Here is a 194,905-nt window from a genome sequence, read left to right as displayed (position 1 = left end):
GCTGGGGGTCGCGCTTCCTCATGTCATCGACAACGGCCCGACCAAAGATCAAGTCATGCCGATGCACCCGATTGAGTCAGGAGTTCTAAGCCGGCCCTGCCCGGCTCCGCGGCGCGTAAGGCCCACCGCTGCCTGCGCAGCCTGGGCTGCCGGATGCTCGCCGGCCCCGGGTCCTTCCACGTGACCGGCATGTCCGGCCCACTGGCCGGTGGGGAGCTCGACCGCGCCCGCCGCTGGGGTGCGGCGCTCGCCGCCGCTGACCGGCGAGCCGCTGACCCCCGCGCTCTCAACCCAGCGTGAGCCCCCTGATGCCGAGTCGTTCCACCCGGCGACATCCGCCGGGCCGAGCGGCTGCCATGTCGCGCATGTCCGGCAGCCAGGCGATCACCACGCGCACGTGCCCCAACAGCTCCCGGACCGTCCACGGCTCACACCTGGTCGGCAGGTCCCACTCCGCCTCGGACAGAGCCGCTACCGCCCGGGTGAGACTTTCCGCTTCGAGGCGGAACGCCTCCATCACCCGGCCCGAAGTCAGGTGAAGGCCGGGCCCGGTCAACGTGGGAACGAGCCCAGGGGTGACCTGTCACCCACCGACCACCGGTGACCGAACGGGTCCGTGAAGCCACCTTGACGGTGCGTCCCCCAGGGCATGCGGTGATCCTGGATCGCCGCTCCGGTCACGGCGCCGGCCGCGACAGCGCGCTCGATGAAGGTGTCGGGGTCGTCGACGAACACCTCGACGCGGGTGCTCGTGACCCCCGCCCGGCCGGGATCGGCCTCCGTCGGATTCTCCGGATCGGCCTCGTGGAGGAAGAAGGGGGCGCCACCGATCTCGAGGCCGGCCACGCCACCGAGGTTCCACAGCTCCGCCGCGCCCAGTGCGGACCTGTACCACGTGGCTGCGGCGTCCGCGTCGGCAACGATCAACATCAGTGAGATCACCGGCCCGGGCGGGGCGGCAGGCGCTTCCGGTTCCTCGGTCATGTCCACAGCATGCCGGACATCGCCGGCAGCGTCTGTCCCCGAACAACCGGCTCGCCGTCAGCCGCGCAGCGCCGCCGCGGAGAAGACGCCGGCGGCGCTCGCCGCCACCTCGGCGTCGCTGCCCGACCACAGCTCCTCCACCCACGGCCCGGCGAACAGTCCCACCAGCGTCGGCACCCCGTCGGCCGCCGAAGCGTCCAGCCACTCGCTCACGCAGCCCGGCTCCGGCCCGTGCACCCGGTAATACCCGGACCGCACCACCGGCCAGAAACGCTCCGCGAAGCGCAGCACCACCTTCTCCACCCGCCCGGCCCCGAGCCGGGACAGCGCCGTCAGGTGCGGCTCCGGCAGCGCCGGCACGAACTCGATCACCCCGGCTGCCAGCACCGGGACCGGGGCCGTGACGATCACCGCATCCACCGTCGCCGAGTCACCCAGCAGCACCCCGTCCGGGCGCACCTGCACCCGCCGGACCGGCTCGCCCAGCTTCACCGGCACCCCGGCTGCCAGATGCTCCACGAGTCGCTGATAGCTCCCGACGATCCAGCGGTCCCCCTCGCCCACCCCGGGTTCGAACCCGTGCCGGGCACTCAGCCACGACAGCGGCGCGCCGGAGTCCATCACGATCTCCGCGTCGACGAGCCGCCGGATCTCCGCCGCACCCCACGGCCCGGGTTCCGCCGCCCAGGCATCGATCACCGCGGCCATCGCCGCACCTTGCGGAGCTGCCGCGAGCCGCGCCCGCAACTCCTCTTCCAGACCTTCGAGCGGGGGTACGACCGGAGCACGCGCCCCGAGCACCAGCGGATCGTGGAAGTCCGTGGCGATCACCCGTAGCCCGAGTTCCTCCGCCGTCCGGGCCAGCACGTTCTGGTCGTACTGCTGCAGCCAGTTCGCGCCGAGGTCGAACGTGCAGCCGCCGACGTCCACGCCCGCCGTCCGGCCGCCCACCCGGTTCCGCGCCTCCCGGACCTCCACCGCCACACCGCGGCGCAGCAGCTCCCGCGCCGCGGCCAGTCCCGCGATCCCGGCGCCCACCACACCCACCCGCGCATGCCCGAGGTCAGCTGCCCAGCCGGCCGCGGCCACGCCCTGCTCGTACGCCCCGTGGGTCATCGCCGCCCGGGTGGGGTGGGTCGCTTCCCCGGCGATCCGCAGCCGGTCCCCGATCGGCGTGCCCAGCGCGACCCGGTCCGCCGGTGACCCGTCCCGCCCGATCAGGCTCCACGACCCCCGGGACCAGGGGTCCGCACTCCATCGCGACACCGCAAAGGCCAAGATCCGCACAGGCCGAACGCTACCGGCAGATTCGTGTGCGGTCCCTACAGGATGCCGCGCCGGTGGGCCGCCGACACCGCCGCCGCCCGGTCCGGCACCCCGAGCTTGGCGTAGATGTGCAGCAGGTGTGTCTTCACCGTCGCCTCGCTGATGTGCAGCGCCGCCGCCGTCTCCCGGTTCGTCCGCCCCTCGGCGACCAGCGCCAGGACCTCCCGTTCCCGGCTGCTCAGCCCGGCGCTGGGCGGCGGTTTCCGGGGCCGGACCCGGGACAGCAGCATCGTCGCCACCGACGGCGACAGCACGGTCTCGCCACGGGCCGCCGCCCGCACCGCCCGGAACAGCTCCTCGCGGGGAGCGTCCTTCAGCAGATAGCCGATCGCGCCCGCCTCCACCGCCGGCAGCACGTCCGAGTCGGTGTCGTGGGTGGTCAGCACCAGGACCCGGGTGGTCGGCACCCGCTCCAGCAGCAGCCGGATCAGCGTGCCCCCGCTCGGCTCGGGCATCCGCAGGTCGGTCAGCACCACGTCCGGGCGCTGCGCCGCCACCACCGTGAGCGCCTCGGCGCCGCCGCCCGCCTCCCCCACCACGGTGAGGTCCGGCTGGGTGCCCAGCATGCCGCGCAGCCCGTCCCGGACCACCGGGTGGTCGTCGACCACGACCAGCCGCAGCGGCGTCACGGCGCGGCCTCGATCGCCGGCACGGTCACGCTGACCGTGGTGCCCGCGCCCGGCGCCGACTCGACTTCCACCGACCCGGACAGCGCGGCCACCCGTTGCCGCAGCGCGGTCAGCCCGAAGCCGCCGGCCGCCGGCACGGCGAAGCCCACGCCGTCGTCGCGAACGTCCAGCACGATGACATCCTCCATGTACGACAGCGTGACGTGCACCCGCCCGGCCCGCGCGTGCCGGCCCACGTTCGCCAGCGCTTCCTGGGCCGCCCGCAGCACTGTCACCTCGACCTCCGAGTGCACCGGCACCGGCGTCCCGGTCGCGGTGAACTCGGCCGGCACCCCGTACTGCCGGGTCCACGCCACCGCGGTCTGGCGCACCGCCTCGCTCAGCCGGGCGTCCTGCAGCGGTCCGGGCCGCAACGCGTCGATCGACCGGCGCACCTCGTCCAGGCTGGTCCGCGCGAGTGCTCGCGCCGTCTCCAGCCGGCCGGCCGCCTCCGGTGACGGCAGCTCCCCCACCGCCTCCAGCTGTGTCACGATCCCGGTCAGCCCTTGCGCCACGGTGTCGTGGATCTCCCGGGCCAGCCGCGCCCGTTCCTGCGCGACGCCGGCCTCCCGGGCCAGCCGGGCGTTCTCCGCAGCCATGGCCTGGAGTTCGCTGTTCACCTCGCGGCGCCGGATCGCCTCCCGTTCCATGGTGCGGATCATCGCGCCGAACAGCGCGGCGAGCGGCGCCACCACCCCGAAGCTGATCAGCCCGGTGCCGAAGTCGCTGCCGTCGACGATCAGCGGCGGCAGGGTGGCCGCCACCACCCCGGCATACGCCGTCCAGCCCGGGAGCGCCACGAACGCCAGCACGTAACAGGCCGGGACGAACAGCTCGTACGCCTCGCTGCGGTACAGCAGGCCGGTGGTGAACGCGAGGACCCCGAGGTAGTAGCCGGCGTTCGCCCACGACCAGCGTTCCCACCACTGTGGATGCGCCAGGATGAACCACCAGTGCCAGGCCGCCAGACCGGCGGTGAGCGCCAGGGCGACCCGGTCGGCCCCGCCGGTCACCACGGCCACCACGGTGGCAGCCAGCAGCAGCCCGAGCGGCGCCAGCGCCCAGGCGAGGTTCCACCGGTGCTCGCGCCGTCGGCCCAGCTGTTCCTCCACCGACGTCACCCGGCCATCTTCCCGCCCGGCGCGTCGCCCGGCCGTCCCGCCCGATAGGTCAACCGACGCAACGCGACCTCGGCGGGCCCTCGCCGGCCGTGCCGCCGCATCAGGTCGGCGAGCAGCACCGACACCAGCCAGGTGCCGAGCGCCAGGACCGCCACCTGGGCCGTGCCGAGCGTCGCGCCCAGACCCAGCGTGAACGGCATCAGCAGCGCCACGAACACCACCGACTGCAAGAGGTAGCAACTCAGCGAGCGCTGACCGGTGGCGACCAGGGCACGGGTCACCGGGCCGTGGGGCCGCTGCCCGATCCGGATCGCCACGAGCCCGATCAGCGCCGCGTAGCCCAGCCCGCCGGCGATCCCGGTGACCGCGTGCAGCGCCGAGATCCCCCACATCGCCAGGGTGGACGCCGGCTCCCAGTAGTGACCGACCGCCAGGCCCACCGGCAGTCCACCGGCGACCGCCAGGCCCAGCCCGCCGACCGCCGTGCGGGTCAGCAGCTGCCGGTGCGCACCCGGGTCCGTCAGGACGCCCCGGCGGGCCGCCCACGTCCCGACCAGCACCGCGCTGCCCACGCCGAGGACGCCGAGCGGCGTCATCAGCCATTCGAACGGCCGCAGCGCCATCGCGGTGAGCAGGTCGGCGCTCTCGAACGACCAGAAGAACGACCGCGCGCCGGTCGACGGCGCCATGTAGGCGGCGCCCTGCAGCACCGCGACGGCCGGCAGCCACCACGCCGCGGCGGTCAGCAGGCGGCGGTCCGTGACCCGGGTCAGCGCGACCAGGACGAACCCGACCACCCCGTACAGGCCGAGGATGTCTCCGGGGAAGAGCAGGACGGCGTGCGCGAGACCGAAGAGGATCAGCCATCGGCTGCGCCGGCGGAGCAGCGACCTGGCTTGCGGTTCGGGCACGCCGGCGGCTCGCTGCCGGTTCAGGATCTGGACCACGCCGTACGCGTAGAGCGCCGCGAACATCGGGTACGCCCGTCCGTCGACGAGCGTCACGGTGACGACGCTGACGATCCGGTCCAGCAGCCCGTCCTCGACGATGTGGTTCCGGATCCCGTACGGCCGGGCGTAGAGATAGACGATCGAGTTGGCCAGCGCGATCAGGGCGAGCAGGAGACCGCGGGCGAGGTCGGGCGCAAGCGCGCGTTCGGTGAGGCTGAGGGGGCCGGCGGTCCGGCCGGCTGCGGTGATGGTCGTCATGCGTTCAGCGTGCGGGGGGCCCGGGGGCCGGCGAATCCATCGATACACCGGTCCCGGGCATCCACCGCCGCCGGCCGGGATCAACCGATCGACGTATGGCGCTGAGCGCCGCCGTGCAGGTTCAAACAGGTCAGGCGGGCTCGGGCACCGCGTCCGGCGGCGGCGTCGGCTGCGCCGGGATCGGCTCGGCCGGCACCGGCTCCACCGGGACGGGCTCGACCGGCGGCGGGGGCAGCGGGTCCGGGCTGTCCGGTGACAGCTCACCCGGGTCGTCCGGGATCGGCGCTCCCGGGTCCAGCGGTGGGTACTTGTCAGGGTCGGACGACAGGCGGTGCGCCGGCATCGGGTTCCCCTCGCAAGGATTCCGGCCTTTTGCCAGAATGCGCAGGATAAGCACCTACCCCTGGTATCAGCACGGCAAACAACGCCCGATCAGGATGGAGCCTCGTCCCGTCGCGCCGGGTGGGGACGGATGTGTGCCGCCGCGCGATCAGGACTGTGCGACCGGCGCCGGCAGGGCTCCGAGCAGGCGGTCGACCTGCCGCCGGATCTCCGGCACCGCGGTCGCCTCCCACACCCGTCCGCGGCGCAGCGGCCCGACCAGCCACAGTCCCGGCTGCACCCGCCCGTCGGCGCCGAGCACCCGGCCGTCGGCGTCGGCGTCGATGCCGAGCCCGTGCGGCCCCGCGCTCACCAGACCGTCGCGCAGCATCCCAGCCAGCAGGGGTCCGGCCGCCGCGGGCAGCGGACCGGGTCCGGTGCAGGTGACGACCGCCCCGAACCACCGCGGCTCCTCCCCCGCCACCGCGACGATCAGCCCGCCGCCCGGATGCGGCGTGATCGACTCGAGCCGGCCGGCGCGGACCCTGAGCAGCCCGTCCCGGCGCAGGCTCGCGACCCGCTCCGCGACCGGCGGCGCCATGCGGTGCCGGTGCACCTCCCAGAACCGCGCGCCGTGGCGCAGGAACCGCTGCTGGGCCGCCTCGTCCAGGCCCGACCACAGACGGTCCGCGTCCGTGCGTACGAAATCGATCACGGCGGTCCAGTCGAGGCCGGCGGCGACCGCCCGGCGCAACCGGCGCAGCAGCGGCGCGAGCTCCGGCCCGGCCGGCAGGTCGAGCCGGACCGGCGGCGCGGGCAGAGCCGGGTGGCCGAGCGGCAGCAGACCCCGGCGCGACAAGGCCTCCACCGCGGTCCGCCGGCCACCGGCAGTCGGCCTCGGCGCCGTGTCCGCCCCGGGCCGCCGCCCCGTGTCGCTCGGGCTCAGCGCCGCGCCCAGCCCGGTGCGCCGGCCGCCGGTGGTCAGGCTCAGCGCCACGTCCACCGCGGTCAGCCCGGTTCCGAGCAGGAGCACCGGCACCCCGGCCGGGATCGAGTCGAGGGCGCCCGGCGCCCACGGGTCCGCCACGAACGCGGGGTCGCGGTACGCCTCGTCGCTCACCCCGGCGGGCCGGCGCGGCGGCGGGTTGCCGACGGTGAGCACCACCTGGTCGGCGTGCACCGTCGCGCCACGCTCGTCGGTCACCGCGAAGCCCGCGCCCGCCCGGCGGATCGTCGCCGCGGTGGCGGCGTGCCGTGACGACCGCGCAGCGGCGGCCGCGGCGGTCTCGGCGAACTGGTCGGCGAGATAGTCGCCGTAGAGGCTGCGGGGCAGGAAGTCGGTCGGCTCGACGGGCAGCCCGCGCTCGCGACACCAGCGCACCAGGTGGTGCGGGTCGTCGCTGTCCACGCTCATCGCCGCGGCCCGCGAGTTGAGCACGTGCCACGGCTGCGCCGCGCCATAGGCCACCCCGCAGCCGGGCCGGTCGTCCGGAGAGATGAGAACCGTCCGCCATGTGGTATTTCGCAACAGGGCGCGAGCGGTCAACACGCCGCTGCAGCCGCCGCCGACGATTGCCACCGTCCCCGCATGCGTCACTTCGCGAACAACAGTGCTGGTCACCGCTCCACCTCCACGATCGGCAACCCGCTGGTACAGCAGCCCGGCATGACGTCCTCCCACGGTCGCGCCCTGGTCACAAGTAAACCAGATAACCCGTCGAGTAAGTAGGTAATTCCACGCCGGAATTCATTCATTGAACTTTGTTGACGATTAGTCATCGACGGTTAACAATTCCCCTTGAGAGCGCTCTCTGATCCATTCCCCCTCCAGAAGGGCGATTCGATGCCGCGTCCCCTCCTCAAGGCGTTCATCGCCGGCACGGCGGCCCTCACCGTCGTAGCCCTGACGCCTCAGGCCGGCCAGGCCGCCGAGACCCCCACCCCAGCCCCACCCGCGGCTCCACCGGCCGCCGCAGCTGCCGAGCTGGGACTCGCGCCCGGCATGCTCGACGCGATGCGCCGCGACCTCAAGCTCGACGACACCGAGATAGCCGAACGCCTCGCCACCGAAGCCGCCGCCCCGGTCGTCGAGAAGCGGCTCCGCCAGCAGCTCGGCAAGCGTTTCGGCGGCGCCTGGATCCCGGCCGGCGCCGGCCGGCTCACCGTCGCCGTCACCTCCACGGCCGACGCCGCGAAAGCCCGCGCCGAGGGCGCCGACGTCCGTGTCGTCCGGCGCAGCGAAGCCGACCTGGCAGCGGTCCGGGCGAAACTCGACCGCCGCAGCGCCAAGGCGCCGGCCGCGGTCCGGTCCTGGTACGTCGACCCGGCCGCCAACAGCGTCGTGGTCACCGTCCGGCCCGGCGCCGAGGCACAGGCCCGCGCCTTCGCCCGGGCGAGCGGGGCCGGCGCCGTCACGGTCCGGACCGCCGCCGAACAGCCCCGCACCATGTACGACATCCGCGGCGGCGACCAGTACGTCATCAACGGCAACACGCTGTGCTCGGTCGGCTTCTCGGTCGCCGGCGGCTTCGTCACGGCCGGCCACTGCGGCGGCGTCGGCAGCCCCACTCTCGGCCACAACAACGTCGCGCAGGGCACGTTCGCCGGCTCCTCGTTCCCGGGCAACGACTACGGGTGGGTCCGCACCAACGGCAACTGGGTCTCCCAGCCGTGGGTGAACAACTACTCCGGCGGCAACGTCACTGTCGCCGGTTCTCAGGAGGCCGCCATCGGCAGCTCGATCTGCCGTTCCGGCCGCACCACCGGCTGGCGCTGCGGCACGCTGCTCGGCAAGAACGAGACCATCAACTACGCCCAGGGCGCCGTCTCCGGCCTGAGCCGCAGCAACGCGTGCGCCCAGCCCGGCGACTCCGGCGGCTCCTGGATCTCCGGCAACCAGGCACAGGGCGTCACCTCCGGCGGCTCCGGCAACTGCACCACCGGCGGCACCATGTGGTTCCAGCCGGTCAACGAGATCCTCCAGGTTTACGGCCTCGCGCTGACCACCACCGGCGGCGGAGGCGGTGGCGGGGCACTGATCTCCAACTGGAACAACAAGTGCCTCGACGTCCCCAACGGCGACTTCTCCGACGGCGTGCTGGTGCAGATGTGGACCTGCAACAACACCGCCGCCCAGCGCTGGGAGGCCGTCGGCGGCGCGCTGCGCACCGGCAACAACAAGTGCCTGGACATCCCGTGGGGCTCCACCGCCAGCGGCGTGGTCCTGCAGATCGTCACCTGCAACGGCAACCCCGCCCAGCAGTGGGTCCTCAGCGCCGCCGGCGACCTGGTCAACCCGCAGGCCAACAAGTGCATCGACATCCAGGACTGGAACGGCAACGACGGCGCCCGGCTCCAGCTCTGGGACTGCGCCGGCACCCTCAACCAGAAGTGGCGCCGCGGCTGACCCTGCGCCGCGCCTTTCCTCGGGCTCCTGCCCGGTCACGCCGGTTCGCGGCGGTCGCGCAACCCGCGACCGCCGCACCCATGTCCGGCCGCCGCACCTTCCCACCCACCGCCACCAGCCCGCGGCCGCCGCAGCCGCTCGTCACGGCCACACCTCCTCACCCACCGCCACCACCCCGAGACCGCCGTACCCATGTGCGATCGCCGCGCCCGTGTGCGGCTACCGCCCGCTCCCAGCGGCCGCGCCCCTCGCGGCCAGGCGGGTCGCCCTCAGCTGGCGCCCATCCACGTGATCAAGCTGCGACGGGGTGGATGGGCGCCTGCCGGGACATGCCGGCCGGCGCCCATCCACGCGATCGTGGCGGCTTGGCGTGGATGGCCGCCGGCCGAACGCGGCCCGCGCCCGCCGGCGCCGCGAGCCGAGCACGCCCCGCACTCGCCGGCGCGCGATGACGGTGCGGGGGCGCGCTCGGCGCCTCAGGCCGGCTCGGGCAGTGCCGCACCGGTCTCCAGCAGCGTCTTCAGGCTGGAGAGCAACGCCGGCCAGCCCTGGCTGATCATCGTGCGCAGGGTGCTGCCGGGGTCGAAGCCGTCGTGCGTCACGGTGAGCTTGACCTGCTCGCCGAGCGGCTCGATCTCGAAGGTCACCCGGGACCGGCGCTCGTCGCGCAGTCTCGCGAGCACGTCGCCGGGCACCTCGAAGCCGGCCGCCCACTCCGGGGTGAAGGTGTGCCAGGTGTACGACAGGCGCCGCCCCGGCTCGGACTCCAGCACCACCTGTTCGACGTCGGCCGTGGTGCGGCCGCGCTCCGTCCACGTCATCGGCGAGCCCGGCTTCCAGTCGGCGTCGAAGGTGACACCCCAGTACTGACTCGTGAACGTGGGGTCGGTGAGCGCCTGCCACAGGTGCTCGGGGGTGGTCCTGATGTAGGTGGTGTAGACGAACGGCTCGTCTCCGGACATCGCGGTCTCCTCCAGGGCGGTCTTGAGGTCGGCGAGGGCGTGGACGCGCCCCCGGTCGTACCGATTGATCCACCGGTCGGCGATGGCGTTGACGGGTGCGGCGTTCAGGTGGTGCAGCTTCTCCCGCCCCCGCCACCTGGTCGTGATCAGGCCGGCCGTCTCGAGAACGGCGAGGTGTTTGCTCACCGACTGCCGGGCCATGTCGAGGCCCGCACACAGCTCACGCAGGGTCTGGCCGTCACGTTCGTTGAGGCTGTCGAGGAGCCGGCGACGGCTGGCATCGGCCAGCGCCTTGAACACGTCGTCCACCCCGACCTCCAACATGCAGCCTCCCAGGTGCCTAACTTATGCAGCCACTCAGCTGCATGTCAAGCGCGAACGGGGCAGCCCTCAGCGTGTGAACTTCGGCCCACATACCGACCCCCGACTTCACACGCCGAGACGCGAGCCAAGGCTGTCGGCCGGCCGCGGGACGGCAGCGGCCGCGTACAGGGCCAGGGCGATCGCCGCGCCCGGCGCCGCCTGGTCGGTCGTCGCCGCCATCACCGCGACATATCCGGCGACCACCACGAGCGCCTGCCGCCACCGGGGCAACCCGTCCGGCAGCAGCGCCACCAGCAGGACCGCACCCACCGACACCGGCAGCCAGTAGTAGTCGAACACCAGCGGATCGGTCACCACCCGCAGCAACGCGGCCACCACCGGAGCCGCCGCCACCGCGACCAGCCGACCGCGCAGCAGATGAGCCACCAGAGCGCAGCCGCCGGCGACCACCACCGCCTGCCCGAGCCGCGCCCACCACGTCACTTCGCGCAGGCCGAGCAGATGCGGCAGCGTCCCGGGCTCCACCGGCCACACGTGCCCGAACATCCCGAACTCACCGCTCAGCGCGAACGGCAGATAGCCGAGCACCGCCACCCCGGCCCCCACCAGCGCGGTCCGGGCCGCCCGCACCGGCCCGGAGGTCCCCAGCAGGCAGGCGAACCCCAGCACCGCGAGCGGTGCGATCAGGACGGAGACGCCGAGCGCGAGACTCGCGGCGAGCCATCGGTCACGGCCGTGCAGAATCATGGCGTACGACCAGAGCACCGGCACCGCCGCCTCGACCGGGTGCCCACTCCACGGCACCGGGCCGAGCAGCCACAACAGGGCCAGGACGGCGGCCACCGCCGAGCGCACCGGCCGGCCCCGGCAGGCGGCCATCGCGCCCAGCGTCAGCGCCACGTCCACGACGACGCGGGGCAGCGCCGGCGGCATCCCCTCGTGCCCGCCGATCAGCAGCACCCGGCTGAGGACCAGCTGCAGCGGCCCGGCCTGGGTGAACGTCCCGGCATAGGCCTCGTCGAAGCGGCCCGCGAGCACCCGCCCGCCCAGGTCGGAGAAGGCCTGCAGGTCCAGCGGCGTCTGCCGGTTGAGCAGCCCCACCAGCCCGGCGAGCACCCCGGCCACCCAGAACCGCCGGCGCAGCAGGAACGCCGCCACCGCGGTCACGGCATCACCGGCGGCCGGTGCGGACCTCTCACCCCCTTACGATCGGCGGCTCCGCCCGGCGCGCTGAGCGCGACCGGTCTTGCGGTGGCTCCGGCGGATGCGCGAGCGCGGAGCGGTCTTGCGGCGTGGCCGGCCGGCGTGCTGAGCGCGGAGCGGTCTTGCGGCGTGGCCGGCCGGCGTGCTGAGCGCGGAGGGTCTTGCGCGCAGGTCAGCCCGGGGGTCGCCGGACGGTCCGGACCGGCAGTCAGGTCGCGGGGTAGCCGACGGGACCGGGCTCGGATCGTACGAAACAAGAAGCGCATGGAAAGCAGTCGCAGCGGCCACCGCGTAGGGTGTGCGGTCGTGGCAAACGAGATCGTGAGCGAGCCGTGGGGCGCCGCGGCCAATGGTGACGTCGACCGATATACCCTGGTCAGCAGCAGTGGCATGGTGGTGCGGGTGCTCACCTACGGCGGGATCCTGCAGTCTGTCGAGGTGCCCGGGCGCGACGGCGGGAACGCCAATGTGGTCCTCGGATTCGGCACGCTGCAGGGTTATCTCGACAATCCCGGGCCCTATTTCGGTGCGCTCATCGGGCGGTACGGGAATCGCATCGCCAAGGGGCGGTTCACGCTGGACGGGCGCGATTTCCAGGTGCCGGTCAACGACGGGCCGAACAGCCTGCACGGTGGCGAGACGGGATTCGACAAACAGATCTGGAAGGCGACGGCGATCGCGGACGGCGTCCGGTTGTCGCTCGTCAGCCCCGACGGCGACCAGGGCTATCCGGGCGCGCTGACCGTGACCGTGGAATACACGCTCTCCGGCGACAACGCGCTCCGCATCGATTACACCGCGACCACCGACGCCCCGACCGTGGTCAACCTGACCAACCACAGCTATTTCAATCTGGCCGGCGAAGGTTCGGGCGACGTCTACGGGCATGTGCTGCGGCTCGACGCCGACGGTTTCACAGCGGTTGACGAGACCGCCATCCCGACCGGCGAGATCGCACCGGTCGAGGGCACCCCGCTGGACTTCCGGACCCCGACACCGATCGGCGCGCGGATCCGGGAGGGCGACGAGCAGGTGCTGCGCGGGCAGGGGTACGACCACAACTGGGTGCTCCGCGGCGACGGCCTCCGGGAGGCCGCCCACGTCGTGGAACCGGTGAGCGGCCGCACCTTGACGGTGCGGACCACCGAGCCTGGTGTGCAGTTCTATTCGGGGAACTTCCTGGACGCGAAGTTCGCGGGGACCGGGGGCCGGGTCTACCGGCAGGGTGACGGGTTCGCGCTGGAGACCCAGCACTTCCCGGACTCCCCCAACCACCCGTCGTTCCCGTCGACGGTGCTGCGTCCCGGCGAGACCTACCGGTCGACGACGGTCCTCGAGTTCGGCGTCAGCAGCTGACCTTGCCGGCCGGCCGGCGTTCGTCGTCGGCCGGCGTCGGGTGTCAGCGGGTGATCCGGTCGGCGATGTCGGTGACCACCCGGTCCAGTTCGGCGCGGCTGAGGACGGGCCGCGGCGCGCTGGCGGGCTCGCCATCGCCGCCGAAATAGTTGACCGCCAGCAGCCGGAGCGCGTGAATCCCGTCGGCGAGCCTGACGTCCACGCCGTAGAAGATCCAGCTCTTGCCCGGCCTCTCGACCCAGCGCACCAGCTCCAGACCGGACGCCGTGCGGGTGCTCGTGCAGTCCGGGCCGCTCTTCTCGCATTCGTGGAGCGGGGAGCAGCCGAAACCGTCCGAGCAGCCGGCGGGGCGCAGGGTGAGATAGAAGCCACCTCTCTCCCCGCCGGCGGTGACACCGGACCGGGCGTTGAAAGCCGTCGGTTCGGTGTCGACCCACATGGTGGGGTGACCGTCCGGCGTGCGCTTCTCCCCCGGCACGTCCGGCATGTAGATCCACCGGGTACCCGGCGCGTGCTTCTGGACGGCTTTCTCCAGCGCGCCCTGCAGCCAGGTCAGGGTGCGCCGGCGGCCGGCTTCGGTGCCGGTCTCCACGGTCACCTGTTTCACGGACCCGGCGCCTTCCTCTTCGGTCCCGCCCGCGCTGCTGGAGGCGGACGTCCCGGGCCCGGCGGAGGCCGGGCTCAACGGTGTGGTCGCCACGGGCACGTCCCGCGGCAGCCGGCCACCGGCCAGACTCATCCCGAGCATGACGGCCAGAACCACCGCCGTAGCGGTCCCACCACCCGCCGCCACGTGCCGAAACCGCCGGCGGCGCCGCTGCCGAACGATGATGCGATCGACGTCGACCGTGGACGGTGGCGTGGCCCCGATGAGCTGGTCGAGCACTTCCTGGTTCATTCCGGGCTCCCCGCGGCGCAGGTGAGGGCACGCAGCGACTCCAGCGCCCGCGCCGACTGACTCTTGACGGTCCCCTCGGAGATGCCCAGCAGCTCCGCGGTCTCCTCGACCGACCGGTCGAAGTAGAAGCGCAACACGACCACGGCCCGCTGCCGCGGCCCCAGGTGAGCAAGCATCCGGCTCAGCTGATCCCGGTCCCCGGACCGGTCCGGCTCCATCTGCCCCGGATCCGGCAACACCTCAGCCGGATGCTCCCGCCGCCACGGCCGCCGGCGTTCGTCCAGCCACGCCGTGGTCAGCACCCGCTGCGCATAGGCTTCCGGATTCTCCGCCGCGCTCACCATCGCCCAGCGCCGGTAAAGCTTGCCGACGGCCGTGCCCACCAGATCGTCGGCCGTGTGCCAGTCCCGGCACAGCAGGTACGCCGCACGCCGCCACCGCTCCATACGAACGGTGACGAACGCCCGGAACTCGTCCTCGTCGGACTGCTTCACCGTGCCTCCTCAGGCTCCCCCTGACACGACGAAGCAGGTGAGCGAGGAGGTTGCATGCCCCGATCGGTTCAGGCCGAGAACTATGGCGTCGCCCTCAAGGGCCAGCAGCGAGGACCGCCTATGAGCACTCGACCGGGAAGACATGATGCTCGCCGCCTCTGACCAGGACACGCCATGACTCGAGCCTCCCGGAGGTGTCGACGAAGGTTCTGAGCGAGTAATCGGGGAGCCAAGCGATCACGAGGTCACCCAGGTCACCCACCGTCACGTCTTCCACTTCCGGCCGACGGTGGCCCAGGATTGCCGTCAAGCGCCCGGCCCGGTCATCGAAGACCGTCGAAAAATTTTCGAAGGCCTCCGACTGACGCCCCTTGAGCGCGAAGTTCATGTCCCTGGAACCGACGATCACGGCATCGCTCCGCTGTACTCGGAAGGGACATTGGAGGTGGACACCGACGGCCTCGCCTCCTTTTCCGACGAGTTCCAGAACGCCCATGCCAGTAGCACGGCCCAAGCTTCGGACAGTCGCGCCGATCAACAGCGCACGGATCGACTCCGCATCAATCACAGGACCCGAACAACCCTTCGCCTTCGCTAACGATTCGGTGGTAGTCATATCCCTGTCCCGTGATTCTATCGTGCAACGCGCGACGTTCCGCCGGCGTGATATCCCGACCGGTGCGGCGCTTGATCTCCTGCAGCGCGTCTTCGAATTGCTTGTTCTCGGCCTGATTTCCCCGAGGCGCGTTGTATCCGTCGTCGTCAGCTGATCCGGGATCCCATGACTCTACGAGTTTCTTTTCCTCGGCATCCCAGTCGAAGCCATCGTCGTTGTGGACCAGGACCGGGGTGTTACCGGCAAGCACGTAGTACGTGTGGAAGTCGGCGACCGTGAGGTTGTGAACCGTCTGGGGCCGGGTGAAGGTCCGGACGCCGGTGACCCGTGCGGTGGTGCGATCGGCCAGGTAGAGAGTGTCGCCGCGCCGCAGGTCCTCGGCCTCGGTCCAGCGGCGGTCGTTCTCCTGCCAGAACGGGTGGTTGGCGGTCCCGACGAGAGATTTCGCCCCGGCCGCGGTAGCGACTGTGACAGTGGCGAGCTCCTTCTTGCCGGAACTCCGGCGCAGGGCGAGCACGGCCTTGGCGGCGGTCTCCCCAGTGACCGGGTTCGTGGCCAGGACCTTGTCGCCGACCTTCAACCTGCTGATCGGTTTCGAGGTGCCGTCGGCGAGGCGTACTCGGGTGTGAGGGGTGAAGCTGCTCTTTCTGCGGCAACTCGCGCCGGCTTCAGCCAGTTCCCGCTTGGCCTTCTTGGCCTTACCGCCCCATTCGAGGAACCCGCCGATGCCGTCCCAGGCCTCACTGCCCAGCCGTTTCAGGGTCTTTATCAGACGGGCGCCGTCTTTCCAACGGAAACCGTACTTCGCGATGATTTTGGCGCCTGCACCGGCGACGACCGAGAGCAACACGTTCAGGGCAGTTTCCGCGCAAGCCCCGATGTCTGCTCTGGTGAAGCAGTCGAAGGCGGCGGTGATCCCCAGTTCGTCCATGAGGATCTTGCCGATCTGCTTCGCCGCCTTGATCAGCTTCTGCTTGTACTCGGCCTGCTTCTGCTCGGCCTGCTGCACCTGGCGCCGGGCCTGCTGCTCCTTCGCGTTGCCGCCGCTACGGACGTCGCGGCCGGCGTTCTGCTTGCTGTACTCGGAGCCGCCGTACCGGACCTTGTGGTCCTGCTTGGGGCTGTAGCTGTCCTCCCACGGCGCGGGCGAGCCGCACGGTCCGTAGCAGGTGTAGCCGCCCTTCGAGTCCCACACCGCGTACAGGCCGGTCGGGTCGCTCAGCGTCGACGGGTTGTTGCGGGCATACGCGTACCCGTTCATCGTCTGTGGTTCGGCGGCGTTCATCACCGGGTCGACGGAGATGAAGCGGCCGATCGCCGGGTCGTATTCGCGGGCGCCCAGGTGGGTGAGGCCGGTGGCCGCGTCCCGGTCGCCGTTGACGAAGCCCTTCGTGCTGGTGAACGGCTGCGGGGTGAAGCCGTGCCGGTCGGCGCCGAACGGGGTGAAGCGGCGGCGCTGGACGTTGCCGGTGGTGTCGCGGTCCACCGACCAGATGGCGGTGCCCTGGTGGTCGCCGAACTGGAGGCGCACTCCCCCGCCGTTGCTCTGCCGGGTGGCGACCGTCCGGCCGTCGAACTGGTAGTAGCGGGTGGAGGTCAGCGCGCCGGTGGCGGTGGTGAGTTCCACCTCGGTGCCGTCGACGTAGAGGACCGCCTTGCCGTTCTCCTTCTTGATCAGGCGGTTGCCGTCGGCGTCGTAGACGTACGCGCTGTTCTGCACGCTGTCCTTGGTGGTCGACTCCAGCCGGCCCTCGGCGTTGAAGTTGAAGGCCTCCGACGAGGTGGCCGGGCCGCTGGTGTTGCGGGACGTCAGGTTGCCGGCGTTGTCGTACCCGTAGGCGACGGTCGTGGCGGCCCCGGCCGGCGGTGTCGTGACGACCTGGGTCAGCGCGTGCGGGCGGCCCTTGCCGGTCGCGGTGAGCGCCGGTGTGGTGTACGCCCGCTGGATGTCGCCGTAGATGGTGTGCTGGGTCTCGGTCTTCCGGTTGCCGAGGGCGTCGTACGTGTACGAATGCCAGTATCCGGCCGGTCCGCCCACGTTGCCGATCGCCGGTGTCGCGGCGCACCCGGTGGGCTGGGTCCACGCCTCGGTCAGCCGGGCCTGGCCGTCGTGCCGGAAGCACTGGGTCTCGGTGGCCGAGCCGGCGGCGGTCGGGGTGTCCGCGATCGACTTGACGTTGCCGCCCTTGTCGTAGTCGTAGCGCAGCGACACGTCGGTGGGCCCGCCCTGTGTCTCGCGCTGCACCGTGGTGCCGATCAGGCGGCGGGTGCCCTCCTCGTAGGAGTACCCGAACCACACCGCCTTGTCCGGGATGCCGAGCCCGACGATCAGGCCTTCACCGAACGGTGAGCGGATGACGCCGTTGACGACCGAGCCGACCCCGGCGTTGTTGCTGGACAGGTTCGCCGGCAGGGCGAGCCGGTCGTCGTAGATGGTCTCCAGGGTCTCGGCGGCCATGCCGGGCACCGCCGGCAGTTTCATCTGGGTGACGTTGCCGGCGTCGTTGTAGGTCAGCTCGGAGGCGTACGTCCCGGCCAGCGCGCCTTCCACGGTGGGGATCACGGTCTTGGCGCCGGTCGGCCGGTACGCGTTGTCGTAGCCGGTGATCTCGGAGACGTACGCGTTCGTGCCGACGTACCGGGTCGACGAGGTGGGTTTGCCCTTGGCCAGGGTGTCGTAGACGCGTTTGGTGAGCAGCGCGCCGGAGGCGCTGTCCTTGCGGGTCTCGGTCACCCGGCCCAGGTCGTCGTACCCGGTCCAGAGCGTCTGGTTGCGCGCGTCCCGGGTGGTGACGACCCGGTCGTTGGCGTCGTAGGTGTTGACCGTGACGCCCTTGTCCGGGTCGTCGGACTCGATCAGGCGGCCACGGAAGTCGTACCGGTAGTCCCACTTCGCGCCGCCGGCGGTGCGGATCTGCTGGATCTGGTCGTTCGGGTAGTACGAGTAGGTGGTCTCCTCGTAGCTTCCGGCCGGGCTGTCGCCGTTGTACTTCCAGATCTTGGTGGTCTTGCCGCGGGCGTCGCTGTACGCGGTCGTCGGCGTCTGGCCGTCCGGCGGGTCCACGGTGACGAAGTCGCCGCCGTACGACGTGGTGGTGACGTACCGTTCGACGCCCGCGGAGACGAACCGCTCCCTGGTCGGGCGCGCGGCCCGGTCGTACGTGATCTCGTTGGAGACCTGCTTCTGCACGTCGGTGATGCGCACCAGCGAGCCGGCCGGCGCACCGTCGGCGTAGTACGGCCCGTTGCGTCTGATGGTCAGGCCACGGGAGTCGTACTCGACGTCGCTGACGATCCGGCCGCCGTCCGGGCCGGCCTCCGGCGCCTGGGTCTGTTTCGGGCGCAGCAGGCCGTCGAACAGCTCGTAACTGGTGATGTACGACGGGGTGCCGGTGGCGATGCTGCGCAGTTCCTCGGTCTTGACCACGGCCGGCGCCGTGTTGCTGAGGGTGTAGCTGAACCGCATGCTCGGCGGGTTCGGGTTCGACGCGGTGCCCTTGGGCTGGGTGGGCAGCCAGACCGCGGTGAGCCGGCCGAGCCCGTCGTACGCCAGCGACGTCACCTTGTTGTTGATGTCCGTCTCGGTCTCCGGCATGCCCCAGGCCGGGTTGACCGCTGTGGTGGCCTTGAAGCCGAGCGGGTCGGTGGTGGTCACCGAGACCAGGCCGCCGGTGTAGGTCTGGCCGGTGACGGCGCGCTGCTGATAACTGGTCTGGGTGGTCTTGCCGAGGGCGTCGCTGGAGGTGGCCACCCGGCCCCGGTTGTCGTAGGTCGCCTTGGCCCGGGTGACGAAGGTGCCGGCTGTGTCCGAGCGCGCCTGCGTCTCGGTGATCATGCCGCGGGTCGGCGCCGCCCCGAACGCCCCGCCGTCGTAGAGGCTGCGGGTCTCGGTGAGGATCTGCGCCCCGGTGGGCGTCTGCGAGCATTTCACCGAGGCGGTCTGCTGGGAGCTCACCGTTCCGGTCAGCCAGGCGGTGGTGTTGCGGGCGTACGACGTACGCGTGCACCGGTCGTCCGCGGTCGTGCTCAGATCGCCCTCGTCGTCGACCTGCGTGGTCATGCCGTACGTGCCGTCGTTGGTGACCGTCACCCGGGTGGTCCGCTCGCCGGTGCCGGGCAGCAGGCGGGTGTACGTGGTGGCCACTCCCGGCCCGGTGAACGTCGACGTCTCGCCGTTCGCGGCGGTGCCGGTGGCCGCGCTGATCCACGGTTTGTTGATGGTGATGGCGAGCACCGTGGCGCCGTTGAAGCTGGTCTCCTCGAGCACGGTGCCGTTGGTCCGGTCGTGGTCGACCGTCGTGCCGCCCTTGCTGTCGGCCACTGACACCGAGTCAGCCGTGCCGTCCGCCTTGCGGTTGCCGTGCATGCCGCGCAGGTATTTGCGGCGTTCGAGGATGGTGGTGCCGGCGTCCGAGCCGCGGGCCGTGTCGACAGTCTCGAACCCGCGCCAGTCGCTCCAGGTCCGGTACTTGGCCCGGGTCAGCTCGTTGGAGTCGTACTTCCAGGCGGCGCCGCCGCTGTAGGTGTAGGTGGTGACGGTGTCGACCGCGTCACCGACCAGGTCCTTCTCGTTGACCTGGCGGACCACGTGCTTGTGGAACCAGGTCAGCGTCGGTTCGAAGGCGCCCTCCGGCGTCCAGTACGACGGGAAGCACTTCTTCGTGTTGGTGGCCGGCGCCCCGGGCGGGTTGCTCGACGCGTGACACACGCCGGACGTCTCGTAGACCACCGAGGTCTGGCCGCCGGTCTCGTTGCGGACCAGGTTGAGCCGGGGCTTCCACATCACCGGGCCGTCGATGAAGCCTTCGACGCGGTTGCGCAGCATCTCGTAGCCGAAGGTGACCGGCGGCATGGTGACAGCGGTGCCGACGTGCCCGCTGTGGGTGATGCCGTTGAGCGACAGGCCCTTCGGCGACGAGTCCGGGGTGGCCGGGAAGCCCTGTGCGAAGCTCCACGAGTCGACCGGGACCGGCGCGTTCGACGCGGACAGGACACTGGTGGTGACCTTGACCAGCCGCTTGCGGGTGAAGAACGACGGCGAGCCGCGGTCCGGGCAGGACGCCGCCGTGGCGGCGCAGATCTGGTCGAACGGCACGTCCGGCCAGTGCGCGGCGTTGGCGCTGGTCAGCTGGCTCTCGGCGCAGGTGATGGCGCCGCTGGGCACACAGCGCTCGGCGACCTCGAACTCCACCTTGGCCGGCGGCACGGTGCCCTCGGAACCGCTGCGCTGCCCGTAGTGGATCTCCTTGAGGTAGGCGCCGCGGTCGTAGTCGGCGACCTTGGTGGCCGCCTCCTTGCCGTACCGGTTGGTCTCCTTGGTGTAGAAGTAGCTCATCGAGTTGCCGTGCACGTCGACGACGTGGTCGAGGTTCCACCGCCAGGCCTGCTGGCAGAACGACGCGGTGAAGGTGCCGGCGTTGCAGTCCTCACCGCTGTGGTTGCCGGCGACCGGCGCGGTCAGCGTGGCGTTCGAGCTGAGCGGGTCGGACGCGTACCGCTTGTTCTTGCCGAAGAAGTACTGCGTGCCGTCGGCGGTGGTCAGCTTCCAGTACTCGCCGTTGTTGTCCGGGCTGCCGGTGGCGTTGAACAGCCGCTCGATCCGGGCGCCGTTCTCGTTCTTCAGCTTCCACGAGTTCGTGGTGTTGCGCAGCAGCAGCAGCTCGCTGCCCATGCCGGCCATCGACAGCGTCGCGTTGTCGGTCTTCCAGCACAGGTCGCCGGTCTTGGTGCTGTTGTTGCCTCCGGACATGTCCTCCTGGCAGGACACGTAGCGGCGCTCGATGAACCCGCCGGCGCCCAGCTCGAAACCCTCACCGAGCCAGCTCGGCTGGTTGTTGGTGGCGGCCGACTTGCCGTCCACCGAGCCGGAGTCGTAGCTGATCCCCAGCTGCGGGCTGGGACCGCCCACCGCGGGCGGCACACGCAGCGGGTACGACCAGGTGAAGCTGCCGCTCTGGGTGCCGGCGCTCCAGGTCGCCGACTGGGCCAGCGACGAGGCGGAGTAGTCGCCGGAGGAGCCGGACACGCCGGCGGCGAGCACCACGACCGAGGACGCCGCGACGGTGCCCGCGGCGATGCCCTTGCTGTCGACCTGGGAACCGGCGACCGGGGTGGCGCGGCGGCACTGCGCCAGCTGCGGGGTGCTCAGCGCGCACTCCGGCACGGTCACCAGCCGCAACCGGTCGGCCCAGCCACCGCCGAACGCCCCGGCGAACTCCGTGCTGTCGACGGCGACCCCCACCTGGCCGGTCCTGGTCGCCCCGGTTCTGGTCGCATCGGTTCGGGACAGCTGCACGACCAGGCCGTCGAGACCCATCCGCTGCGCGGCATCACGACCATGCAGGCGTACGCGCACAGTGCGCGCCGGGTCCACGGCGGCCTGCTTCACGCGTACCGGAAGATCCTCGGCCTGGACCCACGAAGCGGCCGGAGCCGGCCCCGTGGATCTCGCGGCAGCGGCCGGCAGGGTGACCTCCGCCTCGCCGCCCGCCGGCCAGCGCACCGCCGGCAGGTCCGGCGGCGTGGACCGCGCCTCGGCGGGTTTCGCCTCGGACGCGACCGGCGCCACCGGGACCTTGGTGGTGCGCTGCGCCTTCGGGCCGTCGTAGTCCGGCGGCGCCGCCTGCACCGGGCTGAGCAGCCCGGCGGTCACCGCGAGCGCCAGGCCTCCGGCGAGAACCGCTGACCCTCTGCGCAGCCGAAAGAGTTGCTTCCGCATGCCGTCCCCCGCCTCAGATGTCAGATGACCGGTTTGCGCCAGAAGGAGCGCTGCTGATCGTCGAAGGGACCCTTCGCGGTGACCACCTCGTCGACGGCGCCGCCGAAGTAGCTGGTCAGGGCGCCGGCCTTGCGTTCGGCGCCGAGGCGCACCACGCCGGTCGGCGACGCGGCCAGCGCGCCGCCGGTGATCTCCTCGGTCGACTGGTTCGCGATGGTCTCGCCGGCCGCCGGATCGGTGACCCACAGGCCGAGCACGACCGTGCCGTCCTGCTGGTTGGTGCGGGTCATGGTGGCGTGCACCCACTGCCCAGGCTCGACCTCGAGGGAGCTGGGCACGCGCAGCCCGACCGTGCCGTCCGGCTTGTAGAGCGTCGCCACCACCCGGTCGACGGTCTCACCGGGGTTGCGTTCGACGCCGAGGGCGAAGGCCGCGTTGGTGCCGTTGTCCTGGCTGACCGCGACCCGTTTGCCGGTGCCGCCGGCCGCGCTCGTCTTCAGCCAGGCCGAGGTGGTGAAGTGGCTGCCCGCGGCCGGGCCTCCCCCGCCGGCGGCCACACCGGCCGAGGCGGCGCCCATCGTGACCGCGGCGCCGCTGTCGGCCCACGAGTCGGCCTCCCAGCCGACCGTGCCGCTGAACGCCATCGGGTTGCCGGCGCGTTTGAGGTTGCCCGCCGCGGTGCCGGCGGCCTCGTTCATCCGCCACCAGTCGAGCACGTCGGTGGCGCCGATGATCAGCGGGTCCTCCGGCGGCCAGGCGGCGCTGGCGCCGCGGTTGCCGGCCGCGTCGTACGCCCAGACCCGGATGGTGAACGGCCCGAACGCGTCGACGCGCACCTTCGCCCGGCCGTCGAACACGTTGATCGAGGCGGAGGTGGGCACGTCGCCGTTGACCGCGTAGCGATAGCTGACCACGTCGGGGGCGCCGTTGGTGGTGAACTGGAAGTCCAGGTCACTGCCGACCGACAGGTCGCCGCCGTTGAACCAGATGAGCGGCGGCACCGGCGCCGAGCCGTCGACCGTCACGTTGCACAGCGAGGTCCAGGCGCTCTCCAGCCCACCCTTGTCGATGCTCTGCGCCCGCCACGTCCACATGCCGTCGGCGAGTGCCGGCATCTGTTCCCGGTAGGTGACGCCGCTGGTCCCGAGCGCGGTGGTCTTGGTCCAGTGCGGCGTGCTCTGGCCGCTGCGGAAGATCTGGAAGCGGGCCCGCACCTGGTCGCCCGGGTCCGGGTCGCTGACCGTGGTCTGCATGATCGGCAGGTCGCCGCGGGGGACGTTGCCGTTGCAGGACGTGGTCGGCGCGATCATCGTCCGGGACGACGGCACGTTCGGATAGGTGTTGTACTCGATCGTCAGGGTGGCGTTGTTCTTGAACCGGCGCCAGCCCGGGCTGGTGCCCTCGTTGGTGGCCTTCAGCCCGATCGTGGTGGTCGACCACGACTTGAGCTGCGAGGCGATGACCTGGTTGCGCACGTCGAAGTCGACCCAGGCGCCGCCGGGCGTGCAGTCCGGCCGGCCGTACTTCGGGGCGTTGCGCTGGGTGTGCGGTCCCACCCAGCTGGGCTGGTTGTTCCAGGTCAGGTTGCTGGAGTAACCGTTGGTCAGCCACGCCTCGACACCGGCCGCGGTGCAGTTGTAGGACCAGGTCTGGAAGGCGCTGAACTTCGCCGACACGATGGTCCGGCCGGTCACCCGCAGGTTCGTGGTGTTGAAGGTGTAGTACAGCCGCTTGAGGTGGGTGCCGTCCGCGGCGGTGCTGACGTAACCCATCCCCTCGCCGTTGTCGTTGCTGCCGTTGCCCCACTTGTAGTAGCTGGTGCCCGGGTAGGTGCGGTTGACCATCGCCCACTGGGTGCGGGTGGCGCCCATGGCGGGGTCGATGTAGACCGGGAACCGGGTCGACGGCGAGGTCAGCAGGTCGGTGACCGGCCGGACCCGGATCCGGCCGGGGTCGACGGTCAGCGCCATGGTGGCGACCCGGTCACCCTCGACCGGCCCGCTGATCGAGGTGGCGCCGGAGCCGGTCTCGCTCGCGCCGGCGGCGGACGAGGAGTCCCACATCGTCGGCGGGGCGGCCGCGAACAGCTCGTCGCCGGACTTGTCGGCCGCGCTGAGGCCGCCACCGGCGGTGCGCTTGACCGTCACGCCGCGGGCCTTCAGCGCGAAACGCAGCTCGCGCAGGGCGGGGTTGGCGGCGGCGGCCCGGTTCTTGACCACCAGGACCTCGCGGTAACCCTCCGGCTCGGCCTTCATCGCCAGGTCGACGCCGGGCAGCACCTCGGGGTACGTGGCGGTGTCGCCGGCCAGGCGCGGGGCGGGCAGCCGCCAGGGCGCGACGAGGGTCATCGCGCCGTCGACGTCCACCAGAGGCTGGCCGCCGCCGCCGGAGAACGCGACGTCCAGCACCGTGGCCCGGGGGCCGATCGTGCCGTCGGCGCGCTTCTCCAGGGTGGTGTCGATGGCGCGCCAGGCGCCGTCGCGGTGTGCCCGGACCGGGACCGCGGACATCACCCGGGTGGTGGTGCCGTTGGGGTTCGCGTAGACGGTGTCGTACTCCGTGCGGGCGGAGGCGACCTCCTGGCGTACCCCCGTGGTGTCGTTCCTGGGGGTCTGCCCGGCCGGCTCCGCGGCCTGCGCAGGAACGGGCAGCAGCGCGGTCAGCGCGGTCGCGACAGTGGCCGCGGTGAGAGCTCGAAGTCGATCCACAGTGGACGTGAACGCAGGCATGCGGAAACCTCGCCAGTCGGTCGGAAAACAGCCGCCACCGACCCACACCCCCGTGATTACCGGCGAGTAGGAGCCCCGGCCGGGATGAAAGTAGCGCACTGATCACGCTCTGAACAGGCCCGAACGGTGACGATTATCGATCGCCTGACCGTTGCCACCGATTCACCCCGATGTATCCCTGCGCTCCACCCACGGCCTCCCCAAGGACACAGGCTGACCCCCCATGTGGGGAATTCGAGTGGGCGCCGCGGCGCTCCTGATCGCCGGCACGCTGACCGCACCGGCCGCGGCCGCCGCTCATCGCGGCGGCGGCTTCGATCTGCAGGCGCACCGTGGCGGCCTCGGCCTGCGGGTCGAGAGCACGCTGGCATCGTTCGGCAACGCCCTCCAGCTCGGCGTGTCCACGCTGGAGCTGGACGTCCAGATCACCGAGGACCGGCAGGCCGTGGTCACCCACGACCGCCGGGTCAGCGGCGCCAAGTGCGCCGACACCGCGCCCGCCGTTCCGGGCGACCCGGAGTTCCCGTACGTCGGCAAGTACGTCAACACGCTGACCCTGGCCCAGGTCCGCACCCTGGACTGCGGCTCCCGCACGCTCGCCGACCGCCCCGGCCAGCTCGCCGTGCCGGGCGCCCGGATGCCGCTGCTGCGCGAGGTGTTCGCGCTGGTCAAGCGATACGGGGCGAACGGCGTGAAGCTCAACGTCGAGACCAAGGTGGAGGCGGGCGCGCCCACCGAGACCGCGCCCCGCGAGCAGTTCGTCCGCATCACCGCCGCCGAGATCCGCAAGGCCGGCATGCTGCGGCAGGCCACCGTGCAGAGCTTCGACTGGGGCGCGCTCAAGCTGATGCGCCGGGTCGAGCCGCGGCTGCCGCTGGTGGCGCTCACCAACTACGACTTCCTGCAGACCGGGCAGCCCGGCGCCTCGCCCTGGCTGGGCGGCCTGGACATCGACGACTTCGGTGGCGACCCCGTCAAGGCGGTCCGCAGCCTCGGTGTCACCACGTTCTCGCCGGTGCACGGCTTCCCGCAGAACGGCACGGTCACCGACGCCGGCTACCGCCCGTACGTCACCCGGGCCATGGTGGAGCACGCGCACGCCAACGGCATCAAGGTGGTGCCGTGGACCGTCAACGACGTGCCCACCATGCGCAAGCTGATCGCCGACGGCGTGGACGGCCTGATCACCGACTACCCGGACCGGCTGCGCGGCCTGCTCACCGTGAAGCCTCGCGCGTACCCGTCACCGTTCGACGTGCAGGCGCACCGCGGCGGCCGGGCCACGCTGCCGGAGAACACGCTGCCGGCGTTCGCCCGGTCCCTGCGCGACCCGGCGGTCTCGACCCTCGAACTGGACACCGGCGTCACCCGGGACGGCCACCTGGTCGTCATCCACGACCGCACGATCAGCGGCACCCACTGCACCGGCGCGCACGTCGGCAAGGCCGTCCACGACCTGACCCTGGCCCAGATCAAGACCCTGGACTGCGGATCGAGGACGCTGCCGGAGTTCCCCCGGCAGGTCGCCGTCCCCGGCGCGCGCATCCCCACCCTCGGCGAGGTGCTGAAGCTGGTCCGCGACAGCGGCCGCGACGACATCCGGCTGAACATCGAGACCAAGATCAGCCCGGTGGCCGCCGACACCGCGCCGTACGACGTCTTCACCCGCAAGCTGGTCCGCGAGATCCAGCGCACCGGTTTCGTCCACCGGGTCACCGTCCAGTCGTTCGACTGGCGGACCATCCGCTACGCCCGCACCCTGGACCGGCGGATCGAGACGGTCGCGCTGATCTGGCAGTACGGCCCGGCCGAGTGCGCCACCCTGGCCGACGAGTGCTCACTGCAGGCCGTCCACGGCGACCCGCGCGTCAAGAGCCCGTGGACCGGCGGCCTCGACTGGTGGCGGCACCGCGACGTCGGCGCCCTGGTCCGTGCCGCCGGCGCGCGTACCGTCTCGGCGAACTGGCAGGTGCACGACCCGGACCAGCCGGTCGTCGCCGACACCGACTGGTACCTGCGGCAGAACCCCGCCTACTTCCACGGGCCGCGGGTCGCGACCCTCCAGGACCGGTACCGGCTCAAGGTCGTGCCGTACACGGTCAACGACGCCGCCGTCATGCAGCGCGTCATCGACCTCGGCGTGGACGGCATCATCACCGACGACCCGGACCTGCTGATCAGCGTCGCGGTCCGCAACGGCCTGCGCTGACGGCCTGCTCCAGCGGTGGGGCGCGCTTTGCCGCGCCTCACCGTGCTCTTCCCCAAGGGGGTACGCCGCTCAGCGGAAATCGACGGCGGTCAGCCAACGCGCTCCCGGCGCCACGTGGTAGCCGAGCGGGCCGGTCAACTCGCGGACCACTGCCGGCATGTGCGCGGCCCCGTAGACCACGGCGACCTCCATGTCCTCCCCGGCGAACTCACCGTCGATCTCGCGCAGCACCCGCAGCAGCCGCGCGTCCCGCTCGATCAGGATCTTCCGGTTCAGCCAGGCGTTGCCGAACACCGGCTCACTGTCGCCGTCGATGTCCTGCCCCGGCCCGCTCAGGTAGTCCCGGCCCTCGAGCGCCATGTCCAGCGCCAGCGCCGGCGTCAGCACCGCCAGGTCCGCCCACAACTCCCGCGGCATGCTGCGATCCGCCGGCACGTCGATCCCCGCGTCACCATCCGGGAAGATGATCGGCACGCCCAGTGCTCCGTAATCGATGTCCTGGTGCACCAGGTCCCGGCCGATCCGCTGCCGGGTCAGGCGCAGCGCGGTCACGTACGCCAGTCCGACCGAACTCGGCCCGTCGTACTGCTCGGCCACGACCGCCACACAGGGCCGCAGCCGCTCCACGATGGCCCGGTAGTAATCCCGCCGTCCCATGTGCACGGTCGGAATCACCACGAACCGCAGCCCACCCGCACGCCGCCGGAACACCGTGATCGACGTGCGGATGCCGATCAGGCTCACCTCGGAGAGCTGCACAGTCCCACGATAGGAACGCCGGTCCAGGCATCCGCCGAAAGTTGATCACGGAGCGCGAGCTGAGCGGACGGCACCGGTAGCTTTCGGCCACCGACGCATAAGACACCGACGGACCGGGTGCCACCACTCGTTCGGCTGGTGACGAATCGCCTGTTTCAGGGTTGGATGGGTGGTCACCGAGGGAAGGGCCGTGATGATGCGGCGAGGGCTGCGCTTCCGGATAGCCGTCCCCGTGGGCGCGGCAGTGGTGTTCTCCGTCCTGCTGTTCGGTGTCTACTACCTGGTGATCTCCGTGGACATCCCGGTGGTCTCCCGGCTGCTGGCCGATCACCCCTGGTGGGTGGTGTTCGCCGTGATGGTGTCGGGCCTGGGAGCGGCGAGCGCGACGATTACCGTGTTACGGCGGTATGACCAGGAGCTCATCGAGCAGGTGCCGGTTCCCCTGCGCCCAGAGCCATGGGTCGTCGACCGCCCCGTCGAGGTGGACCGCATCGTCCGATCATTGCGGCGGCGTCGTGGCGGCACCACCACGGTCGCCCTGCACGGTGCGGGCGGCTTCGGCAAGACCACCATTGCTCGTCTGGTCGCTTCGGACATCAGGATCCTTCGGCGCTTCCGCGGACGGATCCACTGGATCAGCCTTGGCGTCGACGCGCGGAACGGTCCGCTGCTGAAAAAGGTCAATGATCTTATTCGGACGATCGCGCCCGGCACGGCGTATCCCTTCACCGACCTTCCCGAGGCGTCGGAATACCTTGCGAGCATACTGGCGAAGGGACCCGACCGCCTGCTGATCCTCGATGACGTCTGGTCCGAAGATCAGCGCGACGCATTTCCGGCGAGTCGCCGCTGTGCCCGACTGGTGACGACCCGGCGACCGGTGATCAGCAGTGACCGTACCGTCGTGATCTCTCTCGATCAGGTCTTCGCGCAACAGGCGCGGTCGATACTGACGGCCGATCTCCCACAACTCTCCCCCGGGATGGTCGAGGACCTGATCGCGCTCGCCGGCCGGTGGCCGTTGCTGCTCCGCCTGACGAACCGCGTTCTGCTCGACACCCATCGCAAGGGCCTCGACGTCATGGAGGCGGGTCGGCGCGTGATGGCGAACATGCAACGCCACGGGACGAGCGCCCTGGACGTCCACAACCCGTCCGCCCGCTACCGTGTGGTGGCGGAAACCCTCGAGGCCAGCATCACGATGCTGGACCAGCGAGACCAGGACCGATTCGTTGAGCTCGCGGTCTTCGCCGAGGGTGAACCCATCGACGCTTCTCTGGCCGCGGGTCTGTGGCGGCGCACCGGTGGCCTCACCGTCCGGGACACCCGCCGGCTGTGCAACAGGCTCGATGAACTCGCCCTGGTCACCCGGGTCGGCTCCGAGGACGACGCCGATGTCGACCTGCACGACGTCGTCCGCGACTACCTGCTGGACCGCCTGGGCCCGGGCGAGCTCCAGCGGCTGCATCGAGTACTGCTCGACACCGTCGCCGGCCGGTTGCCGGGCGCGTCCAGGTCGGTCGGCGGTGACGGCCCGGCCGTTACCGCGTGGTGGGAGCTGGGCGCCTCGGAGACCTACATGCGCGCTCATCTGATCTGGCACCTCCGCGCCGCCTGTCTCGAGGACGAGGCGGAGATCGTGGCGACCGACATCCGGTGGCTCCAGATGCGGCTGGATCTCGACGGGCCGCTCGGACCTGACCATGACCTGACGTTTGTCGACACACCGCTGGCCGCCCGGTTACGACGCTCGTTGACGGACCGCCGGCGGTCTGCCCGCCCCCATGGCGATCCGGACAACCTGTCCCCGCTGACCGCCTTCGTCGAGCATCTGTACACGGCGGGCGGCGCCGAAGAGCGGCCCGTGGCTCCGGAGCCGAACACCGAGGTTGATCACTTCAGTGCGTTGCGCCGGATCGCTCACCGGCCCGATGCGGATGCGGGCCTCCGCGAGTTCGCTGCCGGGCTGCTCGCGACGGCGGCTCGCTCGACCACGTCGCGGTCGGAGGGAGGCGCCCGGAAACACCGCTGTGCCGCGCTGACCGCCCTGGCATTGGCCATGCAGAGGCAGAGCAGCGAGTCCGCCCGGGATCTCTGCCTGGCCGCCTTCGCGGAGATCCAGCCCGAGGAGGAGAACGAGGCCGACATACGGTTCATGGTCCTGACCTATCTGGGACGCCACCCGACGGGAGACTCTACCGGTGAGGTGGGTCCGGCCTTGCTGGAGCTGGTTCGGCGGGCGGGCCCGGGAGGCCTCGAACAGGTCGTTCCGATGGTGGCGATCAGCAAGGTTGCCGCCCAGGTCGTCTTCGACACCATCCACCACGACAACGAACTCAGTGCTGTCGAGAAGCGGTTCCTGCGGTCCAGCACCGGGGCAACCGCTGAGGAATCCGCGGACTGGACGCCGGTCATCGAGCGATGGCGCCGCGACCGCCGCAAGCTGTTCTACCAACTGAGCATCCTCGACCGCTTGAGCCTCGACACGGACTCGCTGCGCGAAGCGGACGACCTGATCTCGGAGTACGGCAGTACGCTCACCGGCGCCCGGAGTCTTGACGAGCTCACCGAGGCGGTGCGGACCCTTCGCACCGCTCATGCCGAGTGGCGCTTCGACGAGAAGGACACGGGCTTGCGGAAGGCGGAGCGCCTGGCATCGGCGGTCCGCGCTGAAGTACGCGCCGCTCCCACCTTGCTCGGTGTCGAGCTTGCTGCCAAGGCCGCCGACATCATCGAAACGCTGGCCGGCAGTGCCCGACGGGAGTTGGTCGCCAGTTTTCCGCCGAAGCCGGAGATCGCGGCAGCACTCCCCGTCGCCAGGCGCCGTGACGGTGTGGTGACGGTGCAGATTCGCGTCGCCAACGCGGATGGCAGGGCGCCCTTGGAAGCCGGCTCCTTGACCGTCAGAACGGAATCAACCGCGTTCACGGGGCCCGCGAACGAGATCACGTTGCGCGGCGCCCTGCACGGCGGGGACAGCGAGACTGTGATGATCCTCCTCGAGGGCGACGGCCAAGCCGTTTCTGTCGCCGTCACCCTCACCTATCGGCCGTTCGACGAGGGCGTCAGCCTGACCGAGCACCTGTGGTTCCCGGTGGACCACGACTTCGAGGAGATAGCTCCGAACCCGTTCTCGCCGGGCTCCCAGGGTCGTCCGGTGGACAATCCACGGATGTTCTACGGCCGGGACGAACTGGTCGACCGCATTCGGGAGCACTTGCGCACCGCCACGTCACCCGGTACCGGCTTCGCGATCTTCGGTCAGAAGCGCACCGGGAAGTCCACCATCCGCCTGCATGTGCAACGTCTCCTGCGGGAGGTCGACGGCCTGTCGGTGATCGACGTCGGCAACCTGGGGGAATTGACTCCACAACGGCGATCCGAGACTCATCAGCAGTTGCTGGGCGTGCTGCTCTGGCGAATCCTGGACGGTGCCGGGCGTGGGATCGACACGGCGGTTCCGCTGGTTCCACCAGGCTTCGACCGCGAGTCGTTCATCACCAGCCCCGACCCCGTGCAGGACTGCACCCGGATCATCGAGGACCACCGGCGCCGGCACCCGGACCTGCCACCCTGGGTGGTTCTGATGGACGAGGTCCAGTACCTGTACCAGTGGGTCGGCGCGGGGCTGATTCCTTCCTCGTTCCTGCAGGCGTTCAAAGCGATCATCGAGCGGCGGCTCTTCCACGTAGTGCTGGTCGGACAGTCGGAGCTGGAAAACTTGATCAACGCGGAGTCCAACGTGTTCAACGTCTTCGCGCGCGAGCGCGTTTCCTACCTCGACGAGGAATCGGCACGCGCACTGATCCAGGAGCCGGTGCCTCTCCCCGACGGCGGGACGCGCTACCACGGCCGGGCGGTCACGGAGATACTGCGGCTCACCGGTGGAAGCCCGTACTACATCCAGCGGCTCTGCTCGAAGGTCGTCGAGTACATGAACGCGGAGCATGCGGCCCTGGTCACCGAGACGGACGTGACGCGGGTGACGGAGTCGTGGCTGGACACGCTGACTCCGGCGGACTTCGACAGTCTTGAGCCGGCGAAGAACACAGATGTGGCCCGTCGGCTGGTCGGCGCCGTTTCGGTCGCCTCCCGGAGCAACCCGGCGACGCTCCGCGAGATCGAGTACAGCTACGGCGGGGATGTGCCCGGAGCGCTGTTCGACCATCTCATCTCCACCGACGTGATCCGGCACGAGTCCGGCAGTTATCGCGTGGTGGTCGGCCTCTACGAGGCGTGGCTGCGGCGGTACTTCGGAACCAGTGAGAGGTTGTGATGAGCTCCAACCCGTACCGTTTCCTCGGGCGTCCCGTGGTCGGGGAGCAATTCGTCAACCGGCCGGCCCTGCTGCGGAAGATCACCGGGGTGTGGCAGGACCCCGGACGACCCGGGAACCTGAGCGTGGTGGGGTACAACCGCACCGGCCGCACGAGCCTGGTGTTGCACGCGCTGACTCTGATCGATCGCGATGACCTCCTGGTGGTACGGACCGATGTCCTCAGCCACACGTCCGCGCTCGGCTTCTTCCGGTCGGTCGCTCGCGAGGTGACCGGCCGGCTGCCCGAACTCGGCCCGGCCATGGAATCAGTACGCGCGGCGCGAGAGTGGTACGACCTGGAGAACGCGGTCACCGCACTGTTCAGGGAAGTCGGCCGGCACGGGCGGCACGTCCTTCTGGTGATCGACGAATTCGACCGGGCGCCGCTGGTCCTCGCTCACCTGTCCGCCTTCCAACTCCTCCGCTCGCTGGCGAGCGAGCCGGACTATCCGCTCGGGCTGATCACCATCTCCCGCCGGACGATCGTCGAGATCGAGACCGACGCCGCGGGCGGGTCGCGGCTCGACGGCGTGCTCCCGGAGAGGTGCTACGTCGGCATGTTCACGCCCACCGAGGCTGCCCGGCTGATCGGACGCGCACAGCCGGTCGTTGACCTCACCGACGTGGCGGACGAGTTGATGAGCCGCTCGGGACGGCACCCGTTCCTGCTGCCGGTGCTGTGCCATCAGGTGGTCGAGGGCTTCCTCGAGAAGGGCGCGATCGACGTTTCCGCCGCCGACGACGCGGTACGCGACACTTATCGTTCCTACTTCGATCGCTTGATCCAGGTCGTCGACGCGGACTCGGGCGGACGCGGGCACGCCGCCCTGCTCGCGATCGCCGCAGGCTCGGTCGAACGGGCCGACCCGTTCGACGTTCAGAAGCTATCCATGGCAGGGATCGTCGAGCGCTCCGGCGGCACCTTGCGGCTCTTCACCGACGAACTCGCGGACCGCCTTCGGTCCCTGCCCCGCGACCTCCCGGAGACCTCCGGAGACTCGTCTGTCGACTGCGTCGCCCTGGTGGTGGCAACCGAGTGGAGTTCCCAGCACGGCGGCCTGAGTACGTTGAACCGACACCTGTGCCTCGGCCTGGCCATGCGTGACGTGCGGGTCTTCTGCATGGTGCTGGAGGCGACGGATGATGAGATCGCGGAGGCCGGTGAACAGGGGGTCGTCCTGCTTCGCCGCCAGCCGGTCGCGGGTGCTTTCGAGGCGAGCGCGCTCGTGCGCCGGCCGGAGTTGCCGGAAGGTGTGACACCGACGGTGATCATCGGTCACGGCCGGGTCACCGGCCCGGCAGCGTTGATCCAGGCCGAGGACCACTTCCCGGACGCGCTGCGCCTGCACTTCGTGCACATGGCGCCCGACGAGATCGAGTTCCACAAGCTCGACCGGACCGACGACATCGCCGAGAGCGCGGAGGCGCGGACCCGGATCGAGTTGGCGCTCGGCCGCAAGGCGCATCGGGTGGTAGCGGTCGGACCGCGCCTGCACGGGCGCTACCGGGGCTATCTGTCGCATCGCGACGACGTGGAGCCGCTCCGGTTCGATCCCGGTTTCGACCTGTCCGACGTTCGGCCCCGGCGTGTCCCCGACGGCGTCCCGCTCACCGTGCTGATGGTGGGCCGGATGGAGGACAAGAAGCTCAAAGGGCTGGATATCGCGCTGCGTGCATGCGGACAGGTGGCCGACTGGCGGCACGAGCAAGGGCTGCGTGAGATCGAGCTCGTCATCCGTGGCATGCCGGAAGGAACCGGCGAGTCACAGTTGGAGTGGATGCGGGAGATGGCCGGCACCCCGAGGTTGGCGATCGTGCCGCGCAATTACACCCGAGTGAGTGAAGCCCTGACGGACGACGTGGAACGGTCGAGCCTGTTCGTGATGCCGTCGCGGACCGAGGGTTTCGGCCTGGTCGGGCTCGAGGCGATCGTGGCCGGTACTCCCGCCCTGGTCAGTGAGAAGAGCGGACTCGGTGAACTGCTCGCCGAGATCCTGGGCCGGGAGAAGGCGGCGCAGTGGGTGGTGCCCATGCAGGGCGATCTCGCCAAGGACGCCGACACGTGGGCGCGGGCTGTCGACCGGGCGTTGCACGACAGCGAGGCCGCGTTTGTCCGGGCCGAGGAACTGCGAAAGAGGCTCGCCGACCGGTTGAGCTGGTCGGGTGCCGCTGACGTGCTGCTGAAAGCCATCGGACGCTGAAAGCCGTCGGTGGCCATGCCCTCGGGCCGGGCAATACCGGTCAGCGCGCCGACAACAGGTGGCTGACCTGGGGTGGGCCATCGGCGAGGGCCAGGGCGCGCTGCTCGACCGCCTGGTCCGAGCCGGTGAGGCGGCCGCCGTGCTGGCGCAGGTGCTCGTCCCAGCTCGGTACGACGCACGCCGCGCCTCCCCCGTCAAGGGGTACGACCAGAGCCGCGCCGTCGGCGATAGTGTGGGCGTGGAATACGTCTCCAGAGTGCCGCGACCGCCGCTGGACAGGCTGATCGACGACCTTTACCACCTGGACGGTGCGCCGCCGTACGCCCGGCTGACGCTGCCGGCTAGTCCGGCGGCGCTGCTCATCGTCAACCTCGGGGCGCCGTTCCGCATCCGCGCCGGCCGGGACATCGAGACGGCCGACTACGCCGACGGTTGCGTGATCACCACGCCCACCCGCGCCTTCGCCTTCGGCTATCCGCCGCGGACCCGGTCGGTCGGCGTGCACTTCAAGCCGTGGGGGCCGGCGCCGTTCCTGCCGATGCCCGCAGCCGAGCTGTGTGACCGGCCGGTGACACTGGAGCAGGTGTGGGGCCGGCCCGCCGTTGCCGAGCTGCGCGACCGGCTGGCCACGGCGGGCGGGCCGCACGAGATGCTGACGCTGCTCGAGGAGGAGCTGATGCGCCGGCTGCGCGAGACCGCCGGCCTGGGGCTGGTCCGCCATACGAGCCGCATCATCACGGCGACCGGCGGGACGGTGGCCATCGACGACCTGCGGGCTTCGGCCGGTGTCAGCGGCACTCACCTGGCACAGCGGTTCAAGGAGCTCATCGGCGTCACGCCGAAGCGGCTGGCCCGCACCTACCGCTTCGCCGCCACTGTGCTCGCGATCGACCCCGCCGGCCCGATCGACTGGGGCGACGTCGCGGTCGGCGCCGGCTACTTCGACCAGGCCCACTTCGGCCACGAGTTCCGGGCGTTCACCGGGCTCACGCCGACCCGGTACGTCGAGGCCCGGCGGCGCTTCCAGCGCGAACATCCCGGCCACACGCTGGACGGCTGGCCGCTGCCGGCCGATTGATTTCTTACAAGAGCCACCTCCCGCGGCACGCTAATTTGGGGGCCCCAGAGCAGAGGAGAGCCCCGTGGGCAAGGTGGTCATGTACAGCTCGGTGTCGGTGGACGGCTTCATCGCGGACGAGAACGACCGGCCCGGGCCGCTGTTCGACTGGTTGACCAGCGGTGACGTCCCGCTGGACACCAGTGGCGCGCTGAAGGTGTCGCAGACCTCCTACGACTACACCCGGCCGTACTGGGACCAGATCGGGGTGACGATCGCCGGCCGCCGCGTCTTCGACATGACGGACGGCTGGGACGGGAAGCCCCCGAGCGGGATCGACCACGTGGTCGTCGTGACGCACCGGCCGCGGCCCGCGGGCTGGGACCCCGAGGCGCCGTTCCACTTCGTCGACGGCGTCGAGGCAGCCGTGGCCAAGGCGCAGGAACTGGCGGGTGACCGCACGGTCGAGGTCGCCGCCGGCGACGTCGGTGGCCAGGCGCTTGCCGCGGGCCTGGTCGACGAGGTGCGCATGGACGTCGTACCCGTCGTGTTCGGGTCCGGCAGGCGCTACTTCGGGTCGGTCGACGCGCAGCACCTGCTGGCGGACCCGGACGTGGTGATCCAGGGCAACCGGGTGCTGCACCTGCGCTATCCGGTGCGCCGCTGACCGGTCAGCGCGCCGACAACAGGTGGCTGACCTGAGGTGGGCCGTCGGCGAGAGCCAGGGCCCGCTGCTCGACCGCCTGGTCCGAGCCGGTGAGGCGGCCGCCGTGCTGGCGCAGGTGCTCGTCCCAGCTCGGTACGACGTACGCCTCCACGAAGCGTTGCGGGTCCTCCCCGTCGCGGAACAGTCCCCACTGCACCGCCCCGGTGCGCATCCGGCTACGGCGTACCGCCTGCATGGCTTCCTTGAACGCCTCCTGCCGGTCCGGCCGGACCGGGTATCCGACGGTGACCAGCACCGGGCCGTCGTGGTCGTCGGGTTCCAGCTCCAGGTGCGGCTGCGGCCAGAACACCGCCGGCTCCCGGTCGAGCCCGCTGGTGTCGAGCATCGGCCACCAGCGCAGGGTCACCGCGCCCGCCAGCATCAGCGCGGCCGCGATGACGTGGGCGGCCGTCAGGTTCCACACGTCGGAGAGCGCACCCCAGGCGAGCGCGCCGGCGGCCTGCGCGCCGGCGAACACCATCTGGTAGACGGCGAGGCCGCGGGCGCGGACCCAGTTCGGCAGGAACAGCTGCATCGCGGCGTTGACGCTGGACAGCACCATCACCCAGCCGACGCCGGCGGGGAGCAGCACGACGACGACCGCCCACTCCGAGCGGACCAGCCCGAGCACCGCCAGCACCACCGCGAAGACCGTGCTCGCGATCAGCAGCAGCCGGTTCAGCGACCAGCGGGCCCGCATCCGGGGCAGCAGCAGCGCCCCGACGACCGCGCCGGCGCCGACCGCGCCGAGCAGGACGCCGTAGCCGCCCGAGCCGAGGCCGAGGCGGCGGCTCGCGACCAGGGGCAGCAGCGCCCACAGCGCGCTGCCGGGAACCAGGAAGAACGCGGCGCGCAGCAGGATCCGTCGCACCACCGGCGAATGCCGCACGTACCGGCTGCCGGAACGGACCGCCGCGGCGAATCGCTCGGGCACGCCGCCGGTGTCCGGCGAGGCCGGCCGCCACCTCCACAGGACCAGGGCGAACACGGCGTACGACAGGGTGTTGAGCCCGAACACCGCACCGGCTCCGGCCTGCGCGATGAGCACGCCGGCCACCGCGGGCCCGACCGCCCGGGCCAGGTTCATGCTGATCGCGCCGAGCGCGGAGGCGGACGCCAGCTGCGAGCGGGGCACCAGTTCGGGGATGATCGCCTGCCAGGCCGGCGCGGTCAGCGCCTGGCCCGCGCCGAGCACGAAGGTCAGCGTCAGCAGCAGGCTGGGCGGCATCCGCCCGGCCACCGTCAGCGCGGTCAGCGTGGCCGCCGCCGCGGTGAGGAAGACCTGGACCGCGAGGAGCAGCCGGCGGCGGTCGAAGGTGTCGGCCAGTGCTCCGGAGGGCAGCGCCAGCAACACGATCGGCAGGGTGCTGGCCGTCTGCACGACCGCGACCAGGGTGTCCGCGCCGGACTGCTCGACCAGCAGCCACTGGGCGCCGACCGTCTGCATCCAGGTGCCGATGTTGCTGGCCAGCAGGGCCAGCCACAGGCTGCGGTAGGCCGCGATGCGCAACGGCGCCCACGCCGACGGCGGTGCGGGCCGGACAGTGGGGGCTTCGGCGGTCACTGCCTCTGGCTACCCGCGCCCGGCGGTGTCTACCCCACGATCGTGACGTGCGGTGCCAGCGCACGCAGGAAGTCCACGGCGTCGAAGGCCTCGCCCGCGGAGACGGCGCCGGTGGTGCGGCACCGCCCGGTGAGGACGCGCTCGGCGGCCTCCACCGCGAGCGGCGCGCTGACCGCATAGATGTCCTGGCCGGTGACCGCCGCACGACGTTCCGCACCGCCGGAGCGCACCCGGACGTCCACCACGAAGGTCTGCGCGGACCGGCCACGCTCGTCGACGGCAACCGGGGGCCGGGCGCCCGGGGCGCCCAGGTCGTCGGCGGCGTCGGCGCTCATGTAGGTCTGCACCTCGGGGATCGGCAGGTGACTGGGCACGGTGACGATGTCGGCCATGCTGAACCCGCCGATCACCTTGCGGGCGCCGAGTTCGGGGAACAACCACTCCAGGGTGGGCAGGGCGTCGTCGTGGTACTCCAGCCGGCCGCCGGCGAACCGGACCCGGCGGCCGCCGCGGCGCCGCCCGGAGACGGCGCCGGCGGCGAGCGTCCCGGCGGTGGGATGCCAGCTGCTCAGGCCGTACGCGATGTGCGCCTCGTCGGCCACCACCCAGTCGCCCATCGCGGCGGTCACCAGCAGGTCACCGAGGCCGCCGAAGAACGCCGTGGCCGGTACGACCACCACCCCGGCGTCCCGGGCGCGGTCCCCGAAGTGCGCGAACGTGTCGGCGTTCGCCTCGATCTCGGCAGCCACGTCCACGTACGGCAGGCCGGCGCGCAGCGCGGCCTCGATCAGCGGCGCAGCGGTCGTGGCGAACGGACCGGCGCAGTTGATCAGGGCGTCCGCGCCGGCCAGGGCGCGATCCAGGGCGGCCGGGTCGTCGACCGCCGCCGGCCGCGCGTCGCCGCCCAGCAGCGCCAGCCTGTCCACGTCCCGGCCCAGCAGCAGGGGGACGTGCCCGCGCTCGCGCAGTTCCGCCACAACGAACCGGCCGGTGTGCCCGTAGGCGCCGTACACCGCGATGTTCTTCGCATCCATGCCAAGATCCTCGCCGCCCGCCCCACCCCGGCGACAGTGTCCGGAACGACACGGCCCGTACAATTCCCGCCATGGGCTTTGTCGCCGTCGCCGCCACCGACGGAATGCTGCACCTCGAGCTGGCGATGGCCTACGAGGTGTTCGGCTCGGCCCCCGACGCCGTCCCCGGCCCGTGGTACGACGTCCGCGTCTGCGGCGCCCACCCGGTGCGCGCCGGCCGTTTCCAGGTGGAACCGGACTGCGGGCTGGACCGGCTCACCGAAGCGGCGACCGTGATCGTCCCCGCACTGGCCGACGTCGACCGCGACCCGCCCGCCGACCTGGTCGAGGCCGTCCGCGCGGCCCACGACGCCGGCGCACGGGTCGTCTCCCTCTGCACCGGCGCTTTCGTGCTCGCCGCCGCCGGGCTGCTCGACGGCCTGCGCGCCACCACCCATTGGGCCCACACCGACCTGCTCGCCGCCCGCTATCCGCGGGTCACCGTCGACCCGGACGTGCTCTACGTCGACAACGGCCGGGTGCTCACCTCGGCAGGCAAGGCCGCCGCCATGGACCTGTGCCTGCACCTGATCCGGCGCGACCACGGCCCGGCCGTCGCGAACGTGGTCGCCCGCCGGCTCGTGGTGCCACCACACCGGGCCGGCGGGCAGGCGCAGTTCGTCACCACCCCGGTGCCCGACCGCGACGGCCACCCCCTCAGCGACCTGCTGCCGTGGGCGATGCGCCGCCTCGACCAGCCGCTCACCGTGGACGACCTGGCCCGGCAGGCGAACATGAGCGCACGCCACCTGGGCCGCCACTTCCGGGCGGTCACCGGGACCACGCCGCTGCAGTGGCTGCTCGTCCAGCGGATCCGCCGCGCGCAGGAACTGCTGGAGAACACCGACGACAGCATCGAGGCGGTGGCGGCGGCCTCGGGGATGGGCACCGCGACTACCCTGCGCCGGCACTTCCAGCGCACTGTCGGCGTGCCGCCGGACACGTACCGCCGCACGTTCCGGTCAGCCGGTCTGTGAATCCTTCGAACACAACGGCGCTGCGCCCGGCGGCTCGCGGCCACCGTTGCCCTTGTCCAGCCACAGCCGCACCGTGGAGTAGTCCGCCTGTGTCAGACCGGCGAACGGATCGACCCGGTGCAGCAGTGCCGGGCCGGGGTGATGCGCCCGGACCCAGCTCCGGTCGACGTCGGTGATCTCGTCGTCGAGCCACACGAACGGGCGGGCGGCCGGCGGCATACGTGCTCAGGAAACGGTCTTCCAGTGCATCCCTCCCCCCTCGGTGTCGTCATTGTCGGGCCACTCGACGACCGGCAACACGGGTAGTCCGAGTCGCGGTGAGATGACCTCGTTGGCGTCCGCCATCCAGGTCGTGGCCCACACCAGTTGCCCGCGCAGTGCCAGAAGTCTTCGCCCGTCTTCCGGGCGAGCCGGTCCAGCAAGGGGTTGCCGCCGTCGGCCGGAGTGATCCGGGGTGCGGAGGATGTTCGAGCCCTGAAAGGAATCAGCGGTCCATCGACATCCAAAGAATGTCTCGTAACTGCTCCGCACGCGACGATGAGACGCCAGCCGGGAGGCGAGGTCATCCGACCGCGGGAAGATGAGGCCATGGGCAACGAGGCGAGACGCGCTGCGGTGGCTACGCTGATTGAGCTTGCGGAAAGCTCCGACTACCGCGACCGAGCTGACGCAGGCCGCGGTCTGGCGAGCTTGCTCGACATACCTCAGGCCCGGGGGATGCTGTTGAGCCTCCTACTCGACGCCGGGGATACGTTCGTCACCCGTGTAACGGCGGAGGCGCTGCTGCGGCGTCGGGACCAAGCTGGGCTCGCGACGGTCGCCTTGGCACTTGGTACTGCCGACCCGAACCACGTCGACTGGATTGGTGCAGCGGTTGCGGACGTGTTGGGGGTGTTCGCCAGCGACCGGGATGCCGCTGTGCGCGATTGTGAAGCGTTGGCCACCGACGCCGATGATCAGGTCCGCCACGGCGCTCAACAGTTACTGGCCATGCTCACCGAGCTGAATCCGATCCTTCTCCCAGCGCAAAACGGATAACGGGAGCCCTATAACCCGGTGTTTGTCGGCTTCGAGCGGCGGCTGACCATCGATGGGTGCAGGTGTTCTCAGCCCCTCGCCCGGACTTGATCCACCCGTTCACCGGTCTAAGCCCGGCTCAGTTCCACCGCCTCGTATGCCTGGTCGCCCGGCGTGGCGGTGGCGCCATCGCCGACGGCCGACCAGGACGCCCGTGGGCGCTCACCCTGCCCGACCGGGTTCTGCTGGTAGCCGTGTATTGGCGCACCAACCTGACCATGCGTCAGATCGGAGCGCTGTTCGGCATCACGCACTCCGCCGCCCACCGGGTGATCGACACCCTCGGCCCGCTGCTCACCCTGGCGCCGGCACGCCGCCGACCGAAAGGGCAGGTCGCGATCGTCGATGGCACCCTGATCCCGACCCGAGATCACCGTCTCGCTGCGCAGAGCAAGAACTACCGGTACTCGGCGAACCTGCAAGTCACGATCGACGCGAACACTCGCCTGGTCATCGCTCTGGGCAAGGCGCAGTCCGGCAACCGCAACGACACCATCGTCTATCGCAGCAGTGGCATCAACCAGCAACTGGCCGGCCGCCAGGTCATGGCCGACGGCGCCTACCGCGGCAACCCCAACGTAATCATCCCGTACCGCAAACCCCGCGACGGTAGCGAACTCCCAGCCTGGAAACAGGACTACAACAGCGGACACCGCAAGATCCGCCCGCGTGGAACACGCCCTGGCCCGCCTCAAGACCTACAAAATCCTGCGCGACTACCGCCGCGCCGGTTCCACCCTCGCGGTCACCGCAGCAGGAATCGCCCACCTACACAACATCGCCATGGCCGACTAATTCCAGAGCCGTTGCCCCGCAACGCCTGCACCGAGTTACGAGACATCACTTAGAGCTCCTTACACGATCTACTGAATCGATGTTGATCAGCGCTGCGAGGTGAAGATCGGTCTCGTTCGGTCATCGTGAGCAAGGCGTGAGTCATTAATGCGGCAAACTGACGGGAGATCGAGTTGTATGCTGGCGCTTCGTTGTTCTCTGCGGGAGGGACGACATGGCTGGCGTTGACGATTCCTGGGACCGCATTCGGAGCTGGCTGGAGCTTAGGGCGCCCGTGGTTTTACGGGTGCTTGCGCCGCCGGCGACAGACGCCGACCTTAGAAGCGTGGAAGAAGCGCACGGAGTGACATTGCCTGATGACTTGGTGCGCTGGTGGCGAGGCGCCAATGGCCTGGTCCCCGGCGTAGTCAACTCGTTCGCCGATATCATCCCGCCCGGCCGGTTTCCAGCGAGCACAAGGATTGCGATTGCCGACCAGGCGGAGGGTCGCAAGATCGGTCTTGACTCAGCGAAGCAGCTACTTTCGATCGACGCCGGCTTGGGCTATGACTATGACGCCAAGGTCTCTGAAATATCGGCTTTGCCGGCCGGGTCACTGATTGGAAATGAACTCAGCATCCAGTCGCCGTTGTGGATCACTATAACAAGCGGAAGCGAATGCCTATTCGTGGACTGTAGGCCGGGTGATCTACATGGCTGCGTGATGCTCCGTTTACACGGTGGCGGCCGGCGCGGGCCGGTGTGGCGCGACGTAGCTGAGATGTGGAGCGAAGTAGCAGACGTGCTAAACGCTATCAATCACAACGAAGAACCGGAATCTGTACATACCAGCGTCGGTGAATGGTATATGTCCAGCCATTGGTGGAATCGCTCGTAGATCAACTTAAAGTTCCTAACATGATCTCTTAGCGGGTCCAGTTGATCAGTCGGCGCCAGCAGATCAGGACGCAGGCGAGGCCGACGAAGCCGTCGTGGATGTCGAGTCGGCGTTCCCAGCGCACGGCAAGCCGGCGGACCTGGTGCAGCAGGGCGAAGCTCTGCTCGACGACGTAGCGGAGCTTGCCCAAGCCCTTGATCCCGGTGGTCCTGGGCTTCGGGATGAGCGGTTCGGTGCCACGCTCCCGGCAGGCCTGACGGAACGCCGCACTGCTGTAAGCCTTGTCGGCCAGCAGTGCTGTGAAGCGGCGCCGGGGCCGGCCCGGTCGGCCGGCGCTCGGCGGGTAGCAGTCGAGTAGGTCGATCGCTCGGCGGATGTCGGGGACGTTCACTGCGCTGGTCAGCACGTAGATCGGGGTGCCGTTGCCGTCGCAGATCAGCTGGTGCTTGGAGCCGGGTTTGCCGCGGTTGACCGGCGACGGGCCTGCCCCGGCACCCCCCTTTTTGCGTCGATGTGACTTGCGTCCATCGCCGTCCTCGACCAGTCGATCCGGTTCGCCGCGTTCAACTTCGCGAGCAGTATCTGGTGGACGTGGTCGAACACGCCGGCCTCGGTCCAGCGTTGCAGCCGGCGCCAGCAGGTCATCCCGGAGCCGAATCCGAGCTCCTGCGGCAAGTCTTCCCAGCCGATTCCGGTATGCAGCACGAACAGAATCCCCTGCAAGCACAGCCGGTCCGGCACGGGGCGCGGACCGGGCGCCTTCGCCGGCCACAGCGGTAGTACCGGATGGATCAGCTCCCACAACTCGTCATCGATGACCCACGCCTTGCTCACGATGACCGAACGAGACTGATCTTCACCTCGCGGCGCTGATCAACATCGATTCGATAAATCGTCTTAGGAGCCTTAGGTAGATCAAGGGAGTGTGCTGAGGGTGCCGGGTCACGATCCGGAAGAGTAACGCTCGTGGGTGCGATACGACTACAGCGAATCTTCAAGGGTCGCGGAATGGAGTTTGGCATGATCCAGTGCTTACACTTCGGCTCGCGGATGCGGAAGAGTTATTTGCATGAGGCAGACGTCGTTGTTCAGTCGAGCGGAAACTGCAGCGATGCGCGACCGGACCGCTTCACGCAATTACTCTGCCGATCGTGAAACATTCCGCAAGGAGCACGAGAGGCATCGCGCGTGGGGCCTTCAGCAACGCCATGCGCAGAAACTTCGCCGCATCGCCCGGAGCCGATCCGGGCCGGTGGAACCACCGGTGGGCCAAAGCCTGCCTGCACCGCCCCCGCCGGCCGCGCCACCTTCAAAAGCTCCGGTAACGCGTCGGAAAGGTCTGAGGCCGCCGCAACGCTCGATCTGGGTTTTTATTGAATTTAGGTGGTCGCCCCAGGATGCTGCTCGCGGTTCCACGCAATGTGATCTGTTATGGCCGGGTCCGCCTGGGTCACTGTGCTGTGGTCAATGTATTTCACGACCATTTCTTCGAGGCGGCTGCCGATTGTTTCCCCAGTTCCTGTTCCGCTACGTTCTGCTTATTGCGGCGCGGCGATCCTCCAGGTGCCGGCGTTCTGCGGCATCGTGCGTCACTGCTATCGCCTCTTCATATGCCGTGGCTGCCTCCTCCTTTCGGCCCAGTTGCTCCAGCAGGTGTGCTCGCACCGCGCGGGCCGGCTGGAAGCGGCGGGCCGGTTCGCCGGCCGCCGCTGTCATCTTGTCGAGCAGTGCCAGGGCTGGTGCCGGTCCGTCGACCTCAGCTGTTACCGCGGCCAGCGCGACGGTTCCGCCCAGTGATGGGGCCAGGCGCTGGAGCAGGTGGTGCAGGCGGAGCAGGGCCGGCCAGTCGGTGGTGCCGGTTTCGGCGCGGGCGCAGTGCACTGCCTGGATGGCGGCTTCCAGTTGGAAGCGGCCCAGGTGGCCGCGGGCGTGGGCGGTTTTGAGGTGTTGGTGTGCGCGGGCGATCAGGTGCCGGTCCCAGAGTTGCGGGTTCTGGGCGGGCAGGGGCACGAAGCGGCCGGTGGCGTCGGTTCGGGTGGCGGCGCGGGCGGCGGAGAGTTGGACCAGGGCGGCCAGGCCGTGTGCTTCGGGGTCGTGGGGGACGAGGGTGGTCAGGACTTCGGCGAGGTGCAGGGCTTCGCCGGGCAGGGTGCGGTTCTCGGGGCCGGTGGTGGCCCAGTCGATGACGTACGCGCCGTACACCGCTTCGAGCACGGCGGCCATCCGGGCCGGCAGGTCGGTGCGGTCGGGGATGCGGAACGGGATGCCGGCGGTCTTGATGCGTTTCTTGGCCCGGACCAGGCGGGTGGCCATGGTGGTGGCGGGCATCGAGAAGGCCCGGCCGATCTGTTCGGCGGTGAAGCCGAGCACCGTGTTCAGCATGAGCGGGGTGTGCACGGTCCGGTCGATGGCGGGGTGCGCGCAGACCAGCATCAGTTCGAGACGGCGGTCGGGGATCGCGTCGACGTCGAGGTCGTCGAGGTGGATGGGGGTGTGCTCGGCGACGTCGAGGGTGATGGTGCGCCGGGCGGCGGCCGATTTCCACCAGTCGCGGAGCCGGTTGCGGGCGACGGTCAGCAGCCAGGCGTCGGGATTGGTGGGGACTCCCTGGTCGGGCCAGGTGCGGACGGCCCGTTCGAACGCGTCGGCCAGGGCGTCGGCGGCGGCGGCCAGGTCGCCGGTGCTCACGGAGAGCAGGGCGAGCAGCCGCCCGTAACTGTCCCGGGCGGCTGTCTCGGCGACCTGTGCCGCTATGCCGCCTGGCACCCGTCCGTCCACTTGCCGTCGAGGAAGGTGGTGCCGACCGGGCGGATCTCGATGGTGCCCCACTGGGCGCCGGGGTTCTTCTCCGCCCAGCCGATCGCAGCGTCGAGGTCGGGCACGTCGATGAGGAACACGCCGGCGAGCGCCTCCTTCGTCTCGGCGAACGGGCCGTCCTGCACCCGCAGGGTGCCGTCGCGGCGGGTGACGCTGGTGGTCGACACGGTGGGGTGCAGCACCTCGGCCCCGAGCAGCACGCCGGCCTCCTGCAGGGAGCGGGCGTAAACGTTGAACGCCCGCTGCCCCTCGCTGATCAACTCTTCGCTCAGCTCACCCTCGCCGGGCTCCTGGTGGTGCATCAGCAGTGCGTATCGCATGTCGAATCCTTCTTCCGGGTGCGGCGCCCCGGTGGCGCCGTCACTGGGATGACGAGCCGGGCGCCTGCCAATCGTCACTCACCGCGTAAATGTCTCCGGCGTTCGCCTCGTGCGGCAACGCGAGCACGTGAGCGGACATCTCCTCGGCCCCGACCCACCGCCCGAACGTCCACTCCATGGTCTCCCCCAGCGACAGGTCGAAGCGGCGCAGCCCGAGCGCTTCCGCCCGGTCCAGGCACCGCCGGGCGACATCGCGCTGGATCGTGGTGAACTCGAACGACAGGGCGGGCACGGGGCTGCTCAGCCCGGCGAGGACCGCGTCCTCGTACCCCTCGACGTCGATCTTCACGAAGGCCGGCACGCCGAACTGCTGCACCAGCTCGTCCAGGGTCGTGGTTCGTACCGTGATCTCCTGATCCCAGACCTGATCCTCCCAGCCCTGCGAGCCGTCCGCGGCGGCGAGGAAACCGGCCGAGTTCGTGGACACGGTCGGGTTGGCGGAATTGACGTACAGCGTGGTGGTGCCGGCGCTGCTCCCGCAGGCCGCCTCGACAAGGCTGACCTGGTCGTCGCCGTCGTACAGGCCGTGCAACGCGCGCATGCACAGCGGCTGCGGCTCCACGGCGACCACCCGGGCGCCGAGCCGGCGGAAACCGGCGATGCGGTCCCCGACGTGCGAGCCGACGTCGAAGACGAGATCGCCCGGCCGGACGAACCGCCGGTACATCTCGTCGATCGCGGCCTCGCGCTCGGTGTCGCCGTAGTAGTAGTCCAGAGACCGGCTGAGCGGCGCCATGGCGGGATCGTCACGGAGCCGGTCGATGTCGCTGTGTGTCACATGCGCCTCCTGAAGTTCGGCGATCCGTATTCTCCCGGATCACTGTCCCAGGCGACGGCCGGACCCTGGCGAAACCCTCCAGGCCGTCGTGCGCCGGCTTTTCCGGCACCCCATGCGGTACGACCTGAGCACCAACCGGACAGCCAGTGGTCACGCAGCGTCTCCCGGGGCGGGGGCCACCGCCGAGCCAGTCGCCACACCGGGCCGTCCCGTCACGGGGACCGCCGCTCCGTCGTCGCCACCGGCGCGGCGGCCGGGCCGGCTGTCACGCCGGCCTGGCCGACTGTCAGCGCAAGCTGAACGCCAGCAGCACGTTGCCGTGCTCGCTCGGATAGAACGGGAAGTAACCGGACTGGATGTAGAGCATCCCGTTCGCCACGACCGCGCCACCGTTGCCGGAGACCGCACTGCCGAAACCGGTCAGCCCGTTCACGCCGGCGAACTCGCGCACCGTGTCGTACTCCCACAACACCCGGCCGTCACGGGCCGAGTAGGCCCGCATCTTGCCGTCGTTGCTGCCCTCCCACACCAGGCCCGGGGTGCTCGTCACCGCCGGGGTGTGCGCAAGCGTGCACACGTCCGGGAAGTTCGCGGCGCCGCCCCACGCGCACCCGTTCGCCGGGTTCGGTGTCTGCCACAGGATCCGCCCGTCCGCGGGGTTCAACGCGAACACCGTCCCCGGGCCGGCGAAGTACGTCGCCACGTAGATCCGCCTGCCGTCGTAACTGCTCCCCCACTGGATGCCGGAGATGCCCCCACTGGGCAGCGGCACGCCGATCTGCCGCCGCCACTCCACCGCGCCGGTGCGCGCGTCGAAGGCGTGGTAGACACCGCTCTTCTGCCCGACACCGACCAGCGTCCGGTTGCCGACGCGGATCAGGTTGGGGGTGGCGCCGATGTCGTAGTCGAGGGCGCTGCCGTCCTTGAGCCCGGGGCAGTACCCTTCCGGGTCCGGGTCGTTGCACAGGCTCCGCCAGGTGTCCGCCTTGGTCACCTGCTGCTTCCAGCGCACCTTCCCGGTCCGCGCGTCGAGCGCCAGCAGCGAGTCGAAGTCACCGGCGCTGCCGGTGTAGTTCTGCCCGGTGCCGACATAGAGGGTCCCGGTCCGCGGGTCGATGATCGGCGAGCTCCACACGCCCGCCCCGGACGGCTCGAACCGTGCCGCCCCGCTGGGCCAGCTCCCGGTCCGCACCGGCTCCGGCACCGTCCAGTACCGCCAGTCCAGCTCGCCGGTCTCCGCGTCCAGCGCGTCGATGTGCCCCCGGAACGTACAGCACGGATAGTTCGCGTCCCCGGTGTTCTCCCCGCTGGAGGCGCCGATGTAGATCCTGCCCCGGTGGTACAGCGGCGAGCTGGTGTGCATGCCGGCCGGGTGGGTCTCGGTGTCCTTGGCCCACCGCAGGCGCCCGGTCCGCTGATCGAGGGCGTAGACGTAGCCCCGGCTGTCCCCGAAGTAGACCTTGCCCCGGGCTACCGCCGGCCCGTCCAGCACGACCGCGGTGGCGGCACTCCCCGGATCCACCGAGGCCAGTTCGAACGTCCACCGGCCGGCGCCGGTCCTGGCGTCCAGCGCATAGAACTTCCCGTCCGGGCCGCCGAAGAAGATGCTGCCGTCGACGACGGCGGGCTGACTCTTCGCCAGGGCGCCGGTCTTGGGATAGGCGAACGCCCATTTCAGCTTGAGTTTCGAGACGTTGTTCGCGGTGATGCGGTGCTCGGCGGCGTTGTGCCGCGAGCCCACCGTGTCGCCCTGCCAGGTCGGCCAGTCCCCCGGCCGCGCCACGGTGGCGCTCGCCGGCACCACCGCCATCACGGAAACGACCCCGCCGAGCAGCGCGGCCACCAGAAAGGAAATCGTTCGTCGAGGCATCGACCACTCCCCGTCAAGTGTCGGTCACTGACCTCACCCTAGACGGAGACCGCAATCGATGAACGGCTCGGAGCTGACCGGTCGTACTGGAGCATCAGCCCGGCTTTCCGCGTCGGACTTCGTTCCGTTTCACCCTGGTCCGCGGGGTTGCGAGCACTGCCAAAACCTGAGCCATCGTAATGTCGTGTCGATATTGCCGAAGGCGGGAATGAATCTCTCGCGCGCTGGAGGCCGGATACTGACGGGCGACCTCGAGGACCGCCTTGCGGACTGCGGCCGAGACCGCGATTTCCCGCGGAACTGCTGCCGGCGCCGCCTCTTCGCCGCTCTCGGCCAGTCGGCGGTTCAGCTGCGACGACGTGTCCCGGTAGTGCGCGGCCCGGCTCGTGAGGTGCAGAGTCGCAGCGGCGTCGAGATCTCTCAGCGGATGGCCGGCCGGGACGTCGGCCGGCACCTGCCAGGTCTCCCGTACGGATGCGACGACCCGCATCCCGGCAGGCAGGACAGCCGGCAGCAGGGCAGCAACACTGCCGGAGGTCCCCTCGGGCGGTGTGCCGCGGTCCTCGGCAAGGCCGTCGACGACAAGTACGAGGCGCTCCCCCGCGGCCTGACACCAATCGGCCACCCGCTCGAACAAAGTCTGCAGTCGGCGCTCACTGACCCGGCCTTCCGGAACTCTTGGCAGCCGCTCACTCAGCACCGTGGCCAACTGATCGCTGACCACTTCGGTGAATCGGTCCCGTTCGTCCCGGCTGCGGCTCGAAGCGAAGAAGGAGACCACCTGGACTCCGGTCGGGGGCGCGAGAGCGAAGGAGGCCAACAACGCCGTCTTGCCCACCAAGGGGTCGCCCCGCACCACGAGATATTCCGATCCCGGCTCAGCGGACGTGCAGAAGGCAACCAATTCGCCGAGCTCCTCGTCACGCTCGGCCAGAAGCTCTGGAGCGATACGGCGAACCACCTCCTGGTAGGAGAACCGCGGCGGAACATCAGCGGGCCGGCTGAGGAAGGCAGGCTCCGGCGAATGGCTGACAGTGTGCAGTCGCGGCTGCTGGCGGCGGACCGGTCGCAATCGTGCCATCAGTCCTTCCAGAAGCTCGGACGGGGAGAGCGCCGGCTTGGTCGAACCGGCCAACCAGTCCCCGACAGTGCCCGCGAGCGCCTGCGAGAACCCGAGTGCTGTTGCGTCTTCATGCTCTCCCGCCGAGGCGAGCACACCGAACCACGGCACTCGAACGGGATGGCGATGTGCCGCCGCGACGAGTTCCTCCGCCGCCGATCCGGCCCGGGAACTGTCGATCACCACGAGGCTCCGGCTTGTCCGGGAGCCGCCGAAGAGCAGGTCCGCGACCGCTGACATGGTGATGCTGGTGCCCTCGATGTCCCCGGACAGAGCGTCAGAGGGAACGAAACGGAATTCGTCCCCGGCGATCGCACCATGGCCGTACAGGTAGAGCACGACGAGGTCGTCGGAGCGCCGGTCCGGATCCCGGTAGAACCGCCCCAACCCTTCCAGCACCGCCCGGCGGGTGGCCGATCCTGACGCGATCGGCACGATGACATAGCTCAGGAACGCGAAGAGTCCGGCGATCTCCGCGTCCTGCGCCGCAAGCGGCGGGAACACCGGGTCCTCGTATTCGTCGATCATGCAGAGCAGCAAGTAACGGCGAGGAGCATGGACAGCCTCGACAGGAGCATCACCGGAAAGGGACGGCGTGCCGAGGTCGAGACCCAGACGGAGGGCCATCCGCCGGCCCATGGCGGCGAACGGCATGAGGTCGCCGGCAACCATCACCGCGCCTTCCGGATCGGCCACCAGGGCGTGGACCGAGTGCCCGGAGCCCGCGTTGCGTTCCAGATAGCCGGTCAGCAACTCGTAGACGTCCCACTCCTGGGTGACGGTGGTCCCCCGGTAGAGAAGCTCGGCGACGCCCGGCCGGAACCTGAGAACCGGGCCTTCCGGGCCGGCTTCCTCCGGTAGTCGCTCAAGGAGGCCGCTGACCAGCAGCTCGGCGATGTGACTGGTGGTCGCGTCAGGGACGAGACGCTGGTGAAGCACCCGCATCAGCGGCAGGGTCAGGAGCGTGGCGCCCGCCAGGATCTGAGCCAGCCGCTGAGCCCCGTCCGTCGCCCGCATCTCGAAAGCCGCAACCTGATCGGTGGCGTCCACAGGCTCACCCAACGCCGATGCCCCGCCCGGAGGTGGGCGCCGGGTCCAGACCGCTTCCGTCCAGGCGCTCCCGCTGACCACCGCCTGGCTCCACCGCACGATCGAGTCCGGGTCGAGGCTCATCACCGGCACCGGCACGTCGGACCGGGTCACCTCGTCGTCGCTCCACCACGCGGCTCTGGCCTCGAGGGACGCGTTGGGATCGGCCGGCCGCATCGAGCGGACCACGCTGGTGGGCTGACCGATGGCTGTGTAGCCCCAGTAGGACGACGGCAGTAGGTGGACAAGGGTGGTGGGCATTGCCCATGCCCAGCGCCGCAGAACTCGCCACATCCCGGGGCGCTGCCACTCGTCGCCGGTGCCGTCGGTCAGCACGAGGATGAGTCGGCGGCCCGCCGGGTCGACCAGCTGGTCGGCTCGATGCACGACGCCCGCGCTGTCCCGGACGAGCGGCGTTTCGGGGCCTGGACCGGTAGAGCGGTGGAGTGACCAGCGTGTGACTGACCGGAACGCTCCGGTGCGTCGCAACGTCCCCTCGAGTTCGTTGACGGCCTCCGCCCAGGCCGAGGCAACCGGCGTCGGGTCCACGACGATCGCGGCGTCCAAACCGCGTTCGTGGGCGGGCCGGGATACGACGACGAGTCGTTGAGCGTCGGCGGTCGCCTCCACGGTCGCGTCGACGTCGATCACGGCCGGGCCGGGCCGTTGCACCCGGCGGAACAGTGACAGCGCGGAGGCCGTCACGGGCGTTGGGGACATCGTCGCGGGCAGGTGGAGACCCACCTCGGTGACACGCGCCGCCCCGGTGTTGAGCGGATCCGTTTCGCCGACCGGCAGAGCGAGGTCGGCTACGGCGGAGGCTCCGGGCATTGTGCCCGGCTGTACCGCGTCGCCACCGGCCGCTGAAGCCCGGTCCCCACCTTGTGGGGTCAAGAATTCCCCGGTCCTGCCGGCGGGCTCCGCCCACCGGGCGGCCAGCAGCACAGCCTCGGCGATCTGCTGGGGATGGCTGCCGGGGAAGGCCGCCGCGAGCAGGCGGGCCAGCCGGTCGGTCAACGACCGCTCAGCTCTTCCAGGAGCGTGCTCTCCAGCCGCTCCCGCACGGTAGCGTCGATGTCGTGGTCCGACGTGACCAGATAGAGGTAATTGAGCAGTTGGTCCACCGCGAGCCGCTCACCGGCGACGAGCCGCTGCGCGAACTCGGCTATCTTCTTGCGGTCCCGGCCTTTGACCTGTTCCAGGTACCCGTCGACCACACTCTCCAGGAAGGCGGTCGTCGGGGTGGCTGTCTCGAAGCGGACGCACCGACGGAGGAAGGGCGCCGGGAACGTGCGCTCGCCGTTGCTGGTCATGATGATCACCGGCCAGTGGACGCGGCGGACCACGCCACCGTCCACCGCATACATCTGCCGGTCGGCACCACGCACCTGCTGCCGGACCGCGTCGCCGTCCAGCCGTGCCGCACGGACCAGCGGCGGGATGTCGAACTCGCCTTCTTCAAGGACGTTGAGCAGGTCGCTGGGCAGATCGAAGTCGCTCTTGTCGATCTCGTCTATCAGAACCGCGCGCGGTTTGTCACGACTGGCCAGGGCTGTGCCGAGCGGGCCCAGCGTCACATAGTCCGCGATCCTGAGATCTTCCGACCGCGTCTGGGTGGCGTGCAGCCGGCCCAGCGCATCGTATTGGAACAGACCGTCGCCGAGTGCGCTGCGCGAGGTGATGTACCAGTTCAGCGGATCACCCAGCCCCAGTTCGGCGGCGATCAGGCTGACCAGCGTCGACTTGCCGGAGCCGGGAGCACCGGTGAGCAACAGCGGCCGACGCAGATGCAGGGCGGCGTTCACCGCATCGAGGAGTTCTTCGGTGACCACGAACCGACTGATCGCCACGTCGCGCCGCCGCCATGGCGGGGGCTCGGGCAGGCTTCGCCAGCCTTGCGTCGTGTGACCCGCCTGACTGCTACCGGTGAAAATACGCCACGTCACGTCCGTCTCCTCACAGTGAGCGGGTCCACGCCGCTGTCGGCGGCGGCAGGGCGAACTCGTCCCCGCGGCCGCGGGGGTCGTCCCAGATGACCAGGTGCCGATCCGGGCATCGGGGCAGCTCATCCGGGATGGCGATGCGGCGGGCGGCGACCGGGATCAGCTCGACGGCCTTGGTGATCGCGCGGCGGCTCCGCGGGGTGGCTGTCTCCGGGAACCAGACCAGGAATCCGTAGCCGGCTCTGAGCAGTGCCCGCAGCGGGTCGGTCCGGGACGTCGCAGGCTTGCGACCGATGAGCCAGGCGTGCGCCGTGTCGCTCCGGATCCAGCGCAGCAGCCGAGGCTCATCGGCAAGCACGGCCTCGGTCAACGCCTTCGGCAGCGTGGTCCAGCTCGACCGAGCCCCGCGCTCCATGCATTTGCGGCGCAGGTGCAGATCGTGCAACCGCTGCGACCACCGCAGCCGGGCCTGGTGGCGGTCGGCCAACGACTCGGGGAAGAGCGGCCAGTGCTCGATACCCACGTCGAGCAGCGCCGCTGGGACAGCGAGGTCGACGAGGAGCTGGTTGGCAGGCGGAAGAGCACTCACAATCGCGGTGAGGGCGTCGGCCAGCCCCTCCTGAGTCGGGACCGAACGCTGCTCACCGGTCAGCTTGGTGAAACCGGAGCCCTGCCGCATGACGTGGGTCCAGGTGATCCGGACCGGCCAGGGCAGAGCCGGTGCACCGGACAGCGGCTCGGCACCGAGGTCGAGGAGAAGCCAGGCCCGGGAGTCCGCCTGATCCCGGTAACGCCACTCCGCGTCGGCCACCTGATAACCGAGGGATCCCAGCCAGCCGGACAACCCGGGGTGTTCTTGAGGCGAGACAGATCGCGCTGCGGCGACGCCGACGACGTACCGTGCCAGCGCGCCCAGGTCTCCGGCGGCACCGCGGCGGCGCTCGCTCTCCTCCACCTCTGCGGCTTGCACCAGCAGCCCGTCGGCGTAGTCGTTGCCCGGCCAGGCGCCCACCTCACGCCGGTAGATGACCTGGAGCTGCGCAAGCCCGAGCCGGTCGATCCCCAGGTCGGCCAGCACCTGCTTGGCCCGGGCCGCACGCCGGAGCGCGGAGACGATTTCGCCGGCGCGGGACAGTTCCTCCCCGGCGGCGACCCGGGACAGTGCGGCAGCAGTCCACCGCGCCGGCGGAACGATGCCGGCTGCGATCAGCACCCTTCGGTAGCCCGCCATCGCGTCGGGTGAGAGTTCAGGCTCGTCGTGAACCTCGGCAGCCGGCGCAGGCAGGACCACCAGGTCGCTCAGCCCGGCAACCCCCAGTCGCCGCCACCATCCGGCGGGGTCGGTCACTCCCGAACCCCATCGCGGATAGTCCGGGTGATTTTCCAACAGACTGATCGGGGCCATGGTGATCGTCGACTGCCCCTCCCGCAACGGGTGCTCGATGACCACACCGATCAGCCGGCCGCCACTGATGACCGGGCCGCCCGACATACCCGACCATGCCGATTCCGCGTGCTTCTCCGCGGGTAAGGAGCGAGGCGAGTCGCGCACCTGGACGCTCGCCAGCCCGGTGGCCAGCTTCGACAACACCGGGATCACACCGACCGCGTTGACCAGGTCCCGCACCGTCGCCCGAGACGGTCGCTCGGCATGCCGCGGATAACCGTAGGCGTGGCACTCGACGACGGTCTCGACCGAGCTGTCCCGGTCGAGGCGTGCGAGGGTCAGCGGCGGAAGATCGAGGCTCGGGTCGTCGATCTCGATCAGCGCCAGGTCGGGCGCGGGTCCCGACTCCTGTCCCACGAACCGCACGTCGATCGACGCGGCATAGAGCTTCTTCTTCGGGGTTCGGACCTGCACCTCGACGCTGCCGCCGACCACATGCGCGGCGGTGAGCACAGTGCGGCCGGCCACTATGCAGCCGGATCCGTACCGGTATCGCGGCTCGGCACCCGCTCCCGCGTCGGCGATGACCTCGACGAGACGATCCGCCAGTCTCACGACTAGCCCTTGATCTCGTCACCCGCGTCGGCGACCTTCACCGGTAGGCCGGATCGGTCGACCGGGCTGCTGAACACCACGGTGACCTTCTGCTCGTCGGCGCGCTGGCGTGAGCCGCTCCCGCCCAGCTCGACCTCCACTATCGGCACCTTGAAACCGGCCTTTCCCTCCGCCGAGCGGGTCGCTGTCACGGTGAGCTCCACCGTCATCGACTCGACGGGCAGCTGAATGTCGCTTCCGGCGCCCCTCGCCCGAGCTTCCAGCAACTCGTCGCGCAACGCCGCGATCGCCTCCGCCAGCCCGATGCCGTCCGAAAGATCCACCATGGATGACCCTTTCATCACTGTCAGTGCGCCGACCATAACGCCACAGTCACCGGTTCCACATCAATCGCGGAGGCGACCATGGGTCGGCTGTCCACGGTGGTGCCTGACGGACAGCACACCGGGGCGCCGGACGTGAGACTGCGCGTCACCCGGGTGACCAGAGGCTTCAGCCCGGCGGCCGCGCTGCGGCCCGGGCCGCCCGCCCGGCTCGCGGGGTAGGTACGGGACCGGCCTGGATCGTACGAAAAAGGAATCTTCGGGAAGAGTGACCGCCTCGCCCGACTCAGCCCTTGCGGCCCTGGGTGGCGACACCCTCGACGAAATAGCGCTGGCAGAGGAAGAAAGCGATGATCATCGGTACGGTCGTGAGCACCGCGCCGGCCAGAACCACCTCCCAGGCCGCCTCGCCCGCCTGACCGAACTGGTCGAGGATCGCCTTCATCCCGCGCGGCATCGTGAACAGTGCCGGGTCTCGCAGGTAGATCAGGGGCTTGAGCAGGTCCGACCAACTGGCCCGCAGTTCGAAGACGAACGCCACGATCAGTGCGGGCCGGCACAGCGGCACCGCGATGCGCCAGAAGAGCCGCCAGTAACCGGCGCCGTCGACCCGGGCCGCCTCGAAGAGTTCGCGGGGCAGGCCGAGGAAGAACTGCCGGATCAGGAAGATGTAGAAGGCGCTGCCGAACAGGTTGCCCGCCCAGAGCGGCACCTGGGTGGCGGCCAGGCCCAGTTCGTTCCAGATCAGATATGTGGGGATCATGGTCACCGCGCCGGGCAGCATCATCGTGCCGATCACCAGGCCGAAGAGCACGTTGCGGCCGGGGAACCGGAAGTACGCGAAGCCGAACGCGACGATCGCGCTGGAGACGGTGACCGCCGCGGCCGCGGCGAGGGCGACCACGACACTGTTGCCCAGCCAGGTGAGCACCGGCGCGGCGGTCCAGATGGTGCTGTAGTTGCCGAACGCCCAGTCGGACGGGATCAGCCGGTTGTCGAAGACCTCGGGCCGGGGTTTGAGTGACGCGCTGACCAGCCAGAGGAACGGGTACAGGAAGATCACCGCGGCCAGGGCGAGGGTGACCCACAAGGCCCAGCGCCTGGTCATGATCGCTCGCTCTCGTAGTAGACGAATCGGCGGCTCAACCGGACCTGCACCAGCGTGACCACCATGATGATGCCGAAGAGCAGCCAGGCCAGCGCTGACGCGTACCCCATGTGCAGGAATTGGAATGCCTGCTGGAACAGGTAGACGACGTAGAACAGGGCGGCGTCGTTGCCGTACGTCTGCTGGTTGGCGCTGCCGTAGAACGCGGTGTAGACCTCGTCGAACGTCTGCAGCCCGCTGATCGTGTTGATGATCAGCGTGAAGAACAGCGCGCCACTGATCATCGGCACGGTGACGGCGCGGAACCGGGCCCACGCCGACGCGCCGTCCATCTCGGCCGCCTCGTACAGGTCGCGGGGCACGTCCTGCAGCGCCGCCAGATAGATGATCACGGTGCTGCCCAGGCTCCAGGCGCCGATCAGCACCAGACCCGGCTTGATCCACGGGCCGTCGACGGTCCAGTCCGGCCCGGTCACGCCGACCCGGGCCAGGGTCTCGTTGACCAGGCCGACCTGGCCGTTGAACAGCAGCAGGAACAGCACGCCCACGGCCACCTTCGGGGTGATGGTGGGCAGATAGAAGATCGTCCGGAAGAAGCCCGCCGAGCGGCGGCCGACCCGGGCCAGCAGCAGCGCCAGCGCCAGCGACACCGCCATGGTCACCGGCACGTGCAGCGCCGTGTAGATCAGCGTGTTGACGATGCTGGTGCGCACCCGCGGGTCGGCCAGCATCTGCCGGTAATTCTCGGCGCCCACGAAGCCGGTGCTGGTCAGCACATCGTAATCGGTGAAGGAGAGCACCAGGCTGGCCACCATCGGCCCGGCCATGAACACTGCGAAGCCGATCAGCCACGGTGACAGGAAGCCGTACGCGGCGCGTGTCTCGTGCTTCACGACCCGCTGTTGGCCTTGTCCAGCGCGGCCTGCGCCTCCTGCTGGGCCTGGGCCAGCGCCTGGGCGGGCGTCTGCTTGCCGTCCAGGACCCGGTTGACCGCGTTCTGCCAGGCCGCCTTGAACTCCTCCCCGGCGGCGAGCGCGGGCTCGGCGAAACCGGACTCCTGGATCTCCAGGACCCGCCGCAGGTTCTCGCTGGGCTTCACCACGTCCTTGAAGATCACCTCGTCGGCCTTCTTGTTGCCGGTGAAGATGCCCGGGAACGGCTTGCCGGCGGCCTGCCGCGCCTCGGCCCGCGCCCGCGCGGCCGCGATCCACGTCTCGCTGTCGGTCATCGTTCTGATCCACTTGCAGGCCCGCTCGGCATTCCGGCTGCCCGCCGGGATGGCCCAGGCGTTACCGGTGATCCAGTCGACCGGCTGCCCGTCGACACCCAGGAACGGCGCGACGCTCACCTTCACGTCCGGTGAGCTGTCGGCGAGCACGTTGAGATAGAAGTCCTCCATCGGGAAGGCGCCCAGCTGGTTCTCGGCGAACTGGTTCTCCGCGCCGAAGAAGTCGAACGAGTCGCGGAACGACTTGAAGGCCGGCCAGCCGCCCTGCTGCTTGATCAGCCCGACCGCGTACTCCAGCGCCTCGACGACCTTCGGGTCGTTCAGCTGTGCGGTCTTCCCGTCGGCGCTGGCCAGAGTGGCGCCGTTGGCCCGCGCCCACAGCGGCAGGAACTCCGGCAGCTTCGGGTCGAAGCCGATCCGCTGGATCTTGTTGCCGTTCGCCTTGTAGAGCCGCGCGGCGGCCGTGGACAGCGCCTGCCAGTCGCCGGTGTTCACCGCCTCCGGCGCCACGTCAACCTCGGCCAGAGCGGCGTCGTTGAGCATCAGCACCCGGTTGTTGTAGAAGTCCGGCATGCCGTAGAGCTGCCCGTTCAGGGTGGCCTCGGTGACCGCGGCCTCCCGGAACTGGCCCATGTCGATGCTTTCCCGCTCGACGCAGTCCTCGAGCGGCAGCAGCGCCTTCTTCGCGGCGTAGGTGCCGAGCAGCCGCCGCTCCATGTAGACCAGGTCCGGCGGGCTGCCGGACGCCACCGCCGACAGGAACGCCTGCGCGTCGAAGCTGCCCTCGGACGCCTTGGCACTGCTCGGCGCGATCGCCGCGTTGGCGGCGTCGAAGCGGGTCTTCGCCACCTCGTCGGCGGTGCCGAATCCCATCGTCGTGAGCGTGACAGCGGCGCCGGAATCGGCGTCGTCGTCGCCACCACCCACGCCGCCGCACGCTGTGGCGAGCGTGAGGACCAGGGCGGTGGCCAGCGTGAACCGGACTGATCGGATGAACATCGTCGTTCTCCTCGATGCGGACTTCCCCCGAACATAGGAGGAGATGAATGGCCTCGCATCTCGAGAGAATCGGTTCATCCGGTCGGCGGTGCCGCCCGGCAGACGGTGTCGATGAAGTGCAGGGCCGTCAGCGAGTCGTGAGCGCGGTGCCAGGTGGTCCAGTCGGTGCGGGCCCGCACAGAAGCCCGCCGCAGCTGCCGGAACCGGCTCGCGAGCAGCTGGACCTCCTCGAAGTCGGCGGCGCCCAGACGTCCGCCCTGCTCGAGGCAGTTCGACGCGAGCCGGAGCACCACCGCATCGACCGTGGGAACTCGCCCCGGCCGGCCTCGCCCCGCGGGCCCCAGCAGGAGGTCGAGCGCGAACATCGCCGCGTTCCGCTCGTCGCCGTACCAGGTGAAATAGCTGGAGCTGAACTCGTCGGCCGGCGCGCTGCGCCGCCCCAGGCGTTTGGCGGCCCGCCGCCCGGCTTCCCAGGCGCGGAGTTCGATCAGCAGGAGGTCGCGGCCGGCGGACAGCGCGTCCATCGCCCGGAGCAGCGCGGCCTCGTCACGGCGGAAAGACCCGGCGACATGCTCCAGATAGCGGAAGGTGACGTGAAAGCCGAGCGGGGCGAACCGCTGGACACATCCGACGAGGGCGTTGACCCGGTGGGCGTACGGCAGCGAAGGGTTGCGCACCTTGCGCTCGTAGGTTCCGAAGCTCACCGCGTCAGGGTCGCACGCCGGCCGTCACCGGCCGGCGGCACAATCGGTCGACGGATCAGAACGGGGGCGCGTCCTCGCCCATCAGCGCCAGCACGACGCCGCCCTTGCCGCGCTTGAGGCCCTGGACCACGACCTTGCCGGTGCTGCCGTCGGGCAGCTCCAACGTGAACGTCTTGCCGACGGCGTTCTTGGGGCCGTTACCGGCGCTGTTGGCCGGCCGGAAGTCGCCCGCCCAGGGCGGGTTCCCTCCCCTGCGGGCGGGCTCGGCGAAGAGAGCGGCCGTGCCGGGGGTCCTGGTGCCGTCGGCGGCGAGAAGCACTGAGGCGCTGCGATAGGTAGCCATATGCGGCAAGGCTATCGCGGATCGCCTCCGATGTGGCGCATTCATCGAGCGGATGCCGCCCCGACCGGCACCCGCCGGCTCAGCAACGAGAGCAGTCCGGCGGCGGCGGTCGCCCCGGCGGCAAGGAACAACGCGGCGGGCACACGATCACCGGACGCGTGGATCAGCCGGCCGGCCGCCTCGCCCAGCAGCAACCCGAACCGCAGTACGGCAACGGCGAGCTCGTCGTGATAATCATGCCGTACCGGACATCTATGACTTACAGCAATAAACACCGATCTCAATGGTTTCGGCGCGTTCCCCACCGCATTCACGTGAGCTGATATGGTCGCGCCGGCCTCGGCACCGGCTCCCGGTGCACCTGAGGCTGCAACGCCAACGGGGAAAGGAACCACCTGCTATGCGCCGCACTCTGTCCGCACGTCTGTGCTGCCTCACCGTCACCGGTGCGCTCGTGATCGCACTGCCGGCACCCGCGCAGGCCGCTGTCCTGGCCACCGACCTGGTGTCGGTGACCGCGGACGGCACCCAGGGCAACGAGAACTCGATCCTGCCGTCCGTCGACGCCGACGGACGGTTCGTCGTCTTCCAGTCGCAGGCGTCGAACCTGACGCCCGGCGACGACAACGGCCAGTACGACATCTTCCTCACCGACCGCGACACCGGTTCGCTGGAGCTCATCTCCCGCGGTGCGGACGGCAGCCCGCTGCCGGGCAGCTCCGGCGGAGCACGGATCAGCGCCGACGGCCGGTTCGTCACCTACTACTCGTGGACCGGCACGAGCGCCGAGTGGCCGAAGATCTACGTGTACGACCGGGTCGCGCGGGAGACGGAAGTGATCCCGTCCGGGGCGAAGGGCGCCATGTTCCCCAGCATCAGCGGCGACGGCCGGTACGTGACGTTCAAGTCCGGCTCGGAGGACATCGTCCCGGACGCCAACGGCTGGTACGAGGATGTCTTCGTCCACGACCGCCGGACCGGCACCACCACCATCGCCTCCACCGCCGCCGACGGCACGCAGGGCGATCATTCCAGCTCGAAGGGCGTCCTCACCGCTGACGGCCGGCACGTCGCGTTCGCCTCCACCGCGACGAATCTGGTGCCCGGCGACACCAACGACACCGAGGACATCTTCCTCAAGGACCTGACCACCGGCGACATCCGGCGGATCACCGTGACCAGCGACGGCTCACAGCTGACCGACTTCTGGATCTACAGCGACCCGTCGGTCAGCGCTGACGGCCGGTACGTCAGCTACTCCACCACCGGCGCGTTCGCGCCGGACGACGCCAACGACGACATCGACGTGTACCTGCACGACACCGTCACCGGCGCGACCACACTGGTCTCCCGGACGTTCGACGGCCGGCCCATCAACTCCGGGTGGGCCTCGTCCCCGGCGGTGAGCGGCGACGGCGGTTCGGTCGCGTTCTGGTCGAACTCCGGCCAGATCGTCGACGGTGACACCAACTACGCCGGCGACCTCTTCGTGTACAACCGGGCGAGCGCCGTCACCGAGCGGGTGTCGGTCACCAGCTCGGGCGCCGAGGCCGAAGGTTCGGACAGCGGCGTGCTGAGCCACGACGGCCGCCTCGCCTTCTACCGCGCGAGTGCCACCGACCTCGTCCCGAACGACACGAACGGCAAGGACGACGTCTTCGTCACCCGCCGCTCGTAAACCCGCACCACCGCTCGACCGTCACGCCGGCTTCCTCCCCATGAGGGAGCCGGCGTGTCCGTCCTCGGTGGACCGGGGCGGAGCACACCCCGGCACGCGTCCTGGGCGGGCATCCGATCGGTACGGTCGCCGCATGGACGATGCTCGCCCGTCACGGCTGCCCAGCACGCTACTGATCATTGCCATGTGCCTGCTGGGCACCTGCGCCCTGCCGTCCGCGGCACTGTTCGTGCTGAGCGGCACCGCAGGAGGCTCGGACCTCGGTCTCAGCCTCACGCTCGGAGCACCCGCGCTGGTCCTCTATCCCGTCGCGTTGTGGCTGTGGCTGCACGCCAGAAGGCAACTCACCATCGGGCGGGCATGGGGGCATGCCGTACTCGGACTCGTGCTGATCGTCGGCAGCTCGGTCGCGCCGGTGACGGCCTTCGGCACACTGATCGCCGAGGAGCGCAGGGAAAGCCGGCCGGGTGGTCGCGGCTACCAGCCCAGCAGCCGATGACGCCCTGCTCGATGCATGGTCAGGCCCGGTGCTCGGCGAGGACCCCGCGAAACAGCGCAAAGTAGCTGCCATGAGCCAGAGACAGATCCGCGAGTGCGTTTCCCGTGAACCACGCGATGGCATCGTGCTCTTCCGGCGCCACGTTGGCCGGAGACCCTGTCCACGCTTCGATCAGCCAGATCTGCATGTCGAACGTTTCGCCATGAACCTCGTGCACGGGCGGCCCCGACGGCGCCGCGATGTCGATGCCCAGCTCCTCGCGGAGTTCTCGAGCAAGTGCCACATCGGGGATTTCCCCGGGCTCCACGTGGCCACCGGGCATGTCCCAGACGTCCGGGAGCCAACGGCGCTGCGGAGATCGATGGCAGAGCAGGACGCGGTCGCCGTCGCGCAGCAACGCCGTGACGATGCGGGCCTTCGGAGAGTCTTCCGCGGAGATCGGCACAGGCGCATCCTGCCACCCTGGCGAGAGCCGCATCGCCCCGGTACACATTGAGGTGGTTCCCGCCGTCAATGTGCGGGCGACGACACACAGACCATCGTGGTGTCCTCAAGGGCCTCGACGACCCCGGGTGCCTGCTCCGGAACATGCACGAAGTCGCCGGCACCTACCGTTACGGCCTCGCTCTCGGCGCCCACCCGCAGCGCTCCGCTGAGCACCACCCAGACCTCCGCGTAGGAGGCCGGCAGATCCGCCCGGGACCCCGCGGAGAAGAACGCCGTGTAGGCGCTCATCGAGCTGCCTGCCTCTTTGCCGAAGGCGGGCGCGATGAGGATGCCATCGCCGAAGCGGATGGCGTCGCCGCCGATCGCCGAGCTGAACCTGCGGACCTGCGGGAGCGTGGCATCCATGTCGAAGACCTCCAGGAGTCGAGCGCGGTCGGTGATGAGGTCAAACTGCGGCGGCGTGATCATTCCGGCGTCCCGGCCGAGCCCAACATGGTCAATGCGTCCGGTGAGAGGCCGGTGATGGTGCAGACCTTCGACGACGGGCGCCAGCCGGAACGCCGCAGCGTCAGGTTGACCTGCTCGACACGCTTGCCCTCGGCGGCCCTGGTCGTGGTGCCGTTGTCCCGATAGCCCATCGCCCGCGAAACGCTCAGCGAAGCGTGATTCGTGACCCAGGCCGCGGTGTCCGCGCGGTCGGCGCCCAGGCCGTCGAAGGCCAGATGCAGGACCGCCTCGCGCATGGCCTTGCCATGGCCGGCGCCCTGGAATCGCCGTCCCACCCAGGAACCCGTCGAGACCGTCTTCGTCACCGCGAAGTGCTGAGCGCCGATCTCCTGAACTCCGACGATGTCGTGGCCGACGCGTGCCGCGAGCATCAGGTTCCATCTGGCCGGCGTCCAGTCGGCGAACGCGGCCCAGTGATAGCGCAGGAACCGGCGTTCCGCCTCCGGAGACGCGACGTCCTCCCACCCGCCCACGGGCGTACGCGGAAGGTACTGGCTCTGTGGGTCGTAGATGCCGTCGGCGGCCACGCGTGCGAGCACCTCGAGCGTGTCCTGCCCGGGCACGAACAACTCCACGGCCGCCGTGCGAACACCGATGTTGAGTACCGGCCAGAGTTCGACGAGCGACATACGCCCATCCTGGCTCAGTTCCCGGGCTTGGCCTTCTGTGGATAGAACGTTTCCTGCCGGGCGAGCATCGCGACGAACTCGCCGATCTTCCGCTCGCGCGTCTCGGCCCGCTTCACGGCGTTGAGGCGGTGGATCAGCGCGAACCGGTTGGCCTTGGTGAGCACGTCCAACATCGCCTGAGCCGCCGGGTCAGCGGCGACCGCGGCCAACAGGTCGGCCGGCACCTCAGCCTCCGACGGCGGGGCGTACGCCGCAGCCCACCGCCCGTCCGCTTCGGCCGCCTCCACCGCGGCCAGGCCGGCGGGCATCATCCTGCCCTGCTCCAGCAGCCGGGCCACGTTGGCGACGTTGCGCTGGGACCAGGAGCTGCGGGATCGGCGCGGCGTGAACCGGATCCACGAGGTCTCCTCGTCGCGCTTGCGGGCCTGACCGTCGATCCAGCCGAAGCAGAGGCCTTCGTCGACCGCCTGCTGCCAGGTGAGCGTGGTGACGGTGCCGCCCTTCTTCGTCAGGGCGAGCCACACGCCGGGTGAGGTCTCGTGGTGGCCGGACAACCAGGTTCGCAGCGCTGCGGCGTCTGCGACGATCAGCTCCTCTAGTTCAGCGCTCGGCATGGAGGCAGGCTAACGTCAGCCGCTGCGAAGCGCGCACGCACCGCCGAAGGGGAGCTCAACCATGCGGATCACCGTGCTGGGCGCGGGTTCATGGGGTACCACCGTCGCGTCCGTCCTCACCCGCCGAGATCACGAGTCGCTGATCTGGGCGCGCAACCCGGAGACGGCCGACGAGATCAACGCCAAGCACACCAACGAGCGCTATCTCGAGGGGTTTCCGCTGCCGGACCGGCTTCGCGCCACCGCGGACCTCGCCGAGGCGGCGGCCCACGCGGAGCTGCTCGTGGTGGGGGTGCCCACCGGCGCCTTCCGGGAGACTCTCGAAGGCGTCCGGCCGGATCTGCATCCGTGGATCCCCGTGGTGAGCCTCAGCAAAGGGCTGGAGCGTGACTCCCTGCTGCGGATGACCGAGGTGATCAAGGATGTGCTGCCGGGGCATCCGGCCGCCGCGCTGACCGGGCCCAACCTGGCCAAGGAGATCATGGCCGGCATGGCGGCGGCCACGGTGATCGCCACCGAGGACCTCACGGTTGCCACCGAGATCCAGCGGGTGTTCCGGCGGGGACTGCTGCGGGTGTACACCAACCACGACGTGATCGGCTGCGAGGTCGGCGGGGCGCTGAAGAACGTCGTGGCGATCGCGACCGGGATCGCCCAGGGTCTGGGCGTCGGCGACAACACCCGCGCCGGGGTGATCTCCCGCGGGCTCGCCGAGCTGACCACACTGGCGGTCGCGATGGGCGGCGAGCCGGGCACGCTCGCCGGGCTGGCCGGGATGGGTGACCTGGTGGCGACGTGCATCAGCCCGCACAGCCGCAACCGGCACGTCGGTGAGCAGCTCGGCCGGGGGCGGAGCCTGGACGACATCCTCGCCGGGATGGGGCAGGTCGCCGAGGGCGTCAAGACGGTGCACGCCGCGGTGCGGCTGGCCGACCAGCACGGCCTGCCCATGCCCATCACCCGCACCATCCACCGTGTCGTCACCGGCGACATCACCGCCGAGCGGGCCTACGAGGGCCTGCTGCGCGCCCACCCGGCCGGTCACGAGTCCGATCCCGGCTGACGTGGCCCGACGGCGGGGTGTGATGGGCACCCGACACACCCGTTGCCACCCGCCGTGACCGGGCAGACGCTGAAGTCATGACGACTGCAGCAGATGATCCGCCATGAACGCCCGGACCGGCGTGGGTTGCGCGTCGGCGGTGCTCTGCCTGGGTGCCGGGATGCTCGCCGGCTGCGGCGGGGACGGGAGCCCCACCACGCCGGCGGCGCCCGATCCCCCGGTGAGTGTTACCCCGGGACCGGGCGGGACCGGTGACACCGAAGGCGACGGGGGCGACGCGCAGGCGCCCGGGGCGCCGAAGCCTCCGAAGAAGTCACGGAAGGGCGGGCACGGTGCGCCGATCCGCGTCCCCGACCGGATCGTCGAGCAGGGCCTTCCCGCCTCCGGAGTGGTGAGCCGCCTGCGGGCGGACATCCGCAGGCAGTGCGGTGGCAGCGACTGTGTGACCCTGCGGGTGGTGCCGCCCGCGGAGGGCGACGATCGCTGTGAGGTCCTCTTCCTGGAGACTGTTCCCGCGCAGGGCACGACGGTCGAACGTGAATCGACGGTCAAGGTCCTGACCACCTACGACGTGTGCGAGCCGGAGCCGCCGGAGAGCACCGGTCCCAGCCCGAGCCCGACGCCCGAGACGGAAACCACGACGGAAACCGAGACCGAGCCGCCGTGACGGCCGGACCGCGCGACGACGTGCCCGCTGACCCGGAGCAGCCGCGACCCCGCGGTCTGCCGGAGGTGAGCCGGGCCGCCGGTGCGCTGGTCGCCTCCACCACCGCGCTGTCCGCGATCATGTTTTACTTCGGCTGGTCGCGGGCGTACTACTTCTACGACTACTTCGGTGTCGAGTCGTCCCTGCTGGGGCTGACCACCCGGGACTACCTCCAGCTCAGCGTCGACGGTCTGTTCGTTCCGCTGGCGTGGGCCGGCGGCGCCGCCCTGGTCGTGCTCTGGGCCGGCCCACCGCTGGCGCGGCTGATCGGCCGGCATCCCCGGTCCGCCGCCGCGGCCCGCGCCCTGCCGATCGTCGGCGCCCTTCTGCTGCTCAACGGCCTCTCCGCGATCTTCCGGCCGACGCCTCTCAACACACCGCTGGCGCTGGCCCCGGCCTGCCTGGGCGCGGGCGGACTGCTGCTGGTGTACGCCCTGCGCCGGCACCGCCCGCACACCGGAGTGGTCGAGTGGGCGGTGGTCTTCGTCTTCGCCGGTCTCAGCCTGTTCTGGGCGGCGAACGACTATTCGGCGGCCGTCGGCACTTCCCGGGCCGCGAGCCTGGCCGGGAACCTGTCGTTCTACCCGCACGTCACGATCTTCAGCGAGCGGAGCCTCGGCCTCGCCCGCCCGGGCATCCGGGAGCTGCGCTGCGCGGACCCGAAGGCCGCCTACGGCTTCCGGTACGACGGCTTCAAGCTGATCCAGCAGTCCGGCGAGCAGTACCTGCTGCTGCCCGCCGGCTGGAACCGCGACGAAGGGGTGGCCGTGCTCCTGCCCCGGACCTCGTCGACCCGTCTCGAGTTCGCCCCGGCCGACACGGATGCCGTTCTGCCGAAGCAATGCTGACCGGTGTCTCAGCGGACGCCCGCCGTCACCGCCCGCAGGATGTCGTCCACCCGCTCCTTCGCGTCGCCGAAGAGCATCGCGCAGTTCTCCCGGAAGAAGAGCGGGTTCTGCACCCCCGCGTAACCCGAGGCCATCGATCGTTTGAAGACCACGACGTGGCCGGCCTCCCAGACCGTGAGCACCGGCATCCCGGCGATCGGGCTGGCCGGGTCGTCGGTGGCCGCCGGGTTCACGGTGTCGTTGGCGCCGATCACCAGCACCACCGACGTGCCGGTGAAGTCGTCGTTGATCTCATCCATTTCCAGCACGATGTCGTACGGCACCCGGGCCTCGGCGAGCAGCACGTTCATGTGCCCGGGCAGGCGCCCGGCAACGGGGTGGATGCCGAACCGCACCTGCACGCCCCGCTCGCGCAGCATCCGGGTCAGTTCGGCGACACCGTGCTGCGCCTGCGCGACCGCCATGCCGTACCCCGGAGTGATGATCACCGACTCCGCGGCGAGCAGCAGATCCGCCACGCCGTCCGCGGTGATCTCCCGGTGCTCGCCGTAGTCCTTGGCGTCGGCCGGCCCGGCCTCGATGCCGAAGCCGCCGGCGATCACCGACAGGAAGGAGCGGTTCATCGCCTTGCACATGATGTACGACAGGTACGCACCGGACGAGCCGACCAGCGCACCGGTCACGATCAGCAGGTCGTTCTCGAGCAGGAACCCGGCCGCCGCGGCCGCCCACCCGGAGTAGCTGTTGAGCATCGACACCACCACCGGCATGTCGCCGCCGCCGATCGAGGCAACCAGGTGCCAGCCCAGCGCCAGCGCGACCACGGTGACCGCGATCAGCAACCAGAGCCGCGGGTCGATCACGAACCAGGCGCTGAGGACGACGAAGACGACGAGCGCGCCGACGTTCAGCAGGTTCTTGCCGGGCAGCATCAGCGGGCTCGACCTGATCCGCGCGGACAGTTTGAGGAAGGCGACGATCGAGCCGGTGAAGGTGACCGCGCCGATGAAGACGCCGATGACCACTTCGGCGCTGTGGATGCCGAGCATCTCTTGGCCGGCGAGCAGGGCCGCCGCGGCGCCGTCCGGGTGGGCCTCGACGTGCAGATAGCCGTTCCAGCCGACGAGCACGGCGGCCAGGCCGACGAAGCTGTGCAGCAGGGCAATCAGCTCCGGCATGCCGGTCATCTCGACCTTGCGGGCCCGGTGCAGGCCGATCGCGGCGCCCGCCACGGTGGCGACGAGCACCAGGATCAGACCGGTGCTGCTGATGTCGCGGGCGATCGCGAGGGCGACGGTGGCCGCCAGCGCGACCCCCATCCCGGCGATGCCGAACGTGTTGCCGGCGTTGGCGGTCTCGTGCCGGGAGAGTCCGGCGAGGGCGAGGATGAACAGCAGGGCGGCGACGATGTAGGCCGCCTGCGCCGCGGTCTCGATGGTCATCTGGTCAGCTCCTCGAGAACATGGCGAGCATCCGGCGGGTGACGGCGAATCCGCCGAAGATGTTGATGCCGGCCAGCAGGATCGCGACGAACGCGAGCCCGGTGACGATGTCGTTGTCCTGGCCGAGCTGCAGCAGGGCGCCGACGACGATGATCCCGGAGATGGCGTTGGTGACCGACATCAGCGGGGTGTGCAGGGCGTGGTGGACGTGGCCGATCACGTAGTAGCCGATGACGATGGCCAGCGCGAAGACGGTGAGATGTCCACGCAGGGCCGGCGGCGCGAACGCGGTCAGCAGGAACAGCGCGGCGGCGCCGGCACCGATGACCGGCAGGCGGCTCGCCCGTTTCTTCGGCGCATCGGCGACCGGCTGCGGTGCGGCCGGCGCGGCAGGCGCGACGGAGACCGCCACCGGGGGCGGCGGCCACGTCAGCTCCCCTTCCCGGACCACCGTGATCGACCGCTGCACCACGTCCTCGAAGTCCAGGACCAACTGCCCGTCCCGCTCCGGCGTCATCAGCTTCATCAGGTTGACCAGGTTGGTGCCGTACAGCTGCGAGGCCTGGGCCGGCAGCCGCCCGGCCAGGTCGGTGTAGCCGATGATGGTCACCCCGTTGGGGGTCACCACCACCTCGCCCGGGACGGTGCCCTCCACGTTCCCGCCGTTGGCGGCGGCCATGTCGACGATCACGCTGCCGGATCTCATGCCGGCCACCATCGCGGCGGTGATCAGCCGGGGCGCCGGTCTGCCCGGGATCAGCGCGGTGGTGATGACGATGTCGACGTCGGTGGCCTGCTGGGCGTAGAGCCGGGCGGCCCGCTCGTTGTAGTCGTCGGACATCTCCTTGGCGTAACCGGTGGACGAGACCTCGACGTCGGCGGCCTCCACCGCGAGGTACTCACCGCCGAGGGAGCGGACCTGGTCGGCCACCTCCGGGCGGGGGTCGGTGGCCCGGACGATCGCGCCCAGACTCCCGGCGGCGCCGATCGCCGCCAGTCCGGCGACACCCGCGCCGGCCACCAGCACCTTGGCCGGCGCGACCTTGCCCGCCGCCGTCACCTGCCCGGTGAAGAACCGGCCGAAGACGTGCGCTGCCTCGACGACAGCGCGATATCCGGCGATGTTGGCCATCGACGAGAGCACGTCCAGCGACTGGGCGCGGGAGATCCGCGGCACGGCGTCCATCGACAGCGCGGTGATCGGCCGCCGCGCCAGCTCCTCGACCAGGCCGGCGTCGAGGCGCGGGTTGAGCATCCCGATCAGCGTGGCGCCCGCGGCCAGCCGGTCGAGCTGCTCCGGAGGCAGCGGGTTGATGGTGAGCACGATGTCCGCGGCGAGCGGGTCGCCGATCGTGGCGCCGGCCTCGGCATAGGCCTGGTCCGCGAAGGACGCGGCGGCGCCGGCCCCGGCCTGGACCACGACGTCGTACCCGAGCTTCATCAGCTCCGCGACCGTCGCGGGCGTCGCCGCGACCCGCCGCTCACCCGGGTCCGGGTCACGCGGTACACCGATCAGCATCAGTCGACCTCCGTGTTCCCTTTGTTACTCGCAAGTAGGGGCTGACAGTAGACGGTCTTGCGCCCGCTGCACAGTGCCCCCAGCACTGAATGTCACCGAATAATCGCCGTCCGGCAACACGACTTCCGGCTCCGGGCCGTTTTCCCCGGCCTTTCCAGCGCGCAGGGGTACGGCCGGAGCGCCCCCGCCGATGTCACGCGCTCCGGCGCTCGCCACGACAGGATTCGCCGTCGTGGCATCCCCGTCCACAGTGATCGGTCGACGTCGATGCGATGAACTATGCTGACGGGCCGGGAGGGTCGTGGCAGGCAGCGGGGAGACCAGGACGGCCGCCGGCGTCGGTGTGATGCGGGCGTTGGAGCAGCATGCCCGGCAACCCCTGTTCGACGATCCCCTCGCCGAACGGCTGCTCTCCGGCTGGGCCGCCGTCATGGTGGCGCACCGGCCCTCACGGTGGGCGTTCCTGCGCGCGCTGGACCGGGTCGGCCCCGGTTTCTACGGAGCGGTGGTGTGCCGCACCCGGGCCATCGACGACGCCTGCGCGTCCGCGCTCGCCGACGGTCTCCGCCAGGTGGTCATCGTCGGCGCCGGGATGGACACCCGGCCGTACCGGATGCCGGCGATGGCGACGACCCGCGTCTGGGAGCTCGACCTCGCGGCGGTGCAGGACCAGAAGAAGGCAGCGCTGACCCGGGCGCTGGGCACGGTTCCCGGCCACGTCCGCCACGCACCGATCGATCTCTCTGCACGACCGGTGGGCGACGTGCTCGCCGAAGCCGGCACGGACCTCACCGCCCCGACGCTGGCGCTGTGCGAGGCGGTGTCGATGTACGTGCCCGGCAGCGCCGCCGAAGGTCTGCTCCGGTGGGCGGGAAGCCTGCCGCCCGGCAGCCGGCTGGTCCTGACATATCTGTCCCGCGACGTCGCGGAAGATCCCCGCTTCGCCGGCTGGGCGCGACGGCTGGGCTGGCGGACCTCCTTCCGGCCGGCGGAGATTGCCGAGCGACTGACCGGGTACGGCCTGCGCGTCCGCGCCGACCTGGGCGCCGACGAGCATCAAGACCTGCTGTTACGGCCGATCGGCCGAACGTTGACCGTGTTCGCGGGCGAACGCGTCCTGATCGCCGAGGCCTGACCGGCGCCCTCCCCCAGCGGGCGGTCCCCAGCGGCCGGGCAGTTCGGTCGCCGTCCGCAGGGCACCGGCACCTTCGACGAAGCGCGCCAGGCGATCCCGATGATCCCCGACCCCGTCGGCTTCCCATAGTTCCGCGCTCTCCGGCGACAGGACCGTGATCCGGACCTCGCTCTCGCCGTCGGACAGCCGGACGAGCTCATAAGCAAACACTGGCACCTCACTGCGTGGAGGGCTGGAGGACGCATCCGGCAACCGCGGGTGGGCGTGTCGCCGGATGCGTGGCGCGGTCAGGGCTTGAGGACGACCTTCTCGCAGTTGTCCTGCTTGTTCTTGAAGATCTCGAAGCCGTGTGCCGCCTGGTCGAGTGGCAGCGTGTGGGTGATGATCCGGGTCGGGTCGATCTCACCACGCTCGATGCGCTGCAGCAGCGGCTTCATGTAGCGCTGCACATGGCACTGCCCGGTTCGCAGGGTCAGCGACCGGTTCATCCAGGCGCCGGCCGGGAATTTGTCCAGCAGGCCGCCGTACACGCCGATCACCGAGACCACGCCGCCGCTGCGGCACGACATGATCGCCTGGCGCAGCGCGTGCGGCCGATCGGTCTCCGACCGTACGGCCTGCTTGATGTGGTCGTAGGCGGCGATGTGCGCGCTGCCGTGGGTGGCCTCCAGGCCGACCGCGTCGATGCACTTGTCCGGTCCGCGCCCGCCGGTCAGTTCCAGCAGCCGCGACCGTACGTCGACCTCGTCGAAGTTGACCGGTATGTGGCCGGCCCGTTCGGCCATCTCCAGCCGGTACGGCTCCTTGTCGATGGCGATGACCTTCGCTGCGCCGAGGACCCGGGCGCTGTCCATGGCGAACTGGCCGACCGGGCCGGCGCCCCACACCGCCACCACGTCGCTGGGCTGGATGTCGCACATCTCGGCGCCCATGTAGCCGGTGGGCAGGATGTCGGACAGGAACAGCACCTGCTCGTCGGTCAGGTCGGACTCGATCTTCAGCGGGCCGACGTCGGCGAACGGCACCCGCGCGTACTGCGCCTGACCGCCGGCGAAGCCGCCGGTCAGATGCGAGTACCCGAAGATCCCCGCGGTGGGGTGGCCGAACATCTTCTCCGAGATGCCGGCGTTGGGGTTGCTGTTCTCGCAGCAGGAGTACATTTCGGCGGCGCAGGCCGCGCAGGCGCCGCAGGCGATCGGGAACGGCACGACGACCCGGTCCCCGACGCGCAGCCGGCTGGGGTCGACGGCCGGTCCGACCTCGATCACCTCGCCCATGAACTCGTGGCCCATGACATCGCCGTCCTGCATCGTGGGCACGTAGCCGTTGACCAGGTGCAGGTCCGAGCCGCAGATCGCGGTGGAGGTGATCCGGACGACGGCGTCGCGCTTGTTCAGGATCTTGGGGTCCGGCACGTCACGCACTTCGACCTTGTTGCGACCGGCCCAGGTGTTCGCCCTCATGCGCCCGCTCCCTTCGCGATTTCGGCGTCCGACAACGGTTGCGCCGGTCGCTGCGGGAACTCCTTGCGGGCCCGTTTGCCCCACGGTGCGCCGTCGGAGCGGACCACCTCGCCGGTCTCCAGCACCTGCTTGAGCCGGCGCAGGTCGTCGTCGAGCTGCTGGTGCGGTTCCTCGCCGAAGTACTTGGCGACCGCCTTGCCGACGCTGCCGCCCGGGACGTCGTACACCAGGACGACGTGCACCTCGGTGCTCACCCCGTCCGGGGCGGGCACGAACCGGACCGTGCCCGCGTTGGGCACGTCGGCGTGGCCGGTCGAACGCCACACGATCTTCTCGCCGGGCATCTCCTCGACGATCTCCGCATCCCACCCGACGTCCTTGCCGAACGGAGCGTCGGCGGTCCAGTGACTCGTCCGGTCCCCGGTGGTGCGGACCTGCTCCAGATGCGCCATGAACCTCGGAAGGTTCTCCAGATCGCGCCAGAACGCGTAGACCTCCGGCGAGGGTTTGCGAATGGTTGTCGTGGCTGTCAATTCCATGGAGGCTCCTCACGTGTGCCTCGCACCGTCGGCACGGGGCTGACTTTCGCCCCGGGTGGCCCGCACGGTGTTCAGCCGGTCACCACGGTGATCCCGGTGACGGGCCAGTCAGTAACGCGCGTCCCGTCCAGGGGCCCGACCGGGCCATTCAGGTGGTGGTACCCCCGAAAAACGACCTGAACCCACCAGGCGCCGTTGCGGGCCACGACGAGGACGGCCGCGGTCTTCCGGCCCGTCGGCGACACCGCCCTGGAGAAGTGGGACGGCGACTGCAGGCTGCTGGCCGTGAAGATCAGCCGCACAGCGTTGGAGGACCAACTCGCCCGCCTGCTGGACACTCCGGTCCGCGCCACCATCGACCTGGCCCCGACCATCGACGTCACCCGGGGGCCGGGCGCCAGCCGGCTGCGCCTCGTCGAGCTGATGGCCGCGGACGCCGCCGAGCCACAAGGACTCCTGCGGAATCCCGTGGTCGGCGCCAGGATGCAGGAAGCCCTGATCACGGGACTGCTGACCGCCGTGGATCACCCGTACCGGGAACAGCTGGAACGCCCGAACCCGCTGACCGCTGCTCCAGGCGCGATCCGGCGGGTGGTCGAAGCCATGCGGGCGCAACCGGGCAGACCGTTCACCGTCGGTACCGCGCCCAGTACGGAATCTCCCCCAGCGAAACGTTGCGGGGATGGCCCGCTGCGCGTTCGCGCACCCTGGATCATCAGCTCTTTGGCCACCGTCGGCGGTGCGATCGGCTCCGGACCGGAGGATGAGGAAACGGTGCGGGCCGCCGCGTACGGCTACCATCGCGAACCGGGCGGCTGGCGGGACGAACGGGACGGATAGCCCCGCAGCGGGCGGGGTAGTACGCACCCCGACGTCGGCTCGGCAATCCGAGGGAGATCTTGTGGCCGTCCCGCTCCGCAGCACGGTCGTCCACGGCCTGACGATGGCCTATCGGGAGACCGGCGCCGGTGACCCCGTCGTCCTGCTCCATGGCAACCCCACCTCGTCCTACCTGTGGCGCCACGTGTTGCCGGAGCTCGAACACCTGGGCCGGTGCCTGGCGCCCGACCTGGTCGGCATGGGCGACTCGCAGAAGCTGCCCGGCTCCGGACCCGGCAGCTACCGCTTCGCCGAGCACAGCCGCCATCTCGAGGCGTTGCTGGAGCAGCTGGGCGTGACCGGGCGGGTCACGCTGGTCGGCCACGACTGGGGCGCCGTGCTGGGCATCGACTGGGCCAGGCGGCACCCGCACGCGGTCCGCGGCGTCGCCTATCTGGAGACGCTGACCGCGCCGGTGCGCGGCGGCAGCGCCGAGGCTCCCGATCCCGCCTTCTTCGGAGCCCTGCGTACGCCTCAGGGCGAGTCGATGGTGCTCCGGGACAACCTCTTCGTGGAGCAGATTCTGCCGGCTGGTACGCGACGCCGGCTCAGCGAGGAGGAGATGGACGCCTACCGCCGGCCGTTCCGCGAGCCGGGGGAAGGCCGCCGGCCGATGCTGTCCTGGGCCCGCGAGATCCCGCTCGACGGTGAGCCCGCCGATGTCCACGACGTGGTGGTCCGCAACGCGGCCTGGATGGCCGCCACGCCGGTTCCCAAGCTGTTCGTCAACGCCGAGCCCGGCGCTCTGCTCACCGGCGGCCTGCGGGAACAGTGCCGGCGGTGGCCGCGGCAGCGGGAGGTGACCGTGCCCGGTCTGCACTTCCTGCCCGAGGACTCACCGCGCGAGATCGCCGCTGCTCTCCAGGAGTGGATCGCGGCCTTGCCGTGACCGCGGAGCCACCCCGGTCACCACGCTGTGACCGGGACGCGGCGGCTCACGCCGGCTGGTTGACTCTCGGTTCAGCGACGTCGGCGCCCCGGCCGCGGCGGGCGCTGATCAGCGAGTCCGCCGACCACTGGCCGGCGCCGAACGCCGCGATCAGCAGGAACGACCAGGCGTACAGGGCCGGGGTGACGCCGCCGTTCTCGATCGGCATCAGGCCGTCCGGCTGATGCACGACGAAATAGGCGTACGCCATCGAACCGGAGGCGAGGATCGCGGCGGGCCGGGTGAAGAGGCCGACCATCACGAGCAGGCCGCAGACGAGCTGGATGACCGCGGCGTACCAGTTCGGCCAGAGGCCGACCGGGAGCGGCTCGCCGGTGCCGCGGCTGCCGCCGAGGACGCCGAACAGGCTGGCGAGGCCGTGACAGGTGAACAGCAGGCCGACGACGATGCGGAACAGCGGCCATGTGAGCTGGGCGAAGCGAGGGGAAGACAAACAGACGCTCCTTTGCGGCGAAATGCGGGCTGACCTGGCAGTCCACATTAGGCAGCTGTCACCTTCGTGACAGATAGACGTCTATAAATTATTTCTAAGAGTTGGCTAAGGCGCGCGGGAGCCGCGGGCCTTCTCCTGCTCGACGAGGGCGTCGAGGTCGCTCAGCCGGTGCAGGCCCTGCAGCGGCTGGCGCATCCGATGGTTGCCGGCCAGCTTCCGCTCGTGGCGGGCCAGGAAATTCCAATACCCGGCGGTGTACGGGCAGGCGCCGTCCCCCGCGCGCACCTTCGGGTCGTACCGGCAGCCGCCGCAGTAGTCGCTCATCCGGTTGATGTAGGCGCCGCCGGCCGCGTACGGCTTGGTGCTCATCCGCCCGCCGTCGGCGAACTGGCTCATGCCGATCACGTTGGCCGTCATCACCCACTCGTAGCCGTCGACGAAGCACCGGTGGAACCAGTCGGCGATCGCGCCCGGCCGCCAGCCGCGCTGCATGGCGTAGTTGCCGAGCACCATGAGCCGGGGGATGTGGTGCACCCAGCCGCGGTCGCGGACACCGGCCAGCACGTCGGACAGGCAGCGCGCCTCGACCGCGTCGGCGTCCAGCTCGGCGAACCACCGGGGCAGCTCCCGGCGGGCGTGCAGCTCGTTGGCGGCCCGGTAGTCCGGCTCGAAATACCAGTAGAGGTGCCAGATGAAGTCACGCCAGCCGAGGATCTGCCGGACGAAGCCCTCGACGCTCGCCAGCGGCGCGGCCCCCGACCGGTACGCCTGGGCGGCCTGCTCGATCACCTCGACGGGATCCAGCAGTCCGAGATTGATCGTGGCGCTCAGCATGCTGTGCGCCATCCGGAAGTCGCCGGCCAGCATCGCGTCCTCGTACGGCCCGAAGACCGGCAGCCGGTGCTCGACGAAGTGGCGCAGCCGGGCCAGCGCCTCACCCCGGGTCGCCGGGAACATCCGCGGGCCGTCGTTGCCGACGAAGACGATGCCGTCCTCCGACTGCCAGCGGTCCAGGTCAGCGCGTACCTCCGCGTCGATCTCGTCCTCGACGATCTCCGGCGGCGCCGGCACGTCGAGTTTCGTGGCGCCCTTCGGTGGCGGCTCCCGGTTCTCGGCGTCCAGGTTCCACTTGCCGCCGGCCGGCTCGTCGCCGTTCATCAGCACGTCGTGGCGCTGTCGCGCGTATCGGTAGAAGTCCTCCAGCCGCAGGTGGTCACGGCCGTGCGCCCAGCGCACGAAGTCCTGCGGTGCGGTGACGAAGCCGCGCGGCGGCAGCATCTCCACGTCCGGGAGCCGCTGGACGAACGCTCGCGCAGTGCGGGACGTGGGGTGGCAGACGGTGACCGGCCCGGTGAGCGCCGCGGCGTACGTCTCCGCGCGCACCAGCCGGGTGTCGCCCTCGGTGGCCCGGTGCCGCAGCGCGGAGAGGATGAGGTGCGCCTTCTGCCGGTGGAAGACGCGGCGCCGGAACACCGCCTTCGACTCCACCAGCAGCACCGGCTGATCCGCGGCGTCCAGGAAGTGCGGTCCCAGCTGGTCGGCGAACAACCAGCGACGTGTCATGTCTGCCATGCTGCCCCACCCGGCCCAGGAGTCGCTCGGCAACGCCTATTTACTTCTTCAGTTAACAGTCCTAATAATTAGCCATGCGTCGATCCGCGATCCTGGTCGCGGCGGTCGCCCTGGCCGCTGCATCCTCCACCGTCTATATCGCCTCCACGGCGAGCGCCGCCGTCGCGTGCGCCTCCGCCTGGAGCGCCTCCTCCGTCTACGTCAAGGACAACGTCGTCTCGCGCAACGGGAACAACTACACCGCCAAGTGGTGGACGCAGGGCGAGGACCCGGTCCTCAAGAGCGCCCAGTGGGACGTGTGGATCAACAACGGCGCCTGTGGTGGCACCGATCCGACGCCGACACCCACCAAGCCCTCGCCGTCCAGCCCGTCCCCCTCCCCCACCGCGTCGCCGACCAGCTCGCCGACGCCCACGCCCACGCCGACCACCTCGATCCCGGTCGGCGGGCTGCCCAAGCACGCGCTGATCGGTTATCTGCACGCCAGCTTCGCCAACGGCTCCGGATATCTGCGGATGGCCGACGTGCCGGCCGACTGGGACATCATCAACCTGGCCTTCGGCGAGCCCACCTCGGTGACCTCCGGTGACATCCGGTTCAGCCTCTGCCCGGCCACCGAGTGCCCCGGCGTGGAGACCGAGGCCGAGTTCATCGCGGCCATCAAGGCCAAGCGCCAGGCCGGCAAGAAGGTCCTGCTCTCGATCGGCGGCCAGAACGGCCAGGTGCAGCTCACCACCACCGCGGCCCGCGACAAGTTCGTCAGCTCGATCAGCGCGATCATCGACAGGTACGGCCTGGACGGCGTGGACGTCGACTTCGAGGGCCACTCGCTCTCGCTGAACACCGGTGACACCGACTTCAAGAACCCGACCACCCCGGTGATCGTCAACCTGATCTCGGCACTGCGCTCGCTCAAGGCCCGGTACGGCGCCGGTTTCGTGCTGACCATGGCCCCGGAGACGTTCTTCGTCCAGCTCGGTTACCAGTACTACGGCTCCGGGCCGTGGGGCGGCCAGGACCCGCGCGCCGGCTCGTACCTGCCGGTCATCCACGCGCTGCGCAACGACATCACCGTGCTGCACGTCCAGGACTACAACTCCGGTCCGATCATGGGCCTGGACAACCAGTACCACTCGATGGGCGGCGCGGACTTCCACATCGCGATGACCGACATGCTGCTCGCCGGCTTCCCGGTGGCCGGCAACACCGCGAACGTGTTCCCCGGCCTGCGTGAGGACCAGATCGCGTTCGGGGCGCCCAGCTCGACCAGCGCGGGCAACGGGTACGTCGCGCCGGCCGGCGTGCAGCAGGCGGTCAACTGCCTGGTGAAGGGTACGAACTGCGGCGGGTACACGGTGCGCAGCGGCACCAACCCGAACTTCCGCGGCCTGATGACCTGGTCGATCAACTGGGACAAGTTCTACAGCTGGGAGTTCCGTAACAGCCACGAGCCGTTCCTGAACGCCCTGCCCTGACCGGGCGCGTGGTCGCGGCCCGGCACACCGGGTCGCGGCCACGCGGGCGAGGTGGCAGGGTCGGGAATGTGAACTTCTTCGATCGCTTCCCGCCGCCGGTCCCACCGGAGCCGGAGCCCGAGCCCGCCACGCCGGCCTGGGTCAGACCACCGGCGATGCTCGGTGGCGGGGTGCCCGCCGAGATCGTGCTGGCGCGTGGTGCGGAGGCTGCCGTCGGCGTGAGCGGGTTGCTCGCCTATCCCAACGGCTTCTCTCTCACGGTGACCGTGCTCCTGCGGCGGGAGGACCGCCACAGTCGCGCGTTTCCCCGGATGTTCCACGACGACGTCCTCGACGCCGACGGATCACCCACACCCGAGTTCCTGCGGGTGGGCATCCAGTTCGCCGACGGCACCGGTGCCTCCAACCTGAGCTCGAACCCCTACCCGAACCCGGATGCGGAGCCCACCGGGCCGCTGCTGCTGCGTGATCGCGGCGGCGGCGGTGACCGGCGCTACGACATGGACTACTGGGTCTGGCCGCTGCCGCCGCCCGGCCCGGTCACCTTCGTCTGCGAGTGGCCGGCGTTCGGCATCGGTGAGTCCCGGGCCGAGGTGGACGCCGGGCTGATCATCAACGCCGCCGCACGGGCGATCAAGCTGTGGCCGGCGGACCCGCCGCCTGGTTCCGCAATGCGGTGAGCACCGCGGTGATCTCCGGCCGCGGCCCGGACAGCCGCCGCGCCGCCGCCGTGATGCGGCGGGTCACCCGCGGCCGGAGCGGCCGGGTCACCACCCGGTACCGCGGGTCGACCGCCAGCCGCGGCAGCATGGTGATCGACCGCCCGCGCTCCACGTGCTGCAGGGCGAGCATGTAATTGTTCAGCCGGCAGATCACCGCCGGCTCGAAACCGGCCTCCCGGCACAGCCGGGTGGCCAGCTCCGACATGTACGCCCCGGCCAGCTCGAATGTCCACTTCTGATCAGCGCAGGCCTCCAGCGCGATCGCTTCGGCCGCCGCGAGCGGATGGTCCACCGGCAGCACCAGCACGATCTCGTCCGACCCGATCGGCATCAGGTCGATCGCCGGGTCCAGCTCGGCGCCGGTGAAGTCGGTCGTCGTGATGATCACGTCCACCTCGCCCCGGCGCAGCGCCGGCATGCTGGTGTGCGGTTCCAGCTCGAGCAGCACCACTGTCAAATCCGGGTGGAGCGTGGCCAGCCGTGCCACCGCGGGCTCGGCCAGCGCGTGCACCGCGCTCTGGAACGCGGCCAGCGTCACCGTGCCGGCCGGCTCGTCGGCCAGGCCGCGCAGCTCGGCCTCGGCCGCGTCCATGGCCGCCAGGATCTCCCGCGCCCGGCCGGCCAGCAGCACCCCGGCCCCGGTGAGCCGCACCCGCCGCCCGGTGCGTTCCAGCAGCGCGGTCCCGGTCTCCCGCTCCAGCGTCGCCAGCTGCTGCGACACCGCGGACGGGCTCAGATTGCCGCGCTGAGCGACCGCCCGCACCGTGCCGAAGACCGAGAGATCGGCGAGCAGCCGCAACCGCCAGGGATTCAACGCCATCGGTCGACTGTAAAGCTGTGCTTAACAGCAACGCCGGAAAAGCGAGATGGACGTGACCAGCGACCACTCCTAGCGTCGAAGCCATGACTGACGCCTTCTGGTCCGACGCCGAACGTCACCTGGTCCGTTACTCCGGCGCCGGGCAGTTCACGCCCGAGATCATTGAGCGCGCCGAGGGCAGCTTCGTGTACACCGCCGACGGCCGCCGGCTGCTGGACTTCACGTCCGGCCAGATGAGCGCCATCCTGGGCCACTCGCACCCGGCCGTGGTCGCCACCGTGCGCGAACAGATCGGCTCACTGGACCACCTGTTCAGCGGCATGCTGAGCCGCCCGGTGGTCGACCTGGCCCGCCGGCTGGCCGAGTCGCTGCCCGAGCCGCTGAGCAAGGTGCTGCTGCTGACCACCGGCGCCGAGTCGAACGAGGCGGCCATCCGGATGGCGAAACTGGTCACCGGCCGGCACGAGATCATCTCGTTCGGCCGGTCCTGGCACGGGATGACGCAGGCCGCCGCGAGCGCCACCTACAGCCACGGCCGCAAGGGGTACGGCCCGGCCGCGCCCGGCAACTTCGCGATCCCCACGCCGAACCCCTACCGGCCGGACTTCACCGACGCGAACGGCGAACTCGACTGGCGCCGCCAGCTCGACTTCGCGTTCGAGCTGTTCGACACCCAGTCGGTGGGCAGCCTGGCGGCCTGCATCGTCGAGCCGATCCTCAGCTCGGGCGGCGTGCTCGACCTGCCGCCGGGTTACCTGGCCGCGCTGCGCGACAAGTGCCACGAGCGCGGCGGGCTGCTGATCCTGGACGAGGCGCAGACCGGGCTGTGCCGCACCGGCACCTGGTACGCCTTCCAGCGCGACGGCGTGACCCCGGACATCCTCACGCTCTCCAAGACCCTCGGCGCCGGCCTGCCGCTCGCCGCGGTGGTGACCAGCCCCGAGATCGAGCAGACCGCGCACGAGCGGGGCTTCCTGTTCTTCACCACCCACGTGTCCGACCCGCTGGTCGCCGCGGTCGGCAACACCGTCCTGGACGTGCTGATCGCCGACCGGCTCGATGAGCGGGCCGCCGTGCTCGGGTCGTACCTCATGAAGGGTCTGAAAGAGCTGGCCACCCACCACCCGGTGGTGGGCGACGTGCGCGGCCGCGGCCTGCTGGTGGGGTTGGAGCTGGTGCTCGACCGGGAGAGCAAGCAGCCCGCGGACGAGCTGGGCGCCGCCGTCACGCGGCGCTGCCTGCAGCTCGGCCTGCACATGAACGTGGTGCAGCTGCCCCAGATGGGCGGCGTCTTCCGGATCGCGCCGGCGCTCACCTCCACCGAGGCGGAGCTGGACCTCGGCCTGGAGATCCTCGACCAGGCGATCAGCGACGTCAGCACCGGCCTGCCGGGCGTCAAGGGCGGATGACCGGCGCGCCCCCCGGTGCGGCGCCGATCGTGGGTCGGGCATCGAAGAACTCGGGGTGACGATCGGCGGGGTGCCGGCTCGTCATGGTGGTATGACGATCACCGCATTCGAGAGCATCACCCTGGACGGGGTCATGCAGGGCCTCGGCCGTGCTGACGAGGACACCCGCGGCGGGTTCGCGCACGGCGGGTGGGGCGACGGCTACCAGGACGAGGTGTCCATGGGCTTCGCGGCGGAGGGTACGGCCCAGGGCGGGGCGATGCTGTTCGGCCGCCGCACCTACGAGGACCTGCTGGGCTTCTGGACCACCACGCCCGAACCGAACCCCTTCACCGACGTTCTGGTGGCCGGCACCAAATATGTGGTGTCACGATCGGCGGGCACGGAACTCGGGTACCCGAACTCGGTCCTGCTCGCCGGCGACGCGACCGAGACGGTCGCCGGCCTGAAGGAGGACGCGACCGTGATGGGCTCCGGCGAGCTGGTCCGGTCGCTGCACGCGGCCGGCCTGATCGACCGGTACGTATTGATGATCCACCCGATCACGCTCGGCTCGGGCACCAGGCTTTTCGGCCCGGCGGACCGGGCCGACCTGGTGCTGGAACGCTCGGCACCCACCACCACCGGCGTGATCATCGCTCAGTACCGGGTCGAACGGCCGTCCAGGAACTGACCCGCGGCGCCGGCGACGTCTGCACCGCTTGTCGTTCAACCTTCCGGCTCCAGCCCGGTGCTGCCACGGACCAGCCGCTGCGCCATCAGCAGCGACTGCGGCGAGTGCCGGCTGGCGCGCCGGGACCTCTGGGAGCTCCGGCTCCTTACCGAGGCGGAAACCCGTCACTCCGCGTTCCAGCCGAAACACCGCATCATCCTCCCGCGCCCGGCGACACGATACGGCGGCGCGCGGAAGGAGCGACTCGACGTACTCTCCTCGACTCGACAAGGCGCCGGGCCATCACAGCCGAGCACGGAGCGGCAGATGCCGCCAGGCCGGCCGATGACGCGTTCTACGTCGGCGGCAGCTCGACGGTTACGGTGAGGCCGCCGTCAGCGCGCGGCACTGCGGTGACCGTGCCGTCGTGGGCCGTCACGATCGACCGGACGATCGACAGGCCCAGCCCGCTACCCTCCGCCGAGCCGACGCGGTCGGTCAGCCGGCGGAACGGCTCGAAGAGCCCCGGGATCTCGAAGGCGGACACCACCGGCCCCGTGTTGCTGACCGTGAGTCGCCGACCGGCGCATTCCACCCGCACCTCGCCGCCGGCGACGTTGTAGGCCACCGCGTTGCGCACCAGGTTCTGCACCAGACGCTCCAGCAGCACCGGATCACCGTGGACAGGCATCGGCTGCACCGATGCGTGCAAGCTGACACCCGCGGCCGCCGCTTCCGGGCGGGCCGCGTTCACCAGCCGCTCGCTCACGGCTGCCAGGTCGACCAGCTCACGGTTGGTCAGCTCCTGCTCCGAGCCGGCCAGTACCAGCAGGCCTTCGATGAGGCGCTCGTGCCGGGTGTTCACGGTCAGCAGGGTCTCGCCGAGCCGCCGCAGTTCGTCGGGCGGGTCCGGGCGGCTCAGCGCCACCTCGATCAGCGTCCGGTTGATCGTCAGCGGGGTGCGCAGCTCGTGCGAGGCGTTGGCGACGAAGCGGCGCTGGGCCCCGAAGGACTCGTCCAGTCGGGCCAGCATGTCGTCGAAGGTGTCGGCCAGCTGCCGCAGCTCGTCCTTGGGTCCGGTGAGGCCGATGCGTTCGTGCAGGCTGCGATCGGCGACGCGGCGCGCGGTCGCGGTGATCTGCTGCAGAGGACGCAGCGTGCGCCCGGCCATCAGCCAGCCCACCCAGATGCCGACGATCGCGACCCCGGCCAGCGCGACGGCGCCGCGCTGCAGCAACGAGGTCAGCGTCTGCCGGCGGAACTGCACCCGCAGCTCCTCGGCCAGCTTCATCCGTTCCAAGGACTCGGCCTGCATGGCGACGTCGATGCCCGTCGGGTACGTCTCCGCCACAGTGGGCCCTGCGGAGGCGACGGCCATCGGCACGGCCAGCACGGCCTCCTGGCTGAAACTGTTGGCGTTCAGTGCCTGGGCGAGCAGCACATAGGTGATGGCGAGCAATGCGGCTCCGGCCAGGAGGAAAACGCCGCCGTAGAGGGCGGTGAGCCGGGCGCGGACGGTCAGCCGGTGGGCCGTCACGGGATCTGATATCCGGCGCCGGTCACCGTGGTGATCACCTGCGGCGGGCCCAGTTTGCGGCGCAGGGACAGGATCATCACGCGTACGACGCCGGTGAACGGGTCGGTGTGCTCGTCCCACGCCCGTTCCAGCAGCTGCTCGGCGCTGACCACCGCGCCGTCGGCCCGCAACAGCTCCTCCAGCACGGCGAACTCCTTGCGGGACAGGGCGACATGGTGCCCCTCGCGGTAGACCTGGCGGCGGGCGGTGTCCAGCCGCAGCCCGGCGCGTTCCAGCACCGGCGGTGCGGCCGGGCGGGCGCGGCGGCCCAGCGCCCGGACCCGGGCGATCAGCTCCACGAACGCGAACGGCTTGGGCAGGTAGTCGTCCGCGCCCAGCGAAAGCCCGGCCACCCGGTCGGTGACTTCACCCGAAGCAGTCAGCATCAACACCCGGACCGGCCAGTCGGAGTTCACCACCGCCCGGCACACATCGTCACCGTGCACCACCGGCAGATCGCGGTCCAGAACCAGGACGTCGTAGCTGTTCACTGCCAGCCGCTGCAGCGCCGCGTCGCCGTCGTAGGCGATGTCGACAGCCAGTGACTGCAGCCGCAGCCCCTCCGCGATCGCGTCGGCCAATACGACCTCGTCCTCTGCCACCAAAATGCGCACGCGCCCATCGTGCCTGGTGAAGCCGTTAGAAACCTGTTAACGCCGACGCTGACGACGCTCTAACCGGCGGCCTGGTGTGGTGGCTCCCAACCCGAGAGGAGCCGTGATGAAACACGGAAAGACCCGGCTGATCGCCGTACCGATGATGCTGTTGATGGCCGCCCTCAGCGGATGCGCCGCCGAGAAGAAGGACCAGCAGGTGGCCTCGGCAGGCGGCGGCGTCAAGCCGTCCGGCAGCACGCCGGCGCCGGCGGACGAGGACGCGGCGCGGGGCCGCAAGTTCGCTCAGTGCATGCGCGCCGCGGGCATCGACGTGCCCGACCCCGGCCCCGACGGCATGGCCGCGATGCCCGCCCAGGCCGCGACCGACGAGGCCGCGGCCAAGAAGATGAACGCCGCCCTGGAGAAGTGCCGCGAGCTGCTGCCCAACGGCGGCGAGCCGCCCAAGGCCTCGCTCGAGGACCTCGCCAAGGCCCGCGACTACGCCAAGTGCATCCGCGAGAACGGCCTGCCCGGCTTCCCTGACCCGGACGCCGAGACCGGTGCCTTCAAGATCGACCGCGACAAGGCCGACGAACTCTCCAAGCTGCCGGAGGCGGCGAAGAAGTGCCCTCAGTTCGGCGCGGGCGTGATGCCGGGGATCGCGGTGGGTGGATGAGCCGCCGGATCCGGTGGGTTCTGGCCGTAGTTCTGGTCACTGTGGGTGCCGCGGGCGCCAGCTTCGTCGTCCGCGACGACCGGGAGATCCCTCCAGCAGCTGCCGGGCCGGCCACAACCACCACGGTACGGCGGCAGACGCTCGCCGAATCGGTCACTGTCGACGGCAAGCTCGGGTACGGCGAACCGGTGCCGATGAAGTCCGCAGCCGGCGGCACAGTGACGTGGCTGCCCAAGCCGGGCCGCACCATCCGCCGCGGCGGCACCCTGCTGCGCGCCGACAACCGCCCGGTGGTGCTGCTCACCGGCGTCCTGCCGATGTACCGGACCCTGTCGCCGGGCGTCGAGGGCCCCGACGTGCTGCAGTTCGAACGCAATCTGCGGTCGCTGGGCCATGACGGCTTCACCGTCGACGACGAGTACAGCGACGTGACGGCCCGGGCGGTGCGGCGCTGGCAGAAGCAGCTCCGGCTGCCCACGACCGGCGCTGTCGACACCTCATGGGTGATCGTGGCTGCCGGCCCGGTCCGGGTCGCCGACCTGAAGGCCCGAGTCGGTGATCCGGCCGCCGGCCCGCTCCTCACCTACACCGGCGAGACCTCCATCGTCACCGTCGACGCCGAGGCCGATGCCGCCGGCTGGGCGGCGCTCGGGGCAAAGGTGTCCGTGGGCCTGCCCAACGGCCGGAAGACGGACGGGACAGTCACTCACGTCGGCGCCGAAGCCACCGCGAAGGACGGCGCCGACCCGACAGTGCCGGTCACCGTCAAGCTCGGCGACCCGAAGGCCGCCGGAGGCCTGCGCGCGGCCCCGGTCAAGGTCACCTACACCGGTGAGCAGCGCAAGGACGTCCTGACTGTTCCGGTCGCAGCCCTGCTGGCCTTGGCCGAGGGCGGGTACGGCCTGGAGGTGGTCGAGGGCGGCGCCACACGCTACGTCGCGGTGAAGGTCGGCATGTTCGCCGACGGCCGCGCGGAGGTCAGCGGCACCGGACTGACCGACGGTACCACCGTGGGCATGCCGTCATGATCCGGATGAGCGAGGTGGGCAAGACCTACCCGGGCGGTGTCGCCGCTCTCACCGCCGTCTCGATGAACGTCGACGCCGGCGAGCTGACCGGCATCGTGGGCCCGTCCGGCTCCGGCAAGTCGACCATGCTGCACCTGCTCGGGGCCCTCGACCGGCCGTCCACCGGCACCGTCCGGATCGACGGCCACGATGTGGCCGGCCTGCCCGACCGGTCCCTGTCGGCGCTGCGCGCCCGCACCATCGGCTTCGTCTTCCAGCAGTTCCACCTCACGCCCGGAGTGTCTGCCCTGGACAACGTCGCCGACGGCCTGCTCTACACCGGCGTGCGCCGCCGCGAACGGCGCCGCCGGGCCGCTGAGACCCTGCACCGTGTCGGTCTCGAACACCGGGCACACCACCGCCCGCACGAGATGTCGGGCGGCGAGCGCCAGCGCGTGGCGATCGCCCGTGCGGTCGTCGGTGACCCGGCGGTACTCCTCGCCGACGAACCGACCGGCAACCTCGACTCGGTAGCCAGTGCGAGCATCATGCAACTGCTGCGCAGCCTGCACGCCACCGGCACCACCGTCGTGGTCATCACCCACGACCGGGAGATAGCCGGCAACCTGCCCCGCTGCCTGCAGATGCGCGACGGCCGGCTGGCCGAGTCATGACCGAGCCGCGCCAACACGTACCGGCACGGCCGCGTCCGGCCCGGCTGGCCCCGGCAGACGTGGTCCGGGTCGGTGCCGCCGGTCTACGCACCCGGCCCCTGCGGATCGTGCTGTCGGCGCTGGGCATCGCGATCGGCATCGCCGCGATGCTCGCCGTCGTCGGGATCTCCGCCTCCAGCCGCGCGGACCTGAACCGCACCCTGGACGCGCTGGGCACGAACCTGCTGACGGCCGCACCGGGCCAGACCATGACGGGCGCCGACGCGAAGCTGCCCGCCGATGCCATGGCGATGGTCCGGCGCATCGCACCCGTCGAGTCGGCGACCGCCACCGGCCGGCTGGACGCGAAGGTCTACCGCAACGAGTACATCCCGGCCGGGGAGAACGGCAGCATCTCCGTGCTCGCCGCCCAGCCGGACCTGCTCGGCACCGTCGGGGCGCGGCCGGCCGTAGGACGATGGCTGACCGGATCCGTCGACGGCCCGGCCGTCGTGCTGGGCGCCGCCACCGCGCAGCGCCTCGGCATCGCGGCACCCGGACCCCGGCTCTGGCTCGGCGGCCAGTGGTTCAGCGTCGTCGGCATCCTGGCATCCGTGCCGCTGGCACCCGAACTGGACACGTCGGCCCTGGTCGGCTGGAAAGCGGCGCAACGCCTGCTCAACTTCGACGGCTCACCGACCACCGTCTACACCCGCTCGGCGGAACAGTCGGTCGAGCAAGTCCGCCGCGTCCTGGCGGCGACGGTCAACCCGCAAGCGCCCAACGAGGTAAAGGTCTCGCGACCCTCCGACGCGCTGGCCGCGGCGCGGGCAGCCGACAGCGCCCTGAACGGGCTCCTGCTGGGCCTGGGCGCGGTGGCACTGATCGTGGGCGGCGTCGGCGTCGCGAACACCATGGTGATCTCGGTGCTGGAACGGCGGGCGGAGATCGGGCTGCGCCGGGCGCTGGGCGCCACCCAGGGCCAGATCCGGCTGCAGTTCCTGTGCGAGTCGCTGCTGCTGGCCACACTGGGTGGAGTCGCGGGAGTGCTGATCGGAGGTGCGGTCACGGCCGGCTACGCCGCTTACCGATCGTGGTCGCCGGTGATGCCCGTGTGGGCAGTCGCCGGCGGGGTCGCAGCAACGATGCTGGTGGGAATGGCGGCAGGACTGTACCCGGCCGGACGAGCGGCGCGTTTGCCACCGAGCGAGGCACTGTCGCACTGACCGGCCGGCCTCAGACGTGCTTGTCGGACCACTCTGCGGCTTTCCGCCGATCAGACGCTCACCGACGCCGGGCCCGGTCCGCGAAGTTCGTACGCGGGTGCCGTCGTGTGGTCGCAGCGGGACGGCGAACGAGCCGGCGAGGCCGGTGAGCCGCCGGCAAGACCCCGATGGTAGCGATGCGAGCGCTGAAGCGCCGGCTGTCCGACGTCGTCCACCGACGGATGGTCGCCGACGCGAAACGGCTCAGGACGGGCCTCGGTGAGCAAGCTCTGGACATCGATAGCAATGAGTGGCGATCATGGCCGGATGACGCCCGACGAGCACGCCGCCCGCGCCGAATATCTGCTGCACATCGCCGACAACACCTACAACGCGATCGCCGCCGATCCCGACTCGGACCCTCAACACGTCACCGACGTCCACATGCTCGCCGCCTTGGCCCAAGCTCATGCGACTCTGGCGCTACGGACCAGGGCGTGGCGGCCGTCGCACGTGCAGTCCAACGAGGTCGTCGACTACGGTGACGGCTTCCCGTGACCGGGAGCCGCCCGAGACTCGCCTTCCGAAGGCGCAATCACTGTCAGGCCGCAGGGCAGCGCCGCGATGGTGACCGCAGCGACCTGCTCCCGGTGTCGCCGCGAGGCGTCGGGCCGGTGGCACGCCCGCAAGGGCGACGGCTGGCGCCGGTGAGCGCGGCGTGCCGGCGGATGGTGGAGCAGCCGGCCGCCGTGGCGCGGATCCGGTGACCTCACCGGGGAGTCACGAAGCCGACAGCAGCACTGGCCGTCCAGGCGAACAATTGCCGACTGGAGGCAGCCAATGGCAGCTACTTCCCGGTTGTCTGCTGGTCAGCGCGGCCGGCGATGGCGGGTGGTGTCGCGACGTGTTAGGCGGCGCCGAGGATGGGCGGTGGCCAGGGCGCGCCGACGGGGGTCACGGCACTCATCTGCCCAGTGTCGATCAGGGTGGTTGACAGCGTGGTGAGGAATCGGTGGACGGCTCCGATACGCTCCTGGCCGATCCGTTGCCAAGGTTCGGCGGCGGCCTGGTCGGTGACCTGCTCTACCTGGTCACGCAGGTCCTTGCCCTCGGCGGTGATGGCGCCGGCGTTGTCGAGGAGCCCTCGGGCGGCGAGTCGTTCGGTGGCGGCCCGCCAGCTCTCGTCGTCGATGGCGCGACTGGCCCGCAACGCGGGGGTGTTGGTGTGCGCGCCGGCCCATGCGGCCATCAGAACCTCACTGTCGTGGACAGCGAGATCCGCAGCGATCAGGGCGGCGATGTGTCCGTCGCCGCGGTGTTCGCGCAGGGTGTTGAGTGCTCGCCACAGCTTGGCCCACGGCTCGGCCGCAGCGGCAACGGCCTGGTTGGCCGCGGCCAGGACTCTTCCGCTGGTGTCGAGGTCCTGGACGACACCGGCCAGCAGGTCGGCCATGTCGCTCAGCTCAGCGGGAGCTTCCCCGAGCTGCCTCGTGGCGGCCCGCTCGACGGCCTCGTGATGCGCGTCGACGGCCTCTGCCGGACTCAGGTGCTGCCACGCTTCGGGCAGCACCGCGAACACGGGCGCGGGAAAGCTACGAAACGTCGCGGCGGCCACTGCCGGAGGCACCGCGCCCAGAGGCGCGGTGCGCAGCACGACGTAGGCGGCGCGGGCCGGAAGCTTTGCCTGCTCGGTGATCGATGCTGCTTCCGGCGTGAAGAACATGGCGATGGTGAACGGCTCGGACGCCGCCCAGCAGGCACAGGCCCACCGGGCGGACGTCTGCGGCCGCATGTTGGTCGCGGTCACGGGTGTGCTCAGCCCTGTGCCGCGCGGGAGACGTGCTCCCAGTCGGCCCAGGTCTGCAGCCGCTGGGCGTAGATGTGCTTGACGAGCTGGGTGGGCTGGGAGCCGAAGAGCACGCGCAGCGGCGGGTTCTCGGCGTCGGCGATCTGCAGCAGCGCCGGGCCGGCGGCGGTCGGGTCACCGGGCTGCGATCCGCCCCTGCGGGCGGCCATGGCGTCGCGCATCGGCCGGTAGGCGGGGTTCGGGTCGGCGTGCACCGCGGACGACCCGGCCCAGTCGGTGCTGAAGCCGCCGGGCTCGACGAGGGTGACCTTGATGCCGAAGCCGGCCACCTCCTGCGCCAGCGATTCGGTCAATCCTTCGAGGGCCCACTTGGAGGCGTGGTAGCCGCCCAGTGACGGGAAGGCGCCGATACCGCCGATGGTGGAGATCTGGATGATGTGGCCGCTGCCCTGCGCGCGCAGGATCGGCAGCACCGCCTGAGTGACGAAGAAGACGCCGAACAGGTTGGTCTCGATCTGGTCGCGCAGCTGCTGCTCGCTGATCTCCTCGACCGCACCGAACAGGCCGTAGCCGGCGTTGTTGACCACGACGTCCAGACGGCCGAACTTCTCGTGGGCGGCGGTCACCGCGGCGATGACGGCCTGCTTGTCGGTGACGTCAAGGGCCAGCGGCAGTACCTGGTCGCCGTACTTGGCGACCAGGTCGTCGAGGGCGCTGAGGGTGCGGGCGGTCGCGGCGACGCGATCGCCGCGTTCGAGGGCGGACTCGGCGAAGTTGCGGCCGAGACCGCGTGAGGTGCCGGTGATGAACCAGACCTTGCTCATGGATCTCCTTCCGGTGGCATGGCGGCACGACAGAAGAATCCCCTGCTCGAACGAGGGGAAGGGGCCCGTGCTGCCACTCCACCATACACGGAAACTAGACGCGGTCTAATGTTCGATGGAATCCAGAACTCTGGTATGATCGCCCGCAGGAGGACGTGGTGAATCTGCGAGAACGCAAGAAGCTGGAGGCCTGGCGGGCCATCCGGTCGGCAGCGTTGCGGCTGTTCGACGAACGTGGCTTCGAGTCCGTCAGCGTGGAACAGATCGCCGCCACCGCGAACGTCTCCCGGGCGACGTTCTTCAACTACTTCGCCAGCAAGGAAGCCGTCGTCTTCGACCAAGACCCGCAAGAACGGGAGCACTGGCGCGCGCTCATGAACGCCCGCCCCGCCGACGAGCACCTGTGGGATGCCCTGACCGCGATCATGATCGGCTTCAACGAACGTCTCGCCGACCGCATGCCCCTGCAACGCCGGCTCAAAGCGCAGTCACCCGCACTCGCCCAGTCGACCCAGGACCTCGGCGAGCAGTTCCGCACCGACTTACGTGACTGGGTCACCACCCGGACCGACGGCAGCGACCCCCTCGCGGCCACGCTGCAGTTCAACCTCGCCTTCGCCGCACTCTCCACGGCCTACCAGACCTGGCAGCCCGACGAGACCTTCGACCAGTACCTGCAACGACTGCGGCGTTGCCTCGACCAAGCCGGCGCCGGCCCCGCCGCCAAGGCGAACTGACACAGCTCGAGCCACCACGCCCGCCAGCGCCGGCTCGCGAACTCACGGACATGAGCTGCGGCCCGGCATGCCCTGGCACTGAACCGTGGGCACGTGGCTCCCCGAACTGACCGGCGAAGTCACCGCCAACTCGGCGACCGTGGGTCATGTCGCCCAGGCGTCGGCCCGAGGGGATGGACTTGGCCGGCCGACGGTATCGGCGTGGTGGAGCGACTCCCCTGAATGGAAAGCGATCTTCCGGATCGACGCCGACGGTGCGTGATCACGGCGCCCGGCACCGCCCGTGCCGGACGGGCTCTCAGCCGCGGCGGGCCCGGGTACACCGGGTGACATAAGGAAGGTTGAGCTTTTCGCGACCCTTGAGCTCCGGGTGTACGTCCAGCAACTCCTCGACGTTGCGGAGCAGCTCCCGCCGTTCTCCTTCGGGCAGCACGATGACATAGCTGCGGGAGGCCACCATGTCGAGCAGTTCGCTGCGCCCGAGGTGGTGGCGCCAGCGGATCTCGGTGCGCTGGTGTTCGAGGGCGCCCGGACCGGCAGTGTCGCGAGTCTGCTGGCGACCGGCAGCGGCGCCACCGCCGGCGTCCTCTGCCTGATCGTCGCCGCCCGCGAGCGGCGGCTGGCCACGCATCCGTGCGAGTCGTGTGGGCGAGTCCATGGCAGATCGCCGGAGGGCCGCGCGGAGCCGGCGCCCGCCTGGGCGTTCGCCGGCGCCTACCTGGCCGTCGAGCCTGACCGCGTACTTCGGTATCGCCGGGATGACCGCCTGGATCCGCGGTGAGTTCGGCGGCCCGTTCCTGCCCTTGGCGCTGGAGATGGGCGGCTACACGCTGTGGGGTGCGGGGCTGCTGGTGGCCGCCACGTCGTACTTCGCGCTGACCCGGCCCCCGTGCCCGCCGAAGGTCGCGGTGCGGGGCTGATGGCGCCCGCCGATGCCCTTTTCGTCGATCAGCCGGTCATAGGTCCGCTTCGCGGTGTGCCGTTGCCTGCGCGGCGCGTCCAGATCTGCCCGGAGGACCGAGCACCACAAGAAGGGCACCAAGCCTCAGCGGGCGGTCATCCGGTCAGGCTGGTTCGCCGTGAGGCCCCGGTCGAGGAAGTCGAGCATCCAGGTGAAGCTGTCGTCGATGTCGGCGGCGATCTGGAAGCTGCCGGCGGCTTCCAGCGTCGCGAACCCGTGCAGGACGCTGCGCAGCATCCGCAGCGCGTGGATCTCCTGGTCCGGGGCCAGGCGATATCCGTGCAGCATCGCCGTCCAGGAGGCGAGCACCCGCTGGATGGCGGGCAGGAGCGGGTCGTCGGACCCGGTGATGATGGCGGCGTTGCCCGCCGCGTACCGGCCGGGGTGTTCGCGCACCCACTTGCGCATCGCCTGCGCACCGGCGACGAGGGCGTCGCGGCCGGCCCGCCCCTGGATGGCGTCGCGGATGGCGTCCGCGAACTCGTTCAGGGCGAGGACGGCGATCCGGTGGGCGAGGTCGGCCTGGCTGGCGACATGCTTGTAGAGCGACGGCGTCCGGACTCCGAGCCGCTCGGCGAGCAGGCCCATGCTGAGTCCGGTGAAGCCGACCTCGTCGGCCAGGGCGGCACCGGCGGCGGTCACCGCGGCCTGGTCGAGTCCGGCCCTAGGCATGGGTCAGCGTCCTGGCGAGGAAGGGCAGCGACAGCGCGACGACCTCGTCCGGCGTCTGGGCGTGCGGGTAGTGGCCGGCGCGTTCGATCATCGCCAGCTGCCCGAGCCCGGCAGGCAGGTCGGCGATGATCTTCTCGCCCTCGGCACGCGGGTCGGCCCAGTCGGGGTCGAGGCCACCCTGGATGATCAGGACCGGGCACGTGACGTTGGGCAGCTGTGCGCCGGCATCGCCCGGGTTGGTCTTGCACATGGCTTGGAGGATATTCATGCGGCCGGGCTCGCTCATCATGGCCTCGATCCGCGCGAGTTCGCCGGCCCAGTCGGCGGGCTTGGTCGGGTACGCCACGTCCAGGTACTTCTTCCAGCTCGACAGGCTTCCGCGGGCCATGGTCATGGCGAGCTGGGTGGATCCGGCCCGGTAGCGCTTCACCCGGATCATTCCCCCGAGCGAGATCGTCTGCTTGCGGGTGAACGGCGCCAGCTCGATCACCCCGCTGATCAGCTCCGGCGCCGTGGCGGCGGCGATCGTGGCGGCACCACCACTGATCGACTGCCCCATGAGCACGGCCGGGCCACCGAGGTGACGCACGAGCGCGACCAGGTCACCGGCGATGTCGGTGCGGCTGTAGCCGTCCCAGCCGAGGCTGGATTCCCCACAGCCGCGGATGTCCATGGTGGCGACCCGGTACCCCGCCGCGGCCAGGGCCGGGGCCACGAAGCGGTAGGAGTGGCGGCTGTCGCCCATGCCGTGCGCGAGCACCACCAGGGGCCCTTCGCCGGTCACGTCGTAGGCGATCTTGTTGGCGCCGATGCTCAGGTATTCCGTCATGCTGGTCTCCCGGGGTAGTGGCTAACCGTGCTGCCCCAAAAGCTAATGCAATTAGCTTAAAGAGTCAAGATCTCCCCCTGGCTGCGGTCGAACGCGATTCAGTTCAGCGGTCCGGCGAGGGCGACGAGCGTACGCAAGAAGGCTTTTCGATCGTCAGCCGGAACCGAACCGAGCAGCTCGTCCTCCGCGGCCCGGATCTCGATCAGCACCGACCGGTGCACCTGGCGCCCGTTCTCGGTCAGGCCGAGCAGCCGCACCCGCCGGTCCGCCGGGTCCGGGTCACGGGAGATCAGCCCGCGACGCTGGAGGTCGTCCAGGACCGGGATCAGCCGGGTCTTGTCCGCGCCGATGCTCGTGGCCAGCGCGGCCTGCGTGCGCATCGGGCTGTCGCGCAGCGCGGTGAGCACCGCGTAGGCCCACATCGACACGCCGTGCCGATCCAGGATCGGCTGCTCCATCGCGAGCAGCCGGCGCCCCAGCCGGTGAATCATCACTCCGAGATCGTCCCGGTCCATGTCACCGTTCTAACAGGGTTGACAATCCGTATGCTCAGGTAGACGGTAAGCACATGCATATGATTAATCCTGTAGCCGCCGACGCCCTCGCCGTCCAGGCCACTGTCGACCTGGTCATCCAGGTCCGGCCCGCCGACCTCAGCCGCCACACACCCTGCGCGGAGTGGGACCTCGACATGCTGATCCGGCACATGACCGCGCAGCATCGCGGGTTCGCGGCCGCTGCCCGCGGCCGGGGCGCCGACCTCGCCGCCTGGGAGTTGCCGGCCGCCGCCGACCCGGACGACTACGTCGCGGCGGCCCAGGACGTGACCGGCGCGTTCGCCGCCGACGGCGTGCTGGACCGGCCGTTCGTGATCCCCGAGTTCGACGCCGAGCGGCCGCTGCCGGGCCACCTCGTGGTCGGCTTCCACCTGGTCGATTACCTGGTGCACGGCTGGGACGTGGCCCGCGCCCTCGGCCTGCCGTTCGAGCCCGAGGCGGACGTGCTCGAGGCCGCCCTGCCCATCGTGCGATCGGTTCCGGACGACGAGTCGCGGCTGAAACCGGAGGCGCCGTTCCGGCCCGCGCTGCCGGTGCCGCCGGACGCCGACCCGATGACCGAGATCCTGCGCCGTCTGGGCCGCGCCTGAGCGGTCGCCGGTGACGTACCGGACGGCACCGCCCCCAACGCCGCGCGGCGGTCCACTCCTTGAATTTCTCCACGATCCAGGCCAACTGCCCGGCCGATGAGTCGTGCAGGCCGTGCGCGAGCGTCTGCGGCCGGCTGATCTGGATCATCGCGTAGCCGGCCCGCTCGGTATTCAGGTAATCCAGACGCGCCAGACGCGCCCGCCCGGCATCGGTCAGTTCCGTCACTTCGCTCGGGTCGATCGCGGTGAACGCGGACAGCCCGTTCGCGTGTACGCCGACGACCTTGCCGGAGACTCTATGTCCGACTGACCGGAATCGATCCCTGCTCTAGAATCCGTCGGATGCGGACACCCGTGCGTTACCGCTCCGAGGAGGAGGACAGCGGGCGATGGCTCGATTTCGCCTCCCGCCCGGGCGACATCGTCATCAGCACCCGCTCCAAGAGCGGCACCACCTGGATGCAGATGATCTGCGCCCTGCTGGTCTTCACAACCACGGATCTCCCGGCCCCGCTGGCAGAGCTCTCACCCTGGCTCGATTGGCTGACAACCCCACACCAGCAGATGTACGACCGGCTGAACGCCCAGCAGCACCGGCGCTTCATCAAGACGCACACGCCGTTGGACGGGCTCCCGCTGCGGCCGCACACGTCGTACATCGTGGTGGGCCGGCATCCGCTGGACATGGCGGTGTCGCTGTACCACCAGGGCGCCAACATCGACCGCGGACGGCTGAGCGAGCTCACCGGGACACCGGCGCCGGACGGTCCCCGCACGGCGCCGCCGCTGCGTGAGTGGCTGCTGGGCTGGGTGCGGCGAGACAGCGACCCGCGGCAGGAACTGGACTCGCTGCCGGGCGTGCTGTGGCACCTGGACGACGCCTGGCGGCGGCGGGGCGAGCCGAACGTGATGCTGGTGCACTACGACGATCTGCTGGGTGACCTGGACGGGCAGATGCGGCGGATCGCCGCCTGGCTCGGCATCGAGGTGCCGGTGGACCAGTGGCCGGAGCTGGTGCGGGCGGCCACCTTCGGCGCGATGCGGCAGCGGGCCCCGGTTCTGGTGCCGGACGCGGGCGGGGTGCTGAAGGACAAGCAGGCATTCTTCCGCCGGGGCCGGTCGGGCGCTGGACGGGAATTGCTCACCGATGAGGAGCTGGCCGGATATCACGAGCGCGCCGCGGCGCTGGCGTCGCCCGAGATGCTGGCCTGGCTGCACCGTCAGTGACCGAGGGGGCTTACGAACGGACTGTCGGCGCCGCCGCTCCCAGCGCCGCCGACACGTCCCGGGCCGCGGCGATCACCTCGGGGGCGCGGGCTTCCAGGCCGGCCATGTCCGTGTCCATCGCCAGTGTCGAGATCGAGATGCCCCCGAGCACCTGCCCGGTGTGATCGAAGACAGCCGCGCCCACGCAGCGGATGCCCGGCTCGTTCTCCTCGTCGTCGACCGCGTAGCCCACCGCGCGCACCCGCGCCAGGTTGGTCAGCAGGTCCTCCTCGCTGATCAGCGTGCGCGCGGTGCGCTGCGCCAGGCCGGTCCGCCGGCAGATCGCCAGCACCTCCTCGTCGCTCAGCTCGGCCAGCACGGCCTTGCCGATGGCGGTGGTGTGCAGTGCGACGCTCATGCCGATCCGCGACGGCATCTGGAACGGCCGGCGTCCCTCCTGCTTGTCGACGTAGACCGCCTCGTCGGCGCTGCGGATCGCGAAGTGGGTGGTGTAGCCGGTGGCCTCGCCGAGGGCCCGCAGCGCCCCCGCGGCCTGGCGCGCGGGGTCGAACCTGTACATCACCCGGCCGGCCAGGGTCAGGATCCGGGTGCCCGGCTCGTAGCTGCCGAGCCCGTCGGGACGAGCGAAACCCCAGGTGACCAGCGCCTGCAGGATCCGGTGCACGGTCGACTTGGAGACGCCCGTCGCGGCGGCGATGTCGGTGACGCGGTGGTGCTCGGCGAGCGCTTCCAGCACTGCCAGCGTCTTGTCGATGGAACTGCCTTCCCTAGCCACCGATCCAGCCTATCGGTCGCTATCGGGCGAGCCAGCCGCCGTCGACGGCCAGCACATGACCGTTGACGTAGTCGGCGGCCGGCGAGGCGAGGAAGACGACGGCGCCGGCCACGTCCTCCGGTCTCCCCCACCGGCCGGCCGGGATGCGCGACCGGATCTCCGGCTCCCGGACCGGATCGGCACGAAGGGGTGCGGTGTTGTCGGTCGCGATGTATCCGGGCGCGACCGCGTTCACCTGCACCCCCTCGGCCGCCCACTCGCAGGCCAGTGCCTTGGTCAGCCCGGCCACCCCGTGCTTGGCCGCGGTGTACCCGGGCACCTGCACGCCGCCCTGGAAGGACAGCATGCTGGCCACCGAGATGATCTTTCCGCTGCGGCGGGCCAGCATGCGCGCGCCGATCACGCGGCTGAGCAGGAACACCGCGTCCAGGTTGACGTCGAGCACCGAGCGCCAGTCGTCGAAGGAGTGCTCGGCGGCCGGCGCGCGCCGGATGATGCCCGCGTTGTTGACCAGGATGTCGATCTCGGGCAGCTCCGCCGCCGCGCCGCGGATCGCTGCGGTGTCGGTCAGGTCGAGAATCCACCGGGTGGCCTGGCTGCCGGCCTTGCGGACCTCCTCCTCGGTCTCGTCGAGGTCGTCCTTGCGGCCGTGCAGCACCAGGTCGGCGCCGGCCTGGGCCAGCGCGACGGCGACGGCCCGGCCGATGCCGCCGCGGGAGCCGGTGACCAGCGCGGTCCGGCCGTGCAGCGAGAAGGGGCTGGTCACCGCAGTTCGCCGATCGCGACCGGCTCCACATCCTCGTACGCCTGGTTCTCGCCGCCCATCGCCCAGACGAACGCGTAGCTGCGGGTGCCGAACCCGCAGTGCACCGACCAGCTCGGCGAGATCACCGCCTGCTCCGGCGCCACGATCAGGTTGCGGGTGGCGTCCGGCCGGCCCATCAGGTGCACGATCCGGTCGGACTCCGGCAGGTCGAAGTAGAAGTAGACCTCGGTCCGGCGCTCGTGGGTGTGGCACGGCATGGTGTTCCACATGCTGCCCGGCTCGAGCACCGTGACGCCGAGCACGAGCTGGCAGCTCTGGATGCCCTTGACGTGGATGTACTTGTAGATCGTGCGGTCGTTGGAGCCGTCCTGCGAGCCCAGCCGCACCGGCTCCGCGTCGTCCAGGCCGGCCTTGACCGTGGAGTGGCTCGCGTGCGCCGGGGTGGAGACCAGGTAGAACCGGCCGTCGAAACTCACCTGCCGGGCGCCGCGGCCGACGTAGAGCACCTCTTTGGGGGCCAGGTCGTATCGGGTGCCGTCGACGGTGACCGAGCCGGCCGCGCCGACGTTGACCACGCCGAGCTCGCGCCGCTCCAGGAAGAACTCCGAGCGCAGGGCGTCGGGGTTGGGCAGCTCGGTGGCGCCGGCCGTACCGCCGACGACGATGCGGTCCTCGTGCGAGTAGGTGAGCCGCACCTCGCCCGGCCGGAAGAGGTCCTCGACGAGGAACCGTCGCCGGAGCCGGTCGGTGTCCATGCTCGCGAGCTGATCCGGTGCCGTGGCCGGTCGTGACTCCATATGTGCTCCCATCTCATGAAACGTTATTTCATTACATGAAATGCTATAACAGGCGGCGGAGCGGGCGCCCCGCCGCCTGCGCCGTCAGGCCGCGGCTACCGGCTTCGGTTCCTCGACCGGGTCGTCGTTCAGGGAGTCGATCAGCTCGTCGCGCTGCGGCTGCCGCTCCGGCTTGAGCAGGCCGATCGCCACGTACAGGACGAGCGACGTGACCAGCGGGACGCCGACCACCATGGTCTGGCTGGTCTCCTCCATGATCCACTTGACCACGACCCAGACGCTGAGCCCGGCCGCCCAGGAGACGAGCGCCGCGGTCGGCCCGCTGCGCCGGAACCAGGGCAGCAGCCCGAGCATCAGCGGGATCGAGATCGGGCCCATGGTCGCGGCGACCAGGTCGACCACGATCTTCAGGACCACGCCCTGCCCCTCGGTGCTGATCGCGATCACCATGCTGATCAGCACGAAGACGAACGTGGTGACCCGGGCGAAGGTGAGCTGCGCCTTCTCGCCGAGGGTGCGCACGGCGCGCACCAGTACCGGGGCGATGTCGCGGGTGACCACCGACGAGATCACGTTGGCGTCCGAGGAGACCATCGCCATGGTGTGCGAGAAGAATCCCGCCAGCACCAGGCCGATGATGCCCGGCGGCAGCAGCGTCTTGGCCAGCTCGACGTACGCCTGCTCGGGGTTGGCAAGGCCGGGAACGATCAGCGGCGCCGCGATCATCGGTAGGAACAGGATCAGCGGCCAGACCAGCCACAGACCGCTGGACAGCAGCGCCGACCGCTTGGCCGCCGAGCCCGACGGCGCGGCCATGTAGCGCTGGGCGAGGTTCCACATGCCGCCGTTGTACTCGAAGGTCTTGATGAACAGCAGCGCCAGGAAGAACGTCACCGTGTACGGCCCGGCGAACGGGTCCCCCCGCCCGGCGGGCAGCTCGTCCCACATCGTCCACAGTGCCGAGAAGCCGCCGAGGTGCGAGAGGAACGCGAAGAACATCGCGAAGCCGGCCACGCCCTGGATGACGAACTGCCCGAAGTCGGTCAGCACGTCGGCCCACAGTCCGCCGGCGGTGATGTAGACCAGGGTGACCGCGCCGGTGATCAGGATGCCCCAGTGGATCGGGACGCCGGCGAAGCCGCGCAGCAGCACCGCGATGGCCACCCACTTGGCGGCGATGTCCACCACCTTGAGCAGCGCGCCGCTGTAGGCCAGCGCCTGCTGGGTGGGCAGGTTGTAGCGCCGGGCCAGGTACTCCAGCGGCGACGCCACCCCGTGCTTGGAACGCAGCCGGTTCCAGCGGGCGGCGAAGACGAAGGCCCCGATGCCGACACCGAGGCCGATGGTGAGCGCCCACCAGACGTACATGGCGAGCCCGTAGTTGTAGGCGACCGCCGCGAACGCGACGAACATGATGGCGCTGTATCCGGACATGTGATGCGAGATGCCGGACAACCACCAGGGGATCATGCCCCTGGCGGTGAAGAAGTCGGCGACGTTGTGGATCCGGCTCTTGGCCCACAGGCCGATGCCGACCATCACCACGAAGTACCCGCCGATAACCAGCCAATCGAGCGTGGTCACGTGCCCTCCTTCCGTCCGTGACCGAGGTGTTGCATGGATGTTTCGTTACACGGAACGGCTTGTCAATACATGGAACATGTCGAAACTCGTCCATGGTCACCGCTTGACGTCGTTCCGTGTTACGGGACAATGTTCCTGCTGACGGAATACAGGAGGGTCCATGCCCAACATCACTGTCGAACTGCTGTCCGGCCGCACGCTCGATCAGCGACGCGAGTTTGCCGAGGCAGTGACCGCCGCGGCGGTCGACATCCTCAAGGCGCGACGGGCCGCGGTCCGCATCCGCTTCGACGAGATCGAGCGGGAGGACGTCGCCAACGGCGGCACGCTGGAGTCCGACCGGACCTGAACGGGCTGAGCGGCGGCGGGATCGCCGCCGCTCGTTCCCGGGTCCGGGTCAGCGCACCCCGTAGGCGTTAGTGGCACCGACCGGCGTGCGGCGGCGGGCCGGGCGCCACCCCGCGACCAAGGCGCCCGCGAGCAGCAGCTCCGCGATGTCGCCGCCGTAATACATCAACTCCGCCCCGCCCTGGCGCTGCGAGACCGGCACAGCCAGGTCGACGAACGCGCCGGCGTACATCAGCTGCGACACCACCGAGTGGAACGCGATCGCGGCGCCGAGAACGACGAGGCGAGCCGGTACCGCCGGCCGTCGCGGCGCCGGGTCCGGCCCGGCGACGACCCAGGCGAAGAGGTACCCGGCGAGCAGGAAGTGGACGTGTACCAGCAGGTGCAGCATGGGCTCACGGGTGGTCAGCTGGTAGAGCGGCGTGAAGTAGAGCAGGGCGATCCCGCCCAGGTTCAGCACCAGCGCCACGACCGGGTCGGCGAGCGCGTGCACGAAACGGGTGCGCAGGAGCCGGCCGACGGCCCGGCCGATACGCGGCGGCGTGGTCCGCAACAGCAGCGTGACCGGGGCGCCGAGCACCATGGCCAGCGGCCCGAGCATGCCGGCCAGCAGGTGTTGCAGCATGTGGCCGCGGAAGTCGCCGGCCGGCCACGGCGTCGCCCCCGGGACGAAGCCGGCGACGACCAGCGCGCAGCCGGTGAGGAACAGGACAGTCCGCCACCACGGCCAGGGGCGCCGGGTCACCGCGGCCAGAACGTCGTAGCCGATCGCGGCCAGGACGACGGCGAGGATCAGCAGACCGCCGTCAGCGCTGTGCGGGTGCGCCACGCTGCACGAGCCAGCCGGAGATCATGAAAACTACGCCGAGGGCCAGGAAGCCGAGGTCCCACCAGAGCTGGTCCGGCCCGCCCCGGACGTGATGGATGCCGAGCAGGTGGTGGCTGATCAGTCCTTCGACGAGGTTGAACAGCCCCCAGCCGAACAGGATCCAGCCCCACAGCCTGCGTGACGTCCACATCCGGCCACGGCCGCTGGTGATCCGCGAGTAGAGCAGGCCCAGCCCGGCGAGCACGCACAGCCACGTGAAGGTGTGGAACACCCCGTCCCACAGCGTGTTCATCTCCAGCCCTGCGACGGTGGTCGGCGGGTAGTACTCGATGCCGACGTTGTCGGTGTCGGTGCTGGTGAGCAGGTGGTGCCACTGCAGCAGCTGATGCAGCAGGATGCCGTCGACGAATCCGCCCAGTCCCACGCCCAGCAGGGTGCCCGGCAGAACGATCGCGCGGTCGGCGCGCTGTGTTTCCTTGTCGGCAGCGGTGCTCGTCATGTCCGGCGGCATACCCCGGCCGCCCGCTGATATTCCCTCAGCAGCGGGGTCGCGGGCGGGTGGCAGGATGACCGGATGTCCACTACCGACAACGCACTCGCCGGGGTCCGCCTGGAGATCGACGCGATCGACGCCGAGATCGTCCGCCTGCTGGCCGCGCGCGAGCAGCTCGTCCGCCGAGCCGGCACCCTGAAGACCGACGAATCGGCCGTCCGGGCGCCGGCTCGGGTGGAGCAGGTGGTCGGGAAGGTGCGGGCGCTCGCCGCGGCGGCGAACGCCTCACCCGACGTCGTGGAGCGAACCTACCGGGCGATGATCGCCGCGTTCATCGACCTGGAACTCACGGCGCACTCGGATGGACGGTCGGATCCCCCTGCCTGATCCACACCTCGGCGTTGTCGATCGGCAGGAACGACCGGTCGCCGCCCGGCTCGCGGCTGTCCGGGACGGTGTCGCCGTTCGGCAGGTGCATGATGAAGTTGACCGGCTTGGTGTCGTCGACGAGCGCGATGTCGTACTCCGCCCAGCCGTTCTCGATCCTTGTCGGCGGGAGCGGCCGGTCCCAGGCGATCTGCGCGAGCACGGCCGGGTCGATCCCCTCGCCCCACAGGTGCAGCCCCCAGCCGGCGTAATCACCGGCCGGCCGCTGGTAGTGCAGCGTGGCGGTCCGTAACGGCGGACCCGCGTACCGCACCGTCCGCACCGCGCTGGTCACCCGGGTGCCGTCCGGCTCGCTCAGCACGGCCCTGTACCGGATCGTCGTGCCGGCCGCCAGGCCGAGCGCCGACAGGTCGTCGAAGACGGTGTACGCCGGTGACGAACGGTCCGTGCCGAGCGCAGTCCACGCCCCGGAGCCCACGCTGCGTTCGAACCGCACGACATGACTGGCTCGCTCCGGGTCGGCGACGGCGCGCACCTCGACGCGGCCCCGCACGTTGCTGCCCTCGGCCGGCGCCTCGATCGCCACCTGCGGCGCCGGGACACGAGCGCTGCGGACGCCGCTGACCGAGATGTGCCGGCCGTTGTCGAGCGCCACCGCCTTGTACTCCACGCCGGCGCCGGCGTGCAGCCCGCTGACGTCGTGGAACACCCGGTAGGGCGCGGTGTCGTCGGTGCCGATCGGCCGCCACGTCCCCTTCGGTGTCCGGGCGTAGAAGGTGACCTCGTAGAACGACGACCCGGCCACCGAGGCCGTCACCTGCATCCGGCTCGGGGACTCCGCGGCGGGCGCCGGCGTGCCGAGCGTGACCGCCGGCGCGGCCGGGGAGCGCGGGAGCCGGCCGTCCAGCGCGTACACGACGGCCGAGAGCGGCGGCACGGTCAGCGTGAGCCTGCGGTCCGCCCCGCTGCGCACGGCGGCCGGGCCGCTGCCGTACACCCGGGAGAACGACCGCTTGCCGACGTAGGTGGGAATCGCGGCGGTCGCGGCCTGCTCGCTGTTGTTCAGCGCCACCACGTACTCCCGCTGGGCGTCGCGGGCGATACGGGAGAACGCGTAGACACCGGCCGCGGGCGACGCGAACCGGTGCTGGTGCGCCCCGTCCCGCAACGCCGGGTGCTGCCGGGTGAGCGCGGCCAGCCCGCTGATGGTCCGGTACAGCGGGTGCGCCGGGGCGAAATTGCTCTGCGCGTGCGTGGCCGGCGTCCCGAGCAGGTCGTCGTCGAGGTACTCCGGGACCTGGCTGGCGAACAGCGTCTGCCGCGCGTCCTGGTCGCCGCCCGGCCCGGTGAAGCCCTGCTCGTCGCCGTAGTAGACGACGGGATTGCCGCGCGAGAAGTACATCAGCTCGTGCGCCAGCCGGTCCCGCGCCACCCACTCGGCGTCGCCGGCGCCGGGGTTGTCGGCCACCACGAACCCGCCGATCCGCCCCATGTCGTGGTTGCCCAGGAACGTGGGCAGCTGATAGACGTTCGAATCCGCGTCCGTGTACCAGTCGTCGCCGGCGAAGAACTGCCCGAGGTCACTCGCCGGCCGGCCCCGCGACGCGTAGTTGCGGGCCGCGTCCTGGAACGGGAAGTCGAGGACCGCCTGCATCCGGTTGCGGGTGACGAACTGGGACGTGAACGCCCGGCTGGTGTCGAACACCTCGCCGAACATGAAGAACTCGCGCTTGCCCTGCTTGCGGGCGAAGTCCAGCACCTCCGGCCCGAACTGCTGCCAGAACGCGTCGTCGACATGTTTCATCGTGTCGATCCGGAAACCGTCGATGCCGAAGTCGGCGATCCACGTCTTGTAGACGTCGGTCATGCCGCGCACCACCCGCGGGTGCTCGGTGAACAGGTCGTCGAGGCCGAAGAAGTCGCCGTAATAGGAGTTCTCGCCGGTGAAGGTGGTGTCACCGCGGTTGTGATAGAGCGTCACGTCGTTGAGCCACGCGGGCACCTTGAGGTCCCGTTCGGCGGGATCGAGCACCGGCTCGTACGGGAACGACACCGCCGGATCCAGTGGCGGGAACCGGCCGGTCCCGGCGTGGTCGCGATCGTCGAACGGCGCCCCGGCAGCCGTGCGATAGGGCGAGACGTCCTTGGACACATAAGGCTGCCGGGCGCCCGACTCATAACCGATCACATCGGCCGTGTGATTGGTGATGATGTCGAAATAGACCTTCATCCCCCGCTGGTGCGCCGCGTCCACCAGCGCCCGCAATTCCTCGTTGCTGCCCAGGTGCGGGTCGATCCGGGTGAAGTCGGTGATCCAATAGCCGTGATAGCCGGCGGACGGCCCGTCCTCCGGCTGCACCGGCTTGTTCTTGAAGCTAGGCGTCAACCAGATCGACGTGGTGCCCAGCCCTTGGATGTAATCGATGCGATCCAGCAGCCCGGCCAGGTCGCCACCGTTGTAGAAACCTTTCCGGGTCGGATCGAAACCGGACTGCAGCGGGTCGTCCGGCAGACCACCCCGGTCGTTGCCGGTGTCCCCGTTCTCGAACCGGTCGGCCATGACGAAGTAGAAGTTCTCATCGGTGACCGGCCCGCGCAGCGAGTGCAGCCCCGAGAGACCGGCGGCCTGCGCGGGCGCCACCAGCAGCGCACCCGCGACGATCGCGGAAGTGACGACGGCCAGGACGCGACGTATCGACATGCGTACACACTGCACGCCTCAGCGGATCACCGCATCACGGATGTCGGATTCTTGGCCCGGAAGGTGTGCCGGTAGGCGTGCGGGCTGGCGCCGACGACCCGTTTGAACTGGTCGCGGAAGGCGGTCGGCGATCCGAACCCCACCGTCCCGCTGATCCGCTCGACCGGTTCCGTGGTCGTTTCCAGCAGATGCTGCGCGCGGCGGATCCGGGCGCGGTGCAGCCACTGCAGCGGCGTCGCGCCGGTCTGCTCCCGGAAGCGCCGGTTCAGCGTCCGCACGCTCATCCCCGCGCGCCCGGCGATCTGCGCCATGGTCAGATTTTGATCAGCGTTCGCCTCGAGCCAGGTGAGCAGCGGCTCCATCGTGGCGCCGCGCGGCGCCGGCGGCAGCTCGGCGACGATGAACTGCGCCTGCCCGCCCTCCCGCTCGAGCGGCATCACCGACAGCCGGGCCGCGTCGGCGGCGGCCGCGGCGCCGTGATCCCGGCGGATCATGTGCAGGCACAGGTCGAGGCCGGCCGCCGCGCCCGCCGAGGTGAGGATCTGCCCGTTGTCTACATAGAGCACGTTCGGGTCGACGCGGACCTCGGGATGACGTTCGGCCAGGACCGCCGCGCCGAGCCAGTGCGTGGTGGCGCGCAACCCGTCCAGGAGGCCGGCCTCCGCGAGCACGAACGCGCCGGCACAGATGGAGGCGATCCGGGTGCCGCGGTCGCGGGCTGACCGCAACAGATCAAGAACATCGCGGGGTACGACCGGAGCACCGTCCCGCAGCCCCGGCACCACAATGGTGTCCGCCACCGCGAGCATGTCCAGCCCGTGCGGCGCCCGGACGGTGAACGCGCCGGCGTCCACGTCACGCTGCGCGCCACAGACCCGTACGTCGTAGGCGGGTGTCCCGTCCGCCCGCCGGACCCGGGCGAACACCTCCAGCGGCGTGGCGAGGTCGAAGGCGATCACCCCGTCCAGGGCGAGCACGGCCACCAGATGCATGCCGCGACCTTAGCCCGCCCTCCCCACGTGTGAAGTTTCGGTTCGCTGCGCACCCCAACTTCACACACAGGCTGGAGCCCGACCTTGCGTGTGAAGTTCGGGCTCGCTGCGCACCCCAACTTCACACACAGTTGGAGCCCGACCTTGTGTGTGAAGTTCGGGCTCGCTGCGCACCCGAACTTCACACGGTTGGTTACGGGGTGGGGAACTGTTCCTCCGGCTTGTCGCGCATGTAGTCGGCGAGGGTCTCGTAGACGGCCGGGTTGACGATGCCGTGGGACATGCGGTCACGGTGCGCCGCCCAGTCCGGGTTGGCGAGGTAACCGGCCACCACCAGCGACCGGGTGCCGATCACCAGCGACGCGGTCTTGTCGTTGTCGGTGGTGCCGGTCTTGCCGAACACCGGGTGACCGACGGCGCCGCGGGCCTCGCGGACCGTGGCGCCCGCGCAGTCGCCCAGCTGAGCGCGGTCACCGACCGGGCAACGCGCCGCGTCCAGCGCCCGGCGCGCCACGTTGGCGGTGGTCGCCTCGGTGCACTCGGGATTGCCGGCGTCGATCGCGGCGCCGCCCGGGGTGGTGATCTTCTGGATAGGGGTGGGCACGCAGTATTTCCCGTCCGCGGCGAGCGTGGCATAGGCGTTCGCGATGTCCAGCGGCGTGGAGAGCGAGGTGCCCAGCGTGAACGAACCCCAGGTGTTCGCCTCTTCCGGGTCGCCGGCCCGGCGGGCGTCGTCGGACTGGCGGAACTGCACGCCGAACCGCTTGGCCACGTCGACCACGCTCTCCGCGCCGACCCGTTCCTGCAGCGGCACGAAATAGGTGTTCACCGACCGGCCGAACGCGGTCCACATGGTGAAGGACCCGGCCTCGTTCGGCGAGGCGTTGGACGGGCACCAGTATCCGCCGCACTGGGCCGGCGCCGACGAGTCGCGGTACGTGGATCTGTACCGGTTCGGCGCGGTGATCGTGGTGTCCAGGCCCATGCCCTCCTCCAGCGCCGCGACCATGGTGAACATCTTGAACACCGAGCCGGCCTGGTAACCAGGGACGTCGGTGCTGCCGGTGATGATCGGGTTCGTGGTGTTGGGGTAGGTGCCGCGGATGCCCTTGCGCGCGTCGGCCGGGTTGGAGGAGAGCTTGTTCTGCGGCTTCTCCTCGTCGTCGATCTTGAACTTGCGGTTCGCCGCCAACGCCCGGACCGCCCCGGTGCCGGGCTGCACGGCGGCCAGCATCAACGCGTTCGGGTTGCTGTCGCTCTGCCGCTCGGTGATCTCCCGGCGGGCCGCGGCCTGCGCGTCCAGGTCGAGGGTGGTGACGATCCGATAGCCGCCGCTCTTGAGCACGCGCTCCCGGTCGTACGCCGACTGGCCGAAGGCCTCCTGGCTCGTCCACCAGCGGTAGAAGTAGTCGCAGAAGAAGCCCCACTGGTTCTTCGCCACCGCGACGCAACCGCTGGTCGGGCGCTTGGTGCTGCGGCTCACCGCGGCCTTCTTGGCCGCGGCGGCCTCGGCCGCGGTGATCTGACCGAGGTCCTGCATGTTGCCGATGATCCAGTCGCGGCGCTCCAGCGCCTGCGGATAGCCGGTCTCGGTGGTGGGATCAAAAGCGGTCGGTGCCTTGACCATGCCGGCCAGCAGCGCGGCCTCGGCGACGGTCAGGTTCGCCGCCGACTTGCGGAAGTACACCTGGCTGGCGGCGTTGACGCCGTAGGCGCCGTTGCCGAACGGCGCCATGTTCAGATAGCGCTCCAGGATCTGCTCCTTGGTCAATTGTTTCTCGACCTGGAGCGCGTACTTCATCTCGCTGAGCTTGCGTTCGGCGGTGTCGGCGGTCGCGTTCACCACCTCCTGCGGATCGGTCGCCGAATAGGCCAGCGCCATCCGCACGTATTGCATCGTCAGCGTCGAGGCGCCCTGCTGCGCGCCGCCCTGATTGTTGTTCACGAAAGCGCGGGCGACGCCTTTCATGTCGACGCCGTTGTGCTCGAAGAACTTGTGGTCCTCGGCGGCGACGATCGCGTCCCGCATGTTCTGCGAGACCTTCGCCAGCGGCACGTCGCTGCGGAACTCGTCGTACATGACCGCGATCTGCGTCTTGCCGTCCGACGCGTAGACCCGGGACACCTGCGGCGACGCCTGCTCGATCAGTCCGGCCGGCAGATCGCCGAGGTTCTCCGCCCCGGCCTTGGCCGCCAGACCCGACATGGCCACCGCCGGGAACGAGGCCGCCGCGACCACGAGGCCCGCGAGCAACCCGCACGCGGCGAGCACGGCCGCGCTGCGCAGAATCCGTCGTTCGGTCACCCGACCCAGATTAACCACCGGCGGCCACCGCGCCACCCGAAGGGAAATGCGTCACATCCGGTTTAGGAATTGCCTTTGAATTCGCTGGGAATGGCCTGGGGCCGACCCGGGCCGGACGGGCCGGGGCTGCGCGGCGGCCACAGTGGTGCGAACCTGGAACGATGCGTCTCCTCGTCACCGGCGCTGCCCTGATCATCCTGTTGCTGGCGCTGGTCGTGCTGGCCCTCGGGATCGGGTCGGCCCTGGGCCTCATCGACGTGCAGTTCGGCTGAGGCCGCGCGGGCAGCGCTCAGGCCGGCGGCGTGCCCGGGGACCGCAGGCCGAGCCACTGCTCGGCGCCCCACGCCTCGAACCGCTCCACTTCGGTGAACCCGAGCCTCGCCGCGACGCGCATCGAGCCGACGTTGGCGGGCTGGGTGGTCAGCACCACCGGCTCGCCGGGAAGCACGCTGTCGAACCAGCGGAGGGCCGCCGCGCACGCCTCGACGGCGTACCCGGATCCCCACGCCCGCGGCAGGAACAGGTAACCGAGATCGGCCTTCCCCACGGCGGCCGGGCGCCGGTGCCCCGTCGCCCGCCGGAGCAGGATGTGGCCGATCATCGCCCCGTCGCGCTCGACGGCGAGACTGCCGGGCCACTGCTCGGGCGTCTCCGGCAGCTCGCGATCCAGCTCGTCACGCGGCCGGGGACCGCCGAGATAGGTATGCACCTCGGGGGACGCCAGCAACTCGACGAACGCCGGGCGGTCCCGTGCCTCGGGCTCCCGCAGCACGAGCCGCTCGGTCCGGATCGGCTCGGGCGGCCAGGCGACGGGGCCGAGATCAGTCATGCCGGCCTGCCGAGCAGCAGACCCCGGCGGCGATCAAGTACCGCATGTTCAGCGGGGCGTCAGGCGGAAGATGCGGATCTGGCGGTGCGCGGCGCGCTCCTCGTAAGCGCGGTAGCCGGGCCACTGCGCAAGAATCAGCCGCCACAGCCGGTCCCGGTCGGCGCCGTCGGTCTCGCGGGCGGTCACCGGCAGGTCGCGGCCGTCGAGGGTGACGTGGGCGCGCGGCTCGGCACGCAGGTTCCAGGACCAGGCCGGGTGGTTCCGGCCGCCCCAGTTCGACGCGATGACGACCAGGTCGCCGCCGTCCCGGACGAACTGCAGGGGCTGGCTTCGCGGGAGGCCGCTGCGGCGCCCGGTGGTGGTGAGGATCAGCGACGGCGCCATGCCGAGCGCCACCACCCGGCCGCGGGTGACCCGGCCCAGCCACCGGTCGACGGTGACCAGGCGGCGCGCGATCGGGGTGAACCCCGGCCAGGAGCCGACGGCCCGCCAGAGCCTCCTCCACATGACAGCTCACCTTACCGCCGCCCGGACCGGCCACCGATCCCGGCCGGTCGGCGAATCACGAAGGAGTTGACCGAAACCAGCCATGCGCGGCGCCCTCAGCAGTGATCATGACGTCATGAGGTCGTCTCCAGTCGTTCCGTCCGGCGTCGAGCGGACGTTCGAGGAGGACGAGATCATCGTGACCAAGACCGACCTGAAGGGCGTGCTCACGTACGCGAACAAGGTCTTCCTGCGTGTCTCGGCGCTCACCGAGGCGGAAGCGATCGGCCAGCCGCACAGCCTGATCCGGCATCCGGAGATGCCGCGCGCCGTCTTCAAACTGCTCTGGGAAAGCCTCAAGGCACGTGAGGAGCTTTTCGCGTACGTGGTGAACCTCGCCGCCGACGGCGCGCACTACTGGGTGCTGGCGCATGTGACGCCCTCGTTCGACGCGCACGGCCGGGTCGTCGGTTACCACTCCAGCCGGCGCAAACCGGAGCGGGCCGCGGTGTCCGCCGCCCAGGAGCTGTACCGGCAGCTGCGCGCCGAGGAGCGACGGCACACCAACTCCAAGGCCGCGCTCGACGCCTCCTGGGCCATGCTGCAGTCGAGCCTCGACTTGCGCGGGCAGACGTACGACCAGTTCGTCTGGGAACTCACCAATGCGAGCGCGGTGTGATCCCCCGGCGGGGCGGGCCGCCTCCCGCCGCCGCCACGGGCCCCGACCCATTGGAATTGATCGCCCAGGTGTGCGAGGCGGCCGCGGCCGGTGACTTCGAGCAGCGGGTGCCGCTGCTGGCCGACGGGCCGAACAGCGAACGCGCCCGGAACGCGGTCAATCATCTGCTGGACGTCACCGACGCCTTCGTCCGCGAGGCCGGCGCGACCCTGAACGCCGCCGCCGCGGGCCGCTTCCACCGCCGGTTCCTGACCCGTGGCCTGCAGGGCGCCTACCGCAGCGCGGCGGCGCAGATCACCGAGTCCAGTGGCCGGATGAGCCAGGACGCCGAACGGGTCGAGCAGGCCGCGCAGTCCCGGCTCGCGCTGGCCGACGAACTCGAGTCGGCCGTCCTGACGGTCTCCGAGCAGGTCGCCACGGCCGCCACCGAGATGGGATCGTCGGCCAACGGCCTCGCCGACTTCGCCCGTGAGGCAGTCGGCAGCGCCGAGCGCGGGCTGACCACCGTGACGTCACTGCGCAGCTCCTCCGACCAGATCCGCCGCGCCGTGGACCTGATCAACGCGGTGGCCGCGCAGACCCGGCTGCTGGCGCTCAACGCCACCATCGAGGCGGCCCGCGCCGGCGAGGCGGGGCGCGGGTTCAGCGTGGTCGCCGGAGAGGTGAAGACCCTCGCGAGCGAGACCAGTGCCTCCAGCGAGGAGATCCTCACCCAGGTCAACACCGTCCAGTCGGCGGCCGCCGACGCGGTCCGGGTCCTGGAGGAGGTGACCGCCAGCATCCGCGAGATGAGCCGCCTCGTCGACGGCATCGCCGGCGCCGTCGACGGCAGCTCCGGCGGCAACACCGGCCTCGCCCAGCTGGCCGAGATCCTCCGCGGCGAAGTCAATCGCTTCGTCGCCACCGCCCGTCAGTGACCACGGTTCTGCGCCGCGGGCCTTTTCCCGCGGTCACGTCCTCGTTTGCCACGATCCGCTCGGGGGTAGAGGCGTCCCGAGCCGCGCGACCACATCCAACGCGTGACACAACAGCCACGACGTGGTCGCCGACGGCCGAGGAGGAGCAGCGGAGTGCACGCCACCGCGACTCTGTCGTTACCCCGGCAGCCGTCCACCGTCACCCACGCCCGTTCGGTGCTCACCACGCTGCTCGCCCTCACCGACGCCGACCAAGAGGTACGCGGTCACCTCGCCGTGCTGATCTCCGAGGCGTGCGCCAACGCCGTGACGCATTCCGCCGACGACAGCACGGTCGACGTCACGATCGTCATCGACGACACCGACTGTGTGCTCGAGATCGGCAACCGCGGCGCCCCGCCGGACGGCGCCGGGCTCAACGCCGGGCTCCCGGATCCGCTCACGGTCGGCGGGCGCGGGCTGCCCTTCATCGCCGCGCTCTCCGACAGCGCCGCCTTCGTCGACGGCCGGCCCGGCGAGGTGCTGCTCCGCATCCGCAAACAGCTGGCCGTGCCCTGAGCCTCTGCTTCCCGGCAGCAGCTCGCGTGCCTCAGGCCGGCCTGCCGAACAGCAGCATGTCGGCGACGAAACAGGTCACCGTTGCCTCGGCGTCGCGGCCGATCCAGGTCGGGTACGCACCATCGCCCCACCCGCTCGACCAGGCCACCAGACCGCCGCCGGGCAGGGTGGTCCACCGGTCGAAGTCGAAGCTCTCCCACTCGTCCGCCAAGCGTTCACGATTGTCCTCATCGACGAAACAGCCGAGGCCCGCGTCGACGCCGAACCCGAAGAACTCCCCCTCCCCCAGGTCACGTTGGTCCTGACCCGCGCGCAGGGCGAGTTCCCAGGTGACCGCCGGTGAGTCGGTGATCTGCAGACGGGCGGCGGCCACCCGGCGGTGGCCCGGATCGTCGGCGAAGGTGGCCACACTGATCGTCACCGGATAGCGGCCCGGCGCGACCGTGGCGGTGAACGGCTCCTCGCCGGACTCCAGCGACGACGGGTCCGCGGCCACCAGGCGGCCGGACGGCAGGTGGAGCGGTCCGGCGGAGTGGGTGGAGACGCGCATGGTCCGGTCGCGGACCGGCCACTCGGTGCCGTCGGTGAACAACTCGTCGATCCGGCCCGGTTGCAGCGGCCGGGGTGGCTGCCACGGGCGGGCGCCGTGGCGCACCGGCAGCGAATGGGCCGAGGCGTCGTCGATGCCGGGGCGGCCGTCGCCGGCGAACTCGAGCAGCGACTGCCATCGGCCGAACTCCGGGACCGGGAGGCGCGGCGGCGGCGAGCCGGTCGTGACGTCCTGCTCGCGGGAGGTGTCCCGGTCGACCAGGTCGGTGCGGCGGCCGTCGAGCTGGAAGGTGACGGTCCGGCGGACACCGGGCCGCCACCACCGGGCCGCGCGCAGGAACAGATCGTCCGCTGTGGCCCGGCGCCACTCGTGGTGGGAGGCCCGGCCGCCGAAGCCGTCGAGGCGGAGCAAACCGAGACAGCCCTCGCCGAGCGCGACGTCGAGCACCGCGTGCACCCGGTCGCCGATCAGCAGGACCACCGAGTACGGCTCGCCGGTGGCGTGCCGGTCCGCCGCGGTCTCCCTGGTCAGCGGGTTGACCACCGCGTCGTCCCAGCCGTCGCAGTACACCGCCGTCAGCGTCGCCATGATCGGCAATCCTAGGTGGCCCGCGGTTGTCCGGGCCGGCGGCGTCGGGTTCGTGCGGCGTCAGCTCGTGGGGCGGTCGGTTCGCTCGCCGGCGAGGAGGGCGAAGACGGCGAGCAGGCCGCCGGTGATGATGTTCACCGTGATGACGAAGCTGCGTTCGTCACCGGCGGGGGCGAGCGCGACACCGGCCACGACGGCCACGACAGCGGCCACGGCCATGGCTGCCCGGGTCGCGCGCTGCCGGCCCGCCCGGACCGGCGGATGCGGACCGGCGGCCCGGCGGCGGATCACCGTCACCGTGATGGCCAGGGCACCCAGGGCGCCGGCCACACCCGTCACCAGCATCGGTACGCCCAGAGCCCGGGCACCGACGGCCACCAGGGTGACGCCCTGCCACGCCATCAGGCCGAAGATCACCACCGCCGCGCCGTGCAGCGCGACGCCGCTGTCGAACCGGCGCCGGGCCGGGTCCGGTGCTGGAGCGCTGGCAGCCATGGCGGTCCTTCGTGGTCGGCTGCGCTCATCGTAGGCGACCGGGCCGGGTCGTCAGCGCCACGTGTGCTGTGGGTCGTACCCCAGAAGGCGCTTGGCTTTGTCGATGGAAAGCAGGGTTTCGTGCTCGCCGAGCTCCTTGGTCACCGGGACGTCCGGGTAGACCTCGGCCGCCAGGCTCGCCGACGAGCGGCTCATCACCGTGTCCGCGTTCGCGATGATGAAGACCTCCACACCGGTGGCCTCGGAAGCGAGCGCCTTGCGGACCGCCTGCGCGCCGTCGCGGGCGTCGATGTAACCCCACAGGTTCCACTTGCGCAGGTGCGGGTCGTCGTCGAAGGACGGGAACTGCGCGTAGTCGGCGGGCTCCATCACGTTCGAGAACCGGAGCCCGATCATCTTCAGCTGCGGGTCCCACCGGCAGAACTGCGCCGCCATCGCCTCCTCCAGGTGCTTGACCAGGGCGTACCGGGATTCGCGGCGAGCCGGGTAGTCCTCGTCGAGCGGGATGTACGGCGGCGGCGTGTCGAACGGGATGCCCAGCAGCGTCTCGCTGGACGCCCACACCACGTTGGTGATCCCGGCCGCCCGGGCGGCGGCGAACACGTTGTACGTGGCGGTGATGTTGTTGTGGAAGGTGGCCGCGTTGGCCGTCAGACCCGGGGCCGGGATCGCGGCGAGGTGCACGAGCGCGTCGACCCGGTCGTAGCGGTCGTCGATGGCGGTCAGCGCCTCGATCGTCTGCCCGTAGTCGGTCAGGTCGATCCGGACGTCCGGTGGCTGCGCCGCGAGATCCAGGTTGACCACCTCGTTGCCGTGTTCCCGCAGGTCGGCGACCACGGCCCGGCCGAGCTTGCCGGAGCCTCCAGTGACAGCGATGCGCATCCGGCCTCCTGTGACAGTGTCCTTCTCACCGGCGAACGTACCCCGCCGGCGACGGATCACCGCACGAAATCAGTCACGTCCGGGAACGGCCCGGGCGGGCCGCGACGGAGGGTACGCCGCCGGCCGCGCCGGGGTCTCGCACGCCACCCGGAGCCGGACCGAGCGGGGCCGGCAGGCCGGCGACCTGCCACTGCACGGGTACGCCGCTTACGCGCGGGCGTGCGCGGCCGGCAGGTGCGGCTCCTACCGGCGGAGCCTCTCGCCGGCCGGGCGGGCAGTCGACGAGCTGTGCGGGCACACCGGCCGGGCGGGCGTCGCCGAGGTGCTCGGCTCGCTGATGCTGGTCTGCGCACTGGCCGCCCGCCGATGTGGGCGGCCCGACGACAGCCGGGCCTGGTCCACCGGGGCCGCCGAACTGCCGGTCGCATCGGCGAGACCGACGCGAAGGGCCTGTACTTCGGCATCACCGACGTCGCCTTCTGGCGGATCGGCATCGAGGCGGACGGTACCGCCGCTGCTATCTTCCCGCGCAGGCCATGCAGCGGCGGGCGAACGGCCGCACCGCGAGGCGTTCCGCCGGGATCGGCCGGGTGCACCGCTCGCAGGCGCCGTAGGTGCCCGTGTCCAGCCGGCTCAGTGCGTCGTCGACCTCGGCGATCCGCTGCCGGGCGGTGGCCAGCAGCGCGGTCAGCTGGGCGCGTTCGAAGCCGATGGTGGCGCCTTCCGGGTCGTGCTCGTCGTCGGCGTTCGAGTCGCGCGACGCCGCGAACAGCGCCTCCAGGTCCCCGGCCAGGGTCGTCGCTTCGGCGTCGGTTTCCGCCCGCAGCCGCAGCAACTCGTCCCGGATCATCCTCGAAGCGTAACGAGAGGGACGGCGCTAAATGCGGCGACATCGGCGGCCCGGCCCGCCAGGATCGGCCGGTATGGACGAGGTTACGGTCGTCGTCGCCCACAGTCAGCGCGCCACGCTGCGCGTCGGCGACGTGTTCTTGAAGGTCGACGGCGACCCGGCGCACGCCGATGTCGAGGTGCGGGCGATGGAGATGGCGCCGGTGCCGACCCCGGCCGTCCTCTGGCGCGAGCCGCCCGTGCTCGCGATCGCGGCCGTGCCCGGCAAGGCCCTCGGCGTCCTCGGCGCACAGTCGGCCGCGTCGGCGGCGGCGTGGGCTGCGGCGGGCGCCGCCATCCGGAAGCTGCACGAGGCGCCGTTGCCGCCGTGGCCGGGGCCGCGGCTCGACGACGTGGCGGCGGAACTCGACAGGGAGTGCGCGTGGCTGCTCGCCAACGCCGTGCTGCCCGCCGAGGTGGTCCGGCGCAACCGGGAGATCGCCGAGGCGGCGCTGCGGCCGTGGAAGCCGGCGTTCATCCACGGTGATCTGCAGCTCACCCATGTGTTCGTCGACGGCGACGAGGTCACCGGCGTCATCGACTGGTCCGAGGCCGGCCCCGGCGACGCCATGTCCGACCTCGCCACTCTGACGCTCGGGCACGAGGAACGCCTCGACGAGCTGCTCGCCGGCTACGGCGCCGGCGCGGACCGGGACGTGATCCGCGCCTGGTGGTCGCTGCGCAGCCTGGTGGCGTCGCGGTGGCTGATCGAGCACGGCTTCGACCCGGACGCGCCGGGGTGCGAGTTCGACGTGCTCAGATCCCGGATGCGGGAACCCTGAGCGCCGGACCGCCGGGATGCCCCGGCCACCTTTCGATCCACATCGAAAACGTAGTCGGGCCCGTACCGGTCCCCGGAGAGTGTCCATCGACAGCGACGCACCAGGTCCGGTCGATCCGATCGCCGGCCCGCAGCATTGGAGAGCCGCCTCATGCCGCAGTACTTCCTGACCGTCCCGCACGACACCGCCGAGTCCCCGACGATGGAGTCGATGCAGCAGATGGACCCGGCCGACCTGGAGGCCGCGATGGCCGCCGTCGGTCAGTTCAACACCGCGCTGCAGGAGGCCGGCGCCTTCGTGCACGCCGGCGGCCTGCACCCGCCGGCGACCGCCACCACCGTCGACGCCACCGGCGGCGCGCCGAAGCGCATCCCGGGGCCGTTCGTGGAGGCCACCCAGTACGTCGGCGGGTTCTGGATCATCAACGCCCCCGATGAGGAGGCCGCCCTCACCTGGGCCGAGCAGGCTTCGGCCGCGACCCAGTCCCGGATCGAGGTGCGGGCCCTGCAGGAGGCTCCTGAGTGACCGTGGCGAGGAGCCCCGGCAGGTCGGCCATGTCGGTGAAGGTGTGCGTGGCGCCGGCGTCGAGCAGCACCCGCGGCGCGTTGTGGGACGGGCTCTCCGGCGGGCAGTAACCGAAGACTGTCGCGCCGGCGGCCACCCCGGCGCGTACCCCGGTCGGGGTGTCCTCGATGACGGCGGTGCGGGCCGGATCCACGTTCAAGGCGGCCGCCGCGGCCAGGTAGACGTCGGGAGCGGGTTTGCTCCGCGGCGTCTCCATGCCGCTGAAGATCTTCCCGGCGAACACCGTGTCCAGGCCGGCCTTGGCGAGTTGCAGCTCGACCTTGTGCCGGTCGGCGCCGCTGGCGCAGGCCAGCCTGCCTGCGTAGCGCCGGTCGATCTCCTGGGCGGCGGCGACGGCACCGGGGATCGGCAGCAGGTCGAGCGCGAGTGCGTCGTTGCGGCGCTTACGGAATTCGCCGAGCCACCCGTCGGTCACGGTGAAGCCGGTGTGGGCGGTGATCACGGCCGTCTCGTCGCGCAGCGCGCGGCCGACGAAGAGCCGGAAGCAGTCCGTCTCGGAGACCAGCCAGCCCAGTTCGTGCAGCATCGTGCGGAGCACGGTGTTGGTGATGCGCTCCGAGTCGACGAGCACCCCGTCGCAGTCGAACAGCACGGCGTCGAACGGAAGCTCAGTGGATCTTCCCATGGCGACGACCATAGCCACGCGATCTGCGGGCGGCCACAGCGCCGTCGGTAGGATCCGGCTTCCGCCGGATCCGCAGGGAGAGCTTCTGTGAGACGTACGCTGCTCCTCCTGCTCGTCCTCGTGGCCGGCGGCGGCTGGCTGATCGCCGGGGCCGGTCCCGACCTGCGCCGTACGCACGTCACCGCGGCCGGGGTCCCGCTCGACGAGGTGCACCCGCCGGCGGGCGGCCGGCGGCCGGGTGTGGTGGTCGCGCACGGCTTCTCCGGGTCCGCCAAGCTGATGGCCCCGTTCGGCGACACCCTGGCAGCCCGCGGTTACGTGGTCGTGCTGCTCGACTTCACCGGTCACGGCGCCAACACCGCACCGCTGCCGGACCAGGTCGCGGGGACGGAAGCTTCCACCCGGGTCCTCCAGCGCGACCTGGACGTGGCGGTGGCCCACCTGCGGTCGCTCCCCGACGTCGACCCGTCCCGGATCGCGCTGGTCGGGCACTCGATGGGCGCGGGCGCCGTCACCCGGTACGCGGCCGCCCACCCCGACGTGACCGCGACCGTGGCGATCTCGCTGCCGGACCCGGCCGTCGCCTCGGCCGAGCGGCCTGCCCGGCTGCTCACCGTGGTGGGCGCCCTGGAGTTCGCCGACTTCCGCACGGCCGCCACCAGCGTCGCCGCCGACCGCGACGACCGCGCGATCCGTGTCATCCCCGGTGTGGAGCACATCACCGTCCTGTACGCCCCCGCGACGCACCGCGAGACTGTGGCGTGGCTCGACCAGGCGTTCGGCGGGCCGGGGAACGACGCCGCGATCCCGTTCCCCGGCCGGCGCCTCATCGGCACGAGCCTGCTGGTGCTGGCGTTCCTGCTCGGCTTCTACCCTCTCGCCGCCCTGCTCGCCGGCTCGGCCGGCGACCCCTGGCTGCGCCTCCCCCGGCGGCCCGCGAATCGGCGGCCGGTGATCAGCCACATCGCGCGGCTCGCCGTGGTGACAGTGGTGGCGGCCGGGATCGGGGCGGTGGCGGCCCGGCTCCTGCCGACGACCTACCTGCCGCTGGCGGTGGCCGGTTACGTCATCGCGTACGCCGCCATCACCGGTGCGCTGCTTCTCGCGTACGCGGTCAGGCGTGGCGCGTACCCGAACCGTCTTCCGATCAGCGGGCCCCGCCTCCTCCTGGCCGTTCCCTATGCGATCGTCGCGATCGCCGTCCCGGTGCACCTGGGGCTGACCCATGCCTGGCCCGTCGGTGACCGCTGGTGGCTGCTCCTGATCATCTGGGCCGCCTTCACGCTGCTGGCCTGTGCGACCGAGCGCGCCGCCCAGGGCGTTCTGTCGCGGCTGTTGGCGGTTGCGGCGGTCTTCGTGTTCGTGCTGGCCGCCGCGGCCGTCACCGGGCTGACCCACGGTTTCGTGACGCTGGTGCTGGCACCGCTGATCGGCCTGATGCTCTGGCAGGCGACGTGGAGCGCGGTCCTCAACCGGTTCGCGGTGTCCGCCTGGGTGATCGCGCTGACCGGTTCGGTCGTGCTGGCCTGGCCGCTGGCGGTCACCCTGCCGCTCACCGTCGCGCCATGATGATCACCACCGGGATGTCCCTGCCGGTGGCGTTCTGGTAGGCCTGATAGGACGGCATCGTCGCGACGATCGACGCCCACAGCCGGGGCTTCTCCCGCGCCGTCGCGGTTCGCGCCGTCGCGGTGAAGACCCGCGCACCGACCTGCACGGTGACGGCGGGATCCGCGACGAGGTTGAGGTACCAGGCGGGATGCCGGTCGGCCCCGGCGTCGGAGGCAGCCAGCACGTAACGGTCGCCGTCGCGGGCGTAGACCAGCACGGTGCGGCGCAGCTTTCCCGACCGGCGGCCGCGCGTCGTCAGCAGCAGATCGGGCGTACCCGGCCTGGGGTTGCCGTCGGTCTCCAGGAAGCGACGGATGTGCCCGGCCACCCAGGAGTTCGGGCCATCGCCGGTGACGGTAGCCAGCGGGGTGGTTTCCGTTCGGATACCAACTACGGTGTACGCCGTGACCGCACCACTGGATCCGGACATGTTCGATCCGGTCTGCCCGTCCGGCCTGTCACCGTTCCGGATCGGCGACAAGTGGGCCGGCATGATCATCCGCTGCCTGGAGCACGGGCCCCGGCGCTTCTCGGAGCTGCGCGTGCCGCTGCGGGGCATCACCGCCAAGGCGCTCACCAAGTCGTTGCGGACGCTGGAACGCGACGGCCTGGTCCGGCGCAGCACCCATGTCGGCCAGGGGCGCCGGGTCGAGTACGACCTGACCCCGCTCGGCCGCAGCCTGCTCGAACCGATGTCCGCGATGTGCGCCTGGGCTCAGAACCACTGGGAGGAGCTGCTCGACGCCCGCGAGGCGGCTAGCTGAACTCGATCTCCACCAAGGGGCTTCCGGCGATCCAGCTCTCCAGGCTGCCGGCCCAGTCGAGGGCGGGCACTATCTCCCCGAACACCCGGGCCCGCTCGTCCGGGTCGGTCACCGGGCGCCCTCGCACCTCGAGGTCCAAGCCGTTCAGGTGCAGTGTGAAGGCCGGGTGCGCGAGCATGTTGGCGTACCAGTCGCGGGCGCCCGGGCTGCCGGTGAGCCAGTATCGCCCGGCGGCCCGGTAACGCCACGTCTCGATCCGCCGCGGCTGTCCGCTCCGGCGCCCGATCGTGGTGATCTCCACCGTCCGCCGGCTCTGCAGCGCGTGCCATGCCTCGTCCGTGACCGTCATGCCACCCATGCTGCGACTTCGAGCGCGGTTCAAGTCAAGGCCGCAAAGTTTACAAAAAACTCATTGCACTGCAAACATTTGCAACTCCTTGTTATCGCATCGAGCGGTCTCTATGGTCGGAGGAAAGCGCTTTCCTGCCGCTGAAGGCAGTGCGATGTATCACGACGAAGGTGAGAACACGGATGAGACGATCAGTCGCCCTACGGTGGACAGCTGGGGCAGCCACCGCGGCCGCGAGCGCCGCGATCATGCTGACCCTGCCGTCGCCCCACGCCCTGGCCGCTGACAATCTGAGCCTGAGCGCCGGCGCTGACGGGTCCAGCAAGGCCGGCGGCAGCAGCTACGGCAACGTCAGGGACGGCAACACCGGCACCTACTGGGCGCCGGGCAGCTCGACCGGTTACGTCTCGGTCAAGTGGGGCAGCGCCACGACGGTCTCCTCGGCCGTCATCAAGCAGGCCTCCGGTGGCGGATCCATCGGGGCCTGGCGTGTGCTCAACGCCGACCGGGGCACCGTCCTGGCCAGCGGCAGCGGCAGCCCGAGCACCATCACCTTCGCCTCCACCTCGCTGAAGAAGCTCACCTTCGAGATCACCAGCGCGTCCGCCGCGCCGCGGATCGCCGAGTTCGAGACGTACTCGTCCGGCGGCTCCAACCCGACCACCAGCCCCACCGCCGGCCCGACGAGCAGCCCCACCCCCGGCCCGACCCCGACCGGTGGCACCGGCACGCCGACCGGCGCATGGCCGTCGTCGGCCGGTTCGGTGAGCATCTCCGGCACGGTGAACGTCTCGGGCACCTTCGACGGCGGCATGAAGACCTACTGCTGCATCGGTGACGGCTCGCAGAGCGAGTCGCAGGACCCGATGTTCAAGATCGCCAACGGCGGCACCCTGCAGAACGTCATCCTCGGCTCCCCCGCCGGTGACGGCGTGCACTGCGAGGGCACCTGCACCATCCGCAACGTGTGGTGGAACGACATCGGCGAGGATGCCGCGACCTTCAAGGGCACCGGCGGCGGCACCAGCTACGTGATCGGCGGCGGCGCGCGGAACGGCAGCGACAAGACGTTCCAGCACAACGGCAACGGCACGGTCAGCATCTCGGGCTTCTACCTGAGCGGCTCCGGCAAGCTGTACCGCGGCTGCGGCAACTGCACCACCTCGCACCAGCGCCACGTCAAGATCGACAACGTGCTGGTGAACGACATCGACATGGTGGCCGGCATCAACAGCAACTGGGGCGACACCGCCACCATCACCCGCGTCACCGTCACCGGCGCCTCCAGCATCACGGCCTGCGGCAAGTACCAGGGTGTTGCCAAGGGCAGCGAGCCGAAGTACCTCGGTGAAGGCTGGAACGACGCCAACTGCAAGGTCAACAAGAGCGACATCACCTACAGATAAGCCATCGGTACGACCTTGAAGGGGCGCTCACCGCGAGGTGGGCGCCCCTTCACGTTCTGAGCCGGCTACTCCTTTCGTGGCAGCGGGTTGCGGCCCGCCGTTCGCCGACCCAGGCTGGATGGCGCGGGTCAGTGAGCGTGTCAGTCGACGGTGGTGGTTGTGATCTATGGAAAAGCAGTCGGAAATCCTGGCCGGCTGCGAGGTGGTGTGGTCAGCCGGCCGGATCGGGATCTCCGGCGCCATCGACCTGGCGAACGCCCCGGCGCTCGGCCGGCGCCTGCGGGCCCTGGTGAGTTCCGCGGACCTGGTCGTGGACTGCCGATCGGTCACGTTCATTGACGTCGCCGGCCTCCGCATGCTCGCTGAGGTGGGCTTGGCGGCACTTGCCGCGGACGGGACCGTGTGTCTGCAATGCTCACCGGTTGTGACGGACATGTTGGCTTTGTGTGGTGTATGCGAGCTTCCCGGCGTAGCTCTGGAGCACGGCAGCAAGGACGGCCCAGGGAGCCAATGGTGATCAGCCTGACCAATCATCGCCGCGAGAGGCACTTCGACCATCGCGCGCTCATCGTCGACGCGGACGACACCATCCGGCAGGTGCTGCTGCCACAGATCCGCCGGAAGATCACCGCACGCGAGCCGGTCCTGATGGTGGTCGGCACCGAGACCGAGACGATCGTCCGTGACCAGTTGGGCAGCGACGCCAACACGCTGCAATGGGCACCGATGGACCGGTTCTATCAGCGGACGGGTTTCACCTACGCCAAGTTCCTGCGGTACCTCCAGGAGCGGCAGGCACAGCGGGAAGTCGTCCACATCGTCGCCGAGCCCGATGTCGTGTCCGACGCCGAGTCACCGGTCGACCGGGCCGGCGCGTACCTGGGCTACGAGGCGATGGCCAACGAGGCGTACACCTGTTACCACTGCTCGGTCACGTGCATCTGGCACAGCCGCCGTCAAACGCCGGCGATCATCGACGGTGTCCGCAAGACCCATCCGCGGGAGCTGGGCCCGCGCGGCGTAGTGGACAGCCCCGGATATCAGGCGCCGGCCGACTATCTCGGCGAGCGGCCACAGCCCGCCATGGCACCGGTTCCGCCGGCCTGCGACGTCGACACCACCATCTGGGCCCCCGAGGGGGTGGCCGAGTGTCGCGACGCCGTCGGCAGGTGGGCGACGCTGCGCCACTTCGTCCCCACGGCGGTCCGGCAGGTCGTCGCGGCGACCAGTGAGGTGGCCGCCAACGGTCTGCGGCACGGCCGCCCACCGGTGCGGGTCCGCGCCTGGAGCGAGGACGCGACCCTGATCGTCGACGTCGAGGACCGCGGCGGCCGGCCGGTTCCCGCCCACGCCGGTTACCGGCCACCGGTCAGCCCCGCCGACGCGGCCGGACTGTGGGTCGCCCGCCAGCTCGCGGACGTTCTGCTCACCACGACCGGCCACGGGCGGACCGCCGTGCGGATGCACTTCCCGTACGCGGTGACCCATCGCAACCTGCGCATCCCCACCTGATGAGCCCGCTCGTCGCGGCGGGACGGGCTCCGGGCCGTCTCCGCCGATGCGTACTCATCGCGGCGGCGCCGGCTCCGAGCCGTCTCCGCCGATGCGCAGCACCTGGCGGATACCGCGGAGCGGTCGATAGCCGAAGGCGGCCGCGGCGGCGCCGGAGTCGTAGACCCGGTCGAGGGCGCGGGGCAACGGCCACCCCCGCTCCTGAAACGCGGCGGCGACGTCCGGAAGCCGCTCCGCGATCAGGGCGGCGGCGTCCCGGTGCAGTGCCGGGCAGTCCGCGCGGGTGAACGGGTACGGCCCGGCGATGTTGAAGGTTCCGGTCAGGCTGTCCAGCTCCGCGACCCGCGAGACCGCCGCCGCGACATCCTCCAGCCCGACCGCCCGATGCAGGAAGTTGCCGGCCAGCACGGGCGGCGGCTCCGGGAAACAGCGGGCGATGCGGAGGATGACCGACGAAGGGACCGCTGCCGGGACGAGCCGCTCGGCAGCCAGTTTCGTCTCGTCATAGATGTCGCGCGGACGCGGCTCCAGGCCCTCGTGCACCCAGACCGCGCGGTCGGTGGGCACCAGGGCATGCCCGTAGACGCTGGTGCTGCTGATGTAGACGAAGCGCCGGACGCCCGCACGGCCGGCCTCCCCGGCCAGCGCTTCGGTGGCGTCGACGTTGACCGCCCGGAACTCCCGGTCGGCGACCTGCCCGACGTGCGGCGCGTGCAGGGCGGCCGCGTGCACCACGACGTCCGCGCGCCGGAGCGCGGCCCGCCGGATCCCGGGATCCCGCAGATCGCCGACGACGCCGGTCCAGGCGCCCGGCGCCCGGTCCACTCCGCGGATCGACCAGCCGTCGGCGTCGAGCGCCGCCGCGACGGCCGCACCGACACGGCCCGAGGTGCCGGTGACCGTCGCCACGCGAGCGGGTGATCTCACCTGTTGCCGTTCACGCACGACGTCATTCTGGCCGTGGCGCCGGGAACCCGTCGACCCCCGCGGTTGATCATCCTCGCTAGCGTGGACGTGTGCTCCGCAGATTGATCTCCGGCGAATCCCTTCTCAACGCCTTCATGACCGTCTTCCTGGGCAGCATCGTCACCATCGGTGGCGTCACGATGTACAAGGGCGTCGACCCCCTGCGGGCCCACATCGCCGGGACTCCCGGCTATGTCACGGTGTCGAGCTGCGTGCTCCTCGAGAAGGTCGAGGGAACCGACGGGTACGAGTGTCACGGTGTCTTCAACGGTGCGGGTCTGCGCGTCGAGAACGTGCTGATCGGCGACCGGTTCCAGCAGGAGCCGGTCAACCCGGTGGCCGCCCTGGTGACCGGCCCGGACGCGAACACCGCTCACTTGCCGGGATGGGATCTGCTCGTGCCGTTCGCCGGCGGCAGCTTCATGGCCGGGCTCGGGCTGTTCCACCTCGTGCGCTGGTGGCTGACCGCATGGCGGGAAAGGACCTGAGCCGATCAGGCCGCTGCGTCGCGGACGTCCTTGCCCTGCTCGGCGAACGCCTTGAAGTCCCGCAGGTGCTGGAGTGACTGCTTGCGGAAGACGCCGGTCATCAACGGCGCCGCCAGCCGCATCGGCAAGCTGCTGAACCGGAACTCGTTCTCGCTCTGCCAGAGCGTCCGCTGCGGGCCGGCTTCGGACAGCCGCTCGCGCGCGGCGTTCCACATCCCCTCGCCGACGATCTCACGGTCGAAATGCACGACGGTTCCGCTCGGGATCGCGTCCAGGTCCACCGGTTCCCGGCGGGTGATGGTCTCGGTGCACTCCATTCTCTGCTTGCCCATCTGCATCACGACTCGCGACGTGGTGCCGACGTGCCCGTGTGTGCCACTGAGCGGCTCGTGCACCACGATGCCCCGCAGCCATTTCGGAATGTTGGCCGGGTCCGTCAGCAGCTGGGCGACCCGGCCCCTCGGCAGATCGATCTCGATCGAGACGGTGTATCTCATGATGGCGCTCCAGGTTCTCCGGTGAACGGGCGCACGTTTGGGGCGCCGCTCGCATCAGTCAGGTTGTGTACGGCGCAGGTAGGCCTCGGCCAACTGGCGAAGGCGTGCCCGGTCGAAGCTGTGCCCGTGGCCGGGATGCACGACGGACACGTCGAGGTCGGCGAGGAACTTCATGCTCCGCCGGTACGCGGCCGCGTCGGAGTTCGGCAGGTCGTCGATCAGGGCGCCCTCATAGACGACGTCGCCGGAATAGAGGGTGCCGGTGCGCTCCTCCAGCAGCGCGATGCTTCCCGGTGTGTGGCCGGGGAGGTGCAGCACTGTCAGCACCCGCCCGCCCAGGTCGACCTGGTCGCCGTAGTCGAGTGTGCGGGTCAGCGTCACGGGTTCGACGCGGTAATCGGCCGGGTCGTAGCCGGGGCCGGGCAGGACGTCGATCAGGAGCTCCGGGACGGGCTCGCCCGCCGCGTCGACCCCCATTCTGTCGAAGAGCTCAGCGCCGTACAGGCTGGCGGGCACACCCGACGCCAGCAGGTCCGCCTCGGCGGGGTGGGCGGCCCGGTCACCGAACTCGGCAGCCCCACCGACGTGATCCAGGTGTGCGTGGGTGAGCAGGACCATCGGATCGCGCTCGAACAGGCCCGGGACCGCCTCGCGCAGGGCGACGACGCCGAGCCCGGCATCGATCACGATGTCCCGGTCGTTGCCGCGCAACCACCAGAAGTTCGCCGACACCCACTCGTTGACGTGCGGTTCCGAGATCCGGATGACGTCGCTGTCCACTTCGGCTCGCGCGTACCAGTCGACCATGTGCGCCAGTGTGCCAGCGTTGCCCGGCCCCGGTCAGCCCCGCGGCAGGACGTCGCCGGGCCGGACCAGGCCGCACTGGTACGCGATGACCACGAGCTGAGCGCGGTCCCGTACGCCCAGTTTGGTCATCGTCCGGTTGATGTGGGTCTTCGCCGTCAGCGGCGACACGTGGAGGCGGCTCGCGATGTCGGTGTTGGACAGCCCGTGCGCGACCAGGCCCAGCACCTCCAGCTCCCGGTCGGTGAGCGCGTCCAGCGCCGGCGGGGGCGGTGCCTCCGGGCGGAGGTGGTCCAGGAAGCGGCCGACCAGGGCCCGGGTGGCCCGTGGCGACAGCAGCGCCTCGCCGGAGGCCACCACCCGGATGGCGTGCAGCAGGTCCGACGGCGCCACGCTCTTGCCGAGGAAGCCGCTGGCGCCGGCCTGCAACGCCAGCACCACGTTGTCGTCGTTCTCGAACGTGGTCAGCACGAGCACCCGCACCCCGGCCAGGTCGTCGTCCGCGCCGATCCGCCGGGTCGCTTCGATGCCGTCCATGTGCGGCATCCGGATGTCCATCAGGATCACGTCGGCGCAGGTCGACCGGGCCAGGTCGAGCGCCTCGCGGCCGTCGGCGGCCTCGGCCACCACCTCGAAGCCCGGCTCCGAGTCGATGATCATGCGGAAGCCGGCCCGGATCAGGGCCTGGTCGTCGGCGAGCAGCACGCGGATGGTCACGCGGGCCGCACGATCAGCCGGACGGCGCGGCCGTCGTTGCGCTGCGCGCCGGTTTCGGCGGCGCCGACGATGCGGTACGCCGCGGGCTCCCCGTGCACCTGGAGTTCCACAGCGATCCCGGCGGCGGCCAGTTCCGCCAGCAGCTCGGGCAGCCGCTCCGAACCGGCGGGTTCGCCGTCGCCGCGGAGCAGGCGCGCCACAGAGGGCACCTCGAGCGGCGGGGCCATCATCAGTTCCGGCTGGTCGAGCAGGCGCAGGGCGGCACGCGCCTGCTCGTTGATCGACGCCATGTGGCCGGTCACGATGCCGTGCAGCGCTCCGGCGGCACGGGCCCGGTCGCGCGGCCGGGAGCCGCAACCCGCCGCGGGCGCCGGCGCACCGGCCGGCAGCACCGCGTGGACCCGGAAGTCGGCGCCGGCGACGCCCGTGGTCAGGGTGCCGCCCGCGGACGCCGCGCGCTCCCGCATGCCCAGCAGTCCGTAGCCCGAACCCGCCGCCGGCCCGCCCGCGGGCAGCGCGTTGACCACCTCGATCTCGACCGCGGCCGGGGTGTGCCGGACGGTGAGCCGGGCCGGGCCGGCGCCGTGCTTGTACGCGTTCGTCAGCGCCTCCTGAGCGATCCGGTACGCCGCCAGGTCGGCCAGCGCCGGCAGCTCCCCCGCAACGCCGAACTGCTGGAACTCCACCGTGAAGCCGGCCGCCGCCAGCCCGGACAGCAGGTCGGGCAGCCGGCCCAGGCCGGGTGCCGGCTCGGTGTCGGCGGGCTCGTCCGCGGTGCGCAGCACGCCCACCACGGACTGGATCTCGGACAGCACGCTGTTCGACGCCTCCCGGATGTGGGTCAGCGCGGGCGCCACCTGCTCGGGCCGGCGTTCGAGGATGTGGGCGGCCGCGCCGGCCTGCACGTTGATCACCGCGATGTGATGCGCCACCACGTCGTGCAGCTCCCGGGCGATGCGCAGCCGCTCCTCGGTGACCCGGCGGCGGGCCTCGTCCTCGCGGCTCTGCTCGGCACGCCGGGCCCGTTGCTCCACCTCCCGGACGTACGCCCGATGCGTGCGGGCCGCGTCGCCCACCGCGGCGGCCAGGAAGACCCACGCGAACACACCGAGGACGTCGGCGCGCAGCCATGCGTCCCGGTTGAGCAGCACCACGGTCAGATAGACGACCGAGGACGCGGCCACCGCGCACGTCCAGCCGCGGCGCCGGTCGGTGTGCGCGGCGATCGAATAGGTGATGACGCCCAGCGCCACGATCAGGCCCGGGTTGCGGACCTCCTGCACCACGGCGGCGGCGGTGGCCGTGGTGGCGATGGCGAGCGCGAGCATCGGCCGGCGGCGGCGGCCCATCACCGCCACGAACGCCACCACCGCGATGGCCACGTCCCAGCCGGTCGGCCGGTGGCTGGACTCGGGCAACGCCGCCTTCAACACGGCGGCGGCCAGCACCAGCGCGAGCAGGAAGTCCACCAGCAGGGGGCGCTCGGCGATCACCCGCCAGCGCCCGAACAGGTGCCCCTCGGTCGTCTCCATCACCGCCGACCCTACGCGGGCCGTCGATCGGTGGCGTCGTCTCGTCGTGGTACGCCCGCGACCACGGGTACCGCAACCGCGGTACGCGGCTGCCTACACCTGGACGACGACTTCCGGCCCGGAATTCGCAACGGTGAAGCAGACCTTTTCACCGGCTGCTCGGGAGTTTGCGATGGCGTCCTATCTGTACCGGCTCGGCCGGCTCAGCTTCCACCGGCGCAAGCTGGTCCTCGCGATCTGGCTCGCGATGCTGGGGCTGCTCGGCGTGGGCGCCGCCACGATGTCCGGGCCGACCTCCAACGACTTCACCATTCCCGGCACCGAGGCGCAACAGGCCCTGGACCTGCTGGACGAGCGTTTCGGCGAGTCCCCGGCGGGCAGCGCCGAAGCCCGGGTGGTGTTCGCCGCGCCGGCCGGCGAGAAGCTCACCGACCCGGACAACCGGGCCGTGGTGGACCGCACCGTCGCGGCGCTGCGGACCGGGCCGCGGGTGGCCGAGGTGAGCGATCCGCTGCGCGGCACGATCAACACCGAGCAGACCATCGCGTACGCCCGGGTCGCCTTCCGCGTGCCGGCCGGCGAGATCGAGGACGCCGACCGGGAGGCCCTGCTGGCCGCCGTGGAGACCGGCCGCGACGCCTGGCTGACCGTGGAAGCCGGCGGTGACGCCCTGCAGACGGAACCGGAGCAGGGTCTCAGCGAGGTGATCGGCTTCGGCGTCGCCGCGGTGGTCCTGACCATCACCTTCGGCTCGCTCGTCGCGGCCGGGCTGCCGCTGCTCACCGCGTTCCTCGGGGTGGCCACCACGATGGCCGGCATCCAGCTGGCGTCCGGGTTCCTCGACCTGAGCAGCAGCACGTCGACGCTGGCGCTGATGCTGGGCATCGCGGTCAGCATCGACTACGCGCTGTTCATCGTGTCCCGTTACCGGCACGAGTTGGCCGTGGGCCGGACCGGCGCGGAGGCGGCCGGGCGCGCGGTCGGCACCGCCGGATCGGCGGTCACGTTCGCCGGGCTCACCGTGCTCGTCGCACTGACCGCGCTGGCTGTGGTGAACATCCCGGTGCTCACCGAGATGGGCCTGGCCGCGGCCGGCGCGGTCGCGGTGGCCGTGCTGATCGCGCTCACCCTGCTCCCGGCGCTGGTCGGATTCGCCGGGCGGCGGATCACCGGGCGCGGCGGGCGCACCCGCGACATCGAGGCGGACGGCGACCGGCCGACGTTGAGCCAGCGGTGGGCCGGGGCGATCACCCGGCGGCCGGTGCTGACGCTGGTGACCGCGGTCGCCGCGCTGGGGCTGATCGCCGTGCCCGCGATCGATCTGCGTCTGGGCCTGCCCGGCGACAACATGGCCGCGCCGGACACCACCCAACGGCAGGCGTACGACCTGGTCACCGATGGATTCGGGGCCGGCTACAACGGGCCGCTGCTGGTGGTCGTGGACGCCGCCGGCAGCTCCGACCCGAAGGCGGCGGCGACCGCCGCGGCCGACACGATCACCGCGCTGCCCGGTGTGGTGTCGGTCAGCCCGCCGGCGTTCAACCCGGCCGGCGACACCGCGATGCTCCAGGTCGTCCCGGCCGGCGCGCCGGACAGTGCCGAGACCACCGACCTGGTGCACGCGATCCGGGACGCGGACGCGGGACTGCGGGCCGGCACCGGCGCGGATCTGTCGGTCACCGGCACCACGGCGGTCACCATCGACATCGCCGCGAAGATGGGCGATGCGCTTCTGCCGTACCTCGGTGTCATCGTTCTTCTCGCCTTTTTGCTGCTCACCGTGTTGTTCCGCTCGGTGCTGGTGCCGCTCAAGGCGATCGCCGGGTTCCTGCTGTCGGTGGCCGCCACGTTCGGCGCCGTGGTGGCGGTCTTCCAGTGGGGCTGGCTGGCCGGCCTGATCGGGGTGGACCAGACCGGCCCGATCGTCAGCCTGCTGCCGGTGATCCTGATCGGCATCGTGTTCGGCCTGGCGATGGACTACGAGGTGTTCCTGGTCAGCCGGATGCGCGAGGAGCACGTGCACGGTGCGCCGCCGACCCGGGCCGTCATCGTCGGTTACGCACACAGCGCCCGGGTGGTCACCGCCGCCGCGATCATCATGATCAGCGTCTTCGCCGGGTTCGTCCTGGCACCGGACCCGCTGATCAAGTCGATCGGGTTCGCGCTGGCCGCGGCCATCCTGCTCGACGCGTTCGTGGTCCGGATGACGATCGTGCCGGCGGCGATGGCGCTGCTCGGCCGGCGCGCGTGGGCGATCCCCCGCTGGCTGGACCGGCTGCTGCCGAACGTGGACGTGGAGGGCGACCGGCTGCGCGACACCGTGCCGGAGGAACCGCCGGCCCTGCCGGAACCGGTCGGCGCGAGCCGCTAACGGAACGTCCCGCTGCTCGTGCCGGTCGATCCGGCACGAGCAGCGGCCGTTCAGCGGACGGGCACGAACAGCGACGGGTCGAAGGCCGCGGCAGCGACGTTCTGGACGTACGGCGTCTCGCTGCCGTCCCGGTTGCCGGTCGGGTTCAGGCTCGCCGTCAGTGTCCGGGCCAGGTCCCGGGTGGCGAAGACCCCGGTGGTGTAGCCGGGCACCGACCCGCTCTTGCCCCACACCGTGACCCCGTTCGGAAACGTCGTGGACTGGATACCCGCGCTGAAACAGGCCCGGCCGGGACGCGGGCCGATCCGGCAGTTGCCGCCACCGGTGTACGGCACGTCCGGCAGCGTGAACATCTCGGCGAGCTGTGCCTTCGGCAGCAGCCTGCCCCGCAGCAGCGCCGACATGAACCGGGTGAGGTCGGCGTTGCTGGAGATCAGGCCGCTCTCCGCCCACCCCCACGGGCTCTGCTCGGTGACGTCGACGAGAACGTCGTCCACAGTGACGTAGCCGCGCGCGTGCGGCCCACGGATACCGACGTCACCGGGCGCCGGCAGGCTGGTGTCGCGCAGACCGAGCGGGACCAAGATCCTTCGGTGCAGTTCCGCGGCGTACGACCGGCGGCTGACCTTCTCCACGATCAGCCCGGCGAGGAAGTAGTTGACCCCGTTGTACTGCTGCTCGGTGCCCGGGGTGAAGGTGATCGGCTGCGCGACGGCGGAGTCGATCACCTGCTGCGGCGTCCAGTGGTCGAGCCGGTGCTCGACGAACCACCGCGGATCCGCGTTGCCCTCGTCGACCCGCGAGGACGGCAACCCGCTGGTGTGGTTGAGCAGCTGACCGACGGTGATCGGCGGATAGTCGGCCGGAAGTGTGCCGGGCAGGTGATGCTGGACGGTCTCGTCCAGGCCGAGGCGCCGTTCGGCCGCGAGCTGCAACGTGAGGACGGCGGTGAAGGCCTTCGTCACGCTGGCGATGCGGTAACGCCCGTCGGCGGGCACCGGCGCGCCGGTCCCGGCATCCGCCACGCCCGAGACCCCCGACCAGCGACCGGCCGATCCCCGGATCGCGACGTGGGCGCCGGTCACTGTCGCGTCGGGCAGCCCACTGATGGCCCGGCCGAGCAGGTCCGCGTTCAGGGCGGGAAGCGCCGGATCGCTGCGGGCGGAGGCGGGAGCCGCGCCGACAGTCGTGGCAAGCACACCGAGGGCGGCCACCACCAACACCGGCAACCGTGGTCGTGCCTTCGTCATGGGACTCTCCGTTCCGCGAAGGGGCAAGGTCGCGAACAGAGCCTTTCGGACTTCCACCTCCGGCGACATCCGGGAGATCCCGGTGAGGGTCCGGGGGCCGGCCGGAGAGCCCGGCCCCCGACACGTCTACGCCGCCGCGGTCATCTTCTCGTAGAGGGCGAGGTACGCCTCGGCCATCACCGCCGGGGTGAAACGGCGGGCCGCCTCCGCCCGGCACTCCCGCTCGTCGATCTCGCGGGCGGCGTGCACGAGGTCCCCGAGCTCCTCCTCGACGGTGGTGATCAGCCCGGTGCGCCCGTGCTCCACCAGCTCCGGCAGGCATCCCCGGGCGATCCCGACCACCGGCGTGCCCAGCGCCAAGGACTCCACCACCGCGGTGCCGCCCGGCTCGTTCCAGCGCAACGGGAAGAGCGCCACCTGGGCCGAGGCCACCAGCGCGTCGCGTTGCACACCGGCCACCGTGCCGATCCAGCGGACCCGGCGGCCGTCAACGTGCGGTGCCACCTTCTCCAGCCAGAACCGGACGTCCGGGTTCTGCGGGTCGGCCCTCGCCAGGTCGGCGGGCTGCTGGTACGGCCCGACCGGCCCGGCCAGCACCAGGTCGAACCCGGCCTTGTGGGCGAGCTCCGCGGCGAGGTCCTGGCCCTTGCCCGGCGTGATCCGGCCGAGCACCACGGCGTACGGCTGCTTCTCGGTGGCCGGGCGGTCGCCGGCGCCGTCGGCCAGCGGGGTGGCCAGGTGCACGTGCCCGATGGCGTGGTCGCGCAGGGCCTGCGGCGCGTGGGTGAGCTGGTCGGCCGACACCCCGTTGACCCGCACCCGCGGGCCGCCGTCGATCGTGCCGTACAGCTCGGGGTGCTTGCGCAGGTCCCAGTGCAGGGTGTGCAGTCCCGGCGGTGCGTCCGCGCCGAGCCCGGCCAGCATGGTCAGGCCGGCCGCCTCGACGTGGTCGTGCACCAGGTCGATGTCGCCGTCGGCGAGCCTGCGGACCACCGCGTGCTGGTGGGCCGGGACCACCCCGCAGACCTGGTTGTACGGCCTCTGCAGCAGCGGGAACTGGCCGGTGGGATAGAGCGCGAGCCGTTCCTCGACCGGCAGGTCGCTGTCCCCGACGGTCGCCAGAACCACCTCGACACCGAGCTCGCGCAACGAGGGCACCAGCGTGGCGATGACGTTCTCGATTCCGCCGTACCCCCGGGGCGGGACCGACAGCCACGGCCCCGCGTTCATCAGCACCTTCATACGGCGGGCACCGCCACCGGGCGGGCCACCGTGGCGAGCGGCGGCCGCTCGTCCACGCGCACGTCCGCCACGTCGATCTGGCGGTTGAGGGCCGGCAGCGGGTCGGTGCCGCCACGGCTGAACTGGGTGAGCACCGTGGTCGGCGGCAGCGGCTCGGTGACCAGGCCGCGCCGGTACAGCCGGCTCCACGCGGTCACCATGATCTGCGCCGACATCCGGCCCAGCGCGTCCAGGCTCTGGTGCCGGTGGTGGCGCTCGCCGAGGTCCACCTGGGCGAGGGCGTCCAGGCCGACGAGGTCGAGCAGGTCGATCAGCATGGCGATCTCGACGCCGTACCCGGAGACGAACGGGATGCGCTCCAGGGTGGTGCGGCGGCCCGCGTACTCCCCCGCCAGCGGCTGGACGAAGCCGGCCAGCTCGGGCCAGAAGAGGTTGAGCAGCGGACGAGCGCTGATCTCGGTGACCCGGCCGCCGCCGTCCGCCTCGACGCCGGACGCGCCGACCAGCGGGCGGTGGTAGAAGCCCTTGACGAACTCCACCGACCGATCGGTGAGCAGCGGCCCGAGCAGGCCGGTGACGAACGCCGTGGAGAAGTCGCGCAGGTCGCCGTCGACGAACGCGACGACGTCACCGGTGCTGGCCGCCAGGCCGGCCCAGAGCGCGTCGCCCTTGCCCTCCATCCGCGGCAGGCCGCGGGTCATGTCGTCCTGGTCGACGACGCGGGCGCCGGCGGCCCGGGCCACCTCGACGGTGGCGTCGGTGGAGCGCGAGTTGACCACCACTATCTCGTCCACCAGCGGCACCTCATGGATGAGGTGTCGCCGGATGGCGGTGACGATGGCGCCGACGGTCTCCTGTTCGTTGCGTGCCGGAATGACCACGCTGACGCGGTCCCCGCGTTTGGCCTGTGCAAGCTGGCGCGCTGTCCATTGCGTCGCGTTACCGGTGCGGTACGTGGTCCACGCTTCGACGATGGCCGGCGGTGAAAGCTGCATCAGCGAACCCCCCAAGATCGGTGACGACTGGCGGACGCGTTGTTGCCCCTAGGGGACGAGACCAATCTTTCCTGCGGGTTAAGAAGATCGACAGAAACCCTGTCCGATGTTTCGCCGCACCCGAAGCGGAGAAGATCACGGCCCGGAAACCGTCGATCGACGACAGGAGGCCGGATGCCGGCGACAAGGGTCGGGTTGGTAGGCGCGGGCGGGGTCGCCCAGCGGCACGCACGGGTGCTGTCCGGATTACCGGACGTGCAGGTGGTGGCCGTGACGGACGTGGCGCCGGAGGCGGCCCGCAAGCTCGCCGACGAGCACGGCGCGAGCGTTCCGCCGGACGTGGCGGCTCTGCTCGGCGAGGGCGTGGATGCGGTCTACGTGTGCGTGCCGCCGTTCGCTCACGGGCCTGCGGAGCGGGCGGTGATCGAGGCTGGGATCCCGCTATTCGTGGAAAAGCCCATAGAGATCAAATTGGAAAAAGCACGCGATACGGCTCGGCTGATCGCCGACCGGCGGCTGCTGACCGGAGTGGGCCACCACTGGCGCTACAGCTCGGTCGTCGAGCGGGCCCGTGAGGTTCTCGGCGACCGCCCGATCCGGCTGGTGACCGGCGCCTGGCTCGACAAGGTGCCGCCGGTGGCGTGGTGGCCGCAGCGGGACCGCTCGGGCGGGCCGGTCGTCGAGCAGGCGGCACACGTGCTCGACCTGGCCCGGTACCTCATCGGCGAGGTGACCGAGGTGAGCGCGATGGGCAACGGCACACCCCCCGCGGTCGACGGCGCCGACATCGACGGCGCGACCGCGGCCTCGCTGCGGTTCGCCGGCGGCGCGGTCGGCACCCTGGCCGCGACCTGCGTGCTCGGCTGGAAGCAGCGGGCCGGCCTGGAGATCTACGCGGACGGCCTGGCCCTGGCGATCACCGAGGACCGGCTGACCGTCCGCGACGGCGACGGCGAATGGAGCGTGGACACCGACCCGGACGCCGCCCGGGTGGCCGTCGACCGGGCGTTCATCACGGCGGTCCGCGGCGAAGGCGACGACGTGCGCGCCCCGTACGCCGAGGCGCTGCGCACCCACGCCCTGGCCTCCGCCGTGGCCGAATCGGCCGCGGTCGGCCGCCCGGTGGCGGTGCCACATGTCTGACCGCAACCTGGTGGTCACCGAGCCGGGCAAGCTGGAGATCGTCGAAGAACCGGAGGCGCCCGGACCGTTCCGGGTCCGCACCCTGTTCAGCGGCGTCTCGGCCGGCACCGAGCTGAGCTACGTCAAGGGCACCAACCCGGCGCTGCACGAAGGCTTCGACCCGGTGCTCGGGCTGTTCGGCGGCGCGCCCGCCGACCCGTACCCGGTGACCCGGCTCGGCTACATGGAGGTCGGCCGGGTCGAGCGCAGCGACACCCCGGCGGTCGCGGAGGGCGACGTCGTGGCGATGACCTACGGTCACCGCACCGGCTGGACCGGTGACCCGCTGCGCGACCGGGTGGTCACCCTGCCCGCCGACCTCGATCCGATCCTCGGCATCTATGTCGCACACATGGGCCCGATCTGCGCCAACGGCCTGCTGCACGCCGCCGCCGACCTGCACGGTGCCAACGTGCACCGGCTCGGCGACGGTGTCGAGGGGCATCGGGTCGCGGTCATCGGCGCCGGCGTGGTGGGCCTGCTCACCGCGCTGTTCGCCCGGGCCCACGGCGCCGCGTCGGTGACGGTCGTCGACCCCACCGCGCAGCGCCGCGCGATCGCCGAAGCGCTGGGACTGGCGACGCTGGACCCGGAGGCCGGCGACGCCGCGGTCACGCTGAAGACCGCCTGGCGGCACACCGCCGACGACCGGGGCGCCGACGTCGTCTTCCAGTGCCGTGGACAGGCGTCCGCCCTGCATCTGGCGCTGCGCCTGCTGCGCCCGCAGGGCACCGTCATCGACCTGGCCTTCTATCAGGGCGGTGCGGACGAGGTGAGGCTCGGCGCCGAGTTCCACCACAACGGCCTGGCGATCCGGTGCGCCCAGATCGGCCGGGTGCCGCGCGGCCTGGGTGCCACCTGGGACCGCGAACGGCTGTCCGCCGCGACCATCGACCTGCTGCGCCGCGACGGCGAGGCGGTCCGCCGCCACATGATCACCGCGGTCGTACCGTTCGACGAGGCCCCGGCCCTGCTGGAGGACCTGGGCTCCCGGCGCCGTCAGGAGGTCCAGGCCGTCCTGGAGTTCCCGGCCTGACAGTCACCGGCACTGCCTGGCCCCGGCGCTCGCGCGCCGGGGCCGGTTCGCCTTCCACTGGCCTGACCTCTGCCGCCCCGGGTCAGCGTTCTTGCGCCCCGACGTGGGCGCCGGTGACCTCGACGCCGGGCACGTGCGGGAGCAGGCGAGCAGGTCGGCGCTCGGCTCGGATGCGCGGTTCGGCTGCGCCGCCGGCGGCCGGTCGCGAAAATAGTTCGCGGCGCCCTGTGACAGTTTCGCCGGGGCCGGACAGGTGTGGGTCATGAAGCACCGAGGAACACCGAGATGAGGGGGCCCGCCGCCGAGGAGCGGTTCCGGGCCCTGCACAGGGAGACGTTCGCCGACCTGCTGCGGTTCGTCGAACGCCGGGTCCCGGCGGACGACGCCGAGGACATCGTGTCGACCGTCTTCCTGACCGCCTGGCGGCGCTTCGAGGAGCTTCCCGAGGACACCCGGCCCTGGCTGTTCGCGGTGGCCCGCAGGACCATGGCGAACCGGACCCGCGGCTGGCTACGGCGCCGGGCACTGGACGTACGCCTGGGAGCCTTCGAGAACCACCACGCGCCGGACGACAACGCCGGCACCGCGGCCCGCCTCGACCTGGAACGCGCCTGGCGTGCCCTGAGCCCGGCCGACCGCGAGACGCTCGCGCTGGTCGCCTTCGACGGCCTGACCGCCGAGCAGGCGGCCACCGTGCTGGGCTGCCGGCGCTCAACGTTCGCGATGCGGCTCACCCGGGCCCGGCAACGCCTGCAGGCCGCTCTGGAACCCTCTCCCGCCCTCCCCCACACCCTCGAGGAGCAGTCGTGGACGAAAGCATGAAGGACCTGGACCGGCTCGCCGTTCTCGACCCGGCACGCGACCGGGAGCCGACGGCCGTCGAACGGGCGCGTTCGGAGGCGTTCGTCGAGCGCACGATGGCCGGTGCCGTCGAACCGCGGACCGCGCACGCCGTCCGGCGGCGCTGGGTGACAGTCGGCGTGGCGGCAGTCGCGGCCGGTGCGGTGGGTGCGGTCACGATCCCGGCCCTGGTGCCGGGCGCGGCGGAACAGGCGGTGGCGTCCTGGACGGCGATGCCGACCGCACGCACCGGCGACCAGGTCCTCGCGGAGGCGGCGGCCTGCGCCGGCGGGACCACGAAGCCCACCGCGGCGGACGTGCTGCTCGCCGAGCAGCGCGGCAAGGCCACCATGCTGATCCTGCGCACCGGCGGTGACCTGAAGGAGTGCCTGGGCATCGACGGCGAGGCGTTCGCGACGATGGGCCTGGCCAGTGCTTCGTTCACGCCCACACTGCCGAGCGGGTCGATGATCGACCTGCAGACGATGAGCTCGCTGGGTGAGGGTGACGACCAGTGGTCGAACATCGTGGGGCTGGCCGATCCGGGGGTCACCGCGGTCGAGGTGCACACGGACAGCGGGCGTACCGTCCGGGCCAGCGTGAAGTCCGGCTGGTGGGCGGCGTGGTGGCCGGGACCGGAGGGCGGTGAGGTCGACACGCTCACCGTGACCGTGCATGCGGGCGGCAAGACCACGACTCACCGCCCTTCCGAACTCCCGTAGCCCCCAGCGTGTGAAGTTCGGGTTCGCTGCGCACCCGAACTTCACACGCTCCCTCGACAACCCGGCGTGTGTGAAGGTGCGGTGCGGAGCGGGCCCGAAGTTCACACGCGCGCCCCGACCACTGCGTGTGAAGTTCGGGTGCGGAGCGGACCCGAACTTCACACACGCGGGCCGCGACCACTGCGTGTGAAGGTGGGGTGCGGAGCGGACCCGAAGTTCACACGCGGGCTTGGGTGGGTGTGGCCTGGGTAACTGGCGAGCTGCGGTGCTGTCATTACGCTCGCGGCGGGGGTTGCCTGGATGAGCACTACTGCGCTGAAGCCGGCGTCCGAGACGCGGGTCCTGACGCGATATCTGGCGGCTGCGACCGGCGCCCGGCTGGCCGACGAGGGCGCCCGGGTGTCGATCGTGCTGCTGGCGCTGGAACGGGCGGACGACGCCGCCCTCGGCGGCCTGCTGGTGGCCGCCCTCATGGTGCCGCACGTCCTGGTCGGCCCGCTTGCGGGCGCGGCCGCCGACGTGGTCCGGCGCCGGCGGGCGCTCTATGTGATCGCTTTTCTGACGTACGCCGTAGCCATGGTCACCTCAGCCGCACTCATCGGGCGCAACGCGTGGGCGGCGGCCACGGTCCTGATCGTCGCGGGCTCGTTGGCGCCGCTGCTTCTCGGCGGCCTGAGCAGCCTGCTCAGTGAGCTGACCCCGGCCACGTTGTCCCGGGCGCTCGGGCTGGACGCCGCCACGTACGGCGCCGCGGGCATCGTCGGCCCGGCGATCGCCGCCCTGGTGGCCGGATATGCCGGCGCCGCCTGGTCGATGGTCGTGCTGGGCGGTTTCGTGGTGATCGGCGCCGTCCTGTTCGCCACGCTGCCGCTGCCCCCGCGCGAGCCGAAGGAACCGCAGCCGTTGCGCACCACCCTGGCGGCCGGGCTGACCGTGATGGTGCGCCGCCGCCGGCTCGGGGCGGTGACCGTGGCCTCCGGGCTGAGCCAGATCGGTTTCGGCGCGCTGCCGCTGGCCGCCGCGCTGGTCGCCGCCGACAAGGACGAGCCGGCGCTGACCGGCCTGATCATGTCGATCACCGCGGCCGGCGGCGTCGTCGGCTCGCTCGTCTGCACCCGGTTGACGGTGATCCATCGCCGGCCGGAGCTGGTCATGCTGGTCTGCGTGGCGGTGATGAGCCTGCCGTTCCTGCTGACCGCCCTGTTGCCGCCGGTGTGGCTGCTAGCGGTGCTGTTCGCGCTGGCCGGCCTGTTCAGCTCACCGGTGACCGTGACGCTGTTCGCGATCCGCAACCGGGAGGCGCCGCCGTCCGCCCGCACCCAGGTCTTCACGCTCGGCGCCGGCATCAAGGTCACCGCGGCCGCGGCGGGTGCCGCGGCCAGCGGCCTGTTCGCCGCGCAGGGTGCGGCCGCGCTGCTGATCGCTGTCGCCGCCTGCCAGTTGCTCAGCGCGGCAGTCGGCGCCCTCCTGCTGCGCGGCCGGGAGGTGGACTGACCGCCGGGCCCCACCGCGGCATGGCCCTCGAAGCGCGCACCGGATCGAGAGGTCAGCCGCGGTCCCAGGCGAGACGGTCCCATGTGCGGGCGTGCGCGGCCAGACCGTAGGCCGCCACGGCGGTGGCGGCGCCGAGCGCCGCGCCCAGCACCAGGTGCGGGCCGGGGGCGGCGCCGTTCGGGGGCGCGACCAGCACCAGGACCGGTGAGGCGAGCGCGGCGATCCGGCGGGCCCGGGGTGAACCGGCGGCGGCCAGCGGGACGATGCCCCAGAGCAGGTACCAGACGTGGACCACGGGGCTGAGCACCACCAGCGCCGTGAGGCTCAGGCCGAGGGCCGCCACCACTCCCAGCTCGTCGCTCAGGCGGAGCAGGAACAGGCAGATGACGCCGGCCGCGGCGAGACCGGCGAGCCAGACGGCGTGCCTGACGGTGTCGGCAGTGGCCACGCCCGCGCCTTGCAGCAGGTGGCCCAGCAGCGATCCCACGTCCGTGGTGATCGACATCCAGGTGCGGGCCAGCGTCGGGGTCCGCAGGGCCGGGATCCAGCCGAAGCCGGTGCCGGTGAGGGCGGTGACGGTGGCCGCGGTGATGGCGGCGGTCAGCGCGGTGGCCCCGGCGGCGCGCAGCCACCCCGCCCGCCCGGGCAACCACCCGGCACGGCCGGGTGGCGGGCTGAAGCGGCCGGGGAGGCGGCGTGCCCACAGGACGGCGAGGAACGCCAGGGCGAGCAGCGCGGGGCCTTTGACAAGGCCGGCCAGGGTGATCAGCACGGCACCGGCCAGCGGACGGTGGCGCAGGGCGAGGGCGAGGCCGGCGCACATCAGGCCGAGCATCATCGCCTCGTTGTGGGCGTCGGCCACCAGGTGCAGCAGCACGAGCGGGTTGAGCACACCGAGCCAGAGGGCGGCGGCCGGGTCGACCCCGCACTGCCGGGCGATCGAGTGCACGGCCGCGGCCATCAGGGCGACGCCGGCGAGCGCGAGCAGACGCATGCCGATCAGTCCCGGCCAGAGCTCCTGCTGGGTCACGGCGGTGACGGCGCCGGCCAGGCCGAGGAACACCGGGCCGTACGGTGCCGGTGTGTCCTGCCAGATCGGCGGCACGTCGGCGGCCAGTTCGCCGCCGAGCGCGGCCGGGCCGTGCTGGTACGGGTCGAGCCCGAGCACGGTCATGGCACCCTGCGCGAGGTAGCTGTAGACGTCGCGGCTGAAGATCGGTCCGGTCAGCAGTAGCGGGACCGTCCACAGGGCTGCCGCCCGGATCAGCTCGCGCACCGGGGCGTGACGCAGCGCGTACCAGCCGAGCAGCAGCGACGTCATCCCGAGATAGGCCACCGCGGCCGGCCAGAAGACGGCAGCGCCGGCGGTGTCCGGGAGCTGCGTGGTGCCGCCGGCCGGGCCGACGCCGACGAACGCGCCACCCACGACGACGAGCCCGCTGCCCACGACCCCGAGCCACTGTCCCGCCACCAGCCGGGTCCCGGCCGTCCGACTGTCGAGAGTTGTCAACTCACCATCCCGCCCACGGGGCTGACCGTAGCGATCACCATCGGTCACGGGCGAGGACCATTGGTGGGACAACAGGCGACGAGTTGGCGAAGCGCGTGCTTCGGTCGTACGACAGCGGGGTGGAGCAGAGCCGGCCCCGCGGAAATGCGGGGCCGGCGTGCTCAGCTCAGCCGAAGGTCGGCGTCGTGCCGCATTTGACGCCCTGGTTGATGCAGGTGCGTACCAGCGGGCCGAGCACCTTCGGGTCCCAGCCGTTCATCAGGTCCATGTGGGCCGACGAGGGCAGGCCGGAGGCGAGCTTCAGGCCCTCGCCGCCGCGCGACTCGTAGGTGAACAGCTCGGAGATCGACGGGATGGCGACCGGGAACTTGCCGCCGGCGCAGGTACCGTCCGGTCCGGCCGGGCCGAGGTGCGACTTGTGGTCGGGCGAGTCGACGTGCTTGCCGTCCCAGCAGTCCGGGAAGGTGATCTGGATGATCAGCCGCCCGCCCTCGGCGCAGATCGGCCAGTTGCCGTCGGCGCTGCGGCCGATCTCGGCGGCGCCGGCGCACCAGAACTGGTTGACGCCGGAGTTCTTCGGCGTCGGCACCTGGAGCTTCGCGTCGCCGGCGATCGCCACGAGGCCCGGCGGCAGGATCTTGGTGGCTTCCGGGTTCTTCAGCCGGGAGCCGTAGTAGATGCGGAAACCGTGCAGCGGCACCGGCTTGCCGTTCTGGGTGAGCTGCGGCATCCAGTAGGCGGAGTTGTCGCCGGGGGTCTCGCAGCTGGTGGAGTCCGCGGCGAGCAGATCCTCGGTGGTGGTGTCCGCGGTGACGATGTCCGGGCCGAAGAACGTGTGCATGTGCGAGGCGCCGGAGAGGCCGGGGAAGACGATGGGGTCGTCGGGGGCCTCCTTGGCGACCGTGCAGTTGACGTGGAACTCGGGGACCTTGACCGCGTCGCCGGTGACCGGGGTGGGCTTCAGAGCCTCGAACTCGGCGAGCTGCCGGTCCCAGAGGGCCTGGTCCACCTTCACCCACCCGCCGGCCGGCGGTGCGCCGGAGGGCTTGCCGGACGGTGCGGGGCTTGCCGGGCCTTGCGACTCCTCCGGGCCCGGGGTGCCGAGGCCGAACCAGTTGATGTTGACGAGGTCGCCCGCCGCCCCGCTCTTCACCAGCGCGACCAGCTTCTGCTCGCCGGCCGGGGGCTTCGCGACGGTCGCGGTGACAGTCGCCCACTTCTGCCAGCCGCCGGTGCCGCGCACCGGGATCGTGGCCAGCAGCGGGCCGGTCGCCGACCCGGTACGCAGCTCGATCGAGCCGCCGGCCGGGTTGTCCGAGGCGATCCGCGCGGACAGCTGCGCGCCGATCCGCACACCGTCGTAGCGCAGCCAGTCGCCGTCGGCGAGCCAGCCGACGTTCTCGCCGCCGCCGGTGTCGCCGGTGCCCTCGGTCTGGGCGCCGGACTGCGCGGTGAAGGCCTCGGCCTCGAGGACGCCCGGCACCGGGCTCTCGGCGGCGCCGGCGTTGGCGATGTAGATGCCGCTCGCGGCGAGCGCCGACGTGACGGCGACACCGAGGACGGCCCGGGTGAGGAGGCGGCGGCCCCGCGAGCCGCGCGTTGGAGTGGGCATTGCGACCCCTTCGAGAGAAAGCGTTCGGCGGGGAGTATGCACACCGGAAAACGCCTGTTCAACGGGGTCGAAAAGTGTTATCGGAAAGCTTGCAGGCCGCGGTCCCGCCGGCCCCGGATAACACTTTCTTTTCTTGAATTCCTCCTTAAGGGCGTGCCTATGGGAAGAGGGAGAGCCCGGGTGCGAGCGCCAGCTCGACGGCCTGCTCCGCGGAGAGGACGGGTTCCGGCCGGGTCGCGCCGCTCTCCGCTCGGCGATCCGTGTTCGACGCCTGCACGTAGATCTCGCTGCGCCCCCGGAAGACCCGCACGACGAAGTTTCGCGGCTGCCCGGCGGGCAGGCTGTCGGCCTCGGTGCCCAGCAGCACGGTCTCCTTGTCCGGCCCACTCCGGACCGTACATTTCGCGATCCTCTCGCGCCGGCATTCGGCCGCGGCCTGCGCTGCCGCTCCCCGGTCGGCCACCCCGACCATGACCGTCAGGTCACCGGTCCCCTCGGCGTCGCGGATCAGGGCCAACGCGTCGACCCGGTTGCCCCAGGGCGGTTCGCCACCGTGGCTGAACCCCACGAGGGGCCCGGCCGGCGCACCCGGCACCCGGGCATATCGCGCGTCCGGCAGCATCAGTGGCACCGCCTCGCCGAGATGGCAGGTCAAGCTCGTCGCGGCCCATTCCACCAGCTCCGGCGAGAGCGGCCGGTCGGCCTCGATCACTCCGGGCGGGCGGGACCCGGGCCCGACCGGACACGGGCCGGCCGCGGCGAATTCCGGGCCGGTAGAACCGCCACCGGACACGACGATCACTCCGACCCCGGCCAGCGCGGCCGCGAGCCCGGCCCCCGCGAAGCCCGCCAGCCGCCGGGCGCGGCGCGAGCGCCGGCCGGCTGTCAGCACCGCATCGGCGGTCAGGCCCATCGCCGGTTCGCCGGCACTGGCGTACGCCTTCAACACGTCCCGCACGTCCGTTTCCTGCATCGCCTACTCCCTGGTGAGCGCGGCGCCACGGAACGCCCCGCGCATGGATTCGATGGCTCGCGCCGTCTGGCTCTTCACGGTGCCCTCGGTGACCCCGAGCAGGGCGGCCACCTCGGCGACCGGCAGATCCTCCAGGTACCGCAGCACCACCGCGGCCCGCTGCCGTGGCGCCAGATCGGCCAGCGCACGCCGCACCGCCAGGCCCTCGGCCGGGTCGGCGCCGCCGGCCGCCCGCTCGGGTGGGTCGGCCATCAGCGACTCACGCCGCCGGGAACGCCGATGCGTCAGGAACGCGTTGACCACCACCTGCCGCGTGTAGGCGTCCACCGACTCGTCACGGATGCTCGGCCATCGCCGGTACAGCCGCACGAAGGTGAGCTGCACGAGGTCCTCGGCGGTGTGCCAGTCGCCGCACAGCGAATAGGCGAGCCGGCGCAGTGGTTGCGCTCGTACCCGGAAATATTCGACGAACTGGTCTTCCCAGTCGGCTCGGACCACCACGCCCCCTCTCGATCGCTCACCCCATCTACTCCGCGGCGGGCCGAAAGGTTGCATGCGATCGGGCATGCGCGGATACCGATGGCTCCGCTAGTCTCCGGCGACACGGCAGGCATCGTCCGGAGGGCTCCGGCGCCGGCTGCCCGGTGACGCCACCGAACGGGGAGAAGGAACGCGTGATCAAGGGACTGAACAAGGTAGAGGTCATCACTTTCTTCGTCGAGGACCTCGCCGCCACGCGAGCCTTCTACGAGAACGTCTTCGGGCTCGAGGTCGTCTACGCCGACGACGCCTCGGCAGTCGTCCGGCTGGAGAATCTGATGATCAACATTCTTCGGGCCGATCGCGCCGGGACGCTTGTGGAGCCGCGGCCGGTGGCCGTGCCGGAGGCCGGTGCGCGCCTGCTTCCCACGATCGCGGTGGAGGACGCGAATGCCGTCCACGAGGAGCTCAAGCAGCACGGGGTCACCATCCTCAACGGCCCGGCCGATCGTCCGTGGGGCCGCCGGACGGTTGCCTTCGCCGACCCGGCGGGCAATGTCTGGGAGGTCGCGCAGATCCTGCCCCAGGCGTCCTGAACCCCGGTGAGTGGCGAGAAGACCAGGCTGATCGCCTGGAGCCGAGAGTTGCGCAGCGTCCACGACCGGCTGCGCGCGGCCCTGGCCGTGACCCAGCAGGCCATCGCGGACGGCGAGCCGGCCGGCTCAGCGTCGCGGGACCTGCTGTTGTTCTGTCACGGGTTCTGCACCGCGCTGACCGCCCACCACGAGGGCGAGGACCGGGAGCTGTTCCCGGCGATCGCCGAGCAATACCCGCAGTTGCGTGACACGTTGCGCTACCTGCGGCAGGACCATTCGATGATCGGCCATCTGCTGGGCGGGCTGCGGGCCGCCGTGGACCGCGCGGCGCCGCCCGCCGAGCTGGACCGGCATCTGGAGGGCATCGCGGCGATCATGGAGTCGCATTTCCGGTACGAGGAACGTCAGCTCCTGCGCGTGCTGGAGACGCTGGCACTGGACGCCGATCCCCACGCTGTGCTGGGGCCGCTGTGACCGGATCAGCGGCCGACGTCTCGGGCCTGGTGGCCTTCGCCGCCGCGACGATGCCCCACATCCTCCGCCGGATTCCCGCGGCCCCGGCGGCGGTCCTGGGACGAATCTCGCTGCCGGACGATCCGGGGCGGGGTCCGCGCGACCACCTGCCGGGCCGGGGTGAGCCTGAGTGCCTGGCCGCTCTGCGTGATCTCGGCGCGCTGACGGCCGAGCGGCTGCTCGGCGCGCTCGAGCTGACGGTCGCCGAGACGGACTGGAGCGGTGCGCCGGACCTGGTGGCCGGGCTGCCGGTGCCGCCGCCCAGCCGGTTCGCGTTCGTGACGTCCGCCGGGACGGAGAGTGCGACGGCCGCCGCGACCGGGCTGCTGCATCGGCTGCGGCCGGGGCTGGTGGAGCGTACCGCTGCGTTGATCGTGGAGCTGGCGGCGGCCGGCCCGGCGGCGTCGCACCTGGCCGCCGACGCGACGGACGAGGCGTCGATCGCCGCCGCGCACGGTGCCGCCCACCTGGCTCTGGCGGTGACGGTGGCCGGCGCGGTGGTCGATCAGTCGGATCCGCCGGCCGAGGTGGACCGGGCCGCGGCCACCGTCGGCCTCGCCCTGGGTGCCGCGACACTGCTGCTGCGGACCAGAGACATGCCTTCGGTGTACGCGGACGCGCTGCTTGCCAAGGTGCGGGCGGACTACCGGCTGCCCCGCCGTTCGTCAGGAACCGTGACCGTGACCGATCACCGGTTCGGCCTCACCGAGACCGCGCTGCCCACGCACGCCGACTTCAGCGGGAACGGCCTCGTCGCGGTGGTCGAGGGCAGCGTCGTCGTGCGCGCCGGGGTCGCCCACGGTCAGGTCCGGGTCGAGTTGGAGGTGCTCGCCGGGCCGCCGGACGAGGTGGAGCCGATCTGGGACGAGGTCGTCGAGGTCAGCTGGCGAGCCGCCGCCGGCCTGGCCTCGGTGTCTCCCAGCGACCACGGGGTGCTCCGCCGGCAGACGCCGCCGTGGCCCGGCGACTACCGGGTGCGGGTGCACGCCCGCGGGCGTGACGACGGCGACGCCGGGCTGGAGGACTATCAGCTGACGGTCTGGGCGGCGCCGGCCGCGCCGGAGGTCGTGCACCGGCACGCCGACCGGCTCGGGCACCGGCTGCGCGGCGAGACCGAACCACCCCGGCCGCCCGAGCACGTGTACCGGTGGCTGCACCGCAGCTCGCTGACGGCCGGGGCGACCGTCACGGTGGTCACCGGCTCCACCGTCGCGCAGGTGCTGCGGGCCTTCGGCGCCGACCCGGAACGGCCGGAGTTCGTCGACGACATCGAGGAGGACCTCGCCCTGCGTCAGCTCGACGGGCAGTGGGTGACGGTGCTGGACGCCGGCGACGCCGTCCTGGTCGTGGAGCACAACGGCTGGCGGGGCGCCGACGGCGAGGTGGTGCGGGCCGCCTCGGCCGGGGGCCGGGCGGCCAGCATGTACTGGAGCATCAACGCCGACAAGAAGCTGACGTTCGCGGAGGCCGGCCGGCTGCTGGCGGCCTTCGAGCCATGGGGACGGGAGTCGCCGCCGCCCGAGGTAGCCGTCGCCATGGCCGGCCTCGACTTCGCCGTGCCGGTCGCCCGGCTGGAGAAGGGGCTGCTCGCGGTCGAGCGTTTCACCGGCCGGGGCCTGCGCGAGGCCGACCTCGACCGGATCAACGGGAGCCGTGTCGGTTACCGGGTGAGCACCGGCTCCAGCACGTCGTAGACGTGCGTGTTCGGGTGCTTGCCGGTGAATCGTTCGGCGAGCGGGCCGTACGCGGTGACCGGCACGTCCTCGCCGGTGTGACCGGTGGTCGTCCAGTCGATAAAGAACTCGAAGTCGGTGCCCTTGACCGGGAACGGGCCGTCCTCGGCTGACGTGCCGGTGCCGGACTCGTCCTCGGCGTCGACGTCCTCGACCGCCAGGCCGCCGGTTTCGTGGTCGCCGGTCACCACGACCAGCGTGTCGCGGTGGGTGGCGGCGTAGGCGCGGGCGACCGCGACCGCCTTGTCCAGCTCCCCCATCGTCTGCAGTGTGCGCCGGCCGTTGTTGCGGTGCGCGAACTCGTCGACGCCCTCCTCCTCGATCATGAGGAAGAAGCCGTCGCGGTCGCGGGAGAGGGTGTCGAGGGCTTTGCGGGCCATCGTGGAGAGGCTGACCACGGGGTCGTAGATGTCGCCCTGCCCCTCCTCGCGCTGCTGGAACATCTCCTGGTTGGCGAAGAGCCCGAGCAGCTTGCCCCGGCCGGCCGCGGCCAGCTGGGCGGGGGTGGTGACGTATTGGTAGCCGTCGGCGCGGGCCTGCGCGATCAGGTTGCCCTTGGTGCCGCGGCTGCCCTCGGCCGGGTCCTCGGCGGGCTGGTCGGGGAACGCGCCCGGGGTGCCGGCCGGCAACCACCAGTCCTCGCCGCCGCCGAGGATGACGTCCGGTTTCGAGGCTTCCAGATATTGCCGGGCGATGTCGTCCTGGGCCGCCCGGTCGGTGGAGTTGGCGAAGAACGCCGCCGGGCTGGCGTCGGTGACCTGCGCGGTGGTGACCAGGCCGGTGGCCTTGCCGGCGGCCTTCGCCTGGGCGCCGAGGATCGGCAGCGGGTTGCCGTCGACGTCGACGCTGATCGCGCCGTTGTAGGTGCGTTCGCCGGTGGCCCACGCGCTGGCCCCGGCAGCCGAGTCGGTGATCGCCGACTCCGGGTCGTCCGGGCTGGTGGTGAGCTGCCCGGAGACCGGCAGCCGGTCCATGGTGAGCTGGCCGTCCAGGCCGGCGTAATAGAGGCGGGCGGCCTCCCGGTGGGCGGCCGCCATGCCGTCACCGTTGATGAAGATGACGTTGCGGACCCGTGGTCCCTGCGGTCGTGCTGCGGCGTCGGTCAGCGGGTTCACCAGGACCAGGCCCGCGGCGGCCACCGTGCCCGCCACCACCGGGCCCGCCAGCCAGTGCACAGTTCGCTTCATCGCGTCCTCCTTCAGCGTCGTCGATGAATCGGAGGTTCTCGATGTGAGTAAACGCGACGCGGGCGGCGGCTGTCATCCGGATCACCGCAGTTCCCCCTCACGGGGCGGCCGGTGACCAACAACCGCCCAGGTTGCGGTCAGTCTCCTGCCAGGTTGTCCTTCGTCCCGCTTTCGGTGCCGCCTGGTGTCCTTATGGCCTGGGCGGGCGCTCGGTGGTTCCCCCGACGTCCCGGGCGTCCGCCCTTCGCCATCGGCACACGGCTAGGGAGATTCATGACTGACATCGAGCCCGACACTGACGTGCGCATGCTCGAGCAGACCCTGTTCGAGGTCAAGAAGGTCATCGTGGGGCAGGACCGGCTGATCGAGCGGCTGATGACCGCGCTGCTCGCCGGCGGGCACTGCCTGCTCGAAGGGGTGCCCGGGGTGGCCAAGACGCTCGCCGCGGAAACCCTGGCGGTCGCGGTGGGCGGCAGCTCCCACCGCATCCAGTTCACGCCGGACCTGGTGCCGTCCGACATCGTCGGCACCCGCATCTACCGGGCCGGCAAGGAGAGTTTCGACGTCGAGCTCGGCCCGATCATGGCGAACCTGGTGCTGGCCGACGAGATCAACCGGGCGCCGGCCAAGGTGCAGTCGGCGCTGCTGGAGGTGATGGCCGAGGGGCACGTGTCGCTCGGCGGCCGCACCTACGCCGTACCGCAGCCGTTCCTGGTGCTCGCCACCCAGAACCCGATCGAGAGCGAAGGCGTCTATCAGCTGCCGGAGGCGCAACGTGACCGGTTCCTGATGCGGGTCGTCGTCGGCTATCCCAGCGATCAGGAAGAGCTGGGCATCCTCTACCGGATGGGTGGCCGGCGGCCGCACGCGGAGCGGGTGCTCAACCCGGCGCGGCTGGCCGCGCTGCAGACCCGGGCCCGCGACGTCTTCGTGCATCACGCGCTGGCCGAGTACGTGGTCCGGCTGGTTGCCGCGACCCGCGATCCCGGCCGGTTCGGCCTCACCGACATGGCGGACCAGCTGGCGTACGGGGCGAGCCCGCGCGCCACGCTCGGCCTGGTCGCGGCGGCACGTGCGCTGGCTTTGTTGCGGGGCCGCGACTACGTGCTGCCGGCCGACCTGGTGGACATCGCGCCGGACGTGCTGGCGCACCGGCTGGTGCTGGCGTTCGACGCGGTCGCCGACGGCGTGCAGCCGGAGTCCATCGTGCACCGCATCCTGGAGGCGGTCGCCCCGCCAGTGATCGCGCCCAATCAGCAGCAGAGCGGCGCGGGGCTGGGAGTGGCCGCATGAACGAGGGGGCTTCGCTCAACGAGCTGGCGCCGGAGCGGCGGCTGCGGCGGTTGGAGCTGACCATCACGCGGCGGCTGGACGGGCTGTTGCAAGGGCAGTACCTGGGGCTGCTGCCGGGCGCCGGCAGTGAGCCGGCCGGCAGCCGGGAGTACCGGGCCGGCGAGGACGAGGTGCGCCGGATGGACTGGGCGGTGACCGCGCGGACCACCGTGCCGCACGTGCGCACCGTCGACGCGGACCGCGAACTGGCCACCTGGGTGCTGGTGGATGCCACCGCCAGCATGGACTTCGGGACCGCCGAGTTCGAGAAGCGGGAGCTGGCGGTCGCTGCCACGGCGGCGGTCGGCTTCCTCACCGCGGGCGCCGGGAACCGGCTCGGCGCTCACCTCGTGACCCCGGTGGGGGTCCGGCGGTTTCCGGCACGCGTAGGTCGTACCCCCTTGTTGGGTCTGTTGCGAACGTTGCTCGCCGCGCCCCGTGCCGGAACGAGCACCGAGGGGATCGCGTTGGCCGGCGCGATCGACGGCCTGCACCGGGCCGCCCGCAACCGTGGCCTGGTGGTCGTGGTCTCGGACTTCCTCGACGGCCTGGACGACGCGGGGCTCGGCCCGGCCGCACCCACCTGGGAGCTGCCGCTGCGCCGGCTGGCCGCCCGACACCAGGTGCTCGCCGTGCAGGTCGGCGACCTCCGCGAGCAGGAGCTGCCGGACGTCGGCCTGCTCACGCTGGTGGATCCGGAGACCGGACGGCGGCGGGAGGTGCCCACCGCCAGCCGCCGGCTGCGGGAGCGGTACGCCGACGCGGCCCGCCGGCAACAGACGTCGATCAGCACCGCGATCCGCCGGACCGGCGCCGCCCACCTGCCGCTGCGCACCGACCGGGACTGGGTCGCCGACATCGTCCGCCACGTGCACGCCCAGCGCCGGCTCGGCCGGGCCGCCCGGCGCCCCTCGACCGGAGGAGTCTCCGCATGACCTGGCTGTCCCCGGAACGGCTCTGGCTGCTGCTCGCGGTCGCCGCTCTCGCGGTCGCGTACGTGATCGTGCAGCGCCGCCGCAGCCGGTACGCCGTACGTTTCACCAATCTCAAGCTGCTCGACCGGGTCGCACCGAAGCGGCCCGGCTGGCGCCGGCACGTGCCGGCCGGACTGTTCCTGGCCATGCTGGCGCTGCTGGTGGCCGGTTTCGCCCAACCGCAGGCGGAGGTGCAGGTGCCGCGGGAACGGGCGACCGTGCTGGTCGCCGTCGACGTCTCCCGGTCGATGCTGGCCGACGACGTCGCCCCGGACCGGCTCGGCGCCGCGAAGGCGGCCGCGCACGAGTTCGTCGCCGAGCTGCCGGAGGAGTTCAACGTCGGCCTGGTCGGGTTCGCCGGTTCGGCATCGGTGTTCGTGCCGCCGGTGACCGACCGGACCGCGCTCGGCGCCGGCATCGACAGGCTCGCCGAGGGTGCGGCCGGCAATGCGGGCACCGCGATCGGCGACGCCATCGCCACGTCGCTGGACGCGATCCGTGGTCTCGACGCCCAGGCCGGCGAGGACGTTCCGCCCGCCCGGGTGGTCGTGCTGTCGGACGGTGCCAACACGTCGGGCCGGGATCCGGTCGAGGCGGCCGGGCTGGCCACCGAGCTGGGGGTGCCGGTTGACGCGATCTCCTTCGGGACGCCGTCCGGAACCATCGAGGGCGGCCAGGCGGTGCCGGTCGACGGGCGCACGCTGCAGACCGTCGCCGAGGCCACCGGCGGCAACTACTTCGCCGCGGGCAGCTCGGACGAGCTGCGCGCGGCCTACGCCGACATCGGCAGCTCGGTGGGATATCAGACCGAGGTGCAGGACATCTCGGCCCGCTTCATCGGCGTCGGTCTGGCGTTCGCGGTGCTCGCGGCGCTGGCCTCGATGCTCTGGTTCGCCCGCCTGCCCTAGAAGGGACCTGTTCATGACCATCACCGGTTTGGGTGGCACGCCGCGCGGGCCCGAGTTCGTCTCCCCCGCCGCACCGTACGTCGCCCCGGACCTGTCCGTGCCCGCGTCGCCGCGCCGGTGGCCGATGCTGGCCGCTGCCGGCCTGGCGGTGGTCGGTGTCTCGGCCACCGCCGGCGGGGCGGCCGGTTACCTCGCCGCCCCGTCGCCGGGGTCCGCCACGATCGCCGCGCCGCCGCCGGTCGCCGGCGTGCCCTCCGACCTTGTCGGCGCGGCCGCCCGGGCGCTGCCCGGCGTCGTCTCGGTGCAGGTCCGCACCGGCTCCGGCGGCTCCTCCGGCTCGGGGTTCGTCTTCGACGACCGCGGCCACATCGTCACCAACAACCATGTCGTCGCCGGTGGCCGCGGCTCGGTGAGCGTCGTCGGCTCCGACGGGCGGCGCCTCACCGCCGAGGTCGTCGGCACCGACCCGGGCAGCGACATCGCGGTGCTGCGGATCTCCCCCTCGCCGGCGCTGCGCCCGCTCGGGCTGGCGGATCCGCGCGGCATCCGGGTGGGTGAGCCGGTCCTGGCGGTCGGTTCGCCGCTCGGGCTGTCCGGCACGGTCACCGCCGGCATCGTCAGCGCCGTCGACCGGCAGGTGCGTCTGGGCGGTTCGACCCGGCAGACCGCCGTGCAGACCGACGCGTCCATCAATCCCGGCAACTCCGGCGGGCCGTTGGTCAACGCGCGCGGTGAGGTGGTCGGGGTGAACACGGCGATCGCCACTCTCGAGGGCGGCGGCAGCATCGGGATCGGCTTCGCCGTGCCGATCGATCGGGCCCGGCAGGTGGCGACGGACCTGATCGGCCGTGGATAGTCGACAGATGCGGCTGCTGCTGGTGGAAGACGAAGAGGATCTGGCCGAAGGGCTGCGGGTCGGGCTCTCCCGCAGCGGTTACGCGGTGGACGTGGCCGGGGACACGGCGCAGGCGTACGACCATCTGACGGTCAACGAGTACGACCTGATGCTGCTCGACGTGAACCTGCCCGACGGCGACGGGTTCACGTTGTGCCGGCAGCTGCGCGACGGCGAGGTGCCGACCCCGGGCGACGCCGAGCTGCGGGTGCTCATGCTGACCGCCCGCGGCAACCTCGACGACCGGGTCCGCGGCCTGGACGGCGGCGCCGACGACTACCTGGTCAAACCGTTCCACCTGGCGGAGCTGCAGGCCCGCATCCGGGCCCTGCTGCGCCGCGACACGAACGGCGGCACCGCGGTGCTGTCCGTAGGTGACCTGGTCATGGACACCGCCGGGCACACCGTGACGCTGCGCGGCGAGCCGGTGGACCTGACCCCGAAGGAGTTCGGCGTCCTGGAATACCTGATGCGCCGCCCCGGGCACGTGGTCTCCAGCGAGGAGCTGCTGGAGCACGTCTGGGACGCCAACGCCGACCCGTTCACCCAGAGCGTCCGGGTCACCGTGGGCACGCTGCGCCGCAAACTCACCGACGGCCTGATCGCCACGATCGTCGGACGCGGTTACCGGCTCGCCGGGGCGATGGCGTGAACCGGCCGGAGGTGTTGCGGTCGATCCGGTTCCGCCTGACCGTGGTCTATTCGACCCTGCTGTTCGCCCTGGCCGGCGTGACGCTGGCGGTCACCTATCTCGCCGTCGCGCAGGCCACCTCGCCGCAGCCGGTGACCGAGCGGAGGGCGAAGGTGTACGACGCCGACGGGTACGTCGGCACGATGACCGTCGCCGACGTCAGCCAGATCGAATCGGCGGTCAACTACAACACCCTGCAGTACCTGCGCACATTCAGCCTGATCGCGCTGCCCGCGCTGTTCCTGGCGAGCCTCGCGATCGGGTGGGTGCTGTCCGGCCGGGTGCTGCGCCCGGTCGGCGCGATCACCCGTGCCGCCCGGGACATCCAGGCCACCGACCTGACCCGGCGGATCCGGCTGCAGGGGCCGCGCGACGAACTGCGCGACCTGGCCGACACGATCGACTCGATGCTGGACCGCCTCGACGACGCCTTCCGGGCGCAACGGCAGCTGATCGACGACGCGTCGCACGAGCTGCGCAGCCCTCTCGCGATCATCCGCACCCACCTGGACGCGACGCTGAACGCCCCGGACGCGACAGAGACCGAGCGCAGCCGGGCGGTGGCGATCGTGGATCGCGCGACCACCCGGATGTCGCGGCTGGTGGAGGATCTGCTCGCGACCGCCCGCCGGGAGGCGGACGCCATGACCGAGACCGATGTGGACCTGTCGGTGGTGGCCCGCGAGGCAGGCGAGGAATCCTTCCTGCCCGAGCGGCCGCTGCGGTTGCGGCTGCGGACCACGGACGGGCTGCACCTGATCGGGGACGCGGACGCGCTGCGCCGGGCGGCCGGCAACCTGCTGTCGAACGCGGTGCGGCTCGCGCCCACCGACTCGACGGTGACGGTGTCGACGGGCCGGGACGGCGCCTGGTTGTGGCTGGCGGTGGCGGACGAGGGCCCGGGCATCGCGCCGGAGGACCTGCCGCGGGTGTTCGACCGGTTCTGGCGCGGCAGCTCGCCGTCGAAACAGCGGCGGACCGGACTGGGCCTGGCGATCGTCCGGCAGATCGTGGAGTCGCACGGGGGTCAGGTGGCGGCGTTCTCCGAGGTGGGGGTGGGCAGCACGTTCGTGTTGTGGCTGCCGGCCGGTGACCGGGCCGTCGATCAGCCCCCGCCGACCGGCCGCCCACCGGCTTAGGTCAGGCCAGCAGCATCCCCGCGCCGAGCAGCCCGCCGGCCGCGGTGACCCCACCGCGTCCTGCCGCTCTCAAGCTTCCTTGGTGCAGGTCAGCACGATCAGCGCGTCCTTCGCAAGCTTCTTGCCCGGCTTGGCGGACTGCTTGACCACCGTCCAGTTCTGCGGCAACAGCACGATCTTGTCGGCCTCGTCCTGCGAGCCCAACCTGATATTCGAGAACCCCAGCTGCTCCAGCTCGTCCAACGCGACTGCCGCGTTCTGATCCCTGAGGTCCGGCATCGCCACCTTGGCGGGCTGTGCAGACGTCTTCTTCTCGGCCGGGCTCGGCTGGTCGACGGGCCCGGACGCGGCCAGTTCCGCCGCTTCGGTAGCGGGCGGCTTCGCGGGGGCCGTAGCCGCCGCGGTCGGTGCTGTGTCGTCGTCTCCGTTGAGCGCCGCAACAGCGACACCACCGCAGCACAGGACCAGCACCCCGCCGACGATTGCTGCGATCACCTTGTTCGTCGGCGGCTTCTTCGTCACCGGCGCCGGATATCCGGCGGGCTGAGGCGGGTACGGCGGCTGCTGATGCGTCATGAGTGTGCTCCGACGGACCGGGTGAGGACGGGTGTGCGGCCGGACCCCGGTCCGGAAGCCCGGCCGCATACCGATCAGCTGACGGACCGCAATGCGGTCGGCGACCCATCCGGCAGCCGGAACAGGACGTTCGGGTGGCAACACCACGCCATCCGTCACAGCGCCGGGCCCGGGTGAGCAACGATCAGCGTTCGCCCGCGGCCACGGTTGGCATCAACCCGCGGGCCGGGGAAAGTGGCCTCATGACGTGCATCGTCGGGATCACGGACGGGCGGACCGTCACCGTTGGCGGGGACTCGGCAGGCAGCGACGGATGGCATGTCGCGGTGCGGTCGGATTCGAAGGTCTTCCAGGTAGGCCCTTACTTGATGGGCTTCACGACCAGCTATCGGATGGGGCAGCTGCTGCGCTATTCCCTGACAATCGGCGAACCCGACACCTGGGACGTCGACCGTTTCATGGCCACCACGTTCATCGACGCCGTCCGCGAGTGCCTCTCCCGAGGGGGTTACGCGAGAACCGAGGACGGCCAGGAACAGGGTGGCCAGTTCCTCGTCGGCATCCATGGTCGCCTCTACGTCGTCGGAGACGACTATCAGATCGGGCACACGATCTCGGGCTATGCGGCGGTGGGGTCCGGTTACCTCGTCGCTCTGGGGTCGCTGCACTCCACGGCCAGGTCATCCGCCGGCAGCCGGGAACGTGCGGTGATGGCTCTGGAAGCCGCGGCCGAGCTCACCGAGGGCGTGCGGCCGCCGTTCACGGTGGTGCAGGCGGAGTAAAGCTCCACGCCTCGCGGGCACGGCATCCCGTCTCAGCGCTCCGGCCCGATCATTTGGTTACCGTGATCTGGTGCGGCGTGACGTACCGAGATCCTTCGCCGAGCTGACTGCAGCCCACTTCACGTACGAAGAGGTCGGCGGCACCCGTGGAGAGCCGCTGCCCCGAGGCTATGGGCACGTTCACCGGGACGTCAGCCTGGGGACCGGGCCGGAGGTCTTCGGGCGCGCGGCCGCCGCGCTGTTCGACTGGCGCATGCATCGAGAAGCTGGGCTCGCCGTGATCCGCTCCGGCGGACCGCCCGCGCCGGGGATCGTCGTAGTCCTTCGAGCCGGTTGGGGTCCTGTGCGGCTCACCATCCCGTGCCGGGTGGTCTACACCGTTGAGGAAGCTGATCGTCGCGGATTCGCCTACGGGACTCTGCCGGGTCATCCGGAACGAGGCGAGGAGGCCTTCATGGTCGTCAGGAGCGACACCGGGGACGTGCGGATCCAGATCCGGGCGTTCAGCCGCCCGGCGTCACTGCTCGCGCGAGCCGGCGGACCGTTCAGCCGCATGTTCCAACGGCACGCGACAGACCGGTACGTCGCCGCCATCCAACGCCTTGCCCGCAGGACTGCCGGCTGAATTCGGACCACTCCGCGAAACAATGGGTCCCCGAGTCCAGGCTATGAGTCGGTGCAGTCTTCGGCGTGGGCGGGACGTCAGCGGACGCAGACTGCCGATGGCGCAGTGCGGCGGTCGCCCGTCTGCGTCGGAAGTCCTCGGTCGAGGCGTGTGGCGAGCCGGTGCAGCACCCCGGCGGTGAGCAGTCGGAGCCGGCCGGGCGGCCGGTCCGGCACCACCGGGCTCCACGGTAGGGCCGAGGTCATGAGCCGCGTGCCCGCACCCTTGACCAGGGGAATCAGGGGAAGTTCCTGCATCGGGCGATCCTCTTCTCTGCGACGGGGAGCCACCTCAACATAGTTGCAGACGCGGGATATTGCAATCGCTGTATACCTGCTGAAGCGGTGTAGCCTGGCGAGCATGGCGGTACAGGAGCAGGGCGTCGACGACGCCGTGGCGTGCGCGCAGAACTGGCGCGCGTTAGCCGGTTTGCATGCCCGGATCGAGCAAAAGCTCGAGCGCGCCCTGCAGGCCGCGCACCGGTTGAGCGTCGTTGAGTACTCGGTGCTCGAGCTTCTGTCGCGTCAGGAACGCTGGCACATGCGGATGCAGCAGTTGGCCGACGCGGTCGTGCTAAGCCAGAGCGCCACCACGCGGCTGGTGGCTCGGATGGAGGAGCGTGGCCTGCTGGGCCGTTACCTGTGCGAGAACGACCGCCGGGGCATCTATACCGAGGTGACCGAGGCCGGCCTGCGGCTGCTGGCAGAGGCCCGTCCGACCAACGACCAGGCGCTGCGTCAGGCGATGCAGGACGCTGAGCAACTGCCCGAGTTCGCCGGGCTGGTGCGGGCGCTGCGCAGCCGGTCCACCTAGGCGGCCGGCGGACATACGGGCTGTGTCCGTGGACACGAATTCCGCGATCAGCCGTCATTTCCCGTCTTCCGCCCGTAGCTTTGATCGCTGCCCGGAAACCGTGAAAGGTGGAGTGAGCGCGCCTGTGACCGTCACAACCGACCTGCGACTGATCGACCTTCCCGAGATCACCGTCGACCCGCAGGCCCTGGCGCTCTTCAGCTCCCGGTCCGCCCCGCTGCGCCGCACGCTCGTGGACGTCTTCGACGCGACGGTACGCGCCCACGGCGGAGCCCCCGCGCTCGATGCCGGCGGCACCGTGCTGACCTACCGTGAGCTGGCCGGTGAGGTCGAGGCTCTGGCGGCGACGTTGCGCGGGCACGGTGTCGGCGCCGGTGACCGGGTCGGCGTGCGGATCTCGTCCGGCACCGCCGACCTCTATCTCGCGATCCTCGGCATTCTGAAGGCCGGCGCCGCGTACGTGCCGGTGGACGCCGACGACCCGGACGAGCGCGCCGAACTGGTCTTCGCCGAGGCCGGCGTCTGTGCTGTCCTCGGCGACACGCTGACCGTGTCGTTGCGCGGCACTCCCGCGGACCACCCAGGCCCGCCCGGTCCGGACGACGACGCCTGGATCATTTTCACCTCCGGTTCCACCGGCACCCCCAAGGGCGTCGCCGTCACGCACGCCGCCGCGGCCGCCTTCGTCGACGCCGAGGCGCAGCTCTTCCTTGCCGGCGACGACGCCGAGCCGCTCGGCCCGCACGACCGTGTCCTGGCCGGTCTGTCGGTCGCCTTCGACGCCTCCTGCGAGGAGATGTGGCTGGCCTGGCGCCACGGTGCCTGTCTGGTGCCCGCCGCCCGCTCCCTGGTGCGCAGCGGCGTCGACCTGGGCCCGTGGCTGGTCGACCAGCGCATCACCGTCGTCTCCACCGTCCCGACGCTCGCCGCGCTGTGGCCGGCCGAAGCGCTCGACGAGGTCCGGCTGCTGATCTTCGGCGGGGAGGCCTGCCCGCCCGAGCTGGCCACCCGCCTGGCCGTCGAGGGCCGCGAGGTCTGGAACACCTACGGCCCGACCGAGGCCACCGTCGTCGCCTGCGCGGCGCCTCTGACCGGTCAGGGTCCGGTGCGTATCGGCCTGCCGCTCGCCGGCTGGGAGCTCGCGGTGGTCGACGCGGCCGGCGAGCCGGTCGCGATGGGTGAGACCGGCGAACTGGTGATCGGCGGGGTCGGCCTGGCGCGTTACCTGGACGCCGCCAAGGACGCCGAGAAGTTCGCTCCGCTGCCGTCGCTCCGCTGGCATCGGGCGTACCGCAGCGGCGACATCGTCCGCGCCGAGCCGGAGGGGCTGCTGTTCCTGGGCCGCGGCGACGAGCAGGTGAAGCTCGGCGGGCGCCGGATCGAGCTGGGTGAGGTGGACGCGGCGCTGCAGGCGCTGCCCGGTGTCGCCGGCGCGGCCGCCGCCGTCAAGCGGACCGCCGCGGGCAACCAGCTGCTGGTCGGCTACCTGGTGCCGCAGGACAGCCTCGACCTCGCGGCCGCGACGGCACGGATCCGCGAGCAGCTGCCGGCCGCGCTGGTGCCGCTGCTGGCCGTGGTGGACGCGCTGCCGACGCGCACGTCGGGCAAGGTGGACCGGGCGGCGCTGCCCTGGCCGCTGCCCGCCGCCGGCGCCGGCGGGGCCGACGGGCCCGAGTTGACCATCACCGAGGAGTGGCTCGCCGGCGGCTGGGAGCAGATTCTGGGCGTACGACCCACCGAAGCGGACGCCGACTTCTTCTCCAGCGGCGGCAGCAGCCTGAACGCGGCGCAGCTGGTCGCGTGGATCCGGCTGCGGCACCCGCAGGTTTCGGTGGCCGACGTCTACCAGAACACGCGTCTGTCCCGGATGGCGGCGGTCCTCGACTCGCTCGGCGCGACACAGACGATCCGCCGTGAGGTCCGGCCGACGCCTCGCCGCGCCGGACTGTTCCAGGCCCTGCTGATGCTGCCGATGCTCGCGCTCGTCGGGCTGCGCTGGCTGGTCGTCGTGGCGGCGTTGAGCAACGTGGCCGGCTGGGCGCCGTACGTCTCCTGGTGGTGGATAGCCGCCGGCTGGCTGGCGCTGCTGAGCCCGCCCGGCCGGGTCGCGATCGCGGCTGCCGGTGCCCGGCTGCTGCTGCGCGGTGTGCGTCCCGGCGATCACCCGCGCGGCGGCGGCGTCCACCTGCGGTTGTGGGCGGCCGAGCGGCTGGCCGACCTGACCGGGGCGACCGGTGTCGCCGGCGCCGGCTGGATGATCACGTACGCGAAGCTGCTCGGCGCCCGGATCGGCCGCGACGTCGACCTGCACTCCCCGCCGCCCGTCACCGGTCTGCTGAAGCTGGGCCGCGGCGCGGCGATCGAGCCGGAGGTCGACCTGTCCGGCCACTGGGTCGACGGTGACGTCGTCCGGATCGGCGCGGTGCGTGTCGGGGCCGGTGGCCGGGTCGGCTCGCGGACCACGCTGATGCCCGGCGCCCGGGTCGGCAAGGGCGCGATGATCCCGGCTGGTTCGACGGTGGCCGGCGCGGTGCGGGCCGACTCCGCAGCGAAGGACAGGACCGATTGGCCGGCGCAGCGGCCCCGGCGCGGGTCCCGGCTCTGGGTGGCCGCCTACAGCGTCACCGCGCAGCTGCTCGGCCTGCTGCCGGTTCTGGCTGTGCTGCCCGCGCTGGCCCTGGTCGTCCGGCCCACCCTGGGCGCCGCGCTGATCATGGTCCCGGCCGCGGCCGTCGCCTACTTCGTCTCGTACGCACTGCTGATCCTCATGGCGGTCCGGCTGCTCGGCATCGGGGTGCGCGCGGGCTTCCACCCCGTGCGGGGGCGGGTGGCCTGGCAGGTGTGGACGACCGAGCGCCTGATGGGGATGGCCCGGATCGCGCTGTTCCCGATGTACGCCAGCATGTTCACGCCGGTGTGGTTGCGGCTGCTCGGCGCCCGGGTGGGTCGCGGCACCGAGGTGTCCACGGTGCTGGCGCTGCCGGTGATGACGACGGTCGACGACGGGGCGTTCCTGGCCGACGACACGATGGTCGCCACCTACGAGCTCGGTCACGGCTGGCTGCGGGTCGCGCCGGCCCGGATCGGCAAGCAGGCGTTCCTCGGCAACTCCGGGATCGCGGCGCCCGGCCGTTCGGTGCCCAAGCGCGGCCTGGTGGGTGTGCTCTCGTCGGCGCCGCGCAAGGCGAAGAAGGGCTCGTCGTGGCTCGGGTCCCCGCCGATGCCGCTGCGGCGCGCGGTCGAGGCCGGCGACGCGGCCCGCACCTATGATCCGCCGGCCCGGTTGAAGCTGGCCCGCGCCGCGATCGAGCTGTGCCGCATCGTCCCCGTGATGTGCGCCGGCGCCCTGGCCGTGCTGGTGGTGGCCGCGGTCCTGGCGGTCTGGCGGACCGCCGGCGTGCCGGTCGCCGCGCTGGCCGCCGGACCGGTGCTGTTCGCCGCGGTGCTGGCCGGTGCGCTGCTCGCGACCGCCGCGAAGTGGCTGCTGGTCGGCCGGTTCCGGGTCACGGAGCACGCGTTGTGGACGTCGTTCGTCTGGCGCAACGAGCTCGCCGACACGTTCGTCGAGGTGCTGGGCGCACCGTGGCTGTTCCGCTTCGCCACCGGCACGCCGCTGCTCAGCTTCTGGCTGCGCACGCTGGGTGCGAAAATCGGGCGGGGCGCCTGGCTGGAGACGTTCTGGCTCCCGGAGTACGACCTGGTGCGGCTCGGCCCGGGCGCCACGGTGAACCGGGGGTGCGTCGTGCAGACCCACCTGTTCCATGATCGGATCATGAGCATGGACGAAGTGATCTTGGGCGAGGGCGCCACTCTCGGCCCGCACGGCATCGTGCTGCCCGGCGCGAGCATCGGCGCACGCACCACTGTGGGCCCCGGTTCCCTGGTCACCCGCGGCGACGCGGTGCCCGCGGACAGCAGATGGATCGGCAACCCGATCGCGACCTGGAGATGACCTCGGCGGGCGCCGATCGTTCGTCCGACTCCTACCTGCCCGAGCACGGCAACGGCGGATACCGGGTGCTGCACTACGACCTCGACCTCGATTACCGGGTGTTGTCGAACCGGCTCGGCGGCAGGGCGGTCGTCACGGCCCGGGCGCTGCAGCAACTGTCCCGCTTCAGCCTCGACCTGGGCCGCTTCCGGGTTCAGGACGTCCGGGTGGACGGGCGCCCGGCCAAGTTCACCCACCGCCCGCACAAGCTCCGGATCAAACCGGAGAAGGCGATCGGGTACGGCGCCGTCTTCACCGTCGAGGTCAGATATGCCGGGAACCCCACGCCGATGCCCGGCCGGTGGGGTGACATCGGCTGGGACGAGCTGACCGACGGCGCGCTCGTCGCGAGCCAGCCGAACGGCGCGCCGTCCTGGTTCCCGTGCAACGACCGGCTCGACAACAAGGCCACTTTCCTGGTGAAACTGACGACCGCGACGCCGTACACCGCGCTGGTGACCGGTGACCTGGTCTCCCAGCGGCGCGGCGCCGGGACCACGACGTGGGTGTACGAACGCGACGAGCCCACGGCCCCCTACCTGATGAGCGTCCAGATCGGCCGGTACGAGACGGTGGAGCTCGGCGGAGGCGGCGTGCCGCAGCGGGCCGCGATCCCGCCCCGGCTGCGCACCGCCTTCCGGCACGACTTCGCCCGGCACGGCGAGATCATGGCGGCGTTGCAGGGACTGTTCGGGCCTTACCCGTTCCGGGAGTACGTCGTGGTGGTGACCGACGATGACCTGGACGACCCGGTCGAGGCGCAGGGCATGGCGGTGTTCGGCCGCAACCACGTGGACGGCCGGCGCACCCACGAACGGCTGGTGGCGCACGAGCTGGCCCACCAGTGGTTCGGCAACAGCCTGACGATCGCGGACTGGCGGCACATCTGGCTGAACGAGGGCTTCGCGACGTACGCCGAGTGGCTGTGGTCGGAGATCTCGGGTGGGCCGCCGGCCCAGGTCCACGCCGCCCAGTGGTATGCCTGGCTGAAGGCCCGGCCGGCGGCGGTCACCGTGGCCGACCCGGGCGTGGAGCGGATGTTCGACCCCCTGGTCTACAAGCGGGGCGCGCTGACGTTGCACGCCTTGCGTGGCCGGATCGGCGACCCGGCCTTCTTCCCCCTGCTGCGGTCGTGGACCGCCGAGCACCGGCACAGCACCGTTACGACGGCCCAGTTCCGCGAGCACACCACCCGCTTCACGCCCGCCCCGCTGGACGGCCTGTTCACCGCCTGGCTGGACCGCCCCGCCTTGCCACCGCTCTAGGCCCGCGGGCGGGCACGGCCATAGGCCCGCGCCAGCGTGTGGAACGCCTCCTTCGGCTCCCAGTGCCAGTCGGAAGCCGGGTCGCCGGGCCGGTCCCGGATCGGCTTGACGATGGCGTAACTGGCCATGTCGAGGTCGTACCGCGGCTCGGGGTGGTGTTCGGCCTCCGCGGTGAGGAAGGTGAACGCCGACGCCGCATACAGGTTCAGCGACTCGAACGCGTCGAGGACACTCGCCAGGTAATGGGCCTGCGTCCGCTCGCTACGCACCAGGTCGCCCCGGATCTCGGGCGGCTCGGTGGTGTAGTCGACGACCTTCCACCCCATGCCGCCCTGCTGCGGAGCGCCCCGGAACGTGCAGGTGCCGAACTCCATGATCGCCAACGGTTTGCCGGGCCGGATGTGGCGCCGGATGTCGCGCACGTAGTCACGACGGTGCTCGAAGTATCCGTAGTAGTCGAGCCCGACGATGTCGAACAGGTCCCAGTCGACGTCCTCGTCCTCCGCGGCCGCGTACGTCATCCGGCCCTGGAAGACCGCGCGGCCCACGCCGGCGGCCCGGGCGGTGAACCGGCGCAGCCGCCGGACCATCTCGACCGGATCGAAGTTGCCGCTCATCAGGTTCTCGACCCGTTCCAGCACCGTGTCGCCGGGAACGATGCCCGGAACGAACAGCACGAACTCGCAACCGACACTCAGGTGGACGCTCGCGCCCTGGCGGCGCAGCCGTTCGGCGAAACGGCCGGTCTCCGCGAGATGGTCCAGGATCTCCCGTTCCGGCCGGTCGCCGAGCGTCGGCTCCAGCCAGACGTGCAGCCCGCGCTCGGCGGCCTCGGCGGCGGTGGCGGTGAGCCGGTCGACGCCGGCACCGGTGACCTTCACCGCGTTGGCGTGCAGGTCGTCGCGGATCGCCCGGATGTCGTGCCGCATGCGGTGGACGCTCCAGGTGTCACCGACCTCGTACACGACGCCGCGCAGAGCCAGGCCACGCCGTGCCGCCCCGGCTGCGGCACTCGAGGCCGACAGCAGTGTCGCGCCGCCCGCGGCCGCGGCGATGCTGAGAAATTCCGCTCTTGTCACACCCATCTGACGCCTCCCGCTCTCGGATGCGTCCAGACTCGGTCAGGGCGGGACACCCCGGCGACGGCCGATGGTCTCCCTCGGCGCCGACCAAGGTATACGGCCTTGCTTCGCCACCACCGGGCGCAGAAGCGACAGCGCCTAGCTGTCAGCCTCCGCGGCCTCCCGCTCCTGGACGGCTGCATGGCGATGGGCCTCGGCCTGCCGCAGGTGTTCGGCGGCCCCCGCCGGATCCCGTTGCGCCGCCTGCTCGTGCGACTGCTCGGCCAGTTCGTGCCCGCGCGCCGCGCTGCGATGTGCCGCGGCGGATCGAGCGCGGCTCTCCGCCGCGAGGTCGGCGGCACGGCGAACCGAAGCCGGGTCCGCCACGTCGCCCGCCTGCCGCCGGCGCTCGATCTCCTCGGCGCGGTCGTGGGCCTCGGCCGCCCGGTGGGCCGCCGTCTCCCCGCGTTCGATCGCCTCGGCTGTCAGGTCGTCCCAGGTCCGCTCGTCCGGTTCCACCGCCGGCTCCTTTCGCTCGTGTTCAGCTTAGGGATCGCGACGGTTGCGTGACGGTCGCGGTTCGGCAGCGTCGCTCAGCTGTCCGGGCTGCCCGCCGAAGCAGCACGGTGTGACAGCAGTAAGGGTCTCCGCGGCGCTCTCCGCGGTGCTGCGCGCCGGCGGCGGCTCCCTCGGCGAGCGGGTCGACCGGGCGCTGGCGCTGCTTCTCGACCAGCTCGGCATGCAGCTGGCCGAGGTCAGCGAGCTTCGTGACGGCGAGCTGGTGGTGACATGTTCACGGTCGGAGCCGGCGGCGAAACCGTTGACCGCCGGCGCCGGCGCACCTCTGACGGTGGCCGGCCGGACCGTCGGCGCGGTGCGCGTGTCGGCCGAGCACCCCACACCGCTCGGCGCCCGCGGCGAGGTCGTCCTGCACACGGTCGCGGCCCACCTCGGCGCCCTGCTGGCCGAGCGCCCCGGGCCGGCCGGTGCGCGCCCGGCCGATGCCTCCGACGCCGAGACGGTGACCCGTCCGCTGCTGCGCCTGTTGCGGCAGGTCACCGGCATGGACGGCGTCTTGCTCAATCTGTACGACCGGGCGAGCGACCAGCTGGTGGTGACGTACGCCGAGGACCACGCGGGCCTGGGGATCGCCGAAGGCATCACCGTCACGTGGGACGAGTCGCTGTGCCGCCGGGCGCACCGCGACGGCGGGTTCCACCGGTGCCCGGCCGCATCCCCGGCCGGCATCGTCACGTGGCTGAGCGTGCCGGTGCTCGACCACGACGGCCGGATGATCGGCACCCTGTGCGGCGGGAGCCGCACCGGTGTCCCGGCCGGGGAGCACACCCTCGCGGTGGCCCGTTCGGTCGCCGGACTGATCGCCGACCAGCTCGCGCGCGACGCCGCGCACTGCCGTCGTCTCGATGTGCTGCGCGACAGTGCCGAGCGGGATCCGCTGACCGGCCTGGCGAACCGCTCCGGTGTCCACCGCTGGCTGGGCGCCGCCCGGCCCCGGCTGGCGGCCGGCGGCCGGGTGCTGATGGTGGCGTTCCTCGACCTGGACGGCTTCAAGAACATCAACGACACGTACGGCCACGGCGTCGGCGACGAGATCCTGTGCGGGTTCGGCGAGCGTCTGAGCGGGCTCGGCCGCGGCGACGACCTGAGCGGGCGGCTGGGCGGCGACGAGTTCGTGGTCGCCGCGCTGCTGCCCGCCGCCGCGGACCGTCAGGCGTGGTGTGAGCGGGTCCGCGCGGCCGCCGAGGTGCGGGTCGGTGAGGTGCACGCCGGAGCGAGCGTCGGCGTCGCCGCCGTCACCCGGCCACCGGCCTCGGTCGAGGATCTGCTGGCGTCCGCGGATCTGGCGATGTACCGCGACAAGCAGCACCGGCGCCGCCGGCTGCCGGGCCGGTTCCCGGCCGTCCGGGCCGGCGCCGACGTGGTGGGCGGCTGATGCCTGGCACGCGCGGGCCATGTTGGCGGCGGGGATCACGACACCTCATCCGATCGCGGCGCGGACCGATCATGCCTTCGTGTTGCGTCTGCCGACCGCCAGGGTCATGCCGTTGAGCCGCCCGGTGCTGACCGCCCTGGGCATCACCGTGTTCGCGGTCGTGATGTTCCTGGTGAACCTTTCGGCGCCCCGCGGACCGCAGTGGCTGCTCTGGCTCGCCCCCTGCGTCTCGGTGATCGTCCCGTTGGCGGCGTCGCTCCGGGTCGCCCGCATGCCGCAGTTCCCCTCTCCCACCCGCCGGTTCTGGCGCACCGTGGCGATCTGCCTGGGTATCGCCGGGGCCGGGGCCGCCTCGCACGGTTACGACACCATCAGCAGCGGTGCGAACAGCCAGCACATGTCGATCCTCACGGTGTCGCTGTACGGCACCACGATGGTCCTGCTGCTGTGGAGCCTGGTCCGGTTGCCGATGGGCGCCTCCGGCCGTGGCGACGTGCTGCGGATCGCGCTGGACGCCGGGACCGTGCTCATCGCCGGCGCCGCGTTCCTGTGGCACTACGAGGCCCGGCCGGCCCTGGAGACGGCCGGCGGGTTCGCCACCATGCTCGCCGTCACGGTCACTCTGCTGCTGGAGCTGGTGACCGTGTTCGCCCTCATGAAGGTCGCCCTGGCGGGGCAGGCGTACATCGCCCGCAGCGCGTTGCGGCTGCTCGCGGCGGCCCTGCTGGTCGGTGCGTTCAGCAGCGTGCTGCAGGGGCTCGTCCAGAGCCGCCCGCACCTGAACATGGTGCAGCTGACCCTGCCCGCCATCCTGGTCTGCGTGACGGCCGCTGCGGAGCGGCAGCGCACCGCCGTGTTCGGCCGGGCCCGCCCCGAGCGGGTGACCCGGCGCCCGTTCAGCCGGCTGCCCTATCTGGCTGTCGTGGCCATCGACGTGCTGCTGCTGACGTCGACGTGGACCGGGACGGACGCGGTGCCGACGGCGATCGCCGTCGTGGCGCTGACCGCCCTGGTGATGTGGCGGCAGCTGACCGCTTTCCGGGAGAACACCGACCTGGTGGCCCGGCTCGATCACAGCGCCACGCACGACCCGCTGACCCAGCTGCCCAACCGGACGTTGTTCACCGAGCGGCTCACCGCCGCGCTGGCGAACGGCGACGCCGGCCGGGGTGTCGCGGTGGCCCTGATCGACCTCGACGGCTTCAAGACGGTCAACGACACCCTGGGCCACGGCGCCGGCGACGCGCTGCTGGTCGCGGTCGCGCAACGCCTGCTCACCTGCCTGCGGCCGGGCGACACAGCCGCGCGGCTGGGCGGCGACGAGTTCGTCGTGCTCTTGGAGGACGTCACCGCCGACGAGGCCGAGCAGATCACCCGCCGCATGATCGACGTGCTCACCGAGCCCGTCGTCGCCGAAGGGCACCACCTGCTGGTCCGCGCCAGCATCGGCGTCGCCGGCGGCCGGGCCGGCGAGGAGGCCGACGAGCTGCTGCGCCACGCCGACATCGCGATGTACACCGCCAAGCACGGCGGCGGCAGCCGGGTGCAGCGGCATCGTCCCGGCATGACCGGCCCGGTGGCCGGCTCCGCGGTGCTGGGCGCGGAGTTGCAGCGGGCCGTCGCGGAGCGCCGGCTCTTCCTGGAGTACCAGCCGATCGTCGCGCTCGACGACGGCCGCACCGTCGGCGTGGAAGCGTTGATGCGCTGGTCGCATCCGACCCGGGGGCTGGTCTCCCCCGCCGAGTTCATCCCGGTGGCGGAACGGACCGGCCTGATCGTCGCGCTCGGCGGCTGGGCCCTGCACGAGGCGTGCCGGCAGTTCACCGTCTGGTGCGACGAGCACGGCGCGGACGCGCCGGACCGGCTCAACGTCAACGTGTCACCGCGCCAGCTGTCCGAGGCGGGCTTCGTCGGCGAGGTGGCGGCGGTGCTGGCCCGCACCGGGATGCCGGCGGACCGGCTGATGCTCGAAATCACCGAGAGCGCCGCGGTCGACCTCGCCGACGCGGTGGCACGGGTGCGGGCGCTGCGCGACCTGGGCGTCCGTGTCGCCCTCGACGACTTCGGGACCGGACAGTCGTCGCTGAGCCTGCTGCACGAGCTGCCGGTCGACCAGCTCAAGCTCGACCGGTCGTTCCTGCGCCACGGCGGCACCGGCGTGCCGATGCCGCAGGTGGTCCTCGCGCTGGCCCGCGCCGCCGGGTTGGAGATCGTGGCCGAGGGGGTGGAGACCGCCGAGCAGGCGGCGGAGCTGGCGGCGTGCGGTTACCGCTGGGCGCAGGGGTTCCACTTCGCGCGGCCGGCGGCGGCCGGCGAAATCGGGCGGCGTCTCGCCCGTACACCGGCGATCTGATCCCGCTCGATCGACGCTCGTGCGGCATCTGCAAAAAGAATGGGCGACGCCTTCCCATTGATCTGGTAATGCCAATTCGGTGTTGACACCCGTCGATCACAGGCATGTACTGGGCTGACCTGTTACCCACATCACAGGACGGAATTCCATTCCTGGAGGCGTCACGTGCGCGAACGGGTTCGAGGAAGCCTCTCAGCTGCGGCGACGACGGTCCTGATGGTGACTGCCGGCGGGTGCGCCGGATGGGGTGGGACGAATACCGGGTCGGGCGCCAACAGCATTGACGTGCTGATGGTCAACAACCCGCAAATGATCGACCTGCAACAGCTGACGGCGGATCATTTCACCGCCGAGACCGGCATCGGCGTCAATTTCACGGTGCTTCCGGAGAATGACGTCCGCGATAAGATCAGCCAGGAGTTCTCCAGCCAGGCCGGGCAGTACGACGTCGCCTCGCTGAGCAATTTCGAGATTCCGATCTACGCCGGGAGCGAGTGGATCGCCCCGCTCGACGGCTACATCGCCGCCGACGCCGGCTTCGATCAGGGCGACGTCCTGGCGCCGATGACGCAGTCGCTGACGGCGGAGGACGGCAAGATCTACGGCCAGCCTTTCTACGGTGAGTCGTCGTTCCTGATGTACCGCAAGGACGTGCTGGACCAGCAGGGCATCCAGATGCCGGCGAAGCCCACCTGGCAGCAGGTCGCCGACATCGCCGCCCGGGTGGACGGCAAGGTGCCCGGGATGTCCGGGATCTGCCTGCGCGGCCAGCCTGGCTGGGGGCAGGTCTTCGCGCCGCTGACCACCGTCGTGAACACCTTCGGCGGCACCTGGTTCACCGTCGACTGGCAGGCGCAGGTGGATGCGCCCGAGTTCCACCAGGCCACTCAGTTCTACGTCGACCTGGTCCGGAACCACGGTGAGATCGGCGCGCCCCAGGCCGGCTTCACCGAATGCCTGAACAACATGGTCCAGGGCAACTCCGCGATGTGGTACGACGCCACGAGCGCCGCCGGCACGCTGGAGGCAGCCGACTCACCCGTCAAAGGCAAGATCGGGTACGCCGCGGCGCCGGTCGTCCTGACGAAGAGCTCCGGCTGGCTCTACGCCTGGTCCTGGAGCATCCAGCAGGCCAGCGAGAAGAAGGACAACGCCTGGAGGTTCATCTCCTGGGCGTCCAGCCGGGAGTACGAGGAACTGGTGGGCACCGAGCTCGGCTGGTCCCGGGTCCCGGCCGGCAAGCGCGCTTCGACCTACGAGAACCCGCAGTACCTGCAGGAGGCCGGCGCGTTCGCCGAGCAGCAGCTCGCCGCCATCCAGAGCGCCGACCCGCGCAACCCGGGTGTGCAGCCCCGGCCGGCGATCGGGATCCAGTTCGTCGACATCCCGGAGTTCACCGACCTCGGCACGCAGGTCTCCCAGCACGTCAGCTCCGCCATCGCCGGCCGGATGAGTGTCGACGAGGCCCTGGAACGCGGTCAGGAGCTGGCCGACGACGTCGCCGAACGTTATCGGGCCCGGCAGGGCTGACCCTCGGCTCCAGCTCTCCACGGAAGGGGAACGGCGGCATGACTCTCGCGGTGGAGAAGACCGGCCGGGACCAGACCGAACCGCAACCATCGGCCTCGAGTGCCCGGCGGTTCGCCGGCTGGGGCCGGCGGGCGCCGCTGTTACCCGCGCTGATTTTCATGATCGTGGTGACCCAGCTGCCGTTCGTGGCGACCCTGGTGATCTCGTTCATGAACTGGAACGCCTATTACCCGGACGAGATCGGCTTCGCCGGCTTCGACAACTTCGCCCGGGTCCTCACCGACGTCAACATGCGCGACGCGGTGGTGACGACCATCCTGCTCACCGCCTCCGTGGTGATCGTCAGTCTGCTGCTGGGGCTCGGCATCGCCCTGCTGCTGGACCGCAATTTCCGGGGCCGCGGCGCGGTCCGCACGATGATGATCGCCCCGTTCCTGGTCGTCCCGGTCGCCGCCGCCCTGCTGTGGAAGCACGCCCTCTACAACCCCGAGTACGGCTTGTTCAACGGCGCCCTCACCGGGCTCTGGAGCCTGTTCGGCTCGGACAACCCACCGCAACCGGACTGGATCAGCAACGGGCCCCTCTGGTCGATCATCTTCGCGCTGGTCTGGCAGTGGACGCCGTTCATGATGCTGATCCTGCTGGCCGGGCTGCAGGGCCGCCCGCTGGACGTGATCGAGGCGGCCCGCATCGACGGCGCGACGACCTGGCAGATCTTCACCAACATGACGCTGCCGCACCTGCGCCAGTACATCGAGCTGGGCGGGCTGCTCGGCTCCATCTACGTGGTGCAGAACTTCGACCACGTCTTCACCATCACCTCGGGCGGTCTCGGCACCGCGAACCTGCCGTACGCGGTGTATCAGACCTTCTACAACGCCCACGACTACGGCCGGGCGTCGGCCGCGGCCGTCGTGGTGGTCGTCGGCACCATCATCATCGCCACCTTCGCACTGCGGACCGTGTCCACCCTCTTCCGGCAGGAGACAGGCCGATGACGTCGATCACCGATACCGGACCGGTCCCGGCCACCCGCACCGAGGCCGGCGAGCCGCGCCGCCCGCGCAAGCCGCGCAGCGGCCCGCTGCTCTCGCTCGCCGCCTGGGCGGTCGGTCTGCTGTTCGTGCTGCCGGTGGCCTGGATGGTGCTGACCTCGTTCCACAGCGAGGCGGATGCCGCGACGAACCCGCCGTCGGTGTTCGCCCCGCTGACGCTGGAGGGCTACCGCGAGTTCTTCACCGGCGGGGCCAACCCGTGGCCGCCGCTGGCCAACTCGCTGACCGCCAGCCTGGTGTCCACGGTCTTCGTGCTGCTGCTGGCCATTCCGGCCGCGTACGCGCTGTCGATCAAGCCGGTGAAGAAGTGGACCGACGTGCTGTTCTTCTTCCTCTCCACCAAGATGCTGCCGGTCGTCGCCGGCCTGCTGCCGCTCTATCTGTTCGCCCAGAACGCCGGCCTGCTGGACAACATCTGGCTGCTGATCCTCTTCTACACCTCGATGAATCTGCCGATCGCGGTCTGGATGATGCGGTCGTTCCTGATCGAGGTGCCGGTGGAGATGCTGGAGGCCGCCAGCATGGACGGTGCCGGCCTGGCACGTACGCTCCGCTCGGTCATCGCCCCGGTGGTCATGCCGGGCATCGCCGCGACCTCGCTGATCTGTTTCATCTTCAGCTGGAACGAACTGCTGTTCGCGCGGGTTCTCACCGCCACCGTGGCGGAGACCGCGCCGGTGTTCCTGACCAGCTTCGTGACCAGCCAGGGCCTGTTCCTGGCCCAGCTGTGCGCGGCGGCGTTCGTGGTGTCGTTGCCGGTGCTGGTCGCCGGCTTCGCCGCGCAGGACAAGCTGGTCCAGGGCCTGTCCCTCGGCTCGGTCAAGTGATCCGCGCCCGTCCCCCGACCACACGACCGACCACGACCGGGAGGGCCCGATGACCGCCCTGACCGCAGCGACCCTGCCCGACCTGCCCGCCGAGGTGCCGGGACCCACCTACGACCGGCGGCGGTTGCGCACCGGCATCGTCCATTTCGGGGTCGGCGGCTTCCACCGCGCGCACCAGGCGATGTACCTGGACCGGCTGATGAACGACGGCAAGGCCCTCGACTGGGCGATCTGCGGCGTCGGCGTGATGCCCGCCGACCGGCGGATGAAGGAGGTCCTCGACGCGCAGGACGGGCTCTACACCCTCGTCGTCAAGGCGCCGGACGGCACCCTGGAGCCCCGTGTCATCGGCTCCATCCACGACTATCTGTTCGCGCCCGACGACCCCGAGGCGGTCATCGGGAAGCTCACCGACGAGGCGACCCGCATCGTGTCGCTGACGGTGACCGAGGGCGGCTACAACTTCTCGCCCGTCACCGGTGAGTTCGACGAGTCGAACCCGGCCGTCCGGAACGACCTGCGGCCCGGTGCGGCCCCCACCACGACGTTCGGGCTCATCACGGAGGCGCTGGCTCGCCGCCGGGACCGCGGCACGCCCCCGTTCACCGTCATGTCCTGCGACAACATCCAGGGCAACGGCCACGCCGCCCGGCGCAGCTTCGTCGCGTTCGCGCGCCTGCGCGACCCCGGCCTCGCCGCCTGGATCGACCGGGAGGTCCGCTTCCCCAACTGCATGGTGGACCGGATCACCCCGGTCACCACCGAGCAGGACATCGCCGAGGTCAGCAGCCGGTTCGGGCTGGACGACCGCTGGCCGGTCGTCTGTGAGCCGTTCACCCAGTGGGTCCTGGAGGACGACTTCACGCTCGGGCGCCCGCCGCTGGAGGAGGCCGGTGTGCAGCTGGTCGACGACGTCGAGCCGTACGAGCTGATGAAGCTGCGCCTGCTCAACGCCGGCCATCAGGCGCTCTGCTACTTCGGCTACCTGGCCGGGTACCGGCTCGTGCACGAGGCCTGCCAGGACAAGCTGTTCGCCGGCTTCCTGCTCGCCTACATGGAACGGGAGGCGACCCCGACGCTGCGGCCGGTGCCCGGCATCGACCTGACCGCGTACCGGCACACCCTGATCGACCGGTTCTCCAACGCCGCGGTGCGCGACACCATCGCCCGGCTGTGCGCCGAGAGTTCCGACCGCATCCCGAAGTGGCTGCTGCCGGTGATCCGCGAGAACCTGGCCACCGGCAACGAGATCCATCGCGCCACCGCCGTCGTGGCCGCCTGGGCCCGGTACGCCGAAGGTGTCGACGAGCAGGGCGAGCCCATCGCCGTCGTCGACCCGCTGCGGGACGTGCTGATGGCGAACGCCCGGCGCCAGCGGGAGGATCCGCTCGCGTTCGTGGCGAACCGGCAGCTGTTCGGCGACCTGGCCGACGACGAGCGGTTCGTGGCGGCCTACCGGCGGGCCCTCGCGGCGCTGCACCGCATCGGCGCCCGCGCCACGCTGGAGCAGCTGGTCAGCACGCCCGCGCCCGGAGACGCCGGCTGACGGATCGCCGAGAACGCCGGGGGCTCGGGCGTGAGCCGGGTGGGGTAGGTAACCCGCCGAACGGCCGACGGCAATCCCAGAGGTACGGCGTATGAGACGGCTGCCTCACCGCGCCCGGTCCGGTGGTCAGCCCGCGTCCCGGCCGAAGCGGCGGCGGTACTCGCTCGGGGCCAGGCCGGTCTCGCGGCGCAGGAGCGATGGTGGAGCCGGCCGGAACGGTGACCGTCGGCGACCGGCACGAGGACGTGCCCGGCCACGTCGACGCGACGATCGGGCACGTGCTGTAGCCCGGCTGCTGACGTCAGAGACGTGCCAGCCAGTGATGTCCCGGGTGCACGCGGGCGAGCAGCCCGGCCAGGGCGGCACGCTGGGCCGAGGTCAGGTGCGGGACGGTCCCGTCGAAATCCGTCTCGTCCTTCGGCCGGGCGCTCTTGGCCTTGAACAGCAGCACCAGCTCCGGCGCGAGATAGGGAACGCCGTCCCCGGTGTGGTGGATGATCTCCCGGTACGGCAGCCGGATCGATGCGTCGCGCCGGCAGATCCAGGTGTCGCCGTCGTGCGGTTCCCGGAACACGTCGAGCAGGTAGTTGCCGGTGCCCGGGTCGCGTATCCAGGTCTGGTGGGTGGCCGCCACCTCGTCCGGCGTGGCGTTCTCCCAGATGCGGCCGCTGGCGACCACGTCGAAGACGTACCCGGGGAAGCGGCCGCGGATCTCCGGGAAGCTCGCGGCCGGGATCCCGATCTCGATGTCCCCGTGGTCGCGTGTCTGCTCGCCGCGGAACAGGTCCAACGCCCAGCCCGCCGCCACGTACCAGGGTGTCGCTGTGCCGGCCAGATGGTGGGCGACCTGGTGCGGGGTCCAGCAGGACGACCACCTGACACCCAGGGCGTCGATCTCCTCCGGTGTCAGCTCGATGCCGCCGGCCGGCAACTGCTCACTCACCGGAGGAACCTATCAGCGACCCCGGTTCCTTGGTCGTGGTTGGTCACCGGAGCTCAGGCCGCCGTGCGCGGAGGGCGGGTGGACTCCGGCCCGGTGAGCCGGAGTCCCCTGCGTCACCCGATGCGCTGCACCAACTTCGCCGCGACGGCGCCGACGACGCCGCTGACGACCGGCGTCGCGATGGCGGGCAGGCGCGTCCGCTTCATCACCCAGGCGGTGGCCACGGTGGTCACTACCGGCAGGGCGGTCTTCACGATCGTGTTCGCGTTCATCAGGTCTCGCTCCCCTGGATCGGCGGTACTGACCGGTTCATACCCACCGAGACGCCGTCGTAGGCACCTTGGAAGAGGTACGCACCGACGGCCACCTACCGGCGATCGCTGCTCCAGCGTGGGCCGACCTCGAGCCACTCCGCCGTCCAGTCGCGATCGCGTCGCCGATCCAGGACGCGGCGGCCTACGCGGAGCAGTGCGGCGAAGCCGCCGGCTGCGCAGAGAGCCACCGCCACGCCGACCAGGATCGCCTGCACCGTCGGACCATGAGCGGCCGGCGGTATCTTAGGGGTTCCGCTGTCGTTCACCCAGATCCCGACCCGCGTGCCGGCCCGGGCCCCCGGGTCGGCGTTGACGATGCCGTGGTGTGCCGCTCCGTCCGGCGCGGTCCAGGTAGCGCGTGCGGAGTGCGTCGAGACCGTGCCGTCCGCACTGGGCGTACCAGCGTTCTCGGTCAGCACTGCCCACACCCGGAACAGTTGTTTCCGTTCCGACTGCTGCTCACGCAGTTCGGACCGGTACGTGGCCGTCCCGGCCCACCAGCTCGCCAGGGGCGCACCCGCCAGGAACGAGAAGACCAGCACGAACACCATCAGACTCTCGATCCGGTCCGAGGTACGGCGCAACATGTTGCGCTGCCCGCGCCACCGACGCCCGATCATCTCCCGCACCCTCCTCCTCGCGCCTCGAGGCCACCGGAGCAGCAGACCGGCGGCACACCAGACGATGGCCGGGCGGCCCGGAACCCGCTTCATCCCCGGAAGGTGAACCTGCTTTCACGGGCGGCGCTCGAACGGGTGGCAGCGTCGTACACGTGCATCCGCCCCACGGGTGGCGTTCACCCGTCGCGGATGAGTTCGGAATTCGCCGGTGGTGCCACCATCGCGGCATGACCGGCAATGCGGCTCGGCGAAAGCGGCACCGTACGAGGACCACGACGGGCGCACCGGCGTGAGGGCACCTCCGTGGCGGTTCCGCCGGAGAACACGGCACGCCGGGGCGCCGGGATGGCGGGAACAGGTCGTCGAGGTGCAGGGGCGTCCCGTCTTCGTACGCGTCGGCCCCCGCATCGACGGCACCACTCCGGTCGTACACGTGCATGGTTTTGCGGTGTCCGGCAGCTATCTGATGCCGACCGCCGTGGCGCTCGCCCACCGTGCCACGTCGTTCGTCCCCGACCTGCCCGGTTACGGCCGTAGTCACGGCTGGGGCCACGTCCTGGGCATCTCGTCGCTGGCCTGGGCCCTGCTGGAGACCCTCGACGCACTTGGTCTGCCGCGGGCGACCCTGGTGGGCAACTCGATGGGTGGGCCGGTGTGCCTGGAGGTCGCGCACAGCGCCCCGGAACGGGTCGCCGGCGTCGTCCTCGTCTCACCGGCCGGCGGGGTGCACAATCAGCCCCTCGGGCGGGCCCTCACCCAGCTGGCCCGCGACGCGCTGCGCGAGAGCCGGGAGATGGTCGGGGTCGTGGTGCCGGACTATCTGAGCTTCGGGCCGGTGAACGCCCTGCAGCTGTTCAGCGAGCTCACCCGCTTTCCCTCGCTCGAACGCCTGCTGCGCACCCCGGTTCCCACGCTCGCGGTGCTCGGCTCCCGAGATCCGCTCATGCCGCCCCCGGAGCGGGTGCGGGAGATCGGCCGCCTGGCGCCTCCACAGGTGGAGATCGCCGTGCTCGACGGTGCCGCACACGCGATCAATTTCAGCCATCCGGAGGCGCTGGCCCGGATCGTCGAGCACTGGCTCGACGCACGCGAAAGCACCGGCGAGGCGAGCCGGCCCGGCATCGCACCGGGGCCGGGCGCAACCTGAGCAGAAAGGCCGATCAGGCCCTGCCGAGGAAGCCGCGCAGGACCGCCGCCATCGCGGTGGTGAGGTCGGCGCGGTTCGCCTCGGTGCCCGGTGGCGGGGCGGTGCGCGCGCCGGCGCCGGCCAGCCGGTCGAACAGCAGGCCGTCGATGCAGGCGACGAGGTGGCTGCCGGCCTGCTGCGGGTCGGGGACGCCGGCGGCCGCGAGCATCGCCGCCGACTGGGCGCGGGAGGCGTCGCCGTAGGCCAGGATCGTCCGGATCTCCGGGTGGTGGGTGGCCTCCAGCAGGCAGGCGTAGCGGGCGAGCGTGCGGTTGCGTCCGTCGCTCATCCATCCGTCGAGCACCCGGGCGATCAGAGCGGCCATCGCCTCGACGTCGGTGAGGACCGGGGCGGGGGCGTCCGCGTCGCCGGGCAGCCGGCCCGCCTGCAGGTCGAGCCGGTCGAGGTCGGCGATGCGGCGGACCACCGCTTCGATGAGCGCCTTGCGGGTCCGGAAGTACGCCGATGTCGTGCCTTCCGGCAGTTCGGCGCGGCGGTCCACGGCCCGGTGCGTCAGGCCGCGCATGCCCTCCTCGGCGAGAACATCGATCGCGGTGTCGGTCAGGAGCGCGAACCGGTCGGCCGGCATGGTGGCATCACCTCTTTCTACACCTGTAGTATGACTTCTACATCTGTAGAAGGAGTGATGATGGCATCCAGCGCAGTGGTGATAGGCGGGGGCATCGGCGGCCTCAGCGCCGCGATCGGCCTGAGCCGGGCGGGCCGGCGGGTGACCGTCCTCGAACGGGCTCCCGAGTTCCGCCCGGTGGGCGCCGGGGTGGTGCTGCAGGCCAACGGGCTGCGCTGCCTCGACGCGCTCGGCATCGGAGCGGCCGTGCGGCAGGGCGGCCGCCCGGACATGTCCGGCGGCACGCGCCGGGCGGACGGGCGATGGCTGGCCCGCGTCGAGGCCGGCCGGCTGGAGCGGGCGCTCGGCACCCCGGCGTACGGCATCCACCGGGCCGTCCTGCACAAGATCCTCCTGGACGCCCTGCCCCGCGACGTCGTGGTCCGGACCGGCGCCGAGGTCACCGCCGTCACCGCGGACGGCGACGTCACCTGGCAGAGCCCGGACGGCCCCGCACACATACAGGCCGATCTGGTGGTCGGCGCGGACGGCATCCGCAGCACCGTCCGCAAGAGGCTGTGGCCCGGCGTCGCCGACCCGGTGCGCATCGGGGTGACCGCCTGGCGCGGGATATCCCCCGTCTGGACCGAGGACCTCGTCGTCGCGATCAGCTGGGACCCGGGTGCCGAGTTCGGCATCGTGCCGCTGGCGGACGGCCGGGTCTACTGGTTCGCCGCCGTCAACGCCGCACCGGGCAGCGCACCGGCGGAGATCGACGCCCGGTTCCAGCACTGGCACGAGCCGATCCCCGCGCTGGTCGCCGCGACCACCACCGTCCTCCGCGACGAGCTCTCCTGCCTCGACGAGCCGCTGCCGAGTTACGTCAACGGCCGCGTCGCCCTGCTGGGGGACGCGGCCCACGCGATGACGCCGAACCTGGGCCAGGGCGCCAACCAGGCGCTCGAGGACGCTGTCGTGCTCGCCGCCGTCGCCGGGCAACCCGGCGGACTGGCCGCGTACGACCGGCAGCGCCGCCCGCGCAGCCAACAGGTGGCGAAGGCCTCGCGAATGATGGGCAGGTTCGGTCAGCAGTTGGAGAACCCGCTGGCGGTGGCGGCCCGCAACACGCTCATCAAGCTTGTCCCGCCGCGGCTGGCTCTGCGCTCGATGGCCCGCCACGCCGACTGGCACCCACCGGCGTGACCGGCCTCGCTAGCGGACGTCGGCGGTGACCATGCCGGTCCCGCCGGTAGGAACCTGCGTGACCACGACGCCGGCCGGATCGAGGAAGCCGGTCGGCCCCAGCCCGAGGCGGACCCCATCCCGGTCGCCGGTGACGTCGGCCGACACCACCCACATGCCGGTCTCGCGGGCCCGGCACGCCCGGATCTCGTTGTGCCGGTGCTGCCACCGCAAAGCCGTCTCGCGCCGCATCATGTTCTGCGCCGGCACCAGCAGCACCTGCGCCCCACCGGCGGCCACCGCGGCTGCCGCCTGCGGGAACTGGGTGTCGAAGCAGATGTTGACGCCGAACCGGACGCCACCACGCTCGAAGACCGGATAACTGTCACCCGCGGTGAACACCGACTCCCCCGCCGTCAGGAACGTCTTGCGGTACCGGCCGGCGACCCGGCCCGCGTCGATCACCACCGCGGTGTTGTAGTACCTGTCGCCGGCCCGCTCGATCATGCCGAACACCAGCATCTGCGGGACCTCGGCCAGCCTCGCCAACACCGGGTCGAGGCCCCCGGAATCTATGTCGAGCGCCTGGTTGCGTACAAAATGAACGGTGGTCAGATAGCCCTGCAGAAAGCCCTCGGGAAACAGCAGAAGATCGACCCCCGCAGCGGTCGCCCGGTCGGCGAAGCCGCGAACGATCCGCACTGCCTCGTCCACGTCCGCGAAGATCTCCCGCGTCTGGCACGTGCCGATCCGCATCGGACCAGGCTAGCGCCGATCCGTCACGCGTTGACCGCGGCGGCCTCGGTGAGGCCGGCCAGACTCATCAACTGGGCCGCCGAGAGATCTTGTCGGAACAGTAGGGTGCTCGAATGCCGAATCTCGCCATCGATGCGGACCGCGCCGAACACCAGGCCCGGCACCGGCTTGCCCGCTGGGTCGCGGTGGTGTTCGTGGCACTCGTAGTCGCTGCGGGGCTGGGCTCGGCCGGCGCGTGGCTGGGATGGCGGGGCGCCGATCCGTTGCCGAGCGATCAACGGGCCAGTGAGATCGTCGCCGAGGTTCTGCCCGGTGCCGCGGTGGGTGGGACCGAGCGGTGGGACGCGATCTTCGACGACCCGGCGCCGGACTGGACGACCCGTCTGATCAGCGATGACGAGTACGACGGCGGGTCGGTGCTGGTACCGGTTCGTGTCGGCGACATCGCCGCGGTCCGTGTAACGCTGGAGCGGGCCGGGTGGCAGGTCCCACCGGACGTCCGCAGTGAGCGGGTCTCCGACGCCGAGACCGTGGAGTTTGTGACCGCGCGCCGCGACGGAGTGGAGCTGGCGGTGTTCCACAGCAGTTGGAACGGCGGTGAGGGGGTCGTCTTTCAGCGTCCCGAGCCGGCACCGGCCCGGCCGACGGCACTGGTCGGCGGGGTCCTCGGGCTCCTGCTCGGCGGGTGGGCGGCGGTGAGGTTCACTGCCCGGCACGTCGGGCGCCGGCCGTGGAACGCGCCGGCCTGGAGTGGGGGCGCGTTGCTGGCGTTGCCCTCGATCGCGGCCATGTCGGAGCTGGTCTCTCCCACCGGGGCGATCCCGCCGGACGTGCCGGGGGCGCCTTGGGAGGGCTACATGGTCTTCAAGCTGTTGACGATCCTCGGTCTGATCGGCTGGGGATATGCCGTTGTGTCACGGCTCCGTGCAAGGGCGGCAGGGTAGGCGCGTCTCCGCATGGCTGGTGTGTGTCCGCAGCTTCCAGCAGCAGACCGCCGGTAACGGCCAGGCGTCTCTCAGAATTCCTGGTACATCAGGTGCAGTCCGACCCGGCCGAGGACGGGATGCGCGAAGGCCTCGGGGACGGTGCCGAGAATCCGGAAACCGTGCCGCTCGTAGAGTCGTACGGCCGAGTGGTTGGATTCGACGACCGCGTTGAACTGCATTCCCGCATAGCCGGCACTCCGGGCCCAGTCGAGCGCATCACGGCACAAGGCGGTACCGGCGCCCCGGTTCCGGGATCCGCCGGCCACCATGAAACTGGCCGTGGAGATGTGCGATCCGGGGCCCGGACGGTTCGGCCCCATCTTCGCCGTGCCGAGGACCCGTCCCCCGTCGACCGCGACAACGGTCCGGCCCGGCGGGCTCTCGACCCAGATGGCACGCGCCTGTCCCTCGCTCATGTCCGGGTCGTAGGGGAACGTCTCCCGCCCGCTGACCACCTCATGGATGATCGTCCACACCTGCGGCCAGTCGGCATCGTCGAGCTCGCGCACCTGCATCGCCGGACTATAGATCCCGCGCCACATCGCAGCCAGCAGTTATCGGGCCCGCTGTGGTGTGATCGGATCGTGCGGGTGACGATGGCGACCGACGCGGGACACCCGGGCCGGGCCAACGAGGACTTCGCCGGCGCCGTGCCGTCCGGCCTGGTGCTGGTCGACGGCGCGGGTGGGATCGCCGGCGCAGAGAAGGTCTGCCGGCACGGCGTGGCGTGGTACGCCACCCGGCTCGGCGGCGCCCTCCTGAGCGCGCTGTCCCAGGACCGGAGTCTGCGGGACGTCCTGGCCGAAGGCATCGGACGGGTCACCGACGAGCACCGCGACACGTGCGACGTCCGCGACTCGATCAGCCCGTACGCGGCCGTGGCGATGCTCCGGTTCACCGGCGGGAGGGTCGAGCACCTGGTCCTCGGCGACGCGACGGTGGTGGTCGGCCGGGCCGGCGCCGAGCCGTTCGCCGTCCACGATGCACGCGAGGTGGTGATCGCCCGGTCCTTCGAGGCCCGGCTGAAGGGCGTTCCGCGGGGCAGCGACGAACACCGGCGGCTGCTGCTGGAGTTGCGGGCCCGGCGCAACCGCCCGGGCGGCTTCTGGGTGGCCAAGGACGACCCGCAGGTCGTGGACGAGGCGTACACCGGCAGTTGCCCTGCGCGCGAGGCGACCGGAGCGGCGCTGCTCAGCAACGGGGCGAGCCGGCTCGTCGACACTTTCCGGCTCACCGACTGGGCCGGGTTGCTGGACCTGCTGGCAACCGGCGGGCCCGGCGAGGTCATCCGCCGGGTCCGGGAGGCCGAGACCCGCGACGGCGTCGCCACCGACGACGCCACGATCGTCTACCGCCACGGAATGCGCTGACGCTCACCTAGGAGCCGGGTTGCAGCCAGGCCCGCACCGTCAGCACGGCGTCGGCGAATGCCTCCGGCGCTTCCTGAGGAAGGTTGTGACCGGCGTCGACCAGCCGATGCTCGTGGCGGGCGCCGAACATGGGCGCGTGGTCGGCGGTGCCGCCCGGTTTGAGGGTGTCGGTGGCGCCGTCCAGCGTCACCGCGGGCACGGTGATCTTCGGCCGGGTGGCGAGACGGGCTTCCAGGTCTTCGTACACCGGAGCGCCCGGGGCCTGGCCGAGCGCGTGGCGGTACGCGTGGACGACGACGTCGACGAAGTCCGGGTTGTCGAACGACGGCGCGGTCCGGGCGTACGTCGCCTCGCTGAACGCCCATTGCGGGGACCACTGGCGCCACAACATCCGGCACAGTTCCCGGCGGTGAGCGGTCAGGCCCTCGCGGCCGCGCTCGGTCTGGAACAGATGCTGGTACCACACCGCATGCTCGATGGCCGGGTCGAACGCGTGCCGTTGACGATCGACGTCGATGATGTCGTAACCGGCCATCGACACCAGGCCGGCGACGCGCGCCGGCCACGACACGGCCGCGACGCAGGACGCGAGGCCACCCCAGTCGTATCCGGCCAGAATGACGCTGTCCAGTTCCAGCGCGCCGGCCAGGGCGATCAGGTCGGATCCGAGGGCCGCCTGCTGCCCGCTGCGCATGGTGTCCGCGGAGAGGAACCGGGTGGGGCCGAACCCCCGGAGATACGGACGGACCACTCGGGCGCCGCGAGCGGTCAGAGCCGGAACAACAAGATCAAAGGCATGGATGTCGTACGGGAAACCGTGCGACAGAATGACCGGCCAGCCGTCTCGCGGACCGTCGTCCAGATGGGCGACCGACAACACACCGGCATCCACGCGACGCACGACGTCACGATCTGCCGCGCCTTCGGACATGCCACGCATGCTAGTGCGTCGCCGTGCGGCCTTGCACGGGCGATCCGGCATGCTGTGGTTCATGATTCTTCCCGCCATCGCCGCCGGCCGACGACATTCGTTGGGGCTGCGCGCTGACGGCACCGTGGTCGCGGCAGGCGACGGCGCCTCGGGTGAGTGTCGCATCGACGACTGGGTCCGGATGGTCGCGGTGGCGGCGGGCAACGTGCACACGGCGCCGAACACCGGGCGGTCCCACAGCGTCGGCCTGCGCGCGGACGGAACCGTGACGGCGACCGGGTGGAACGGTGACGGCCAGTGTGACGTCGCGTCCTGGCTCGATGTCACCCTCGTCGCCGCAGGCTGGCGCCGCACCCTGGGGCTGACCGGTGACGGCACCGTGCTGGCCGCGGGAAGGCTTCGCGAGGGAGCATGCGACGTCGGCCGGTGGCGCGAGATCGTCGGATTGGCTTGCGGGGACTGGCATTCGGTGGGCCTGCGCGCCGACGGGACCGCCGTCGCGGTCGGCAACGATCGCCGCGGGCAGTGCGGGGTCGGCACGTGGCGCGACATCTCCGCCGTCGCGGCCGGGTACCTTCACACGGTCGGTCTGACCAACGACGGACGAGTCGTCGCGGCCGGGGACCGATCGGCGGGCGCCTGCGACGTCAGCGACTGGCGGGACGTCGTGGCGGTGGCGGCCGGGAGCTACCACACCGTCGGCGTCACCGCGGGCGGCCGGGTCCTGGCCGCGGGAAGCGCCGATTCCGGCCGGTGCGACGTGGGCGGCTGGCGCGGAATTGTCGCTGTGGCGGCCGGGTCCACCCACACGCTCGGGCTGCGCGCGGACGCAACGGTGGTCGCCGCCGGAAACAACGAGCACGGCCAGTGCGATGTCGCCGGCTGGGACACGATCCGGTCGCCTGACTGACACGACTCGGCGGGGACGGCCGCCGGGCGGTGTCACGCGCCGGTGACGCCGTCTGCCAGCTCGCGCAGGATGTCGAGGTGGCCGTTGTGGCGGGCGGTCTCCTCGATGAGGTGCAGGAGCACGAACCGCATGGTCGCCGTCCGGCCGTCGCTCATGGTGCGCTGCGAGCGGCTGTCCAGGTCCACCCCGGCGACGAACTGACGGAACCGCCCGGACTGGGCGTCGTACTCGTCGAGGAGCTGGGCCAGCGGCACGTCGAGCGCGATCCGCATCTCCCGGTCCGGGTCCTCGTCGGTCCAGGGCGCCTTGTCCTCCTGGCCGCGGAACACGACCTCGAACCAGTAGTACTCCACCCATCGGACGTGACTCACCAGCCCGGCCACCGTCGTCAGCGGGGACGTCGGCAACGGCGCCTGGCGTGCCTTCTCGTCGGACAGGCCCTCGCATTTCGCCCGGACTGTGGCTCGTGCGTAGTCGAGCATCGCGGTGAGCGTGCTTCGTTCGTCCCACGCCGCCGGCATGTCCGTCCGTGTCATCCGGCAAGCGTGTCGATCTTCAAGTGCGCTGTCATCCCATTTAGCCGCACCGCGACGCCTGCAGGTCACTCGGTGGGATGATGCTTCACGACGCCCGGCCGGCGGCCGGTGCATCGCCGGTGTCACCTCGCCGGCGCACCTGCGGCACAGCTGCTCGGCCCCCTCGCCGGCCCGGCTGAGTGACAGGTCGGGCTTCCGAATCGGGTACTGACCGGGCGACAGGCTCAACGTTGCGCGGCCGAGCCGGTTACGGTTGGCCACTATGACGACCTACTCCGGTCCGGCGAGGCTCACCCTCGTCGACGGCACCCACGTGTCCGGCATGGCCTCGCTCAGCACCAATCAGCGCGGCGGGGCCGACGGCTGGGGCGGCACGTTCCGCCCGGACCAGACAAGTGCGAACCTTCGCGACGCGACCGACGGATTGCAGCTTGAGCTTCCGTACGACCAGATCGGCACTGTTGCCGTCACCGGCGTCCGGAAGCTTCTCGCCACCCAGATCCTCGTGTCGCTCTCCGGCAGCGGCCCAGCGCCCTTCTGAGATGGCTCGCTCGGGCCGGCGGTACCGGCCGGCCCGAGCGATACCGTCAGACAGCGCTGACCGGCGTACGTCCCACGCAGGTGGCCCCGGTGCACCCGATCCAGTGACAGCCCCGGCCCGGGGCCGCACGAAGCCGGAAGGTGCCCGTTGATGAGCCGGAACGACGCTTTCTGCCGCGAGGACCGCTGGTAACGGCGACGACCGGGCAACGCCTCAGGCTCTCCTCCGGCTTGCCGCCGCCGGGGTACGCAGGCGGGCCGCGGCCAGCCACGCGGTGGCGGCGGCAGCCAGGAGCAGGGCGATGTTGAGCCCGATGTCGGCGAACTCGCCGCGGGAGACATGCGTCACGATGCCGCCCACCTGAATGAGGGTCAGCCCGGCGGCCGCGGCCACCGACAGGCGCGGCAGGATGCCGGTCAGCGGCGGCAGGACGAGACCGGCCGCGCCGAGCACCTCGAGCACGCCGATGGCGCGGACGACAGGCATCGGGACCCGGTCGACCCAGCCCATCAGCGGGAGAAGCTCCTGCTGGGTGAGCAGGATCTTCATGCCGCCGGCATAGAGGTAGAGGGCCGCCAGCAGGGTGGCGATGATCCAGTACGAGCGGGTCGGCGCCCAGGCACGATCGAATGGCATGTGCCGACCCTGCGGCAGGTGCTTGGCCGGCGTCCAAGTCCGCTTCCGTACCACCCATACCGAACCGGTATCGTCGCTGGTGATGGAGCTTCGCCTGCTACGTTACTTCGTGGCCGTCGCCGAGGAACGGCACTTCGGGCGGGCCGCGGCGCGGCTGCACATGACCCAGCCGCCGCTGAGCCGGGCAATCAGGCAGTTGGAGACCGACCTCGGCGTGGTCCTGCTGCGCCGCTCGGCTCTCGGTGTCGCCCTCACCCCGGCCGGTGAGACCCTGCGCGCCGAGGCGTCCGCCCTGCTCGCCCAGGCGGACCAGGTCCGCGCCCGGGTGGCCGCGGCAGCCGGCGACACGACCTTGACGATCGGCACGCTCGGCGACGGTGGTGACGGCGTGAGCCGCCTGGCCGCCACCTTCCGCCACCACCATCCGGCCGTCGCGATCCGTTTCCGCGAGTCGGATTTCAGCGATCCCACCGCCGGCCTGCGGACCGGCCTGGCCGACGTGGCGCTCACCCGGCGGCCGTTCGACGAGACCGGCATCACGGTGCGGGTGTTGCGCTCCGATCCGGTCGGCGTCGTCCTGCGCGCGCAGGACCCGCTCGCCCGCCACAGCACCGTGAGTCTGGCCGACCTGGCCGATCGCCCGTGGTTCCGGCTCCCGGACGGTACGGATCCGCTCTGGCGCACCTATTGGAACGGCGCGACGCCCGTCGGGGGCCGGCATCCGGGGCTGGTGGTGCGCACGGTCGCCGAATGCATGCAGGCCGTCCTCTGGAACGGCATGGTGGGGGTCGCGCCGTTGACCCACGCACTCCCCGACGGGCTGGTCCGGGTCCGGCTGACCGACATGCCGCCGAGCCCACTGGTGGTGGCGTGGGCGAGCGCACGGGAGGACCCGCTGATCCGCTCGTTCGCCCGGATCGCTGTCGCCGCTTATCAGTAGGCGAGCCGGCGAAGTCCGACACCGATCGCATTGCGGACGGGACTTGACCGCTTGTCGCCATAGCGTCGGCCTCATGACGACGACATTGGTCACCGGCGCAACCGGAAACGTCGGCCGCCACACCGTGGCTGCTCTGGCGCACGAGGGACACGCGGTGCGGGCGCTGACCCGCGATCCCGGCAAGGCGGACCTGCCGGGCGCCGAACTGGTCCGTGGCGACCTCACCGACCCGGCCTCGCTGGCCCCGGCTCTGGACGGCGTGGAGGCGGTGCAGCTCATCACCTTCGCCGGCGAGGAGCCGCTGAGCGAGCAGACGAGCGCGGCTGTCGTGAAGCAGCTGCGAGCCGCAGGGGTGCGGCGGGTCACCGTGCTCAACGGCGGGGGCGACACTCCGCTGCAGACGGCCGTACAACAAAGTGATCTTGAATGGACCGTGCTGGTGCCGGTGGAGTTCATGTCCGGCGCGCTGGACTGGGCGCCCTCGATCCGGGACGAGGGCGTGGTGCGGGCGGGCTTCGTCGAGCGCCGCAGCGCGATGGTGCACGAAGCGGACATCGGTGCGGTCGGCGCCGCGGTGCTGGCCGCCGGCGGCTACGGCGGGCAGGAGCTGCCGATCACCGGCCCGGAGGTGCTGACGCCGCCGGACATGGTGCGGATCCTCGGCGAGACGATCGGCCGGGAGGTGCGGCTCATCGCGCTCACCGAGGAACAGGCCAGGGATCAGTGGCGGGCCGAGGGCTTCCCGGACGAGGTCATCGAGTTCTTCGTGTGGGCGCACGGCAGCACACCGGAGATCGGCTACACGGTGGCGCCCACCGTCGAGAAGGTGACCGGCCGCCCGGCGCGGACGTTCGCGCAGTGGGCGCGGGAGAACGCCGGCCAGTTCCGCGAGTGAGGATCACCCGGCGGGAGGCCTGGGGAGATCGTGTGGAGGTTTCGTGACAGGTCTTCCGCCGGAGCGGCCGGTGCCGCAGGGTCTACGCCATGCCTGCTGGGCTGCCGGCAGCCGACCGGGGGGAAGTCGAGTGGCGCTTCGCATCAAACGGTCCTGGGGAGTCGCCGTGGCCGCCCTGGCCGTGGCCGCCACCGTCGTCGTCGCCACCACCCGGAACCATTCGGAGGGCGACTACGTCGACCACCGATACCGCGCCCACCGCACGGCGCTCGCGGAACTGGCTCAGGAATACCGTGCCGGGCGCCTGGACGGCAGCCTCACCCTGCCGCCCGACGTCCGTTCCCTGTCGCCGTCCGGATTCGCCTACGCCGGACAAGACGTTCTCTTCGTGCAGATGTGGCAGAACTGGCGAGCCGAATCGGGCACCGGTCTCGCGTATCTCGCCGCTCCACCCACCACCGGGATGCGCATCACCACTGCCTCGGGCGACTTCGGGTCTCCGCGCCGGGAGGTGGGAGACGGCTGGTGGTGGGTGGAGTAGGCGCCTTGTTGTTCGAGGTCAGACCGCCGGGTGAGTCATCGTGTACCAGGTCGGAACGATCATGGTCAGCGTCATCAGGACGAGGACCGTGAGCGACATGAGCACCCGCCGGACGGTGAGCGGCGCCGGTGCGACGGGCCGCCGGCCGAACCGTGCCACCGCGATGAATGCCGCGACGCCGCCCAGCACGAGGTTCACCGGCACCAGCGCGTATTCGCCACGCAAGACGTGGAAGCCGGCGGCGAGAATCATCGTCAGGGCCAGGCCGGCCGCGGCGAGCGGCGTCAGTCTCGGCCTGACCCTGACGACGGCCGGCAGGATCAGGCCGACACCGCCGAGCAGTTCGCAGGCACCGATGAAGACGATGAGGGGTTGCGGCACCGCGCCGAACCAGGCCACCGACTGGGGCGCCCGCGCATAAAGGTCACCGTCGTACAGCAGCACCTTGCCGAATCCGTTGCCGGCGAAGAAGAAACCCCACAGAATCTGCAGCGCCCACAGGACGCCGTTGAGGGTCAATCGCGGTTCACGCCGCTCAGTCTTGATTTCGAGCCGATTCACACCGAGGTACGAAGTCATTGCCGTCTCCCTGTCCGATGGCTGAGGAACACAGCGTCTCGCCCGGCGGTACGGATCCACATCCGTGGCCACCACGGAATCACGGCCGGTGTTGTCCTACGCGGGCGTCCAGACGAAGCGGATGTCGGGCGCCTTCTCTTCGTTGCCGGATCCGTCAGTTTCCTCGGCCACGGTGAAGCCGTGACGCCGGTAGAACTTCTGCGCACGGAGGTTGGAGGCGAACGTCCACAGCTGAAGCCCGTCCGGGCGACGCGACTTCGCGAGTTCCACCAGCTGTGAACCCAATCCCTGGCCGGTCACCGCCGGTTCGACGTAGAGCTGGTCGATCCAGTCGCCATCAAGAACGAGGACCGCCGGCGTACGACCTTCGCCGCTCTCGGCCAGCCAGACCTCCCGCCCGGGGATGACGACGGCGCCGACCCATTCCCGTACCTCGTCGTCGGGGTGAACCGCCGCCGGAATGGCGCCGGCGGACGCACGGCGGGACCGGATCAGGATGTCCGCCACCGCCGACGCGTCGCCCGCCTCGGCACGTCGGAAGCTCGTCGGTCCCAGCAGCCCTGCGCTCGAGGTATCCATGGCCAGGATGATTTGCTGCTCGGAACCGACGGGCAAACGATTTACCCGGCCGGACGCGACCACCGGGGCGGCACCGGAGTCGCGGGGCGCAGCTGTGGCAGGGCATAGTGGCCCGCGGTGTCATCGATCGGCGTTGCCGCCCTGGAATGAGGTATTCGGACGTGACGACGCGCGCACAGGCCCGGCGGATCCGAGCGGCCGCGGCAGCAGCACTGGCCGGGGTGGCGCTCACGGTCTCCGCGGCGCCCGTGACGGCTGCCCCGCCGGCCATCAAGATCGTGAGTGTGTCCTCGGAGAACGTGGTGTCCGGCGAGTCGGTGCGCGTGCGGTTCCGTGCCACGAACAACGGGCGCGGCAAGGAGACGGTCTTCGTCGCCGTCTCCGGCGGCCTCGACTGCACCGCCGGGTGTTCGGCCTCCCCCGTCATCGGGCCCGGCCGGAGCGAGACCTTCGACGCCACGGTCGTCGCGCCCAAGGTCCACCCGAGCGAGGTGAGCGGCCGCAACCTCGCGGTCTCCGTCCGCATCGGCACGCAGACGGCGTTCGACCACAAGATGATCTTCGTGCACGGCGCCGCCAAGCCGTCGTCCGCCGTGAGCCGGGTCTCCGGCCGGGTCCGCGACGACGACGGGAAGCCGGTCGGTGGCGCCAGCGTGACCGTCCAGGACAGTGCCGGACACGACTACCGCACAACCAGCGACCGGAGCGGCAGGTTCTCGATCAGATCGAGCGGCAGCAAGCCGATCGCCGCCGGCCTCATCACGATCGAAGGGCGGAAGAAGGGCTATCACACCGCTCGCGCGACCACGCAGGGTGCCGCAGGCAGCGCCGCGACCGTGCGGCTGACGATGGCCGTTGTGGCCGAGCCCGCCCGGACGTCACCGTCGCCCTCCGCCGAGACGAGCCTGCCCGTGGCGACCGTGGAGCCCGGCCCCGAGGAGAACGCCGCCGCAGCGGCGCCGGCCACCATTGACGAGGTCGGCGACAACGGTGAAAGCTCGCCGCTGTGGATCCTTCTGGGCGGGCTCCTGGTCGCCGCGGGGCTGGGCGCGCTCGTGCTGGTGATGATCCGCAGGCGGAACGCACCGGCGTCCGCGGTGGGCCTGGCCGATGCCCCGACCGCCCTGCTGCGCATTGTGCCGCCGGGTCCGCGCACGACCGGGCAGGATCGTTGATCTCGTGACGGACCCGGCGACGTTCCTCCTCGGCTGCCTGCATCGGGCCGGGTTTCGCGATGTCGTCACGGTCGAGCCGGTGCCGGGCGGGCTGGCCGCGCTCGCGGGCATAGCAACCCGCCGGGACGCGCCGCCGGTGTTCGTCAAGGCCTTCGCCGAGACACCGGACGACGACGTCTTCGCCGCGGAGGCCGACGGGCTGACGGCTCTGCGGGATCTCGGCGGCGTGGCGACACCCGAGGTGGTCCGGGTGAATCACGAGCTTCTCGTGTTGTCGGTGCTGCGGCCACGGCCGCGCGATGCGGACTTCTGGGAGCAGTTCGCGCATGCGCTGGCCCGCCTGCATCTGAGCACGATCCACCCGCGCTTCGGGTGGCACAGCGACAACTGGCTGGGCCGCCGCCGCCAGATCAACACCTGGGGCACGGACGGTTACGCGTTCTTCGCCGAGCACCGGTTGTTGCGGTGGCTCGGCGAATCCCGCGTCGAGGCGGCCCTCGACACCGGTGACCGGGCGGCGCTGGAGCGGCTGTGTCAGCGCCTGCCCGACCTGCTGCCGGACCGGCCGGCCTGCCTGACCCACGGCGACCTGTGGACCCAGAACCTGATGGCCGCCCCGGACGGCCGGCCGGCGCTGATCGACCCGGCGGTGTCCTACATGTGGGCCGAGGTCGACCTCGCCCACGTGTGGTCCACCTCGCCTCCGTCCGAGGCGCAGCGGTTCTTCGCCCGCTACGCCGAGCTGACCTCCCTCGACGACGGCTGGCCGGCCCGGATGCCGATCATCCAGCTGCGGCAGCACCTCGCCGTGCTGGCCCAGTTCGACGACGACTGGGGCGCCGCCGACCAGATCCGCGCGACCCTCGCCCCGTTCCGGGCGCGGAACTGACATCTCGCCGCGTTCCTGACCTCCGGCCTCGCTGAGGCCCTACCAGGGTTCGGCGCCGTCCTCGCTGAAGAAACCGGCGGTCGGGCCCTCGGCGGGCAGCGTCGCGAGCCGGATCGCTGCGATCGCACCCTGCTCCGCGGTACGCGGTCCGGCGTGCCCGTTCATGTCGGTGGCGCAATATCCAGGATCAGCCGCGTTCACCTTGATCGGTGTGTTCCGCAGCTCGTTGGCGTAGGAGACGGTCACCGCGTTCAGCGCGCTCTTCGACGAGTTGTACGCCAGCAGCGGGAACTGCGCGTACGGTCCCCGCGGGTCGCTGGTGATCCCCAGAGAGCCGAGGCCGCTGGACATGTTGACGATGCGCCCGGCGGCCGACCGGCGGATCAGCGGCAGCAGCGCGTTGGTCACCGTGACCACGGCGTACACATTGGTGGCGTAGGTGCGTTCCAGCAGCGCCACCGGCATCCGGCTGGGCGCCTGCCCGCGTTCCAGCAGAACGCCGGCGTTGTTGACGAGGATGTCCAGCCGGCCGTACTCGCGCTCGATGCGCGCGGCGGCGGCAGACACCGAGACCTGGTCGAGCACGTCGAGCTCCACGGCCACCGCGGTGATCCCCTCGGCGGCGAGCTTCTCGGAAGCGCCGGCTCCCCGTGCCGCATCCCGTGCCCCGACCAGCACCGTCGCGCCGGCGGCGCCGAGCCCCCGGGCGATCTCGAATCCGATTCCTTTGTTGGCCCCCGTGACGAGGGCGATCTTCGGCTCACTCATGGTGCTGAGCCTGCGGCCGGCGCGCCGCGATGTGCAGAGACGAGCTGAACCGCGGACTGGCGGTCCCTGGTTGCCGACCCGTCCGCCGGTGCAGGATGACCGGATGGATCGCCGCCAGTTCGCCGAGTTCCTGCGCAGCCGCCGATCCCGGGTGCAGCCGGGCGACGTCGGCCTGGCGAGCGGCCCCCGGCGCCGCACCCCCGGGCTGCGGCGCGAGGAGGTGGCCGGGCTCGCCGGCATCTCGGTGGACTATTACGCCCGGCTGGAACAGGCGCGCGGCCCGCAGCCGTCGCGGCAGGTGCTGTCGGCGCTGGCCCGCGCGCTGCGGTTGTACGACGCTGAACGCGCCCACCTGTACCACCTGGCCGGTGAGGTGCCGGCCGCCCCGGACGGCCCCAGCCCCGACGTGCCCGCCGGTGTCCTGCACCTGCTCGACCGGCTCGACGACACTCCGGCGTACGTCATCGATGTGAAGTATCAGATTCTGGCCTGGAACCGGATGGCGGCCGCCCTGATGGGCGACCCGTCATCGTGGCCCAGGGAACGCCGCAACATCATCTGGAACCTGTTCACCGGCGAACACTCCGCCGCCGCGCTGGCCGACCCGCACTCGGCTGCGTTCGCCGCCGAATGTGTCGCCGAACTGCGCGCCGCCGCCGCCGAATTCCCGCAGGACCCGGGCATTCACCAGCTGATCGCCGAGCTTTCCACGGCGAGCCCGGAATTCGTCCGGCAGTGGGAGCAGCTACAGGTGTGCGTGCGACGTGGGACCACCATCAAACACATCAACCATCCGACGGTCGGGGAACTCACCCTCGAATGCGAGGTGCTGGACATCGCCGGCCACGGCCAGCGCCTGATCATCTACAGCGCGGCACCCGGCAGCCCGGCCGCCGAGGCACTGAAACTGCTCGACGTCCTCGGGATCCAGTGGGCGACCTCGGACTGACCCGCTGTCGCTCAATTGCATGTCATCCCCCGCTACGCGGGAGACGGCTGGACCCGCAAGGCCGGGCCGCCGCAACGCGAACGGTCGCTTCTCGACAGCCACGCGCGAGCGATCAGAAACGCCATGGCATAGGCCGCTCGTCATCCGCGGCTCGGGCTGATCAACTCAGCGGCAGGTCGACTCGGCGGCCGAGCCCGAACTCGGCGGCTTCATCGTCGGTGACCATGGCGTACGACCCGGGAGGCACCCGGTCCAATGTCGCCAGCCGTGACGCCGCCCGGAGCAGCGATGCCTCGTCGGTTCCGGTGAGGAAGAAGACGTAGGCATCGCCGTGCGTCTCGCCGTCGTCGTAGTCCTCCGCTCCGTCAGTCTCCTGGTCGAGATCCGCCAGGAAGTCCTCGACATCGTCGATCCAGGGCAACTGGTATTCGCCGGGAGCGACCCCCGGCGCCGGCAACAGCGGAACGTGAACCTCAACGATCAGTCTGGGCATCACGCCATGGTCCCGAACAGGCTCTCCACGTTCAAGATCACCGGCGACACCGACCATGTCGGCCGGCTCAGCACGGTCTCGCGATCCGGCGCTCGTAGCCACCATCGCGACCCCAGCATGCGGAGCGCCATGCAGCAGCGATAGCCCTGGCCCTGCGCCGTCGCAGTGCCGTCAGACGCCGTGCGAACCGAACCGACAGCGCCATCCGGTTTGCAGTCGGCCCGGGCTTCGTCGGCCTGTGTCGGCCTCGAGTGGGTCCGCGGTCGGCTCAGGTGGATCTACGGGCTACTCCCGGCAGGGTTGAATGCCATTTCCACGCTTCATGTAAATTCGATATACCTCTCTGAGGCTCGACGGCAAACTTGCTGAGCCTTGCCAATTAAAACCCTGGATCATTCGATCGCCTGCGGCATCGGAAAGCCCCGCGATCACCGTGAACGGCTCGCCCGGTTTTTCTCCAGGAGTGCCGAGAGTGACGTTCTCAGCAATCCATCGATGCCGTGACGGCTCCGGCACGGTCGGAAAGAAGTAGTACCTGGGCTCGTCGCTCAGAACAACAAGCCACAATGTCCTGGCCCGTGGGACATCCCCGAAACCGGTGAAGGTCGCGCAAAGCGGTAGCCTGTCGACTTGGTCGATGGTGATAGGAGTGGTCCGAGCTGGAGACCGGGTTGGTTGCTCACCCCACATCGGATAGCCGCGTTCTTCATCGATGGTGGTCCAACGGGTCTCCGCCGACCACGCCTGATGCGGCCTGTGCCGACAACATTGATCAGACATCCGAACCCTGCCGTGATCAGCCGCGGCGCCACGGCCCTATCCTCGGGAGCCGTGCGGTCGCGCTCGGAGAACTCGATGTTCGTGATGATGGTGATCCTGCTGGGGTCTCCCGCTGTGTGGTACTTCGTCGGCCGGCTGGAGGGCGCGACGATCATCGGCACCGACCAGTGGCGCAACGGGCTGATGGCCGGCGGCATCGGTGGCGGCCTGGCCGCCGTCTGCTGGCTGTGGCGCACCGTCCGGCACCGCAACGACGGTCTCGTGCCGTGGCAGTGGATTACCGTCGGCCTGCTGCTCGTCTCCGCGGTACATCCGCACTCGGCCTGGCCCAACGCCCGGCGCGGGCTGCCGACCCCGCCGGTGGACAGCGCCGAGAACGTCGCGATGATCGTCTACGCGATCATCGCCCTGGTGTGCAGCCTGCTGGTCGGTCTGATCCGCATCATCACCGCTCCGGACAACTCGACGGACCCGTCCGTGCTGAAACGTACGCGGACCCGCCCGCGTCCGGCCCCCTCCAAACACAAGAAGAAGCAGCAGCGCCGCTGACGAAGGACTTCCTGTACCCCTGCTGTTCCGCTGTGGAAGTCGGTAGCCGGTTACGTCCTTGCCTGCTTGACTTCGAGGCATGATCAGTGACGTGAGGCTCCGTGAGTCCCTGGCGGATTTGTGGGGGCTGTCAGCGGCAACGGTCGAGGTACACAACGGCGGGATGAATTCCGCGACGTGGTTCGTCACCGCCGGCGGCGAGCGTTGGGTCGCCAAAGCAGTCGTGCCGGCCTCGCGACGGTCGTTCGCGGCCGGCCTCACGGTCTCGGCCGCGCTCGATGATGCGGGGATCCCCGCCGGGGCGCCGCTGGCAACCCGCGACGGGGACGGCGTTGTTGATCTCGATGGCATCCCGCTGGCCTTGCTGACCTGGGTTCCGGGCGAGGAGCTGTCGGGCTCTGATCCGGACGATCAGCAGCTCATCGGCGCGACGCTTGCCCGAGTCCACCGGACGCTGCTCGATGTATCGGTTCCCCATGCGGAACGGTTCCATTGGGTCGACCCGCAGGGCGAGCATCTGGACGTTCGACCGTGGGTACGAGCGGCCGTCGCCGCAGCTGTCGCGGCCTACGACCAGCTCGGCCCTCGAACGCTGTCGTGGGGCCTGCTGCACACCGATCCCGCACCGGAGGCGTTCCGGATGGACAACGCTCAGGGTGTCTGCGGTCTGATCGACTGGAGCACCGCCATGATCGGTCCATTGCTGTATGATCTGGCGTCGGCCGTCATGTACGCCGGAGGGCCGGACCACGCCGGCGCTCTGATCGAAGCCTATCTGGAACAAGCAGTGGTGCCGCGGGCCGAGGTCGAACGGGCGATGTGGGTGATGCTGCGCTTCCGGTGGGCGGTGCAGGCCGACTACTTCGCCCGCCGCATCGCAACCAACGACCTGACCGGCATCACCAGCACCGCCGACAACGAACGCGGCCTCGCGGACGCTCACGCCTGGCTCAGCCGGCTGGACGACATGGCTTCCGCGCCGTGAAGCAGCACGCGTGGCACCATCGGCGCCCAGCCGACATCCTCGTCAAACAAACGCGTCGCCTCCATCTTCAGCGCCGTGAGCTCATCGCAGCGCCGCTGTGAGGTCGGCAGCGATCTCGAAGGCCGGGGCCGCCCTTTCGGTCTCGTCCGCGTTCAGTGTGATGTGCTCGACGCGGGCCAGCATCTCCGTCGCGGTCTCCCGGTCGTGGAGCGCCATCGCCAGTTCTGCCCGGTACACCAGAACCTCTACGTGCGTGACAGGGTCGTCGTCCTGCGGGCGAGCCAGCGCGCTGTCGAGAATGCGGACTGCCTGCCTGGCGTCGCCCTTGGAGTCGGCCAGCACGACGGCGTTCGCCAGCGCTTTGGCGAGTCGTCCGGCGGGTGCGGGTACGGGTGCCGGCGTGGGCATCGTGGCGGGGTTCTGGAAGACGCGGATCCAGTTGCCGCCCGGGTCGATGATGCTGAACCCGCCCATCCCGTCGGCGTTCTTTCGAGCCCGAGGCCGTGTCATCCGCGGCGTTCCGGACACCAGGACTTTGCCGTACGCGGTCCGCATGCCGGCAGCGAAAGCCCCGTGCAGCCCCGCGATGTCCGAGGTGAGCACGATGCAGGAGCCGTAGGACTGCTCCGGATCGAACCCGGCGATCTCGAAGAACTGCAGATTCAGGTCTTCCCGTTGCAGTCCCACGCAGGCGTAGGGCTTGCGTTGCCTGTACGTGGTGCTGAAGCCGAGAACCCCGTAGAAGGTTTCGATGTCGTCAATCGACGCGCAGGGCAGCAGGGGAACGGTTACCTCGTTGGCCATGGCTCCTTCCTAGGCGTTGCGGATGGTCCGTCGCACATGGAAATAGCCGATCATCGCCTGCTGCCATCCGATCGGCCGATGCAACCGCAGTCGCGTGCCGCTCGGCGACCGGGGCGTCATCCTTGTCCGGCGCCGGCCACGAGCAGGTTGGGGTAGCGAGGTGTGTACCGGCCGGTGACCTGGAGGACGAAATTCTTGAGCATTGCCACCGGGAGGCCGGTGCGCACCTTTCCGCGGGGGTTGCCGTCGAGGTCGGTGGGTTGGAGGATGCCGTCTCGCCTGCCGAGGCTGATGCACAGTGCGTCGTCCTTGACGCGTAGCGGGACCGGGGTGCGTCCGGCCAGGCGGGCGGTGATCGCGTGAAAGGAGCACGCGGCGGCCAGTCCCCCGGGCCCGCAGCCCATGCGCAGCACCCGCCCGTCCTGGGTGTGCGCGGCCGCGGCGTCCCCGACGCCGTAGACCTCGAGGTGGGATTGCGAGCGCAGGGTTCCGTCCACGACCATGCGTCCGCGCTCGTCGACGGCCAGGCCGGCCTCGCGCGCCAGTTCCGGGACTTTGAAGCCGGCGGTCCAGGCCACCGCGTCGGCGTTGATGTGATCGCCGTCCGCCAGCACCAGACCGTCCGCGTCGACCTTCGCGACGTCGGCGTTCTCCCAGACCTGGATGCCGAGGCGGTCGAGGTCCCGGTTCAGGTGTTCCCGGCCGTGCTCGGACAACCCTTCGCCCAGCGCTCCCCGGGAGACCAGTCGCACTGTGCGGTCGGGACAGGTCTCGGCCAGTTCGGTGGCCGTCTCCAGACCGGTCGGCCCGGCGCCGACGACGGCGACTGTGCCGGCGGTGCGCATCTGATCGTGCAGCCGGCCGGCCTGCTCGGCGACGGCCACGGAACAGGCGTGCTCGGCCGCGCCGGGGACAGTTTCCGTGTCGGCGTGGCTGCCCACCGCGTACACCAGCAGGTCGTAGTCGATCGGTGGGACGCCGCCTGCCAGCTCGACCCGGCGTTCCCGTATGTCGATGCGGGTGACCTGATCGATGATCAGCCGGATGCGGCTGCCCCGGAGGAGGTCGCGCAACGGCAGGTGGTGAACGTGCTTGCCGGAGGCGAGCTGGTGGTTGCGCATACGTTCGACGAACCGGTCGCGGTTGTTGACCAGTGTGACGGTCGCGCCGGTGCGCTTGGCGAGCAGCTGGGCGGTCGCCAAGCCGGTGTATCCGGCGCCCAGGACCGCGATGTGCGGGGTCTTCATGAACGTGTCCCTTCGTCGTCAGGCACCGGATGAACGGGCGAGGGACGCGATTCGTGACAACAACCCGGGAAGCGATCAGACTTTCTGCTTCTTGAGGAAAGCCAGCTTGTCCGGGTTCGCGATGGTGCGGATGACAGCGATACGGTCGCCCGCGAACTCGACGACGGTGACGCCGGACAGCAGGCCGTCCAGGTACAGCACGACGGCGGACTCGCCGTTCACCACCTCCGGCGTCATGCGGATCCGCGGTGAATACCTGGTCAGTGCGAGCAGGTGCCGCAGCACCTCCGCCCGGGCGACCAGCGGACGCCGCGCCGCCGTCGCCTTTCCGCCACCGTCGGCCCAGGCGACCACGTCCTCGGCCTCGGACGCCTCCCCCAGCATCCGGTAGGCCACCCCGAACAGGCGCCGACGGTTGGCCTCGAACCGTTGCAGCCGCTCGGGAGTCATGCCCCGACCATAGCCAGCGGCAGCATCCTCACATGCCGCGATCCGGGCGCCCGGCGCGGGCGCAGTGCCCGGATGAACGGTCAGCCAGGGTGCGGAACTTCGCGCGGTTCGAACCGCGAGCGCGCGTGCTGAATTCCGCGCAGACCGACAATCACTTCTGATTCTTCTTGAGAGTGTGGAATCGTGGCAGCGCGAACAGTTGTGCCGTCATCCGATCCGGTGAAGGTCCCCTCGGTCCGGCACCCACCGAACCTTTTCCGCCTCGGTTGGATCAGTGAAGACCAAAACGGATTCATCGAGACGCCGCCATACGAGTCCACCCGACCAATCCTCATAAGACTCCCCCGCCACAAGAAGCAGTTGCTGGTCCGCAACCCGGAGACGCACCTCGGCAAGAGTGTTGTCGTCCAGGTGAACCGAAACTTCCTGGACCTCGCCGGTAGGAAGCTCGGTCAGAACCCGACGCCGGTAGCCACGGCCCCAGTCGTCCCCCTCGCAAACCGCTCCCTCTTGCGCCCACAAGCCGAATCTGGTGTCGTCCTGGTAGGTAGTGATGTTGACGGAGGCGCCCCTAGCCTTTGTCACATCCAGCACAAGTAGCTGCAAACAGGGCACATCGGCGCCATCGTATTCAGGATCCCCTTCGTCGCCGCCGC

The 194,905-nt window shown here is 70.9% G+C and carries 190 protein-coding genes and 2 pseudogenes (1 of these 192 cut by a window edge); 86 read left to right on the top strand and 106 right to left on the bottom strand.

All coding sequences use genetic code 11. The features are described from left to right. Positions 1-286 precede the first annotated feature (286 nt). The 8 genes from AC0NH5_RS18195 to AC0NH5_RS18160 all read right to left on the bottom strand — a co-directional run bounded on the left by AC0NH5_RS18195 (position 287) and on the right by AC0NH5_RS18160 (position 7,249). Positions 287-517 carry a maleylpyruvate isomerase N-terminal domain-containing protein gene (locus tag AC0NH5_RS18195; protein WP_474405171.1) on the bottom strand — a complete coding sequence of 77 codons (231 nt, stop codon included), beginning with the start codon at positions 515-517 and terminating at the stop codon, positions 287-289. Positions 518-552: 35 nt separating this feature from the next. Then, positions 553-984, bottom strand: a complete 432-nt coding sequence (locus AC0NH5_RS18190) for a VOC family protein (protein ID WP_474405170.1) — start codon at positions 982-984, stop codon at positions 553-555. Between the two features lie 57 nt (positions 985-1,041). Next, positions 1,042-2,271 (bottom strand): flavin monoamine oxidase family protein, encoded by a 1,230-nt coding sequence (locus tag AC0NH5_RS18185; RefSeq protein ID WP_474405168.1) that lies wholly within the window; start codon positions 2,269-2,271, stop codon positions 1,042-1,044. 35 nt (positions 2,272-2,306) lie between these two features. Further along, positions 2,307-2,939 carry a response regulator gene (locus AC0NH5_RS18180; protein WP_474405166.1) on the bottom strand — a complete coding sequence of 211 codons (633 nt, stop codon included), beginning with the start codon at positions 2,937-2,939 and terminating at the stop codon, positions 2,307-2,309. Next, positions 2,936-4,099: a sensor histidine kinase gene (locus AC0NH5_RS18175; protein WP_474405165.1), complete on the bottom strand. Its 1,164-nt coding sequence runs from the start codon at positions 4,097-4,099 to the stop codon at positions 2,936-2,938. The genes AC0NH5_RS18180 and AC0NH5_RS18175 overlap by 4 nt, the downstream gene beginning before the upstream one ends. Then, positions 4,096-5,307: a DUF418 domain-containing protein gene (locus AC0NH5_RS18170; RefSeq protein WP_474405163.1), complete on the bottom strand. Its 1,212-nt coding sequence runs from the start codon at positions 5,305-5,307 to the stop codon at positions 4,096-4,098. Before AC0NH5_RS18170 ends, AC0NH5_RS18175 begins: the two co-directional genes overlap by 4 nt. Positions 5,308-5,437: 130 nt before the next feature. Beyond that, positions 5,438-5,650, bottom strand: a complete 213-nt coding sequence (locus tag AC0NH5_RS18165; RefSeq protein ID WP_474405161.1) for a hypothetical protein — start codon at positions 5,648-5,650, stop codon at positions 5,438-5,440. Between the two features lie 147 nt (positions 5,651-5,797). Continuing rightward, complete coding sequence (locus tag AC0NH5_RS18160) at positions 5,798-7,249, bottom strand: FAD/NAD(P)-binding protein (RefSeq protein ID WP_474405160.1); 1,452 nt, start codon at positions 7,247-7,249, stop codon at positions 5,798-5,800. A gap of 222 nt (positions 7,250-7,471) precedes the next feature. Between AC0NH5_RS18160 and AC0NH5_RS18155 the strand changes: the two genes are divergently transcribed. Next, a complete protein-coding gene (locus tag AC0NH5_RS18155; protein ID WP_474405158.1) occupies positions 7,472-9,034 on the top strand; it encodes a ricin-type beta-trefoil lectin domain protein in 1,563 nt (520 codons plus the stop codon). 476 nt (positions 9,035-9,510) lie between these two features. On the opposite strand, the gene AC0NH5_RS18150 is transcribed toward AC0NH5_RS18155, so the two are convergent. Both AC0NH5_RS18150 and AC0NH5_RS18145 read right to left on the bottom strand, forming a co-directional pair. Then, on the bottom strand, positions 9,511-10,320 hold the full coding sequence (locus AC0NH5_RS18150) for an ArsR/SmtB family transcription factor (protein ID WP_474405156.1): 810 nt from the start codon (positions 10,318-10,320) through the stop codon (positions 9,511-9,513). Positions 10,321-10,425: 105 nt separating this feature from the next. Beyond that, on the bottom strand, positions 10,426-11,487 hold the full coding sequence (locus AC0NH5_RS18145; RefSeq protein WP_474405154.1) for a hypothetical protein: 1,062 nt from the start codon (positions 11,485-11,487) through the stop codon (positions 10,426-10,428). Between the two features lie 342 nt (positions 11,488-11,829). Here AC0NH5_RS18145 and AC0NH5_RS18140 point away from each other — a divergent pair, with 342 nt between their 5' ends. Next, complete coding sequence (locus AC0NH5_RS18140; protein ID WP_474405152.1) at positions 11,830-12,879, top strand: aldose epimerase family protein; 1,050 nt, start codon at positions 11,830-11,832, stop codon at positions 12,877-12,879. Positions 12,880-12,922: 43 nt separating this feature from the next. Here AC0NH5_RS18140 and AC0NH5_RS18135 read toward each other — a convergent pair whose 3' ends face one another. From AC0NH5_RS18135 to AC0NH5_RS18115, 5 genes are all read right to left on the bottom strand, one after another. Then, positions 12,923-13,777, bottom strand: coding sequence for a hypothetical protein (locus AC0NH5_RS18135; protein WP_474405150.1), 855 nt, complete (start codon positions 13,775-13,777; stop codon positions 12,923-12,925). Then, complete coding sequence (locus AC0NH5_RS18130) at positions 13,774-14,271, bottom strand: SigE family RNA polymerase sigma factor (protein WP_474405148.1); 498 nt, start codon at positions 14,269-14,271, stop codon at positions 13,774-13,776. The genes AC0NH5_RS18135 and AC0NH5_RS18130 overlap by 4 nt, the downstream gene beginning before the upstream one ends. Before the next feature lie 118 nt (positions 14,272-14,389). Further along, entirely contained in the window at positions 14,390-14,767 is a 378-nt protein-coding gene (locus AC0NH5_RS18125; RefSeq protein WP_474405146.1) for a hypothetical protein, read from the bottom strand. 64 nt (positions 14,768-14,831) lie between these two features. Beyond that, entirely contained in the window at positions 14,832-21,605 is a 6,774-nt protein-coding gene (locus AC0NH5_RS18120) for a polymorphic toxin-type HINT domain-containing protein (protein ID WP_474405143.1), read from the bottom strand. A 20-nt stretch (positions 21,606-21,625) separates the two neighbouring features. Further along, on the bottom strand, positions 21,626-24,334 hold the full coding sequence (locus AC0NH5_RS18115; RefSeq protein ID WP_474405141.1) for a DNRLRE domain-containing protein: 2,709 nt from the start codon (positions 24,332-24,334) through the stop codon (positions 21,626-21,628). A 223-nt stretch (positions 24,335-24,557) separates the two neighbouring features. On the opposite strand from AC0NH5_RS18115, the gene AC0NH5_RS18110 reads away from it, so the two are divergent. Further along, the gene (locus AC0NH5_RS18110) at positions 24,558-26,543 is read left to right on the top strand and encodes a glycerophosphodiester phosphodiesterase family protein (protein WP_474405139.1); all 1,986 of its coding nucleotides are present in this window, start codon (positions 24,558-24,560) and stop codon (positions 26,541-26,543) included. A gap of 69 nt (positions 26,544-26,612) precedes the next feature. On the opposite strand, the gene AC0NH5_RS18105 is transcribed toward AC0NH5_RS18110, so the two are convergent. Then, entirely contained in the window at positions 26,613-27,302 is a 690-nt protein-coding gene (locus tag AC0NH5_RS18105; protein ID WP_474405137.1) for a hypothetical protein, read from the bottom strand. A 232-nt stretch (positions 27,303-27,534) separates the two neighbouring features. Between AC0NH5_RS18105 and AC0NH5_RS18100 the strand changes: the two genes are divergently transcribed. From AC0NH5_RS18100 to AC0NH5_RS18085, 4 genes are all read left to right on the top strand, one after another. Further along, the gene (locus tag AC0NH5_RS18100) at positions 27,535-31,578 is read left to right on the top strand and encodes an NB-ARC domain-containing protein (RefSeq protein ID WP_474405135.1); all 4,044 of its coding nucleotides are present in this window, start codon (positions 27,535-27,537) and stop codon (positions 31,576-31,578) included. Continuing rightward, positions 31,578-33,821, top strand: a complete 2,244-nt coding sequence (locus AC0NH5_RS18095; protein WP_474405133.1) for a glycosyltransferase — start codon at positions 31,578-31,580, stop codon at positions 33,819-33,821. Before AC0NH5_RS18100 ends, AC0NH5_RS18095 begins: the two co-directional genes overlap by 1 nt. 58 nt (positions 33,822-33,879) lie before the next feature. Continuing rightward, complete coding sequence (locus tag AC0NH5_RS18090; RefSeq protein ID WP_474405130.1) at positions 33,880-34,899, top strand: AraC family transcriptional regulator; 1,020 nt, start codon at positions 33,880-33,882, stop codon at positions 34,897-34,899. Positions 34,900-34,963: 64 nt separating this feature from the next. Then, a complete protein-coding gene (locus AC0NH5_RS18085) occupies positions 34,964-35,545 on the top strand; it encodes a dihydrofolate reductase family protein (RefSeq protein ID WP_474405128.1) in 582 nt (193 codons plus the stop codon). Positions 35,546-35,549: 4 nt separating this feature from the next. Here the strand turns inward: AC0NH5_RS18085 and AC0NH5_RS18080 are convergent, their stop codons facing one another. Further along, positions 35,550-37,148: an MFS transporter gene (locus tag AC0NH5_RS18080; RefSeq protein WP_474405126.1), complete on the bottom strand. Its 1,599-nt coding sequence runs from the start codon at positions 37,146-37,148 to the stop codon at positions 35,550-35,552. Between the two features lie 29 nt (positions 37,149-37,177). Continuing rightward, positions 37,178-38,182 (bottom strand): saccharopine dehydrogenase family protein, encoded by a 1,005-nt coding sequence (locus tag AC0NH5_RS18075; RefSeq protein WP_474405123.1) that lies wholly within the window; start codon positions 38,180-38,182, stop codon positions 37,178-37,180. A gap of 71 nt (positions 38,183-38,253) precedes the next feature. Here AC0NH5_RS18075 and AC0NH5_RS18070 point away from each other — a divergent pair, with 71 nt between their 5' ends. After that, positions 38,254-39,198 carry a helix-turn-helix domain-containing protein gene (locus tag AC0NH5_RS18070; protein WP_474405121.1) on the top strand — a complete coding sequence of 315 codons (945 nt, stop codon included), beginning with the start codon at positions 38,254-38,256 and terminating at the stop codon, positions 39,196-39,198. On the opposite strand, the pseudogene AC0NH5_RS18065 reads toward AC0NH5_RS18070, so the two are convergent. Continuing rightward, positions 39,184-39,764: pseudogene (locus tag AC0NH5_RS18065) on the bottom strand (HAD domain-containing protein). The gene AC0NH5_RS18070 and the pseudogene AC0NH5_RS18065 sit on opposite strands and share 15 nt — an antisense overlap. A gap of 22 nt (positions 39,765-39,786) precedes the next feature. On the opposite strand from AC0NH5_RS18065, the gene AC0NH5_RS18060 reads away from it, so the two are divergent. The 3 genes and pseudogenes from AC0NH5_RS18060 (at position 39,787) to AC0NH5_RS18050 (ending at position 41,947) form a co-directional block, all read left to right on the top strand. Further along, complete coding sequence (locus tag AC0NH5_RS18060; RefSeq protein WP_474405118.1) at positions 39,787-40,236, top strand: hypothetical protein; 450 nt, start codon at positions 39,787-39,789, stop codon at positions 40,234-40,236. Positions 40,237-40,292: 56 nt separating this feature from the next. Next, a pseudogene (locus AC0NH5_RS18055) lies at positions 40,293-41,070 on the top strand (transposase family protein). Positions 41,071-41,284: 214 nt separating this feature from the next. Next, the gene (locus AC0NH5_RS18050) at positions 41,285-41,947 is read left to right on the top strand and encodes an SMI1/KNR4 family protein (RefSeq protein ID WP_474405115.1); all 663 of its coding nucleotides are present in this window, start codon (positions 41,285-41,287) and stop codon (positions 41,945-41,947) included. Positions 41,948-41,975: 28 nt separating this feature from the next. On the opposite strand, the gene AC0NH5_RS18045 is transcribed toward AC0NH5_RS18050, so the two are convergent. The 9 genes from AC0NH5_RS18045 to AC0NH5_RS18005 form a co-directional block, all read right to left on the bottom strand. Then, positions 41,976-42,781 (bottom strand): IS5 family transposase gene (locus AC0NH5_RS18045; RefSeq protein WP_474405112.1). Its coding sequence is split into 2 segments (ribosomal slippage): positions 41,976-42,451 and positions 42,451-42,781, totalling 807 coding nucleotides; the frame shifts between segments, so codons are not numbered across the junction. Positions 42,782-43,474: 693 nt separating this feature from the next. Further along, the gene (locus AC0NH5_RS18040) at positions 43,475-44,713 is read right to left on the bottom strand and encodes an RNA polymerase sigma factor (RefSeq protein ID WP_474405110.1); all 1,239 of its coding nucleotides are present in this window, start codon (positions 44,711-44,713) and stop codon (positions 43,475-43,477) included. Continuing rightward, positions 44,698-45,084, bottom strand: coding sequence for a YciI family protein (locus tag AC0NH5_RS18035; protein WP_474405108.1), 387 nt, complete (start codon positions 45,082-45,084; stop codon positions 44,698-44,700). The genes AC0NH5_RS18040 and AC0NH5_RS18035 overlap by 16 nt, the downstream gene beginning before the upstream one ends. 40 nt (positions 45,085-45,124) lie before the next feature. Continuing rightward, entirely contained in the window at positions 45,125-45,880 is a 756-nt protein-coding gene (locus AC0NH5_RS18030) for an FkbM family methyltransferase (RefSeq protein ID WP_474405180.1), read from the bottom strand. Between the two features lie 328 nt (positions 45,881-46,208). Continuing rightward, positions 46,209-47,792 carry an outer membrane protein assembly factor BamB family protein gene (locus AC0NH5_RS18025; RefSeq protein WP_474405106.1) on the bottom strand — a complete coding sequence of 528 codons (1,584 nt, stop codon included), beginning with the start codon at positions 47,790-47,792 and terminating at the stop codon, positions 46,209-46,211. A 94-nt stretch (positions 47,793-47,886) separates the two neighbouring features. Then, on the bottom strand, positions 47,887-51,018 hold the full coding sequence (locus tag AC0NH5_RS18020) for an SAV_2336 N-terminal domain-related protein (RefSeq protein ID WP_474405103.1): 3,132 nt from the start codon (positions 51,016-51,018) through the stop codon (positions 47,887-47,889). Further along, the gene (locus AC0NH5_RS18015; RefSeq protein WP_474405101.1) at positions 51,015-51,851 is read right to left on the bottom strand and encodes an AAA family ATPase; all 837 of its coding nucleotides are present in this window, start codon (positions 51,849-51,851) and stop codon (positions 51,015-51,017) included. The genes AC0NH5_RS18020 and AC0NH5_RS18015 overlap by 4 nt, the downstream gene beginning before the upstream one ends. A 106-nt stretch (positions 51,852-51,957) precedes the next feature. After that, positions 51,958-53,946 (bottom strand): trypsin-like peptidase domain-containing protein, encoded by a 1,989-nt coding sequence (locus AC0NH5_RS18010; protein ID WP_474405099.1) that lies wholly within the window; start codon positions 53,944-53,946, stop codon positions 51,958-51,960. A 2-nt stretch (positions 53,947-53,948) separates the two neighbouring features. Next, positions 53,949-54,272: a trypco2 family protein gene (locus tag AC0NH5_RS18005; protein ID WP_474405098.1), complete on the bottom strand. Its 324-nt coding sequence runs from the start codon at positions 54,270-54,272 to the stop codon at positions 53,949-53,951. A 78-nt stretch (positions 54,273-54,350) separates the two neighbouring features. Here AC0NH5_RS18005 and AC0NH5_RS18000 point away from each other — a divergent pair, with 78 nt between their 5' ends. Continuing rightward, on the top strand, positions 54,351-54,491 hold the full coding sequence (locus tag AC0NH5_RS18000; protein WP_474405096.1) for a hypothetical protein: 141 nt from the start codon (positions 54,351-54,353) through the stop codon (positions 54,489-54,491). 64 nt (positions 54,492-54,555) lie between these two features. Here the strand turns inward: AC0NH5_RS18000 and AC0NH5_RS17995 are convergent, their stop codons facing one another. From AC0NH5_RS17995 to AC0NH5_RS17970, 6 genes are all read right to left on the bottom strand, one after another. After that, positions 54,556-55,377 (bottom strand): carbohydrate ABC transporter permease, encoded by an 822-nt coding sequence (locus AC0NH5_RS17995; RefSeq protein ID WP_474405094.1) that lies wholly within the window; start codon positions 55,375-55,377, stop codon positions 54,556-54,558. Beyond that, on the bottom strand, positions 55,374-56,270 hold the full coding sequence (locus tag AC0NH5_RS17990) for a carbohydrate ABC transporter permease (RefSeq protein WP_474405092.1): 897 nt from the start codon (positions 56,268-56,270) through the stop codon (positions 55,374-55,376). Before AC0NH5_RS17990 ends, AC0NH5_RS17995 begins: the two co-directional genes overlap by 4 nt. After that, a complete protein-coding gene (locus tag AC0NH5_RS17985; protein WP_474405090.1) occupies positions 56,267-57,604 on the bottom strand; it encodes an ABC transporter substrate-binding protein in 1,338 nt (445 codons plus the stop codon). Before AC0NH5_RS17985 ends, AC0NH5_RS17990 begins: the two co-directional genes overlap by 4 nt. Before the next feature lie 74 nt (positions 57,605-57,678). Next, entirely contained in the window at positions 57,679-58,308 is a 630-nt protein-coding gene (locus AC0NH5_RS17980) for a hypothetical protein (protein ID WP_474405088.1), read from the bottom strand. 55 nt (positions 58,309-58,363) lie between these two features. Beyond that, a complete protein-coding gene (locus AC0NH5_RS17975) occupies positions 58,364-58,651 on the bottom strand; it encodes a hypothetical protein (RefSeq protein ID WP_474405086.1) in 288 nt (95 codons plus the stop codon). A 41-nt stretch (positions 58,652-58,692) separates the two neighbouring features. Then, positions 58,693-58,956 (bottom strand): hypothetical protein, encoded by a 264-nt coding sequence (locus AC0NH5_RS17970; RefSeq protein WP_474405084.1) that lies wholly within the window; start codon positions 58,954-58,956, stop codon positions 58,693-58,695. A gap of 95 nt (positions 58,957-59,051) precedes the next feature. Between AC0NH5_RS17970 and AC0NH5_RS17965 the strand changes: the two genes are divergently transcribed. Beyond that, positions 59,052-60,329, top strand: a complete 1,278-nt coding sequence (locus AC0NH5_RS17965) for a hypothetical protein (RefSeq protein ID WP_474405082.1) — start codon at positions 59,052-59,054, stop codon at positions 60,327-60,329. Positions 60,330-60,462: 133 nt separating this feature from the next. Continuing rightward, complete coding sequence (locus AC0NH5_RS17960) at positions 60,463-60,828, top strand: hypothetical protein (RefSeq protein ID WP_474405080.1); 366 nt, start codon at positions 60,463-60,465, stop codon at positions 60,826-60,828. 19 nt (positions 60,829-60,847) lie between these two features. Here AC0NH5_RS17960 and AC0NH5_RS17955 read toward each other — a convergent pair whose 3' ends face one another. The 4 genes from AC0NH5_RS17955 to AC0NH5_RS17940 form a co-directional block, all read right to left on the bottom strand. Next, complete coding sequence (locus tag AC0NH5_RS17955) at positions 60,848-61,273, bottom strand: NUDIX domain-containing protein (RefSeq protein WP_474405078.1); 426 nt, start codon at positions 61,271-61,273, stop codon at positions 60,848-60,850. Positions 61,274-61,338: 65 nt separating this feature from the next. Beyond that, complete coding sequence (locus tag AC0NH5_RS17950; RefSeq protein ID WP_474405076.1) at positions 61,339-61,743, bottom strand: cupin domain-containing protein; 405 nt, start codon at positions 61,741-61,743, stop codon at positions 61,339-61,341. Beyond that, on the bottom strand, positions 61,740-62,411 hold the full coding sequence (locus AC0NH5_RS17945) for a GNAT family N-acetyltransferase (RefSeq protein ID WP_474405075.1): 672 nt from the start codon (positions 62,409-62,411) through the stop codon (positions 61,740-61,742). Before AC0NH5_RS17945 ends, AC0NH5_RS17950 begins: the two co-directional genes overlap by 4 nt. A gap of 14 nt (positions 62,412-62,425) precedes the next feature. Further along, a complete protein-coding gene (locus AC0NH5_RS17940; protein WP_474405073.1) occupies positions 62,426-63,025 on the bottom strand; it encodes a YdeI/OmpD-associated family protein in 600 nt (199 codons plus the stop codon). Between the two features lie 61 nt (positions 63,026-63,086). Between AC0NH5_RS17940 and AC0NH5_RS17935 the strand changes: the two genes are divergently transcribed. From AC0NH5_RS17935 to AC0NH5_RS17925, 3 genes are all read left to right on the top strand, one after another. Further along, positions 63,087-64,088, top strand: a complete 1,002-nt coding sequence (locus tag AC0NH5_RS17935; RefSeq protein WP_474405071.1) for an NAD(P)H-dependent glycerol-3-phosphate dehydrogenase — start codon at positions 63,087-63,089, stop codon at positions 64,086-64,088. Between the two features lie 103 nt (positions 64,089-64,191). Beyond that, positions 64,192-64,755 carry a hypothetical protein gene (locus AC0NH5_RS17930; RefSeq protein WP_474405069.1) on the top strand — a complete coding sequence of 188 codons (564 nt, stop codon included), beginning with the start codon at positions 64,192-64,194 and terminating at the stop codon, positions 64,753-64,755. Then, positions 64,752-65,642 (top strand): hypothetical protein, encoded by an 891-nt coding sequence (locus AC0NH5_RS17925; protein ID WP_474405068.1) that lies wholly within the window; start codon positions 64,752-64,754, stop codon positions 65,640-65,642. The genes AC0NH5_RS17930 and AC0NH5_RS17925 overlap by 4 nt, the downstream gene beginning before the upstream one ends. 8 nt (positions 65,643-65,650) lie before the next feature. On the opposite strand, the gene pntB is transcribed toward AC0NH5_RS17925, so the two are convergent. Next, complete coding sequence (pntB, locus tag AC0NH5_RS17920) at positions 65,651-67,084, bottom strand: Re/Si-specific NAD(P)(+) transhydrogenase subunit beta (protein WP_474405066.1); 1,434 nt, start codon at positions 67,082-67,084, stop codon at positions 65,651-65,653. A gap of 4 nt (positions 67,085-67,088) precedes the next feature. Continuing rightward, complete coding sequence (locus tag AC0NH5_RS17915; RefSeq protein ID WP_474405064.1) at positions 67,089-68,603, bottom strand: Re/Si-specific NAD(P)(+) transhydrogenase subunit alpha; 1,515 nt, start codon at positions 68,601-68,603, stop codon at positions 67,089-67,091. Positions 68,604-68,904: 301 nt separating this feature from the next. On the opposite strand from AC0NH5_RS17915, the gene AC0NH5_RS17910 reads away from it, so the two are divergent. Continuing rightward, the gene (locus AC0NH5_RS17910) at positions 68,905-69,738 is read left to right on the top strand and encodes a class I SAM-dependent methyltransferase (protein ID WP_474405062.1); all 834 of its coding nucleotides are present in this window, start codon (positions 68,905-68,907) and stop codon (positions 69,736-69,738) included. Positions 69,739-70,025: 287 nt separating this feature from the next. Here AC0NH5_RS17910 and AC0NH5_RS17905 read toward each other — a convergent pair whose 3' ends face one another. Further along, complete coding sequence (locus tag AC0NH5_RS17905) at positions 70,026-71,201, bottom strand: zinc-dependent alcohol dehydrogenase (RefSeq protein WP_474405060.1); 1,176 nt, start codon at positions 71,199-71,201, stop codon at positions 70,026-70,028. Next, positions 71,198-71,740, bottom strand: a complete 543-nt coding sequence (locus AC0NH5_RS17900) for an SRPBCC family protein (protein ID WP_474405058.1) — start codon at positions 71,738-71,740, stop codon at positions 71,198-71,200. Before AC0NH5_RS17900 ends, AC0NH5_RS17905 begins: the two co-directional genes overlap by 4 nt. A gap of 195 nt (positions 71,741-71,935) precedes the next feature. On the opposite strand from AC0NH5_RS17900, the gene AC0NH5_RS17895 reads away from it, so the two are divergent. Continuing rightward, positions 71,936-72,580, top strand: coding sequence for an AraC-like ligand-binding domain-containing protein (locus AC0NH5_RS17895; protein WP_474405056.1), 645 nt, complete (start codon positions 71,936-71,938; stop codon positions 72,578-72,580). A gap of 61 nt (positions 72,581-72,641) precedes the next feature. Next, a complete protein-coding gene (locus AC0NH5_RS17890) occupies positions 72,642-73,508 on the top strand; it encodes a haloalkane dehalogenase (protein WP_474405054.1) in 867 nt (288 codons plus the stop codon). A 46-nt stretch (positions 73,509-73,554) separates the two neighbouring features. Here AC0NH5_RS17890 and AC0NH5_RS17885 read toward each other — a convergent pair whose 3' ends face one another. After that, positions 73,555-74,001 (bottom strand): DoxX family protein, encoded by a 447-nt coding sequence (locus AC0NH5_RS17885; RefSeq protein WP_474405052.1) that lies wholly within the window; start codon positions 73,999-74,001, stop codon positions 73,555-73,557. Positions 74,002-74,106: 105 nt separating this feature from the next. Further along, positions 74,107-75,564 (bottom strand): cryptochrome/photolyase family protein, encoded by a 1,458-nt coding sequence (locus AC0NH5_RS17880; RefSeq protein WP_474405050.1) that lies wholly within the window; start codon positions 75,562-75,564, stop codon positions 74,107-74,109. An 83-nt stretch (positions 75,565-75,647) separates the two neighbouring features. Here AC0NH5_RS17880 and AC0NH5_RS17875 point away from each other — a divergent pair, with 83 nt between their 5' ends. Then, a complete protein-coding gene (locus AC0NH5_RS17875) occupies positions 75,648-77,048 on the top strand; it encodes a glycosyl hydrolase family 18 protein (protein ID WP_474405047.1) in 1,401 nt (466 codons plus the stop codon). A gap of 68 nt (positions 77,049-77,116) precedes the next feature. Next, positions 77,117-77,728 (top strand): hypothetical protein, encoded by a 612-nt coding sequence (locus AC0NH5_RS17870; RefSeq protein WP_474405045.1) that lies wholly within the window; start codon positions 77,117-77,119, stop codon positions 77,726-77,728. Here AC0NH5_RS17870 and AC0NH5_RS17865 read toward each other — a convergent pair. Next, positions 77,682-78,590 (bottom strand): LysR family transcriptional regulator, encoded by a 909-nt coding sequence (locus AC0NH5_RS17865; RefSeq protein ID WP_474405043.1) that lies wholly within the window; start codon positions 78,588-78,590, stop codon positions 77,682-77,684. The genes AC0NH5_RS17870 and AC0NH5_RS17865 overlap by 47 nt on opposite strands. Positions 78,591-78,673: 83 nt before the next feature. Here AC0NH5_RS17865 and AC0NH5_RS17860 point away from each other — a divergent pair, with 83 nt between their 5' ends. Next, complete coding sequence (locus AC0NH5_RS17860) at positions 78,674-79,999, top strand: aspartate aminotransferase family protein (protein WP_474405041.1); 1,326 nt, start codon at positions 78,674-78,676, stop codon at positions 79,997-79,999. 91 nt (positions 80,000-80,090) lie between these two features. Beyond that, the gene (locus tag AC0NH5_RS17855; protein WP_474405039.1) at positions 80,091-80,672 is read left to right on the top strand and encodes a dihydrofolate reductase family protein; all 582 of its coding nucleotides are present in this window, start codon (positions 80,091-80,093) and stop codon (positions 80,670-80,672) included. A gap of 334 nt (positions 80,673-81,006) precedes the next feature. Here the strand turns inward: AC0NH5_RS17855 and AC0NH5_RS17850 are convergent, their stop codons facing one another. Together AC0NH5_RS17850 and AC0NH5_RS17845 are read right to left on the bottom strand one after the other, a co-directional pair. Continuing rightward, positions 81,007-82,188: a sensor histidine kinase gene (locus AC0NH5_RS17850; RefSeq protein WP_474405037.1), complete on the bottom strand. Its 1,182-nt coding sequence runs from the start codon at positions 82,186-82,188 to the stop codon at positions 81,007-81,009. After that, complete coding sequence (locus AC0NH5_RS17845; RefSeq protein WP_474405034.1) at positions 82,185-82,841, bottom strand: response regulator transcription factor; 657 nt, start codon at positions 82,839-82,841, stop codon at positions 82,185-82,187. Before AC0NH5_RS17845 ends, AC0NH5_RS17850 begins: the two co-directional genes overlap by 4 nt. Before the next feature lie 106 nt (positions 82,842-82,947). On the opposite strand from AC0NH5_RS17845, the gene AC0NH5_RS17840 reads away from it, so the two are divergent. From AC0NH5_RS17840 to AC0NH5_RS17820, 5 genes are all read left to right on the top strand, one after another. Further along, positions 82,948-83,499 carry a hypothetical protein gene (locus AC0NH5_RS17840; RefSeq protein WP_474405031.1) on the top strand — a complete coding sequence of 184 codons (552 nt, stop codon included), beginning with the start codon at positions 82,948-82,950 and terminating at the stop codon, positions 83,497-83,499. Beyond that, positions 83,496-84,527 (top strand): peptidoglycan-binding protein, encoded by a 1,032-nt coding sequence (locus AC0NH5_RS17835; protein WP_474405028.1) that lies wholly within the window; start codon positions 83,496-83,498, stop codon positions 84,525-84,527. The genes AC0NH5_RS17840 and AC0NH5_RS17835 overlap by 4 nt, the downstream gene beginning before the upstream one ends. Continuing rightward, positions 84,524-85,180, top strand: a complete 657-nt coding sequence (locus AC0NH5_RS17830; RefSeq protein ID WP_474405025.1) for an ABC transporter ATP-binding protein — start codon at positions 84,524-84,526, stop codon at positions 85,178-85,180. Before AC0NH5_RS17835 ends, AC0NH5_RS17830 begins: the two co-directional genes overlap by 4 nt. Next, the gene (locus AC0NH5_RS17825; protein WP_474405022.1) at positions 85,177-86,385 is read left to right on the top strand and encodes an ABC transporter permease; all 1,209 of its coding nucleotides are present in this window, start codon (positions 85,177-85,179) and stop codon (positions 86,383-86,385) included. The genes AC0NH5_RS17830 and AC0NH5_RS17825 overlap by 4 nt, the downstream gene beginning before the upstream one ends. A gap of 306 nt (positions 86,386-86,691) precedes the next feature. Then, positions 86,692-86,922 (top strand): hypothetical protein, encoded by a 231-nt coding sequence (locus AC0NH5_RS17820; protein WP_474405019.1) that lies wholly within the window; start codon positions 86,692-86,694, stop codon positions 86,920-86,922. A 349-nt stretch (positions 86,923-87,271) separates the two neighbouring features. Here AC0NH5_RS17820 and AC0NH5_RS17815 read toward each other — a convergent pair whose 3' ends face one another. Beyond that, positions 87,272-88,171, bottom strand: a complete 900-nt coding sequence (locus AC0NH5_RS17815; protein WP_474405016.1) for an SCO6745 family protein — start codon at positions 88,169-88,171, stop codon at positions 87,272-87,274. A gap of 8 nt (positions 88,172-88,179) precedes the next feature. Further along, positions 88,180-88,995, bottom strand: coding sequence for an SDR family oxidoreductase (locus AC0NH5_RS17810; RefSeq protein ID WP_474405013.1), 816 nt, complete (start codon positions 88,993-88,995; stop codon positions 88,180-88,182). 158 nt (positions 88,996-89,153) lie between these two features. Here AC0NH5_RS17810 and AC0NH5_RS17805 point away from each other — a divergent pair, with 158 nt between their 5' ends. Continuing rightward, entirely contained in the window at positions 89,154-89,732 is a 579-nt protein-coding gene (locus AC0NH5_RS17805) for a TetR family transcriptional regulator (RefSeq protein WP_474405010.1), read from the top strand. Positions 89,733-90,030: 298 nt separating this feature from the next. On the opposite strand, the gene AC0NH5_RS17800 is transcribed toward AC0NH5_RS17805, so the two are convergent. After that, on the bottom strand, positions 90,031-90,363 hold the full coding sequence (locus AC0NH5_RS17800) for a hypothetical protein (RefSeq protein WP_474405007.1): 333 nt from the start codon (positions 90,361-90,363) through the stop codon (positions 90,031-90,033). Positions 90,364-90,490: 127 nt separating this feature from the next. On the opposite strand from AC0NH5_RS17800, the gene AC0NH5_RS17795 reads away from it, so the two are divergent. Further along, positions 90,491-90,652 (top strand): hypothetical protein, encoded by a 162-nt coding sequence (locus AC0NH5_RS17795; protein WP_474405005.1) that lies wholly within the window; start codon positions 90,491-90,493, stop codon positions 90,650-90,652. 125 nt (positions 90,653-90,777) lie between these two features. Here AC0NH5_RS17795 and AC0NH5_RS17790 read toward each other — a convergent pair whose 3' ends face one another. The 3 genes from AC0NH5_RS17790 to AC0NH5_RS17780 all read right to left on the bottom strand — a co-directional run bounded on the left by AC0NH5_RS17790 (position 90,778) and on the right by AC0NH5_RS17780 (position 92,709). Then, positions 90,778-91,365 carry a TetR-like C-terminal domain-containing protein gene (locus tag AC0NH5_RS17790; RefSeq protein ID WP_474405003.1) on the bottom strand — a complete coding sequence of 196 codons (588 nt, stop codon included), beginning with the start codon at positions 91,363-91,365 and terminating at the stop codon, positions 90,778-90,780. Further along, positions 91,358-92,194 (bottom strand): alpha/beta fold hydrolase, encoded by an 837-nt coding sequence (locus AC0NH5_RS17785; protein ID WP_474405000.1) that lies wholly within the window; start codon positions 92,192-92,194, stop codon positions 91,358-91,360. Before AC0NH5_RS17785 ends, AC0NH5_RS17790 begins: the two co-directional genes overlap by 8 nt. A 98-nt stretch (positions 92,195-92,292) precedes the next feature. Further along, positions 92,293-92,709 carry a MarR family winged helix-turn-helix transcriptional regulator gene (locus AC0NH5_RS17780; protein ID WP_474404997.1) on the bottom strand — a complete coding sequence of 139 codons (417 nt, stop codon included), beginning with the start codon at positions 92,707-92,709 and terminating at the stop codon, positions 92,293-92,295. Positions 92,710-92,768: 59 nt separating this feature from the next. Between AC0NH5_RS17780 and AC0NH5_RS17775 the strand changes: the two genes are divergently transcribed. Together AC0NH5_RS17775 and AC0NH5_RS17770 are read left to right on the top strand one after the other, a co-directional pair. After that, positions 92,769-93,341 carry a TIGR03086 family metal-binding protein gene (locus tag AC0NH5_RS17775; RefSeq protein ID WP_474404994.1) on the top strand — a complete coding sequence of 191 codons (573 nt, stop codon included), beginning with the start codon at positions 92,769-92,771 and terminating at the stop codon, positions 93,339-93,341. Between the two features lie 342 nt (positions 93,342-93,683). Next, entirely contained in the window at positions 93,684-94,568 is an 885-nt protein-coding gene (locus tag AC0NH5_RS17770) for a sulfotransferase domain-containing protein (protein ID WP_474404992.1), read from the top strand. 10 nt (positions 94,569-94,578) lie between these two features. Here AC0NH5_RS17770 and AC0NH5_RS17765 read toward each other — a convergent pair whose 3' ends face one another. The 4 genes from AC0NH5_RS17765 to AC0NH5_RS17750 form a co-directional block, all read right to left on the bottom strand. Then, positions 94,579-95,343, bottom strand: a complete 765-nt coding sequence (locus AC0NH5_RS17765) for an IclR family transcriptional regulator (protein ID WP_474404989.1) — start codon at positions 95,341-95,343, stop codon at positions 94,579-94,581. 19 nt (positions 95,344-95,362) lie between these two features. Further along, positions 95,363-96,109, bottom strand: coding sequence for an SDR family oxidoreductase (locus AC0NH5_RS17760; RefSeq protein ID WP_474404986.1), 747 nt, complete (start codon positions 96,107-96,109; stop codon positions 95,363-95,365). Beyond that, positions 96,106-96,906 carry a 5-dehydro-4-deoxy-D-glucuronate isomerase gene (kduI, locus tag AC0NH5_RS17755; protein WP_474404984.1) on the bottom strand — a complete coding sequence of 267 codons (801 nt, stop codon included), beginning with the start codon at positions 96,904-96,906 and terminating at the stop codon, positions 96,106-96,108. The genes AC0NH5_RS17760 and kduI overlap by 4 nt, the downstream gene beginning before the upstream one ends. 84 nt (positions 96,907-96,990) lie before the next feature. Then, positions 96,991-98,490: a sodium:solute symporter family protein gene (locus tag AC0NH5_RS17750; protein ID WP_474404982.1), complete on the bottom strand. Its 1,500-nt coding sequence runs from the start codon at positions 98,488-98,490 to the stop codon at positions 96,991-96,993. Positions 98,491-98,650: 160 nt separating this feature from the next. Here AC0NH5_RS17750 and AC0NH5_RS17745 point away from each other — a divergent pair, with 160 nt between their 5' ends. Then, complete coding sequence (locus AC0NH5_RS17745) at positions 98,651-98,839, top strand: tautomerase family protein (RefSeq protein WP_122977545.1); 189 nt, start codon at positions 98,651-98,653, stop codon at positions 98,837-98,839. Between the two features lie 48 nt (positions 98,840-98,887). Here the strand turns inward: AC0NH5_RS17745 and AC0NH5_RS17740 are convergent, their stop codons facing one another. After that, positions 98,888-99,667 carry a cytochrome c oxidase assembly protein gene (locus AC0NH5_RS17740; protein WP_474404979.1) on the bottom strand — a complete coding sequence of 260 codons (780 nt, stop codon included), beginning with the start codon at positions 99,665-99,667 and terminating at the stop codon, positions 98,888-98,890. After that, positions 99,645-100,166, bottom strand: coding sequence for a DUF2243 domain-containing protein (locus AC0NH5_RS17735; protein WP_474404977.1), 522 nt, complete (start codon positions 100,164-100,166; stop codon positions 99,645-99,647). Before AC0NH5_RS17735 ends, AC0NH5_RS17740 begins: the two co-directional genes overlap by 23 nt. A 75-nt stretch (positions 100,167-100,241) precedes the next feature. On the opposite strand from AC0NH5_RS17735, the gene AC0NH5_RS17730 reads away from it, so the two are divergent. Continuing rightward, positions 100,242-100,547, top strand: coding sequence for a chorismate mutase (locus AC0NH5_RS17730; protein ID WP_474404974.1), 306 nt, complete (start codon positions 100,242-100,244; stop codon positions 100,545-100,547). On the opposite strand, the gene AC0NH5_RS17725 is transcribed toward AC0NH5_RS17730, so the two are convergent. The 5 genes from AC0NH5_RS17725 to AC0NH5_RS17705 form a co-directional block, all read right to left on the bottom strand. After that, entirely contained in the window at positions 100,507-103,248 is a 2,742-nt protein-coding gene (locus AC0NH5_RS17725) for an alpha-amylase family glycosyl hydrolase (RefSeq protein ID WP_474404971.1), read from the bottom strand. The two genes, AC0NH5_RS17730 and AC0NH5_RS17725, sit on opposite strands and share 41 nt — an antisense overlap. 26 nt (positions 103,249-103,274) lie before the next feature. Beyond that, positions 103,275-104,240 (bottom strand): GlxA family transcriptional regulator, encoded by a 966-nt coding sequence (locus tag AC0NH5_RS17720; protein ID WP_474404968.1) that lies wholly within the window; start codon positions 104,238-104,240, stop codon positions 103,275-103,277. A 193-nt stretch (positions 104,241-104,433) separates the two neighbouring features. Continuing rightward, positions 104,434-106,563, bottom strand: a complete 2,130-nt coding sequence (locus tag AC0NH5_RS17715) for a transglycosylase domain-containing protein (protein ID WP_474404965.1) — start codon at positions 106,561-106,563, stop codon at positions 104,434-104,436. Positions 106,564-106,834: 271 nt separating this feature from the next. Further along, on the bottom strand, positions 106,835-107,374 hold the full coding sequence (locus AC0NH5_RS17710; protein ID WP_474404963.1) for a GNAT family N-acetyltransferase: 540 nt from the start codon (positions 107,372-107,374) through the stop codon (positions 106,835-106,837). A gap of 48 nt (positions 107,375-107,422) precedes the next feature. Further along, complete coding sequence (locus AC0NH5_RS17705) at positions 107,423-107,881, bottom strand: nitroreductase family deazaflavin-dependent oxidoreductase (RefSeq protein WP_474404960.1); 459 nt, start codon at positions 107,879-107,881, stop codon at positions 107,423-107,425. A gap of 115 nt (positions 107,882-107,996) precedes the next feature. On the opposite strand from AC0NH5_RS17705, the gene AC0NH5_RS17700 reads away from it, so the two are divergent. From AC0NH5_RS17700 to AC0NH5_RS17690, 3 genes are all read left to right on the top strand, one after another. Then, on the top strand, positions 107,997-108,539 hold the full coding sequence (locus tag AC0NH5_RS17700) for a PAS domain-containing protein (protein ID WP_474404957.1): 543 nt from the start codon (positions 107,997-107,999) through the stop codon (positions 108,537-108,539). 56 nt (positions 108,540-108,595) lie between these two features. Continuing rightward, the gene (locus tag AC0NH5_RS17695) at positions 108,596-109,456 is read left to right on the top strand and encodes a methyl-accepting chemotaxis protein (RefSeq protein WP_474404954.1); all 861 of its coding nucleotides are present in this window, start codon (positions 108,596-108,598) and stop codon (positions 109,454-109,456) included. 153 nt (positions 109,457-109,609) lie between these two features. Then, positions 109,610-110,014 carry an ATP-binding protein gene (locus tag AC0NH5_RS17690; protein WP_474404951.1) on the top strand — a complete coding sequence of 135 codons (405 nt, stop codon included), beginning with the start codon at positions 109,610-109,612 and terminating at the stop codon, positions 110,012-110,014. A gap of 31 nt (positions 110,015-110,045) precedes the next feature. On the opposite strand, the gene AC0NH5_RS17685 is transcribed toward AC0NH5_RS17690, so the two are convergent. The 4 genes from AC0NH5_RS17685 to AC0NH5_RS17670 form a co-directional block, all read right to left on the bottom strand. After that, positions 110,046-111,152, bottom strand: coding sequence for a DUF4241 domain-containing protein (locus tag AC0NH5_RS17685; RefSeq protein WP_474404948.1), 1,107 nt, complete (start codon positions 111,150-111,152; stop codon positions 110,046-110,048). A 60-nt stretch (positions 111,153-111,212) separates the two neighbouring features. Next, complete coding sequence (locus tag AC0NH5_RS17680) at positions 111,213-111,647, bottom strand: hypothetical protein (protein ID WP_474404945.1); 435 nt, start codon at positions 111,645-111,647, stop codon at positions 111,213-111,215. 51 nt (positions 111,648-111,698) lie between these two features. Continuing rightward, entirely contained in the window at positions 111,699-112,529 is an 831-nt protein-coding gene (locus AC0NH5_RS17675) for an NAD-dependent epimerase/dehydratase family protein (RefSeq protein WP_474404942.1), read from the bottom strand. Between the two features lie 517 nt (positions 112,530-113,046). Then, positions 113,047-113,379, bottom strand: a complete 333-nt coding sequence (locus tag AC0NH5_RS17670; RefSeq protein WP_474404939.1) for a TraR/DksA family transcriptional regulator — start codon at positions 113,377-113,379, stop codon at positions 113,047-113,049. Positions 113,380-113,452: 73 nt separating this feature from the next. Between AC0NH5_RS17670 and AC0NH5_RS17665 the strand changes: the two genes are divergently transcribed. Continuing rightward, positions 113,453-114,199: a phosphotransferase family protein gene (locus tag AC0NH5_RS17665; protein WP_474404936.1), complete on the top strand. Its 747-nt coding sequence runs from the start codon at positions 113,453-113,455 to the stop codon at positions 114,197-114,199. Positions 114,200-114,349: 150 nt separating this feature from the next. Beyond that, complete coding sequence (locus AC0NH5_RS17660) at positions 114,350-114,724, top strand: YciI family protein (protein WP_474404933.1); 375 nt, start codon at positions 114,350-114,352, stop codon at positions 114,722-114,724. On the opposite strand, the gene AC0NH5_RS17655 is transcribed toward AC0NH5_RS17660, so the two are convergent. Continuing rightward, a complete protein-coding gene (locus AC0NH5_RS17655) occupies positions 114,648-115,409 on the bottom strand; it encodes an HAD family hydrolase (protein WP_474404930.1) in 762 nt (253 codons plus the stop codon). The two genes, AC0NH5_RS17660 and AC0NH5_RS17655, sit on opposite strands and share 77 nt — an antisense overlap. An 87-nt stretch (positions 115,410-115,496) precedes the next feature. Between AC0NH5_RS17655 and AC0NH5_RS17650 the strand changes: the two genes are divergently transcribed. Further along, a complete protein-coding gene (locus AC0NH5_RS17650; RefSeq protein ID WP_474404927.1) occupies positions 115,497-116,978 on the top strand; it encodes a dienelactone hydrolase family protein in 1,482 nt (493 codons plus the stop codon). Here AC0NH5_RS17650 and AC0NH5_RS17645 read toward each other — a convergent pair. Beyond that, positions 116,962-117,384, bottom strand: a complete 423-nt coding sequence (locus tag AC0NH5_RS17645) for a nitroreductase family deazaflavin-dependent oxidoreductase (protein ID WP_474405178.1) — start codon at positions 117,382-117,384, stop codon at positions 116,962-116,964. The two genes, AC0NH5_RS17650 and AC0NH5_RS17645, sit on opposite strands and share 17 nt — an antisense overlap. 40 nt (positions 117,385-117,424) lie before the next feature. On the opposite strand from AC0NH5_RS17645, the gene AC0NH5_RS17640 reads away from it, so the two are divergent. Further along, positions 117,425-117,784 (top strand): winged helix-turn-helix transcriptional regulator, encoded by a 360-nt coding sequence (locus tag AC0NH5_RS17640; protein WP_474404924.1) that lies wholly within the window; start codon positions 117,425-117,427, stop codon positions 117,782-117,784. On the opposite strand, the gene AC0NH5_RS17635 is transcribed toward AC0NH5_RS17640, so the two are convergent. After that, positions 117,777-118,133 carry a nitroreductase/quinone reductase family protein gene (locus tag AC0NH5_RS17635; RefSeq protein ID WP_474404921.1) on the bottom strand — a complete coding sequence of 119 codons (357 nt, stop codon included), beginning with the start codon at positions 118,131-118,133 and terminating at the stop codon, positions 117,777-117,779. The two genes, AC0NH5_RS17640 and AC0NH5_RS17635, sit on opposite strands and share 8 nt — an antisense overlap. Positions 118,134-118,315: 182 nt before the next feature. On the opposite strand from AC0NH5_RS17635, the gene AC0NH5_RS17630 reads away from it, so the two are divergent. The 3 genes from AC0NH5_RS17630 to AC0NH5_RS17620 all read left to right on the top strand — a co-directional run bounded on the left by AC0NH5_RS17630 (position 118,316) and on the right by AC0NH5_RS17620 (position 121,051). Beyond that, positions 118,316-119,539 (top strand): pectate lyase, encoded by a 1,224-nt coding sequence (locus AC0NH5_RS17630; RefSeq protein WP_474404918.1) that lies wholly within the window; start codon positions 118,316-118,318, stop codon positions 119,537-119,539. 166 nt (positions 119,540-119,705) lie between these two features. Next, positions 119,706-120,056 (top strand): STAS domain-containing protein, encoded by a 351-nt coding sequence (locus AC0NH5_RS17625; protein ID WP_474404915.1) that lies wholly within the window; start codon positions 119,706-119,708, stop codon positions 120,054-120,056. Continuing rightward, positions 120,050-121,051, top strand: coding sequence for an MEDS domain-containing protein (locus AC0NH5_RS17620; RefSeq protein ID WP_474404912.1), 1,002 nt, complete (start codon positions 120,050-120,052; stop codon positions 121,049-121,051). Before AC0NH5_RS17625 ends, AC0NH5_RS17620 begins: the two co-directional genes overlap by 7 nt. A 54-nt stretch (positions 121,052-121,105) precedes the next feature. On the opposite strand, the gene AC0NH5_RS17615 is transcribed toward AC0NH5_RS17620, so the two are convergent. Continuing rightward, positions 121,106-121,996, bottom strand: coding sequence for an NAD-dependent epimerase/dehydratase family protein (locus AC0NH5_RS17615; protein ID WP_474404909.1), 891 nt, complete (start codon positions 121,994-121,996; stop codon positions 121,106-121,108). A gap of 71 nt (positions 121,997-122,067) precedes the next feature. Here AC0NH5_RS17615 and AC0NH5_RS17610 point away from each other — a divergent pair, with 71 nt between their 5' ends. After that, positions 122,068-122,505, top strand: a complete 438-nt coding sequence (locus AC0NH5_RS17610) for a hypothetical protein (RefSeq protein WP_474404907.1) — start codon at positions 122,068-122,070, stop codon at positions 122,503-122,505. 5 nt (positions 122,506-122,510) lie between these two features. Here the strand turns inward: AC0NH5_RS17610 and AC0NH5_RS17605 are convergent, their stop codons facing one another. From AC0NH5_RS17605 to AC0NH5_RS17590, 4 genes are read right to left on the bottom strand one after another with little or no spacing between them, the layout of a single operon-like run. Continuing rightward, the gene (locus tag AC0NH5_RS17605; RefSeq protein ID WP_474404904.1) at positions 122,511-123,002 is read right to left on the bottom strand and encodes an SRPBCC family protein; all 492 of its coding nucleotides are present in this window, start codon (positions 123,000-123,002) and stop codon (positions 122,511-122,513) included. Between the two features lie 54 nt (positions 123,003-123,056). After that, positions 123,057-123,809 carry an MBL fold metallo-hydrolase gene (locus AC0NH5_RS17600; protein ID WP_474404902.1) on the bottom strand — a complete coding sequence of 251 codons (753 nt, stop codon included), beginning with the start codon at positions 123,807-123,809 and terminating at the stop codon, positions 123,057-123,059. Positions 123,810-123,842: 33 nt separating this feature from the next. Then, a complete protein-coding gene (locus AC0NH5_RS17595) occupies positions 123,843-124,523 on the bottom strand; it encodes a response regulator (RefSeq protein ID WP_474404900.1) in 681 nt (226 codons plus the stop codon). Then, positions 124,520-126,055 carry a sensor histidine kinase gene (locus AC0NH5_RS17590; protein WP_474404898.1) on the bottom strand — a complete coding sequence of 512 codons (1,536 nt, stop codon included), beginning with the start codon at positions 126,053-126,055 and terminating at the stop codon, positions 124,520-124,522. Before AC0NH5_RS17590 ends, AC0NH5_RS17595 begins: the two co-directional genes overlap by 4 nt. A gap of 172 nt (positions 126,056-126,227) precedes the next feature. Here AC0NH5_RS17590 and AC0NH5_RS17585 point away from each other — a divergent pair, with 172 nt between their 5' ends. Then, the gene (locus AC0NH5_RS17585) at positions 126,228-128,426 is read left to right on the top strand and encodes an MMPL family transporter (protein WP_474404896.1); all 2,199 of its coding nucleotides are present in this window, start codon (positions 126,228-126,230) and stop codon (positions 128,424-128,426) included. Positions 128,427-128,476: 50 nt separating this feature from the next. Here AC0NH5_RS17585 and AC0NH5_RS17580 read toward each other — a convergent pair whose 3' ends face one another. The 3 genes from AC0NH5_RS17580 to AC0NH5_RS17570 form a co-directional block, all read right to left on the bottom strand. Beyond that, positions 128,477-129,676: a serine hydrolase domain-containing protein gene (locus tag AC0NH5_RS17580; RefSeq protein ID WP_474404893.1), complete on the bottom strand. Its 1,200-nt coding sequence runs from the start codon at positions 129,674-129,676 to the stop codon at positions 128,477-128,479. A 126-nt stretch (positions 129,677-129,802) separates the two neighbouring features. Next, positions 129,803-130,918, bottom strand: coding sequence for a glycosyltransferase (locus AC0NH5_RS17575; protein WP_474404890.1), 1,116 nt, complete (start codon positions 130,916-130,918; stop codon positions 129,803-129,805). Beyond that, positions 130,915-131,913, bottom strand: coding sequence for a glucosyl-3-phosphoglycerate synthase (locus AC0NH5_RS17570; protein ID WP_474404888.1), 999 nt, complete (start codon positions 131,911-131,913; stop codon positions 130,915-130,917). The genes AC0NH5_RS17575 and AC0NH5_RS17570 overlap by 4 nt, the downstream gene beginning before the upstream one ends. A 174-nt stretch (positions 131,914-132,087) precedes the next feature. On the opposite strand from AC0NH5_RS17570, the gene AC0NH5_RS17565 reads away from it, so the two are divergent. From AC0NH5_RS17565 to AC0NH5_RS17545, 5 genes are all read left to right on the top strand, one after another. Next, positions 132,088-133,056: a Gfo/Idh/MocA family protein gene (locus tag AC0NH5_RS17565; protein WP_474404886.1), complete on the top strand. Its 969-nt coding sequence runs from the start codon at positions 132,088-132,090 to the stop codon at positions 133,054-133,056. Then, complete coding sequence (locus AC0NH5_RS17560) at positions 133,049-134,131, top strand: zinc-dependent alcohol dehydrogenase (protein WP_474404884.1); 1,083 nt, start codon at positions 133,049-133,051, stop codon at positions 134,129-134,131. Before AC0NH5_RS17565 ends, AC0NH5_RS17560 begins: the two co-directional genes overlap by 8 nt. Before the next feature lie 285 nt (positions 134,132-134,416). After that, entirely contained in the window at positions 134,417-134,953 is a 537-nt protein-coding gene (locus AC0NH5_RS17555) for an RNA polymerase sigma factor (protein WP_474404882.1), read from the top strand. Further along, positions 134,938-135,693 carry a hypothetical protein gene (locus AC0NH5_RS17550; RefSeq protein ID WP_474404879.1) on the top strand — a complete coding sequence of 252 codons (756 nt, stop codon included), beginning with the start codon at positions 134,938-134,940 and terminating at the stop codon, positions 135,691-135,693. Before AC0NH5_RS17555 ends, AC0NH5_RS17550 begins: the two co-directional genes overlap by 16 nt. A 300-nt stretch (positions 135,694-135,993) precedes the next feature. Next, positions 135,994-137,187, top strand: a complete 1,194-nt coding sequence (locus tag AC0NH5_RS17545; RefSeq protein ID WP_474404877.1) for an MFS transporter — start codon at positions 135,994-135,996, stop codon at positions 137,185-137,187. 52 nt (positions 137,188-137,239) lie between these two features. On the opposite strand, the gene mptB is transcribed toward AC0NH5_RS17545, so the two are convergent. From mptB to AC0NH5_RS17525, 4 genes are all read right to left on the bottom strand, one after another. Next, positions 137,240-138,697, bottom strand: coding sequence for a polyprenol phosphomannose-dependent alpha 1,6 mannosyltransferase MptB (mptB, locus tag AC0NH5_RS17540; RefSeq protein ID WP_474404874.1), 1,458 nt, complete (start codon positions 138,695-138,697; stop codon positions 137,240-137,242). 166 nt (positions 138,698-138,863) lie between these two features. Then, positions 138,864-140,309 (bottom strand): DUF1996 domain-containing protein, encoded by a 1,446-nt coding sequence (locus tag AC0NH5_RS17535; RefSeq protein WP_474404872.1) that lies wholly within the window; start codon positions 140,307-140,309, stop codon positions 138,864-138,866. 157 nt (positions 140,310-140,466) lie between these two features. Beyond that, positions 140,467-141,282, bottom strand: a complete 816-nt coding sequence (locus tag AC0NH5_RS17530; protein WP_474404870.1) for a hypothetical protein — start codon at positions 141,280-141,282, stop codon at positions 140,467-140,469. 3 nt (positions 141,283-141,285) lie between these two features. Continuing rightward, positions 141,286-141,783: a SigE family RNA polymerase sigma factor gene (locus tag AC0NH5_RS17525; RefSeq protein ID WP_474404868.1), complete on the bottom strand. Its 498-nt coding sequence runs from the start codon at positions 141,781-141,783 to the stop codon at positions 141,286-141,288. A 173-nt stretch (positions 141,784-141,956) separates the two neighbouring features. On the opposite strand from AC0NH5_RS17525, the gene AC0NH5_RS17520 reads away from it, so the two are divergent. From AC0NH5_RS17520 to AC0NH5_RS17510, 3 genes are read left to right on the top strand one after another with little or no spacing between them, the layout of a single operon-like run. Further along, on the top strand, positions 141,957-142,358 hold the full coding sequence (locus tag AC0NH5_RS17520; RefSeq protein WP_474404866.1) for a VOC family protein: 402 nt from the start codon (positions 141,957-141,959) through the stop codon (positions 142,356-142,358). Positions 142,359-142,364: 6 nt separating this feature from the next. Then, positions 142,365-142,832, top strand: coding sequence for a hemerythrin domain-containing protein (locus tag AC0NH5_RS17515; protein ID WP_474404864.1), 468 nt, complete (start codon positions 142,365-142,367; stop codon positions 142,830-142,832). Next, the gene (locus AC0NH5_RS17510) at positions 142,829-144,565 is read left to right on the top strand and encodes a DUF6461 domain-containing protein (RefSeq protein WP_474404862.1); all 1,737 of its coding nucleotides are present in this window, start codon (positions 142,829-142,831) and stop codon (positions 144,563-144,565) included. Before AC0NH5_RS17515 ends, AC0NH5_RS17510 begins: the two co-directional genes overlap by 4 nt. Here AC0NH5_RS17510 and AC0NH5_RS17505 read toward each other — a convergent pair. After that, entirely contained in the window at positions 144,532-145,791 is a 1,260-nt protein-coding gene (locus AC0NH5_RS17505; RefSeq protein WP_474404859.1) for an alkaline phosphatase, read from the bottom strand. The two genes, AC0NH5_RS17510 and AC0NH5_RS17505, sit on opposite strands and share 34 nt — an antisense overlap. Before the next feature lie 273 nt (positions 145,792-146,064). Between AC0NH5_RS17505 and AC0NH5_RS17500 the strand changes: the two genes are divergently transcribed. From AC0NH5_RS17500 to AC0NH5_RS17475, 6 genes are read left to right on the top strand one after another with little or no spacing between them, the layout of a single operon-like run. Continuing rightward, positions 146,065-147,084: an AAA family ATPase gene (locus AC0NH5_RS17500; protein WP_474404856.1), complete on the top strand. Its 1,020-nt coding sequence runs from the start codon at positions 146,065-146,067 to the stop codon at positions 147,082-147,084. After that, positions 147,081-148,058 (top strand): DUF58 domain-containing protein, encoded by a 978-nt coding sequence (locus tag AC0NH5_RS17495; RefSeq protein WP_474404853.1) that lies wholly within the window; start codon positions 147,081-147,083, stop codon positions 148,056-148,058. The genes AC0NH5_RS17500 and AC0NH5_RS17495 overlap by 4 nt, the downstream gene beginning before the upstream one ends. Then, on the top strand, positions 148,055-149,005 hold the full coding sequence (locus tag AC0NH5_RS17490) for a VWA domain-containing protein (RefSeq protein WP_474404851.1): 951 nt from the start codon (positions 148,055-148,057) through the stop codon (positions 149,003-149,005). The genes AC0NH5_RS17495 and AC0NH5_RS17490 overlap by 4 nt, the downstream gene beginning before the upstream one ends. Positions 149,006-149,018: 13 nt before the next feature. Further along, complete coding sequence (locus AC0NH5_RS17485; protein ID WP_474404848.1) at positions 149,019-149,861, top strand: S1C family serine protease; 843 nt, start codon at positions 149,019-149,021, stop codon at positions 149,859-149,861. A 7-nt stretch (positions 149,862-149,868) separates the two neighbouring features. After that, positions 149,869-150,552, top strand: coding sequence for a response regulator transcription factor (locus tag AC0NH5_RS17480; RefSeq protein ID WP_474404846.1), 684 nt, complete (start codon positions 149,869-149,871; stop codon positions 150,550-150,552). Next, entirely contained in the window at positions 150,549-151,730 is a 1,182-nt protein-coding gene (locus AC0NH5_RS17475; protein ID WP_474404843.1) for a sensor histidine kinase, read from the top strand. The genes AC0NH5_RS17480 and AC0NH5_RS17475 overlap by 4 nt, the downstream gene beginning before the upstream one ends. Before the next feature lie 69 nt (positions 151,731-151,799). On the opposite strand, the gene AC0NH5_RS17470 is transcribed toward AC0NH5_RS17475, so the two are convergent. After that, positions 151,800-152,252, bottom strand: a complete 453-nt coding sequence (locus tag AC0NH5_RS17470; RefSeq protein ID WP_474404841.1) for a PASTA domain-containing protein — start codon at positions 152,250-152,252, stop codon at positions 151,800-151,802. Between the two features lie 422 nt (positions 152,253-152,674). Here AC0NH5_RS17470 and AC0NH5_RS17465 point away from each other — a divergent pair, with 422 nt between their 5' ends. Then, a complete protein-coding gene (locus tag AC0NH5_RS17465; RefSeq protein ID WP_474404838.1) occupies positions 152,675-153,088 on the top strand; it encodes a hypothetical protein in 414 nt (137 codons plus the stop codon). Between the two features lie 70 nt (positions 153,089-153,158). Continuing rightward, positions 153,159-153,713 carry a DUF1990 family protein gene (locus tag AC0NH5_RS17460; protein ID WP_474404836.1) on the top strand — a complete coding sequence of 185 codons (555 nt, stop codon included), beginning with the start codon at positions 153,159-153,161 and terminating at the stop codon, positions 153,711-153,713. Between the two features lie 77 nt (positions 153,714-153,790). On the opposite strand, the gene AC0NH5_RS17455 is transcribed toward AC0NH5_RS17460, so the two are convergent. Continuing rightward, positions 153,791-154,009: a hypothetical protein gene (locus AC0NH5_RS17455; RefSeq protein WP_474404834.1), complete on the bottom strand. Its 219-nt coding sequence runs from the start codon at positions 154,007-154,009 to the stop codon at positions 153,791-153,793. A gap of 103 nt (positions 154,010-154,112) precedes the next feature. Here AC0NH5_RS17455 and AC0NH5_RS17450 point away from each other — a divergent pair, with 103 nt between their 5' ends. The 3 genes from AC0NH5_RS17450 (at position 154,113) to AC0NH5_RS17440 (ending at position 159,821) form a co-directional block, all read left to right on the top strand. Continuing rightward, the gene (locus tag AC0NH5_RS17450) at positions 154,113-154,565 is read left to right on the top strand and encodes a MarR family winged helix-turn-helix transcriptional regulator (RefSeq protein ID WP_474404832.1); all 453 of its coding nucleotides are present in this window, start codon (positions 154,113-154,115) and stop codon (positions 154,563-154,565) included. 124 nt (positions 154,566-154,689) lie between these two features. Further along, positions 154,690-158,517 carry a Pls/PosA family non-ribosomal peptide synthetase gene (locus tag AC0NH5_RS17445; RefSeq protein WP_474404830.1) on the top strand — a complete coding sequence of 1,276 codons (3,828 nt, stop codon included), beginning with the start codon at positions 154,690-154,692 and terminating at the stop codon, positions 158,515-158,517. Next, positions 158,484-159,821 carry a M1 family metallopeptidase gene (locus tag AC0NH5_RS17440; protein ID WP_474404829.1) on the top strand — a complete coding sequence of 446 codons (1,338 nt, stop codon included), beginning with the start codon at positions 158,484-158,486 and terminating at the stop codon, positions 159,819-159,821. The genes AC0NH5_RS17445 and AC0NH5_RS17440 overlap by 34 nt, the downstream gene beginning before the upstream one ends. Here the strand turns inward: AC0NH5_RS17440 and AC0NH5_RS17435 are convergent. Both AC0NH5_RS17435 and AC0NH5_RS17430 read right to left on the bottom strand, forming a co-directional pair. Beyond that, the gene (locus AC0NH5_RS17435; RefSeq protein ID WP_474404827.1) at positions 159,818-160,906 is read right to left on the bottom strand and encodes an abortive infection protein; all 1,089 of its coding nucleotides are present in this window, start codon (positions 160,904-160,906) and stop codon (positions 159,818-159,820) included. The two genes, AC0NH5_RS17440 and AC0NH5_RS17435, sit on opposite strands and share 4 nt — an antisense overlap. Before the next feature lie 135 nt (positions 160,907-161,041). Then, positions 161,042-161,401 (bottom strand): hypothetical protein, encoded by a 360-nt coding sequence (locus AC0NH5_RS17430; protein WP_474404825.1) that lies wholly within the window; start codon positions 161,399-161,401, stop codon positions 161,042-161,044. Positions 161,402-161,510: 109 nt separating this feature from the next. Here AC0NH5_RS17430 and AC0NH5_RS17425 point away from each other — a divergent pair, with 109 nt between their 5' ends. The 6 genes from AC0NH5_RS17425 to AC0NH5_RS17400 all read left to right on the top strand — a co-directional run bounded on the left by AC0NH5_RS17425 (position 161,511) and on the right by AC0NH5_RS17400 (position 170,147). Then, a complete protein-coding gene (locus AC0NH5_RS17425; RefSeq protein WP_474404823.1) occupies positions 161,511-162,836 on the top strand; it encodes a GGDEF domain-containing protein in 1,326 nt (441 codons plus the stop codon). A 79-nt stretch (positions 162,837-162,915) separates the two neighbouring features. After that, positions 162,916-165,189 carry a putative bifunctional diguanylate cyclase/phosphodiesterase gene (locus AC0NH5_RS17420; RefSeq protein WP_474404821.1) on the top strand — a complete coding sequence of 758 codons (2,274 nt, stop codon included), beginning with the start codon at positions 162,916-162,918 and terminating at the stop codon, positions 165,187-165,189. Between the two features lie 291 nt (positions 165,190-165,480). Continuing rightward, positions 165,481-166,719, top strand: coding sequence for an ABC transporter substrate-binding protein (locus AC0NH5_RS17415; RefSeq protein WP_474405177.1), 1,239 nt, complete (start codon positions 165,481-165,483; stop codon positions 166,717-166,719). 38 nt (positions 166,720-166,757) lie between these two features. Further along, a complete protein-coding gene (locus AC0NH5_RS17410; protein ID WP_474404819.1) occupies positions 166,758-167,717 on the top strand; it encodes a carbohydrate ABC transporter permease in 960 nt (319 codons plus the stop codon). Beyond that, on the top strand, positions 167,714-168,601 hold the full coding sequence (locus AC0NH5_RS17405) for a carbohydrate ABC transporter permease (RefSeq protein WP_474404817.1): 888 nt from the start codon (positions 167,714-167,716) through the stop codon (positions 168,599-168,601). The genes AC0NH5_RS17410 and AC0NH5_RS17405 overlap by 4 nt, the downstream gene beginning before the upstream one ends. Positions 168,602-168,650: 49 nt before the next feature. Then, positions 168,651-170,147 (top strand): mannitol dehydrogenase family protein, encoded by a 1,497-nt coding sequence (locus AC0NH5_RS17400; protein WP_474404815.1) that lies wholly within the window; start codon positions 168,651-168,653, stop codon positions 170,145-170,147. Positions 170,148-170,448: 301 nt separating this feature from the next. Here the strand turns inward: AC0NH5_RS17400 and AC0NH5_RS17395 are convergent, their stop codons facing one another. From AC0NH5_RS17395 to AC0NH5_RS17385, 3 genes are all read right to left on the bottom strand, one after another. Further along, entirely contained in the window at positions 170,449-171,090 is a 642-nt protein-coding gene (locus AC0NH5_RS17395; RefSeq protein ID WP_474404813.1) for a nucleotidyltransferase domain-containing protein, read from the bottom strand. Between the two features lie 113 nt (positions 171,091-171,203). Then, positions 171,204-171,362, bottom strand: a complete 159-nt coding sequence (locus AC0NH5_RS17390; protein WP_474404812.1) for a hypothetical protein — start codon at positions 171,360-171,362, stop codon at positions 171,204-171,206. A 95-nt stretch (positions 171,363-171,457) separates the two neighbouring features. Continuing rightward, the gene (locus AC0NH5_RS17385; RefSeq protein WP_474404810.1) at positions 171,458-172,024 is read right to left on the bottom strand and encodes an Rv1733c family protein; all 567 of its coding nucleotides are present in this window, start codon (positions 172,022-172,024) and stop codon (positions 171,458-171,460) included. Positions 172,025-172,391: 367 nt separating this feature from the next. On the opposite strand from AC0NH5_RS17385, the gene AC0NH5_RS17380 reads away from it, so the two are divergent. Continuing rightward, positions 172,392-173,171 carry an alpha/beta fold hydrolase gene (locus AC0NH5_RS17380; protein WP_474404809.1) on the top strand — a complete coding sequence of 260 codons (780 nt, stop codon included), beginning with the start codon at positions 172,392-172,394 and terminating at the stop codon, positions 173,169-173,171. Between the two features lie 13 nt (positions 173,172-173,184). Here AC0NH5_RS17380 and AC0NH5_RS17375 read toward each other — a convergent pair whose 3' ends face one another. Beyond that, complete coding sequence (locus AC0NH5_RS17375) at positions 173,185-173,799, bottom strand: TetR/AcrR family transcriptional regulator (protein WP_474404807.1); 615 nt, start codon at positions 173,797-173,799, stop codon at positions 173,185-173,187. A gap of 60 nt (positions 173,800-173,859) precedes the next feature. Here AC0NH5_RS17375 and AC0NH5_RS17370 point away from each other — a divergent pair, with 60 nt between their 5' ends. Next, entirely contained in the window at positions 173,860-174,981 is a 1,122-nt protein-coding gene (locus AC0NH5_RS17370; RefSeq protein WP_474404805.1) for an FAD-dependent monooxygenase, read from the top strand. Between the two features lie 9 nt (positions 174,982-174,990). On the opposite strand, the gene AC0NH5_RS17365 is transcribed toward AC0NH5_RS17370, so the two are convergent. Beyond that, entirely contained in the window at positions 174,991-175,716 is a 726-nt protein-coding gene (locus tag AC0NH5_RS17365) for a carbon-nitrogen hydrolase family protein (protein ID WP_474404802.1), read from the bottom strand. Positions 175,717-175,829: 113 nt separating this feature from the next. Between AC0NH5_RS17365 and AC0NH5_RS17360 the strand changes: the two genes are divergently transcribed. Continuing rightward, complete coding sequence (locus tag AC0NH5_RS17360) at positions 175,830-176,660, top strand: hypothetical protein (RefSeq protein ID WP_474404800.1); 831 nt, start codon at positions 175,830-175,832, stop codon at positions 176,658-176,660. Positions 176,661-176,731: 71 nt separating this feature from the next. Here the strand turns inward: AC0NH5_RS17360 and AC0NH5_RS17355 are convergent, their stop codons facing one another. Then, the gene (locus tag AC0NH5_RS17355) at positions 176,732-177,217 is read right to left on the bottom strand and encodes an N-acetyltransferase family protein (RefSeq protein ID WP_474404798.1); all 486 of its coding nucleotides are present in this window, start codon (positions 177,215-177,217) and stop codon (positions 176,732-176,734) included. A gap of 81 nt (positions 177,218-177,298) precedes the next feature. Between AC0NH5_RS17355 and AC0NH5_RS17350 the strand changes: the two genes are divergently transcribed. Then, the gene (locus tag AC0NH5_RS17350) at positions 177,299-178,072 is read left to right on the top strand and encodes a hypothetical protein (RefSeq protein WP_474405176.1); all 774 of its coding nucleotides are present in this window, start codon (positions 177,299-177,301) and stop codon (positions 178,070-178,072) included. A 7-nt stretch (positions 178,073-178,079) separates the two neighbouring features. Here the strand turns inward: AC0NH5_RS17350 and AC0NH5_RS17345 are convergent, their stop codons facing one another. Then, positions 178,080-178,973 carry an alpha/beta fold hydrolase gene (locus AC0NH5_RS17345; protein WP_474404796.1) on the bottom strand — a complete coding sequence of 298 codons (894 nt, stop codon included), beginning with the start codon at positions 178,971-178,973 and terminating at the stop codon, positions 178,080-178,082. A 91-nt stretch (positions 178,974-179,064) separates the two neighbouring features. Between AC0NH5_RS17345 and AC0NH5_RS17340 the strand changes: the two genes are divergently transcribed. Continuing rightward, a complete protein-coding gene (locus tag AC0NH5_RS17340) occupies positions 179,065-179,913 on the top strand; it encodes an RCC1 domain-containing protein (RefSeq protein WP_474404794.1) in 849 nt (282 codons plus the stop codon). A 32-nt stretch (positions 179,914-179,945) separates the two neighbouring features. On the opposite strand, the gene AC0NH5_RS17335 is transcribed toward AC0NH5_RS17340, so the two are convergent. Next, positions 179,946-180,449 (bottom strand): DinB family protein, encoded by a 504-nt coding sequence (locus tag AC0NH5_RS17335; protein WP_474404792.1) that lies wholly within the window; start codon positions 180,447-180,449, stop codon positions 179,946-179,948. 262 nt (positions 180,450-180,711) lie between these two features. On the opposite strand from AC0NH5_RS17335, the gene AC0NH5_RS17330 reads away from it, so the two are divergent. Next, positions 180,712-180,990 carry a hypothetical protein gene (locus AC0NH5_RS17330; protein ID WP_474404791.1) on the top strand — a complete coding sequence of 93 codons (279 nt, stop codon included), beginning with the start codon at positions 180,712-180,714 and terminating at the stop codon, positions 180,988-180,990. 213 nt (positions 180,991-181,203) lie between these two features. Here the strand turns inward: AC0NH5_RS17330 and AC0NH5_RS17325 are convergent, their stop codons facing one another. Continuing rightward, a complete protein-coding gene (locus AC0NH5_RS17325; RefSeq protein ID WP_474404789.1) occupies positions 181,204-181,626 on the bottom strand; it encodes a DoxX family protein in 423 nt (140 codons plus the stop codon). Between the two features lie 82 nt (positions 181,627-181,708). On the opposite strand from AC0NH5_RS17325, the gene AC0NH5_RS17320 reads away from it, so the two are divergent. The 3 genes from AC0NH5_RS17320 (at position 181,709) to AC0NH5_RS17310 (ending at position 184,002) form a co-directional block, all read left to right on the top strand. Continuing rightward, on the top strand, positions 181,709-182,566 hold the full coding sequence (locus AC0NH5_RS17320) for a LysR family transcriptional regulator (protein ID WP_474404787.1): 858 nt from the start codon (positions 181,709-181,711) through the stop codon (positions 182,564-182,566). A 73-nt stretch (positions 182,567-182,639) separates the two neighbouring features. Next, positions 182,640-183,461, top strand: coding sequence for an SDR family oxidoreductase (locus tag AC0NH5_RS17315; protein ID WP_474404785.1), 822 nt, complete (start codon positions 182,640-182,642; stop codon positions 183,459-183,461). 130 nt (positions 183,462-183,591) lie between these two features. Continuing rightward, positions 183,592-184,002 carry a hypothetical protein gene (locus tag AC0NH5_RS17310; RefSeq protein ID WP_474404783.1) on the top strand — a complete coding sequence of 137 codons (411 nt, stop codon included), beginning with the start codon at positions 183,592-183,594 and terminating at the stop codon, positions 184,000-184,002. 18 nt (positions 184,003-184,020) lie between these two features. Here AC0NH5_RS17310 and AC0NH5_RS17305 read toward each other — a convergent pair whose 3' ends face one another. Then, positions 184,021-184,641 carry a DoxX family protein gene (locus tag AC0NH5_RS17305; RefSeq protein WP_474404781.1) on the bottom strand — a complete coding sequence of 207 codons (621 nt, stop codon included), beginning with the start codon at positions 184,639-184,641 and terminating at the stop codon, positions 184,021-184,023. A 36-nt stretch (positions 184,642-184,677) separates the two neighbouring features. Beyond that, positions 184,678-185,223 (bottom strand): N-acetyltransferase family protein, encoded by a 546-nt coding sequence (locus AC0NH5_RS17300; RefSeq protein ID WP_474404779.1) that lies wholly within the window; start codon positions 185,221-185,223, stop codon positions 184,678-184,680. Between the two features lie 98 nt (positions 185,224-185,321). Between AC0NH5_RS17300 and AC0NH5_RS17295 the strand changes: the two genes are divergently transcribed. Beyond that, entirely contained in the window at positions 185,322-186,335 is a 1,014-nt protein-coding gene (locus AC0NH5_RS17295) for a carboxypeptidase-like regulatory domain-containing protein (protein ID WP_474404778.1), read from the top strand. A gap of 4 nt (positions 186,336-186,339) precedes the next feature. Continuing rightward, complete coding sequence (locus tag AC0NH5_RS17290; protein WP_474404776.1) at positions 186,340-187,224, top strand: fructosamine kinase family protein; 885 nt, start codon at positions 186,340-186,342, stop codon at positions 187,222-187,224. A 39-nt stretch (positions 187,225-187,263) separates the two neighbouring features. Here the strand turns inward: AC0NH5_RS17290 and AC0NH5_RS17285 are convergent, their stop codons facing one another. Continuing rightward, on the bottom strand, positions 187,264-187,992 hold the full coding sequence (locus AC0NH5_RS17285; protein ID WP_474404774.1) for an SDR family oxidoreductase: 729 nt from the start codon (positions 187,990-187,992) through the stop codon (positions 187,264-187,266). A 103-nt stretch (positions 187,993-188,095) separates the two neighbouring features. Between AC0NH5_RS17285 and AC0NH5_RS17280 the strand changes: the two genes are divergently transcribed. Continuing rightward, complete coding sequence (locus AC0NH5_RS17280; protein WP_474404772.1) at positions 188,096-188,941, top strand: helix-turn-helix transcriptional regulator; 846 nt, start codon at positions 188,096-188,098, stop codon at positions 188,939-188,941. Between the two features lie 160 nt (positions 188,942-189,101). Here AC0NH5_RS17280 and AC0NH5_RS17275 read toward each other — a convergent pair whose 3' ends face one another. Then, positions 189,102-189,434 carry a hypothetical protein gene (locus AC0NH5_RS17275; protein WP_474404770.1) on the bottom strand — a complete coding sequence of 111 codons (333 nt, stop codon included), beginning with the start codon at positions 189,432-189,434 and terminating at the stop codon, positions 189,102-189,104. Further along, positions 189,434-189,565 carry a hypothetical protein gene (locus tag AC0NH5_RS17270; protein ID WP_474404768.1) on the bottom strand — a complete coding sequence of 44 codons (132 nt, stop codon included), beginning with the start codon at positions 189,563-189,565 and terminating at the stop codon, positions 189,434-189,436. The genes AC0NH5_RS17275 and AC0NH5_RS17270 overlap by 1 nt, the downstream gene beginning before the upstream one ends. A gap of 700 nt (positions 189,566-190,265) precedes the next feature. Between AC0NH5_RS17270 and AC0NH5_RS17265 the strand changes: the two genes are divergently transcribed. Both AC0NH5_RS17265 and AC0NH5_RS17260 read left to right on the top strand, forming a co-directional pair. Further along, positions 190,266-190,763: a hypothetical protein gene (locus AC0NH5_RS17265; protein WP_474404766.1), complete on the top strand. Its 498-nt coding sequence runs from the start codon at positions 190,266-190,268 to the stop codon at positions 190,761-190,763. Between the two features lie 79 nt (positions 190,764-190,842). Then, the gene (locus AC0NH5_RS17260) at positions 190,843-191,748 is read left to right on the top strand and encodes a phosphotransferase enzyme family protein (protein WP_474404764.1); all 906 of its coding nucleotides are present in this window, start codon (positions 190,843-190,845) and stop codon (positions 191,746-191,748) included. Positions 191,749-191,829: 81 nt separating this feature from the next. On the opposite strand, the gene AC0NH5_RS17255 is transcribed toward AC0NH5_RS17260, so the two are convergent. The 4 genes from AC0NH5_RS17255 to AC0NH5_RS17240 form a co-directional block, all read right to left on the bottom strand. Then, positions 191,830-192,552, bottom strand: a complete 723-nt coding sequence (locus tag AC0NH5_RS17255) for a VOC family protein (RefSeq protein ID WP_474404762.1) — start codon at positions 192,550-192,552, stop codon at positions 191,830-191,832. Positions 192,553-192,668: 116 nt separating this feature from the next. Continuing rightward, positions 192,669-193,799 (bottom strand): NAD(P)/FAD-dependent oxidoreductase, encoded by a 1,131-nt coding sequence (locus AC0NH5_RS17250; protein ID WP_474404760.1) that lies wholly within the window; start codon positions 193,797-193,799, stop codon positions 192,669-192,671. Between the two features lie 75 nt (positions 193,800-193,874). Next, positions 193,875-194,249 carry a hypothetical protein gene (locus AC0NH5_RS17245; protein WP_474404757.1) on the bottom strand — a complete coding sequence of 125 codons (375 nt, stop codon included), beginning with the start codon at positions 194,247-194,249 and terminating at the stop codon, positions 193,875-193,877. 207 nt (positions 194,250-194,456) lie between these two features. Continuing rightward, positions 194,457-194,905, bottom strand: partial view of a hypothetical protein gene (locus tag AC0NH5_RS17240; protein WP_474404755.1) — the 3' portion only. 94 nt of this gene lie beyond the right edge of the window; the window shows 449 of its 543 coding nt (coding positions 95-543); the start codon falls outside the window, past its right edge; the stop codon is at positions 194,457-194,459.

The organism is Actinoplanes sp. 13, assembly GCF_056134165.1.
The sequence above is the reverse complement of the archived record's forward strand: the minus strand, read 5'-3'. Positions and strand labels throughout refer to the sequence as shown.

Bases quoted from the DNA above. Each gene is read 5' to 3' on its own strand.
- AC0NH5_RS17905 (WP_474405060.1), bottom strand. From the start codon at position 71,201: ATGAGGGCGAACACCTGGGCCGGTCGCAACAAGGTCGAAGTGCGTGAC.
- AC0NH5_RS17495 (WP_474404853.1), top strand. From the start codon at position 147,081: ATGAACGAGGGGGCTTCGCTCAACGAGCTGGCGCCGGAGCGGCGGCTG.
- AC0NH5_RS17660 (WP_474404933.1), top strand. From the start codon at position 114,350: ATGCCGCAGTACTTCCTGACCGTCCCGCACGACACCGCCGAGTCCCCG.
- AC0NH5_RS18195 (WP_474405171.1), bottom strand. From the start codon at position 517: ATGGAGGCGTTCCGCCTCGAAGCGGAAAGTCTCACCCGGGCGGTAGCG.
- AC0NH5_RS17275 (WP_474404770.1), bottom strand. From the start codon at position 189,434: ATGCCCAGACTGATCGTTGAGGTTCACGTTCCGCTGTTGCCGGCGCCG.
- AC0NH5_RS17930 (WP_474405069.1), top strand. From the start codon at position 64,192: ATGAACGCCCGGACCGGCGTGGGTTGCGCGTCGGCGGTGCTCTGCCTG.
- AC0NH5_RS17365 (WP_474404802.1), bottom strand. From the start codon at position 175,716: ATGCGGATCGGCACGTGCCAGACGCGGGAGATCTTCGCGGACGTGGAC.
- AC0NH5_RS17440 (WP_474404829.1), top strand. From the start codon at position 158,484: ATGGATCGGCAACCCGATCGCGACCTGGAGATGACCTCGGCGGGCGCC.
- AC0NH5_RS17935 (WP_474405071.1), top strand. From the start codon at position 63,087: ATGCGGATCACCGTGCTGGGCGCGGGTTCATGGGGTACCACCGTCGCG.
- AC0NH5_RS17725 (WP_474404971.1), bottom strand. From the start codon at position 103,248: ATGTCGATACGTCGCGTCCTGGCCGTCGTCACTTCCGCGATCGTCGCG.
- AC0NH5_RS17790 (WP_474405003.1), bottom strand. From the start codon at position 91,365: ATGCCTAGGGCCGGACTCGACCAGGCCGCGGTGACCGCCGCCGGTGCC.
- AC0NH5_RS17810 (WP_474405013.1), bottom strand. From the start codon at position 88,995: ATGAGCAAGGTCTGGTTCATCACCGGCACCTCACGCGGTCTCGGCCGC.
- AC0NH5_RS17450 (WP_474404832.1), top strand. From the start codon at position 154,113: ATGGCGGTACAGGAGCAGGGCGTCGACGACGCCGTGGCGTGCGCGCAG.
- AC0NH5_RS17795 (WP_474405005.1), top strand. From the start codon at position 90,491: ATGACCGCCTGGATCCGCGGTGAGTTCGGCGGCCCGTTCCTGCCCTTG.
- AC0NH5_RS17620 (WP_474404912.1), top strand. From the start codon at position 120,050: ATGGTGATCAGCCTGACCAATCATCGCCGCGAGAGGCACTTCGACCAT.
- AC0NH5_RS17880 (WP_474405050.1), bottom strand. From the start codon at position 75,564: ATGACACGTCGCTGGTTGTTCGCCGACCAGCTGGGACCGCACTTCCTG.
- AC0NH5_RS17670 (WP_474404939.1), bottom strand. From the start codon at position 113,379: ATGATCCGGGACGAGTTGCTGCGGCTGCGGGCGGAAACCGACGCCGAA.
- AC0NH5_RS17975 (WP_474405086.1), bottom strand. From the start codon at position 58,651: ATGGCTACCTATCGCAGCGCCTCAGTGCTTCTCGCCGCCGACGGCACC.
- AC0NH5_RS18060 (WP_474405118.1), top strand. From the start codon at position 39,787: ATGGGCAACGAGGCGAGACGCGCTGCGGTGGCTACGCTGATTGAGCTT.
- AC0NH5_RS17270 (WP_474404768.1), bottom strand. From the start codon at position 189,565: ATGGCGCTCCGCATGCTGGGGTCGCGATGGTGGCTACGAGCGCCGGAT.
- AC0NH5_RS17565 (WP_474404886.1), top strand. From the start codon at position 132,088: ATGCCGGCGACAAGGGTCGGGTTGGTAGGCGCGGGCGGGGTCGCCCAG.
- AC0NH5_RS17915 (WP_474405064.1), bottom strand. From the start codon at position 68,603: ATGCTGATCGGTGTACCGCGTGACCCGGACCCGGGTGAGCGGCGGGTC.
- AC0NH5_RS17720 (WP_474404968.1), bottom strand. From the start codon at position 104,240: ATGCATCTGGTGGCCGTGCTCGCCCTGGACGGGGTGATCGCCTTCGAC.
- AC0NH5_RS17730 (WP_474404974.1), top strand. From the start codon at position 100,242: ATGTCCACTACCGACAACGCACTCGCCGGGGTCCGCCTGGAGATCGAC.
- AC0NH5_RS17355 (WP_474404798.1), bottom strand. From the start codon at position 177,217: ATGCAGGTGCGCGAGCTCGACGATGCCGACTGGCCGCAGGTGTGGACG.
- AC0NH5_RS17780 (WP_474404997.1), bottom strand. From the start codon at position 92,709: ATGGACCGGGACGATCTCGGAGTGATGATTCACCGGCTGGGGCGCCGG.
- AC0NH5_RS17455 (WP_474404834.1), bottom strand. From the start codon at position 154,009: ATGCAGGAACTTCCCCTGATTCCCCTGGTCAAGGGTGCGGGCACGCGG.
- AC0NH5_RS17775 (WP_474404994.1), top strand. From the start codon at position 92,769: ATGATTAATCCTGTAGCCGCCGACGCCCTCGCCGTCCAGGCCACTGTC.
- AC0NH5_RS17965 (WP_474405082.1), top strand. From the start codon at position 59,052: ATGCGCCGCACTCTGTCCGCACGTCTGTGCTGCCTCACCGTCACCGGT.
- AC0NH5_RS18095 (WP_474405133.1), top strand. From the start codon at position 31,578: ATGAGCTCCAACCCGTACCGTTTCCTCGGGCGTCCCGTGGTCGGGGAG.
- AC0NH5_RS17945 (WP_474405075.1), bottom strand. From the start codon at position 62,411: ATGTCGCTCGTCGAACTCTGGCCGGTACTCAACATCGGTGTTCGCACG.
- AC0NH5_RS18030 (WP_474405180.1), bottom strand. From the start codon at position 45,880: ATGGCGCCGCTCAGCCGGTCTCTGGACTACTACTACGGCGACACCGAG.
- AC0NH5_RS18110 (WP_474405139.1), top strand. From the start codon at position 24,558: ATGTGGGGAATTCGAGTGGGCGCCGCGGCGCTCCTGATCGCCGGCACG.
- AC0NH5_RS17985 (WP_474405090.1), bottom strand. From the start codon at position 57,604: ATGTTCATCCGATCAGTCCGGTTCACGCTGGCCACCGCCCTGGTCCTC.
- AC0NH5_RS17485 (WP_474404848.1), top strand. From the start codon at position 149,019: ATGACCATCACCGGTTTGGGTGGCACGCCGCGCGGGCCCGAGTTCGTC.
- AC0NH5_RS18135 (WP_474405150.1), bottom strand. From the start codon at position 13,777: ATGAACCAGGAAGTGCTCGACCAGCTCATCGGGGCCACGCCACCGTCC.
- AC0NH5_RS18170 (WP_474405163.1), bottom strand. From the start codon at position 5,307: ATGACGACCATCACCGCAGCCGGCCGGACCGCCGGCCCCCTCAGCCTC.
- AC0NH5_RS17320 (WP_474404787.1), top strand. From the start codon at position 181,709: ATGGAGCTTCGCCTGCTACGTTACTTCGTGGCCGTCGCCGAGGAACGG.
- AC0NH5_RS17840 (WP_474405031.1), top strand. From the start codon at position 82,948: ATGAAACACGGAAAGACCCGGCTGATCGCCGTACCGATGATGCTGTTG.
- AC0NH5_RS17545 (WP_474404877.1), top strand. From the start codon at position 135,994: ATGAGCACTACTGCGCTGAAGCCGGCGTCCGAGACGCGGGTCCTGACG.
- AC0NH5_RS18025 (WP_474405106.1), bottom strand. From the start codon at position 47,792: ATGCCTCGACGAACGATTTCCTTTCTGGTGGCCGCGCTGCTCGGCGGG.
- AC0NH5_RS17940 (WP_474405073.1), bottom strand. From the start codon at position 63,025: ATGCCGAGCGCTGAACTAGAGGAGCTGATCGTCGCAGACGCCGCAGCG.
- AC0NH5_RS17335 (WP_474404792.1), bottom strand. From the start codon at position 180,449: ATGACACGGACGGACATGCCGGCGGCGTGGGACGAACGAAGCACGCTC.
- AC0NH5_RS17590 (WP_474404898.1), bottom strand. From the start codon at position 126,055: ATGGAGACGACCGAGGGGCACCTGTTCGGGCGCTGGCGGGTGATCGCC.
- AC0NH5_RS17360 (WP_474404800.1), top strand. From the start codon at position 175,830: ATGCCGAATCTCGCCATCGATGCGGACCGCGCCGAACACCAGGCCCGG.
- AC0NH5_RS17820 (WP_474405019.1), top strand. From the start codon at position 86,692: ATGACGCCCGACGAGCACGCCGCCCGCGCCGAATATCTGCTGCACATC.
- AC0NH5_RS17340 (WP_474404794.1), top strand. From the start codon at position 179,065: ATGATTCTTCCCGCCATCGCCGCCGGCCGACGACATTCGTTGGGGCTG.
- AC0NH5_RS17950 (WP_474405076.1), bottom strand. From the start codon at position 61,743: ATGATCACGCCGCCGCAGTTTGACCTCATCACCGACCGCGCTCGACTC.
- AC0NH5_RS18005 (WP_474405098.1), bottom strand. From the start codon at position 54,272: ATGGTGGATCTTTCGGACGGCATCGGGCTGGCGGAGGCGATCGCGGCG.
- AC0NH5_RS17325 (WP_474404789.1), bottom strand. From the start codon at position 181,626: ATGCCATTCGATCGTGCCTGGGCGCCGACCCGCTCGTACTGGATCATC.
- AC0NH5_RS17855 (WP_474405039.1), top strand. From the start codon at position 80,091: ATGACGATCACCGCATTCGAGAGCATCACCCTGGACGGGGTCATGCAG.
- AC0NH5_RS17255 (WP_474404762.1), bottom strand. From the start codon at position 192,552: ATGGCCAACGAGGTAACCGTTCCCCTGCTGCCCTGCGCGTCGATTGAC.
- AC0NH5_RS17585 (WP_474404896.1), top strand. From the start codon at position 126,228: ATGGCGTCCTATCTGTACCGGCTCGGCCGGCTCAGCTTCCACCGGCGC.
- AC0NH5_RS17330 (WP_474404791.1), top strand. From the start codon at position 180,712: ATGACGACCTACTCCGGTCCGGCGAGGCTCACCCTCGTCGACGGCACC.
- AC0NH5_RS17770 (WP_474404992.1), top strand. From the start codon at position 93,684: ATGCGGACACCCGTGCGTTACCGCTCCGAGGAGGAGGACAGCGGGCGA.
- AC0NH5_RS17400 (WP_474404815.1), top strand. From the start codon at position 168,651: ATGACCGCCCTGACCGCAGCGACCCTGCCCGACCTGCCCGCCGAGGTG.
- AC0NH5_RS18120 (WP_474405143.1), bottom strand. From the start codon at position 21,605: ATGCGGAAGCAACTCTTTCGGCTGCGCAGAGGGTCAGCGGTTCTCGCC.
- AC0NH5_RS17655 (WP_474404930.1), bottom strand. From the start codon at position 115,409: ATGGGAAGATCCACTGAGCTTCCGTTCGACGCCGTGCTGTTCGACTGC.
- AC0NH5_RS17285 (WP_474404774.1), bottom strand. From the start codon at position 187,992: ATGAGTGAGCCGAAGATCGCCCTCGTCACGGGGGCCAACAAAGGAATC.
- AC0NH5_RS17705 (WP_474404960.1), bottom strand. From the start codon at position 107,881: ATGTGGAGGAGGCTCTGGCGGGCCGTCGGCTCCTGGCCGGGGTTCACC.
- AC0NH5_RS17415 (WP_474405177.1), top strand. From the start codon at position 165,481: ATGGTCAACAACCCGCAAATGATCGACCTGCAACAGCTGACGGCGGAT.
- AC0NH5_RS17835 (WP_474405028.1), top strand. From the start codon at position 83,496: ATGAGCCGCCGGATCCGGTGGGTTCTGGCCGTAGTTCTGGTCACTGTG.
- AC0NH5_RS17825 (WP_474405022.1), top strand. From the start codon at position 85,177: ATGACCGAGCCGCGCCAACACGTACCGGCACGGCCGCGTCCGGCCCGG.
- AC0NH5_RS17680 (WP_474404945.1), bottom strand. From the start codon at position 111,647: ATGGCTGCCAGCGCTCCAGCACCGGACCCGGCCCGGCGCCGGTTCGAC.
- AC0NH5_RS17860 (WP_474405041.1), top strand. From the start codon at position 78,674: ATGACTGACGCCTTCTGGTCCGACGCCGAACGTCACCTGGTCCGTTAC.
- AC0NH5_RS17490 (WP_474404851.1), top strand. From the start codon at position 148,055: ATGACCTGGCTGTCCCCGGAACGGCTCTGGCTGCTGCTCGCGGTCGCC.
- AC0NH5_RS17625 (WP_474404915.1), top strand. From the start codon at position 119,706: ATGGAAAAGCAGTCGGAAATCCTGGCCGGCTGCGAGGTGGTGTGGTCA.
- AC0NH5_RS18050 (WP_474405115.1), top strand. From the start codon at position 41,285: ATGGCTGGCGTTGACGATTCCTGGGACCGCATTCGGAGCTGGCTGGAG.
- AC0NH5_RS17535 (WP_474404872.1), bottom strand. From the start codon at position 140,309: ATGCCCACTCCAACGCGCGGCTCGCGGGGCCGCCGCCTCCTCACCCGG.
- AC0NH5_RS17900 (WP_474405058.1), bottom strand. From the start codon at position 71,740: ATGGAATTGACAGCCACGACAACCATTCGCAAACCCTCGCCGGAGGTC.
- AC0NH5_RS17570 (WP_474404888.1), bottom strand. From the start codon at position 131,913: ATGCAGCTTTCACCGCCGGCCATCGTCGAAGCGTGGACCACGTACCGC.
- AC0NH5_RS17665 (WP_474404936.1), top strand. From the start codon at position 113,453: ATGGACGAGGTTACGGTCGTCGTCGCCCACAGTCAGCGCGCCACGCTG.
- AC0NH5_RS17675 (WP_474404942.1), bottom strand. From the start codon at position 112,529: ATGCGCATCGCTGTCACTGGAGGCTCCGGCAAGCTCGGCCGGGCCGTG.
- AC0NH5_RS17830 (WP_474405025.1), top strand. From the start codon at position 84,524: ATGATCCGGATGAGCGAGGTGGGCAAGACCTACCCGGGCGGTGTCGCC.
- AC0NH5_RS17605 (WP_474404904.1), bottom strand. From the start codon at position 123,002: ATGAGATACACCGTCTCGATCGAGATCGATCTGCCGAGGGGCCGGGTC.
- AC0NH5_RS17350 (WP_474405176.1), top strand. From the start codon at position 177,299: ATGGCGACCGACGCGGGACACCCGGGCCGGGCCAACGAGGACTTCGCC.
- AC0NH5_RS18125 (WP_474405146.1), bottom strand. From the start codon at position 14,767: ATGGGCGTTCTGGAACTCGTCGGAAAAGGAGGCGAGGCCGTCGGTGTC.
- AC0NH5_RS17575 (WP_474404890.1), bottom strand. From the start codon at position 130,918: ATGAAGGTGCTGATGAACGCGGGGCCGTGGCTGTCGGTCCCGCCCCGG.
- AC0NH5_RS17435 (WP_474404827.1), bottom strand. From the start codon at position 160,906: ATGGGTGTGACAAGAGCGGAATTTCTCAGCATCGCCGCGGCCGCGGGC.
- AC0NH5_RS18165 (WP_474405161.1), bottom strand. From the start codon at position 5,650: ATGCCGGCGCACCGCCTGTCGTCCGACCCTGACAAGTACCCACCGCTG.
- AC0NH5_RS17800 (WP_474405007.1), bottom strand. From the start codon at position 90,363: ATGCGTGGCCAGCCGCCGCTCGCGGGCGGCGACGATCAGGCAGAGGAC.
- AC0NH5_RS17735 (WP_474404977.1), bottom strand. From the start codon at position 100,166: ATGACGAGCACCGCTGCCGACAAGGAAACACAGCGCGCCGACCGCGCG.
- AC0NH5_RS17960 (WP_474405080.1), top strand. From the start codon at position 60,463: ATGGACGATGCTCGCCCGTCACGGCTGCCCAGCACGCTACTGATCATT.
- AC0NH5_RS17245 (WP_474404757.1), bottom strand. From the start codon at position 194,249: ATGACTCCCGAGCGGCTGCAACGGTTCGAGGCCAACCGTCGGCGCCTG.
- AC0NH5_RS17530 (WP_474404870.1), bottom strand. From the start codon at position 141,282: ATGCAGGAAACGGACGTGCGGGACGTGTTGAAGGCGTACGCCAGTGCC.
- AC0NH5_RS17390 (WP_474404812.1), bottom strand. From the start codon at position 171,362: ATGAACGCGAACACGATCGTGAAGACCGCCCTGCCGGTAGTGACCACC.
- AC0NH5_RS17480 (WP_474404846.1), top strand. From the start codon at position 149,869: ATGCGGCTGCTGCTGGTGGAAGACGAAGAGGATCTGGCCGAAGGGCTG.
- AC0NH5_RS17500 (WP_474404856.1), top strand. From the start codon at position 146,065: ATGACTGACATCGAGCCCGACACTGACGTGCGCATGCTCGAGCAGACC.
- AC0NH5_RS18000 (WP_474405096.1), top strand. From the start codon at position 54,351: ATGGGTCGGCTGTCCACGGTGGTGCCTGACGGACAGCACACCGGGGCG.
- AC0NH5_RS18075 (WP_474405123.1), bottom strand. From the start codon at position 38,182: ATGGATGCGAAGAACATCGCGGTGTACGGCGCCTACGGGCACACCGGC.
- AC0NH5_RS17785 (WP_474405000.1), bottom strand. From the start codon at position 92,194: ATGACGGAATACCTGAGCATCGGCGCCAACAAGATCGCCTACGACGTG.
- AC0NH5_RS17580 (WP_474404893.1), bottom strand. From the start codon at position 129,676: ATGACGAAGGCACGACCACGGTTGCCGGTGTTGGTGGTGGCCGCCCTC.
- AC0NH5_RS17465 (WP_474404838.1), top strand. From the start codon at position 152,675: ATGGGCTTCACGACCAGCTATCGGATGGGGCAGCTGCTGCGCTATTCC.
- AC0NH5_RS17710 (WP_474404963.1), bottom strand. From the start codon at position 107,374: ATGACTGATCTCGGCCCCGTCGCCTGGCCGCCCGAGCCGATCCGGACC.
- AC0NH5_RS17410 (WP_474404819.1), top strand. From the start codon at position 166,758: ATGACTCTCGCGGTGGAGAAGACCGGCCGGGACCAGACCGAACCGCAA.
- AC0NH5_RS17875 (WP_474405047.1), top strand. From the start codon at position 75,648: ATGCGTCGATCCGCGATCCTGGTCGCGGCGGTCGCCCTGGCCGCTGCA.
- AC0NH5_RS17505 (WP_474404859.1), bottom strand. From the start codon at position 145,791: ATGAAGCGAACTGTGCACTGGCTGGCGGGCCCGGTGGTGGCGGGCACG.
- AC0NH5_RS17280 (WP_474404772.1), top strand. From the start codon at position 188,096: ATGGATCGCCGCCAGTTCGCCGAGTTCCTGCGCAGCCGCCGATCCCGG.
- AC0NH5_RS18070 (WP_474405121.1), top strand. From the start codon at position 38,254: ATGGGCTTTGTCGCCGTCGCCGCCACCGACGGAATGCTGCACCTCGAG.
- AC0NH5_RS17370 (WP_474404805.1), top strand. From the start codon at position 173,860: ATGGCATCCAGCGCAGTGGTGATAGGCGGGGGCATCGGCGGCCTCAGC.
- AC0NH5_RS18155 (WP_474405158.1), top strand. From the start codon at position 7,472: ATGCCGCGTCCCCTCCTCAAGGCGTTCATCGCCGGCACGGCGGCCCTC.
- AC0NH5_RS17685 (WP_474404948.1), bottom strand. From the start codon at position 111,152: ATGGCGACGCTGACGGCGGTGTACTGCGACGGCTGGGACGACGCGGTG.
- AC0NH5_RS18190 (WP_474405170.1), bottom strand. From the start codon at position 984: ATGACCGAGGAACCGGAAGCGCCTGCCGCCCCGCCCGGGCCGGTGATC.
- AC0NH5_RS18035 (WP_474405108.1), bottom strand. From the start codon at position 45,084: ATGCGATACGCACTGCTGATGCACCACCAGGAGCCCGGCGAGGGTGAG.
- AC0NH5_RS17635 (WP_474404921.1), bottom strand. From the start codon at position 118,133: ATGACGGTCACGGACGAGGCATGGCACGCGCTGCAGAGCCGGCGGACG.
- AC0NH5_RS17385 (WP_474404810.1), bottom strand. From the start codon at position 172,024: ATGATCGGGCGTCGGTGGCGCGGGCAGCGCAACATGTTGCGCCGTACC.
- AC0NH5_RS17560 (WP_474404884.1), top strand. From the start codon at position 133,049: ATGTCTGACCGCAACCTGGTGGTCACCGAGCCGGGCAAGCTGGAGATC.
- AC0NH5_RS17260 (WP_474404764.1), top strand. From the start codon at position 190,843: ATGATCAGTGACGTGAGGCTCCGTGAGTCCCTGGCGGATTTGTGGGGG.
- AC0NH5_RS17995 (WP_474405094.1), bottom strand. From the start codon at position 55,377: ATGACCAGGCGCTGGGCCTTGTGGGTCACCCTCGCCCTGGCCGCGGTG.
- AC0NH5_RS17555 (WP_474404882.1), top strand. From the start codon at position 134,417: ATGAGGGGGCCCGCCGCCGAGGAGCGGTTCCGGGCCCTGCACAGGGAG.
- AC0NH5_RS17375 (WP_474404807.1), bottom strand. From the start codon at position 173,799: ATGCCGGCCGACCGGTTCGCGCTCCTGACCGACACCGCGATCGATGTT.
- AC0NH5_RS18115 (WP_474405141.1), bottom strand. From the start codon at position 24,334: ATGCCTGCGTTCACGTCCACTGTGGATCGACTTCGAGCTCTCACCGCG.
- AC0NH5_RS17405 (WP_474404817.1), top strand. From the start codon at position 167,714: ATGACGTCGATCACCGATACCGGACCGGTCCCGGCCACCCGCACCGAG.
- AC0NH5_RS17250 (WP_474404760.1), bottom strand. From the start codon at position 193,799: ATGAAGACCCCGCACATCGCGGTCCTGGGCGCCGGATACACCGGCTTG.
- AC0NH5_RS17600 (WP_474404902.1), bottom strand. From the start codon at position 123,809: ATGGTCGACTGGTACGCGCGAGCCGAAGTGGACAGCGACGTCATCCGG.
- AC0NH5_RS17315 (WP_474404785.1), top strand. From the start codon at position 182,640: ATGACGACGACATTGGTCACCGGCGCAACCGGAAACGTCGGCCGCCAC.
- AC0NH5_RS18150 (WP_474405156.1), bottom strand. From the start codon at position 10,320: ATGTTGGAGGTCGGGGTGGACGACGTGTTCAAGGCGCTGGCCGATGCC.
- kduI (WP_474404984.1), bottom strand. From the start codon at position 96,906: ATGGAGTCACGACCGGCCACGGCACCGGATCAGCTCGCGAGCATGGAC.
- AC0NH5_RS17700 (WP_474404957.1), top strand. From the start codon at position 107,997: ATGAGGTCGTCTCCAGTCGTTCCGTCCGGCGTCGAGCGGACGTTCGAG.
- AC0NH5_RS17745 (WP_122977545.1), top strand. From the start codon at position 98,651: ATGCCCAACATCACTGTCGAACTGCTGTCCGGCCGCACGCTCGATCAG.
- pntB (WP_474405066.1), bottom strand. From the start codon at position 67,084: ATGACCATCGAGACCGCGGCGCAGGCGGCCTACATCGTCGCCGCCCTG.
- AC0NH5_RS17865 (WP_474405043.1), bottom strand. From the start codon at position 78,590: ATGGCGTTGAATCCCTGGCGGTTGCGGCTGCTCGCCGATCTCTCGGTC.
- AC0NH5_RS17630 (WP_474404918.1), top strand. From the start codon at position 118,316: ATGAGACGATCAGTCGCCCTACGGTGGACAGCTGGGGCAGCCACCGCG.